This is a genomic window from Bifidobacterium sp. ESL0827 (genome assembly GCF_052606685.1).
In genome coordinates this window covers 1672474-1903159 of record NZ_CP199597.1, presented here as the reverse complement: position 1 = coordinate 1903159, position 230686 = coordinate 1672474, and the positions used below count along the sequence as shown (strand labels likewise).

General features: G+C 57.9%; 177 protein-coding genes, 4 tRNA genes, 1 other RNA gene and 5 pseudogenes (2 of these 187 running past the window's edge). 127 read left to right on the top strand and 60 right to left on the bottom strand.

What is annotated here, in order from left to right:
- From ACUIAI_RS07685 to ACUIAI_RS07675, 3 genes are all read left to right on the top strand, one after another.
- A protein-coding gene (locus ACUIAI_RS07685) for an iron-containing alcohol dehydrogenase (protein ID WP_445342055.1) crosses the window boundary here: on the top strand, positions 1 to 414 show its 3' end. 810 nt of this gene lie to the left of the window's left edge; the window shows 414 of its 1224 coding nt (coding positions 811-1224); the start codon falls outside the window, past its left edge; it ends in the stop codon at positions 412 to 414.
- Positions 415 to 502: 88 nt separating this feature from the next.
- Complete coding sequence (locus ACUIAI_RS07680; RefSeq protein ID WP_445342054.1) at positions 503 to 1426, top strand: nucleoside hydrolase; 924 nt, start codon at positions 503 to 505, stop codon at positions 1424 to 1426.
- Between the two features lie 37 nt (positions 1427 to 1463).
- Positions 1464 to 2912, top strand: a complete 1449-nt coding sequence (locus ACUIAI_RS07675) for an MFS transporter (protein ID WP_110413585.1) — start codon at positions 1464 to 1466, stop codon at positions 2910 to 2912.
- A 281-nt stretch (positions 2913 to 3193) separates the two neighbouring features.
- On the opposite strand, the gene ACUIAI_RS07670 is transcribed toward ACUIAI_RS07675, so the two are convergent.
- The 5 genes from ACUIAI_RS07670 to ACUIAI_RS07650 form a co-directional block, all read right to left on the bottom strand.
- Positions 3194 to 4030, bottom strand: a complete 837-nt coding sequence (locus ACUIAI_RS07670) for a carbohydrate ABC transporter permease (protein ID WP_110413584.1) — start codon at positions 4028 to 4030, stop codon at positions 3194 to 3196.
- Positions 4027 to 4881, bottom strand: coding sequence for a carbohydrate ABC transporter permease (locus ACUIAI_RS07665; protein WP_445342053.1), 855 nt, complete (start codon positions 4879 to 4881; stop codon positions 4027 to 4029). Before ACUIAI_RS07665 ends, ACUIAI_RS07670 begins: the two co-directional genes overlap by 4 nt.
- A gap of 135 nt (positions 4882 to 5016) precedes the next feature.
- Positions 5017 to 6336, bottom strand: coding sequence for an ABC transporter substrate-binding protein (locus ACUIAI_RS07660; RefSeq protein ID WP_445342052.1), 1320 nt, complete (start codon positions 6334 to 6336; stop codon positions 5017 to 5019).
- 114 nt (positions 6337 to 6450) lie between these two features.
- Positions 6451 to 7854, bottom strand: a complete 1404-nt coding sequence (locus tag ACUIAI_RS07655; RefSeq protein WP_445342051.1) for a GH32 C-terminal domain-containing protein — start codon at positions 7852 to 7854, stop codon at positions 6451 to 6453.
- A gap of 152 nt (positions 7855 to 8006) precedes the next feature.
- Entirely contained in the window at positions 8007 to 9050 is a 1044-nt protein-coding gene (locus ACUIAI_RS07650) for a LacI family DNA-binding transcriptional regulator (RefSeq protein WP_445342050.1), read from the bottom strand.
- Between the two features lie 1155 nt (positions 9051 to 10205).
- On the opposite strand from ACUIAI_RS07650, the gene ACUIAI_RS07645 reads away from it, so the two are divergent.
- A complete protein-coding gene (locus ACUIAI_RS07645; RefSeq protein WP_445342049.1) occupies positions 10206 to 11825 on the top strand; it encodes an anthranilate synthase component I family protein in 1620 nt (539 codons plus the stop codon).
- Entirely contained in the window at positions 11806 to 12381 is a 576-nt protein-coding gene (locus ACUIAI_RS07640; RefSeq protein ID WP_445342048.1) for an anthranilate synthase component II, read from the top strand. Before ACUIAI_RS07645 ends, ACUIAI_RS07640 begins: the two co-directional genes overlap by 20 nt.
- 255 nt (positions 12382 to 12636) lie before the next feature.
- Here the strand turns inward: ACUIAI_RS07640 and ACUIAI_RS07635 are convergent, their stop codons facing one another.
- From ACUIAI_RS07635 to ACUIAI_RS07615, 5 genes are all read right to left on the bottom strand, one after another.
- Positions 12637 to 13617: a siderophore-interacting protein gene (locus ACUIAI_RS07635; protein ID WP_445342047.1), complete on the bottom strand. Its 981-nt coding sequence runs from the start codon at positions 13615 to 13617 to the stop codon at positions 12637 to 12639.
- Between the two features lie 186 nt (positions 13618 to 13803).
- On the bottom strand, positions 13804 to 14667 hold the full coding sequence (locus ACUIAI_RS07630; protein ID WP_445342046.1) for an ABC transporter ATP-binding protein: 864 nt from the start codon (positions 14665 to 14667) through the stop codon (positions 13804 to 13806).
- A 5-nt stretch (positions 14668 to 14672) separates the two neighbouring features.
- Positions 14673 to 15689: a FecCD family ABC transporter permease gene (locus ACUIAI_RS07625; protein WP_445342045.1), complete on the bottom strand. Its 1017-nt coding sequence runs from the start codon at positions 15687 to 15689 to the stop codon at positions 14673 to 14675.
- A gap of 44 nt (positions 15690 to 15733) precedes the next feature.
- Complete coding sequence (locus ACUIAI_RS07620) at positions 15734 to 16783, bottom strand: FecCD family ABC transporter permease (RefSeq protein ID WP_445342044.1); 1050 nt, start codon at positions 16781 to 16783, stop codon at positions 15734 to 15736.
- A gap of 46 nt (positions 16784 to 16829) precedes the next feature.
- Positions 16830 to 17900 carry an iron-siderophore ABC transporter substrate-binding protein gene (locus tag ACUIAI_RS07615; RefSeq protein WP_445342043.1) on the bottom strand — a complete coding sequence of 357 codons (1071 nt, stop codon included), beginning with the start codon at positions 17898 to 17900 and terminating at the stop codon, positions 16830 to 16832.
- A gap of 410 nt (positions 17901 to 18310) precedes the next feature.
- Between ACUIAI_RS07615 and ACUIAI_RS07610 the strand changes: the two genes are divergently transcribed.
- The 5 genes from ACUIAI_RS07610 (at position 18311) to ACUIAI_RS07590 (ending at position 23064) form a co-directional block, all read left to right on the top strand.
- Positions 18311 to 19006, top strand: coding sequence for a lantibiotic protection ABC transporter ATP-binding protein (locus ACUIAI_RS07610; RefSeq protein ID WP_445342042.1), 696 nt, complete (start codon positions 18311 to 18313; stop codon positions 19004 to 19006).
- Positions 19003 to 19860: a hypothetical protein gene (locus tag ACUIAI_RS07605; protein WP_445342041.1), complete on the top strand. Its 858-nt coding sequence runs from the start codon at positions 19003 to 19005 to the stop codon at positions 19858 to 19860. Before ACUIAI_RS07610 ends, ACUIAI_RS07605 begins: the two co-directional genes overlap by 4 nt.
- 1 nt (position 19861) lies before the next feature.
- Complete coding sequence (locus tag ACUIAI_RS07600; protein ID WP_445342040.1) at positions 19862 to 20686, top strand: ABC transporter permease; 825 nt, start codon at positions 19862 to 19864, stop codon at positions 20684 to 20686.
- A gap of 150 nt (positions 20687 to 20836) precedes the next feature.
- Positions 20837 to 21568, top strand: a complete 732-nt coding sequence (locus tag ACUIAI_RS07595) for a response regulator transcription factor (protein WP_445342039.1) — start codon at positions 20837 to 20839, stop codon at positions 21566 to 21568.
- Positions 21556 to 23064 (top strand): sensor histidine kinase, encoded by a 1509-nt coding sequence (locus tag ACUIAI_RS07590; RefSeq protein WP_445342038.1) that lies wholly within the window; start codon positions 21556 to 21558, stop codon positions 23062 to 23064. Before ACUIAI_RS07595 ends, ACUIAI_RS07590 begins: the two co-directional genes overlap by 13 nt.
- A 1499-nt stretch (positions 23065 to 24563) precedes the next feature.
- Here the strand turns inward: ACUIAI_RS07590 and ACUIAI_RS07585 are convergent.
- The 6 genes from ACUIAI_RS07585 to ACUIAI_RS07560 form a co-directional block, all read right to left on the bottom strand.
- The gene (locus tag ACUIAI_RS07585) at positions 24564 to 26387 is read right to left on the bottom strand and encodes a prolyl oligopeptidase family serine peptidase (protein ID WP_082097816.1); all 1824 of its coding nucleotides are present in this window, start codon (positions 26385 to 26387) and stop codon (positions 24564 to 24566) included.
- Positions 26377 to 28206 (bottom strand): ABC transporter ATP-binding protein, encoded by a 1830-nt coding sequence (locus ACUIAI_RS07580; RefSeq protein WP_046323496.1) that lies wholly within the window; start codon positions 28204 to 28206, stop codon positions 26377 to 26379. The genes ACUIAI_RS07585 and ACUIAI_RS07580 overlap by 11 nt, the downstream gene beginning before the upstream one ends.
- 22 nt (positions 28207 to 28228) lie before the next feature.
- Entirely contained in the window at positions 28229 to 29485 is a 1257-nt protein-coding gene (locus ACUIAI_RS07575) for an FtsX-like permease family protein (RefSeq protein WP_445342037.1), read from the bottom strand.
- Between the two features lie 170 nt (positions 29486 to 29655).
- Positions 29656 to 30321 carry an ABC transporter ATP-binding protein gene (locus tag ACUIAI_RS07570; protein WP_231575806.1) on the bottom strand — a complete coding sequence of 222 codons (666 nt, stop codon included), beginning with the start codon at positions 30319 to 30321 and terminating at the stop codon, positions 29656 to 29658.
- A 329-nt stretch (positions 30322 to 30650) separates the two neighbouring features.
- Complete coding sequence (locus ACUIAI_RS07565) at positions 30651 to 32693, bottom strand: protein kinase domain-containing protein (RefSeq protein WP_445342036.1); 2043 nt, start codon at positions 32691 to 32693, stop codon at positions 30651 to 30653.
- 83 nt (positions 32694 to 32776) lie between these two features.
- The gene (locus tag ACUIAI_RS07560; RefSeq protein WP_445342035.1) at positions 32777 to 33352 is read right to left on the bottom strand and encodes a class III lanthionine synthetase LanKC N-terminal domain-containing protein; all 576 of its coding nucleotides are present in this window, start codon (positions 33350 to 33352) and stop codon (positions 32777 to 32779) included.
- Positions 33353 to 34207: 855 nt separating this feature from the next.
- Here ACUIAI_RS07560 and ACUIAI_RS07555 point away from each other — a divergent pair.
- A complete protein-coding gene (locus ACUIAI_RS07555; protein ID WP_445342847.1) occupies positions 34208 to 37255 on the top strand; it encodes a cation-translocating P-type ATPase in 3048 nt (1015 codons plus the stop codon).
- Between the two features lie 128 nt (positions 37256 to 37383).
- On the opposite strand, the gene ACUIAI_RS07550 is transcribed toward ACUIAI_RS07555, so the two are convergent.
- A complete protein-coding gene (locus ACUIAI_RS07550) occupies positions 37384 to 38748 on the bottom strand; it encodes a NosD domain-containing protein (protein ID WP_445342034.1) in 1365 nt (454 codons plus the stop codon).
- Positions 38749 to 39421: 673 nt separating this feature from the next.
- On the opposite strand from ACUIAI_RS07550, the gene ACUIAI_RS07545 reads away from it, so the two are divergent.
- From ACUIAI_RS07545 to ACUIAI_RS07520, 6 genes are all read left to right on the top strand, one after another.
- Positions 39422 to 40711 (top strand): ABC transporter substrate-binding protein, encoded by a 1290-nt coding sequence (locus ACUIAI_RS07545; RefSeq protein ID WP_110413561.1) that lies wholly within the window; start codon positions 39422 to 39424, stop codon positions 40709 to 40711.
- Positions 40712 to 40821: 110 nt separating this feature from the next.
- A complete protein-coding gene (locus ACUIAI_RS07540) occupies positions 40822 to 41877 on the top strand; it encodes a carbohydrate ABC transporter permease (RefSeq protein ID WP_445342033.1) in 1056 nt (351 codons plus the stop codon).
- Positions 41874 to 42731: a carbohydrate ABC transporter permease gene (locus ACUIAI_RS07535; protein WP_258334498.1), complete on the top strand. Its 858-nt coding sequence runs from the start codon at positions 41874 to 41876 to the stop codon at positions 42729 to 42731. Before ACUIAI_RS07540 ends, ACUIAI_RS07535 begins: the two co-directional genes overlap by 4 nt.
- Before the next feature lie 161 nt (positions 42732 to 42892).
- Entirely contained in the window at positions 42893 to 43927 is a 1035-nt protein-coding gene (locus ACUIAI_RS07530; protein ID WP_445342032.1) for a LacI family DNA-binding transcriptional regulator, read from the top strand.
- A 700-nt stretch (positions 43928 to 44627) separates the two neighbouring features.
- Positions 44628 to 44909 carry a type II toxin-antitoxin system RelB/DinJ family antitoxin gene (locus tag ACUIAI_RS07525; protein ID WP_181414986.1) on the top strand — a complete coding sequence of 94 codons (282 nt, stop codon included), beginning with the start codon at positions 44628 to 44630 and terminating at the stop codon, positions 44907 to 44909.
- Positions 44906 to 45211, top strand: coding sequence for a type II toxin-antitoxin system RelE/ParE family toxin (locus ACUIAI_RS07520; RefSeq protein WP_445342031.1), 306 nt, complete (start codon positions 44906 to 44908; stop codon positions 45209 to 45211). Before ACUIAI_RS07525 ends, ACUIAI_RS07520 begins: the two co-directional genes overlap by 4 nt.
- A 108-nt stretch (positions 45212 to 45319) precedes the next feature.
- On the opposite strand, the gene ACUIAI_RS07515 is transcribed toward ACUIAI_RS07520, so the two are convergent.
- A tRNA-Lys gene (locus ACUIAI_RS07515) sits at positions 45320 to 45392 on the bottom strand.
- A gap of 499 nt (positions 45393 to 45891) precedes the next feature.
- Here ACUIAI_RS07515 and ACUIAI_RS07510 point away from each other — a divergent pair.
- From ACUIAI_RS07510 to ACUIAI_RS07460, 11 genes are all read left to right on the top strand, one after another.
- Positions 45892 to 46629, top strand: coding sequence for an ABC transporter ATP-binding protein (locus ACUIAI_RS07510; RefSeq protein WP_045924968.1), 738 nt, complete (start codon positions 45892 to 45894; stop codon positions 46627 to 46629).
- On the top strand, positions 46629 to 48050 hold the full coding sequence (locus ACUIAI_RS07505) for an FtsX-like permease family protein (RefSeq protein WP_445342030.1): 1422 nt from the start codon (positions 46629 to 46631) through the stop codon (positions 48048 to 48050). Before ACUIAI_RS07510 ends, ACUIAI_RS07505 begins: the two co-directional genes overlap by 1 nt.
- Before the next feature lie 37 nt (positions 48051 to 48087).
- Entirely contained in the window at positions 48088 to 49353 is a 1266-nt protein-coding gene (locus ACUIAI_RS07500; protein ID WP_445342029.1) for a sensor histidine kinase, read from the top strand.
- On the top strand, positions 49346 to 50020 hold the full coding sequence (locus tag ACUIAI_RS07495) for a response regulator (protein WP_445342846.1): 675 nt from the start codon (positions 49346 to 49348) through the stop codon (positions 50018 to 50020). Before ACUIAI_RS07500 ends, ACUIAI_RS07495 begins: the two co-directional genes overlap by 8 nt.
- A 299-nt stretch (positions 50021 to 50319) precedes the next feature.
- Positions 50320 to 50883 (top strand): GNAT family N-acetyltransferase, encoded by a 564-nt coding sequence (locus ACUIAI_RS07490; RefSeq protein ID WP_015022577.1) that lies wholly within the window; start codon positions 50320 to 50322, stop codon positions 50881 to 50883.
- A 1061-nt stretch (positions 50884 to 51944) separates the two neighbouring features.
- Positions 51945 to 52853 (top strand): ABC transporter ATP-binding protein, encoded by a 909-nt coding sequence (locus ACUIAI_RS07485; RefSeq protein WP_198183184.1) that lies wholly within the window; start codon positions 51945 to 51947, stop codon positions 52851 to 52853.
- Entirely contained in the window at positions 52850 to 53581 is a 732-nt protein-coding gene (locus ACUIAI_RS07480) for an ABC transporter permease (RefSeq protein ID WP_445342028.1), read from the top strand. Before ACUIAI_RS07485 ends, ACUIAI_RS07480 begins: the two co-directional genes overlap by 4 nt.
- A 248-nt stretch (positions 53582 to 53829) precedes the next feature.
- Positions 53830 to 54393 carry a hypothetical protein gene (locus ACUIAI_RS07475; protein WP_445342027.1) on the top strand — a complete coding sequence of 188 codons (564 nt, stop codon included), beginning with the start codon at positions 53830 to 53832 and terminating at the stop codon, positions 54391 to 54393.
- Between the two features lie 49 nt (positions 54394 to 54442).
- The gene (gene ftsY / locus ACUIAI_RS07470; RefSeq protein WP_445342026.1) at positions 54443 to 55774 is read left to right on the top strand and encodes a signal recognition particle-docking protein FtsY; all 1332 of its coding nucleotides are present in this window, start codon (positions 54443 to 54445) and stop codon (positions 55772 to 55774) included.
- 190 nt (positions 55775 to 55964) lie between these two features.
- Positions 55965 to 57230 (top strand): ammonium transporter, encoded by a 1266-nt coding sequence (locus ACUIAI_RS07465; protein ID WP_445342025.1) that lies wholly within the window; start codon positions 55965 to 55967, stop codon positions 57228 to 57230.
- A gap of 17 nt (positions 57231 to 57247) precedes the next feature.
- The gene (locus ACUIAI_RS07460) at positions 57248 to 57586 is read left to right on the top strand and encodes a P-II family nitrogen regulator (RefSeq protein ID WP_445342024.1); all 339 of its coding nucleotides are present in this window, start codon (positions 57248 to 57250) and stop codon (positions 57584 to 57586) included.
- 117 nt (positions 57587 to 57703) lie between these two features.
- On the opposite strand, the gene ACUIAI_RS07455 is transcribed toward ACUIAI_RS07460, so the two are convergent.
- Positions 57704 to 59095 carry an MATE family efflux transporter gene (locus ACUIAI_RS07455; RefSeq protein ID WP_445342023.1) on the bottom strand — a complete coding sequence of 464 codons (1392 nt, stop codon included), beginning with the start codon at positions 59093 to 59095 and terminating at the stop codon, positions 57704 to 57706.
- A 416-nt stretch (positions 59096 to 59511) separates the two neighbouring features.
- Here ACUIAI_RS07455 and dnaB point away from each other — a divergent pair, with 416 nt between their 5' ends.
- Positions 59512 to 60852 carry a replicative DNA helicase gene (gene dnaB, locus ACUIAI_RS07450; RefSeq protein ID WP_445342845.1) on the top strand — a complete coding sequence of 447 codons (1341 nt, stop codon included), beginning with the start codon at positions 59512 to 59514 and terminating at the stop codon, positions 60850 to 60852.
- A gap of 25 nt (positions 60853 to 60877) precedes the next feature.
- Here the strand turns inward: dnaB and ACUIAI_RS07445 are convergent, their stop codons facing one another.
- Together ACUIAI_RS07445 and ACUIAI_RS07440 are read right to left on the bottom strand one after the other, a co-directional pair.
- On the bottom strand, positions 60878 to 62182 hold the full coding sequence (locus ACUIAI_RS07445) for an MFS transporter (protein ID WP_110413548.1): 1305 nt from the start codon (positions 62180 to 62182) through the stop codon (positions 60878 to 60880).
- A gap of 19 nt (positions 62183 to 62201) precedes the next feature.
- Positions 62202 to 63971, bottom strand: coding sequence for a glycoside hydrolase family 13 protein (locus ACUIAI_RS07440; protein WP_110413547.1), 1770 nt, complete (start codon positions 63969 to 63971; stop codon positions 62202 to 62204).
- A gap of 169 nt (positions 63972 to 64140) precedes the next feature.
- Here ACUIAI_RS07440 and ACUIAI_RS07435 point away from each other — a divergent pair.
- The 6 genes and pseudogenes from ACUIAI_RS07435 to ACUIAI_RS07410 all read left to right on the top strand — a co-directional run.
- Positions 64141 to 64299, top strand: a pseudogene (locus ACUIAI_RS07435) (LacI family DNA-binding transcriptional regulator); the annotation flags it as partial.
- A 36-nt stretch (positions 64300 to 64335) separates the two neighbouring features.
- Positions 64336 to 65208 carry a LacI family DNA-binding transcriptional regulator gene (locus ACUIAI_RS07430; protein ID WP_258334496.1) on the top strand — a complete coding sequence of 291 codons (873 nt, stop codon included), beginning with the start codon at positions 64336 to 64338 and terminating at the stop codon, positions 65206 to 65208.
- A gap of 311 nt (positions 65209 to 65519) precedes the next feature.
- The gene (locus ACUIAI_RS07425; RefSeq protein WP_445342022.1) at positions 65520 to 66866 is read left to right on the top strand and encodes a MurT ligase domain-containing protein; all 1347 of its coding nucleotides are present in this window, start codon (positions 65520 to 65522) and stop codon (positions 66864 to 66866) included.
- A 26-nt stretch (positions 66867 to 66892) separates the two neighbouring features.
- Positions 66893 to 67693, top strand: coding sequence for a type 1 glutamine amidotransferase (locus ACUIAI_RS07420; protein WP_445342021.1), 801 nt, complete (start codon positions 66893 to 66895; stop codon positions 67691 to 67693).
- Positions 67694 to 67910: 217 nt separating this feature from the next.
- A pseudogene (locus tag ACUIAI_RS07415) lies at positions 67911 to 68075 on the top strand (phasin family protein); the annotation flags it as partial.
- Between the two features lie 287 nt (positions 68076 to 68362).
- Positions 68363 to 70072, top strand: a complete 1710-nt coding sequence (locus ACUIAI_RS07410; RefSeq protein WP_445342844.1) for an ABC1 kinase family protein — start codon at positions 68363 to 68365, stop codon at positions 70070 to 70072.
- Positions 70073 to 70116: 44 nt separating this feature from the next.
- Here the strand turns inward: ACUIAI_RS07410 and ACUIAI_RS07405 are convergent, their stop codons facing one another.
- Positions 70117 to 70977: an aldo/keto reductase gene (locus ACUIAI_RS07405; protein ID WP_445342020.1), complete on the bottom strand. Its 861-nt coding sequence runs from the start codon at positions 70975 to 70977 to the stop codon at positions 70117 to 70119.
- A 179-nt stretch (positions 70978 to 71156) separates the two neighbouring features.
- Here ACUIAI_RS07405 and ACUIAI_RS07400 point away from each other — a divergent pair, with 179 nt between their 5' ends.
- The gene (locus ACUIAI_RS07400; protein WP_445342019.1) at positions 71157 to 72242 is read left to right on the top strand and encodes a glycerophosphodiester phosphodiesterase family protein; all 1086 of its coding nucleotides are present in this window, start codon (positions 71157 to 71159) and stop codon (positions 72240 to 72242) included.
- On the opposite strand, the gene ACUIAI_RS07395 is transcribed toward ACUIAI_RS07400, so the two are convergent.
- The 5 genes from ACUIAI_RS07395 to ACUIAI_RS07375 all read right to left on the bottom strand — a co-directional run bounded on the left by ACUIAI_RS07395 (position 72211) and on the right by ACUIAI_RS07375 (position 79713).
- On the bottom strand, positions 72211 to 74286 hold the full coding sequence (locus ACUIAI_RS07395) for an FtsX-like permease family protein (RefSeq protein WP_445342018.1): 2076 nt from the start codon (positions 74284 to 74286) through the stop codon (positions 72211 to 72213). The genes ACUIAI_RS07400 and ACUIAI_RS07395 overlap by 32 nt on opposite strands.
- Before the next feature lie 443 nt (positions 74287 to 74729).
- A complete protein-coding gene (gene upp / locus ACUIAI_RS07390) occupies positions 74730 to 75368 on the bottom strand; it encodes a uracil phosphoribosyltransferase (protein ID WP_015022561.1) in 639 nt (212 codons plus the stop codon).
- 248 nt (positions 75369 to 75616) lie between these two features.
- Positions 75617 to 76312: a thymidine phosphorylase gene (locus ACUIAI_RS07385; RefSeq protein ID WP_445342843.1), complete on the bottom strand. Its 696-nt coding sequence runs from the start codon at positions 76310 to 76312 to the stop codon at positions 75617 to 75619.
- A gap of 13 nt (positions 76313 to 76325) precedes the next feature.
- Positions 76326 to 77405: an NUDIX hydrolase gene (locus ACUIAI_RS07380; RefSeq protein ID WP_445342017.1), complete on the bottom strand. Its 1080-nt coding sequence runs from the start codon at positions 77403 to 77405 to the stop codon at positions 76326 to 76328.
- 61 nt (positions 77406 to 77466) lie between these two features.
- A complete protein-coding gene (locus ACUIAI_RS07375) occupies positions 77467 to 79713 on the bottom strand; it encodes an RNA degradosome polyphosphate kinase (protein WP_445342016.1) in 2247 nt (748 codons plus the stop codon).
- A 794-nt stretch (positions 79714 to 80507) separates the two neighbouring features.
- Between ACUIAI_RS07375 and ACUIAI_RS07370 the strand changes: the two genes are divergently transcribed.
- The 12 genes from ACUIAI_RS07370 to ACUIAI_RS07315 all read left to right on the top strand — a co-directional run bounded on the left by ACUIAI_RS07370 (position 80508) and on the right by ACUIAI_RS07315 (position 91136).
- Positions 80508 to 81266: a hypothetical protein gene (locus ACUIAI_RS07370; protein WP_445342015.1), complete on the top strand. Its 759-nt coding sequence runs from the start codon at positions 80508 to 80510 to the stop codon at positions 81264 to 81266.
- Positions 81263 to 82351, top strand: a complete 1089-nt coding sequence (locus ACUIAI_RS07365; protein ID WP_445342014.1) for a CpaF family protein — start codon at positions 81263 to 81265, stop codon at positions 82349 to 82351. Before ACUIAI_RS07370 ends, ACUIAI_RS07365 begins: the two co-directional genes overlap by 4 nt.
- Positions 82352 to 82363: 12 nt before the next feature.
- Complete coding sequence (locus ACUIAI_RS07360) at positions 82364 to 83026, top strand: Flp pilus assembly protein TadB (protein WP_445342013.1); 663 nt, start codon at positions 82364 to 82366, stop codon at positions 83024 to 83026.
- Positions 83017 to 83559 (top strand): type II secretion system F family protein, encoded by a 543-nt coding sequence (locus tag ACUIAI_RS07355; RefSeq protein ID WP_445342012.1) that lies wholly within the window; start codon positions 83017 to 83019, stop codon positions 83557 to 83559. The genes ACUIAI_RS07360 and ACUIAI_RS07355 overlap by 10 nt, the downstream gene beginning before the upstream one ends.
- A gap of 186 nt (positions 83560 to 83745) precedes the next feature.
- Positions 83746 to 84126, top strand: a complete 381-nt coding sequence (locus ACUIAI_RS07350) for a DUF4244 domain-containing protein (protein ID WP_445342011.1) — start codon at positions 83746 to 83748, stop codon at positions 84124 to 84126.
- Positions 84113 to 84490, top strand: a complete 378-nt coding sequence (locus ACUIAI_RS07345; RefSeq protein ID WP_445342010.1) for a TadE family type IV pilus minor pilin — start codon at positions 84113 to 84115, stop codon at positions 84488 to 84490. Before ACUIAI_RS07350 ends, ACUIAI_RS07345 begins: the two co-directional genes overlap by 14 nt.
- A gap of 3 nt (positions 84491 to 84493) precedes the next feature.
- Complete coding sequence (locus ACUIAI_RS07340) at positions 84494 to 84889, top strand: Rv3654c family TadE-like protein (protein WP_445342009.1); 396 nt, start codon at positions 84494 to 84496, stop codon at positions 84887 to 84889.
- 71 nt (positions 84890 to 84960) lie between these two features.
- Positions 84961 to 87909 (top strand): DNA polymerase III subunit gamma/tau, encoded by a 2949-nt coding sequence (dnaX, locus tag ACUIAI_RS07335; RefSeq protein WP_445342008.1) that lies wholly within the window; start codon positions 84961 to 84963, stop codon positions 87907 to 87909.
- On the top strand, positions 87909 to 88511 hold the full coding sequence (gene recR / locus ACUIAI_RS07330) for a recombination mediator RecR (protein WP_445342842.1): 603 nt from the start codon (positions 87909 to 87911) through the stop codon (positions 88509 to 88511). The genes dnaX and recR overlap by 1 nt, the downstream gene beginning before the upstream one ends.
- Positions 88512 to 88639: 128 nt before the next feature.
- Complete coding sequence (locus ACUIAI_RS07325; RefSeq protein ID WP_110413526.1) at positions 88640 to 89473, top strand: aspartate kinase; 834 nt, start codon at positions 88640 to 88642, stop codon at positions 89471 to 89473.
- Positions 89470 to 90033: an ACT domain-containing protein gene (locus ACUIAI_RS07320; RefSeq protein ID WP_015022547.1), complete on the top strand. Its 564-nt coding sequence runs from the start codon at positions 89470 to 89472 to the stop codon at positions 90031 to 90033. The genes ACUIAI_RS07325 and ACUIAI_RS07320 overlap by 4 nt, the downstream gene beginning before the upstream one ends.
- Positions 90034 to 90047: 14 nt before the next feature.
- Positions 90048 to 91136 carry an aspartate-semialdehyde dehydrogenase gene (locus ACUIAI_RS07315; protein ID WP_445342007.1) on the top strand — a complete coding sequence of 363 codons (1089 nt, stop codon included), beginning with the start codon at positions 90048 to 90050 and terminating at the stop codon, positions 91134 to 91136.
- Positions 91137 to 91237: 101 nt separating this feature from the next.
- Here the strand turns inward: ACUIAI_RS07315 and ACUIAI_RS07310 are convergent, their stop codons facing one another.
- Positions 91238 to 92287, bottom strand: coding sequence for a sugar-binding transcriptional regulator (locus ACUIAI_RS07310; RefSeq protein WP_445342006.1), 1050 nt, complete (start codon positions 92285 to 92287; stop codon positions 91238 to 91240).
- A gap of 247 nt (positions 92288 to 92534) precedes the next feature.
- Between ACUIAI_RS07310 and ACUIAI_RS07305 the strand changes: the two genes are divergently transcribed.
- The 8 genes from ACUIAI_RS07305 to leuA all read left to right on the top strand — a co-directional run bounded on the left by ACUIAI_RS07305 (position 92535) and on the right by leuA (position 101391).
- Complete coding sequence (locus ACUIAI_RS07305) at positions 92535 to 93524, top strand: phosphotriesterase family protein (RefSeq protein WP_045935859.1); 990 nt, start codon at positions 92535 to 92537, stop codon at positions 93522 to 93524.
- A 5-nt stretch (positions 93525 to 93529) separates the two neighbouring features.
- Positions 93530 to 94204: a 3-keto-L-gulonate-6-phosphate decarboxylase UlaD gene (locus tag ACUIAI_RS07300; protein WP_445342005.1), complete on the top strand. Its 675-nt coding sequence runs from the start codon at positions 93530 to 93532 to the stop codon at positions 94202 to 94204.
- Positions 94201 to 95070 carry an L-ribulose-5-phosphate 3-epimerase gene (locus ACUIAI_RS07295; RefSeq protein ID WP_445342004.1) on the top strand — a complete coding sequence of 290 codons (870 nt, stop codon included), beginning with the start codon at positions 94201 to 94203 and terminating at the stop codon, positions 95068 to 95070. Before ACUIAI_RS07300 ends, ACUIAI_RS07295 begins: the two co-directional genes overlap by 4 nt.
- Positions 95071 to 95282: 212 nt before the next feature.
- The gene (locus tag ACUIAI_RS07290) at positions 95283 to 96239 is read left to right on the top strand and encodes a sugar kinase (protein WP_445342003.1); all 957 of its coding nucleotides are present in this window, start codon (positions 95283 to 95285) and stop codon (positions 96237 to 96239) included.
- Between the two features lie 133 nt (positions 96240 to 96372).
- Positions 96373 to 97734, top strand: coding sequence for an MFS transporter (locus tag ACUIAI_RS07285; protein WP_445342002.1), 1362 nt, complete (start codon positions 96373 to 96375; stop codon positions 97732 to 97734).
- Between the two features lie 94 nt (positions 97735 to 97828).
- Positions 97829 to 98521 (top strand): L-ribulose-5-phosphate 4-epimerase, encoded by a 693-nt coding sequence (locus ACUIAI_RS07280; RefSeq protein ID WP_445342001.1) that lies wholly within the window; start codon positions 97829 to 97831, stop codon positions 98519 to 98521.
- A gap of 84 nt (positions 98522 to 98605) precedes the next feature.
- Complete coding sequence (locus tag ACUIAI_RS07275) at positions 98606 to 99226, top strand: DUF5701 family protein (protein WP_121912897.1); 621 nt, start codon at positions 98606 to 98608, stop codon at positions 99224 to 99226.
- A 254-nt stretch (positions 99227 to 99480) separates the two neighbouring features.
- Positions 99481 to 101391, top strand: a complete 1911-nt coding sequence (gene leuA / locus ACUIAI_RS07270) for a 2-isopropylmalate synthase (RefSeq protein WP_046323453.1) — start codon at positions 99481 to 99483, stop codon at positions 101389 to 101391.
- 71 nt (positions 101392 to 101462) lie between these two features.
- On the opposite strand, the gene ACUIAI_RS07265 is transcribed toward leuA, so the two are convergent.
- On the bottom strand, positions 101463 to 103724 hold the full coding sequence (locus ACUIAI_RS07265; protein ID WP_445342000.1) for a transglycosylase domain-containing protein: 2262 nt from the start codon (positions 103722 to 103724) through the stop codon (positions 101463 to 101465).
- 193 nt (positions 103725 to 103917) lie between these two features.
- Here ACUIAI_RS07265 and ACUIAI_RS07260 point away from each other — a divergent pair, with 193 nt between their 5' ends.
- Positions 103918 to 105060 (top strand): inositol-3-phosphate synthase, encoded by a 1143-nt coding sequence (locus ACUIAI_RS07260; protein WP_110413519.1) that lies wholly within the window; start codon positions 103918 to 103920, stop codon positions 105058 to 105060.
- A gap of 167 nt (positions 105061 to 105227) precedes the next feature.
- Here ACUIAI_RS07260 and ACUIAI_RS07255 read toward each other — a convergent pair whose 3' ends face one another.
- Both ACUIAI_RS07255 and ACUIAI_RS07250 read right to left on the bottom strand, forming a co-directional pair.
- Positions 105228 to 106751: an alpha-N-arabinofuranosidase gene (locus tag ACUIAI_RS07255; RefSeq protein ID WP_445341999.1), complete on the bottom strand. Its 1524-nt coding sequence runs from the start codon at positions 106749 to 106751 to the stop codon at positions 105228 to 105230.
- A 12-nt stretch (positions 106752 to 106763) separates the two neighbouring features.
- Positions 106764 to 108014 (bottom strand): MFS transporter, encoded by a 1251-nt coding sequence (locus ACUIAI_RS07250; protein ID WP_445341998.1) that lies wholly within the window; start codon positions 108012 to 108014, stop codon positions 106764 to 106766.
- 196 nt (positions 108015 to 108210) lie between these two features.
- On the opposite strand from ACUIAI_RS07250, the gene ACUIAI_RS07245 reads away from it, so the two are divergent.
- Positions 108211 to 108924, top strand: a complete 714-nt coding sequence (locus ACUIAI_RS07245; RefSeq protein ID WP_211121117.1) for a TetR/AcrR family transcriptional regulator — start codon at positions 108211 to 108213, stop codon at positions 108922 to 108924.
- Between the two features lie 27 nt (positions 108925 to 108951).
- Here the strand turns inward: ACUIAI_RS07245 and glf are convergent, their stop codons facing one another.
- Positions 108952 to 110130, bottom strand: coding sequence for a UDP-galactopyranose mutase (glf, locus tag ACUIAI_RS07240; protein ID WP_110413515.1), 1179 nt, complete (start codon positions 110128 to 110130; stop codon positions 108952 to 108954).
- A 223-nt stretch (positions 110131 to 110353) separates the two neighbouring features.
- Here glf and ffs point away from each other — a divergent pair.
- The 4 genes and pseudogenes from ffs (at position 110354) to ACUIAI_RS07220 (ending at position 113459) form a co-directional block, all read left to right on the top strand.
- Positions 110354 to 110444: signal recognition particle sRNA small type (gene ffs, locus ACUIAI_RS07235), an RNA gene on the top strand.
- A gap of 285 nt (positions 110445 to 110729) precedes the next feature.
- Positions 110730 to 111860, top strand: a complete 1131-nt coding sequence (locus ACUIAI_RS07230) for a DUF6574 domain-containing protein (RefSeq protein ID WP_445341997.1) — start codon at positions 110730 to 110732, stop codon at positions 111858 to 111860.
- Positions 111861 to 111908: 48 nt separating this feature from the next.
- Positions 111909 to 111971: pseudogene (locus ACUIAI_RS07225) on the top strand (zinc-ribbon domain-containing protein); the annotation flags it as partial.
- 30 nt (positions 111972 to 112001) lie between these two features.
- Positions 112002 to 113459, top strand: coding sequence for a hypothetical protein (locus tag ACUIAI_RS07220; RefSeq protein ID WP_445342859.1), 1458 nt, complete (start codon positions 112002 to 112004; stop codon positions 113457 to 113459).
- A 97-nt stretch (positions 113460 to 113556) separates the two neighbouring features.
- On the opposite strand, the gene ACUIAI_RS07215 is transcribed toward ACUIAI_RS07220, so the two are convergent.
- Positions 113557 to 115815, bottom strand: a complete 2259-nt coding sequence (locus ACUIAI_RS07215) for a zinc-ribbon domain-containing protein (RefSeq protein ID WP_445341996.1) — start codon at positions 115813 to 115815, stop codon at positions 113557 to 113559.
- A 405-nt stretch (positions 115816 to 116220) separates the two neighbouring features.
- Between ACUIAI_RS07215 and ACUIAI_RS07210 the strand changes: the two genes are divergently transcribed.
- The 8 genes and pseudogenes from ACUIAI_RS07210 (at position 116221) to ACUIAI_RS07175 (ending at position 126442) form a co-directional block, all read left to right on the top strand.
- Positions 116221 to 117240, top strand: coding sequence for a phosphatase PAP2 family protein (locus ACUIAI_RS07210; RefSeq protein ID WP_445341995.1), 1020 nt, complete (start codon positions 116221 to 116223; stop codon positions 117238 to 117240).
- A gap of 128 nt (positions 117241 to 117368) precedes the next feature.
- A complete protein-coding gene (gene topA, locus ACUIAI_RS07205) occupies positions 117369 to 120245 on the top strand; it encodes a type I DNA topoisomerase (protein WP_445341994.1) in 2877 nt (958 codons plus the stop codon).
- A pseudogene (gene tmk / locus ACUIAI_RS07200) lies at positions 120242 to 120895 on the top strand (dTMP kinase); the annotation flags it as partial. The gene topA and the pseudogene tmk, both read left to right, overlap by 4 nt.
- Before the next feature lie 323 nt (positions 120896 to 121218).
- Positions 121219 to 122379: a DNA polymerase III subunit delta' gene (locus tag ACUIAI_RS07195; RefSeq protein ID WP_445341993.1), complete on the top strand. Its 1161-nt coding sequence runs from the start codon at positions 121219 to 121221 to the stop codon at positions 122377 to 122379.
- 74 nt (positions 122380 to 122453) lie between these two features.
- Complete coding sequence (locus tag ACUIAI_RS07190) at positions 122454 to 123026, top strand: YbhB/YbcL family Raf kinase inhibitor-like protein (RefSeq protein WP_445341992.1); 573 nt, start codon at positions 122454 to 122456, stop codon at positions 123024 to 123026.
- Positions 123027 to 123186: 160 nt separating this feature from the next.
- A complete protein-coding gene (locus ACUIAI_RS07185) occupies positions 123187 to 124713 on the top strand; it encodes a C69 family dipeptidase (RefSeq protein ID WP_445341991.1) in 1527 nt (508 codons plus the stop codon).
- 39 nt (positions 124714 to 124752) lie between these two features.
- A complete protein-coding gene (locus tag ACUIAI_RS07180) occupies positions 124753 to 126273 on the top strand; it encodes a formate--tetrahydrofolate ligase (RefSeq protein ID WP_110413505.1) in 1521 nt (506 codons plus the stop codon).
- Positions 126274 to 126368: 95 nt separating this feature from the next.
- Positions 126369 to 126442: transfer RNA gene (locus ACUIAI_RS07175), tRNA-Lys, on the top strand.
- 150 nt (positions 126443 to 126592) lie between these two features.
- Here the strand turns inward: ACUIAI_RS07175 and ACUIAI_RS07170 are convergent.
- The 4 genes from ACUIAI_RS07170 to ACUIAI_RS07155 all read right to left on the bottom strand — a co-directional run bounded on the left by ACUIAI_RS07170 (position 126593) and on the right by ACUIAI_RS07155 (position 131793).
- On the bottom strand, positions 126593 to 127156 hold the full coding sequence (locus ACUIAI_RS07170) for an Ltp family lipoprotein (protein WP_445341990.1): 564 nt from the start codon (positions 127154 to 127156) through the stop codon (positions 126593 to 126595).
- 709 nt (positions 127157 to 127865) lie between these two features.
- Complete coding sequence (locus ACUIAI_RS07165; protein ID WP_445341989.1) at positions 127866 to 128939, bottom strand: LacI family DNA-binding transcriptional regulator; 1074 nt, start codon at positions 128937 to 128939, stop codon at positions 127866 to 127868.
- 214 nt (positions 128940 to 129153) lie between these two features.
- Positions 129154 to 130473 (bottom strand): MFS transporter, encoded by a 1320-nt coding sequence (locus tag ACUIAI_RS07160; protein ID WP_445341988.1) that lies wholly within the window; start codon positions 130471 to 130473, stop codon positions 129154 to 129156.
- Positions 130474 to 130521: 48 nt separating this feature from the next.
- On the bottom strand, positions 130522 to 131793 hold the full coding sequence (locus tag ACUIAI_RS07155; RefSeq protein ID WP_445341987.1) for an MFS transporter: 1272 nt from the start codon (positions 131791 to 131793) through the stop codon (positions 130522 to 130524).
- 322 nt (positions 131794 to 132115) lie between these two features.
- On the opposite strand from ACUIAI_RS07155, the gene ACUIAI_RS07150 reads away from it, so the two are divergent.
- On the top strand, positions 132116 to 134830 hold the full coding sequence (locus tag ACUIAI_RS07150; RefSeq protein WP_445341986.1) for a family 78 glycoside hydrolase catalytic domain: 2715 nt from the start codon (positions 132116 to 132118) through the stop codon (positions 134828 to 134830).
- A 637-nt stretch (positions 134831 to 135467) separates the two neighbouring features.
- Here the strand turns inward: ACUIAI_RS07150 and ACUIAI_RS07145 are convergent.
- Complete coding sequence (locus tag ACUIAI_RS07145) at positions 135468 to 135620, bottom strand: hypothetical protein (RefSeq protein ID WP_445341985.1); 153 nt, start codon at positions 135618 to 135620, stop codon at positions 135468 to 135470.
- Positions 135621 to 135713: 93 nt separating this feature from the next.
- Here ACUIAI_RS07145 and ACUIAI_RS07140 point away from each other — a divergent pair, with 93 nt between their 5' ends.
- The 5 genes from ACUIAI_RS07140 (at position 135714) to clpB (ending at position 143069) form a co-directional block, all read left to right on the top strand.
- Entirely contained in the window at positions 135714 to 137060 is a 1347-nt protein-coding gene (locus tag ACUIAI_RS07140) for an amidohydrolase family protein (RefSeq protein WP_445341984.1), read from the top strand.
- 89 nt (positions 137061 to 137149) lie between these two features.
- Positions 137150 to 138193 (top strand): tRNA glutamyl-Q(34) synthetase GluQRS, encoded by a 1044-nt coding sequence (gene gluQRS / locus ACUIAI_RS07135; protein ID WP_445341983.1) that lies wholly within the window; start codon positions 137150 to 137152, stop codon positions 138191 to 138193.
- A 242-nt stretch (positions 138194 to 138435) separates the two neighbouring features.
- Positions 138436 to 139254 carry a YggS family pyridoxal phosphate-dependent enzyme gene (locus tag ACUIAI_RS07130; RefSeq protein ID WP_445341982.1) on the top strand — a complete coding sequence of 273 codons (819 nt, stop codon included), beginning with the start codon at positions 138436 to 138438 and terminating at the stop codon, positions 139252 to 139254.
- Between the two features lie 67 nt (positions 139255 to 139321).
- A complete protein-coding gene (locus ACUIAI_RS07125) occupies positions 139322 to 140137 on the top strand; it encodes a fumarylacetoacetate hydrolase family protein (RefSeq protein WP_445341981.1) in 816 nt (271 codons plus the stop codon).
- 160 nt (positions 140138 to 140297) lie between these two features.
- Positions 140298 to 143069, top strand: a complete 2772-nt coding sequence (gene clpB / locus ACUIAI_RS07120) for an ATP-dependent chaperone ClpB (RefSeq protein WP_254477890.1) — start codon at positions 140298 to 140300, stop codon at positions 143067 to 143069.
- Between the two features lie 75 nt (positions 143070 to 143144).
- On the opposite strand, the gene ACUIAI_RS07115 is transcribed toward clpB, so the two are convergent.
- Positions 143145 to 145220: a P-type ATPase gene (locus ACUIAI_RS07115; RefSeq protein ID WP_445341980.1), complete on the bottom strand. Its 2076-nt coding sequence runs from the start codon at positions 145218 to 145220 to the stop codon at positions 143145 to 143147.
- 176 nt (positions 145221 to 145396) lie between these two features.
- On the opposite strand from ACUIAI_RS07115, the gene rmuC reads away from it, so the two are divergent.
- The 11 genes from rmuC (at position 145397) to ACUIAI_RS07060 (ending at position 156831) form a co-directional block, all read left to right on the top strand.
- The gene (gene rmuC / locus ACUIAI_RS07110; protein WP_445341979.1) at positions 145397 to 146749 is read left to right on the top strand and encodes a DNA recombination protein RmuC; all 1353 of its coding nucleotides are present in this window, start codon (positions 145397 to 145399) and stop codon (positions 146747 to 146749) included.
- Positions 146750 to 146867: 118 nt separating this feature from the next.
- Positions 146868 to 147464 (top strand): orotate phosphoribosyltransferase, encoded by a 597-nt coding sequence (locus ACUIAI_RS07105; protein ID WP_445342841.1) that lies wholly within the window; start codon positions 146868 to 146870, stop codon positions 147462 to 147464.
- Positions 147461 to 148165 carry a TrmH family RNA methyltransferase gene (locus tag ACUIAI_RS07100; RefSeq protein WP_445341978.1) on the top strand — a complete coding sequence of 235 codons (705 nt, stop codon included), beginning with the start codon at positions 147461 to 147463 and terminating at the stop codon, positions 148163 to 148165. The genes ACUIAI_RS07105 and ACUIAI_RS07100 overlap by 4 nt, the downstream gene beginning before the upstream one ends.
- On the top strand, positions 148162 to 149109 hold the full coding sequence (locus ACUIAI_RS07095) for an ATP-binding cassette domain-containing protein (protein WP_445341977.1): 948 nt from the start codon (positions 148162 to 148164) through the stop codon (positions 149107 to 149109). Before ACUIAI_RS07100 ends, ACUIAI_RS07095 begins: the two co-directional genes overlap by 4 nt.
- Positions 149106 to 150095, top strand: a complete 990-nt coding sequence (locus tag ACUIAI_RS07090; protein ID WP_445341976.1) for an ABC transporter permease subunit — start codon at positions 149106 to 149108, stop codon at positions 150093 to 150095. Before ACUIAI_RS07095 ends, ACUIAI_RS07090 begins: the two co-directional genes overlap by 4 nt.
- 43 nt (positions 150096 to 150138) lie before the next feature.
- Positions 150139 to 150435: an Asp-tRNA(Asn)/Glu-tRNA(Gln) amidotransferase subunit GatC gene (gene gatC, locus ACUIAI_RS07085; RefSeq protein ID WP_015022515.1), complete on the top strand. Its 297-nt coding sequence runs from the start codon at positions 150139 to 150141 to the stop codon at positions 150433 to 150435.
- Between the two features lie 4 nt (positions 150436 to 150439).
- Complete coding sequence (gatA, locus tag ACUIAI_RS07080) at positions 150440 to 151993, top strand: Asp-tRNA(Asn)/Glu-tRNA(Gln) amidotransferase subunit GatA (RefSeq protein ID WP_445341975.1); 1554 nt, start codon at positions 150440 to 150442, stop codon at positions 151991 to 151993.
- 25 nt (positions 151994 to 152018) lie between these two features.
- A complete protein-coding gene (gene gatB / locus ACUIAI_RS07075) occupies positions 152019 to 153521 on the top strand; it encodes an Asp-tRNA(Asn)/Glu-tRNA(Gln) amidotransferase subunit GatB (protein WP_445341974.1) in 1503 nt (500 codons plus the stop codon).
- A 191-nt stretch (positions 153522 to 153712) separates the two neighbouring features.
- The gene (locus tag ACUIAI_RS07070; RefSeq protein WP_445341973.1) at positions 153713 to 154792 is read left to right on the top strand and encodes a GNAT family N-acetyltransferase; all 1080 of its coding nucleotides are present in this window, start codon (positions 153713 to 153715) and stop codon (positions 154790 to 154792) included.
- On the top strand, positions 154789 to 155103 hold the full coding sequence (locus ACUIAI_RS07065; protein ID WP_029678206.1) for a DUF2469 domain-containing protein: 315 nt from the start codon (positions 154789 to 154791) through the stop codon (positions 155101 to 155103). Before ACUIAI_RS07070 ends, ACUIAI_RS07065 begins: the two co-directional genes overlap by 4 nt.
- A 138-nt stretch (positions 155104 to 155241) precedes the next feature.
- On the top strand, positions 155242 to 156831 hold the full coding sequence (locus ACUIAI_RS07060; protein WP_110425855.1) for an NAD(P)/FAD-dependent oxidoreductase: 1590 nt from the start codon (positions 155242 to 155244) through the stop codon (positions 156829 to 156831).
- A gap of 59 nt (positions 156832 to 156890) precedes the next feature.
- On the opposite strand, the gene ACUIAI_RS07055 is transcribed toward ACUIAI_RS07060, so the two are convergent.
- Positions 156891 to 157553, bottom strand: coding sequence for a TetR/AcrR family transcriptional regulator (locus ACUIAI_RS07055; RefSeq protein WP_445341972.1), 663 nt, complete (start codon positions 157551 to 157553; stop codon positions 156891 to 156893).
- Positions 157554 to 157775: 222 nt separating this feature from the next.
- On the opposite strand from ACUIAI_RS07055, the gene rho reads away from it, so the two are divergent.
- A complete protein-coding gene (rho, locus tag ACUIAI_RS07050) occupies positions 157776 to 159641 on the top strand; it encodes a transcription termination factor Rho (RefSeq protein WP_445341971.1) in 1866 nt (621 codons plus the stop codon).
- Between the two features lie 139 nt (positions 159642 to 159780).
- On the opposite strand, the gene ACUIAI_RS07045 is transcribed toward rho, so the two are convergent.
- The 5 genes from ACUIAI_RS07045 to ACUIAI_RS07025 all read right to left on the bottom strand — a co-directional run bounded on the left by ACUIAI_RS07045 (position 159781) and on the right by ACUIAI_RS07025 (position 165489).
- Positions 159781 to 160761 (bottom strand): transketolase family protein, encoded by a 981-nt coding sequence (locus tag ACUIAI_RS07045; RefSeq protein ID WP_445341970.1) that lies wholly within the window; start codon positions 160759 to 160761, stop codon positions 159781 to 159783.
- Between the two features lie 59 nt (positions 160762 to 160820).
- On the bottom strand, positions 160821 to 161684 hold the full coding sequence (locus ACUIAI_RS07040) for a transketolase (RefSeq protein WP_445341969.1): 864 nt from the start codon (positions 161682 to 161684) through the stop codon (positions 160821 to 160823).
- A gap of 70 nt (positions 161685 to 161754) precedes the next feature.
- Positions 161755 to 162642 (bottom strand): PEP-utilizing enzyme, encoded by an 888-nt coding sequence (locus tag ACUIAI_RS07035; RefSeq protein WP_445341968.1) that lies wholly within the window; start codon positions 162640 to 162642, stop codon positions 161755 to 161757.
- Positions 162643 to 162824: 182 nt separating this feature from the next.
- Complete coding sequence (locus tag ACUIAI_RS07030; protein ID WP_445341967.1) at positions 162825 to 164237, bottom strand: TSUP family transporter; 1413 nt, start codon at positions 164235 to 164237, stop codon at positions 162825 to 162827.
- 199 nt (positions 164238 to 164436) lie between these two features.
- Positions 164437 to 165489 carry a 3-isopropylmalate dehydrogenase gene (locus tag ACUIAI_RS07025; RefSeq protein ID WP_445341966.1) on the bottom strand — a complete coding sequence of 351 codons (1053 nt, stop codon included), beginning with the start codon at positions 165487 to 165489 and terminating at the stop codon, positions 164437 to 164439.
- A gap of 381 nt (positions 165490 to 165870) precedes the next feature.
- On the opposite strand from ACUIAI_RS07025, the gene ACUIAI_RS07020 reads away from it, so the two are divergent.
- The gene (locus ACUIAI_RS07020; RefSeq protein ID WP_445341965.1) at positions 165871 to 167238 is read left to right on the top strand and encodes a thiamine pyrophosphate-dependent enzyme; all 1368 of its coding nucleotides are present in this window, start codon (positions 165871 to 165873) and stop codon (positions 167236 to 167238) included.
- Between the two features lie 95 nt (positions 167239 to 167333).
- A complete protein-coding gene (locus ACUIAI_RS07015) occupies positions 167334 to 167690 on the top strand; it encodes a chorismate mutase (RefSeq protein WP_445341964.1) in 357 nt (118 codons plus the stop codon).
- Positions 167691 to 167778: 88 nt separating this feature from the next.
- Here ACUIAI_RS07015 and ACUIAI_RS07010 read toward each other — a convergent pair whose 3' ends face one another.
- The 5 genes from ACUIAI_RS07010 to ACUIAI_RS06990 form a co-directional block, all read right to left on the bottom strand.
- Positions 167779 to 173112 carry an RCC1 domain-containing protein gene (locus tag ACUIAI_RS07010; protein WP_445341963.1) on the bottom strand — a complete coding sequence of 1778 codons (5334 nt, stop codon included), beginning with the start codon at positions 173110 to 173112 and terminating at the stop codon, positions 167779 to 167781.
- A gap of 409 nt (positions 173113 to 173521) precedes the next feature.
- Complete coding sequence (gene valS / locus ACUIAI_RS07005) at positions 173522 to 176263, bottom strand: valine--tRNA ligase (protein ID WP_445341962.1); 2742 nt, start codon at positions 176261 to 176263, stop codon at positions 173522 to 173524.
- 44 nt (positions 176264 to 176307) lie between these two features.
- Positions 176308 to 177840 carry an ABC transporter substrate-binding protein gene (locus tag ACUIAI_RS07000; protein WP_445341961.1) on the bottom strand — a complete coding sequence of 511 codons (1533 nt, stop codon included), beginning with the start codon at positions 177838 to 177840 and terminating at the stop codon, positions 176308 to 176310.
- A 10-nt stretch (positions 177841 to 177850) separates the two neighbouring features.
- Entirely contained in the window at positions 177851 to 178498 is a 648-nt protein-coding gene (nth, locus tag ACUIAI_RS06995) for an endonuclease III (protein WP_445342840.1), read from the bottom strand.
- 61 nt (positions 178499 to 178559) lie between these two features.
- On the bottom strand, positions 178560 to 179390 hold the full coding sequence (locus ACUIAI_RS06990) for a winged helix-turn-helix transcriptional regulator (RefSeq protein WP_445341960.1): 831 nt from the start codon (positions 179388 to 179390) through the stop codon (positions 178560 to 178562).
- 163 nt (positions 179391 to 179553) lie between these two features.
- Here ACUIAI_RS06990 and ACUIAI_RS06985 point away from each other — a divergent pair, with 163 nt between their 5' ends.
- Positions 179554 to 180216, top strand: a complete 663-nt coding sequence (locus tag ACUIAI_RS06985; RefSeq protein ID WP_445341959.1) for a hypothetical protein — start codon at positions 179554 to 179556, stop codon at positions 180214 to 180216.
- A 1-nt stretch (position 180217) separates the two neighbouring features.
- Here the strand turns inward: ACUIAI_RS06985 and ACUIAI_RS06980 are convergent, their stop codons facing one another.
- From ACUIAI_RS06980 to ACUIAI_RS06965, 4 genes are all read right to left on the bottom strand, one after another.
- Positions 180218 to 180781, bottom strand: a complete 564-nt coding sequence (locus tag ACUIAI_RS06980) for a manganese efflux pump MntP (protein WP_110413478.1) — start codon at positions 180779 to 180781, stop codon at positions 180218 to 180220.
- A gap of 267 nt (positions 180782 to 181048) precedes the next feature.
- Positions 181049 to 181693 (bottom strand): DUF421 domain-containing protein, encoded by a 645-nt coding sequence (locus ACUIAI_RS06975; RefSeq protein WP_029678190.1) that lies wholly within the window; start codon positions 181691 to 181693, stop codon positions 181049 to 181051.
- Positions 181694 to 181696: 3 nt separating this feature from the next.
- Positions 181697 to 182143 (bottom strand): DUF3290 family protein, encoded by a 447-nt coding sequence (locus ACUIAI_RS06970; protein ID WP_045924896.1) that lies wholly within the window; start codon positions 182141 to 182143, stop codon positions 181697 to 181699.
- A 150-nt stretch (positions 182144 to 182293) separates the two neighbouring features.
- A complete protein-coding gene (locus ACUIAI_RS06965) occupies positions 182294 to 182785 on the bottom strand; it encodes an inorganic diphosphatase (RefSeq protein WP_046323398.1) in 492 nt (163 codons plus the stop codon).
- Positions 182786 to 182942: 157 nt separating this feature from the next.
- Between ACUIAI_RS06965 and ACUIAI_RS06960 the strand changes: the two genes are divergently transcribed.
- Together ACUIAI_RS06960 and ACUIAI_RS06955 are read left to right on the top strand one after the other, a co-directional pair.
- Positions 182943 to 186848, top strand: coding sequence for an LPXTG cell wall anchor domain-containing protein (locus ACUIAI_RS06960; RefSeq protein ID WP_445341958.1), 3906 nt, complete (start codon positions 182943 to 182945; stop codon positions 186846 to 186848).
- A gap of 441 nt (positions 186849 to 187289) precedes the next feature.
- A complete protein-coding gene (locus ACUIAI_RS06955; RefSeq protein ID WP_445341957.1) occupies positions 187290 to 188246 on the top strand; it encodes a hypothetical protein in 957 nt (318 codons plus the stop codon).
- 133 nt (positions 188247 to 188379) lie between these two features.
- Here the strand turns inward: ACUIAI_RS06955 and ACUIAI_RS06950 are convergent.
- Positions 188380 to 189280, bottom strand: a pseudogene (locus ACUIAI_RS06950) (aldo/keto reductase).
- A gap of 974 nt (positions 189281 to 190254) precedes the next feature.
- On the opposite strand from ACUIAI_RS06950, the gene ACUIAI_RS06945 reads away from it, so the two are divergent.
- Both ACUIAI_RS06945 and ACUIAI_RS06940 read left to right on the top strand, forming a co-directional pair.
- Entirely contained in the window at positions 190255 to 191514 is a 1260-nt protein-coding gene (locus ACUIAI_RS06945) for a type II toxin-antitoxin system RelB/DinJ family antitoxin (protein WP_445341956.1), read from the top strand.
- Complete coding sequence (locus ACUIAI_RS06940) at positions 191511 to 192347, top strand: hypothetical protein (RefSeq protein ID WP_445341955.1); 837 nt, start codon at positions 191511 to 191513, stop codon at positions 192345 to 192347. Before ACUIAI_RS06945 ends, ACUIAI_RS06940 begins: the two co-directional genes overlap by 4 nt.
- Here the strand turns inward: ACUIAI_RS06940 and ACUIAI_RS06935 are convergent.
- A complete protein-coding gene (locus ACUIAI_RS06935; RefSeq protein ID WP_445341954.1) occupies positions 192334 to 193593 on the bottom strand; it encodes a restriction endonuclease PLD domain-containing protein in 1260 nt (419 codons plus the stop codon). The two genes, ACUIAI_RS06940 and ACUIAI_RS06935, sit on opposite strands and share 14 nt — an antisense overlap.
- 193 nt (positions 193594 to 193786) lie before the next feature.
- Positions 193787 to 193863: transfer RNA gene (locus tag ACUIAI_RS06930), tRNA-Met, on the bottom strand.
- A gap of 95 nt (positions 193864 to 193958) precedes the next feature.
- On the opposite strand from ACUIAI_RS06930, the gene ACUIAI_RS06925 reads away from it, so the two are divergent.
- From ACUIAI_RS06925 to ACUIAI_RS06855, 15 genes are all read left to right on the top strand, one after another.
- Complete coding sequence (locus ACUIAI_RS06925) at positions 193959 to 195005, top strand: homoserine O-succinyltransferase (RefSeq protein ID WP_445341953.1); 1047 nt, start codon at positions 193959 to 193961, stop codon at positions 195003 to 195005.
- A 191-nt stretch (positions 195006 to 195196) separates the two neighbouring features.
- Positions 195197 to 196012 carry a F0F1 ATP synthase subunit A gene (atpB, locus tag ACUIAI_RS06920; RefSeq protein WP_015022487.1) on the top strand — a complete coding sequence of 272 codons (816 nt, stop codon included), beginning with the start codon at positions 195197 to 195199 and terminating at the stop codon, positions 196010 to 196012.
- A 131-nt stretch (positions 196013 to 196143) separates the two neighbouring features.
- On the top strand, positions 196144 to 196371 hold the full coding sequence (atpE, locus tag ACUIAI_RS06915) for an ATP synthase F0 subunit C (RefSeq protein WP_015022486.1): 228 nt from the start codon (positions 196144 to 196146) through the stop codon (positions 196369 to 196371).
- Between the two features lie 50 nt (positions 196372 to 196421).
- On the top strand, positions 196422 to 196964 hold the full coding sequence (locus ACUIAI_RS06910; RefSeq protein ID WP_445341952.1) for a F0F1 ATP synthase subunit B: 543 nt from the start codon (positions 196422 to 196424) through the stop codon (positions 196962 to 196964).
- A 51-nt stretch (positions 196965 to 197015) separates the two neighbouring features.
- Entirely contained in the window at positions 197016 to 197843 is an 828-nt protein-coding gene (locus ACUIAI_RS06905) for a F0F1 ATP synthase subunit delta (RefSeq protein WP_445341951.1), read from the top strand.
- A gap of 46 nt (positions 197844 to 197889) precedes the next feature.
- Entirely contained in the window at positions 197890 to 199548 is a 1659-nt protein-coding gene (gene atpA, locus ACUIAI_RS06900; protein ID WP_110413467.1) for a F0F1 ATP synthase subunit alpha, read from the top strand.
- Between the two features lie 3 nt (positions 199549 to 199551).
- Positions 199552 to 200505 carry a F0F1 ATP synthase subunit gamma gene (locus tag ACUIAI_RS06895; RefSeq protein ID WP_110413466.1) on the top strand — a complete coding sequence of 318 codons (954 nt, stop codon included), beginning with the start codon at positions 199552 to 199554 and terminating at the stop codon, positions 200503 to 200505.
- 8 nt (positions 200506 to 200513) lie between these two features.
- Positions 200514 to 201998: a F0F1 ATP synthase subunit beta gene (gene atpD / locus ACUIAI_RS06890; RefSeq protein WP_445341950.1), complete on the top strand. Its 1485-nt coding sequence runs from the start codon at positions 200514 to 200516 to the stop codon at positions 201996 to 201998.
- Positions 201999 to 202000: 2 nt separating this feature from the next.
- Positions 202001 to 202282 (top strand): F0F1 ATP synthase subunit epsilon, encoded by a 282-nt coding sequence (locus tag ACUIAI_RS06885; protein ID WP_445341949.1) that lies wholly within the window; start codon positions 202001 to 202003, stop codon positions 202280 to 202282.
- A 102-nt stretch (positions 202283 to 202384) separates the two neighbouring features.
- Positions 202385 to 203188, top strand: coding sequence for an endonuclease NucS (gene nucS, locus ACUIAI_RS06880; protein WP_445341948.1), 804 nt, complete (start codon positions 202385 to 202387; stop codon positions 203186 to 203188).
- 226 nt (positions 203189 to 203414) lie between these two features.
- A complete protein-coding gene (gene nrdH, locus ACUIAI_RS06875) occupies positions 203415 to 203657 on the top strand; it encodes a glutaredoxin-like protein NrdH (protein WP_110413462.1) in 243 nt (80 codons plus the stop codon).
- Between the two features lie 452 nt (positions 203658 to 204109).
- The gene (locus ACUIAI_RS06870; RefSeq protein ID WP_445341947.1) at positions 204110 to 204763 is read left to right on the top strand and encodes an amino acid ABC transporter permease; all 654 of its coding nucleotides are present in this window, start codon (positions 204110 to 204112) and stop codon (positions 204761 to 204763) included.
- Complete coding sequence (locus ACUIAI_RS06865) at positions 204750 to 205424, top strand: amino acid ABC transporter permease (RefSeq protein WP_110413460.1); 675 nt, start codon at positions 204750 to 204752, stop codon at positions 205422 to 205424. The genes ACUIAI_RS06870 and ACUIAI_RS06865 overlap by 14 nt, the downstream gene beginning before the upstream one ends.
- A complete protein-coding gene (locus ACUIAI_RS06860; RefSeq protein WP_445341946.1) occupies positions 205417 to 206292 on the top strand; it encodes an amino acid ABC transporter ATP-binding protein in 876 nt (291 codons plus the stop codon). Before ACUIAI_RS06865 ends, ACUIAI_RS06860 begins: the two co-directional genes overlap by 8 nt.
- 83 nt (positions 206293 to 206375) lie before the next feature.
- Positions 206376 to 207287 carry a cysteine ABC transporter substrate-binding protein gene (locus tag ACUIAI_RS06855; RefSeq protein ID WP_110413458.1) on the top strand — a complete coding sequence of 304 codons (912 nt, stop codon included), beginning with the start codon at positions 206376 to 206378 and terminating at the stop codon, positions 207285 to 207287.
- A gap of 91 nt (positions 207288 to 207378) precedes the next feature.
- Here the strand turns inward: ACUIAI_RS06855 and ACUIAI_RS06850 are convergent, their stop codons facing one another.
- Positions 207379 to 208314 carry an FKBP-type peptidyl-prolyl cis-trans isomerase gene (locus ACUIAI_RS06850; RefSeq protein ID WP_445341945.1) on the bottom strand — a complete coding sequence of 312 codons (936 nt, stop codon included), beginning with the start codon at positions 208312 to 208314 and terminating at the stop codon, positions 207379 to 207381.
- Between the two features lie 82 nt (positions 208315 to 208396).
- Between ACUIAI_RS06850 and ACUIAI_RS06845 the strand changes: the two genes are divergently transcribed.
- The 3 genes from ACUIAI_RS06845 to ACUIAI_RS06835 all read left to right on the top strand — a co-directional run bounded on the left by ACUIAI_RS06845 (position 208397) and on the right by ACUIAI_RS06835 (position 211587).
- Positions 208397 to 209476: a hypothetical protein gene (locus ACUIAI_RS06845; protein WP_445341944.1), complete on the top strand. Its 1080-nt coding sequence runs from the start codon at positions 208397 to 208399 to the stop codon at positions 209474 to 209476.
- Positions 209477 to 209478: 2 nt separating this feature from the next.
- Entirely contained in the window at positions 209479 to 210504 is a 1026-nt protein-coding gene (locus ACUIAI_RS06840; protein WP_445342839.1) for a hypothetical protein, read from the top strand.
- Between the two features lie 117 nt (positions 210505 to 210621).
- Positions 210622 to 211587, top strand: a complete 966-nt coding sequence (locus tag ACUIAI_RS06835; protein WP_445341943.1) for a co-chaperone YbbN — start codon at positions 210622 to 210624, stop codon at positions 211585 to 211587.
- A 12-nt stretch (positions 211588 to 211599) separates the two neighbouring features.
- On the opposite strand, the gene ACUIAI_RS06830 is transcribed toward ACUIAI_RS06835, so the two are convergent.
- Complete coding sequence (locus tag ACUIAI_RS06830) at positions 211600 to 212229, bottom strand: hypothetical protein (protein ID WP_445342838.1); 630 nt, start codon at positions 212227 to 212229, stop codon at positions 211600 to 211602.
- 364 nt (positions 212230 to 212593) lie between these two features.
- Here ACUIAI_RS06830 and ACUIAI_RS06825 point away from each other — a divergent pair.
- The 8 genes from ACUIAI_RS06825 to ACUIAI_RS06790 all read left to right on the top strand — a co-directional run bounded on the left by ACUIAI_RS06825 (position 212594) and on the right by ACUIAI_RS06790 (position 222443).
- Positions 212594 to 212669, top strand: a tRNA-Arg gene (locus ACUIAI_RS06825).
- A gap of 288 nt (positions 212670 to 212957) precedes the next feature.
- Complete coding sequence (gene spxB, locus ACUIAI_RS06820) at positions 212958 to 214712, top strand: pyruvate oxidase (RefSeq protein ID WP_445341942.1); 1755 nt, start codon at positions 212958 to 212960, stop codon at positions 214710 to 214712.
- A gap of 103 nt (positions 214713 to 214815) precedes the next feature.
- Positions 214816 to 215205 carry a Rid family detoxifying hydrolase gene (locus ACUIAI_RS06815; RefSeq protein ID WP_046323372.1) on the top strand — a complete coding sequence of 130 codons (390 nt, stop codon included), beginning with the start codon at positions 214816 to 214818 and terminating at the stop codon, positions 215203 to 215205.
- Between the two features lie 43 nt (positions 215206 to 215248).
- Positions 215249 to 217006, top strand: coding sequence for an arginine--tRNA ligase (gene argS, locus ACUIAI_RS06810; protein WP_445341941.1), 1758 nt, complete (start codon positions 215249 to 215251; stop codon positions 217004 to 217006).
- Between the two features lie 26 nt (positions 217007 to 217032).
- A complete protein-coding gene (locus ACUIAI_RS06805) occupies positions 217033 to 218604 on the top strand; it encodes a diaminopimelate decarboxylase family protein (protein WP_261253685.1) in 1572 nt (523 codons plus the stop codon).
- A 107-nt stretch (positions 218605 to 218711) separates the two neighbouring features.
- Positions 218712 to 220052 (top strand): homoserine dehydrogenase, encoded by a 1341-nt coding sequence (locus ACUIAI_RS06800; RefSeq protein ID WP_445341940.1) that lies wholly within the window; start codon positions 218712 to 218714, stop codon positions 220050 to 220052.
- Positions 220052 to 221104, top strand: a complete 1053-nt coding sequence (thrB, locus tag ACUIAI_RS06795) for a homoserine kinase (protein WP_445342837.1) — start codon at positions 220052 to 220054, stop codon at positions 221102 to 221104. The genes ACUIAI_RS06800 and thrB overlap by 1 nt, the downstream gene beginning before the upstream one ends.
- Complete coding sequence (locus tag ACUIAI_RS06790; RefSeq protein WP_445341939.1) at positions 221094 to 222443, top strand: Maf family nucleotide pyrophosphatase; 1350 nt, start codon at positions 221094 to 221096, stop codon at positions 222441 to 222443. Before thrB ends, ACUIAI_RS06790 begins: the two co-directional genes overlap by 11 nt.
- 22 nt (positions 222444 to 222465) lie before the next feature.
- Here ACUIAI_RS06790 and ACUIAI_RS06785 read toward each other — a convergent pair whose 3' ends face one another.
- Positions 222466 to 223410, bottom strand: a complete 945-nt coding sequence (locus tag ACUIAI_RS06785; RefSeq protein ID WP_445342836.1) for an AEC family transporter — start codon at positions 223408 to 223410, stop codon at positions 222466 to 222468.
- Between the two features lie 143 nt (positions 223411 to 223553).
- Between ACUIAI_RS06785 and dapE the strand changes: the two genes are divergently transcribed.
- From dapE to proB, 6 genes are all read left to right on the top strand, one after another.
- Positions 223554 to 224783: a succinyl-diaminopimelate desuccinylase gene (dapE, locus tag ACUIAI_RS06780; RefSeq protein WP_445341938.1), complete on the top strand. Its 1230-nt coding sequence runs from the start codon at positions 223554 to 223556 to the stop codon at positions 224781 to 224783.
- A gap of 236 nt (positions 224784 to 225019) precedes the next feature.
- Positions 225020 to 227692 carry an Rne/Rng family ribonuclease gene (locus tag ACUIAI_RS06775; RefSeq protein WP_445341937.1) on the top strand — a complete coding sequence of 891 codons (2673 nt, stop codon included), beginning with the start codon at positions 225020 to 225022 and terminating at the stop codon, positions 227690 to 227692.
- Positions 227693 to 227846: 154 nt separating this feature from the next.
- The gene (gene rplU / locus ACUIAI_RS06770; RefSeq protein ID WP_024626855.1) at positions 227847 to 228155 is read left to right on the top strand and encodes a 50S ribosomal protein L21; all 309 of its coding nucleotides are present in this window, start codon (positions 227847 to 227849) and stop codon (positions 228153 to 228155) included.
- Between the two features lie 32 nt (positions 228156 to 228187).
- Positions 228188 to 228439 carry a 50S ribosomal protein L27 gene (gene rpmA / locus ACUIAI_RS06765; protein ID WP_015022457.1) on the top strand — a complete coding sequence of 84 codons (252 nt, stop codon included), beginning with the start codon at positions 228188 to 228190 and terminating at the stop codon, positions 228437 to 228439.
- A gap of 130 nt (positions 228440 to 228569) precedes the next feature.
- Entirely contained in the window at positions 228570 to 230249 is a 1680-nt protein-coding gene (obgE, locus tag ACUIAI_RS06760; protein WP_254478261.1) for a GTPase ObgE, read from the top strand.
- Positions 230246 to 230686: the beginning of a glutamate 5-kinase gene (gene proB, locus ACUIAI_RS06755; RefSeq protein WP_445341936.1), read on the top strand. It continues 702 nt past the right edge of the window; the window shows 441 of its 1143 coding nt (coding positions 1-441); the start codon lies at positions 230246 to 230248; its stop codon lies beyond the right edge, outside the window. The genes obgE and proB overlap by 4 nt, the downstream gene beginning before the upstream one ends.

The following is a 230686-nucleotide window of genomic DNA, read 5'->3' as shown; positions in this document are numbered from 1 at the left end:
ACCATAGCCAACGAACTGAGTGCCCTTTATGACACCCCTCATGGTGCCACTCTCTCCATCATCATGGGGTCGTGGATGAGGTATTGCATCAAAAGGTCTCCTCGGCGCTTCGCCCGGTATGCCCAAGAAGTATTCGGCCTTCACGATGAAACCATGGATGTTACGGATCTGGCCTTGCGCGGCGTGACAGCAACCGAGAACTTCTTCACCTCGATGAACATGCCGATCTCCTTTGCTGATTACTCGATTCCTGAAGATGGCATCGAGCAGATGCTGGACAATATCGACTTCTATGGACCTGACCAGGCAATAGGTTCCGTAGTCAGGCTGAACCGCGACGACTGCAGGGCGATTTTCCAAATGGCTTTGGGCCATGGCGAAGCTGCCGACACTGTTGCTCCTCAGGCGCAATAAGAGCATGAGGGAACCGGCGTTCGAGCGGTACTGAGTCGATTCCCTATGACCAGCTTTCCATTAGACATCAAAGAAAAGGAGTGAACTGATGGCTAAACCTCTGATTATCGATACAGATCCTGGTATTGATGATGCTGCGGCAATTACCTTGCTGGTAGATGAGTCTGCTTTTGACATCAAGTTGATTGCCTCGGTATCCGGCAATGTGGGTATCGGACATACAACCAACAACGCTCTCAAACTGCTGACTTTCTTAGGCAGGAGGATCCCTGTTGCCCGTGGTGCGGCTGCTCCGCTTATGAGAGACAACCGTTTTGCTACGGAAGCGCACGGCAAATCGGGTATGGGGTCTTTTGAGTTTCCCGAGCCCGACGACAGTCTGCTGACCGAAGATAACGCAGTTTTGGAGGAACGTAAGGTGCTCATGGAGAGCACCGAACCCGTCACCATATTGACACTGGGACCCCTGACCAATATCGCCCTTCTTCTAGCGACTTTCCCTGAGGTCAAAAGCCATATCGAGCGCATCGTCTCGATGGGCGGATCAACAGAACGAGGGAATATCGGAGTCTATGGCGAGTTCAACATCTCCGTTGATCCAGAAGCAGCCAAGATGGTCTTTCGTAGCGGACTTCCTATCACTATGGTCGGTCTGGATATTGGCCGAAAGGCTCACCTGATTCCCAATGACCTCGATGATTTGGAAGCTGCAGGCGAAGTCGGCAAGATGGTCGGCTCCCTCTTCCGCTCTTACGATGGCGGCCACATCGAAGAGGGGATCAAGATGTATGACCCTTCGGCGGCTATGGTCCTGATCGAGCCGGAACTGTTTACGATGCGTTCAGCCTTCGTTGATGTTGAAATCTCCAGTCCAATAACTTTGGGCGCGACAGCCGTTGACTATGACGGTATCCTCAGCGAGGAAAAGAACTCAGATGTTTGTGTGGATGTCGATGTGGACGGTTTCCGCAAGAGCTTCGTGGACCGCATATCGCGTGTTCAGCGAAAATAAATCTTTCCAAAGAGAAATGAAAGGAAATTAAAAGATAATGAGTGAGTCAACTGTCTCCGAGGAGCAAAGGAACGGCATACCCGTTCCCGAGGAGGGGACACCGGAGTTCGCGAAAATGAACAAGATGGCCCGTGTGGCCATCCCGGTGGTCCTAATCATCTTCACCCTGGGTGTGCTCCAGCAGCAGGCCTTCGGCATGATCTACGTGAACATCGGCAAGCAGCTCAACCAGGCCAACCTGGCGCCGCTGATCACCTCTCTGCCAGGCATCATCCTGGGAATTGTCTGCGTCATCTACGGATCCCTGGGCGACTTCGTTTCCCTGAAGAAGATGATGATCCTGGGCACGATCGTCTTCGTGCTGGGGTCGATTCTGGGGTGCTTCGGCACCTTCAGCATCTGGATCGTCATTGCCGCCCGCGTGGTGCAGTCTGCCGGTTGGCAGGTTTCCGGATCTATCTTCCTGGTTCTGGTCTCCAAGTACGTGGAGAAAAAGAAGCGCGTGCTCTGGTACGGCGTCTTCGTTGCAGTCTTCCGCTTCGCCGCTGCCTTGGGAGTCTTCCTGGCTGGCTACATGACCCTGCTTGACTGGCGCTGGCTCTTCGGCGTGGGTATCGTGGCCGTCTTCTTCATTCCCGTTCTGGCCAAGAACCTGCCTGACCAGCATGCCGCTGGCGCCAAGATCGATGGAATCGGCTTCACGCTGATCGGACTGTTCGCCGCTTCGGTGACCATGTTCTTCACAGATATCAACTGGGGCTGGGGCATCGCCTGCATTGTGACCCTGGTGGCCTTCCTGGTCTATGTCAACAAGGCCAGCAACCCCTTCATCACTCCGAAGATGCTGACCAACCCGGCCTTCGCTATGACCATGACCGTCATTTTCGTCGGCTACTTCTTCAGCTACACCCTGAACGCAGGCGTCAACGCCATTGGTCTGAACGTCTACGGCATCGACTCCTCCAAGGTCTCAAACCTGTTGGTCTGGTCCATCATCCTGGCCGGCATCATGGGATTCGCAGCCGGGCCGATCATCCAGAAGATCGGGCGCAAGGCTTCGGTCATCTTGGCTCTGGCCTGCATGGGCGGCGGCCTGATCGCCATCGCCTTCCTGATCCCAGCCGGCAAGATCTGGGCCCTGGCTGTGGCGCCCTGCATCTACTACTTCGGCACCTCCTTCTTCTACCAGCCCATCGTTGACACGGCGACTCTGACCGTGGAGCCTGAGGAGTCCGGCCGTGCGCTTGGCTTCAACGACCTTCTCCAGGCCATAACCGGTTCCATTGGCGTGGCGCTCTTCGGTCAGCTCATGGCCAACGGTTCCATGGGTTCGGGTAGCCTGGCTGGCACCAAGCAGGGCCTGGCATCGACCTACGCCAACGTCTTCATGATCGGCGGCGTGATCATTCTGCTGGGCATGGTGCTCTTCATCTGCTCCATGAAGATGATCTACAGCCACTCCCGCGTGGCTGCGGACGAGGGCTGATCTGTTGAATTTCTGATCTATCCTTAACCGCACAAACAAGAACCGGGCATGGGACGAATTCCCCTACCCGGTTCTTGTCTATATAGATAAAGGACTCTAAGACCGATTCAGTTGCCAAGTGATGATTTAAGCTTGATCTTGAATTCTTCCGGTCTGCTGGACCTTGCGAACCAGCATTCGACGAATGCTGTATATCTGTTTAGGTGCTGATCGGTCAAGCACAGAACCCCCCCCCTCCATACGCGCAGCGCTATTGCACGGAAGAAAGGCGGGGGTTGGGATCAACCTTTTACGGCCCCTGCGAGGACACCCTTGATAATGTACTTCTGACAAATAAGGTAAAACACCACAATGGGAATGATAGCTAAAACCAGACAGGCCATCATCGCTCCCATATCCACTGATCCGAAACTTCCTTTCAGTTGCTGGATCGCCACGCTCAAGGTTCTGAACCTCCGTAGATCCAAAGTTAGGTAGGGGAGAAGGAAATCATTCCATATCCACATAGCCTCAAGGATGGCCACTGAGATGATTGAGGGCCTCATTATCGGTACCACGATGCCGAAGAAGATGCGTGGCACGCTGGCACCGTCTATCATTGCCGATTCCTCGAGCTCGACAGGGATTCCCTTTACCACACCCGTGAACATAAATACAGCCAAGCCTGCGCCAAATCCTAGATACACTATCCACAGTCCCCAAGGCGAATTCAACCCCAGGGTGTCTGAGATCTTGGACAAGGTGAACATGACCAATTGGAAGGGTACGGCCATATTCGAGAGAAACAGCAAATACAGTATCTTCGCAGCCCAGTTGTGTACGCGCACTATCCACCATGCACACATGGAGGTGCACAATAGAATCAGTAGCACCGATCCAACTGTGACAACGACCGTCCAGGTAAAACTCGACAGGAAATCAGTCTGTTCTATGCCTCGGCTGAAGTTGTCAAAACCGGCGAATAACTTGCCAGCTGGTAGGGCAAATGTGTCGTGTGTTATGTAAGAGCGTTGTTTGAAGGCATTCACCACAACCAGTGCTATCGGAAAGATCCACAATAAACTTACGAGGCTGAAGAACACTGTCCAGATTGCAGGATGTCTGACTTTTCCATTCATGCTGTAACCTCTTTACTCGTGGTGAGGCGATTCTGGATGATTGCGATGGCAGCCACGATGACAAAAAATATGACTGCCTTAGCTTGACCGACGCCCTCAAACCCAGGTCGCCCGTAGAATGTCCTATAAATATTGAGCGCCAGCATTTCGGACGAATTGGATGGGGCGCCATTGGTCAGAGCGAGGTTTTGATCAAACAGCTTGAATCCGTTGGTGACTGTGAGAAAGGTGCAGACGGTAATAGAAGGCATCATCAGGGGGATGGTGACGTGAAAGAGTGTTTGCCGCCCATTGGCACCATCGACCTGGGCTGCCTCAATAACATCACCAGGCAAACTCTGAAGACCTGAGATGTAGATGATCATCATATAGCCGATCTGTTGCCAGCAATATAGGATCACCAATCCCCAGAATCCGTAGACTCCGGAATAGGTGATGGATCTACCCCAATGTGCAAGAATGCCGTTCAACAGCAGCATCCAGATGTATCCCAAAATGATGCCACCAATCAGATTAGGCATAAAAAAGACCGAACGGAAGATGTTGGCACCACGAATATTGGTGGTCAGCAAATATGCCACGGCGAAGCCTAGGATATTGATGATCAAGGTCGTGACCACCGTAAAGGCTACAGTAAATGCCAGAGCATGCCAGAACTCTGGATCTCTGAGCGCAGCTGCATAATTATGAATTCCTATGAACTTCGCATCCGTCACGGTGGCAAAATGGCAGAAGCTCAGGATAATGCTCATGACGAATGGAACAAGGAATCCAATCACAAAGGCCGCAAAAGTTGGCAAAGCGAACAGGGCCCACCATTTGCGGACTGATTTTCCAGCCATAGAAAGCATATAAACTCCAATGTCGAAACAGTTTCAACGCAAATTGCCGCTTTGAGGAGCGGTAAGTAAGGCCTGATAATGTCCTTCGTCGGCTCCTGATAGCACTAGGGGAACCGACGAAGGAGATATCAGGGCCTGCTGAAATCAGTGCGTTATCTTGTATTCAGATGACCAGCCATCTACAAAAGCAGTCTTTACATTGCCCCAGTCTTTGGTTCCCTGAGCATATTCAAGCATGGCGTTTCCCAAGGTGCTGACCCACTGCTGAGACGGAAGAGGATAGATGACAACATCATAATTGCCGGCTTTTGCATAAGCATCGTTGGCGCGATGAATAGGGTTCGCTGTTTTAAACCCTGCCTTTGTATATGACTTGAACGGGGTTTCGAAGCCCATTTCCTCCGATGTATATTTACGTGCATCATTGTCGTTGAGGATGTAATCCATCCATTCCTTGGTGGCTTTCTTATCCTTGTCGGATGCGTTCTTATTCATAGCCCAATACTCAAAGCTGACGGTGAGGCCTTCTTTTTCCTCGCCCTTGGTGCCTATATAAATGGGGAGAACACCCATATCCTCGTCTGCGACACCCTGACCACGCAGCTGTTTATACGCCCAAGTCCCTGTTTGAATAAAAACCGCCTTCTTGAGATTGAAGTCAGAGTAAGCGTCCTCCATAGTGGCACCGGCCAATTGGGTGGGAGCTACGGTTGCATCCTTCAAATACAAGTCGAAAATGTTTTTGAAGTTAGGCATATACTTCCCGGAGATCTTGGCAGGAATGGTGTCGGTCTTCTGATCTTTGTATTCGTAATAGACGGGAATATGGGCCGTTTGATCGCTGAACCTATGCATGGAGCTGGGGTCGAAACCTGCGGAGGTAAAGGCTCCTGAGACGCCTAGGTCGTTCTTATGTTCCTGAATTTCGTCCGCGACGGTCTTTAGCGCTTCGAAGTTGTTGATCTTGTCCACCGACTTGATTGTTGACCAGCTTGAGTCAAAGTACTTTTTCAGCAGGGCTTTGTTGTAAATCAGCCCATACCGTTCCATGATGAAGGGGACAGCGCTGACCTTGCCCTCGCTCTTTAACGCAAATTCCTTCTTGGTAAGGTCCTTATACGGATTCGTGTCGGACATGTCATCGTAATAGCTAGTCCAATTCGGGAAGTTGTTGTTATCAACGTCGAATAATGTCGGTGCTTTCGACTTGGCAAGCTCTCCCTTGAGCGACTGTTCATACTGATCTGATGATGCGGAAGTGATATCGACTTTTATTCCCGTCTTCTTGGTGAAGCGCTTGGCCAGCTGCTTGTACTGGCCAACTTGTTCGACTTTCATGCTGTGGTAATAGACATGTCCTTTCCCCGAGGCATCAGCTTTGGATTCATTGCCACAAGCCGATAGCGTCCCGCCTGATAAAGCAAGCGCCATTACGAGAGCCAATATGGTTGTGCTCTTTTTCATAATTCCCTCCATGTTGGGCATAACTTCGTTGTTATAAAGTGGTCATCCTGAGATAGGATAAGCGCTTAAGCAAATAGTTGAATAATCTCATTGGATCTAAAATTACATGGTTTATTAATTATCGCGCTCCTTTTTAAGCCCTCTTGCTATTCGGGTGTTTGACAGCTTCAGCGCCCCGTCAGTCACAAACACCTCGAGTGAATCGCCAAAGTGGCGGTAGACGCGAGCGTTCAGCGCTACGCCATTGACGTAGATGGTCATTATGGTGTCGTCCACAATGATTTGAATATGATTGTGCTCATTTGGTTCCAGGCGCAAGGGCCTTTCCATGCCGATGTTCATGTAATTAAACCAGGGGTAATTCGGGTTGGCTTCGAATCGCAGGAAGTCCTGTCGTACATGGAAAGCAAATTGATAGCTTTGTCCGGTCTCCTCATCGGCATATAGCCTGAAGCCAAAGGTTCGGGTGCCATCAGAAAACTCTGCATCCGTTTCAAAAGAAAAGATATCGCCACAGGACGGACTGAGTGTCTTTGCAACTCGCTTCCCATCCCCTCGAAGGTATGTTTCATTGATATTCTGAGCCGGGTTGAAGGCATCGCGGATGCTATCCAGTGGTTTGGCGCCTAGGCTGCCATCAGAGCGTTGATAGAGTTCATGAGGGACAAAAGTTCCTCCCCACTCGTAGTTATGAGTATCGTCATCATCGGTTTTGGTCGGAACCCATCCAAAAAGCACTCTGTGACCGTTGAGAGCGAAAGTCCGGCCGGCATAATATGCGCTACCGTCGAATGCATCGTCGTAGGGTGTCAGCCATGGTCCATCAAGACTTCTGGACATTCGATAAATCATGCCGTGCTTGTTGCTGTATTCGGTTACGATGTGATACCACCAATCACCCATTTTGAACAGATCAGGCATTTCGTGCATTGTAAACAGATCTGGTGCCCAAAAATCACCTTCGAACTTCCAGTGTTCCAGATCGTCTGATGTGAATTTGACGGTCCGGCCTGTCTGTGCGGTTTTTGGACCTTTCTTTCGAGCTCCCAGAATTAACAGATAGCGCTTACGGTCTTCATCGCGAATAACCATAGGATCGCGCCACTCGTCTGCGTCGTACCCTTCCTGGGGGGATAGCTTGAGGCTCTCATGGCTTTTGCTCCAGTGGTACAAATCATCGCTCACGGCATGCATCAACACTTGGGAGGCTTTGCCTGCAGCTGGATAATCCTTGTTATAGCCCGTATAAAAGGCGTGGTACTGCCCCTCCCCATGGAACACGCTTCCGGCATAGATGAACTGATCCTGTTCGTCGTCAGAACCTCTGGGAATGGCAGTGCCGCAATCCTGATAGTGAACAAAGTCCTCAGTGGTGGCTAGTGACCAGCCAAAAGGTTGACCGAAAGGCTCGGGCTGTCTTGTGTCGCGCTGATGGAAAAGGAAGAATGTGTTTCCTTTTCCAAAGGGCATGCAGTCTCCGAACCAAGTACCGGGGAACTGGTAGTAGAGCTTGTTCATGAATTCCTTTCTAGCGTGGATATGAACGAGTACCTAAAATGTTCACTCCGCTGTGACTCTATATGTTTAAGCGCTTCAGCAATCCTATGTTAGAACCCGAGCGCTGTCAAATAGGGAATATCTGCGTTGTCTTTTTTCGAGAGCTATTTGCTCTAGTGATGAATTACCTGATTGTAGGGGAAGACTGAATCGCGCACAATGATTGGACAAGTGACGCGAATAATCTTGCGCTTGGTTTGGCTTGTTTCATCGGTTTGTGCCTTTTCCTGCTCGGTGCTCTCGAGCAGGGTCCTGATGCCTAGTACGCCTAGGTCATATTGAGGAAGTGCAACTGTCGTTAATGCAGGATGCAAATGCGCTGAAATAACCTCCTGATTGTCAAAACCAACGATAGATATGTCGTCCGGAACTTTGAGCCCCCTCTCATGTAAGGCGTCATAAAGACCCATTGCCATGCGATCATTGTGGCAGAAGACAGCGGTGGCCTTAGTGGCAAGCACTGCCTCTATGGAGCGGTATCCGCCCTCCTGATTGCTTGGAGCCCTTATTATTGTTGAGGGATCAAATTGCACTCCATAGGACGACAGAGCCTGCCGGTATCCTTCCAGCCTTCCAATGGCAGCAGGAGAAGAATCGATATCATTGACGAAGGCAATACGGCGATGCCCGGCTTTCAATAGGATTTCGGTTGCCGATCGACCTCCCTGGATCTCGTTAGGGACCACAGCGGGATATTGTCTGCGCCGGTCAAAACAATTCACCAGCACGGAATTGACCTGGCGAAGTTCTTTTGGCGGTTCAACGGCGTGATGCACCCATGTTGAATATACGATTCCTTCAACCTGTCTTTCCATCATGAAGGCAAAGGTCTCTTTTTCAATGCGTTTATCGCCATTAGTGTCTACAACCAGGAGAATTTTGCCATTTTGCCAGGCTTCATCTTGTGCGCCACGAATCACCTGACCGGCAAAGGGCGAGGTCGCTACTCCGTCACTGATGAAGCCAATTGAATCGGATTGCCCACGGGCCAACCCTCTTGCTAAGGCATTTTGCCTGTATCCAAGGCTCACTGCTACCTTTCGTACTCGTTGCCTCGTTTCTTGGGGGATTCTTGCGTCCTTGTTATCGTTGATAGCCCACGAAGCTGTAGCAATAGAAACGCCCGCTGCCTTTGCGACATCTTGAAGTGTAACCATGATTAGTAATCCTAACGCCGGTTGTTCTGATTGTTTTTAGCTCCTCAACTAAGCCATGCGATAAATTAATGGTTTCCATTCTCTGTCTATACCGCGAAGGAATGTTCGACCGAGGATGAGTGGCCTTAACTGATTCTGAATTTACCATTAGCAGCGTTTTATCATGCTGCCAGGTAGATGCCCATATGTTCCAGCTAAACGTCTGGAAAGAATCCCAAACCTGCCGGCTTCATATGACATTGCAAAAATAAAGATGTTGTTATTCAACCAGCGATATCGTGCATTTTTAAAAAATATTAAGTAATTACAACGCTGTACGATGACTGGACTACGAAAGAATCATGCGGGAGCTTCATTGATGGTGTATTGATGTTTGCTTTTACGCTCAGCACCTCACTGGATGCTGTGTCCACGTATAAGATCCAGAGTCTGATAATATGCAGAAATGGGTTTGCGCAGCGAACGTTTAATTTTTTAAACCAAGATCATCAACTTTTTGCATCTGTTCAGATGCCTGGTACGTATCTTCTTCTGGTTACGTGTTCGATCGAGGATGTCTGTCCGTCAGCTCTTGCCTAATGTCTGTGAAAGACCCCATTCCAGTATTGTCGTGCTTCTCAGTATTCTTATTCGGGGCCGCTCCGGCGTCTTGTTGGATCAATGGCGCTGATAGGAGCATAAGTCATGTTTCAGAATTTCAACAAAGCTGGGATTAGATAAGGTGAAGGTAGTCCTCGTCGGCTGGGATTTCAATCAGCAGCAACGGGTGTTCCTGACGCAAGACATGTTGTCGCTAAGCAAGCACGTTTCGGATTTGGTCCCGGCATCTATTTAGATGGACCGATTTTGTCCGAATGGTGGATGGCTATTGGTCGTATGCATCCGGGTGCTCTAGCATCGTGGCCATGGAGAAAACGACATCACTGCAGCCTTGGTTGCTCAAGGGTGTCTTCTTCTATGTCGATGCTCGATGGCGTTGATGTTTTAGCCGGTTCTTTTACTGATTCCTGTATTCACCTCGGTGTTTGAGGTTGCTCTTTTTTATTTGCGGACATAGGGCCAAGGGAAATTCATATCCATGACCTGCCGGATCGGCACCGAGTGAGGTTTCACCGCCCTTTCCAGACCGCAACGTTTGACCTAGGAAGTGTCCTTATGACCATCAACGCAACTTTGGAATCCCACAAATTCGTCAGCGACCTCGACGCCCTCTCCATATACAGGCGCTTGCGCACCAGGTATCGGGAGGACCAGCTCTTTCTCCTGGAGTCCCTGAGCGGTCCCGATCCGGACAGGAACCGTTCGGTGATCGGATTCGAGCCGATGTTGACCCTGAGCGTGACGGGCCACGTTATGACCATTGATCCGCTGGATAACGTACAGTTGGCAGGACTTTTGGAGGCCTTCGGCCGGATTGAGCAAGGGGTGGTTCGCCATCCGGTCCCCGACATCCAGGAGGTGTTCGCGGTACTGAGGGGGATTGAGTCTTCCTTCGCCATCAGTGGCGGCCATGAAGGCCCCTTCGGGATGGGGTGGTTCGGCTACTTCGGGTATGACACTATTTTCATGATTGAGGACCTGGAAGAGCGCATTCCTAGGGATGCGGCCCTGCCGGTCATCTCGCTGACCCTCTATCGGGGAATCATCACCCTGGACCTGAGGGCTGGCAGCCACTGTGCCACGCTGATCCATTTGAGCGGCGACTCTGGCGGGTATGGCATCCGGGGTGGTCTAGGAAGCGGGGAAGACGCGGCTGGCATCGAGGTCAGCAGGCCCGACGGGCAGCCGGAGGGGGAGAGCGCTGGGCATGAGTCCGCTCGGTTTGCGGACATACTGGGCCTACTGCAATCTGACGCCCTCCTTGCAGAAGACCTTGCCCGGACTGGTGCAGGGCCTAAGGATATCGGACCGGTCTTTCCTTACAGCGCCCATGACACGATTGACCGGGATCTCTTCTATCGGTGGTTTGCCAAGGGCAAGGAGCACATAGCCCAGGGAGATGTGTACCAGCTCCAGCTCGGGCATGAGATCCAGGCGGATTCCCGCATTCCGCCCTTCCAGGTCTACCAGCGGTTGCGTCTGCAGGATCCATCCCCCTATATGTATTACTTCGTGACCCCCCAAGGGGTGCATGTCATTGGAGCCAGCCCCGAGCTTTTCATTGGGCTGACCCCAGATGGTGACATAACCCTGCGGCCCATCGCCGGAACGGTCGGCAATCCCGGAGGTGAGGAGGCCCGCCAGGCGGCTATCAGGCAGCTGACCAGCGATCCCAAGGAGCGGGCCGAGCACCTGATGCTGGTGGATCTGGGTCGCAACGACGTAGCTAGGTGCTGTACTCCCGAATCCTTGGAGGTGGACCGGCTGATGACCACCGAGGTCTACTCCCACGTCATTCATATGGTTTCGGATGTGGTCGGCCGGATCCGGCCTGGTCTGGACAAGTATGACATCTTCTCGGCCGCCTTTCCCGCCGGCACCATGACAGGAACCCCCAAGGTACGTGCCGTGGAGATTATCGAGGAGACCGAGATCAGTTCACGCGGGGTATATGCCGGAGCTGTGGGCTTCCTTGGATTTGACGGTCAGGTCCTGACTGCGCTGTGCATACGGACAGCCTCCTACCATTCCGGCAGCTATCATCTGCGTGCCTCGGCCGGGATTGTCGAGGACTCCCAGCCGGAGAGCGAGTGGCAGGAGACCATGAAGAAGATGAGTTCGGCCTACCTGGCCATCACCGGAAAGGAGCTGGCCCATGAAGGTCTTGCTGGTTGATGCCTTCGACAGTTTCATCTATGTGGTCAAGAACTACGTGGACCTGCTGGGCGCCGATACGACCATTGTCCGGGTGAACCGCCTTGCGCAGGTGGATCCGCTCGCCTTTGATGCGGTCGTTCTGGGTCCTGGACCGGGGCGCCCGGAGGACTGCGGCTACCTGGAGCTCTTGGACCAAGTGGCAGGACGGAAGCCGGTCTTTGGCATCTGCCTGGGCATGCAGGCCATCGCGGTGCACGCCGGAGCTCGGGTGGTCAGGGCCTCCAGTCGTCAGCATGGCAAGGTGAGCGGGATAAGAAACGACGGGAAGGGCTGCTTCAAGGGTCTGCCCGATACCTTCGACGTGACCAGATACCATTCCCTGGTTGCCGACGAGGCCTCGGTCAGTCAGGTCGCCGATCTGGAGATCAGCGCGCGCTCGCTTATGGATGGCTATGTGATGGGTCTGAGGCGGGACCGGTCGCTCATGGAGGGCGTCCAGTTCCACCCCGAGAGCATCGGTAGCCAGTATGGTCACCAGGTAATCGCCAATTTCTTCCAGGAGTACTGCGGCTGATTCGACCAGGAATGACTCATTGGGGCCGAACAGGGTTTCTTTCCATGCAATCCGCGGTATAGCAAGCACGCCTGTAGTTTCTCCCTATCGGTTCTGCGGTCCTGCAAGATGCTGTGGCGAGGTTCGACTCGGCAACCCATGACCTGATACTCACATAGTCAAGGGTTCGTGTGATCACTCTCTGACTCGTAGGTCAAGAAAGACGGGGGTGGGTTGTCCGCACATGGCAGGTTGCCCACTCACTGGGTCGGGCGGTCAGGACATCTCGCTACGGCCCCGACGCCAATATCCCATGAAAGAGACACTGCGCCGGTCCATTCCCCGGTCTCTGACCAGCATGCGCCTCAGTTCGCGGACGGTGGCCGCCTCTCCGGCGATCCAGGCGTACAGGTCGTCGGCATGGATGTAGGCGTCCGCCTGGGTGGCATCGGCAGTCTCCCAGAGCAGCTCTTTGTCGATATCGATCTCTGTGAATCCCTTGGAAGATTTAGCGGCTGCGGCCGTAGTCGACATAGGCGAATGGATCGGCAGGTCCTCCAGGAGATTGCGCATGGCTTCGATAAGGGCATGTCCATGTCCGGATTCGTCGCAGGTCGTCCAAATTACGTGGATTCCTGCGTGCTCGGGCAGCGGAAGACGATCCTCTTCGGTCGGGACTTCGATCACTGCCACCCCGTCGCCCTGCCAGTAGTCTCGGATCAGGCTGTCCATTATGGCGGCGATGGCTGGCACCGCCGTCTCATCGCCCACTAGAAGGAGATGTCTGGACTGGCCTGGGTGAAAGTCCATCCCTGCGACTGGTCCTCCCGCCTGTGCGTTGGGACCGATGATGATGGCCTGGTCGCCAGGTCTGGCAGCCTCTGCGAAGGCTCCTGCCGGTCCGGCATGATCGTGGATGACGAAGTCCACATCTATTTGCTCGCTCTCGGGCCTGACCTTGCGAACCGTATAGGTGCGCAGAGGATTGCGGCTCTCTGCGGGCAGGGTCCTCCATTGTTGGTACCAGGCAAGCGGATCTTCAGGGGTCGCTTTGAAGAAGGAAGGGGGCGGCACGGATCCGTCGGGGAGGGGCAGGAGGATTTTGATTCGTTCATCGTAGCCCGCATCTGCAAAAATCTTCAGATCCGGTCCCTGGAAGACGATTCGCTTGAAGTGGGGCGAGAGCGTTTCCGCTCTGGCTACGGAGACACGGAAGGGGATCAAGGGTACAGGATGATTGGTGGCTTGTTGTTCCATGGCTGGCTCTCTTTCAGTTGAGGTTTATGGGTTGATCTGAACGCCAAGTTGCCTGAGGATGGGGCTCCGTTCCGGGTTGTCAAGGTTCGTGAATTGTTGGTTTTGGGGCTTTCTGGTTGGGACAGAGGGGTTTACTTCAAGAGTTTTACATCATTGGATTGTTCGGTGTCGTCCTGCCGATTCATCTCAGTGTACGTGTACATTACAAGCCCCGCCAGAGTGAGCTTTAAGACTATGGAAGAGCACTGGTGTCATCAGCGGGGTGCCAGTGGACTCATCGGTCACCACGGTGGATGCGATGTCGAATACCTCTCTGACCAGACTCTCGGTCATGACCTCATCGGGAGCACCCAAGGCGGCCATCCGGCCATCCTTGATGGCCAGGATCCAATCCGAGTATCTGGCGGCCATGTTCAGGTCGTGGAGAACCATGACCACCGTGACGCCCTCCTGTCTGTTCAGGGTGCTCAGCAGGTCAAGCACCTCAAGCTGGTAGGCGATGTCCAGGTAGGTGGTCGGCTCGTCAAGAAGGAGTATGTCGGTCTGCTGGGCGAGGGTCAAGGCAATCCAGGCGCGCTGGCGTTGGCCTCCGGACAGGCGGTCGATTGGGCACCCCGCCATATGGGTCAGTCCGGTCAGGGCAAGGGCCCGTTCTACCGCCTTTTCGTCCTTGGTCGTCCACCGCTCGATGAAGTGGTGGTGGGGGTATCGGCCGCGAGCGACCAGGTCGGCGATGGTGATGCCTGCGGGTGCTGACGGGTTCTGCGGCAGTAACCCCAGAATCGTTGCAACCTTGCGGGTGGGCATGCTGGTGATGGGATCTCCGTCCAGCATGACGGTCCCCGAGGCTGGTTTCAGTATCCTGGCCATAGCCTTGAGGAAGGTTGATTTTCCGCACCCGTTGGGTCCGATGACGGACCCCATCGTGTGTGGGGGTATATCCAGACTCAGGTCCTCGATGACCGTACGCCCGCCATAGGTGAGGCGAAGGTGCGAGGCGGTCAGCCTATGCGCGCTGCTCCAAGCGTCGTATGCCGGAGGTGATGTCATGATGGTCAGAGCTCCTGTCTGCGGGTCATGAGGACCATGATCAGGATGAGGACGGGGCCGCCCACAATGCTGGTGATGATGCCGACCGGCACCTGGGTCGTGGGCAGATGTTGGGCGACGATGTCCGACCCCAGAACCAGGCAACCTCCCACCAGGCCAGACTGGATAAGGGCCGATGCTCCCCGCCCAACCAGGACCGCGGCGATCGGGCCGGAGAGGAACGAAACGAAGGAGATGGGACCGGTGGTCGCCGTTGCGACAGCCAGGAGCAGCACACCCACGATAATCACCTCGAACTGGACACGGCTTACCCTGACTCCCAGTCCGGCGGCCATTCCCGGCCCCAACTGCAGTGTGCTGACATTCCTGTCGAGTGCCAGCAGGAGCATGGCGCCGACCAGGGTTGTTGTTGCCAGTATGGGTAGATCGGACCACAGGGCATCGGCCAGGCTGCCCGTCAGCCATCGGGTTGCTGCCTGGATGTCCCATTGGCTGCTGCGAACCATCAGCCAGGAACCCAGAGCATTGAACCCTGCGGCCACTCCGATTCCGATCAGTATCAGCCGGGTCTGGTCGAACGAACCGCGCCAGGCCAGAGCCATGACCAGCAGGGCTGTCAGGAGACCGCCCATGACCGCCAGGCAGGCCAAGGGCATGCCCGACAGGCCCAATACGACAATGCCGAAGATGGCGGCCGTGTTGGCTCCTGCCGTGATGCCGATGATATCCGGGCTGGCCATCATGTTGCGCAGGAGGTGTTGGAAACCAATTCCGGCCATGCCGAATGCGATGCCGGCGGCGCAGCCGATTAGTGCCCTGGGCATGCGGAGTTGGAGAATCACGAATCTGGTCCCTTCGTCTCCCTGCCCCAGAAGTGCTCCAATCAAGTCGCTCATGGAGTATGTGCGGTGTCCCAGAACCAAGTCGGACACCGCGAGAGCAACCAGGAGTATCACAAGCAGGATGGTGACTGCCAGTGAACGAACGGTATGGGTCCGTCGTATCCGTTGCAGGTCGGTCATCGCATCGGGTCTATGCGAATCATGAAGGAGGCAAGCATCCATGCCTATACCTCCGCGGTTCTTCTGCGCCCGGCCAGAATCACGAATACGGGAGCCCCAATCAGTGCCGTGACGATGCCGACCTCCACATCGGATGGACGGGTGATTATCCTGCCCACCACGTCGGCGCCAACCACCAGGAGGGGGCCGATGAGGATGCTCAGGGCCATGATTCGCCTGTAGTCGGGGCCTATGAGCAGTCGTGCCACATGGGGGACCACCAAGCCGACGAAGCTAATCGGACCCGCCAGTGCTGTGCAGGAGGCGCAGAGGAGTATCGCCGCAAGCCAGGCCAGGCTGCGGACACGTCCGACATGCATGCCCAGCCCCTCGGCCATCTGATCACCCAGGGTCAAGGCGTTGATTCCGGGTGTCAGGCAGAAGGCGAGTATCAGGCCAAGGGCGAGAAGAGGCAGGACCGGCATCATGAGGTCGAACCGGGCGCCCGAGATTCCACCCACCTGCCAGAAGCGATATGAGCTGATGACATTGACGCGCGGCAGGAGGATGGCGGAGGTAAGGGACCCCAGTACCGAGCTGATCACGACACCGGCCAGGGTCAGCCGTAGCGGAGATGGACCGGATGGCCCCAGGGAACCTATGGCCCAGACGATCAGTGCGGTCGTCGCGCTGCCCAGCAGTCCCACCCAGACATACTGGGCCGGAGTCGATAGGGAGAAGAAGGCTATGGAGCAGACAATTGCCAGGGCTGCCCCCGTGTTGAAACCCAGAATCGAAGGGTCCGCCAGTGGGTTGCGTGATATGCCCTGCATCAGGGTCCCAGCCACCCCGAGCCCGGCACCGACCATGAGGCCGAGGACGGTGCGGGGGATTCTCAGGCGGATGGCCGAGACCGCGATGTCATCCGAGGAGGCGGACAGGGCATGGAGGATGTCGGAAAGGCTGACGGAACGGGAGCCGAAAACCAGGGACAGGACGCAGACCATGACCAGGCAGGCCGTCAGGATCAGCTCGGACAAGACCATGGATCCGGTTCCCTTGCCATGCATGACGGCCTGTCGGTTATCAGGGCGCGGTGTCATTGCTGGTTGCATATCGGCACCCCTTATCCCTCTTTCATCCCCTCATCTGTGGCCTGAATCAGGCCTTGGCGGCAGCCTCGCCCAGAAGCCTGGCGTAAGTGTCGGTCGTCTTCTGGATGGACAGGGCCGAGGGGTCGAGGGCATTGGCCATCTCGCTGTCATTGTCGATGATCACGACGGACCCGCGCTCAACTGCGGGAATCTTGGAAAGAAGGGGGTCCTTGCGCATCGCTTCAAGCAGGTCGGGGGTGCCGTAGGTGACGATGATGTCGACGTCCTTGTATCTGTCGGCGTGCTCGGAGGAGATCTCTTTGTAGAAGTCCTTGGTGCTCCTGGAGTCCTCCTTGATGGATTCGGGAGTATCCAGGCCCAGGTCGTTCAGGAACTGGGGTCGGGCGTCGGAGGTGGTGTAGACGCTGAACTTAGAGAGCTTGGAGGCATCGAAGTACATGACCGCCCCGGTCTTCCCCTTGATGGCTGAATGGGCCTCGGCGGCCTTTGCGATGCGCTCCTCCAGGTCGGCTATCAGATTCTTGCCCTTTTCGGGTTCTCCGATGGCCTGGGCGGTGGCGGTGATGACCTTGCGCCAGGGGTCGCCCCAGGCAACCTTCTGGTATGCGATGGTGGGCGCGATCCTGCTCAAGGTGTCGTACTGCTTCTTGGTCATGCCGGAGAGCAGGCCGATGATCAGATCGGGTTTGGATGCGGCGATGGCCTCGACATCGATGCCGTCGGATTCGTCATGCAGCTTGGGCATATCCGCCTTGTCCACATGCATGGCATCCAAGGCATCCTTGGTCCAGGTCAGGTATCCTCCATCGACGGTCTTGCCGAAGGCATTCTTCTGGATGCTGACCGGCACGACTCCCAGGGCCAGGAGATTGTCGGGAGTGGCCCATCCGACGGTGGCGATGCGCTTGGGCTTGGAGGGTATGGAGGTGGTGCCGTAGACGTGATCGATCTTGACGGGGAAGGAGCCTTGCCCTTCCGAGGCCCTTGACTCGCTGGATTGACCTGCCTGTGAGCCCGATCCGCAGGCACCCAGGAAGAACAGGGCGCTTGCCAGCACCAGGATGACTGCGATAGTGCGCTTGAATCGAGTGAGGGAAGGGAATGGTCGAATGTACATGTGGTTCCTTTGATCGTGCTGTCGAATTGGCATGGTGCACCAGAGCCAGGTACCAGATGTAGCATCGGCCCGGCGGGAAGAAAAGAGTTGATTTCCTTGGTAGCGTGTGTTAATTAGCGCGCTGCGAAGTTGAGAAGTAGGCGAGGAAAAGGCGAGGGGCCAGGTCGGATCAGCCTCTTCATGGCCTTCGGCGTGGTCATCCAGCAAAGTCCTTGCTCTATCGGTCTTTTGCGCCGAGGGTCATGTCCGATATCAGGGTTCGGCAGACGCAAACTCTGACTGTCTCAGGTATCTCAAGCTTTCGCAGGGCCTTCCTGGGTTTGCAGAAGTGTCCAGCCCGCTCCTTTATCTTTCTTTATTTTCGGTCTTTAGTCTGGCTCCTGTCACACGGAAACGAATAGGAGCTGACCATGCGTTACATATTGCGGACCGAGGGTCTGACCAAGGTCTTCGGCCACGGACAACGGGCCGTCGACCAGGTGTCCCTGCATGTCCCCGAGGGCGGAGTCTACGGGCTCCTGGGTCCAAATGGGGCTGGCAAATCCACCACCCTGAAGATGATCACAGGCATGCTGCACCCCACCGGCGGATCCATGATTCTGGACGGGCACCCATGGTCACGCCGGGATCTCTACGACATCGGCGCCCTGATCGAGCAGCCGCCCATCTACCCAAACCTGACGGCCCGTCAGAACCTCAAGGTGCGTACAACCCTTTTCGGCCTGCCCGATGAACGGATCGACCAGGCGCTCTCCGTTACCGGACTCAGCGATACGGGCTCTAAGAAAGCTGGGCAGTTCTCCCTGGGTATGAAGCAGCGTCTGGGGATAGCCAACGCCATCCTGACCAAGCCTCGTCTGCTGATTCTGGACGAGCCCACCAACGGGCTGGATCCGTTGGGCATCGAGGAGCTGAGGGGGATGATACGCAGCTTCCCGCAGCAGGGGATGAGCGTGATCGTCTCCAGCCATATCCTCTCCGAGGTGTCGGTCCTGGCGGACCACATCGGCATCATCGCCGACGGTCGCCTGGCCTACGAGAATGAGCTGCACGCCGGGGAGGACCTGGAGGGGCTGTTCATGGACGTGCTTAGGAGGTCACGATGAACGAGAGGAATGCCAGCGAACTCATCCAGCAGAATACGACTACTTCAGACAACCGGGCCGAGGCAAGGATCGGGACTAGGGGCAACGGCATCCCCTTCGGCAGGATCCTGGCAGCGGAGATCATGAAGGGCCGGTCGGCAGCACCCAGACGGATGGCCCTGGCTTTCCCCCTGGTGCTCATTGTCATCGTGGCTTGCTTCGCATTCGGACTGCACGTCTGGTTGCCCTCCTGGGTCAACTACTGGTATGTCCTGCTCCTTCCGGCCATGACCGCCCTGATAAGCGTCGCCGTGGCCAACATCGACGGAAAGCAGCGGTGGAGAACGACCCTGTCCCTGCCTGCCGCGCCCGTTATGGTCTGGTGGGCCAAGATTGTCTACTGCCTGCTTCTGGTCGGCCTCGCCACCCTGCTGGCTCTGGGCCTTTCGGCACTCATAGTCGCCGTTTCCGGGGTTCAGGGCCCCTCCCTGGTCGATTTTGTAGTCAGCGCCCTGATGCTGGTCCTGGCCTGCTCCTGGATGATACCGGTGGGATTGGCGCTGACCGCCCGATTCGGCGTTCTGGTCGGATTCGGCCTGCCTTACATGGCGGACCTGCTGGCCTCGATCACCTTCTGGGGGAACCAACGGCTATGGCCCTTTCTGCCGCCCGCCGCCATGATCAACCTGCCGGTGCCCTTCATGAAGGTCATGCCCGATGGTGTGCCACTGGAGACCGAAGACAACAGCCCGATCAAGGCTGCACTGTCTGTCTTCGGCGGGCAGAGTCTGACGGCCTTGGTGGTCTGCCTGGTCTGGTTCCTGCTCCTGTCCGTCCTGACGGGAATCTGGTTCTCACGAAAGGAGACCAACTGACATGACTGGGATGACAGTTGGCCGTGTCGTAGCCTCGGAAATCGTGCGATTGCACGGATCTGTGCTTATCGCCATCCATGTCGTCTGCGGGCTGGCGGCAGGACTCGTCTGCGGTGCCTACTTCGCCGCAGCCCCCTATGATCCCGGGTTGGAGACCGATGCCTTCTTTCAGGTCCTGGGCGCCTTCATGCCCCTGATGGCCGCCATTGTCGTTGCCATAAACATCGAAACCGAGCGTGAGGCCGGCGACATGGCCAACCTTCTGGGGGTTCCCAGCCGCCGTCTGGGTCTGGCGGCCAAGGTCCTGGTGCTCTGGCTTCTGGGTCTGCTGGCACTGGCCCTGGCGGCTCTGGCCTTCTGCCTGCCCATGGTTCTGGCTGGCGGACTGGGCGCACCAATCTCGGCCGTCGCGCTCGCTACTTTGGGCATGGCCGGTGGTTCCCTCTGCCTCTACCTTTTCTCCATCGCCCTAGCCCTGAGCTTCGGCCGGAACGCGACCATCGCCATTGGTGTCCTCGGCACCGGAGTATCCATCAGTTCCCTTGGTGGCCTCTTCAACGGCCTGTACGGCCGTACCCTGTCCGGCGCCACCAGCACTCCTGGAATCAGCCGGTGGATACCCTTCACCTGGCCTAGCAGGTTCGGCTCCCTGGGGATCGAGCAGGCGCTGGCCTTGACCATGCCGGGAGGGGAGGGCCTGCGTGCCTCAATCGGCATGATGGCTGTGGATAATCTGGTTCCCTGTCTGGTCCTCACCCTGACCCTGGGTCTGGCCCTCCTGCTCTGGATCGGCAGGTTCGAGGATCGGCGAAAGGTCAGCGATTAGACTGGATTACAGGGCATCCGGTCCGTAAGGAATCTGTCCTGCAAGGAAATCGTCCTGCAAGAAATCAAGCTTGCAAGAATCCTGGACCGCAAGGTGTTTATTCTCAAACGCTGCTGGGCCGGGTCGCTAAGCGCAGAAAAGGAGCCAATCGTGTCTGACGTGCACGCCGGAGGTTCCCCCGGGGACGATCGGCATCGGGCCTCCATCCTGGTGGTGGATGACGATCCAAGGATCACCACCCTGCTGATGGCCGCCCTGTCCAAGGACGGCTATGCCGTGACCGTGGTCAACGAGTCGCGGAAGGTCGTAAGCATGGACCTGTCCTCGGTCGACCTGATTCTCTGCGATGTCATGATGCCTCACATGGACGGCTTTGCCCTTTTGGCTTCCATCAGGGAACGGGTGTCCTGCCCGATCATTTTCCTGACGGCCAAGACCGACGAGGACAGCGCGGTCCTGGCCTATGGCCTGGGTGCCGACGACTACATACGCAAGCCTTTCGGCATTGCCGAACTTCGAGCCAAGGTCAGGGCGCGGCTGTCTCAGGGCAGTCGTCGCGGGCGTCCCCTCTTGCATTTCGGCCCCTTGGACATGGACCTTCAGGCGCGGCAGATCAGAGTGGACGGGCGCAACGCCAATCTGACGGATGCAGAATACCGCATATGCGCCCTGCTGGCAGAGCATCCAGGGCGGGCCTACGCGCCCATGCAGATATGGGAGGCCTGCCTGGCTGCAGAGGATAATCCGGCCGCTGATTATACGGACAGCGATGCCACGGCTGCGGTCAGAGTGCATCTGAGTAATGCCCGGCGCAAGCTCAAAGCTCTGGGGGTGGACCCCATCAGGACCATCTGGTCAGTGGGGTACCAATGGGTGGCCTGACTGACAGCGTGCCCGAATCGCCGATGGAACAGAGCGTCAACGGCAAGGGCCGGCCAAGCCGCAAGGGAATGCCCATCGTTCTGCTGATCATCAGGTACTTTCTCTATGTGCTGCTGATTCTGGCTGTGCTCTTCGCCGGCATTTATATGGTCTGGATAAACCTGGGGGCCAGGGGTGACTTCTTCTGGGCCAACTATGGCGAGCAGCATCTGGAGAAGGTGGGGCAATCTATCAGCCGTTCGACTACTGCTGACGAATCCGTGATTCCCGCCGCTTATTGGTACCGGACTTATGACGATCAGGGGCATCCCACTGGGGGAGATATGAAGGGCGGCATGGCCAACGAGGCCGACCAGCTGGCGGCCGACCACTGGGAACACAGAGCATCTAAGCCATCGGAAGAGCAGACAAAGAAGACAGGAAGGCCCCTCGCCACTCGCACGAAGGCGGATGCGACCTACGTCGTCTATGCCACAGCCAATGGGCGGCCATGCGTCCTGGCCTATCGGATTCAGCCACAGTGGGCGTCAAGGCAGACCCGGGACCGCTATACCAATCCCCAGAATCTTCTGCTCGCGTCTTACGGGATGGCTTTGCTGCTCACCCTCTTGTCGGTCGGGTTGCGGGCGGCCCATGTCATATCGTCCAAGCTCAAGGTCTTCAACCAGGTGGCTGACGATATAGGGCGGCAGGACCTGGATGCCTCACTGCCCCGCAGCAACGTGCTGGAGATCAACCGGGTGCTGGGGTCCTTCGACAGGATGCGCGTCACGTTGAGGGAATCGCTGGAGAAGACCTGGGCGGCCCAGGAGTCCCAGCGCCGGCAGGTGGCGGCCCTGGCTCACGACTTGAAGACGCCGCTGACCATCATGCGAGGCAACGCGGACCTGCTGGGGGAGACTGGACTCAGCCAGGAGCAGCAGTCCTACCTGGACTCCATCGAGGATGCGATCCGGGAGATGGCTGACTATGCCCAGGCCATCAGTCAGGGTTCCGTGGGCACCGCTTCACAGCGATCCGGGGTCACGACAGTTGCCTTGAGAGATATGGTCGACAACCAGGCCCAGGGGTACCTCAATGCTCGGGGTCTGCGACTCGAGAGGGATGACCGCCTGGGTTCCGATGCCGGACGGGTTTCCGGTAATGATGCTGACCTTGCCAGGGCGATCATGAATATCGTCGCCAACGCGGCTGACTATTCTCCGGACCAAGGCCTGGTGGCGCTGACCTGGAGGCTGGAGGATGGTCAGGCGGGCGGGCGCGATTTGGTGGTGGCCGTGCGTGACCAGGGTCCAGGATTCAGCAGCCGGGCTCTAGCCCATGCCACGGAATGGCTCTATCAGGCCGATAGCAGTAGGCACGGCTCCGGCGGCCACCATGGCATCGGTCTGGCTGCAGCGCGCTCGACTGTAGAGAGTGCAGGAGGCCGTCTGACCCTGGCCAATGCAGCAAGTGGCCAGGGCGCAGCAGTCACTGTATCTTTGCCAGTGCAGTGAATTCAGCGGAGCTGATACCGGTCACAGCAAACTCGGTGTCCAGTTAAGAATTGCGCAGTGGTAAAGATTAGGAAATAGTGTTAGTCGTGGGCTATTAATTATAAAAACATCAATTATTTAGTAATTGATTACAGAGGTTTGCCATTCTTTAGTAGATCTGTATGTTACAGATAACAGGAATTATAAATTTGTAGGGACTGTAGGGACCTGCATGTAAAAATCAGATGACGCTGAACAGAGCGATCGGTCGCTGGAGGAGGTTGTGCGTTCGATTCAGCACAAGGGTTGTGAAAGCCAATCGATAGAAGCCAAAGCCGCCAGCCAAGGGCCTCCGACGGTGTATGACTGGTTGTCGTCGCTGTTCGGCCAGGATGAGGGCGGCATCGCTGTGTGTGGGCTTGACGAGAATCTTAGTCTAGGTTGTCGGTGTCCGTGACGTACAGGAGCTGGAGAAGGCAATAATGGTACAGGGGGAAGAGATGAGTCCCACAAGGTCAAGCCGATTATAGCGAAGGCCTGATTGACGGCAAAACGGTGATTTTGGTTTCTGTTAGCGGCAGATGCATGGATGAAAGACTAATCTACCACAAAACAACAAGCACCAGCACAGGCGGTCATGCCCGGATCCAGGATGCCGATGCCGCATGAAGCCTACACAGCTAAAAGAAACTGAGGTTTTCGGGACTTCCGATGCGATAATGTTTCGGTAGATCCTCAGACCGATGCCAATATGTTGAGCCCTGAAAGACGCCGTATTTTCATAAGCCGCGCTCAACGGAGTGCACCATCTAGTGCAGAGGCAATCATATCCAAAGAACACGCAATCAGATCAAATTCAATAGATGGACATAATGCATGATCAGGCGGCATAGTCAAGGGCAGGGCCTGCAAAAACAACGGGGATGTGATCGTGTTGCAGTCTGCGCGACCGTTAATAGTGTGAACTGCTGGTTTTGAAACTGCCATTGTTTATTGAGTCTACGTGACCGCCTACATCTACTTCCTTCCTCCTAGCACAATGCACTAATAAAGAAAAAGGGACAGAATTATGCGCAGATCAGGAACGAGAAGTGGGAAGAGGACGACCGGAGGAGCTCTAAGACCGTCGCCATGGCCCGAGATGCAAAAATGCCGAAAGGACACGACCGACATAATGCACTGGCTGTACCCTCTTTTTCCTCCTTCCAAGCGCTTTCGTATCATCCCATCATGGCTTAGGGAAGACCGGAGCGCACGGCATCTATTAACTTACGCATACCCGTTTAGATTATTATTGAGTGGCTGAAGTCAGGTTCAGTCTCTTAGGTCTATAGGAAATCATCATCATTGAGATCAGATAATCATAAAAAAGATAGCTGATTGGTTGTTCGGAACAGCATGGGTTATGTTTTGAGAATGAGCAATTCCGAGATTTGTTCCTGTACGACCTATGGAAATTCGCGTGCAACTTCTTCAGCTAAACCTTGCCGTTAGATACTCAACGATCAGTTCAGCAGTGACTACGTATCATGCTGAAAATTAAGCAACCAATTAATTTCATCAAAGATATCTTTAGAAGGCAAGACGAAAGTGTGAGTCGCCTGTTCTCTAGTTGAAATGAAAATCCTGCCGCCAGCGGCTCGTATTTTCCTCGCATATAGATATATATCCGAATTATTCACATTAGTATCAAGTTTATTAACAGCAATGCATATGGGAGGATAAGATTGGTGGGCAACATTTTCCAGAGGAGACCAAGATCTAAGATATTCAATTTCTCGAGGATATTGGGTTCTTCCAAATTCCTCTTGGTCTATAGCAAGCCTAGGGTTTCTGTCATTAAGAACTGCTTTTAGCGGCGAAATAAATGGTGCCACTAAGTATGCGGCATCATATAGATCAGGGCGTTGGTTTAATGCTGCAGCCGCTATCGCTCCTCCCGCACTTGCTCCCGCAGCAATGATGTGCACATCATCCCCAGCACATTCATGTTTTATGGATATAGACACCGATATATAATCATTTATGGCGTTTTGTTTGTTACCCCTCTGGCCGGCGTGATGCCATTCAGTCCCAAGCTCGCCTCCTCCCCTGACATGCGCATAGGCTATATGCATGCCTCTGCTCACCAGATATTGGATGGATGAATCGTATGTAGGATCAAGATTTTTCCCGTAAGCGCCATATACCAAAAGAACCACTACTGTGTTATTAAGCGGAGTTTCTCTCGTGTTTTTAGGACAAATCAATGTAACAGGGATTTTTGCGTTATCGTATGATAGGGGAGTAAGAAATCTAATATAATGATTTGGTTCAATCATTTGGTGATGACGGTCTAGCCCCTTGTGCCAATCAACAATGCCCTTTCCTATATAGGCATATGAAGAGACTTTGCAAGCCGGACAACAAACATCCACCATCATTTGGCAATGCTGAGGACTAAACGCCTGTACCAGAAAAAGCGAAGTATGATGCACGCTTGGTTCCGTTGCTACCATCTTCCATTTCACTTCGCCTGGTTCATTGATGACGCTCATCCAGGTTGTCCATATGATATTTTCATCACCGCCTGTGCGGATAACCAGAAGAATCTCGTCGTTGAAAATCGCATAGTCAGTGATGATGCCCTTGACGCTTACATGGACATATTTCCAAGCTTGTGGTCTCAATAAGCTCTTTTCTCCGTTAACAACGATGATGTATTGCTGGTCTTCTCCATCATTTCCGTACCCAATGAAGTACGTGTTCCCTTTAGCACTTACATCTTGAACTTTTCTCAGGCCATTGACGTTTCGCGAGCATAATTGAGGGGAATCAGCGAGATGACCATCAGTGTGTATAAGGAAGGTGCTGTCTCCCTCATGCAGAAAAAGAAATCTGCGCGAAGGTAACACATCTATCGTGGCCCATTTCCCTACTGACAAAGTCTTAAGGTTAACATCTAGAAATGGGAATGCTGTACGTCTCTTCCTGAGTTCTTTGGGACTTCCATCTCTATCGAGCGATAGATAGTACAACCACGAATCATCAGGCGATAAGCAGACATCACTACCTGCGGTATTGACAGTCGTCAGTAAAGTGGCTGTTTCTAGTGCTATTAGATTCAACTCGTACGACGAATCCAATTCAGAGTGGAGGATGGAGACGGCGATCTTCCCGTTGAAGCCGATTTGCAATCCATAAAATCGGTTAATGACGGAAGCGCTTAATTTGCAGGCGATTTTTGGGTGGCGTTCCTTTGACTTGTCCCCGCATGAAAGCCTTTCAAGAATGAAATCGTTATTGGAATTGCTTGTTTCTGAATACCACCAATCGCCAATGCGAAACGGCTTGCTATTGTCCATTGATGCATCTTTCCTGCATGTGACTTAAATCAATGTCATCCATCCCTGTATTCCTACACAATTGTTGGTACAAAGGATTGTTCATGCTCAGATCAGCATGTGTCCCAACTCCGTTGATGGTTCCACTGGCCAAAACTATGATTCTATCTGACGAAGCGATCGATTCTAATCTATGAGCTACCATAACAATTGTCTGCTCGGGAAAATTGGCATGAATAACTTGTGTGACCAACTCCTCGTTTTTAGCGTCTAAATTAGAGGTTGTTTCGTCAAGCAAGATAATTGGCCGCTTTATGAGCAACAACCTTGCCAGGGCCAAGCGTTGACGTTCACCACCACTCAGCAACACACCGCGTTCGCCTACCAAGGTATCCAATCCATCGGAGGTGCCTCTCACTTTTTGCGCGAGGTTCACCTTATTCAAGGCATCCCAGCAGTCTTCATCAGATACGTCGTTCTTGTTCATCGCCAAATTCGTTCTGAAAGAACCAGAATAGATAGGGGCATCTTGTTCAACATAGCCGATCAGAGAATGTACATAAGAGGAGCTAAGCGTTGAAATGTCAACACCATTAAAGAGAATGTGGCCATGATTCGGCTTATAGAATGCCTCTATGAGGGCCAGCATGGTTGATTTCCCTGCTCCGGATGGTCCGACTATCGCGTAGACGTCACCGCCTTTCATATGTACACTTACATCATTCAATTGGAGCTTGCCACGATTTTCTTGTGTGTCATCATAAGAAAAATCAACATGGTCAAAATCGATGTCAATCCGATCGGGGTTGGGGATCTTCCTTTGGAGCTTACAGGACACTGCTCCTGCTGACGTTGCATCTTCGGTCGACATTCCCATTATTGCTTGAATTCTGGAGTATGCGCCCAACGCTCTGAACAGGCTGCTAAATGCCGACGAAAGTGTCGCCATAGGTGTAAACATCATTTCTAAGTACATAGAGAAAGTTACCAGTTGCTGAACAGTCATCACCCCTTTGACCACTTGGAAAGCGCCGATCCCCAATACAATCATTAGGCACAACTGCATTAAGGCCATTCCTGATGGCTGTATTAGTGATTGCTTCTTGGAAATTAGACGACCAAATGTGTACGCTTGTTTGGCCTTTTCGCTGATTATGTCGGTCTCCTGCTCTGTAGCGTTGAAGGCCCTGATCGTTTTTAAACCCATCAAAGCATCAGTGGCTGCAGACGTCATATCTCCTATGGCCGTTTGAGCCCCTCTGGAGAAGTCTTGTAATTTTCCGGATAAGACTACCAGTAAACCGACGGTAACAAGACAGGTCGAAAGAGAGATAACGAACATGACGGGACTGATTATGACCATTCCCACACACGCGCCTATGAACACCAGTAAAGTGCCAAACACTTCTGGTAATCCATCGGTCAGCAAGCGCTTCAGCTCATTTGTATCAGATGAAATAATAGAAATTACGTTGCCTGTATGCGACTGGTCCAGATCTTTGAACGGCAAATGCAAAATATGCCTTACTAGAGACCGTCTCATATCGAACACGATCTTCTCCGATGTGTTCAACAGCAGGTAAGTGTCAAAAGAGGTGATGACTGCGCCGGACAGAAACACTCCTACCAACGCTATTAAGGGGGGCACTGCGGATCGCATGTTATGCTGCACGCGTCCAAGAATGACATTGACAAGCTGTGGCTGAGCCAGATTTAAGAGGGCGCTCACTATACTTAGCAGACTAACTGTGAATAAAACACCCTTATGGCTTTTCAAAAGGCGTAGCACGTCTATCAAAGATGCGGTTTTCTCATTACTATTCCGCTTGTGTGGCGACATTTTCGTCCTTTGTTGGGGGTGGTTACTCACCGACTGCACGTGATATGACCCTCACAGAATCCTCGGAACGCGCGCACAGCGCCTGCACGCCTGTGACGAGGGCGCCTACGACAATAGCGAGGAGTGCGATGACCGCCCAATATCCCCATTGAACGCTTATCTTTGCGCTTCCCAGATATCGTTGCAGCATGAAGGCGGTGCCGCAGGTGCTGAGCAGTGTGACGACGAAGGCGAGCAGCACCGAGGTGACCATCGAAATGAGACCATCGAGGGCTCCCAAAATGCGCAGCTGTCCGGTACTGGCACCGGATACGTATGTCAGCGCCAGATCCAGGCGTCGCCCTCGTGCGGTAATCATCAATCCGGAGATTGCGCCCACCAAAGCGATGATGAGCGCAGGGCCGAGCATGGCCATCAGGTTCGTCAGTATATGTGGGTTCACGTTCATGGAATGGCCGTTGCTGGCGAAATTCTTGAGGCTGTCGGTCAGCGTATGCAACACACCAGAGAAAGTCATGAGCAACGACAAGCCGGCCGTCATGGGAATGATGGTCGCGTTCTGTCGTTGGATCCTCCCGACGGCCTGCTGCCTGGCGAGTTTCCAGGTGCTGAACGGCAGGGGGAGAAGATGCGTCCATCCTTTGGTGAACCAGTGCATGACATAGGGAGCCAGAACAGCCAATGCGAAGATCAGGAGGAACATGCCTCCCATGGAGAACCCAATGAATCCTGTCACCCTGGACTCTATGGGATTCCTGCCGGAAATGTGCGTGGCGAGCTCGCCAGGGTCTATCTTGCGTGTAGCTGTCCCCGGGATGATGAGCACGCATATCGCTCCCACGAGCAACGATGTGCCCAGCAGAACACGGAACGCGTTCACTTGTCTCGGCGGGTTTTGTGACTGCCGAAGCGCCTCTATCGGCCTGATCTTGGATAGTGTGCGCACGGTCAGCACCGCGCCTGCAAGGACGGCGACTCCGGCAATGGCCAATCCAGTGCCGATGGATGCCAGCAGCTGGGTTGCTTGATACGTCAGTTTCAGCTCGAATGCTCTGGCCAGGAGGTCGAACAGATATGGTGCTGCCAGCGGCGTCAGGAGGGATGCCGCTACTGCTGCCACGATGAATAGGACGATGATGATAGCCAGATTCCCGAAGAGCAGCTGCCAAGGCGTGGCGCCTTGAAGGACCAGCAATGCTAGTTGGTGCCGACGCTGGTTCAGAGCGGCGGTCACGACCCACAGCATTACGAACACGGCTATGACCACGCTGAACAGCATTGCTGGGCCGGAAAGGTTGGCGCCTAGCCCGGCATCCGGTCCGTGGTAAGCGGCATCAATAGCCCTGCGCGCGGCGACAATAGTGCACACAGCGGTCTGGGAAACGATTAGTGACAGCCATACGCCTGCCCATACGGCCGGGGCTGCTTTCAGATCAGAGAGTGCGCCCCTCATATACCGGCCCCGCTCTCCGCATCGGCGTTCAGCACGTGGCCATCACGGACCTCAACGATCTGGTCGCACTGTCCGGCTACCTCTCCACTGTGGGTCACTATTACTACGGTCCTGCCCGCATCCATAGCCAGACTTTTGAACACCTGCATGACCTTGGCGCCAGATTCCTGATCCAAGGCTCCAGTCGGCTCGTCGGCGAAAATGATATCTGCATCGGAGAGTAGCACTCGTGCAAGCGCGACACGTTGCTGCTCTCCGCCTGAGAGCATCGTCACGCTCCTTTTTTTCTCGTTTGCCAATCCGAAGTACCGCAACATCTCATCCGCTTTTTGCTTGGGGAGTCGACGGCCGCGCAGGGTGAATGGCAGCGCGAGGTTCTCCTCCACCGTCATGCTCGTGATCAGGTTGTAGGACTGAAACACGAATCCCAGATGCCGACGCCGAAACCGAGTGAGCGCGGACGCTCGCATATGCGTGATGTCATGCCCTAGAAGGGAGATGCTTCCGGATGTCGCACGTTCCAATCCCGAAAGGCAGTACAGCAAGGTGGACTTTCCGCTGCCTGAGGGGCCGACAATCCCCGTGATTCTTCCGGGCTCAGCATGGAAGTCGACATGGTCGAGGATGGTGATCGAATCATCCTTCCTCGGAGTCACCGTCATCGTCAATCCATTTGAACTCACTGAAGCACCACTCATCACCGTTCTCCCATCATCGCCGTTCTCGCGACTTATAAATCTTCATCAGAATAATGCTATGGATGCCATACAAGGATGGCACCCATAGACTTACATGACTGTTGTCCTTGCCATCATCAAGGCAAAAATGACAGCCCATGCCATTTTGGTGAATACGTCATCGCAGTGGCATATTTTTGTGGATCAGTCAGTCGCATGACCACCAGCTCCAGCTGCTATCATGCCCACCGCCGTGGCATGCAAATAGGCTGGCGCCGCTATGGTGAGCGACTTCATCATTCATGGCGATATCGCTATTTTGCAGATCGATAATGTTGTGCATTTTGTCGCCTCCTTTCATATTTAGTGCTATTTTCGATGTTGTTTCCATTGAAAAGATCGTTAGGGCAGACGACTGGCAAGAAAGACCATGGCTTGCCTATAAGGCTGTTTACTGCTGAAATAACGCCAGCTGAGCCTGTCGAATAATCGCAAGAGAGCCTTAGATAGGATTCTCCGGGCAGATACAGGTTGTTATGCCAGATGAGTCCAAACTGATTAAAGCTTTTCCAATGAAGGTCTAGTATTCTTTTGGAATTCGGAATCCATGGCGCTGCCAAGTTTAGTGCAGCAATGATACCGGCTCTGCCATGATACAAACCTGAGAATGCGTACAATGTTGAAGAGCAGGCTTTTATCAACGAATCCCACTCATCGGCAAATAAAGAATCGTCGTGTGCTGCCCTGCGCAGAGCGCAAACAGCAATCAGAATACCCGCAGATCCTTTTTCTAGGTATGGCAATGATCGATTGTATTGGTCCAAGGTGCCTCGCACGCCGAAATCGTCAATAAAGTTGCCGCACAGATCGTTCTTTATACATGCGGTAGCCATGTCGAGATTTATTGAGCTTTTGTCGTTGCAGGTCTGAGATGCGGCTATATTAAGCAATGCAAGCCCGGACCAGCCCTTCAAAAGCCCTTGGTTGGAATCAAAGCTCTTTGTTGTGGCAGCGTCTTTGACGTCGAACAGGAGCGTATTCAGTCGATTGCAGATTTCCAGTCCCTGCTCTGTAAATGAATCGTTCTTTTTGGCATGGCCATATGCGAGCAATGCCAAAGACAAACCCGCAAGGCCAGATTCCAAGCTCAGATCAGAAGCAGACCTACCATACTGCAATGATCTTTCAAGAAGGAATTCCGCTTCTTTATCATGATCGGTTTCGGCATCCAACATGGCAACACCGGTAATGCCCGTGAACAATCCAAAATCTACGTCGGCGCGCTCACTGTCTCTATAGACGGCATCCGTCAGCCATGGGATATCTGTCTTCGGAATCTCTTTTTTCGCTCTGCATAGAGTCAGGAAAACACCCGCGGCCCCTGTCTTGATATTGGCATATGCGAGCCTGTTGCCTTGAGACACATCTGATGGGTAAAGGAAACCTGGTGTCGAATGCCTTGCTGCTTGTATGCCATCGATTAGCTTATCGCTGAACGATAGCAAGTCCATTTTTGTGACGGGTCTGTTTTCAGGGAAACAGACGATTGCCGCATGTGGGGGATCATGGGGAGTGAAAAACACGGGCGTAATTGAGTTTTGCGATGGATAACGATTGTCAACTGCCGTGACTAAATCTCTCGCTTCTATACCGTATTCCCTCTCAAGGCGATTCAGCATTTTCGGCCAGTAATCCGGACTCAGCATCGCTATTGCGCTTGTCGGATAGAACAAACTCGCCAACACTCGCGATACGCCAAACCAGTCTGCTTCCTCTGGAGTGAAGTGAGCGGGGGCCAAATAGCCCATGGCATTGCCAGTTGTGGATTCTTGAGAATTGAGTTGCCGTGCTGATTCAAAATCTATGAATTTTATATCACGACCATCATTTATGACGATGATGTTCGAGGGGTGTATGTCGCCATGTGCGTAGCCGAAGCTATGGATAGTCGTAACCCCATCTATGATTTTCTTACCGAGTTTGATTATCGATTCCTTGTATACGTCACGAGATGACGAGGATCTATCGGAGGTCGGGTAGTGCTCGGCCATCCAATTATTTATCGAGGTACCGTCCAGGTATTCCATTTCTATATAGCGATGTTCCCAGGCCTTAAATCGTCTAATAGGCGTAGGAGCAGTATTGCTCCCATGCAGCAGATTCAGCATGGTCCATTCGTTGTTTAGACGGATGGGAGCTGCTTCATGCCGTTGGTCCAACCCGGCATATGCTCTTGCCTCTTTGAGCAGAGACATATCACCATTGGTTTTCTTGGCGAAGTACACGCCTCCACCATTAGAAAAGTAAATAGGTTCAATTTTCTGATAATCATCAAGCGGAGACGCCAACGTCTCCATATAGGCTCGATATGCCTGGTCCACAGATTTCGGACGATGGATTCTGGAGGAGGGATTTATAAAAAAAGGAGCCCTGTGATCCTCTACCAAAAGCCATCGACATTAGGGATGCATTCGATATTCTTGCCTTCTGTATTCTGCTCGGCAATGGGAACAAACCCGCCGTATCGAAAATATATCGGGCTTCCACCATATCTGATGTCACTCAAAATGTAAGGGCCTTTTTCATCGCCAATAGTCTCCATAAGCGCGGCAACAATTTGATCCAGTTCATCATCCCCGGAAGGATATATCGTCACAAACTTCCCGCTACTGCTACGATTGGCATACTTCGAGTTTGCTTGGAAAAGCTGATTCGGAGAACGTAAAAATTTGAATACTGTTCCCCTCGGTACGCAACAACGAATTGCAGCGGAAAGAATCTTCTCCGCATTTTCAGGAGTGGCTGAGAGATGTATCTTCCAGCCGGCTACTCGTAATCTGCGCTCATTCGTGCCTGCGTACGTCCAAGGGACTGAATGAACGACTGACCAAGATGGCGGTATTTGGGACTCTGCGTGCCAGCCAGTCTGCTCCTCATCTTGCAGTTTTTGGTAGTTCTCAAAGAAGAAGGGGGAATCAGCGCTAATAGCTCCGTAATACTTTTCTTCACCGATCATGTACCCGGACTCCTCTTTGTAGCCGAAGCGTTACATGCACAATATCTTTAGTTCTTAAACTACATCAAATTATATCATGCTGATTCTCGGCGATTTGCGCATTGGAGACTAATACGATTGTTACAACTTCAGAATCAAACAAGTTTTCGATTGACGCCAAAGCCGGCATTCAGAAAACTGCTTGCAAACATTAAAAGATGTTGATGAAAAGGGTTCATTTCCTTTGGAGTCTTCGCGCTACGCCCGCGAAACGGCCTGACGTATGCAGTGCCAGAGTCACAGGAATTGCTGGACGGGCGACAAGGAACTGATGAAGCTGAGAAGGCGGCGCCGCATCACTACCTGCAGATTGTATGGGCTTTGCGAATGCCATGTCGGCAATGTCGCTCGTATGCTGCTTGTATGAGGGATACAAGGCAACCGGGCTTTTCGTTCCCAGACTGGTCCGCAACTAGGTGCTGAGCGGATCAAGTGGAAAACTGACTGGAGACCCCGATCCCAGGTGGGCTGATTCATAGTGTCCGCAGGCTGGCTATGTGGGGGTCGAACGATGACCGCTGCTGGGGCTGGCCAGGCTCAGAAAGTATGAAACGCCTGCTGCTTCGCCCTGGAGCAAAGGCCTTGACGACTTCAGCCGTGTTTATGTATATTATAAATTTAACTTGGCAAGCATCCACGCAACGTTTTGGTCTGGCCGCTTCTGATTTCTTCCAACGGGCCTCTGAAGCGTTGACTACTCCGTGGCATAAGCAGGAGAGTGGCATGACTGGGTTGACCAGCGATCCCAAGCATGAGCAATCGACAGATACCGGCGTGATCCCGACTGCAGGGCAGGGCCATGAGCAGAGGCGCAGAGTGAATGGCCCCGTCCTCAAGGACCCTTCTATAGTAGGTGTCGATCAGGTTGCCCTTGCCCTGAATGTGGACCCCGACCGGGGCCTGGATGAGGCCGAGGCGGCGCGTCGGCTGGACAGGTTCGGTCCTAATGAGCTGGCTGGAGCGCCTCCCGTTCCTGCATGGAGGAAATTCCTTCAACAGTTCAAGGACCCCTTGGTCTATCTGCTTCTGGCAGCCACGGCCATTTCGTTGGTGGCCTGGGTGGTGGAACGCTCACATCCGGCATCAGGAGGCGGGGAGCCCCTGCCCTTTGATGCCATCGTCATCATGATCATCCTCATCCTTAATGCCGCCCTGGGGTACGCTCAGGAGGCTAAGGCCGAGCGGGCTGTGGATGCTCTGGCGAGCATGACGGCCCCGCACGCCTCGGTGCTGCGAGGCGGCCGGGTGGTCAGCCTGGAGACCAGCAGGATCGTGCCTGGTGATGTAGTAGTCCTGGCTGAAGGCGATTCGGTCGGCGCCGACGGAAGACTGTTCCAGGCCGCGGGTCTGCGCGTGGCCGAGGCATCGCTGACCGGCGAGTCGCTGCCGGTGGGCAAGCGGCCCGGTCGGCTGGACCAGCCCAAGGCTCTGGGCGACAGAACCAACATGGTCTTCAACGGCACCGCAGTGACCCAGGGGAACGGGCGCATGATCGTCACCTCTACTGGTATGGACACCCAGGTCGGGAAGATCGCCGACATGCTGGCTGATACCCAGGAGGAACCCACGCCCCTACAGAAGGAGATGGCCCGCGTCTCCAAGCTCCTCGGACTGGCCGTCTGCTTGATTGCCGCCCTGGTTTTGGCTGCTTTGGCCCTGATGGAAGGCTTTCAGACAACCCAGGATCTGATTGATTCCCTGCTCATGGCCGTATCCCTGGCCGTAGCTGCTGTGCCGGAGGGGCTGACTGCCATCCTGACCGTGGTCCTTGCCCTGGGTGTGCAGCGCATGGCCAAGCATCATGCCATCGTCAAGAAGCTCAGCTCGGTTGAGACGCTGGGGTCGGCATCGGTTATCTGCTCCGACAAGACGGGGACGCTGACCCGTAATGAGATGACCGTTGAGCGGGTGGTTGTCCCCTCGGGGCAGGTTCGGCTCACTGGCACCGGGTATGCCCCTGAGGGAGCCATGCAGCCGGTCGAGGCTGGAGAGCCTAATGGCCAGCTGACGGACACCATCGATTCATCTCTAGCTGAGGCGGTTGAAGAGACCCTGATGGTCGGGACCATCGCCAACGACGGAGACCTTCACTGGCAGGCGGACGAGGCCGAACCTAATTCCCAGGCAGAGTCTGGATCCGGACAGGGTCACTGGCAGCTCGTCGGTGATCCCACGGAGGTCTCGCTGATTGTCGCCGCGCGCAAAGTCGGTTCCGATGCCAAGGCTGATGGTTACCGCCGTCTGGCCGAGATTCCCTTCACATCGGAGCGCAAGCTCATGTCGGTCCTGGCCGCCCCGAATGATGGGGGCGAAGGGCAATCACGCCTCTTCTGCAAGGGCGCTCCCGACGTGCTGCTTGGCCGATGTGACCGGATTCTCGATGGCGGCCAGGTCAGGCCTATGACCAGTGCCGATCGGGAGAGGATACTTGCCCAGGTCAGCAGTCTTTCGGCGGATGCCTATAGAACTCTGGGGCAGGCCTTCCGGCCTGTGTCCAACCAGGAGCTGTCATCCCTGACCGAAGTCGATGAGGGGGAGGAGCTGTCAAGGACGGTTGAGACAGATCAGAAGAAGGACCAGTTGTCTCAGTTGTCTCGGATGTCTCAGCATGCTCCAGCGGTCCGCCTATCTGCTGACAAGGTGATCCAGGAAAGCACCCGACTGGAGAACAATCTGATCTGGACGGGCATGGTCGGCATCATCGATCCGCCCCGCACCGAGGTTCGTCATGCGGTGGATCAGGCCCACAAGGCCGGCATCAGAACGATCATGATCACCGGCGACCATCCGCTCACTGCGGCCAGAATCGCAGGGGACCTGGGTATCATCAAGCCCGGCCAGCCCGCCTGCACTGGCGAGCAGCTGGATGCCATGGACTCGGATCAACTTCGGGAGACCACCTCCAAGGTCTCCGTCTACGCCCGCGTGGCTCCAGAGCACAAGTTGAAGATCGTCAAATCGCTTCAGGACCAGGGCAATGTTGTGGCAATGACCGGCGATGGCGTCAATGACGCCCCTGCTGTCAAGACTGCGGACATCGGCGTGGCCATGGGCATCACCGGGACCGAGGTCACCAAGGAATCAGCCAAGATGATTCTGGCGGACGACAATTTCGCCACCATCGTCCAGGCCGTGCGAGAGGGCCGGGGCATATTCGACAACATCCGCAAGTTCCTGCGTTACCTGCTCAGCTCCAACATGGGCGAGGTCTTCACGGTCTTTGGCGGTGTGGTCTTCGCTGGTCTTCTGGGCATATCGCAGCCCGGCATGGCGGGCGTCACCGTGCCGCTGCTGGCCACCCAGCTGCTCTGGATCAACCTCCTGACCGATGCGGCTCCCGCGCTGGCCATGGGTGTGGACCCGCAGACCGATGATCTGATGGATCGCCCGCCCCGATCCATCAACGACCGGGTGATCGACCGGGACATGTGGGTTGACATTATCTACATAGGACTGGTCATGGCTGCGGTCACCCTGATCGGCATGGACATACATCTGAGCGGCGGTCTCTTCACCGACAGGTCCGTCCAGGCGATCGGTCACGAGGCGCAGATCAGGGAGGCGCGGACCATGGGCTTCACCATCCTGGTCTTCGCCCAGCTCTTCAATGCGCTAGCATCTCGATCCTCTCGGAAGTCGGCCTTCCTGGGACTCTTCAGTAACCTCTGGCTCTGGGGTGCCATAGGGATCTCGATTCTGCTCCAGCTCCTGGTGATCTATGTGCCCTTCCTGGGTGAGGCTTTCGGCACCGTTCCCCTCCAGCCTCAGGCCTGGCTGGAGTGCATCGCTTTGGCCTCCCTGGTCCTGGTAGCTTCGGAGCTGCGCAAACTGTTCAACTGGACAGTCAGACAACTGCCGGTTTGACCTCTCCTCGCCCCTCCCCCTTCCCTTAGGAAGGCAGATAATACGTTGGTATATCAAAAAACCGGAAAGTTGGTTGATTACCGTAAGTCACTTATTTCGTCACTTTATGAGCATGAATGATTCCGCGATCAGACAGGCTGCTCCGGCAATGGCCTGCATGCATTGCTGGTTTTGTCCATCCTGATCTGGGAACTGGTTCCAGTATCGAGAATCATGTTATGAGAAGAAGGAGGATCAACCTGCACCGCGAGGAAATTGATCGATCTGGCAGCTTCTCCAGAAAGCATCGCTGTGACCTGCGTTGAGAAACAAGAATCACTGCTGTCTTTTTCTTCCTCTTCTAAGGAATCTTCTGTTTCTGTAGTCGCTACAATATGGTTACTGGCAATGTAATTGCCGGAACCATTGATGAGATGAATGATGACTGGCGTAGTGCCAATGGGATTAATGCTGGTGCTATCCAAAATATCTGAAAAATGATTGGCAATCAGTGAATTGTTATTGCCATCAATACGCACAATGCCGTACAAATCGTTCAGTCCGTTGTCGTGGTCCTGCATCGGAGGCCACGGTTCATGTGCTCGATAGATATGATTTGCGGCTACCAGATTGTCCGAGGAATCGTCTCGCAAATCTATCATTCCGGGGTAGAAGGAATGTAATCTATTGCTGGTGATAGTTGAGCGTACAACGTTTTTGAAGTAGATGCTGCTGGCACCTCGTGGGAATATATTATTGCTGGAAATTAGCAGTCCACCGAAGTGCTCAGCGAAGATCGAATACCCTTTATAGCCTGCGCCGATAAGGTTGTCGGTTATTTTCGACGCTTGTCCCCAATCTCTTAGTTCAATGCAGTTTCCACATTCAGCGATGAAATTATCATGGATGCTTAAGGCATCGGCTTGCTTGATGATTATGCCATGTTCTAGGTAAACCAGCCCCATGCCATTTACCCGGAAAGAATCTTGAGCACATGCTACATAAATACCGGTTTTCCCATTGATATAGGTATTTTCAGGATTCTTCTCACTCGACCCGTCGTCTACAAAATGCAGACCATCGATGCAGAAATGGGAAAATTCGACCGAGCTAATTCGCGGACTTCCATCCCTTTTGATGAGAAAGGCTGCGGATGAGGTTTCATCATCCTTCCTCGGTTTGAGGTTCACCAGTATTCGGCTTCCTCCGGGCCATAGCTCATGTAATGACTGCTCGTTTGCCTGTGAAAGATTGAAACGAATACTCGACGATGTGAAACCGTGACCGGAGCCAACGATAGAGAGATAACTAATGTCAATAAGTACTTGTGTTTCCAGATGGTAATCCCCCGGGGGAATGAATATGGTGGCCCCAGGTTTCCCTCCTTCATCCAAGTCGATTTGGCTCTGATTCCGTTTGATGTCTTTGATCATGCTGTTGATCACTAGGCCTATATCCTTGTAGGGATCTCCGACTGGCCATTGCGTCACATCATAATAGGTACGACTGGTCATCTATGTCCTCCTTGAACGGTTGTTGTCTTGTAGCTACTGTGCTGCTGAACATTGCTGGGTACTGGGTCTATTCGCGGTGCGCTCTGGGATTCCATGCATCTGTGAATAGATACAACAGGATAATCATAAATGAATAATTGTCATATTTCAACCGATAAATATAGTATTTCATGGTTAAAAATGGCTTATTTACAGTGATTGGCAGAATGCTTGCTATTTATATATTAATCGGTTGACATATACTCTAAAAAAACATATATTGTTCTTGTCGGTGATGGCGCAGTGGTATCGCAAAGATGTCAGAACCCTGCGCAAATTCCCGATGACAAACAAAGGAGGTTTGGTCTTAACGGTTTCATTAAGCATTGGATGTTTTACGAATATTTGTCTGTAATCGTTCATGTTGTCAGTTCCTGACACAATGCGCGTTTGCGAATTGCATAGGCGTGAGAGCAAAGTGATGTTGCCTTGTTTTCTCAGATTTTTCATACAGAACAATGCGAATAAACATGCGGTAATGCAGTGAAGTCAATATGCCGAGCATACGAAGCTTCAAGGGTAGCAATGCGTGGAGATGATGTTATCGGTGTATCTGAACCCTCATCGGCCATGGATCGCGATTGATTGCTTTCGCCTGTGTTTACAAGCGGTGAGGTGGAAGAAAGGTTAAACAATGAAAAAGGCTATAAAAGAGGTATTGGCGGCTGTAACTACAGGTGTCCTGCTTATATCGGTGACTGCTTGCGGGGGGTCTGGGGGGTCTACAGGTAGCCCTAATGACAAGACTTTGAATCTATTGGTTGAGGGCGGAGGCCCGGCGGAAAAGGTAGCTCGTAGCAGTGCGGCTGAATTTGCGAAACAGACGGGTTACAAACTTAAGATAGATACTTCGCCTTATTCGGGTCTATATGACAAATTGAAGGCTGAAACTGATTCTGGCAAGGCCACTCATGATTTAGCTGTCATTGATGTTCTATGGTTTTCCGCTTTATCCAAAGGGTTGTCCTCTCTTGATGGGGTGCTTTCTCCAGCTGAAAAGAACGATCTGATGCCTCAACTTGCGCAAGGCGGTACGTTAAACGGGAAACTGCTTGGTATTCCTACTTGGACCAACTCGAAGATTCTGTTATATAGAAAGGATCTGTTCGAGAATGAGAGCAACCGGCAAGCGTTCAAGGCTCAGTATGGGTATGAATTACAAGTTCCCACCTCTTGGAAAGAGTATCGGGATGCGGCGAAATTCTTTACTAAGGATGGAAACTACGGGACTGCTGTTGTGGGGCAGACTGGCGCTGATTCGGTAACTGGTTGGCTGGAATTCGCCACTCAGGCAGGTGCCAAAAATCTTGTGCTAGGCAAAAATAATAAGCCTGATCTACAAAGTAAACCTTACTCGGATGCCCTGCAATATATGCAGAATCTGGTAAAGGATGGCTCTGTTCCTTCCGATTATCTATCGCTGGGAACCAGCGAAATATCGAATATGTTCAATCAAGGCAAACTTGCGATGCAACTTACATGGGGTCATTTCTATCTAGCTTCGGCCAAGGAATTGGGTGACAAGGTCGGTGCTGCGCCAATGATAGGCGGTTCGGCAGGTATCGGAGCCATACCTGGACCTTGGTATGAAGTGTTATTAAAAAATTCTAAGAAACAGGATATAGCCAAGAAATATTTGAAGTTCATGTATGGGAAGAATGAGGGTTACATGAAGGAATTGGGCGTAGCTGCCCGTAGGAGTGTTTTCAAAAAGTACGAGAATAATCCTCAATATGCTCATATCAAGGCGTTGGAGGCTACTCTAGCGGCCAAGCAAACCCAGAATCGCCCTGCTACCAGACTTTGGGCACAAATAGAAAGCGAGACTTTATCGCCAATGGTTCAGAAAGTGTTTAAAGGCGCTAATGCCAAGGAGGAGCTAAAGGCGGCGCAGCAATCGATTGAAAGCCTATTGATGGAATAGGTCGGCAATAGTGCGGGTGGGAAATGCGGCAGCGTTCCAGGTTAGCAGCTGTAGTGAGGAAAATTGAGTCTGCATTCCCACCCTGTTCTCTCTGAAAGTAGGAGAAAAAGATGAATCGTAAAACGGAGAGGCATCGCGAAAGTTCGGGGAAAATCTGGCTAAATCAGAGATTACCAGGGCATGAGGGTGAGAAAGATACGGTATCTGTAGGGATAATGAAAAGAGAGAATGCAATGCTTCTCAAAGGGCGGCGCTTTAGATTCAGCTCTCATAGCACCAGGAAGATGATCAGTTCAACATTTGATAATCGAACCCTGTTCAAGTTCTTTTTGCCTGCTGGGATTTTTATGTCGGTGTTCCTTCTTTTCCCTCTGCTCAAGCTACTATATGACAGTTTTTTTGACGTTGGTGACAACTATGAGGGTAGGGCATTCGTCGGTCTGAAGAATTATGCTAAGGCCTTGGCTTCTCGGCAGTTTCAAGCAGATTCTTTGCACACAGCAGTCTATGTAGTCGTTGCCGTTTCCTTCGAGACAATACTTGGCTTACTTTTGGCTGTAGTTTTGACAAATAAGTATAGGGGATTTAAAGCTATTCGTACTTTTATTCTGTCCCCGCTGATGATTGCACCTTTGGTAGCAGGCCTGGTATGGAAATTCATGCTGAGTGGACAGTTCGGTATTGTCAATGTTCTGTTAGTTAAGGGAGGACTGTTGCATTCCACTGATGGCATACTCTGGCTCTCGGATTCACGGTTTGCTCTTATCTCTTGCATCATCGCAGATGTATGGCTCACGACCCCTTTCATGATGTTGATGTTTCTGGCCGGAATTCAATCAATACCGGATAGTCTTTATGAATCCGCCGAGGTCGAGGGCGCCAGTAAGTGGCAGATCATAACGAAAATCATCATTCCAAATATCCGAGGTGTGTTGTTCAGTGCCCTTGTGATTCGTGTGATTGATGCAGCGAGAACATTCGACATCATCTGGGCCATGACTCAGGGAGGCCCTCAGGGCTCATCCGAAGTTTTGAGCGTGCATATATATAAGATGCTTCAACGTTATGGGGATGTTGGGTATGCCAGTGCTATGGCGGTCATATTTATTCTCGTGCTGGTCGGTATTACCTTGGCCACGCAGTTCAAGCAGAAGAGGAGCTCATGATGTTCCATGAGAAATTCGGTCGCAATAAGGACGACAGCATCTGGATCATACTCATGTATGTCTTGGCGATTATATTTTTGCTGGCTTTTATATTTCCCTATCTCTATATGCTGTTCTCTTCTTTCAAGCCCTCCCATGATGTCATCTCTGTTAATCCGACCTTCCTCCCTAAGGCTTGGTCCTTGGAAAACTATCGTAAGGTATTCGAGACCTCCGATATGGGGCTATATTTCGGTAATAGCTTTATAGCGGCTGCAGTCAGCACGCTGATCTGCTTATTGTTGGGTTCTTTGGCATCCTATGCAATATCTCGAACAGCTATGTCGCGGTTTAGCGGGATTCTACTAATTGTGGTGCTTTGTCTCAAAATGATTCCCATGTCCAGCATCGTGGTTCCGATCTATAGTCTGGTTCAGCAATTTGGCATGTATGATTACCTGCCGGTTCTCTGCGTTGTCTACGCTGGGGTTAATATGCCGTTTGTTCTATGGATGATGATCAGTTTCTTCAAAGATGTGCCGGTGGATCTTGACGAGGCAGCAGCGGTGGATGGAGCAGGGCCTTTTACGGCTTTTGTTAAGGTAATCCTTCCTGTAGTGACGCCGAGCCTTATCTCTACTGGAATATTTACTTTCCTCTTGGCTTGGAATGATTTTCTGGTTGCGCTGCTGTTGACTAGCAGTCAGGCCAAGACTGTGCCGGTCGCCCTTTCAGAATTTTTGACTTCCTACAATCTGGACTTAGGGCCCATGACTGGCGCCGCTGTACTCTTTTCTCTGCCCGTTATTGTGATCTCGTTTTTCCTGCAACGGTACCTGGTTTCCGGCATGTTGGCGGGTTCTGTCAAAGGATGATGAGCAATATATTCCCGACTGGTGCCGCTTCTCGGCATCAGTCGGGGTCTCTATTTCAGAGATTTGATAGTTTGCACATACACTAAAAGGTGAGTGAGGGAGAGTAAGTCAACGAATGAGTATCTACTCCCTGAATATAGCAATTATGAAGGGGGATAGGTATGGTCACTATAACAGATGTTGCTCGGGTAGCGGGAGTTTCCAAGAATACGGTATCCCGGTATCTCAACAGCCGAGGCTATATATCTCAGGGAACTCGAAATAAGATTCAAGAAGCAATAGACATGCTTCATTACCAGCCGAACCAAATCGCACGTAGCCTGTACACGAACAGAACAAATATTGTTGGCTTGGTGATACCTGATGTAGTGCAGCCATTTTTCGCTACTATGACATCGAGGATTGAGGATGAGCTTAATCAGAGGGGCTACAAAATGATTCTGTGTAATACTATGCATTCTTCTGATAAAGAGAGAAAATATCTTGACATGCTCACGGCTAATAAGGTCGACGGCATTATCATTGGCAGTCATTCCATCGATATCAATTATGCCGATATCAAAGCTCCGATAGTGGCTTTGGACCGGTTTCTTGCTGATGCCATACCGGTGGTGAGCGCGGATCATGTTCAAGGCGGCATGTTGGCTGCTAAAGCTTTTATTGACCGTGGATGTAGAAATGTGGCTCAGTTCATTGGATCTTCTAAAGTCCGAACTCCCTCGATTGAGCGGCATAAGGTTTTCGCAGAGCGGATGCATGAGGAGGGCATTTCCTGCGCTACCTATGAACTAGATTTGAACCAATTTGAGTTCTCTACATATTTGACGACCGCAAACGATTTTCTGGTGGACAATCCTACTGTCGATGGAGTCTTCGCCTCTGATCTGGTGGCCCTTGCCGTTCAGCGCAAAGCCCTAGAATCAGGTCGGCGCATTCCCGAAGACCTATTTGTTTTCGGTTATGACGGTTCTTTCGTCTACCAGATTGCGTATCCAATACTTCCTACGGTCATTCAACCTTTTCGCCTGCTGGCTTCTACACTCGTAGATGTATTGCTCAAAGAAATCAACGGGGAAAAGTTAGACGAGCATCTTTATGTGCTTCCTGTGACGATCTCGGGGGCGAACGGAGAGGGTGCAGAGCCAAGCTCCGCTCACTCTTCCAAGGTGCGTCCTAGAATCTCCCTTCCTTTTTAGACCCAACGGCTTATCCTCTTTTCTCCTGGCGTGGTGAGTTCATGCGGGATTTGGAGTTGTTTGTATCCTCTCCTAACCTGTTTGTAGCTGTTCTCATATGACTTGAAATTTATGAAGTAAGTCCACTATGTCAGGAAGTGGCCGATATCTTCCCTATTCTAAATGTTAAATGTGACCCTGCGGCTTTCCAAACTGTGTAGCTCTTCTTCAGCGATGACTAGTTTGTTTTCTGACATAGGTACTCCTAATAAGGTAAAAGTGACTTTGCCTTATGACCTGGCTGCTTATTTCTTCTTGTTTGAAGGCATCCAGGAAAGGACCGGAATGGTGATAGGCCCAGAAGACCTCTGGCGCGGTGTATCCATGATCAATCAGCTGTGTGGGGGCCAAGGCTGTTATTGCTAAGGGGCGAGTGCAGCTGTGTTCGGCGTTATTCTCGTTCGGGCGACTTTGGTTGTAGCGGAAGACCTCTGGGTATCGCCTCCGTAGAGGTCCACTTCGTCGAAGATGGCTTGGAAGTATGAGTAATCGGAGTCGCCCAGCGCATCATGAAGCAATAGACATGTGTCATTGCTGTCAGCTATGCGCATTAATGCCTTACCATGCACTGCAATTTTGCATTAAAGTAAGATATCTGCTGTAATTTTGTACTTTTATGCAAAATTACAGACAACGAGGAAGGTGGGCTCCAATGGAGAAGATGTCTCAGGTTACGGTGCGTATATCCGATGCGGACAAGCAACAGGTGGATCATATCGTGAAGGAGCTTGGTCTGGATATGACTACGGTCACCAGAGCTTTTTACAAGCAGATCATTCGGGAGCAGCGGATCCCCTTGGACTTCAGCTTGGATCTACCTGCCGAAACCGAGGAGGCCTTGGAGGAATCGCGCCGTCTGGCCATGAGGGGGAAGACTAGGGGGTACGCCACAGGAAAGGACCTGGTGGATGGCGTGCTAGCAGCTGCTGGCGCGGATCGATGAGGCTTGCGCTGGTTCCCACTGGTGCTTTTACGAGAGACCTGAAGCGCATGGCTCGCAGGCACGTCCCGTTAGAGCCGGTCGAGGAGGTGCTAGATCTGATAGCGGAGAATTCTGAAGCGTCGCTCCAGGCATTGAAAGCGCATCATCGGATGTATATGCTGCAAGGTTATGCGGCTGTTTATGAGTGCCATGTGGGCAATGCTGGAGATCTGCTGCTGGTGTCGCATAGGGAGGGCGATGCTGCCTATATTTTACGACTAGGTTCCCACGATCAGGTGTTGGGTAGGCGCGGTAGATACTGAGATTCGGCAAATAGATCAAAGTTGTATCAGGAACCTGGCCCACTGTTGCGCAGGCAGATGATCTGTGCGGAGCATAGTGGCTGGTATTAAATAATCGGTAATCCAAAGTGCCCCCCGTGGGACTCGAACCCACAACCCACGACTTAAAAGGACGCTGCTCTAACCATTGAGCCAGAGGGGCAACATCTCAACACTACATGTTTGTGTTGGATTTTTCCAGTTCGCGGCAAGCCGGTTCTCGGGCGAAGCAAGACCGAGAACCCATGCAGATTAACGAAGAATATCAATTTGAAACGCTACCTTTCCGTCCACTTAACAAGGTTGTTGGGATCTGTAGGGGGGAGGGGTGGGGCAAACCCTGAACTTGCTGACGGGACCCATACCGGATAGTAAACGAACCTGTCTGCCAAAAGCTTCTGCCAAAGCGTAGAGCGGTTTCCTATCCGTTGCGCAGTGAATCGGGCACTGTTTTGTCGTCTGCAGATGGCGAAGTGGTGGCCGACGTTGATTCCCCGTACTCAGATTGAAAGAATCGTCCCTGCGAGGCGATCTCTTGCCCTCGCAAGTGTGCTAAGGGAGGGAGCTCCGATGAAACAACCGGTTCAATACGCATCGCCGCACGTACAGAGCATCACAGGCTCATACCGGCGTTCACCCGTTTGCGAGCACTGGATACTGCCATGAAGCGTATCGCCAATCCTTCCGACCTGAGCGAGCCCTTCGCTATCCATGCATCTGGCCTGTGCAAGCAGGTGTCGCCTAGGAAGGGGGAGGCCTTAACTCTCCTGGACAATGTAGAATTCACTGCATCTTGGAGAGCCATGACCGGGATTATAGGGCCATCGGGCAGCGGCAAATCAACCCTGCTCTACTGCCTGGCTGGTCTCGAACCCGTCAGCTCGGGCCAGGTGGAAGTCTTGGGCCGGCGCATCTCTGCCATGGGGCCTGCAGCGTCAGCGCGATTCCGCCGTGCGCACCTGGGTTTCGTTTTCCAGTCCTATAATCTGGTGCCTTCGATGAGCGTGGAGGATAACCTCAAACTGCCCTTCATTCTGCGCAAGACTCGCTGGCCGGAGGATCAGGCGTTCAAGCTGCTGGGCAGACTGGGCATCAGGGGGCTACTCAAGACCAATGTGACCCTCCTGTCAGGCGGCGAGCAGCAGCGGGTTGCCCTGGCCCGTGCGCTGATTTCGGATCCCGACATTATCTTCGCCGATGAGCCTACTGGCGCCCTTGACCAGGAGACCGGCAACGCGGTCGTCAATGAGCTCGCTGCCTTCGCCGGTCGACCGGGCCATGCAGTGATTATGGTCACCCATAGTCCGGAAGTCGCCTCCCGTTGCAACACTCTGGTGCATCTGTGCGACGGTCGCATAGTTACAGCCGACAAGGTTCCTGTGCCGAAAGCGGGCATCTGATGCGACTTCTTCTTCGAGATTTCAAGGATGCCCCCTTGGCCTGGTCTGGTGTCGCCCTCGTGCTGATCGCCTCGCAAACCATGGTCGGCCTGCTTGCCATGATGCTCTCTTCAGCCAAGGCCTTGGGCGACCTTCCCGGCATGGCCGAGCAAGGTCGCACCGCCTACCAAAACTTGATGATCCCCTTTGTCGCACTTCTCGTTGCCGCAGTATTGATCGTTCTGCAGGTCGTTTCGTCGGTGATCAACCAGCGGCGGCGCAACCTTGCCCTGTTAGCCTTGCAAGGCGCAACGCCCTGGCAACTGACCTCGCTGACCTGTATGCGCGTATTCATCTTGGCGCTCGCGGCCAGTGTGGTCTCGCTGGCGGCCTCTTTTCTGCTGGCCCGTCCCCTCTATGCATGGGAGACTTCCCAGTTCCTGATCGGCAGGCAGCCTTTCATCGCCAGTCACCAGCTGGCTTCCTGGGCGATAGGAATCTCGTGCGGGGTATTGGTGGCCTTGATCGGCACGCTGCTGACCATCGGGACCATCAGCAGGATCAGTCCCGTGGAATCTCTGCGTGCTGCAAACATTCCTCCAAAAACAACAGGTTTGGCTCGTCGTATTGCCGCTGCCTTGTGTTTGTTGGCAGCCTTGGCAATCATGCTGATGCCGATTATGCAAGCGCGGACCATCCCTGATGAGCAACTGGTCCGTTTGCACACCGCTGCACCAATCCTGCCTATCGCCATGGGCAGCACTTTCAGTTTCATATTCCTGCTGGCCGCAATCTGCTTGGCAGGTCCCTCCCTGCTGGGCACGGTCACCAGCGGCTGGACCAGGCTCGTCACTCTTCACAACCCTTCATGGTTGATTGCTTGCCGGCAAGCCAGTGCCCGCATGCGCAGCCTCAGCTCCACGGTCCTACCGCTGGTTGTGGGGGTTTCATTGCTGATGATGACCGATTCCTTCTACCAGACCAGCGCCGATTCCAGTCATCTGCTGCCTCCCAACCTGGATGTCAGCAGCTCTGATTTCTCCATGCTCATTACCCTTCTGGGCCCCGCACTGGTCGTCACGCTGGCTGGAGTATGCGCAGGATACCTGATCTCAGCCCATGGTCGAAGCCTGGATCTGTCCCTTATCTCGATCGCTGGCGCGGACCCGAACCAACTTGAAATCATGGCCGCTCTTGAAGGGTTCATCATGGCAACCACCGCCGTACTGATATCCTTCACCTCCAGCCTTCTGCCGGTCATGGCCTACGCTGTCGGATTCCGCAAGGTCTTCGGGGCTGCCAGCATCGGCATACCTTGGGTCCACTGGGCGCTGGTCTTCCTGCTTCTGACTTTGGCGGCATCACTGGCTTCGTGGATCACGGTGCGCAAATCAGCAGGTCGTTCCCCTGCCTGTGTGATAGCACAGTACACTGGCGAATGAACCTGGGCATCCTCGGCATACGGCGTGAGGGGGCGCGATGAAGGGCATAGCAACCAACCTATTCGAGCTGTTGAGCAATCAACGCTTGACCAGATTTGTCATGCCTGTGCTGAGCCTGGTTTATGCGCTTCTCTATGTCAGCGCCCCTACGTTTCCACCAGTCTGGGCCGAGAAGATTCCCTTGCCTGTTTGGAAGACGGTCATCGGCCTGATCGGACTCCTATGTTCCTGCCTGCTGTATTGGAGCAGGCAATTTCCCTTGCTCATCACGACCATGGAGACCCTGATATACATCGGTCTGTCATTTGCCACCTCGGACGATAGCTTTCTGATACCACTGGTAGGCGCCCTCTATTTCTGCGTCTATTTATCGCCAGTACCCAGGATTGCGGCAGGCGGGGGTGAGGTAGCCGCAGCCGTCAGTCTGGTCACCGTCAGCATGCATGCCGGGCACATGCTCTTTCTGGAATGGTCGGCCAGGATGGCTGTCATCATGGCTGTCGTAGCCGTTGCCATAGCTGTCAGGTCCTACCGGATTCGACGCGAGACGCAGCAGCGTGAGGAGCAGGAGCGCATCCGCTCTGAGATGCTTGCCAGACAAAGGGATCTGGCTATATCACGAGCCCAGGTGGCAGGTGAGTTGCACGATAGCGTGGGCCATGACCTCACCACAATCATTGCCCTGACCCAGGGATTCGCTGACTCGGTTGAGACCGAGGAGCTGCAAGAGGTGCTCAAAGACATCAATCAGGTGGCAAGGGATGGGTTGGCCGACACCCGACAAGCCGTCCGTACCCTTGTTCAAGAGCATGAGGCGCTACCTGAAGAGTCCGATGATGATGGGCACAGCTATGGTTCCAGGCTGCACACGCTCGACGAACTCGACACCGTAATCGCCCATGCCCGCGCAGCTGGTCTGGCTGTCGTGTCTACCGAAACAGGGCATCAGCAGCACGATCCCAGACAGGACAACCTCTGCTTCATAATCAGCAGGGAGGCCATCACTAACACGCTCCGGCACGCCTCAGACCCGAGCACCATCGTCATCTCCCGCGACTATGAGCAGGACGGCACCCTCCGCATCAGCATCCACGACGATGGGCATGGGGAGGAGCATGGGCGAACCTTAGGTGATCGGGAACCGGCTATTCATGATCATCAAGGAGTGGGTCTCAAACAGATTGGGGAGCAATGCCGACTGATGGGAGGGAGTCTGAGTTGCGGACCGGGCAAGAATGGAGGATGGACTGTAGAAGCCATCCTGCCTTGCGCCGGCGAGAAAGAGGGCAATGCCCATGATTGACCTGATGCTGGTCGATGACCTTGCACTCCTCCGCAAGGGGTTGGTACGCATGATCGAGTCCGACCACGGTTTACAGGTCGTCAGACAAGCCTCCAACGGTCAGGAGGCAGTGACCATACTTCGAGAGATGAAAGTAGCCGCACAGCCGCTTCCTCAGGTGATCCTGATGGACGTTCGCATGCCGGTGATGGACGGCATCAGCGCCACTGCGGTCATTGCCAAGGAGTTCCCCGAAATTCGTACGCTGATCCTGACCACCTATGACGAAGACGATTATGCCTTCACCGGTCTGCACGCAGGCGCCTACGGCTTTCTGCTCAAGGACGTATCCACGCGAGATCTGTACCGAGCCATTCACGCAGTGGCCGATGGGGACGCAGTGCTCACCCCCCGCATTACAGCAGAGCTCATCAACCGCGACAGAGCCTATGCCCGGCATAAGGTCAGTGATCCGCAGGCCAGGCAGCAGCTGGATAAGTTGACCCCTAGGGAGTACGAGATAGCCGGGCTCATCGCTCAAGGTCTCTCCAACCAGGAAATAGCCCAGCGCCTCACTCTTGAAACTACCTCCGTCAGACGCTACGTAAGTCGCATACTTGACAAGACCGGCCTGCGGGACCGCACGCAAATTGTCATTACATGGTTTCAGGCGGGAATGTCTGACTGACGATCCTTGACCGGTTGTTCCGGGCATCGTAAGGCGAAAAGCAGAAAGGACGATGAATTCCAGAGCGACGCTTTTGCTGATCTGATGAAGCTGAAGCTGGGGCTAGAGCTTCGAACGTAAGTTTGGGAGAACCTTTATTGAACATCGTGATTCTTGCTGTATTGAGTTCCGACTACTCACCCATGTGCGCGATGTTCCTGTGGCGCTTGTCTTCTTTGGAAACTCGAGTTCCGTTGAATGCTGCTCAGGTAAGCTGAAGCACAAAGTGGTGGCCAAGCACTCGACAGAGGAGGTGGACCATGAGAATCCATCTGGTGAGGTTGGACCGGCCGGGGGCGGTGGATGCCGAAATGATCTGGGAATATCTGCAGGCCTGCCGTTCTCAGCCTCAGGATGAAGCGGCTGGTCTCGGCCCCTTGGAGGGCTGCCACAGCCTGGATGAGGTTCGTCGGTTTGGTCTGCCGGAGGTGGCTCGTCAGGCGCGTGGTGATGATCTGCCGCCGGGGTTTGTGCCCGCCCTGCAGTTCGCCGCCATGGACCCCAGCGGCAAACTGGTGGGGATGATTCAGCTGAGGTTGCAGCTTACGCAGGCGCTTCTGCGAGTGGGCGGCAACATCGGCTATTCAGTTCGTCCGGATTGTCGCCGGCTGGGCTATGCCGGGCTGATGCTGGATGAATGTCTTCGACAAGCTGCCACTCTGGGCATGAGTAGGGTCCTGATTACTTGTTCCCCGTCGAATCTGGCCAGCCGCCGGACCATCCTTTCGCGTGGCGGGCAACTGGAGAATGTGCTCCCCAGCAGATCTGGTCAGCCCGTAGAACGGTATTGGATTGATTTGTCTACGAAACGAACAGATCGGTAAACGCAATCTTGGATGCAAAAGCAGCTTTCATGTAATTGCTTCCTGGCTGGGCTCTCTGCAATGATTTTCTCCGGCTATGACGTATATGCGCATCCAGAACGCGAACTTATTTTAAGCTTATTTTGAGCGAATGCCGGTTAGTGTATATTTTGTTTTTATGCACATTCCGTGCATTATGTACGACGGCAAAGGAACCGCCATGAGACAAACAGCTTCGACACAGAAACCATCCGATAAGCCGCAAGCCATTGCTGTCAGATTTTTTGCCCTGGCATTAATTCTCGCCCATGTTATATCGTTTGCCACCGGTTCACAGTTCTGGGGTTCATGCACATACCCAGCAGCTTGGCTAATGATGATTGTCTTCATGATGGTAAGAGACTGGCGGCGAAACGGTGAAGGCCAGCATCATTCGAGATAGCCAATACGCGAAAAGGGCGAAATAGTGGGTTCCGTCGATAACTTGCAGAGTTTCGCATCATCGCCGTCGCTGTTCGTTCGCGCGGTCTACTGTTGTCGGCGGTCAACCTCCCCACTGGTGAGCATGAGCCGGGGGAACAAGCATCGCACTTTTCTCAATATCCGCTTTTGCTGATACTGGTATGGCTTCTCTTACCAAAGTGCCGATTGGGAACAAAGTAGATGTACCCGTCCGCCCCTTGGCGGCCCGCTTGATAAATGGGAATATGCTGTTCCAGCTGCAGGTAAACCAGTAGTGGAATCAGTGTTTGCCAGTACGTGCTCTTGGATGCCATAATTTGTGGGACGGTGGCGGTTTTATGTCTGATCCAGCTTGTATTTTATTAGAAAATGCCTGAAATTCTGGGCTCATGGGTGAGGAAAGAATATGGATTAATAAGCTATCGTAGTTGAAGCAGATGGTCTCATGGAAAAGACCATCGGAGCCAAAATCGCCATACTATGCTGGGCCGGAATTTGGACTGATTCTTTCCTCCACCTGCGCAGACTCAGCAAATTGAAATAGTCATGAATAGACAAGCAGCAATAGACGACACAACCCGCGCTTTACCACATCAGTATTGACGCTGAAAGGCTCTGGAATGGGCAATATCGAAGTAAGCGTATCGAATCTTACTGTTCGAATAAAGAACAAAACGATTCTCTCTCATCTTTCATTGGAGGTTGAAGAAGGGGCCTTCCATGGGGTCATCGGGCCAAATGGCGCTGGAAAGACAACCTTGTTCACCGTCTTGGAAGGACTGCAAAAACCGGTTGAGGGAACGGTCTCTGTTCTGGGCAAGACGCCCTATCCACGCAACTTGGCCCTGCTCCGCCAAATAGGCATCCAGCCTCAAAAGTCGTCCTTCTTCCCTAAAACGACGCTCCTTGAGCACCTTACCGCAGTGGCCGATATCTACCAGGTGCCCCGGTCGCGTGTGGACGATCTTATTGATGCATTGAAACTGGATCATGTGGCATCCAACAAGGTTGAATCATTGTCCGGCGGCGAACAGCAGAGACTGGCTATCGCCACGGCTGTCGTCCACCATCCTCGGCTGCTCTTTCTAGATGAGCCCACTGCCGCCCTCGATCCGGAGTCACGCCATGATCTGGTGAGCTTGCTCAAATCGAATCAGCAATTGGCCGCCACGGTTCTTTATACGACGCACCATCTGGATGAGGCGGAGCGGTTGTGCAGCATGGTTTCGATCTTGGCGGATAAGCATATTCTCGTAACAGCCAGTCCCAGCAAGCTTATTGCGCAAGCAGAGATGGAATCGACCATTCTTCTTCCAAATGCCTTGGATCACGCTGATCAAGTAGCCCATCTCGTGGGGGACGACTATGTAAAGGTCACGCCCGATGGTCTAACAGTACGCACCCGGGATACCGGAGTTACTTTCGCAAAATTGGTTGATTCAGGGATCAATACAAGCCAGGCGCAAGTCAAGGATGGGCGTCTGGAGGATGTCTACCTTCGCCTTCTCGAAAAGGAGAACGTCAAATGAACAGCTTCAAAACTCTATTCAAGTTGATGTTCCACTACGATATTCGTGACTGGTCCACTTTGGTTTTCACCTTTCTCTTTCCTATAGCCTTGTTGCTGGTCCTGGTCCTGTCTTTTAAGAGCTACGTTCCTGGAGTTGATATTGCCAGTCAAATCAGCGCCAATGTCATTGCATTTGGCGCTGCCTATGTTGGTATTTTTGCGGGGGCTTCGCACCTTGCTCTCTGGCGTGAGAATGGTATGCTTCAGACGGTTCGCAATTTTCCTCTATCCTGGAATGTGATTATTCTCTCCCAAGCTGTTGTGGGTATCGTCGTTCTTCTGGCACAAGCTGTAGTGCTTGTCGTCTTGGGATTGATTATGGGAATGGTGCTGAAACCGACATTTTTGTCGGGATTGCTTCCCCTGGTCCTAGGCTACCTCTTGTTCTTTTTCCTGGGTGTCATCATCGCCATGATAATTTACTCGATTGCCGGGGTATCCATCCTTGCGAACATCATTATTCTGCCCCTGGGCTTCATCGGCGGAGCTATGATGCCGCTCAATATGCTGCCGTCCTGGGTGCAGACCATTGCCCCATATACGCCCTTATATCACATGAGGGAGGCCTTATCGATGATGCTGATCGGATCGGGCACCTGGCCTCATGCTTGGCTCGGGATCTTATACCTGACCGTGGGCTGCATTACCTTAGGACTTGTTTCCATATACGGTTTTCGCTGGAAATGATACTTCTGACGGCTATGCACCTTTTGCTGCCATTGCGAGGAATTTCTCGGTTTCCTGAATGGTAGTTGCGGGCTCGGCTGAGGTTAATTCGCGCGAAAGCCATTCTTCTTGCCTTTGGCCGCCTTGGGTATAACTTGGGTAGGTATAAGAAGGGTCCAGGGCATCCACTGATCTGCCAGTGTGAAAGAGACCAATAGATTCCTCGTGTCGTAGCGCGTCTGTGGGGTTCTTCTGAGAGAATGGCATGTATGGTCTGGCTGATTGTCCTGGTATGGGTGCTGGTGGTGGTGGCATTCGTTGTATTTGTCATGCGCTTGGCGCTTGGCGAGTCCCAGGACCGTGCCTTCTCCCAGTCTCTCGATGAGCGTGTGCGCCGGGCTGCACGCCGTCAGCAGGAACGAGAGAATAAGCTGCCGCGGATAGCAGGCGGGCATCTGTCGTTCTCCCCTGGCTCGGGCGAGGATACGCCAACCGCTGAAGACAGCGAACATCCCTATCCGGTCTATGTGAACTCTTCCTCCGTGATGGAGGTTCGAGGTCTGCTGGCCTCCGATTCCACGGACGAGTTAAATCTGTCCCCGCCACCGAGCAACGATTCCACATCGTCGGTCAGCCCGAGACAAAAGAAGAATGCCGTGCCGTCGGTCTCTGCGACCTCTGGGCCTCCAGCCCCCAGGAACTCCACCCTACGATCATCCAGCCCCGAGCCTTCGCGTCCACAGCGGAGGGAGCCTCAGACCACCACCTCCGACGTCATGCCTGCAGTCAAGAGCGGTTCGCAGACGGAAAAGAGCCACCCAGGCGGAAAGTGACCGCTGGTGATGACCGTCCGTGTCCCTTTTCGCCCTTAGGCTGGTATCTATGACAACACAGCAGCTCCTTATTCTTATCGCGGTGTTGATCGTCCTGGTGCTGGCGGTGGTCGGCATTCTGGTGGCGGTCCACAAACGCCGGTCCCAGCGGGATTCCGCACGCCCCGGCAGGGCGCAAGAGCCTGATAATGGCCACCCTTCTTTGTCCCCGAAATCGGCGACGGCTGCAGCAGAGGGTCAAGCTGAAGGCCAATCTGGTGCCTCCCCAGCAGCTTCATCAGGTGATCAAGCTGTCCAATCTGCCTCTCCCGTATCGAGCGTCTCCCATAATCCGGACGTTTCTACGGATTCAGCCGGCTCAGCCGGCTCAGTCGATTCAGAGGCATCCAGTCAGTCTTCCTCGGCCGACCAGGGAGCACCGTCAGCGCAGCAGGAGCTGGCTCACCCGGAGGCATCCGCATCTCGTATGACCAGGCTCAAGGCCAGGCTGGCCAAGAGCCCCAACCCCTTCGGCAAGGCCCTCTTTGCCATTCTGACCAAGGACCATCTGAGCGAGTCTGACTGGGAGGATGTGGAAGACACCCTGCTCATGGCGGACGTGGGCGCTGAGGCCAGCGAACAGCTGGTGAAGCAGCTGCGCGACGATGCCCGGATCACAGGGCAGAAGGACCCCGCAGCCGTGCGTCGTGGCCTTCGTCAGCGCCTGATCGATCTGGTCGACCCTGATATGGATCGAACTCTGGTGGCTGCCCGACCTCAGGCCAACAGGCCGTCGGTCATCCTCATGGTGGGCGTCAACGGCACGGGCAAGACCACCACGGCGGGCAAGCTGGCTAGACTCTTCGTGGCCGATGGCAAGTCGGTGGTCATGGGTGCCGCCGATACCTTCCGTGCCGCCGCCGCTGACCAGCTGGAGACCTGGGGCGGCAAGGTGGGTGTGCCCGTGGTCCGCAGCGACCGCGACGGCGCCGACCCGGCCTCCGTTGCCTTCGAAGCAGCAGAACGGGCCAAAAATGATCAGGCAGATGTCCTCATTGTGGACACAGCCGGACGTCTGCAGAACAAGGCCAACCTGATGGATCAGCTGGGCAAGATCCGGCGGGTGATCGAGAAGAACCTGCCTGTGGACGAGGTTCTGCTGGTTCTGGATGCCACTACCGGGCAGAACGGGATGATCCAGGCCAAGGTCTTCGCTCAGGCCATTGGGGTCACAGGCATTGTCCTGACTAAGCTGGACGGCTCGGCCAAGGGCGGCATTGTCATATCTGTCCAGCGGGAGCTGGGCGTGCCCGTCAAGCTGGTCGGGCTGGGCGAGGGGCCCGACGATCTGGCCGTTTTCGATCCCGAGTCCTTTGTCGACGGCATCCTGGGAGACGAGTAGTCCAGCCGGCCGGTTGGTCATACGGTGGTCATCCAATAGTCACCCGCAGGTAATGCGGCGGTGACCTGACCGTCATCCTCTTCCTGTTTGATGAATCGGGAAGTGGAAGAGAATCTGACGTAGGCTGTCCGGAGGAAAGTCCTCTTTATTGGGGACTGCCCGCCCGGATGGGGAAAAGAGAGGTGTAGGCATGGATTCTGGAAATGCTGCCTGGATGCTGGTAGCGGCATCCATGGTTTTCCTGATGACTCCGGCGGTGGCTTTCTTCTATGGGGGTATGGTCCGAGCCAAGGCCGTGCTCAACATGATGATGATGTCCACGCTGGCCATTGCCGTGACCGGGGTTATCTGGGCCTTCTGGGGATGGTCGATTTCCTTTGCCGGCAAGGACATCGGAGGCGTCTTCGGCGACCCCATCACCGGCTTCCTGCTCAAGGACACGGTCACGGCCAAGGACGGGGTCTTCACCTCGCTCGATTCCGCGAACGCCGCTTACCCGCATACGGTGGACATTGCCTTCCAGGCCGCCTTCGCCATGATCTGCGTGGCGCTGATCTCGGGAGCCCTGGCCGAGCGAGTCAGAATCAGCACCTGGATGATCTTCGTGGCCCTCTGGGTCACCTTGGATTATGCACCCATGGCCCACATGGTCTGGAATCACGGACTGCTGGCTGCCGATGGACCCATCTCCAACGCCATCGGGGCCCAGGCGCACGACTTTGCAGGCGGTACGGTTATCCACATCAACGCGGCAGTGGCAGCCCTGGTTATTGTGCTCATCATCGGCAGACGAATCGGCTTCCCCAAGGAGTCCATACGTCCCCACAATGTGCCCATGGTCATGCTGGGCGCCTTCCTGCTCTGGTTCGGCTGGTTCGGTTTCAATGCCGGTTCCGCCTTCGCCGCCAACGGCACGGCCGGATATGCCTGGGTTTCCACGACCATAGCTGCCAGCGGCGCCACCCTGGGCTGGCTCTTTACTGAGCGGGTCCGCACCGGGCATTACACCGCCATGGGTGCAGCATCCGGCATGGTCGCCGGCCTGGTGGCCATCACTCCAGCGGCTGACGTGGTTTCGCCGCTCTGGGCCATGGTCATCGGCCTCTTGGCTGGTTTCGTCTGCTGCCTGGCCTGCGGGCTCAAGTTCCGTTTCGCCTACGACGACTCCCTTGATGTGGTGGGCATCCACGGAGTGGGTGGTTTATTGGGCACACTGCTGATAGGCTTCTTCGGTACGGGCACGGGCTTCCTGGCCGGCGGCAATTTCCGGCAGCTGCTGGTTCAGTTCCTGGTGGCGCTGATTGCGATCATCTACGCAGCTGCAGTAACCGGTGTGATCGCCTTTGCGCTGGAGAAGACCATTGGTTGGCGAGTCAGCAGGGATCAGGAGGTCATCGGCGTCGATCAGAGCGATCAGGGTGAGAGCGCCTACGACTTCGGGTCCATTCTGAACTGATCAGAAAGGAAGGCAGCATGAAACTCATTACCGCCATCATTCAGCCCGGAAGGCTGGATCAGATTAAACAGGCCCTGAGCGAGGTCGGCGTGCACGGCATGACCGTCTCGACAGCCCAGGGCTATGGCCGGCAGGGCGGCCATAAGGAGGTCTACCGGGGCAGCACTGTCAAGGTGGATCTGGTTCCCAAGGTGCGCCTGGAGGTGCTGACCGAGGATCGCCGGGTCGACGAGCTGGTCAACGCCATCGTCCAAGCTGCCGCCACCAACACCGTGGGCGACGGCAAGGTCTGGGTGCAGACCCTGGACTCGGTGGTCAGGGTCCGTACCGGGGAGACCGGCGTCGACGCCATCTGAGGCAGCCGCCTGCTGCCGTCTGTATGGTCGTCTTCCTACTGACCAGTTTCGCAGGATCCCGCCGCTGTGGCCAATTTCGTGGTCTAGCGGTCGGGGTCCTGCTTTTTCTATGTCTCTTCAGGCTTCCTTGATCTGGCTTATCGTCCCCATCCAGACATCAGTGCGCGTTCTCAAGCCATTGCAGATGGCCCTGACGCCGATGAAGAGGACATTGAGAACGGCCCAGAGCATGGCTATCCGCCAGGTGGGTGTCCAGTTCATGGCCAGAGCCGTCATGCCCAGCAGTCCGATTACATAGATCACAGCTGTCAGGGAGCAGGTGGCTGCCAGGTAGCGATAATCCCCGGCTCCGATCAGAATTCCGTCCAAGGCCCACATCCATCCAGCGACGGGCATGAAGACCCCTTGGACGATCATGCCTACGGTGATCAGAGACCTGATGGCCGGCGTTGGGCTGAACAACGGAGCAGCGAAGAGGCCCAAAGCGATCATGACCAGCCCGACCAGCACTCCCATGGCCATGCCGGCCTTGGCTGACAGGTCGGTCATGACCCGCGCTCGCGCCCGCTGTCTGGCGCCCAGCTCGGTGGCCACCAGTGACTGACCGGCGATGCCCACGGCATCCAGCATGTTCAATCCGAAGTTCCAGGCCGAGTTGACCCCCTGGTAGGCAGCCAATACCTGCTCACCCAGGTGGGCTGCAGCCACCACGGTCATGAAGAGGCAGATCCGCAGGGCCAGGGTTCGCAGGAAGAGCGGGAAACCGTCGCCCATGCTGGCCGCCATGCCTGAGAGTCGGGGCCGCAGCTGGGCGCCTTCCTGACGGGCCCAGGCCAGGGCGGGGATGGTCAAAAAGAGCCCCATGGCCCACTCGGCAATCAGCGTGGCCAGGCCCGAGCCCAGAATGTCCATGTGCAGGCCGAAGACCAGCAGAATCTCAAGGGCGGTGTTGAGGATGGCGCCCGACACGGCGGCCACCAGGGTGATCTTTACCTTTTGAAGTCCGCGGAAGATGCCGTTGGCCGCGTAGACCAGGAGCATGGCCGGAAGGCCGAAGACCAGGGCATTCAGGTAGGTCTGCGCCGCCTGTAGGACCGGCCCACGGGCTCCCATCAGGCTGCAGATGGGTCGGCTTAAAGCCAGGAGAACGGCGCAGACGACCAGGCCGATGACGAATGCCAGCCACATGCCGTCCACGCCTGCCTGCATGCCCTCCCTGCGGCGGCCTGCGCCCATGAGCCGGGCCACCTGGGAGGTGGTCCCGTAGGCCAGGAAGATGCACAGACCCACAGTGGTCAGCACCACAGTGGATCCGATGGAGAGCCCGGCCAGGGCCGAGTCGCTGATGTGGCCCACGATGGCGGTGTCGATCATGACGAAGAGCGGTGATGCGATCAGCTGGCCGAAGGTGGGTATGGCCAGTCCGGCAATGGTCCGGTAGGTCGTCCGCCGCTCTTCCGGCGTGATTGATGTGGTCTTGGTTTCGGAGATGTTCCTGTGGCTGCGCATGGACGCCATGCTAATGCTCTGGACTGAAGACACAATCCAGGAAAGCCAGTCCGTGGACGCCCTGTCGTGGATGCCGTATCACCAAACAGCCTTGAGTGCAAGCCGGATTGATGATGTGGCAGGCTGTCCCCAAGTTTTGCACAGAGTTATACCCATGAGGTGGATAAGTTGCACACATGTCCTCTAGGACACGCCTTGAATGTGGATAACTTATTTTTCTGTACACATGCATGAGCAGCCTTGTACCCCGTCCAGTACGGTCGGCGCGTCCTAGTGAATGCCTTGGGTGAAATCTGTTTCTTAGGGCTTTCAAGGATGGTCCTCTTCGTAGAATCGTGGCTATGGCTTCCGACGACTATACCGACTACACCCATCCCGAACAGCGTCCCACCGATCATGCCCAGACCGGCCGCGACATGCTTTTCGACCGGGTGCCCCCGCATGACGACGATGCGGAGATGGCCGTGCTGGGCGGCATGCTCATGAGCAAGGATGCCATCGGCGAGGTCAGCCAGATGATCGAGATATCCGACTTCTACCAGCCCAAGCACCAGACCATCTACGAGGCCATCGTCACCCTCTTCTCGGCCTCCCAGCCGGTGGATGCGGTCCTGGTGGCCAACGAACTGCTCAAGTCCGGCGACCTGGAAAAAGTGGGGGGCACCGACTATCTGCACTCCCTGGTGGCCTCGGTCCCAACAGCCGCCAACGCCACCTACTATGCCCAAATCGTCCACCAGCGGGCCATCCTGCGCAATGTGATCGCGGCTGGCACCAAGATCGCCCAGCTGGGCTACTCGGCCGAGGGCTCCCAGGCCGAGGACATCGTCAATCTGGCCCAGGCCGAGGTCTACGAGATGAGCGTGGGCAGGGTCCGCCAGGATTACGAGGCCATCGGGCCGGTCGTCCACGACACCCTGGACCAGCTGGACAAGCTGCAGAACGGCGATATGGAGCGGGGTGTACCCACCGGCTTCAAGAGCATCGACGATGTGACCCAGGGCCTGCAGCCCGGGCAGATGATCGTGGTGGCCGGCCGCCCGGCCATGGGCAAGTCCACCCTGGGTATCGACTTCGCCCGCGCCGCAGCCCTCCATAACAATATGACCACGGTGGTTTTCTCCCTGGAGATGAGCAAGACCGAGCTGGCCCAGCGCATCATTTCGGCCGAGACCGATATCCCCTTGGTGGCCCTGCGCCGGGCGGACGACATTACCCCTGAGCGCTGGAACACCCTGAACACCTTCTGGAGCAGACTCCAGGACGCCCCGCTCTTCCTGGACGATTCGCCCAACATGAGCCTGATGGAGATCCGCGCCAAGTGCCGCCGGCTCAAGCAGACCAACGACCTGAAGCTGGTGGTCATCGACTACCTGCAGCTGATGACCTCGGGCAAGCGGGTCGAATCCCGCCAGCAGGAGGTCTCCGACTTCTCGCGCGCCCTGAAGCTGCTGGCCAAGGAGCTGGAGGTTCCGGTGGTGGCGTTGAGCCAGCTCAACCGCGGTCCCGAGATGCGCAACGACAAGAAACCCATGCTCTCCGACCTGCGCGAGTCGGGATCCATCGAGCAGGATGCCGACGTGGTCTTCCTGGTCCACCGGCCGGACTTCTACGACAAGGAGGACCGCCCGGGCGAGGCCGACATCATCCTGGCCAAGCACCGCAACGGCCCCACCGATACCTTCAAGCTGGCCTTCCTGGGCGAGAAGTCCAAGTTCAAGGACATGCCCCAGGACTACCAGCAGGGAGGGGTCTGATACCGGAATCCGACTGGAAGATTCTCTACCTCACTTTCTTGATCATGACGGCTGCGATGGCCGAAAAGATCGTCATGGTGATGGCAACCGGGAAGACCAAGTTGTAGCCTCCGCTGACGGTGACTATGGTCGACGTGAAGACCGAACCGATAGCTTGCCCTGCGCAAGTAGCTATGTTGATGAAGCCCAGGTCCTTGCCTGCGTTCTCCTTGTTGGGCAGGACGTCAACATTGAGTGCTTGATCTATAGCGGAATACATGCCGTACCCGAAGCCGGCTACGCCTGCGAAAAGCAGCATTCCAGTGGGAGTGGGGATGGCCCATGCCAGAGCGATGCCGATAGCATAGAGGGCGCAAGCGAATATGATGGGTGGTTTGCGCCGTTTGATCATATCGGATATGGGCCCTGACGAGAAGGTCGCTATCAGGGAAACCACCATGGTGATCATGGACATAGTGGCGATGACGGACCCTGCCTGTGCCTTGGTCTGGCCGATGCGATCCTCAAGGATATAAAGCTGGTAGGCTGTGATCATCTGGTAAGCGATCAGCAGGCCGGTACGGCATATGAAAGCCTTCCAAAAATCTGATGCTCCCTTAGTCGGTGGCGTGAAGGCGTGGACTAGAACTTTCCAGACGGGCTCGGCCGTCTTGGGGATATCCTTGTTGGAGGCCTCGCGTGGAATGACTGCCATGGGAATCCATCCGGCAAGAAGAAGAGCAATGCCTGCCACTAAGAATCCGACTTGGGTGTGATTGATGAAAGCCGAATCCATGAGGGTTCCTATGCCTTGGCCGATGACTGCGCCTCCGCCAAAGGCGGCTGCTGCTGTTCCGCGGTCTTTTTCAGGGACACGGTCCGAGAGGACGGCGGTGATTGGTGCGGTCATCATGTTCAGACCGATGAGTGAGATGCAATAGATGATTCCCACCATTGACCCGCTCTTTGGTAAGCCAACTGCATAGAAGCAGACGCCATCAACTACGGCGCCCGCAACGATCCACGGTGTTCGTCGCCCAAATCGTGAACGCGTCCTGTCGGACATACTTCCGATAAAGACGTTGATGAACATGGAGAGAACGGCTCCAACCCCGCTGATAGTGCCCAAGAGGGCAGAGGGGTTGGCTACCCCGATGTCTTTGAGACGTTGGGGAAGAAGGACCGCAACCGCTCCATTGAATCCTATGTAGACCAGAAGGTTGTAGATGAAGAGGCCTACCACATAGCGTAGCGATTCCGCCTTACCTTTCTTCGCGGGTTGATTCGATGCTGAACCAGACTCTGGAGTCGCTTTAGCTGTCGGATCTGTTGCTGGCTTGGATGTTGACATGATGCGTTGCCTTCTTTGCCTAGTCAAGCTTGATCCAAGCGGAGGCGTCTTGTGGAAGCCGACCGTCTGCTGTGAGTGGTTCAGAAGTCAGAAGAATCCTGCCGTGAGGCAGCGTTAGAGGCTCTTCACTGAAATTCGTGACGTTGGCCCACCCATTAGCGCGGCGGTAGGCGATTGAACCGCCAGGGTATCCGTTAGCGCCATCATGTCTATTAGAAGCCTTGTCGTAGTCTTCCAACCAGGTAATGCCGGTATCGTCTGTCTGGTTCTCGTGACGGAGCCTGATTACCTGCCGGTAGAAGGAAAGCATGGAGTCGGAGTTAGCCTCTTCCACATCAACTGCGTGTTGGGCGAACCAATCCGGCTGGGGCAGATGGGGCTTCTCAGAGGTCTGGCCGTCAGGCTTTCTCTCGGGTGAGAACCCGAAGGAATGCTTGTCCTTGCCGATCCAGGGCAGGGGGACGCGAGCTCCGTCCCTGCCTTTCCTGGCCATGGATTCCTTGGCACTGAAGGCCGAGGGGTCCTCGAGTTTGTCCCACGGGATATCAGCAACATCGAAGAGGCCTAGTTCTTCTCCCTGGTAGACGTAGGCCGAACCAGGTAGGGCCATTTCCATCATGATGGCCGCTCTGGCCCGCTTCAATCCCAGGTCTCGATCCTCGTGATATGTTGTTCCGTCACGCAGAAGCCAGTCCTTGGCAATGGTATGGTATTGGCCATTATCGGATTTGACCTGAGGGAGGGCGTAGCGCGTGGCGTTTCGGGGAATATCGTGATTGCTCATCACCCAGGTCGAGGTAGATCCTTCGGTCCGCGCAGCGGACGCTATTCCGTCCTCGATGGCTAAGTGCATTTCGTCACGGAGCCAGTTGCATTTGGCGAATTCGAAGTTGAAGACCTGACCGAGTTCGTCCTGGCGGGCGTAGAGATATTGACGGTTGGCTGGAACCCAAGCCTCGCCCACGGCAAAACGTGCCGGCGTGTACTTGTTGAAAACTTTGCTGCGCCACTCGCGATAGATCTCGTGGACCTCGTCACGGTCGTAAACGGGGTGGGTGCCATCATCTACTGTTACATTCATGGAGTCTAAGTCATAGTCATCTAGATCGTCTCGGTCGAGGTCCTTGGCCAAGCCGTTGGCTACGTCGATACGGAATCCATCGGTGCCGTGGTCACACCAGAAAGTCAGCGTCTTAATGAAGTCGTTGCGCACTTCCGGATTGTCCCAGTTGAAGTCAGGTTGTTGTTCTGTGAACAGATGCAGATACCACTGACCGTCTGGGACCCTGGTCCATGCGGGGTCCCCGAAGTTACCTACCCAATTGCTTGGAGGCAACTCGCCATGTTTTCCCTTGCCGTCGCGGAAGATGTATCGATCCCTTGCTGCTGACCCTGGGGCAGAGTGAAGAGCTTCCTGGAACCAAGGATGAAGATGGGAGGAGTGGTTGGGAACGATGTCGACCATCACCTTAATGCCTCTGCTATGTGCCGCTTGGGTCAGCATGTCAAAATCGTCCATGGTCCCCAGCCTTGGGTCAACGTTCCTGTAGTCTTCTACGTCATATCCGCCGTCTGCCAGTTCGGAGGGATAGAAGGGGGATAACCAGATGGCATCGACTCCCAGTTCCTTTAAGTAGTCCATCTTACTGGTGACCCCATTGATGTCACCCAGGCCTGAGCCTGTAGAGTCCTTAAAGCTGCGGGGGTAAATCTGGTAGATCACCGCTTGTTTCCACCAGAGGTCAGCTCTAGTAAAAGCGTTTTTATTATTAGTGTTATTTTCTTGCATAACTTCAGTATCCTCACTGATCAATTAGTTGCTGTATTACATCATTGTGCCTTATAATCCCGTGCATTCTTCGAAGGGGATTATTGCTTCCTAAGAATAATAGCGCTTGCATTAAAAAGTCAAATTATGAGTGTGCTTCTAGGATTTGCTCCGATATACTGTGAGAGGGATGTACTGTCCTTGCTGGAAAGGTTATGAAATGTCTAGGGTCACCTTGCACGATGTCGCTGTTGAGGCAGGTGTCTCAGATTCCACAGTTTCGCGTGCGCTTCGTGGTCTGGATAAGGTGGACGGTCGGACCCGTGCGAGGGTGCAGGATGCGGCTAGGCGTCTGCGGTTCTCCTTTGCCAGGAATGCTTCATCGTTGGCAAGCGGTAAAACCATGAGGGTTTCGATTGTTTTTGCAAATGCCCTCAATACATGGTTTGACTCATCTGTGCTCCAAGGAGCTTACGATGTCCTAGTCCGCAACAAGTACGATGTTGTTCCCAACACAGTGCGTACCCACGAACAGCTCAATACCTTTTTTGAGCGTCTTCCCGCAGATGGAAACGTGGACGCCATCATAGTTACTTCTATTAACCTAGGACAAGTGGAATCCGAAATCCTTGGTCAGTTGACCATACCCACGGTCGGGCTTGATTCGGGCAACCTGACGGGATTTGATGCCTCCGTTCTCTTGGATGACAAACGTGCTATGCGGGAGGCAGTCGGGCTCCTGAAGCAGCTTGGGCATCGACGCATCGCTTTTGTGGAGCAGCCGGCTCCGGGAGATTTTCATTTTACTTCTCAGTTACGGGCTGATGATTTCATGGAGGCTGCTCATCAGCAGGGTTTTGTTGGCGAAGATGCTCAGCGTTTCGATATGGGTAAATTCAGTGACTACTACACACAGGATGTGGCTGTTTCCTCTGCGGTGGCTCGTCTGTTGGCTGCAGAGGCTCGCCCGACAGCCATATGTGTGGAGTCAGATGACTTCGCCATCAGCCTAGTTGCCGAATTGCGGCACTTCGGGATACGCATTCCCGAGGAAATGTCGGTGATCGGCTTCGACGACACCAACGTGGCTTCTGCTGTGAACTTAACAACGATCCATCAGAATCCAATAGAGATGTCTAGAGACGCAGCTACTAAGGCCTTGATATTAATGCGTGGAGAGCATCTCCAGGAACCCCATTCATTAATGACTCCCGCCTTGGTCCTACGGGGGACCACGGCACGCGCACCACAGCAATAAGACCCGGATGTGGTGGGGATGGCCAGGAAGATGCAGAATGCTTGGTGGGGAAGTCGTTAGAGCCCGACTCAGAAGCGCGTATCGTCCGACAACCTGAATTAATATGACTCTCGCCGACCGAGGGCTCGTACTAGGACACGTGTCCTTTGTAGAATCAAGTCTATGGCCTCCGAAGATTGTGATCAGTGCGCTTCTCGTATGTCGCCCTGCGAAAGGTTATTCTATGAGTTTTGGTTGTGGAAACTTCGTATTCCTCACTCGTACTGACGCAAACATGGAGACTTGCAGCAATCAACGGGAGGAGGCCTAATATGAACTGGCAACGTTGGCGCTCCCTCCTGGCCCTTCTGGTCGGCAAGGCGGTGCGCCTCGTTTCGCGTCTGTCCCATCACGGCGGTTCGGCCCTGCCTGGCAAGGTGGTGGAGCGGATCGACCCGGGCTTTCTGGCCAGGACCCTGTCGGGGCTGCCCCGTGGTGTGGTCCTGGTCTCGGGGACCAACGGCAAGACCACCACCACCCGAATGGTCGCTTCCATGCTGGAATCCCTGGGCCTCAAGGTCTTCACCAATCCGACCGGGTCCAACTTCACCCGTGGCGTGGTCTCGGCCTTGGTTTCCACTCTGGGGCTCTCCGGCCGGCTGCATGCCGATATTGCCGTCCTGGAGTTGGACGAGGCCTATGCGGTCCACTTTGTGCGGCAGGTCAAGCCCCGCTATGCCCTCCTGCTCAATGTCATGCGTGACCAGCTGGACCGGTTTGGGGAAATCGATACTACTGCCCGGCTGCTGGGTCAGGTGGCCCAGGCCACCACGGGCACGGTGGTCCTCAACCGTGAGGATCCGCGCATCGCCAGGTTGGCCGCCCAGACGCCGGCCCGGACCGGCGTGGCCTACTTCGGTCTGTCAGACGATCTGCTGAGCTATTTCCCCACTGATGACGACATGCATGCCTCGGATCGGGGTGCCGATGGTGCCGGTGCGGCCAGCACCTCCCGCCCGATTCGCCCCGGTCACCGGCTGCCGGCCGAGGTGACCCTGGAACGGGTCATGGACCACCGGGCCGCCTTCCGCCTGGACGGGCGGCTTCTGGAGACCGACCTGCGTCTGGAGGGCGTCTACAACCTCTACAATGCGGCCGCCGCCTTGGCGTTGGTGAGGGTCGTTCTGGAGGACAGGGAGCCTGATGATGCAGCACTCATGGATGCCCTGTCCGAGGTCACGCCCGCCTTCGGCCGCGGGGAGGTCATCACCTACCAGGGCGCGCCGGTTGAGCTGGTCCTGGTCAAGAACCCCATGGGCTTCCGTCTGGCCCTGTCCTCCTTCGACCCTGCCGGGCAGGACACCATGATCGCCATCCGCGACGAGTATGCGGACGGGCGTGACATGAGCTGGCTCTGGGATGTGGACTTCACCTCGCTCAGGGATACCGGTGTGGCCATGGTCTCCGGCACCCGGGCCTACGACATGGCCCTGCGCCTGGCCTATGACCAGGTGCCCACGGATGCGATCGAGACCGACCTGGATCGGGCGCTGACAGCCTTTCTTGAGGTGCACCCAGGCCGACCCAAGCGAATCTACTGCACTTACACGTCGATGCTCCGGCTCCGGTCCGCCCTCGGCAGGGTCACAAGCGTGGACGATGCCGGGGTGGGCGCATGAGCGAGCGAACCAAAAGGAGCGCAGGAATGCCGCAGCCGCAGGATAAGACCAAGGCCGTGGGAGACCATCCGCCACTGCAGATCCTCTCCCTCTACCACCGTGACATGAACATCTATGGGGATTCGGGCAACATACTCAGCGTGACCCGCAGGGCCGAGCTGTACGGATTCCGTCCCACGGTCCGCTATTACGATCCCGGTGATGCCTGGCCGGAGCGGATCGACATGGTTCTGGGTGGCGGCGGCCAGGACCATGGCCAGGAACGGATCATCGACGACCTGCGGGAGCGGGGCGGGCTTCTACATGATCTGGCCGACCAGGATGTGCCCATGCTGATGATCTGCGGGCTCTATCAGCTCTTCGGCCATTATTTCGAGACCTCCGACCATGAGCGCCTGGAGGGGGTCGGCATCCTTGACGTGCATACCGTTGCCAAGCCCGAGCGGATGATAGGCAACCTGATGGAGCAGGCAGAGGACTTCGGCAGGGTGGTCGGCTACGAGAACCATTCGGGCCTGACCTACCTGGGGGAGGGGGCCCGTCCTCTGGGCATGGTGACCGAGGATGGCCGCGGCAACAATGGCAAGGACCACACCGAGGGGGCCCGATGGAAGAAGGTCATCGGCACCTACATGCACGGGTCGCTGCTGCCGAAGAATCCGGCCATCACGGACTTCCTTATCGAGGGTGCAGCCGAAAGGCGGTACGGCCAGGACACCTTTGCCCAGATGAAGGCTGCCATGGACCAGAAAAACCGGAGCGAACTGGAGCGTCTGGACTCCCTGGCGGATCAGGCCAGCCGCATCGCTGCCTCCAGGCCCAGATGAGGAGGGGCCTGCGGTTGCGTCTGCGGGTCCGGCACAGATTTTGATGAGTGGTCGGAGGGCAATAACAGGGGAAAGACGTTGCGGTCCCTCCTGCTATGGTGTCGAATAGGATCGGTCGGGGATATCCAGCTAGACTATAAAGAGAGACGGCCGCTCGTCTCTTGGCTGTCTAAAGAGCCCGGTACTTCAAGGGCGTATGAATGCTGGGAGGCATATCATGTCGGATTTGCATATCGGTGACGGATTGCACAAGGTGCTTCTGGCTGGCATCGGAGCCTTGGCCACAGGCGTGGAGAAGGGCCAGGAGGTCATTGACAACCTGGTCAAGAAGGGTGAGCTGACAGTAGAGCAGGGGAAGATTCTTAATACTGAGTTAAAGCGGAACAGGAAGAACCCTCCCGCTCCTGCATCGGCCCCGGCTGCATCGGCCCCGGCTGCTGGCGCGCCCAGGCCTGCGACTCATGTTGCTCCTGATCCCCGTCGTCCTGACCATGAGCCCCTGGCGCCAATGCCGAATCGTCGGTCCGGGTCCATCCCCATCACCTCCAATGATCCCATTGCGGGTCAGCAGGGCTGAAGGCGGTCAATTACTGTCAGCGTCGGTCGTCTGCGCCGGAATGCCTGCCGCTGGTCGGCCATGCGGATAAAGGACGCAGGTGAGTGGTGAGTATGGATGCCATGAACGGACATGATGCTCCAGTGCAGACCATTGGCCTCTTCGGGGTCGGCACCGGAGAGCGGCAGGGGGCAGCAGGAAGGATTCGTCATAGGCGTGGCAGGGCCCGTCGGCTGGCTGAGATGATCCGCATTGCCAACCAATTCGACATCATTCACGGTCTGACCCCGGTCACCATGCGCCGATTGTTCGAGGCGCTCGGGCCCACTTTCGTCAAGGTGGGACAGATTCTCTCCATGCGTTCGGAAATCCTGCCGGAGGCCTTCTGCCGTGAGCTCTCAAAGCTGCGTGCCGACGCGGATCCCATCCCGTATTCCGTGGTGACCAGCGCCCTGGCCGCCGAGTATGGCCGTCCGCTCGACCAGATCTTCTCGTCCATAGACCCTGTTCCCCTGGGTTCAGCCTCCCTGGCGCAGGTGCATCGGGCCCGCCTGGTCAGCGGTGAGGATGTGGCCGTCAAGGTTCAGCGTCCAGGGATTCAAGAGACCATGGCCCAGGACATTGACATTCTGCGCAGCATGGTCAAGTGGGCCTCCCGGTTCGTCCGCAGCACCCAGGTGATTGACATTCGCGGGGTGGTTGAGGAGCTCTGGGAGACCTTCCGGTCCGAGGTCGATTTCCAGCAGGAGGCCGCGAATCTGGCGGAGTTCAAAGATTTCTGCGACGCTTACGCCTACATCGACTGCCCGAAGCCCTATCCCGAACTGTGCACCAGGCATGTGGTGGTGATGGAGTACATCGACGGGATATCCCTCTCACGGCCCGCCCAGCTGGTGGCCCAGGGCTATGACCTGAAGGAGATCGGCACCAAGCTGGTCGACAACTATGCCACCCAGATCATGGACCGGGGCTTCTTCCACGCCGATCCGCACCCCGGCAACATCATCATCCGCGATGGCTGCATAGTGCTGATAGACCTTGGCATGGTCGGACGTCTGGATAAGGTGACCAAATCGGCTTTGAAGGACATGATTTTTGCGGTGGGCCGCGAGGATTCACCGGCCTTGGCCCAGGGGCTGCTCCGCTTCGCCGGTACGGGAGAGGCCAGGGCCGAGGACTACCCCTACCTTCTGGCCGATCTGGATGCGGTCGTCCAGCGGTTCGGCAAGCTGGATCTGGCTGATCTGGACATCGCCGAATATGTCAATGCCGTTATGAAGCTGGCCGCCCGGCATGGCATCAAGGTGCCGGGGTCGGTCACCATGGTGGCGCGGTGCCTGGTCACCCTTGAAGGACTCTTGGACGAGTTCCTGCCCGAGGCCAACATCGTGCAGATCATCACCGATCATGTCGCCTATAGCCAGGGCACGGGATCCATCCTCAAGGAGGAGACCCGGAAGCTGGGCGTCCAAGGCGACTTGGCCCTGCATGGGCTTTTGGGCGCCCTGGCTGAGTCCCGGACCGCAACCAAGATGCTGACCCGTGGCCAGCTGCGTGCCAATGTGCAGCTGGTTGGCTCCGAGGAACCCCTGCAGCAGCTGTCCGACATGGTCAACAGGCTGACCATGGCCCTGATTGTCGTTGGCCTCTATGTCGGCTCTTCAATCGTCTACTTCGCCCGCATCAAGCCGGTGGTCTTCGGTATCCCGGTGGTCAGCATGCTGGGATACGTGGTGGCCTTCATTCTTTCGGTCTGGATAGTCCTGGACATCCTGATCAAGCACCGGGCCCTCAAGCGCCGGCGACGCAACGGCGAAGCCTAGGCTGAGAGCCCGTCCATCCTGCACAGATACCGTCTGATGCCGAATCAGTTGGCGAAGTCCTCCACGGTTTCGGGATCCTCGTGGTTCATGAAGGCGGATTTGCCGGTGTCCATGGCCCGCAGCCGGTCCATCTCCTGGTCGCTGAGCTGGAAGTCCCAGATGTCGAGGTTCTCGCGCATGCGCTCGCGGTGGGTGGTCTTGGGGATGACGATGACCCCGTCCTGGACCAGGAAGCGCAGGGCCACCTGGGCTGCGGTCCGGCCGTGCGCCTGCCCGATCTCGGTCAGGGTCGGATTGGTGAACATCCCCTGGCGGCCCTCGGCGAAAGGTCCCCAGGATTCGATTCGGGTGCCGTACTTGTCCATGTAGGTGCGTTCCTGGGGGCGCTGGTGGAAGACGTGGGTCTCCAGCTGGTTGACGGCCGGGACGATTCTGTTGAACTTGACCAGGTCCACATAGCGGTCGGCATAGAAGTTCGAGACGCCGATGGCCCGCAGGACACCCTGGTCATAGAGGTCCTCGAGGGCATGCCAGGCTGCGTAGTAGTCGTTGAAGGGCTGGTGGAGGAGGACCAGGTCCAGGTGGTCCGTGCCCAGCTTTTTCATGGACTCCTCGACTGAGGCCTTGGTCTTGTCGTATCCGTAGTTGGTGATCCAGACCTTGGTGGTCAGGAAGACCTGGTCGCGGTCGAGGCCGCTCTGGGCCAGGGCATCTCCGACGGCCTGCTCGTTTCCATAGGCCTGGGCCGTGTCGATGGCCCGGTACCCGATCTCCAGGGCATCCAGAACAGAGCGGCGGCACTCGTCGAGGTCGGCGATCTGATAGACGCCGAAGCCCTCCATGGGCATGAGGACGCCGTTGTTGAGCTTGACGGACGGGACGGACGTGGATGAATCATTCTGCATGGTATCGTGCTTCTTTCTTGGCAGATTGCTTGACGGAGTTGGTTAAAGGCGGGGGCATGCCTTTCTGATCTGCTTGTTCAAGGATAGGGCCTTGAAGCAGCCTGAAGTCAAGCCGGCAAAGCGCGTCCAGCCCCCTGCGATGCTAGCGTGGGTAGTGGAATAGCTGATGGCTGGAGGCGATGATGGGGTCCAAAGTACGATTGGCCGGCAAGGTCGCACTGGGTCTGGGATTCGGTGTTTTGGGAGGCTGGTGCTGGGCCCTGGCCCCTGGCCTTTCAGTGGTTGCGGGCCGGAGAAAGCCCGTCGGTCTGTCCTTGCATCCCTACGCCCATAGGGGCCTGCACGACTCTGGCTCGGGGATGGAGACGACCAATCCCAACCCTGGACAGACCGCCTACCTGCATCGTATCCATGACTGCCTGAAGGTTGAATCCGATCGTCCCTCAGGCAGGCACGCCTCGGCCCAAGCCAAGTCCCCTCGGGTAGTGGCGCCTGAAAATTCTCTGGCTGCCTTCGAGGCGGCCTGCAGGGCCGGCTACGGGATTGAGCTGGATGTTCATCTCAGCCGGGACGGCCAGGTGGTGGTCATCCACGATGGAGACCTGCAGCGGATGGCTGGCGTCAACCGGGCAGTGGCGGACCTGACCTATGAGCAGCTGCAGAGGATTCCACTGTGCCCAAGCCCTGCCCAGGCTCTTGAGTCTGGGGAAGGAATTCCTGGCTCTGCCGACCACGATGGCGGTCCCGAAACGGAGGGCGGGGACGGGGGCCTCAACGATCCTGAGGCGCAGCATGTGCCTCTTCTGTCCGAGGTGCTTGCTCTGGTGGATGGCCGGGTGCCCTTGGTCGTCGAGATCAAGATGGACAGGGGCTTGGATCGGGAGCTCATGCGTCGGACCGATGCCCTCCTGTCCAGGTACCAGGGCCCCTATGTAATTGAGTCCTTCAACGTCCTGGCCCTTGCCTGGTATCGGGTTCACCACCAAGGCGTCACCAGGGGGCAACTGGTCGCCCCCTACCATGGCCGGGTGGGCACCTGCTCCTCGGCTCTGCGCTGGATGGCAGGATCCCTCCTCTTCAATTGGCTGGGGCGGCCGGACTTTGTGGCCTGCGAGTGGCACAGCGGGCATTCACTGCCCATGCGTCTTTACCGCTTCCTGGGTGGAAAGCCCATCGCCTGGACAGTTCGTTCCGAGCGCGCGCAAGAGGCTGCAAGCCCCGACTTCGACGGGATCATCTTCGAGTCGTATCTGCCCGAGAGCTGAACCAGCTATACAGGCCTGAGGCCGCAGCGGCCAGGCCTATCGCCCAGAGGGCCATGATTAGGAAGTAGCCGTAGGGGAGAGGTACGACGCTCATGTCTATCTGGTCGGACAACTGGTGGAAGATGACGGCAAGCACCCCCGCCATGGCCAAGGCTGAAAGAAGGATGGCCGAAAGGGCATCGATTACTGACTCTACAATCGAGGAGCAGACCAATGTTCCACGTGAAACACCGGCAGCCTGCATCCTTCGGTTCTCCTGGCGGCGCTCATTGACTGCGATGGCGCATGCCTGGATCAGGAAGATGGCCGTCAGGACGATGGCCCCGTTCGCTATCTGGGGCATGGCCCGCTGCACCTTCTGTGACCTTCGGATATTGGAACGAATGTACTCCTTCTTGGTGCAGGCCTTGATGCCCTTCCTGTTCCATGAAGCATTGAGTTGACTGATCAGATTGTCTGCCCGAACTCCTGGGGCGGTCCTGGCCAGGGTGGTCGATCCGCTGTTGTCGGGCGCCAGTTGCAACAGGTCGGCATCCGTCATCAGGTATTGGCCCATCTGCCCCGTCGGGGTCACATCGACTACGGCGGTGATGGTCAGCGTATGGCCTTTGTCATACCTGTCGATCAGGGTCAGCTTGCGGCCAATGGGGTTTTTCTCCTGAGCGTGGCCATTTGCTATGACGGCGATCTTGCCCGGCCCCAGGTCCGCAGCGGAGCCCTCGATGAAGATTGGGCTGATTGCTTTGGCGTCCTTGCCTGCCTTGTTGACGTGCATAGCCATGACGGAAGGCTCGTCATTGCCACCAATATCTCCCTTGTCTGCAGTCTTCCAGGATCCTTCGCTATAGGTGATTGCGGATTCGACGCCTGCAGTGGACCGAAGCTGGCGATCAAGGTCTCTTGGATCATTGGTCTGCGCATTGATCATGATTTCGGCAGCGACCGGCTTATACCGGCTTATGGCTTCTTGCGCCCAGCTGGACCGTCCCAGGGCTATCACTCCGGTCACGATGACCAGCATCAGTATGATCGGCACCGCGATGGCGGTGGAGCTCCGATTTTCCTTCCGCGCCCTTTGCCGCGCCAGGAGACCTGCACCTCGGAAAGCCAGTTGGAAGGGGATGCCGATCAGGTTGGCGCAGGCCGGAACCAGGACAGGAGCCAGGGCACCGATGATGACCAGCAGACAGCCGGTCGTGGCCAGGATCTGGATTTCAATGTCCATGCCATTGAAGCGGTGATAGACCATGGCCAGTCCTCCAGCCAGTCCAGCCAGGGCGATTATCAGGCGAAGAGGACCAATTGATTTGGTTCCCGACCGATTTTCTGAGTCCTGCAAAGCCTCGATGGGAGAGATGGCGGTAATCCTTCTGGCGGCGAACCAGGTTCCTAAGAGGCCTGCCAGGAGTATCCCAGCGGAGGCGAAGACGATTCCCATAGGGTGGGGATGTGCGGTCATTTCCAAGGCTTCAAGACCTGAGTTGATCAGAGACTTGGCGAATGCGGGCACCAGCAGGCATCCCGCCGAACTGCCTATGAGGGCGGCCAAACCTACCGGAATCATGAATTCCAACAGGGAGATGAGCCTCACCGTGCGGGGAGAGGCGCCCGAAAGCCGCATCATGGCGTATTCGCGACGACGGCGCTCGATCAGGAACCCCACAGAAGTGATGACGAGGAAGATGGAGACGAACCCGCATATGCAGGCGTACATTATGGATATTAGTGTAGTGCCGTCTTGTAAGGACAGGGTCATAGCGCGGTCGTAGGAATTCATTGCGCGCGTATCCGGCATCCCGTCGCCCTTCCGAGCGGCAATGGCTACCTGGGCCCAGGCGCTGGTAAGGACTGAAGCGGCCATGACAGCCAGGACCATGACCGTGTAGGAGGACCGATGCTCATGCAGAAAGGATCGCACCAGGGAGGCCAGGCCAGGAGTGTGTGCCTTGGGTCGAGCTGCGGTTTGCGAGCCGCCCCCGCCCATCGGTCCTGAGGCATCGGTTCCTGCCAGCGATCTACCTAGGGAAAGGGACTTGCCCTCCATGGTGTGCTCCTTTCTCGCCCTTGAATGTCTCTGTTCTTATTGCAACACCGGGCAAAGGCCCACTCAGGGTGTTTTCAGGGTCAGACCAGGGGAGAACCAGGGTGGCGATGAGCGATTAGGCGCTCTCGTGCGAGAGGTGGTCAAGAGGACAGAGGGCAAGAGGGTGGAAGTCGAGGGATAGACGGTTGGGAGAATAGAGGTCGGGAGGATTACAGACATGATGACTGGTTCGCTAAGCTCCATGGCATTGCAGAGCCGGCAGTTTCTATAGCGACGACTTCATAGCGAACCTATCCTCGCTGACGGGGTAGGGGAGGGAAGCCTAGTCCATTTTGCACAGCATCCGCCGGGACGGCCATCGAACACCGTTGAAAAAAGGACCCGAATCGTGCAGATTCGGGTCCTTGTCAGGTATGGGGTTCGTGCCCCGTCAGTTCGTTGGATCAGTCGATGACGCCGTAAAGGCGGTCGCCGGCATCGCCCAAACCAGGCACGATGTAGGCGTGCTCGTTCAGCTTCTGATCGACTGCGCAGACCACCACCTTGAGGTTGATGGAGGGGTCCATCTCCTCCTTGAGGCGGTTCAGGCCCTCGGGAGCGGCCAGAATGTTGATGGAGGTCACGTCCTTGGCGCCGCGCTCAGCAAGGTATTTGGTGGCGGCGATCAGGGTGCCGCCGGTGGCCAGCATGGGATCCAGCAGGAAGCATTGACGTCCGGAGAGGTCCTCCGGCAGGCGGTTGGCGTAGGTGATGATGTCCAGGGTGTTCTCATCGCGCTTGAGGCCAAGGAATCCGACCTCGGCGGTGGGCAGCAGACGGGTCATGCCGTCAAGCATGCCCAGTCCGGCGCGCAGAATGGGAACCACCATGGGGCGGGGGGAGCAGAGCTTCTTGCCCACCATGGGAGCGACAGGGGTCTCGATTGGGTGGTCTTCGATGTCCAGATTTCGGGTGGCCTCATAGGCCTCAAGCATGACCAGTTCGCTGATCAGCTCGCGGAAGGTGTTGGAAGGGGTGTTTTTGTCCCGCAGTACGGTCAGCTTGTGCTCGATCAGCGGGTGTTCCAGTACGTGAAGTTCCATACCTCTCAGCGTAGCTCAGCGGGTCGGCTTCTGGTAGCGACCGGCAAGCCATGCTGCCTTTGATTTGGGAATGGAAATGAAAACGCCGAACCATGCAAGCGCCTGTCGGCGCAAACGCCGCTCGCAGCGGCAACAAACGGAGCCCGGGGCTTAACCATGGTCCGACGCAGTCCCCATTGTAGGGCATGCCGGGGTCTGATCTGTGTTCACGGCGCGCTTACGCTTCCGGCTTGAAAGGGTGGCGGATCCTACTCCAGCCGTCCCCGCCGCCAGAGTGATGCGCCCCTCATGAAGTCACGTGCCGTCTGATTGAGGGAGTTGACGGTGCGCTGTGCCGCGTCGACCTCCTTGGCATCCTGACCGTCCAGCTGCCGGCTCTGGGCGTCCCGGATGGTGGTCTTGATTCCGCGGGCGATCACGTCGCAGAAGGCTCCGGCGCGTTCCAGGGCTATGGCGAAGTCGCCCGTGAAAGCTCCGGAGAGGATGGAGTCGGCGGTTCGGATGATGTCGTCGGCCTCCGGGGCTTGGTCCACGCCGGCGATTGCTGATGCAGCGGTGTCAGTGGGTTCACCCAGCCTCCACAGACGACTGATTCCATCAGCGTCCCGACGCATCCAGCTGCGAAGCATGTAAAGCCGCCAAAGGATGCCAGGCAGAGAATCGGGGTCGCTGTCGCTCCAGAGCTCGGCCACGACATCCACACCCTCGCGATCTACCAGGGTCAGAACCCGTTTTACGATGGCCGGGTCGGCGCTGTGGTGGACCCGGTCCAGCAGGGAGGCTGCTGATACATGGCTCATCTCGCTGATCTGCTGTGGATCCATGCCTCCGGAGAGCTGGTCGGCGATGGCTGGATCCAGCTGGCCAGGGCGTGAGGGCCGGGATGCTCCGGTGCCGGATGCCACGAATCCCGTGCGGGAGGAGCGGATTGAGGATGAGCCGATTCTGGAGTTGCTGTCAGTAGACAATGGGAGTCACCTTCTGTATGTCGATGATGGTCGGATGATTGGGGTCGCCGGTCAGACTGAGGACGACAGCGTTGCCGGTGGGCATGAAGGGGGAGTCGTCTGGCAGCCGTTTGGACAGCGATCCGCTGGAGCATAGCCCACGCAGCTTCTCGAAGACTCCTCCCAGGACAGGGCGATGCATGCAGATCATGATGGTTCTGTTACCTTTCAGCAGGTCGGCCATCTGCCCGTCCAGCCAGCTGTGGGCCTGGTCCGGGCGTCGGTGGTAGGAGGTCTCCGTCAGGCAGGCCACCATCTCCATGGGGAAGCCTACTTCGTCGGCGTAGGGTCGCAATGTCTGCACACAGCGGATCCAGGGGGAGGACAGGAGGCGGTCGGGCGCGAAGCAGGCCAGTTCCCGAGCCAGGGCGTAGGAGGTGCCAGCGCCCTTGGGGGTCAGAGGACGATTTGCATCCTTGCCTGTCCACTCCTTCCGGGCAACTGCCTTGCCGTGGCGGACAATGATCAGCTGACGAGCCCGGATGCCGCCCTGCTCCACCCGGTCCACGAAGGCGTCCAGTATGGTTCTGTCGCTGGGGTGGGTCAACAGTTTGCGGGCTTCGGAGGCTCCGACCCATCGTATCTGGTCGACTTCCCTGGAATCAGGCCGGTGGATGGGCCCCAGCAATGCGCTCTGACCGGCGGCATGTTCCGGGTCGGTGGGTGTGGCCATCCAGTAGCAGATATGTTTGAGTCTGCCGCCTTTGCCGCCCCTGCGCCGGCCCTCGTTGTTCAGCGGATATTCGGCATCCCCCAGGTAGGGCCCAAGCCGGACAAGACAGCCTGTTTCCTCACCGACCTCGCGCACGGCCGCCCGCATGTGGGTCTCACGATTTTCCAGTTTGCCCTTTGGCCAGCTCCAGTCGTCGTACTTGGGACGATGGACCAGGCAGAGCTCCAGCTCATCGAGGTCGGATCGGGGGCTGGCTCCAGGGGCTGCCCGGCCGTCGTCGCTGAATTTCATCCATCCCTGGAAGTTTGTGCGCCACCGGTAGAGGATGGCTCCGGCTGCCTCGACCGTCCTGCTCATGGCCGGGTGCCATTCCGATTGTCCGCCTTGGCGGCGGACCTGCCGGCCTGGAGGCGCATCATCATCGCCTGGTCCTGGGCGTTCGGGCGTGACGGTCGATCAGATACTCCTGCGAGTCGACCAGAGGCCGACCCTGATCATCCCGGCTGTGTCGTACGTAGGTGCCGTCAGGCTGCATGTGCCAGGAGCTGGTGCTGTCGGCCATCTGCAGATCCACGTAGTCGATCAGTCCCTGCACCTGCTCGGGCGCAGTGATGCGGACCAGCGCCTCTACACGGCGGTCCAGGTTACGGTGCATCAGGTCGGCAGAACCTATCCAGACCTCCGGCCCGGCCAGGGGGCCCTCGCCGATCTGGGGACCCTGGGAGTTGGCGAAGGCGAAGATACGGCTGTGCTCCAGGAACCGTCCCAGGATGGAGTGGACTCGGATATTCTCGCTCAGCCCGGGCACACCTGGCTTCAGGGCGCAGATGCCCCGCTCCACGATGTCGATGCGGACCCCCGCCTGGCTGGCCCGGTAAAGGGCGTCGATGATCTTTTCATCCACCAGGGAGTTGACCTTGATCCGTATCCACGCAGGCTTGCCGCTCAGAGCGGTCTCTTCCTCGCGGGCGATTCGCTGCAACAGCCCCGAGCGTACCGTGCGTGGAGCTACCAGCAGACGGTGGAAGGAGGACTTGGGCGCATAGCCTGACAGCTGGTTGAAAAGTCGGGTCAGGTCCTGCCCCACCACCGGGTCGCAGGTGAGCAGGCCCAGGTCGGTGTACTGGCGGGCGGTCTTTGGGTTGTAGTTGCCGGTGCCCACGTGGCAGTAACGACGCAGGCCGTCCTGCTCCTGACGGACCACCAGGGAGAGCTTGCAGTGGGTCTTGAGCCCCACGATTCCATAGACCACGTGGACGCCGGCCCGTTCCAGCTGACGGGCCCAGGCGATGTTGGCCTCCTCATCGAACCGGGCCTTGATCTCGACCAGGGCCAGGACCTGCTTGCCGGCGTGCGCGGCATCCACCAGGGCATTGATGATGGGCGAGTTGCCCGAGGTCCGGTAGAGGGTCTGCTTGATGGCCAGCACTCGCGGATCGGCCGCCGCCTGCTCCAGGAAGGCCTGGACCGAGGTGGAGAAGGAGTCATAGGGGTGGTGAAGGAGGATGTCATGCTCGCGGATGGCGGCGAAGATGTCCTGGGCCTGGCTGGATTCCACCTCGGCTATCTGTCGGTTGGTTGTGGGAATGAAGGGACGGAATTTGAGATCCGCCCGGTCGATGGACTGCAGCTCGAACAGGACCGTGCAGTCCAAGGGAGCGGGCAGCCGATAGACCTCCTCCTGGTTGACTCGCAGCTTGCTGGCCAGCAGCTGGGAGAGGAAGGGAGATGCGGAGTCGGAAATCTCCAGGCGGATGGGCGGTCCAAACCGCCGCTGCAGCAGCTCCTTCTCCATGGCGTTGAGCAGGTTTTCTGCGTCGTCCTCCTCCACGTCGATGTCTTCGTTGCGTGTGACGCGGAAGGATCGGGCCTCCTTGATGATCATGCCTGGGAAGAGGTATTCCAGGTGGGCGATGATCAGGTTCTCCATGGTGATGAATCCGTAGCGTTCTTCCCGGCCCTCTTCGTCGGTCAGGTCGTCCACTGGGACCAAACGGGAGAGGTTGTCGGGAATCTTGACGCGGGCGAAGTGGGTCTTGCCTGAGGTGGGGTTCTCCACCAGGACCGCCAGGTTCAGGGAGTTGCCTGAGATATAAGGGAAGGGGTGGGCCGGGTCGACCGCCAGTGGTGTCAGCACCGGGAAGACCTGGTTTCGGAAGAAGTTGGTGAGCCGTTCCTGCTCCTGGCTGCTCAGTTGTGTCCAACTCAGCAGGATGATGCTTTCGGCGGCCAGATCCGGCAGGATGTGGTCGATGACATAGTGGGCGTGCTCGTCCTGAAGCTTGTGTGCCTGCTCGGAGATGGCCCTCAGTTGTTGACGGGGGCTCATTCCGCTGGCGGCCGTCACAGCGATGCCGGTGTCCACGCGACGCTTCAGACCCGCCACGCGGACCATGAAGAACTCATCGAGGTTGCTGGCGAAGATGGCGGCGAAGTTGGCGCGCTCCAGCAGTGGCACGCTCTCGTCTTCGGCCAGTTCAAGCACGCGCTTGTTGAACTTGAGCCAGCTCAGCTCCCGGTCGAAATAGCGGTCCTCAGGCAAGGGCGAGACCGGGTGATCCGAGTGCCTGGATACATGCCGTGCCTGGCCGTCGGTCTCGGCAATATGCTCCGCGATCTGGCTGCGTAGCAAGGCCTTGGAGGGTGCGTCAAATTTCTGAACCATACCATAGCACTCTATTCGCAGGTGCCGTCCTCTGCAATCGTTGATAAAGCCTGTGGATAAATAGGAACGGCCCCCCGCAGGAGGCCGTTCCCACAAGGTCGGTCCAGATGGAATCTCTGCACAACATCATCGTTGCAACGGTCAAGTCTTATACACCCGTCCAACGTATCGGTCCTAGTGGCCATACACTTTGTGGGCTTCCGTGCTCTTGAACCGTCCTTGTATATGCCATTATGCCAGTTTTGAGGCCGATGGCAAGCATATTCATCTCGTTAGAGCGGAGAAGGCTACCGGCTTGGTCTTTTGTGCGATTGCGTGCATTGCGGCAGGTCGAATACGTCGGTTTTGTAGGAATCTGTCGCTTCCATGTGAGCATCTGTAGCCTTCCATGGATATGGTCTCAAAAATCCTGTAATTGTAGGCGTGTCGCGGTGTTGATGCATCTGTGCACAGAGAGGGCGAAACAATGTGGAAGCATAGGGTCGTTCGACCACATCAGCTACGGGGGCTGGTGCTGATGCCAGGGGGCGGTTGTACTGGTAGCCATGACTGGAACGAGCATAGACAGATCGCCGACGATGATAAAAGGCCGCATGAAAGGGCGGGAACCTGAATGGACTCCTTGCTCTTTTAATGCAGTCGGGTTGACTCCTGAACACCGACCAGAAAGGGTGGCGGGCGGAGATGCCGGCATTGGGCGGAATGACTCAGAAGCCGAATATGGGTCCGCTGTGACAGGGCTGGTCTTTCTCTCGGCCTCGGGAGGCGTTGGGCTGACGACCATGACGGCCTTAATGGCCAAACAGCTTCGGAACATGGCCCTGTCATGCGCTCTGGTGGATCTGGACCTGGATGGCGGAGGGATGGATGTCCTGGTCGGCATCGAGGGGGCGCCTGGCATGCGGCTGGGGCGGATTCGCGCTCCCCTGGGCCGGGTGGATCCTCAGGCCCTCCGTGAAGAGCTGCCAATCTGGGATGGCATCCCGCTGCTTAGCAACGATCCCTGGAGTGCTCCGCCACAGGACTGGTGGGATGTGGACGCAGCCGTCAGCGCGGTGGCTGGATTCGCCGATCTCCTGCTGATTGATGCCGGTCGGGGCCAGGGCCTGGGTAATCTGCGCTCGCTGAAGGGACTTCCTTCGCTGTTGATGGTGGACATGACCGTGCTGGGCCTTGCGCGGGCGAAGACGCTTCTCCATGCTCTGAACGGCCACAGAGGTGCTGATGATCGAGCCCAGGACAGTCCGTTGGTCTCCTGTAGACCTCCTATGGCTCTGATTGGGATGATGCCCACCCAGCACCGGGGCAGCCATGGCGTCGACCCTGAACAGGCGGAGGAGTTTCTGGGCCGATCGGTGGATGTGGTCCTCAAACCACAGCCGAAGCTGTCGGCATCCGTTCTGGATGGTCGTGGCCTGGAACGGGTCCCTCGTGCTTACGTCCGGGCCCTTCAACCCCTGGTGGAGCGGATCGCGGGGATGGTCGTCGTCGGCGAAAGAAAGGAAGAGCCGGTCTCCTCTGGCGGATTGACTCGGTCTGAGGCTGTCAAATGAGCAGGGGAGGTGGGGAAAGCTTTGAAGGTTCATTCCCCGATGACGATTCGGTTCAGCCGCCTACTTTCGGCTACTTGGATGGGCTGGTGAGCGATCCTGCGGTGACTGATATCGCGGTGACCGGGCAGGGCGATGTCTGGGTCGACCGGGGCTCGGGCATGGAGGAGGTTCTGCTTCGGCCTGGGTTTACTGGACCTCGAGCTGTAAGGGACTTTGCTGTGCAGTTATGTGCTCAGCTGGGGCGTCGCCTGGACGATGCTCGCCCCATGGCTGATGCTTCCAGCAGAGAGGGGATCAGAGTCCACGCCGTGCTGGCCCCGCTTGTCCCCGAGGGCGCCGCCATTTCCATCAGACTGCCCAACAGACACCCGCCCGGCCTGGAGGAGCTGGCTGCTGCCGGACTGTGTCCCGCCAGCTGGCTCTTCATCCTTCGGGCGCTGGTGGTCAATCGGGCCAGCATTCTGGTGACCGGTGGCACGGGTGCCGGCAAGACTACGCTCCTGCGGGCCTTGCTGGGCATGTGTCCACAGGAGCAGCGGCTGGTCGTTGTGGAGGAAGTCCGTGAGCTTGGTCGTATCGCCGGCCACAGGAATACGGTTTCCCTGGCTGTAAGAGAGCCCAACGTTGAAGGGGCAGGGGGCGTGGGGCTGGTCGACCTGGTCAAGGCCACACTGCGCATGCGGCCCGATCGGATAATCCTGGGTGAGTGCCGGGGTGAGGAGATAGCAGATTTGTTGCGGGCTTTCAATTCTGGTCATCGGGGTGGCATGGCGACTTTGCATGCAGACAGTGTGGAACGCGTTCCCGCGAGACTGGCAACCCTGGGGTTGCTGGCGGGGCTGCAGCCGAGGGCGCTGGCGGCCCTGGCGCAGGGAGCGTTTGACGCTGTTATCCATCTGGAGCGTTCCGGCGGCCATAGGCATATCGCTCAGATTGGCCGACTGACAACGGCCGCCGACGGTCGGCTTCTTGGGGAGGCTGTCTGTACCTGGACGGGCCGAGGGACCGCTACTTATGGAACGGCTTGGTCGAAGTTTGCCAGGCGGTGGGGCATTGTGACCAGCGCCTCGGCGAGCGATCCCTAGTTGAGGTGGATTATGAATGACGAGATTGCAGCCTGGCTGGCTGCGATGATGACGACTATTGCCTGTCTGGCCCTGCTTGCGCATAGCGGCGATGCAGCTACAAGACTGAAGGCCATGTCTGTCAGGCCCTCCGCACAGTCGGACCGGCCCGGTATGGCGGTGCTGATCACTTCCCTGCTTGCCTATGTCGACAATGGAGGAGGTCTGGTAGAGGCTTTCGAGGAGGCATCCGGGCGACGTTTCGCCACCCGGGAGGTCACGCCGGAACGTGTCATGGCCATGTTGAAGAACCGATGCCTGCCCCAGGAACGGGGGCCGACTCTGACGATTATGGCCCAGGCTCTGATGGCCTGCTATGGGCTCAGCGCCATCCTGGGTTGCCGGGCTTCGGATGGGCTGCGGACCGTGGCAGCCATGCAGAGGCGGCGGGCGGCACTGGATGAGGCCCGGGAAAAAGCCTTTGCTGTGCCCAAGGCCACGATTCGTCTCCTGCTGACTCTGCCAGCGTTGACAATCATCATGGGAGAGTTCATGGGTGCGCGACCACTGGCCTTCCTATGCCGCCCAGGTCCGGGAACTCTCTGCTTGATCCTTGGAGCGGCCTTCTATGTTCTTGGTCTGGTTTGGATGAATCTGCTGATGAACGAGCTGGGCAGGGAGGATTTATGGATCTGAAACCGCTGATTGCTGCTCTGTCGACCATAATGGCCCTTCTGCTTATGGAGTTCGACGGCTCGAGTGAGCGATTAGTCGATGAGCAGGTCTCCCCGCCGCCCTTGAGCCTGGTGCTGGCCTTGCTGGGAGTCGCTGTTCGTCAGGGGGCCTCCCTGCCCAGGGCCCTGGGTGTGGTTGGCGGGCTGCTGCCAGGCCCTTATGGGCCTCGGATGGTTCGCGTGGCTCACCTGCTCGGGTATGGCAACGGATGGGATCTGTCCTGGTCGGGAGCCATCGGTGATCCTTATTGCGGGCAGTCCATGCAGGTCCTGGCTGACTGTCTGGAACCGTCCTGGCGTTTGGGATCATCGCCCCTGGCACGTATCGAGACGACCATGCGCCAGCTGGATCACCATGCCCGCAGCGTGCTGGCCCGGGCTACGGCGACGATCACCGTCAGGCTGCTGGTGCCGACAGGGCTGTGCATTCTGCCCGCCTTCGTGCTGATCGGAGTCATCCCCTGCATTGCGGCTTTTGCGGGTGGGATGTCCTGAGGGTATGGAGTTTTTACGGGCACGGTTGTCCACAGGTCGACGATTCAGCTCCGCTCGTCCACATGTATCTGACAAGTCGACCGAGGCGGGCTGGAACGGGCACAGTGAAAGGTACCGGATGCCGATTCCCCGAGGAACCGTCATTCGCCGGGGCGGGGAAGACAAGGAAAGGCAAAGGTGAGAACGATGACATATTCACAGGAGGTTGCGACGGTCTTCCATCTGCAGAACAGGCAGGCGGGAGGTCAATTGGTGCCGGCTGCTACATGGCCTGCTGCAGGTGCCGGATCAAGGTGGTTGCAAAGAGTAAGGCAGCGTTCCAACCGGGTCATGACGGCTTTGTATGTTCGCATCAGCCAGGCTGTGGATTCTGGAGTGCGCGCACTGCATGGCCGGCTGAGCGTGGTGCTGGCCAGGCCTGAATCGGGTGCCATCACTGCCGAATACGCCGTGATCATGGTGGTGGCAGCCACGCTGGCCGGTGTACTGCTGGCCATTGTCAAATCCTCTTCCACACGCACTTTGCTGTTGGGGCTGGTGAAGAAGGCGCTCAGTGCCGTCGGCTGAGGGACGGTCCGAGCGGAGACGACGGTGGCGATCCGATAACGGTACGATAACGGCCGAGTTCGCCATCGTTCTTCCCGCTGTCATGGTTCTGGCTCTCATACTGCTGACGTTGACCCAGACGATCAGGATCGGCATGGTTTGTCAGGATGCGGCCAACGCGGCTGCCAGAGAGCTGATTGTCACCCAGGGCAAGGGTGATTCCCAAGAGGTGGTGCACCGGATGGCCGGCCCGCATGCCCAGGTGAGGTTGAGTCCATCGGCCGGGCAGACGGCAGTCAGGGTGTCATGCCCAGTGGTTGCCGGCCCAATGGGCGTGCTGCCCGCACAGGTCCATGGCGATGCCGTGGCCATATTGGAGGAATGAGTCATGCCCGGACATGCCAGAAAGACGCACCTAGAGCGTACCGGTTCATGGATAAGGGGTTCGGATCCGGGCTCCGGCACGGTTCTGGGCATCATGCTGATGGCTCTGGTTGGTCTGGGTCTGGTTCTGGCAGCGCTGCTGGGCGATCTCATGATCTGCCGGACACGTGCACGCACCGGCGCCGATGTCTCGGCTCTTGCCGCAGCTTCTGCCTTGGACGAAGGACAGGCGCAGCCCTGTACTCTGGCCTCCCGGATTGCCCGCCTCAACCGTGGTGTCCTGACAGACTGTCAGGTGGACGGAGGTGATGTGAGGGTCTCGGTGGGTGTAGATACCGGTGTTCCGATGATGCCCCGCCTGGTCCAGTCTTCCCGGGCAGGCCCCGAGCCCTGTGGATGAGAGGAGGAAGCGGGTTCGGGAGCCTTAGGAAGGAAAGCGAACGTGTCTAAAGAAATGGATAGCCTTGAACCATGGCACTAGCACTCTATCGGCGGTATCGGCCTGACACTTTTGACGGCATCATCGGTCAGAAGCAGGTCACGGTCCCCCTCACCCGAGCTCTGGATGAGAACCGGCTGACCCACGCCTACCTCTTCTCAGGTCCCAGGGGATGCGGAAAGACCAGCAGTGCCAGGATTTTCGCCCGCTGTGTCAACTGCGCCAAGGGGCCGACCAGCCATCCCTGCGGCGAATGCGACAGCTGCAGGGATCTGGCCACGGGAGGCCCTGGTTCCATCGATGTGGTGGAGATTGACGCCGCCAGCCACAATGGAGTTGACGATGCTAGGGAACTCAGGGAGCGAGCAGGCTTCGCCCCCGTGCGTGACCGCTACAAGATCTTCATTCTGGACGAGGCTCATATGGTCACCCAGCAAGGATTCAACGCCCTGCTGAAGATCGTCGAGGAGCCGCCGGAACATGTCATGTTCATCTTCGCCACCACAGAGCCGGAAAAGGTGATCGGCACCATCCGCTCCCGCACCCACCATTACCCCTTCCGTCTGGTGCCCCAGGAAGTCATGGGGCCCTACCTGGAGGGGATTTGCGACAAGGAAGGCATTAAGGCCGAGCCTGGTGTGCTCAAGCTGGCCATGCGGGCCGGAGGCGGATCGGTGCGTGACACCCTTTCCGTGCTGGACCAGCTCATGGTAGGCGCTGACGAGCACACCATCACCTATGATGCGGCCGTAGCTCTGCTGGGGTTCACTCCTGCCGAGCTGATCGGCGAAGCTGTGGACGCGCTGATCGCCCACGATGGGGCTGGCCTCTACGGGGTCATTCAAAAGGTGGTCGTCGGCGGGTTCGAGCCCCAGCGCTTCGTTGAGGATCTGCTGGCCCATGTCCGCGACCTGCTGGTTCTCAAACTGGCTGGAGAACGGGCTGAAAGCGTGCTTAGCGAGGATGCTGACGACGACCAGGTGGCCGATCTACATCGTCAGGCGAATGCTTTGGATCTGCAGGTCCTGACCAGAATGGCCGACATCATCAATGATGCGCTGGCGGGAATGAACGGGGCCACCTCGCCCAGGATGCGCTTGGAGTTGCTGGCCGCCAGGCTGCTGGCAATTGGCTGCGAACCTATGGAGCAGGCACCGGCCGAAGCGGCAGCTTCCAGCGCTGGTGCAGCCCCGTCGCCCGCCCGCGGCGGGTTCATTGGCGCCAGCAGGTCTCAGCAGAATGGTCGGCCGTCCAGAGCATCCCAATCTGGTCGTACTGACGGGGCTGAACGCCCCGAACAGCCTGACAGGGCAGGCTCGGTGTCTGCTGCAGCGCCCACGACCCTTGCCGGGCCGCAGAACATGGCCGGTTCCCATTCCAATTCCTCCGCTCAAGGGCAGCAAGAGGGCGAAGGACGTCCCACCCATTCCGGTTCAGGCTCTGCCCAACCCGAGCACAAGGAAGTCCCCTCCTCGGTGACTCGACAGCCGGCGGGGCAGACCGGATCACCCAATCCTGTCCGGCCCGACCGGTCTGTCGAACAGCCTCGGTCAGCTCAACGGGAGGCTACGCAAGGGCAGAAAAACGAGGTGCCGACCGGTACGGAACTGGATAAGCGTTGGGATGCCCTGGTGGCTGCCCTGCCGGATGAGGTACGCCAATATGTGGTGCGGGACCGGGTGCCTACCGTAGCCATGCAAGCAGACCCCTCCGGTCGCAAGCGACTGTCTATGACCTTCGACCGTCCACTCAGCCAGCATGCCTTCGCCATGGCCGTGGCTGCGCAGTCGGTTGACGGGGAGACCAAGGTGCCGCGTATCGTCATGGTCCGCGCTCGCCAGGAGTTTGGACAGAACACCATGATCGCCCCATCGGGGACGGCTGCCAATGGCGAGACGGTAGAATCCGTCAACAGGATGTCTCCGCAGCGTCGGGCAGAGGTCAAGAAGGAGGTGGCTCTGGCGCGGGCCGGCTTGGCCACCATGAACCTTGGAGCGGCGGTCATGCCTCATGCAGCCACGGAGCAGGGGCATGCCCCTAGGGAGATGACGGCCTCGGCTGGTCATCAGGGTGAGACTGGAACATCGGCATCAGCGCCGGAGGGAAGATCCACCCCTGGAGAAGCTGCGGGCGACGGGAACTCCGACGACGCCCACCATCCGGTCGGTGGTCCGGTCCAATTGTCTCCGGAACCGCTGCCGGCGGTGGGCTTTGGTTCAACAGCCTCAACGGTATTGCCGGACGATGATCCCTGGGCTCACCCCATGCCAGCGACTCATGCGCCGCAAAAGGTCCGGCAGCCCGGCGAGGGCAGCAACGGATCCGATGGCCAGAAAGACCATGAGCCCAAAAAGGTAGCTCTGCCGGACATGAGCGATGACACAGATCCTTGGGCTGTGCCTGATTCCGGGACCGGTGCCGCAGCCTCTGCAGAGTCCTCCAACAGTCAGGGCCATGAAGCTTCGGATCAGGGGCTTGAAGTTTCGAAGTCGGTTGATTCGTCCGGTCAGGGAAGCGCCTCGGGTGTAGCCTCGGCTCCGGTATTGGGGACCGAATCGGTTTCCGATGAAGGGGCCATGGCGACTGGCGTATCAATTTCGCCGGACCTGCAGAGCGACGAACACAGTTCCGATGCTGTCGGTGGCCCGGATGGTCCTCAGGCAATGGCAGATGCATCCGGATCTGATGACAGGAAGATGCCAGCAGGCTTCGCTAGTTCAGCCTCTGGCGGTTCTGGCCAGGATGGAGCGTCGTCTGCCTCAATCTCCTCCCAGGTCTCGAGGCCTTCCGTGGATCCCGAGGACGATGTCTATTCCATGGACGATGCCAGGCTCGGGGCGGACAATGCCATGAACCAGGATGAACTGACCAAATTGTTTGATGTGACCAAGGTGGAGGATTTTGCCGCTGACGACCCACAGAATCCGATCAATGTCCAAAAGCGCCGGCAGGAACAGGCGCAGCGACAGGGAGGTGAATGATGGCTGCTACATATGATGGAGCCATTCAAGAGCTGATCGATGCCTTTGCCCAACTGCCGGGCATTGGTCCCAAGGGGGCACAGCGCATCGCCTTCTACATTCTGGGAGCCGATCGGCGCAGCGCTCAGGATCTGGCCGATGCCATCGTCGCGGCCAAGGAGAAGGTTCGGTTTTGCGAGATTTGTGGCAATGTTTGCGAGACCAGCCCATGCCCCATCTGTCAGGATCCGCGACGTGACCGTAGCATTATTTGCGTAGTCGAGGAGCCCAAGGACGTCATGAGCATTGAACGTACCGGAGAATACCGGGGCCTATATCATGTGCTGGGCGGGGCCATCGACCCTATGTCCAACGTCGGGCCGGGCGATCTGCGCATTCCCGAGCTCTTGAAGCGGTTGAGCACCGATCAGGTCAAGGAAGTCATGCTGGCCCTGGATCCCAACATCGAAGGTGAGGCCACCACCACCTACCTGGGACGGCTGCTGGGTCCGCTGGATCTGCGGGTCACCAGGCTGGCCAGCGGTCTGCCTGTCGGCAGTGATCTGGAATACGCTGACGAGATCACCCTTGGCCGGGCAATATCCGGCCGTCGCGATCTGTAAGGCCTGCAGTTATTGTTTCGCATGTTGGTGGAGAGGGTCTGATAGAACGGTGTCGTTCGTATAATCCATGTAATCAACATGTTGAAGATGATGGTCTAGTGGCTTAACCGTCGCGGGATGGAACAGCAGTGGCACTTATCGTTCAGAAATATGGCGGGTCCTCAGTGGCGGACTCGGACTCCATCAAGCGTGTGGCCAAGCGCATCATTGATACCAAGCGCGCTGGCAATGACATCGCAGTGGTGGTTTCCGCCATGGGGGACACCACTGACGATCTGATCGATCAGGCCATGGATGTGGATTCCAATCCTCCGGCTCGCGAGATGGACATGCTCATGACGGCGGGGGAGCGCATCTCCATGAGCCTGCTGGCCATGAGTATCCATGCGCAAGGCGAGCATGCCCATTCCTTCACCGGTTCGCAGGCGGGATTCATGACTGATGCGCGCTACGGCGCAGCCCACATCCGCCATGTCCGACCCCAGCGAGTCATGAAGGCCCTGGACCGGGGCGAAGTGGGAATTGTGGCAGGCTTCCAGGGGGTCAACTCCGACGGCGATGCTACCACCTTGGGCCGTGGCGGCTCGGACACCTCGGCTGTGGCCCTGGCTGTGGCGCTCAATGCGGATGTCTGCGAGATCTATACTGATGTGGATGGCGTCTTTACTGCCGATCCGCGCATTGTGCCCACCGCCCGAAGAATTGCCCGCATCTCATATGAGGAGATGCTTGAGATGGCGGCCGGCGGATCCAAGGTGCTGGCCCTGCGCTGCGTGGAGTATGCCCAGCGCTTCCGCATGCCCATCCATGTGCGCAGCTCCTTTTCCCATCGTCCGGGCACGCTGATCATGCCAGACGATGTCGATGTCGACAAGATTCCCAATCTGGAGACCGGCCAGCTGCCGGATCGCCCCGCTGCACACACCGACAGGCAACGGGATATGACGGAAGGAAGGTCATGACCAACGGCGAATCCATGGGCGACTTGTTCCCGGACTTGAACGGCCCAGAGTCACCCATCATCTCAGGGGTTGCCCACGACCGCAGCGAGACCCAGGTCAGCCTGCGGGCCGTGCCAGATCGACCCGGCGTAGCCGCACAGCTCTTCACTATCCTTGCCGAGGGCGGCATCAACATAGATATGATCGTCCAGGCTGGGGCGGCCACCGGAACCGTGGACATCTCTTTCACGTTGCCGTCTGCTCAGGCAGATCAGGTGGTTCCCATGCTGGATGACTCCCGTGAGCAACTGGGGTTCCGCTCGGTCGACATCAATCCCGAGGTGGGCAAGGTGACCCTGGTAGGGGTGGGCATGAAGACCCACTCAGGCATCACCGCCACCTTCTTCCGGGCCTTGAGCGACCGGCATATCAACGTGCTCATGATCTCGACCTCCGAGATCCGCATCTCCGCCCTGGTGCCCATCCAGGACTTGGACGAGGCGGTACGGGCCATCCATACGGCCTTCCACTTGGATGCCGATCAGGTCGAGGCGGTCGTTTATGGCGGCACTGGTCGCTGAGAGGAGAGAGAGCAATGACGGATAAGGCTGATTTGGCGAACAACGGTCGCCGTGGCATCAATGTTGCCGTTCTGGGCGCCACCGGCCAGGTAGGCATGGTTATGCGCCGCATGCTGGACGAGCGGGACTTCCCCGTGGCCGATCTGCGATTCATGGCCTCCTCCCGGTCTGCCGGCGAACAGTTGCGCTGGCGTGACAGGAGCATCACGGTCGAGGACGTGGAGCAGGCCGACCTGAGCGGTATCGATCTGGCAATCTTCTCCGCCGGCGGTTCGACCTCGGGAACCTGGGCTCCTCGCTTCGCCGAGGCCGGAGCCTACGTGGTCGACAACTCCTCCCATTGGCGGATGGATCCCGAGGTCCCCCTGGTGGTGTCTGAGGTCAACCCCGAGGATCTGGACCTTATCCCCAGGCGGATCGTGGCCAATCCCAACTGCACCACAATGGCCTGCATGCCGGTGCTGAGCCCCCTGGCCAAGGCATACGGTCTGCGCCGCCTGATCGTCTCCTCCTACCAGGCTGTGTCGGGGGCTGGTCGTGCCGGCGTCCTCCAGCTGCGCGACGAAGCCAAAACGGCCGTGGAGCAAGGTGCTGACCGGCTGGTCTTTGACGGATCGGCCATCGAGTTTCCCCCGCCCACCAAGGTGGTGCGCACCATCGCCTTCAACGCTGTTCCTTTTATAGGCGACTTGGTCGATGACGGCAGCGGGGAGACCGACGAGGAGCAGAAGCTGCGCAATGAGAGCCGCAAGATCCTGCACCTGCCCGATCTGGCCGCCTCCTGCACCTGTGTGCGGGTAGGGGTCTTCACAGCCCACGGCATGAGCATCAATGCCGAGTTCGAGCGCGATGTCACCCCTGACCAGGCCCGCGACCTGCTGTCCAAAGCCCCCGGAGTGAATCTGGCGGAAATACCCACTCCTCTGGACGCAGCCGGCAAGGACCCCAGCTTCGTGGGCCGCCTCCGCCAGGACCAGGCCGTGGAAGGCAAGAGGGGATTGTCCATGTTCGTGGCCAACGACAACCTGCGCAAGGGGGCGGCCCTCAACGCAGTGCAGATCGCCGAGCTGATCGTCCGCAAGCACTTTGCCGACAGGATCTGATTTTGCATCTGGGCTGATTGTGTGGCATGACCCAAACATCCTGTGTTGCCCCTGGAGCATGCACCGATCGCCTCTGTCCGGCTCCGTCTGCCCGATGGCTTTCATGTAGGGTCAGCCCTGCTTGGCTTCTGCTTGGCTCGAGGCTTGTGCAGCTTTTTACCTGCGTTTCTCTGCCGTTGATCCAGCTCAAGTATCCCTTCGGCCGTGTCGCGGTCGGTGGCCAGTGCAGAGATAAGCCCGGCCCGTAAACAGGCAAGGATGCTGGCAACTTTTTGCGGCCCCCAGGCCACGCCTATGACCAGGGGGATCCGCTTCAGGCGTTCGAACTCAATCGATATAGTGCGTTCGCACAGGCTGGTTTGGATGTGGCGACCCTGGGCATCAATGTGGTGCCCGCAAATGTGCCCCACGGCTTTGAGCTTGGTCACCTCTTTAATGAAAGCGGCATTCTCGTAGTCTTTGAAAATGTGTCCGGATCTTCCCTCCTGGACAGACCCGACTCCTACCACCGCAACGTCGGCATGTCCGCCCAGGGTCAGGGTGTCTGCGATCTGGCGTTCTTTGCGCATGGCTTCAGCCACGGGGGTTGAAGACAGGATCATGGGCACTGGCAGCGTCGAATAGCTGCCGCCCAGTCGTTGGGCCAGCATGCGGCATATCTCTGGTGAATCCGTCATGGGATTGGTTGGTGACAGGGAGCCAATCATCTGTACGACCTTGGACTTTCCCCAGTTTTGCATGGGCACTTCGCGAACCGTGTAGGCGACCGCGTTGCCATTGGAGACGGTTATCAAAGAGTCGGGCCTGGTCTGTTCCACCAGAAGAGATGCTGCGCTTCGGGGTACGGTGTCATACCCGGTGCATCCCTGTGGCGGCTCTGAGACCCGAGCGCAACGGAGGTTGAATTGTCGGATCAGCCTGGACTCCAGTTCTTCCAGCCGCTCTAAGGGATTCTCTATGGAGATCTTCACCAGTCCTCGCTCCTGGGCCTCTTTGAGCATCCGGGAGACAGAGGGGCGGGAATAGCCTGTCGCTGTGGCGATCTGGGACTGCAGCATGTGATCCTGGTAGTACATGCGGGCTATGCGAAGAAGCAGCTGAACCCGCTTGCGAGCATCCGAAGTAGTCATCATCTGTAGATCGCTGAACATATGTACATATTATCAGGCTCAGTGAAAAATCGTTTATCTACTCTGTTCGGTCTGAAAATGCACGTTTTCAAAGGCAAAAAATGAAATTGGCATAGATCTATAACCATAGTTAGAGTACATATGTTCATCAAAGTCCTTGTTGATCTGTAGTTGCTCACATAATCTGTCTCCTGTCAAAGGCACTGGCAGGAAGAGCCTGAAGACCGGTGCCGCGAAGTCGCAGAGCACAAACAACAAAGGAGTTCATATGGCATTCGCACGAACCATTCTGGGTGATGTTGATCCGAGCACGCTTGGTGTAGTCAACAGCCACGACCATCTGATCCGGGTTGGAGCCGGTGAGGTCTACCTGGACAAGGACCATCAACTGGATTCAGTCGAGAAGGCGGAGACCGAGGCCGGCTATTTCGCCAAGGCCTCGCTGAACTGGAGCAAGCAGGGCGGCACCGTGGTGGATATGTGCCCCATCAACTGTGGTCGTGACATCGAGAAGCTGGCCGAGGTGGCCCGCTCGGTGGAGAACCTGCAGATCATCGGAGCCACCGGCTTCCACCGTGAGCATGTCTACTTGGAGACCCAGTCCCACTGGATCAACCGCTACAGCGTGGATCAAATCGCCGACCTGGTCATCGCCGATATCCGCGAGGGCATTGACCGCAACGATTACACCGGCCCTCTGGTAGATCGCAGCCCTTATAAGGCAGGCGTCATCAAGATCGGCACTGCTTACGGAGAGATCACACCCTTCGAACACAAGTGCATGGAGGCTGCTGCCAAGGCGGCCATCGAAACCGGCGCTCCCATCAACACGCACACCACTTATGGAACCTGTGGTCTGGAACAAGCCCAGACCCTGATCGGACTGGGGGTCCCGGCCGACCAGATCGCCATCGGCCACATCCAGCGCAACGCTGATGTCTACTACCTGGAGGAGATCCTGGACCTGGGCGTCTATCTGGAGATCGACGGCACGAACAGGATCAAGTATCAGCCCGATTCCAACAGGATGATGGAGCTCAAGGCTTTCAAGAAAGACGGCTATGAAGACCGTATCCTCCTGGGTACGGACTCCGGCAAGCGCTCCTACCAGAAGGTCTACGGCTCTGTGAGCGGCGTGGATTACAACCCGGCAGTGGACGGCCCCCGCATGATTGCTGAAGGCTTTGACCCTGACTACGTGGACAAGCTGCTCATCCGCAATGCCCACAATTTCTTCTCCTTCCGTAAGGAGGCCTGAGCGCAATGGCAGCAGACAAAACCCTGGAACGTCCTCAGCTCCAGATCGCTCTGGACACCTTTGATATGCCATCGGCCCTGAGACCTCTGAACGCGGCCATCAGCCAGGTCGATGTCATCGAGTGCGGAACCGTCCTGATTATCGCCGAAGGGCTGAGAGCCGTGCGCGAGATTCGTGCCCTCTATCCCAATAAGACAATCCTGGCGGATGTCAGGATTGCTGAAGCTGGAGCGGTCATCTCCCGCGCCTGCTTCGAGGCGGGTGCAAGCTGGGTCTCGGTGGTTGCCGGGGCCAGCATGACCACGGTCGAGCAGGTGGTGAAGGTGGCCCAGGAGTTTGGCGGCGAGGTCCAGATTGAGCTTGGAGAGACCTACGATCCCGAACAGGCGCGCGAGTGGCGGCGGCTTGGAGCCACCCAGGTCATCGTCCACCGTTCTCGCGACGCTGAAGCGGCCGGCAAACTGACTTGGGGAGAAAACGACAAGGACCGTATCCGCCAGCTGCATCAGATGGGCTTCAAGGTCACCGTGACCGGTGGGGTCACGGCTAAGGACCTGCCCTTCTTCCAAGGAGTTCCCGTCGGAGTGGTGATCTCGGGCCGCGGCATCGTCAAGGCTGATGACCCCCTGGCCGCCGCCACTGAACTGCGGGAGACTATTGGCAGGGTGTGGCCGCAATGAGCGGCAGCGTCACCCTGGGCATCTATGAGAAGGCCCTGAAGTCCCCCGCTGAGCCGGATGACTGGGACGCATTCATGTCCCATGTCGCCGCCGATGGGTTCACCTTCATGGATCTGTCCATTGACGAAAGCGACAAGCGGATGGCCCGCCTGGACTGGACGGCTGCCCAGGCTTCCGCATTCCGCCAGGCTGCTGACCGCCAGGGCGTCCAGGTCGGAGGAATCTGCCTGAGCTGCCACCGCAAGGTCGGCCCCGGTTCGGCCGATCCTGCTATCCGCCGTCGGGCCTACGAGATCTTCCTCAAGGCGATCGATCTTGCACACGAGACAGGCATTCCCCTGATCCAGGTAGCCGGTTACTACGCCTACTACGAGGACCCTGATCCTGGCCAGCGCGCCAGGTATGCGGAGGTTCTGGCCAGGGCGGCTGAGTACGCGGCCCAGGCCGGTGTCATGCTGGGCATAGAGAATGTGGACGGCAATGACATCACCTCCATCACCAAGGGTTTGTCCATCTGCGATCAGATCGGGTCCTCCTGGCTGAGCATGTACCCGGATATCGGCAACCTGTACGAGCAGGAGCTGGATGCCGCGGCTGAGCTGAGGTCTGGAGTCGGCAGAATGCTGGCCATCCACGTCAAGGATGTGCTCCCGGGACAGCCGCGTCGCATCACCATGGGCGAGGGCTGTGCCGACTTTCCCACGGCTTTCGCCGAGCTGGCCCGGCAGTCCTGGTCGGGGCGAATCATGCTGGAGATGTGGAACGATGATTCAGACCAGGCCGATCAGATCGTCATGAATGCAAGGGGAAAAGTGGAAACCTGGTTGCGCGGGGCTGGCATGGAAGTGCTCGACCCCAGAGGCTGAGGTAAAGGTCGCAGCCATCACGGTTGCGACCCGGGGGTGGTTGTGCCGGTCCTCCACCCCCTTGGCATCGGCAGGGAGGCTATGATGCCAGCGGTCGTCCTTGGAGGGTCGACCCGACCGGTGCGAGTTTGAATGTGACAGGTCGTAATACGGACTGAAGCGGACGTCGTGGTCCATGCTGGGAAAGCGACCGTGTAGACAAGGAGCAAGTGATGGCAGAACATACATATGACCTTTCGACCATAGGAGAGGGGCAGATCAGGCTCACGGTCAGGAGGGGGGAGCGGCTGATGAACGCCCGGTCGGTCCTGATGAATCCCGCCTGTTCCGAGGCCAACGTAGCCGGAGTTCTGGCTCAGCTTCAGCGCAGGACCTTGTGGACCTCTTCGCTGCCGGAGGGGGACTTGGGTGAATACGTCCTGAGCGAGTACAGGTCCGTGGGCGTTGATCTGAGCACCATGGTCCGCAAGCCGGCCAGCCGAATCGCTCTCTATTTTATGGAGCCAGGCGAGCCCCCCATGCCGGCCAACGTCATCTACGACCGCGAGTACACCCCCTTCAGGTCGACGGGGATCGAGGATTACGACTGGGACCGGATGCTGGACACCCGCCTGCTCTTCCTGACCGGCATCACTGCGGCCCTGACCGATACCACAGCCCAGGTGGTGACCTATGCGGCCGAGCAAGCGGAGAAGCGCGGCATCGACATCGCCCTTGACGTGAACTTCCGCAGCAAGCTCTGGACTGGTGACCAGGCCAGAAAGGTACTAGAGCCCATTGCTCATAAGGCCCGCATCCTCTTCTGCTCCATCAAGGACGCTAAAAGCGTCTTCGGAATCGAGGGGACTGGCGAGGAGGTCTGCGAACAGCTCTACCAGCGCTTCGGCAATGAGTACATCGTTTCCACCAATCATTTGGATGGTCCTTACCTGAGAACCTCCAAAGGAATCAAGAAGTACGTCACCACCACGGTTCCGGTGGTGGACCGTCCCGGCGCCGGGGATTCCTTCGTGGCTGCCACCCTCCACGGCTTCCTCTCCGATGATGTGGAGTGCGGTGTCAGATGGGGGCAGCGGGCCGCCGAGTACGCTCTGACGCATATGGGCGATCTGACCCGTATCCGCGCCCAGGAACTGGATATTCCGCTGGGTGGGGATATCAATCGTTGACATCTCTTTCATGATCCAGGCCCGCCGCAGCATTCTCCAAGGATGGAGAAAGCGGCCTGGATCCTCAGGTCAGACCCGTACCAGGGTCGGGCCGCCATCATTATGATCATCCGAGAAAGAAAAGCAACCCATTATGAGTGATACACATGTCACACAGGCCGGGGAGGCACTGACTGCTTACGAGCAGATAGACTCTCGTCCCCTGACCGGACATCAGAAAAGCATCATCGGCCTGGCCATAGCCGGCAATATATCCGAATTCTTCGATATGTTCCTGATTGGTTTCGTGGTCTCCCTTCTGACTTCGGCCTGGCACCTGACCGGGGTTTCCGCTGGAATCATCCTGGCCTGCTCCGGGCTGGGCACAGTCATCGGTTCCATCCTCTGGGGGCGTTTGGCTGATCGCTTCGGCCGCAAGCATGCCTTCCAGTGGTGTGTGCTCTGCTTCGTGGTCTTCACGGCCTTGTCGGTCTTCCTGCCTGACGGTGCCTGGATCCTGCTGGCCATCCTGCGCATCGGTGTGGGCATCGGCGTAGGCGGCCTCAACATCATCTCCATCCCCTACGTCCAGGAGTTCGTCCCGGCCAGGCAGCGCGGCATGCTCTCCGGCCTGGCCTCGGTCTTCATCCCCATGGGTCTGCTCCTGGGGTCCGTCTCGCAGAGCCTGATTGGCGACAATTGGCGCGTGCTGGTGGCACTGGGCGTTATCCCCGTCCTCCTTCTCTTCTGGCTGGCGACCGTGCCTGAGTCCCCCCGTTTTTACCAGAGCGTGGGACGTGACGATGATGCCCGCAAGGCCTTGGCATGGGCCCTGGAGCTTCCTGCGGACCAGGTCGGTGCCCTGCCCAAGGTCGAACAGGAGCAGAAGGCCAGCTATCACCTGCTCTTGTCCAAGCATCTGAAGCCGCTGGTCATCATTTCGGTCGGTTCCTTCTGCTTCATTCTGGGTTCCTTCGCCATCCAATCTTGGGGTCAGACGCTGATGAAGGATGCCTTTGGCTTTTCAACGCAGATGGTGGCCTACCTGTTCATGGGCGTCTCCGTGGCCGACTGCATAGGCAGATTCGGCTCTGCCTGGCTGGCTGACATCATCGGCAGGCGTTGGACCATGTTCTCCTTCGGCATCATCGGGGCCTTGGGATGCTTTTATGCGGCCTTCTTCCACAATTCCGGCTGGCAGTTCTACATCGCCGTCCTGGTCATCATGACCTTCGCTGACGGTGTCTTCGGCATTCTCAATGCCTTCGGCGGCGAGCAGTTCCCCAACGATGTTCGCTCTACCGGACTGGGGCTGGGATACGGCATCGGCGCCACGGCCAAAATCGTAGGCCCTATATTTATGGGGCTGCTGGTGGGCGGCGACTATGTCTCCCAGCACATCAACATCGGCGTTGTCACCACGGCATTCACTTTCTTCGGTGTCTGCCTGGTCATCGGTGCTGTCATATACCTCTTTGCCCAGGAGACCAAGGGCAAGGATCTGGAAAGCCTGTGAGGACGCGCAGCATGGTCTGCACGCGCAGGTAAGCAAACCGGGCCGGCTTTTCGCAGGAAGGGTCGGCCCCATATTGGAAATGGTGGTGGTTCTTATGACGTCCTTGGCTGATTTCCCTGACGAGGTACGTGTCGAAGCAGGTCTGGTCCGCGAGCATGTTGCTGCCCTGCATGAGCAGCTGATCAAGTGGGGGCTGGTGGTGTGGACGGCGGGGAATGTCTCACAGCGTCTGCATTCGGCCGACTTGCTGGTGATCAAACCATCCGGGGTGCGCTATGAACAATTGACGCCGGAATCAATGGTGGTTACGGATCTTGAGGGGCATGTGGTGGACGGATCTGCCGCACCCTCCTCGGATGTGTTTTCGCATGCCTACATCTACCGGCATATGCCTGGAGTGTTTGGCGTGGTGCATACGCATTCCACTTATGCGACGGCCTTTGCCGCAGTGGGCCGGCCAATCCCATGCGTATTGACGATGATGGGTGACGAGTTCGGCGGTCCAGTGCCGGTGGGTCCCTTCGCCTTGATCGGTTCGGATCAGATAGGTCGTGGGGTGGTCGAGACCCTGGCGGAGCATCCGGGCTGCCCCGCGGTGCTCATGCGCAATCATGGCCCCTTCACTGTCGGTGCGGATGCCGAAGCTGCGGTGAAGGCGGCGGCGATGACGGAGGAAGTGGCGCGTACGGTATGGGCCGCTGAGCAGATCGGTACGCCTGTGCCCCTGTCCGACGAGGATGTGGCCAGTCTGAACGACCGATACCAGCACGTGTACGGCCAGCACTGAATCTGAGTACAGTGCCTCGCCTCGGCATGCGGGTGTAGACAGTGCGGGTGCTTGTCGTAGCAGATTCGAATTAGACTGGAGGCCATGACCAGATCTTCCCAAGAAGTGAAGCGGCAACTGGATCGGATCGTGGCTTTGGGCTATCCGGATGTGGCGGACATCAGCGCCGCCGCCTTCAGAGCCTTGGCTCAGCCCCTGATCTCCGCGCTGGAGTCCACTGAGCTGGGTGAGCAGATCCTGCTCATCCCTACCAGGGAGCTGGTCTCGCCTGAGTCGCTGATTGCCCGGACCAGCATCAATCGCATGGCTGGCTTTACCACTATGCCTCCGCGCGACATTGCCAGCTTCCTGCCGCAGAACGGGTTCGAGCCGCCCGAGGGACCCTTTTACATCGTCCTGGACCCACATACGGGCACCTGCTACACCAACCGCGAGCCGGACGTGGCCCGCAAGCTGATCGACTCCGATGACCGTCTCCCTCTGACCTTGGAGGAGGGTCTGGCCATCGCCACCCAGCATCCCGACTGGCTGGCGGTCAAGAACGGTTTCAACCTGCTGGGTTCCCACAGCGCCGATGGGCGCGTGCCCAGCATCTGGATGAGCCAGAACGCCCCCCGTCTGGGTTCCGTCTGGCCTAACTCGCGCCACACCTGGCTGGGCAACGCCTACTGCGAGGGCCGTCGTGGTGTCTCACTCTTCCAGTGAGGCTCTTCAACTGAATCTTATGCAGCGAGCACTCTGTAAGTGCTTGCCTAGTCTGGAGTTTGCAGCTTGGATAACCTTGCGAATTACGCAAGACTTTGTGCTCTCGCCTTCCTCTGCGTCGTAATGCGGACCCGGACCGCATGTCCTAGCTCTCCTCCGGTAAAATAATGGCACCCCCGGTACGGTTTCGGCCTGTCCGAGCACCCATGGCCGGGTGATATTGCGGTTTCCGACGAACGAAAGAAGGAGGAGAGATGGATCAGGATCGTGCATCCGTGTTTGATCTTGCGGCCCAGGCCGCTGCGTCCAATGGAGGGAACAACGACCTGCTGCTGCCTCCCCCCAGGTTTGTGGGTTCGCCGCAGAAGCCCAGTGCCATGCCCTACAACAAGTATGTGGCCTATAACAAGCAGGTTCCCTTCGACTATCCGCAGCGCACCTGGCCGGGCAAGACCCTGAAGCGGGCGCCCCGCTGGTGTTCGGTGGATCTTCGCGACGGCAACCAGGCCCTGGTCGACCCCATGGATTCCGAGCGCAAGCTGAGATTCTGGAATCTGCTGATCTCCATGGGCTTCAAGGAGATCGAGGTGGGCTTCCCCTCGGCCTCCGAGACCGATTACGACTTCATCCGCCTTCTGATAGAGCGTGAGCTGATTCCCGACGATGTGACTATCGTGGTCCTGACCCAGGCTCGCGAACATCTGATCCGTCGCACCTACGAGGCCCTGCGAGGAGCCAAGAGGGCCGTGGTCCACTTCTATAATTCGGTCTCGGTTCTGCAGCGGGAGGTCGTCTTCCATAAGGACAAGGCCGGGATCAAGAAGCTGGCCACCGACGCGGCCGAACTCTGCCGCTCTCTGGAGGCCGATGCCGGGGGCACTGATCTTTCCTATGAGTACTCGCCCGAGTCCTTCTCCGGTGCCGAGCCAGAGTATTCCCTGGAGGTCTGCAATGCGGTCATCGATGTGATCCGGCCTACGCCTGAGCATCCCATGATCATCAACCTGCCTAACACCGTGGAGATGACCACCCCCAACGTATTCGCCGACGAAGTGGAGTACATATCCACCAACCTCAAGGACCGGGATGCGGTGGTGCTCTCCCTGCACCCCCACAACGACGAGGGTATGGCCGTGGCTGCCACCGAGCTCAGTCTGCTGGCCGGGGCTGACCGGGTGGAGGGCTGCCTGCTGGGCAATGGTGAGCGCACCGGCAACGTCGACATTTGCACGGTGGGGCTGAACCTCCTGGTCCAGGGTATCGATCCCCAGCTGGACTTCTCCGACATGCCCGGCATCCGTCGGACGGTGGAGTACTGCAACCAGATCGCCGTCTCCGAGCGGCACCCCTACGTCGGCAACTTCGTCTTTACGGCCTTCTCCGGCTCCCATCAGGATGCCATCAAGAAGGGTCTGGACGCCCGGCAGCAGGCGGCCCTGCGCGCCAACGCCAACCCTGACGACTTCCTTTGGCTGGTGCCCTATCTGCCCATCGATCCCAAGGATGTGGGTGGCAACTACGAGGCCATCATCCGGGTCAACTCCCAGTCGGGCAAAGGCGGCATGGCTTACCTGCTCAAGGCCAACCATCATCTGGACCTGCCCAAGCGTCTCCAGGTGGAGTTCGAACGGCTTGTCCAGAGCTATGCCGACAGGACCAAGCGCGAGGTCAAAGATGCCGACATCTGGCGGCTCTTCAAGGACGAGTACCTGCCCGTGGAGGCTGGCGGGAGCGTGGTCGGCGGCGAGTCCATGGCGGATCAGCGCGACGAGACCCTGCGCCAGTGGGGACGCTTCAAGCTGCTGAATGTTGCAGTCACCTCCGGCGAGGACGGATCCGACACCGTTCTTGATGCCACCCTGCTGGATCGGGGGCTTGCCCCGGGCGACCCAGAGGTGAGGCGGCGTGTTCAAGGACATGGGAATGGTCCAATCGCGGCCTTCTTGGATGCGCTCAAGTCCCTGGATCAGACCGTCTCGGTCCTGGACTACGCCGAGCATGCCATGACCGCCGGCACCGATGCATTGGCGGCTTCCTATGTGGAATGCCAGGTGGGCGAACCAGCCAGGTCCCGGGTGATCTGGGGCGTGGGCATCGATTCGTCCATCTCTACCAGCTCCCTCAAGGCCATCATCTCGGCACTCAACCGCTTCCAGCGCGGCTGAAGGCTCCAGTCCTCCAGGTCCGATCCGGACGCACAGCTATGCCCGGATCGGACCTAATTGTCTGGATTGGTTTATTGCTGGGATGGTTCACCCTCGGAATTGCCCTGGGTACTGCCTTTGTCGCCGCCCTCCACGGTGCCGCTGTTGCTGTCGTTCTCTGTCCCGCCTCCGGTACCAGCCCCCGAGCCGCTGCCGGATCCGGACTGCCCCTGTTCGGAGTTCTGGCGCTGGTAGCGCTGCTGGGGTGCATATGAGTATCCATATGAGTATCCGCGGTTGGGCCTGTACGAATTGCTGCTCTTCCAGGATCCGCTGCCCCAGTTGCCTTCTGGGCCACCGACCTTGCCATGGTCCTCAGCGTCTGGGAAACGCTCTATTGGACTGTTGCCCAGGGCCGACTTCATGTACTGGGTGAAGAGCTGGACCGTATAGAAGTCGTTTTGATAGCGGTCCGGAACCTTCAGGGCGCTGCCGTCCTGCCCCTGGTTCCAGATGGCGAAGGTGGTCAGAAGCGAGGGGGTGAATCCGATGAAGGAGATGGCCGTCTGGTCATTGGCCGTGCCGGTCTTGCCGGCGATGGGCCGCCCTAGGGAACGTGCGTAGGATGCAGTGCCACGCTGGACCGTGGTGGTCATGGCCTTCTGCAGCAGAGCCACCTGTTCGGCGTTGAAGACCTGATCCGACTGGATTGCAGCCGTATAGAGCTCCTGATCCTTGGCATCCTTGACCTGAGCCACCAGGTGCAGCTTGGGTCGTTGTCCCCCGTTGGCCAGGGTGGCATAGCCCTGGGTCACGTCATAGACCGTGAGGGCGTCTACTCCCAGGGTGTCAAAAGTGGTCGTATCGTCGATCTTCCCGGTGATGCCGGCCGTGTGGGCCACTTGGGCAACCTTGCGTGAGGTCACGTGTTCGCCAAGGTCCATGAAGACCGTGTTTACCGAGTTGGCGAATGCGGAGTAGAGGTTGATGTACCCGTAGCTGACATTCCCGGCGTTAGCGACGGACTTGCCTACGCTGGAGAAGGTACGAGGTGAATTGCCGTTGAAGACCGTGTTCAGGCTGACCCCGTCCTGGATGGCGCCCAAGAGCGTGTAGGCCTTCATGGTCGAACCGACCTGGAAGGTTGCTTGATCCACGTTGTTGAGCTGGTGGGTCAGGTAGTCGTCACCGGCGTACAGGGAGATGATGGCCCCGGTTTTAGGGTCGACCGAGAGCCCCCCGATCTGCAGGGTGGGCGGCAGATGCTTGTTGCCTGTGGACGGACTGGCCACTTGGAACATCAGATCCTGCTTGTCCTTTTGGATGGTGGTGATAATCCGGTAGCCGCCCGTATCTAGGTCGTCCGCGGTGAAGGGTGCCTTTTTGCCGGAGGACAGCTCGTTGCGGACCATGCGCAGCAGGTAGCCGTTGGGTCCCTGGTAGACGTTCTGCGGCATGTATTTGATGGTCTGCGGCATTTGAGCGCCGGCTCGGTCCTGATGGCTGATGTAGTGGTCCTCCTCCATGATGGCCAGCACGCGGTGGAAGCGCGACTCGGCCTGCTTGGGGTTGACCGCCGGATCCCAGGAGGTAGGGGCCGGGATGATGCCAGCCAGCATGGCCGACTCAGGCATGGTCAGATCCTTGGCGTCCTTGCCGAAGTAGTTTTGGGCGGCGGCCTGGATCCCGTAAGCGCCACGGCCGAAGTAGATGGTGTTGAGATAGTTGCACAGAACCGTGTCTTTATCCTCTGTCCTGGAAATCTTCAAGGAAAGGATGGCCTCGCGCAGCTTGCCCTTGTAGGAGGTGGTCTCGCCCAGATAGTAGCGCTCGGCATACTGCTGGGTGATGGTGGATCCGCCCTGACGGGTGCCCTTGGTCACGTTGTTCAAGAGCGCTCGGCTGATGCCTTTGAGATCGATGCCGTTGTCCTTGTAGAAGGTGCGGTTCTCCGAGGCGACGACCGCATTGCCTACATACTTGGGCAGGACCGCGCAGTCGATGATCTCACGGTTTTGATTGGCATAGGTTCCGATGGGGGTGGTGCCGTCCGCATAGTAGACCGTTGTCTTTTGCGCCAGAGCTTGCTTCTCCGGTGGGATGATTTCAGTGGTCAGATATAGGTATGCGAAGGCTGCCGCCCCGGCGACCAGCACCAGTCCCAACAGGGCCAGGGTCCACTTAAGCACACGATGTGACTTGTGGGGCCGCCCGCGACGGGGTCCGCCGCCCCGGTGATTCCGGTCGGCATGCCGCGAGGTGAGCCTGTCGGCGCGATTCCTGCCGCCGCGCGCTCCGGGCTGGGTCCTGCGTGCGGGCGAGGTCGAACTGACTGAACGAGTCTGATTGGCCATGCCAACCACGCTATCCGGCAGGGCTGAAAACTGTTCGACCTAGGGCTGAACGTTCATCATTTTCGTACGTTTGCACTCTTTTCGAAGCGAGTTCTGTTACTGAGTGCGAAGGTACGGTTCAATTCCATTCATGCTTTCCATCGGAAGAAGGTATGCTTAGGTTGGAATAACTCAGTAAATCAGAGGAGTTTGTATGAGCATCCGTGTAGCTATAGCGGGCGTGGGCAACTGCGCTTCCTCGCTGGTACAGGGAGTCGAGTATTACAAGGACGCCAAGGATGATGATAAGATCCCCGGCATCATGCACGCCAACTTCGGTGGCTACCGCATTCGTGACGTGGAGTTCGTGACCGCCTTCGATGTGGATTCTCTCAAGGTCGGCAAGGACCTGAGCGAGGCTATCTTCGCCTCGCAAAACAACACCTACAAGTTCTGCGACGTTCCCAACAAGGGCGTGGAAGTCCTGCGCGGGCCGACCGGCGATGGGCTGGGCGAGTACTACAAGAAGATGATCACCGAGTCGGATGCCGAACCCGTGGATGTGGCCCAGGTCCTGCGCGACAAGAAGGTCGACGTGCTGGTCTCCTACCTGCCCGTTGGCTCTGAGCAGGCCGACAAGGCCTACGCCACCGCAGCTATCGAGGCCGGGTGCGCCTTCGTCAACTGCCTGCCTGTCTTCATCGCCTCCGACCCTGAGTGGGCCCAGAAGTTCCGCGATGCCGGCCTACCCATTGTGGGTGACGACATCAAGAGCCAGGTGGGCGCCACCATTACCCACAGGGTCATGGCTCGCCTCTTCGAGGATCGCGGTGTGCGCCTAGACCGCACCTACCAGCTGAACGTGGGCGGCAACATGGACTTTATGAACATGCTGCAGCGTACTCGTCTGGAGTCCAAGAAGGTTTCCAAGACCCGTGCAGTCACCTCCATCGTTCCTCACGACATGGATCCCCACAACGTCCACATCGGTCCTTCCGACTATGTGGCCTGGCTGGATGACCGCAAGTTCGCCTTCGTGCGTCTGGAAGGCACCACCTTCGGTGATGTCCCGCTGAACCTGGAGTACAAGCTGGAGGTCTGGGATTCGCCCAACTCGGCCGGTATCGTCATCGACGCCCTGCGTGCTGCCAAGATTGCCTTGGACCGTCATCTGGCCGGCCCAGTGCTGGCACCCAGCTCCTACTTCATGAAGTCCCCTGCCGTCCAGCATGAGGACAACGAGGCCCATCAGCTGGTTGAGGATTATATCGCTGGCAAGGTGGAGGGCGACGAGAGCGCCTTGGATGCCGATGTCAAAGCCGCCAAGGAAAACGGCAAGGACGTCTGGCACGCCTGAGTAGACTCAGTCGAGCGCTGTCAAGCGCCGGATATAAGCATGTGGCCGACCTCTTTCGGGGGGTCGGCCACATGCGGTTTATATGTTTGTTTATGTGGTTGGATCGTAGATTTGAATCGGTGGACTGCAGGCGTGGTGTCCAATCCGCCGATTGCTGCTGTTGCCTCTCAGACCATGGCCAGATCGAGCACGTTCACTGAGGCCGGATCCAGGCGGACCGTAATTTCACGTCCTTCAGGGATATCCGAGACATCGACCTGGCGAGCCCTGACCTGGTCCGGGTCGGATCGGGTGTTGCAGGCATGCGGATCCTGTGCTGAAAGGCTCTGCATGCCCGCAGGACGCACAGGCTCGGGCAGGGTCAGTGCCGCTTCGACGGCAGAGGTCATGTCGGCGTTGACCAGGTCCACCATGATGTGCCCGTCCTTGACTGAGGCAAAGACGTGCAGGGCTGGGTTGTCGGCCTCTGGCAGGATTTGGATCGCCCGGGCCCCTTGGTGGCGCCGGTACATCATGAAGACGTCGTAGTTGGGGGTCAGTATGGTGGCGTCGTCCTCGGTCAGGATCAGCGAGTTGAGGACGTTCAGGGTCTGGGCATTGCAGGCCATGGACACCTTGTCGCACCTGGACTGAAGGATATCCAGCGTCAGGGCCGAGGTGACCGCGTCGCGCATGGTCACCTGCTGTCGGAGCGCCGGACGAGCCGTGAAGGCATCGCCATGCCAGTTGCCCCATTCGCCCATGACCAGATCGACCTTTGTCAGTCTGGAATCCATGCTGCTCTCAGGGTAAGGCATGGTGGCCAGGCAGGCCTGCATCAGGTTCCACTGCTGGTCGATAACTTCACCGAGCTCGAGGGCGCCTCGAATCACTCGATCCCAGCCATCTTGATCAAACTGAGTGGAAGTGTCGTCGGGGTGGTCGATGTTCCAGTTGTAGAAGTGCAGGTCGTAGGCGGCGATGGGCGGCTGGCGGTACTGGGCCAAAGCCTGGAAGAAGTCCCTGGTCCAGCGCACTCGTTCCATAGGCTTGTTTCCGTCTGGGCCGCAGGCTATGGGTTGGATCATTGGGGGCTGGTCCCCGTTTTCGGCAAAGGTAGGCATTGCTGAGGCGAACATCCGATAGCGGTCCGCGTACATGGACGGGGTCATCGTCCCCCCGCCGGCCCAGGGCTCGTTCCCCAGACCCCAGAATTTCACGCCATAGGGGGAGGGGTGACCGTTGGCGGCCCGCATGGCTGACATGGCCGTGCCTGATGGCCTGTTGCAGTACTCCATCCAGTCGCGCATTTCAGCCACGGATCCACTCAGCATGTTCACGTTGATCCAGGGTTCGGCCCCAATGGCCTGGCACAGACGGAGGAATTCGTCGGTGCCAAAGCCGTGTCCGTCAGGCTGGTAGGTGCCGAAGTTCTCGTTGTATCCTACCGGACGTTGATTGCGCGGTCCGACCCCCTGACGCCAGTGGTAGGTGTCGGCATAGCAACCGCCGGGCCAGCGTAGCAGGGGAGGCTTCAGCGCTTTCAGGGCTTTGAGGGCGTCCGTGCGGATGCCGTTGGTGTTGGGGATGGATGAATCCGTGCCCACCCATAGTCCCTGATCGATGCACTCGCCGAGGAATTCGATGAACTGGCCGTGCAGGTAGGGGCTGATGGTGCCGATAGTCAGGCGCGGGTCGATGTGGATGCTCACTGTTTGGTCTCCTTACTTGATGGTGCGGATGCGGCTGATGAAGATGCAGGCCAGCAACACCAGAACGATGGCGGTGGGGAAGACCAGCTGGTAGGACTTGGTTACCGAGACGATCAGCGAGGTCACCATGGGACCCACCATCTGGCCCAGGGTGGTGGCGATGTTGAGGATGCCCAGGTCCTTGCCGGCCTCCTCGGCATTGGGCAGAACGTCAACGTTGAGCGCCTGGTCAACTGATCCGTACATGCCGTAGCCGAAGCCGCCGATGGCGGTGAACAGAATCATGCCCAGGGGGCTTTGGATGATCCATGGCATGGCGTAGCCCAGGGCTAGGAGCAGGCTGGCAATGACCACGGGCATCTTCCTACGGCCGATCTTGTCGGAGATCGGGCCAGCACCCAGGGCCGCGACCATGGAGACCACGATCAGCACCAAGGACATGGTCGACATGGTGGCCGCCGAGTCCTTGACGGACTGGCCCATGTAGTCCTGAAGGATGAAGAGCTGGTAGTTGAGGATCATGTAGTAGCTGAACAGGAGCAGGGAACGTCCTACGAAGGCCATCCAGAAGTCGGGCGCGTGACGAGGCGGGCGGAAGGATTCAAGGATGGAGCGCAGGCTGCTGCTCAAAGCGGGCATGTCCTTTGAAGAGGGCTCCTTGGGCCAGATGACCACTGTGACCAGTCCGGCCACGCCCATGACTATGCCGGACATGATCCAACCCGGGATCTGCATGGTGATGAAGCGGGCACCGACCAGCGTGCCCAAAGAGTTGCCCACGAGATTGCCTGCCGAAATGAATGCCGACATGGTAGCCCGCTGTGATTCGGGAACGCGGTCGGACAGGGATGCGACCACTGGCGAGATCATCATGTTCAGGCCGACCATGGCCAGGCAGTAGAAGATGCCGATGACCCAGACGTTGGCAATGACGCCCATGAGGAAGAGCGAGATGCCGGCCAGAACGCCGCCGGAAACGACCCAGGGCGTTCTGCGGCCGAAGATGGATCGGGTCCTGTCGGACAGGTTGCCCACGATCAGGTTGGACACCAGTGAGGTCAGGGCCGTGGTGGCGTTGAAGACCCCGGATATGGCCACCTTGGACCCCGGAGCGATGTCGGTCAGGCGTTGGGGCAACAGGACCGAGGCGACGATGGATAGAGCCATCATCCAGAACAGATTGAAAACGAAGAAGGCTATGCAGTATCGGCTTTTAGCTGCGGTGCCGAGCTCCTGCCCGCCTGCTGAATCGGCTTGTGTCATTGTCCGACTCCCTCTCTTTCGGTGCGTCTGTGCACAGTGGGGAAGCGCCATGCTTCCCGTATTGTTTTATATCTTAAAAATATAAAATAAGCAAGCAGGCAAGTCCTTTCTGGCGGTTCCAATCTTGGTAACGGGCTGTAGAGAGGGGCAATATAGAGCCGTTGGCGGTCTGACGGCCAACGGTATGATGATCCTGATGAGCGATGCGAACAGGAAAACCAGGAACAAGGCTGGCAGAGAGCAGATTATTGGACGCTTTTCACGGCGGCCAATCGGTGCACGTCGGCGGATGACCCCCGACGAGCGTCGCAAGCAGATAGCCCAGGTCGCCGCCCAGATGATCGCCTATTACGGTACCTACGGCGTCTCCATGCAGGCCATCGCAGATGCCGTTGGCTTGACCCTGCCGGGGTTACGTCATTATGCCCGCACGCGCGAGGAGCTCCTCTCCTTGGTCATCCAGGTCTACTACGACCAGGGTTCCTTTACTTTTGGGTCCAAGCCCGGCGAGCGTGATGAGCTGGCCATAGGTCGAGACGAGGAGGGGCATTCCCTCTATTCGCTGCCGGGTTATCTGCGTCGTCTGGTCGAGGAGAATGCCGAGCGCATGGTCCTGGTCATGCTCTTTATGCATTTGGCTGTGGAGGCTCACGATCCGTCCCATCCAGCGCACGAATACTACTGCGATCGCCATGCTCGGATGATTGACTTCATGGACGGGATCCGTTGGAAGCTGCCTGAGCCCTATCGGGATCGGTCGTCCTTCCATCGGCTGATCAGAACCGTCTATTGCACCATGGACGGTGTGCAGATTCAGGCGCTGACCAATCCTGACGACGACATGATCGCCCTGTGGGCAAAGGCTGACCCCATCCTCTTCCCGTCACCCCAGTGGGATGATTACCGCTAGAAGGTCGGCAGGAGTTCAACCCAGGGTTCAGTCCTGGTTGTGGCCTACTAGGGGGGCGATCCGCTTGTCCCAGGCATCCAAGGCTGAATTGATTACCTGGTGCATGTCGTAGTAGGCATAGGTGCCCAGGCGACCGCCGAAGACGACCTTCGGCTGTTGGGCTGCCAGTTGCTTGTACTGGGTATAGAGGGCCCGGTCGTCGCTTGTGTTGATAGGGTAGTAGGGTTCGTCGCCCTTGCCGGCGAAGCGGCTATATTCCTCCCAGACCACGGTGCGCTCATGGTTCTGCCGATCGTAGCGTTCAGGGTTGAAGTTCTTGAACTCGATGGCGCGGGTGTAGGGCACGTCAGGATCGGAGAAGTTCATGACCGGGCAGCCGAAGTGGTCGTCTTCGTCGTAGCGGCGCTCCTTGAAGTCCACGGTTCGCCACTTGAGCTCGCCCAGACGGTAGTCGAAGTAGCGGTCAACCGGGCCGGTGTAGACCACGGGGACCTGCCCCACCAGAGCATCCCGGTTCCAGGGCTGGGAGTTGTCGAAGAAGTCAGTTTTCAGGCTCACCTGGATGCGTGGGTCATCGATCATCCTTTCGAACCAGGCCGTGTAGCCGTCCTTGGGCAGGCCCTCCCAGGTGTCCTTGAAGTAGTGGTTGTCGTAATTGAATCGCACCGGGAGCCGTTTGATGATCGAAGCCGGCAGCTGGGAGGGATCGGTTTGCCACTGCTTGGCCGTGTAGTTCTTGATGAAGGCCTCGTACAGGGGCCGGCCAATCAGGGAGATGCCTTGGTCATTCAGGTTGCCTGGGTCGGTCCCGGCCAGCTCGCCGGCCTGTTCCCGGATCAGTTCACGGGCCTGCTGGGGGGTGTAGTGGGCGTGGAAGAACTGGTTGATGGTGCCCAGGTTGATGGGCAGGGGGTAGACCTCGCCCTTGTGGGTGGTATAAACCCGGTGGGTGTAGTCGGTGAATTCGGTGAAGCGATTGACGTACTCCCAGACCTTGCGGTTGGAGGTGTGGAAGAGGTGGGCCCCATACTTGTGGATTTCGGCCCCGGTCTCCTCGTCCATGTAGGAGTATGCATTGCCGCCGATGTGGTCGCGTACGTCGATGATCTGCACCCGGGCCCCGCTGTGCTCGACCGCCTGCTGAGCCACGGTCAGACCGAACAGGCCAGCGCCCACAATCACCAAATCAGCATCCATGTCAGCCATTCGTCTTCAGCCATCCATCCCTTGTCGCTGTGATGCCGGGCTGTCCAGGGTCCGACATGATCCGTGATCAGCCGCTCGGAGTACGGCGATCCTGTTGTTTACATGCTAGCGGACGGGTCTACTCAGGGAAGCGACTGGTGGCGATATCGACTGAATGCACACCTGGCTGGATGAGTCGGCGCCTGCCAGTGGACAAGTGGAGCCTGTCTGCTATCATAGTGACTTGCTCTCACGTGGCGTTATGTCACCCAATCCCCCCAGGGCAGGAATGCAGCAAGGGTAAGTGGCCTCTGGCGGGTGCGTGGGAGTTTTTCATAGATGTTTGCCAGATCAAGAGGTGGACTGCCTCGTTGGATTGATGACTGAATTGTGTTCTGACAGCAGGTATTTGGGTCTAATCTCTACAGACATAGGTAATTATTCAAGTATAGCTCTATTGATTCATGCATGTGTGTGCACGGACGCCGCTGCTATTTTAGTGTCAATTGGCAGTTGATCTTCTGTTGTTTGATGTTTACGTCTTGTGATTGAATTATGAAGAGTTTGCTCTAGGCTGATTAGCGGCCTGGGGAGGGGAAATCAGAGGAGAGTGACAAATCATGAAGAAATGTACTTCATGTCAGGCCGAAAATCCGGATAGTGCAAAATTCTGCAGAAAGTGCGGTATGCCCTTTGCAAAGCAGGAGCAGGATGCATCTGCTCCGGGCTTTACTCCTGATTCAAATGAGCAGTCCGAGACTCAGCCAGAGGCTGGACTGACTGCTAATGCTGGCGTTCCAAATAATCCTTCTCCTAGTCTTCCTCAGCCGGTATCCAATCCGGTTGAGCAGTCGGGCCAGCCTGACTTCATTTCTGGTGCCTATCCGATGCCAGTCCCGGGCGCCCAGCTGCCACAAAATATCGATTCGCAATCGCAATCGCAATCGCCACTAGGACAACCTTCTCCAGATACCCGCAATTCTACTGGGCAGCCGACCCAGTCATTCCCGCAGGCTCAGCCAACCCAGCCTAACCAGCCGCCTTTCCAGCAGCCTATGTCCGGTGCAGGACCTGGCATGGTGCCAATTCAGCAGTCTGTACCTACTCAGTCCAGACTTTTCTTCAACTGGATGCTTGCTGCCTTGAAGAAGCCCAGCCTACGTATGATCAAGCCAGCCTGGTATGCATGCGTGCCCATATTTGTGGAAGCTATGATCATTTCTTTGTTGGTCACGATTTGGGAATCGCGGACTGTCTCCGCTGTATCGAACGCACTTAGCCCTGTAACATCGATGCTAGGCTATTCGTCCTCGTCGGCTTCAACCGGCTCTTCGGGTAATTTTGGGTTCTTCTTCCGAGGCTTCATCGCTGTGGCTTTTGTGCTCTACGTCATGACCTTGTCTATATTCATAGGCAAGAAAATTTATGGTGACCCCGACGGTTTTCGGCAGGTACATGACGCATTCGCACAGATTATTCTTCCTTTCGCGATCCTCCACCTGGTCTTGGTTCTGCTTTCTCTGATTGGTGGCTCGGTTATGGCAGCTGTCATTTTCCTAATAAGTGTCAGCATCATGTCAGCGGTTCCCTCCTATTTGATTGCTACATCCAGGAACACTCGCAAATTGGATTCCTTCTGGCTTTGGCTTATTTTCTTGGTTGCGGCCTTCCTCATTTTCTTGCTGGTGATGATCATCTTCATTAGCATTGCCGGCGCCGCGTTCATAAGTGCCATCTTCTCCTTGGTCTGACAGTGGTCGTGACAGGCAGAAGAAAAACGCAGAAAGGTGAGGACGATTATGTTTTGCACAAATTGCGGGGCTAAGAATGAGCCTGACGCCCAGTTCTGTGCGTCGTGCGGACACCTGATGACGTCGGCAGACGATCAAAGCATGACTCTGGGGTTCGATGGTGAAAAAGGGGAGGACGAGGTCAAGGAAAGCATCCCAACGCCTACTACTCCCGTGCTCGCTAGTGAAGAGGCTCCTGAGGCAGATGTTGGCACTAATGCAGACGATTCCTTCATGGAGGCGGATCCTGCTTCCGAGGGTTCAAATTCTTCCGATGAAAATGGTACTCAGTCTCGGCCCGTCTCCTCAAGCGAGGAAGATACTGATGATATGGCGGACGCGGAGCAGCCTACTGCGACCTTGTCGCAGAACGAGCAGTATATGGGCGTCGAGTCGGAGCCCTCGACTGCGGCTGATTCTCAGTTTCAAACGCAGGCCCTACCAAATGTTACGGCATCAGTAGAGCAACCTGTCGCTGTCCCGGTCACGCGTAAAGTGCAGCGAAAGACTGTAATTATCTGGGGGGTTCTCATCGGTGTGGCGGTCATACTGATCGGCGCATATTTCATACTCAAGAATATGGTCTTCACGCCTTCAGAGCAGATCAAAACGTACGTTTCCGCCGTGTCAAGCGGCAATTACAAGCGTGCCAATCAATTGGTCGATCCTGGCGTGGCCAACGACTCGCGCATCCTGCTGACAAACGACTACGCTAAGAATGCGGATTCGCGCATCAAGAACGTCGAGATTGGCCCTCTGGTCCGAAACCCACGAGGCTCAGGCTACCAGGTGCGAATTTCCTATACGGTCAACGGTGTCAAGCAGTCCAAGCCGCTGGATATACAAGCCGCTGGCAAGCAATTTTTGATCTTCGACTCCTGGAGGATTGCCACACCCCTGACTACCACCATCAAAGTAGCTGCCCCAAAGACTGTGGACAGCCTCGTGGTTAACGGCATCAATGTCAAGCTGGCAGAAGCTGGCATGAACAAAGAGGTTGTTACTCCTCCCTCTGACTCGTCCTCATCCGACAGCGGCGACGAGATGCATTACAGTTCGATGGATCAATACACCTTGCCGGTCTATCCAGGTGTGGCCAAGGTGGAGTTGCCTAATTCCAAGTACATCCAAGCCCAGCAGGTCAAGCTCGATGGTTCCAGTAAGGTTGCTTACATTGCCCCCCAAGCCACTGACGCATTGGAAAAAGGAATCCTGGACCAGGTCCAGCAGCGCATCAATGACTGCACGGCCTCCACCGAGACGAATAAGACTGGTTGTTCCTTCTCCAACGGCACTTTCGAGGATTATGGCGGTCCAAACTATACTAATATCAAACGGACTGTCAGTAGCCAACCTTCATTGAGTGAGTTGGATTTGAGTAACGGCGAGTTCAAAACCAGCCTGATTCAGACCAATATCACTTACCAATATCGTTTTGATTCAGACTCCGACTGGGAAGATGGCAGATCTTCAGCATCTGACTACCTGGCCGGCACGTTCGTGATCAAAGATGGTGAACTGGCCGTCAAGATTGACGATTCTGGCAAGAACTATTACTGATTAGCCGATAAATTGCGAGGAGTTCCCGTAATCGCTGCTTTGGCGAAGACGGGAACCCCTTGCTTTTGCTATTTTCCATGGCCAGTTAGACAAGGGCTCATTTTTTATCTTTCAGGAAGATAATGCCCTCTGCTGTGATTGCGTCATTGTCCAAGGTTGAAGTGGTTTGGCTCCCGCCGTAATTATCTACAGCGCCCCGCATTTTTTCATCCATGTTCTGTATGGCCTGGCCAGCAGGCACGAAAGTGTAGGTCGTCTTCGTTAAACCCGACCATTCGCGCAAGGAATCCGAAACACCCTTGATCGACTTGGGGTCCAGAGTCAAAGTCTTGGTGCCATCCGGATTTTCGGTAATTTTGGAAAAATGACCGCTGTAGTTATCGGTGTTGCCGTCCATGAATTTGGGCCGGTCGGTACGCTCAAAAGTAGAGCCAGTGAAGCTGCCATCTGACTGAATGGTCATATCGCTGATCAGAGAACCATCGCCGGATTCGGCCCAAGTCCACTTGCCTGTCAAAGCATTAAAGTCTTGATTTGCGGTGTTGCCACCTATGGCTTCCCAATCAATCGGATTCTCCACTAGGTAGTAGACATTCTTCTTGTTTGGTGCTTCCTGGAATGGTTCGGCTTTGCCGTACTGAGTGGGCGCATAGGGGTTTTTGCCCCTATTGTCATCGGCTGAGCGGTCTGGATACTTGCTGTTGTCGCGCTTGATCAGGTAGGGGCGGTCGGCATCCGGCTTGAAGTCGGGCCTGCCTGCGAAGTATTCGTCCGATTCCAGTTGATCCAGCTTGGCGCCTACCGGCATGTATACGAAGAAGTCCTTGGCCTTCCACTCCAAACCGGAGTTTTGGAAGCCGGGGTCTTCGCCCAAGGGCACAAATCTGGGCGTGCCGTTATCGCAGAAGGCAGCGTCAACAGGCACGGTCCCGCAGTTGGGCAGGCCTATACCTGCGTAGAGTTCGAAGGCTCCGCTGGGGCCGGAGATCAGGTGGTTCTTCATGTACCCAGCTCCTTCGTCCAGTCCCGTATTGGAGGGGATGCAGCCGGATAGGTCTTGGGAGAAGGTGCACAGGCTCAAGTAATCTCGTGGATCTCCGCCTGGGGTTGTTTCGCCGCGTACTTTCAAATACTGCGATGAAGTGCCGAGTTGGCTACCGGCCTCATCCTTACTGATTGTGTCCAAGTTCAGACAGTCGCCGTCTTCGGTGCAGTATTGTCCGGCCAAGTTTGCCTCTTTGTTAAGAATATAGACGGATTGCGGGAAACTGTCATCTTTGGTGGCGAGCACATCGAGTTTTTTGCTGGCATCTACGCCGTAGTAGAGCGTGGCGGTTTTGGCGTTGGCGGGTTGGCCGATGGATGGGTTGGCGCCGACGATCTTGCCCAGGTTCTTCCGGCTGGAGAAGCGGGGCTGCATGGTGATGCTGTAGCCTTTGGCCTCCAGCTGGCTTTGAGCCTGGTCCTTGTCCATGCCGGCCACCTCGATGGGAATGCCTGCCTTGTCAGTGGCAATGCCCACATGGATGCCGTCTTTGGTGTCGAGTACGGGCTGTCCGTCGGACGGGGAGGAGGCTGCGACCTGGCCGACGCCAGTCTTGGATGAGACGACGTCAGCCACTGTGAGAGGCACTTCCATGGCTTTGAGCGTTTGTACAGCCTTGGCTTTACTTTGACCGATGGTGCCTTTGGGAACGCCAGGACCAGCCGACTCGGTGACGGTGACGTGAGCGTTTTTGGGCAGGTGGCCGGACTTATCAGCTCCGGACAGGCGGATGAAGGAGCCCTTGCGTTTGGGACTGAACTGGAGTTGGGTCTTGGCGGGAATGCCAGCCTTCTTGAGCTGTTCGACGGCTTCCGCAGCTGTCTTGGCTTGCACATGAGGCATGGCTTTGGGCGACAGTTGCCGGTAAGCGACAAAACCGCACGTAATTACTAAGACCAGCGCCACAAAGGCTGCTATCAGGATGTAAAGCCGCTTACGGGAGGCAACCACGCTGGCAGGGGCTGAGCTCGATGTTGGGCCCTGTCCAGGGAGCACGGACAGAGGGGCGGCTTCCGTATGGCCCGTTTTTGCGCTGGTTTTATCGACATCAATTGCATCGGTCACATGGTTTGAGTCTCTAGACTCGGTATTAACGGCAGAGGTTTCGGCTGTGTCGGAGGCACCAGTGACGCTCGCCGAATGATCTGATTCATCTTGGCTGGGTTGGCGTCTATCGTTCTGTTCAGCGTCCTTGATCGGGTCGGGGGATTGATTATCTGTTTTTATAACCGCGTCAAGCGGTTGTCCGCATTGGCTACAGAACTGATCGTCGTCCTCGTTGACCGCCCCGCATTGGGTACAGTATTTCATTCTCTTATTCCCTTCTCTCCGCTTCCGCAGCGACTTAGCTATTCATCTCCTTCAAAGATGATGCTGAAACCGTTTACGCCTCGCCTCCGACCTCGTTAGTGACTAGCCGTAAACTCGCGGTAACCCTTCTGCTTTTATGCTAGCGGATGGTTCGGGTCGAAGGTGTTGCAGGTGCCTATATTGATAATTATTGAGGGTTCTGCGTGCCAAACGGCAGATGGAATTGGCCTGTGTATCACGGTGGCTTGCTCTCATGTGGCATATTGCGGCAAGGGCAAGTGGCCTCTGGGTTGCGTGGGAGTTTTCCATAATTGCACTGCCTGAACTGGCTGAAGTCGTGAAGGGAGCGTATTCGCCGGACGAGGTGTCGGCTGTCGACCCAGGGGTTGGATAGAGTCTAGAGGTATGACCAACAAGCGCAAGCAGGGCGAAGCACAGCAGACCTGGTACCGGGACCCGAATGAGCAAACCGTAGCGGACGACAGTCATGTTGATCAGGATCCCTTGACGTCTCGTCCCCGCATTTCAGCCCTGGTTCTGTGCCTGGTCACCGGCCTGGCCTGCCTGTGTCTGGCGGCTTTGGTCTGGTGGGCGGCTGTCTGGACTGTACCAGGGCAGACCTATGACGACATGGCCCTGGCGAACTTCCGAGGTTTTCTTGATCAAGCGCCCCTAATCAAGGCTTATCTGGGACTGTTCACCATTCCTTATGCGACTGTGGTGATCTGTGTAGTGCTGGGTCTTGTCGCCCTGGTGGTTGTTCTAGTGCGACGCCGGTGGTGGCTGCTTGGCCAGGTCGCTGTTTATGCTCTGGTGGTCTACGGGGCGGCGCGCATCCTCAAACGCTTCCTGCCTCGCCCTGTGCTGATCCATGTTCAGGCTTCCGCTGCCAATTCTGCCCCTTCGGGACACACCATCCTCGCTCTGGCGGTGGTCCTGTCCCTGCTCTGTGTGGTGCCCCGGGTTTGGAGGGCCTTTGTTGCCTTGGTAGGGTTCGCCTTTGACCTGTCCGTGGGCTGCTCGCTGGTGCAGGGCGGCTGGCACCGCCCCTCAGACGTGGTCATGGGCATTCTCATTCCGACTGGTCTCTGTCTTATTGCTCTGGCCGCCACTCGGGGGACCGGCATGGATGCTCCAGGGACCAGGATGTCTTCGGCCTCGATCCAGATTGTCTCCACCTTGATGTCGGTAGCTGGGTTCCTAGGGATTCTTTACGCCTGCTATGTCATCTGGCAGGTCAGCCCTGGTCTGGAGATCGGCGCTCGGTGGACGGCCTACGGGGTTCACTGCTCGGCTGTCATAATGATGGCCTCGGCTCTGTCGCTGACGTTGGGACTGGTTCTGACGATGAGGCAGATCACAGCCTCACCTCTGACCAGGATGGGCCTTGTCGGTCGTCCACCGGCTCCGCCCCAAAATAACTGAGGCCGATCTCTGATTCATCCACCATCAGAGTTAGTGTTCCACACCCGTGCACATGACCCCTGATTTGCATGGTTACGGAACCTCGTGAGTAAGATGGCGTGCGAAAGACCACAATATAAGGAGAGGCCATGGCATCCGGCAATAAGCTCGTCATTGTTGAGTCGCCAACCAAAGCAAAGAAGATCGGCGGGTACCTGGGCAAGGGCTACACGGTCATGGCCTCGGTGGGCCATATCCGCGACCTGGCCCAGCCATCGCAGATCCCGGCCTCCCAGAAGAAGGCTTACGGCAAGTTTGGCGTAGACGTGAACGATGGCTTCAAGCCTTACTACATTGTGGATGACAAGAAGAAGCACACAGTGTCCGAGCTCAAGAAGGCGCTGAAGAACGCCGACGAGCTCTATCTGGCCACTGATGAGGATCGGGAAGGGGAGGCCATCGCCTGGCATCTGGTCCAGACCCTCAAACCCAAAGTGCCGGTAAAGCGCATGGTCTTTCATGAGATCACCCCAGAGGCCATCAAGAATTCGCTCAAACACACCAGGGACGTCGATGCCCACATGGTTGATGCCCAGGAGACCCGCAGAGTCTTGGATCGGCTCTATGGCTACGAGCTTTCACCGGTGCTCTGGCGCAAGGTGGGTCCGGGGCTGAGCGCAGGGCGTGTCCAGTCTGTGGCGACTCGGCTGATTGTGGAGCGCGAGCGTGAGCGCATGGCTTTCGTCAAGGCCTCCTACTGGGATCTGCTGGCGCGTCTGGTGCAGGAGGATGCCGGGGAATCGGCGTCGTCGAGTGGTTTTCAGGCGCGGATGATTGGCCTGGGGGAGCAGCGGCTGGCGGTCTCTAAGGACTTCACCTCAAAGGGTCGGCTGACGGAAGCGGCTGCCAAGGAGCAGGTCTTGCAGCTGGATGAGCAGCATGCCCGAAGCCTGGCTGAGACGCTGAAGGATCAGGACTTCACGGTGACGGGTATGGACACCAAGCCCTATCGGCGGCGTCCCCAGCCCCCCTTTACCACGTCTACCCTGCAGCAGACGGCTGGCAACCGGCTGGGCATGAGTTCCCGGGCCACCATGCGCGCTGCCCAGGGGCTCTATGAGAACGGGTTTATCACCTACATGCGTACCGATTCGGTCACTCTCTCCCAGGAGGCCATTGCCGCTGCTCGCAAGGGAGTCGAGCGTGAGTACGGTGCCGAATATCTTTCGGCTGAGTCCAAGCAGTATGTGACCAAGACTGCCGGTGCCCAGGAGGCTCACGAGTGCATCCGGCCCGCCGGTTCCACCTTCCACAGGCCTCAGGACCTGGCCGACCGTCTCGCCCCTGACCAGCTTAAGCTCTACACCCTGATTTGGCGGCGCACCCTGGCTTCGCAGATGGCCGACGCCACCGGGTCTACAGCCACTATCCGCCTGTCGGCGCAGGCGGGCAAGGAGGGTACGGCCCTCTTCCAGGCTTCAGGCACCGTCATCAAGTTCCCCGGGTTCCTCAAGGCCATGGGTGCAGGCTCTGAGCAGACCGATGAGGATTCTTCTCTGCCTCCGGTCCAGCAGGGTGACGTGCTTCGTGCTGCCTCTGTCGATCCTGAGGGCCATGAGACCCAGCCACCTGCACGTTATACTGAGGCCTCTCTGGTCAAGACCTTGGAGGCCAAGGAGATTGGCAGGCCTTCCACCTATGCCAGCATCATTTCGACCATCATTGACCGCGGATACGTCTACGAGCGCGGCCGTGCACTGATTCCCTCCTGGTTGGCCTTTTCGGTAGTCAGATTGTTGGAGACCAATTTCCCCAAGTACGTGGATTACCAGTTCACGGCGCAGATGGAGAACGGCCTGGATATGATCGCCCATGGCAAGGAGCGAGGCAAGGACTGGCTGACACGGTTCTATTTTGGTTCGGGCCCAGGTGCCGCCCAGAACGCTGATCAGGCCCATCAGGGTCTGCAGGAGCAGGTGGCTCAGTTGGGGGACATCGATGCCCGCAAGATCAACACTATCGAGATAGGCGATGGCCTGCAGGTGAGGGTCGGCCGCTACGGGCCCTATCTTGAGGATACGGCTGACCTGGATGCCGACGGCAATCCGAAGCGTGCTTCGTTGCCGCCCACCATGGCTCCGGACGAGCTGACAGTGGCGGCGGGCCATGAACTGATCGCTACTAATGCCGGCGGTCCCCGTCAGCTGGGCAAGGATCCGCAGACCGGCGGTCGCGTCGAGGTGCGCAAGGGCCGATTTGGGCCCTATGTGGCCCTGATCAGCCCCGAGGAGGAAGCGGCCGAGCAGAAAAAGCCGACTGGCAAGACAGCACGGACAACCAAGCAGGCTGGCCCTAAGCCCAAGATGGCATCGCTCTTCAAGACCATGGATCCAGACACAGTCACCCTGGAAGATGCTCTGAAGCTGCTTAGTCTGCCTAGGACGGTGGGCAGCATTGAACTGACCGATGCCAAGACGGGAGAAACTAACCAGGCCACCGTTACAGCCAGCAACGGCCGCTATGGCCCCTATCTGACGGCCACCAAGGCCGACGGCGGCACCGAGACGCGTTCGCTGACCGACGAGGGGCAGATTTTCACTATCGACCTGGCCGGAGCCAAGGCCCTCTTTGACCAGCCTAAGTACGGGCGGCGTTCCCGGAGCGCGGCCAAGCCTCCTCTTCGTGAGCTGGGCACGGACCCCGACAGCGGCAAACCCGTCACCATCAAGGACGGGTTCTATGGTGTCTACATCACCGACGGGCAGACCAACAGGACCCTGCCCAAGCAATACACGGCCCAGTCCATCGAGCCGGAGGTGGCCTTCCGTTTGCTGGCAGAGAAGCGCGCTGCCGGGCCCGCCAAGCGGCGCGGCCGGACCGCCCGCAAGTCGACTGCACGAAAGTCGACAACGCGGAAGTCGACGTCCAGCAAATCTGCAGCAGCCAAGTCGGCCACTCGCGCCCGCAAAACCACAAAGAAGACTAAAACTACCAAGACTTCCAAGACTACGGAGCATCAGGCATGAACGATGGTTTGTTCATTTCCTTCGAGGGCGTGGATGGTGCTGGCAAAACCACCCAGGTCCAACAAGCACACAACTATCTGCAGGAGCGCGGTCTCCGATCCCTGGTCACCCGCGAGCCAGGCGGAACCCCTGTCGGATTGACCATCCGAGAACTCGTCCTTCATGGCTTGGCCGCCTTTCCCTCGGTCGCCGTGACCGGCGGTACCGACGTGGTTGATGCCTCCGACGATCTGGCCCCCAGGACCGAGGCCCTGCTCTATGCGGCGGATCGGGCTGAGCATGTGGCCCAGGTAGTTCGTCCGGCTCTGGATCGCGGAGATATTGTGCTCTGCGACCGTTACCTGGATTCCTCAGTGGCCTATCAGGCCGGAGGCCGTGATCTGTCAGTGGATGTGATTCGTCGGCTGAGCCTGTGGGCCAGTCAGGGCCTTCTGCCCAGACGCACCTATCTGCTGGACGCGGATCCGTCTCAGTCCAAGTTGCGCCTGGATCATGAGCCCGATCGGCTGGAGTCGGCTGGCGATGACTTTCAGCAGCATGTGCGTCAGGCATTCCTGCAGCTGGCTCAGAGGGAGCCCGACCGGTTCCTGGTTATCGACGCCACCCAATCCATCGACCGGGTCTGGCAGATCATCCAGGACGATTTGGACAAGTTGGTCGAAGGGCGCGAGCCGGATCTGCCTCAAGTTGACGATGAACTCCCAGATGTCGATGATGACACTGACGACACTGACGCCCAGGATGATGTCGACGAAGATGAATCGACGGCAGGATATGAGGACGATGAGCAAGGTGCCAGGTCGGACTGGACGGAGGCTGCAGATAAGTCCGATCAGGCACTGGATGCTGATGCTGACCAGGACGACCAGTCCATGGAGGCAGGGACAGTCGGCGGTGATGCAGATGATGATTCGGTTCCTGTAGGTTCCCGCGCTCGCTGGCTGCTCCGGCCCCGGCTCCTACGGAAGAGCCGATGAGCGTCTGGGACGCCATTGTGGGCCAGCAGCCCACGGTCGAGCTACTCAAGCGGACAGTGGCCGCTCAGGCGCAGGGTCATGACGAGGTAGCGCAGTCCTGGCTGATCTGCGGACCTCCAGGATCAGGGCGATCCAATCTGGCCCGAGCTTTCGCGGCGGCCTTGATCAGCTCTGACCAGGGATTGAGTGACCAGCCTACCCGCGTCACTCAGCAGGTCCTGGCCGGTACCCATCCGGATGTGACCATACTGTCAACCAACAACGTCACCATCGGTATCAACGAGGTCAGGGAGCTGATCATGGCCTCGGAGCAGATGCCTTCAACCTCGCGTTGGCGGGTCATCATCATCGAAGACGTGGATCGGATGCTGGAGCGAACCACCAATGTGCTGCTCAAGGAGATCGAGGAGCCGGCCGAACATACCATCTGGCTTCTGTGCGCACCCAGCGCCCAGGATGTGCTGCCCACCATCCGTTCACGGACCAGGGTCCTCAACCTGGCGGTGCCATCCAACACTGCAGTGGCCGATTTCCTGACTGATCAGGTGGGGGTGGACCGGCCCCTGGCCGCCAAGGCAGCTCGTCTGGCCCAGGGGCACATCGGCATCGCCCGCCTCTACGCTACTAGGGATCAGGTCCTGGCCGACCGTGATGAGCTTGTGGTAGGTCTGTTGGGCCTGCGGCGTGCTTCGGATGCTGTGATCCTGGCTGGCCGGGTGGTTGATGCGGCCCGGGATCAGGCCACCGCCACCGTGGACGATGAGGTGGCCAGGGACGAGCGGGAGTTTCGGCAGATCAACGGTCTCAGGGACAAGGAACGCATTCCCCGGCAGTTGCGTGGAGCCTACCATGCATTGGGGGGCAAGGATCAGGTCCGCCGGCGGGTTACCAGACTGACACGGGATGTGCTGGACCGCAACCTGAGCACCCTGGCCAGCGTCTACCGGGATGTGGGCGTCCTGCAGAACGGTGCCGAAGAGAAGGCTGGCTTGGTCAATTTGGAGAATCGGGCGGCTATTGCTGATCTGTCCGTCAGGCTCTCCAGACAGGGGGCCATCGATCGCATTCAGCTGATCGCCCGGGCTCGCAGGAGGCTGGCTGCCAATGGTTCGCCGCTCCTGGTCTTCGAGGCCCTCTTCTGCACCCTGCTGGTCTGAGTACGAACCAATTGCCGTAACTGTTGGTCAAGAATGAACTTGACCTCGTCGGCTGGGCGGGCGAGAATCGAATCATGAGGATTATCACTGATTTCGGCACTATTCCCGATCGGTACGCCAAGCGCGCCCCTCAGTCCCTTACTCGAAAGGGACGTCCCGTAGTTTCCTTCCCATTCCGGCTTGAGGATGTGCCCCAGGAGGCCCGCTACCTGCACTGGATGCTGGTGGATCCTGACTCCGTGCCCGTGTGCGGCTTTCCCTGGATCCACTGGTCCCTGGCCAACCTGCCCATCGAGGCTTTGCTCGCCTTGCAGCCTGAGGGGGCCGGAAGCTCCGCGCCGGCGATTCCTGAAGACTTCTCCAGAAATCTGTCTAATCTGATTCCCGGTGTGCCCCAAGGGCGCACCTCGGCAGCCTCGCCCCTGGTCATGGAAGAGGAGATCGCTGACGACCCTGCCGTGCTTATGCGTTACAACGGCCCCACGCCTCCGGATCGGGTTCATGACTATGTGCTGTCGGTCTGGGCCACACAAGAGTCTCTGCCCGGCCTGGAGGAGGGATTCTGGCTCAATGCCCTGGCACATGCCATCCATTCCGCCCAGCCGGTGGCCGCAGCAGCCCGGGCCTGGCTGCCAGCTGATGCCTGATCTGGTTGGGGCGGTCTAGCACTAGAGTGAGGCCATGCCCCAAGTGCGCAGACAGCCGTCATCCCTGCCTGCCCACGCAGTCGGGTGTAAAGGCATCCCCCGACTTCCGGACTGGTGATGACAGTTATTAGACCGCGATCAGACAAAGGAAGACGCTTATATGCCCTGCACCACGCTTCTGATAGGCAAGAATGCCAGTTACGACGGATCCACCATCATCGCACGGGATGAGGATTCGTCCAACGGAGAGTTTCGTCCCAAGCGCTTCGTATTAGTCGCTCCTGACCAGCAGCCGCGGCACTACCACAGTGTGATCAGCCACCTGGAGATAGATCTGCCCGACGATCCCATGCGCTATACCTCGGTGCCCGATGCTTTGCACAATCAGGGGCTCTGGGCTGCTGCAGGCGTCAACAGCGCCAATGTGGCCATGTCAGCCACCGAAACCATTACCACCAACGAGCGTGTGCTGGGTGCAGATCCGCTGGTTGAGCCCACCCCTGCCCAGGGCCGTCCCGGTGATAAGGGCTATCTGGCCGCGGTGCCTGGAGGCATCGGCGAGGAGGACTTAGTCACCATCGTCCTGCCCTATATCCACTCGGCTCGGGAGGGCGTCCGGCGGCTAGGCTCCCTGCTGGAGCGCTACGGCACCTATGAGATGAATGGCATTGCTTTCAGCGACGTGGACGAGATCTGGTGGATGGAGACTGTGGGTGGCCATCACTGGATCGCCAAGCGCGTGCCTGATGATTCCTATGTGACCATGCCGAACCAGCTGGGCATCGACGAGTTCGATTTGGACGATGCCTTTGGAGACCAGACCGATCACCTTTGCTCGGCTGACCTGCGGGAGTTCATCTCCGACAACTACTTGGACCTGTCCGTGGAGTCAGCTTCGCCCTTCAACCCGCGTGACGCTTTTGGATCCCACAGCGACTCGGATCATGTGTACAACACGCCTCGGGCCTGGTACATGCAGCGCTTCCTCAACCCCTATGACGAGATCTGGGACGGGCCAGATGCCGATCACACTCCCACCAGTGACAACATCCCCTGGTGCCGTCAGCCTGAGCGGCTGATTACCGTGGAGGATGTCAAGTACTTGCTCAGCTCCCACTACCAGGGCACACCCTACGATCCCTATGGGCGGACCGGCGACGAGCACACCAAGGGGCTTTACCGCCCCATCGGCATCAATCGCAATGACCAGCTGTCCCTGATCCAGCTGCGCCCCTACCAGCCTGAATCCTGCCGGGCTATCCAGTGGATTTCATACGGGTCCAACGCCTTCAATGCCCTGGTTCCCTTCTATACCAATGTGGATCGTACGCCCGACTATCTGGCCAACACCACGGGCCAGGTCTCCACCGACAGCCTCTACTGGTCCGACCGTGTAATCGCAGCCTTGTGTGACTCGGCTTTTGCCGGCACTTTGGCGGCCGTCGAACGCTACCAGCAGAGCGTTGGCGCTGAGGGTCATCGCATGATCGCCTCCGCAGATGAGCAGGTGGCCCGTTTGGAAGGCGCCGATAAGGGCACCGACAACCCCGAGGTTCGCCAGGTGCTGGAGGCTGCCAACAAGGACATGGCCGACCGTCTGCGCAAGGAGACCGACGACCTGCTGAGCCAGGCGCTCTACACGGCCAGCATGGGCATGCGCAACGGCTACCATCTGTCCGACAACTGAGCCATCCGATTGACAAGGATCATAAAGGAGGAGAGCCTCATGACGGGCTTTGACGATTACGTCAGGCCATACGGTCTGTTTGACAAGATCGATGCCTTCGGCTACCTGAAGGATCTGCAGGATCATCCGGATATGCCGCGCAAGCATGGCCGGGTGCTGCTTGTTACCGCAGACACCCCGCTGAAGGCATCGCGTGGCGAGGGCAAGACCACCACCACCATCGCCCTGATTGACGCTCTGCGTGCCAGGGGAGTGGATGCTGCTGCCGTCCTGCGTCAGCCCAGCATGGGCATTACCGCTGCCGGGTCCAAGGGTGGCGCCTCCGGCGGCGGCAAGTCCTCCCTGACTCATCCTGAGCTGGTGGATTGGGGCCTGTGCGGGGAGATGGCGGCCATCGAATCCGCCCAGAACCTGCTGGTCTCCTTTGCGGAGAAGGCTGTGGACGAGGGTCGGTTGGACACCGTCCTGGTGCCCCGAGTCAGCGAGGTGCCCTCACGGTCCCTGCGGCAGATCACCGTGGACCGAGGCAAGGGCGATCTGCCTGAGCGGACCGTTCTGACGCCAACCTGCGAACTCATGCAGATAGTGGTCCTCTCCCGGAGCATGGAAGAGATCGAACAGCGTGTGGCTGCCATGGTCGCGGGGACCCTGGATGGCCGTCCGGTCACCTTCGGAGAGTTTGTAGACCTGTGGCGGATCACCGGCATCCTGACCGATGCAGTCAAGCCTGCTTTTACTCAGACCCTGGAGGGTTCTCCGGTCTATGTACATGGCGGGCCATTCGCCAACGTTTCCATCGGCATTCCCAGCCTGGTGTCCGTGGAGATGGCCTGCGCCCGGCACGACGTGGTCGTCGTCGAGGCGGGCTACGGAGCGGATGCCGGTGCCCAGAAGTGGCTGGACATCGCCGCCCGTGAGTATGGTGCCCAGTGGCCGGCCGCCGCCGTGGTCGTCACCCGTGCCACCACCTGGCGGGACGATCCCAAGCTGAGCTGGCGCTATCCTTTCCACGTGCACCGTCTGGAGGGACTTGGCATCCCCACCTTCCCGCTGATCAACCTCTGGGAGGGCGAGGACGACCAGGTGGATTCCTTGCGGGAGACCGCCAACGGCTTGGGCTTCCGCAAACCCATCGCAGGCAACCTCTTCCGTGACGGGGGAAAGGCCCTCGAGCCTCAGCTAGAAGATCTGATTAAGGCCCTGCGGGAGCCCGCGAAGACCCAGGCGGATACGGCCAGCCTGCATGATATGTCTGTACCGGATCGGATTCGCTGGATCGCCCAGAGTGCCTACGGAGTGCCTGCTGATCGGGTTGTTGAGCGTGAGGGCTTCCAGGACAGTCTCCAGGCGGCCTCCGATCTGTGCGGCAAGGCAGGCATCTCCATCGAGGATCTGGTGGTGGTGGCGGTCAAATCACCAGCCACCATGACTGACGATGACCGGGCAGATCAGGACAAGCGCACAGTCACCCTGAAGAAGGTCGAGGCCCATACGGGTGCTGGCCTCCTGCAGGTGAACCTGACCACCTCTTTGACCACGCCCATGCCCAAGATCGTCTGAGTGGGCCATACATGGATTCGGCAGACCTGTGACGCGCCGTGTTGCGGGTCTGCCGAAACCGTGTATAGTATCTACTTGGCTCTTGAAAGTGCCCTGCCCCTATAGCTCAGTTGGCTAGAGCAGCTGACTCTTAATCAGCGTGTCCGGGGTTCGAGCCCCCGTGGGGGCACAGAGTCAAAGCCCTACAGCCGTAATGGCTGCGGGGCTTTTCCTTTGTCTACCGCCAGCTCCACGATTTCGGTTTTGTTGGATATTCGTTGGATAAAAGTACCCGCAAAAGAAAAGCCCCGCCGAAGCGGGGCCAATCAGTAACAGGTAGTTACTGATTCAGATGCTGAACTGCGTACGCTGCTTCGTCTTGGGTGAACTGGTCCGCCTCGCTTGTCAGCTGCTGTTGGATAGCGGCAGGACTCATGTTCATTGTCTGCTGATACGTCTTCGCCTTGGCAAGTGCATTAGCGTTGTAGTCTGCCTGTAGGTTGTCCACGGCGTACTGTGCGGCCTCTGGCTTGAACTGGTCTGCCTCGCTGGTCAGCTGCGCATAGATGCCCTGTTTGCTCATGTGCATCATTCCCGAGTAGGTTTTCGCCTTGGCCAGCGCCGACTTATACTCCTGTGGCACGTCAGGCGTAGCGGGAGCCTGCGAGGCCTTTGCAGTGTCCTCGGTCTTGTTCTGCTGCTGCGAGGTAGTGGCAGCACTTGATTTAGGGGTGCTGCTTGCCGTGCTGCCGCCAGAGGTTGATGATACGGCACTGACGATTATGACGGCAAGTACGACCACTATCCAAAACCAGGCCCTCTTATAGATCGGCTTTTTCTTTTTGGCTGGCTCCGGAGCTGGCATTGGCGCTGGCGGCTGTGGTATCTGTTCGGCATGAGACATGGTTTCCCCTTCTTTTTGTCTTCAGCGACTATCAGCAGACTACCAGCAAGCCATGAGCTGCATAGTTTCCTGGACGTTATCTGAATTTCAGATGTAACGAACGTTTAAAGTAAGCGATGTGAAGGCAGACGCATTTTGTCTAACTCAGCAATCGTTTGACGCTAGGCAACAGAAGGCTTCTCAAAGATTGTTTGAGAGGTCGAGATCACAACAGTACCAGCTGATGTATCGTTTGTCACCTCATGTGCGTTCGGTACAGTGGTCCAAGTTACAGGGCAGAGCCGCCTCGCACACGGCATGACCTAGGAGCCAGATCTCGGTGTGCTACCGCAGACTTACCAAATGCGTGTCAGCTGTTGGGAAGTTAGTGTTTGTTCCCCGTGTATGATCATTTGTTAACGGCGTGGATTTCAAACAGTTGATGTTGCTTTCAGAGTTTTCAGTGCCTTTCGTCGATCCGCGTTCCAGTCTTGGATGCTGGCGCTTGCACAAATGAAACTGGTGACGTCCATTCATGCTTTCATGCAGCTTTTCATACTTGAAATATGGAAAGTTATTGATCAGGTACTGAAAGATCTGTCTGGATAAGTTGGGTAGTAGATTTATGCCTCATTCATTTCAATCTTTAAAGCACGGATTTTTATTTCTATTGTGCTTTGTGATTGTTAGCGCCATAAAGGCCAGTTGGTTTGTGGCGACTGTGGCGGCATTACCGATGAAGAGGCTGATGTATAGATGAGTTGATCAATGCCAAGTTCTTCGCCGCGTCGTTGTGGGCTTGGCGGCCGATCGTACTTTCGCGGATGAGAAGGTGTACGGGGTTGACGATAGTGGAATGTTGGTGGTGCTCTGAGTTGATCTCGTCCAAAAGCAGATGAACGGCTTGTACTCCAATATCAAAACCGGTCGGAACAATGCTGGTCAGCGGCATGGATCCGCACCAAGCCATGGGATTGCCGTCACATCCCATGACCGCAATGTCTTCGGGTACAGAGCACCCAGTAGAGAGAATTCCTTCAATGACACCTGCAGCGAGTACATCAGTCATCCCGATGATGAAATCCGGTCGGTCCTGCTGCTGGCGTGAAGCCAGCTGTTTGCCGATTTCGTATCCTGCTTTAGGATCGCGCCAATCGTAAGCATCTATACTTTCCAGAATCATCTCCGGATAGTTCCGGATTTCCTCTCTCATGCCCTGCATTCTTAAATACAGAGTCTGAATATCATCGCTTGATGTAACAACCGCCAGATGATGACGATGGAGGTTAGCTGCATGCTTGATGGACAAGACCCCAACTCGTATGTTGTCGGCTCCGACGAAGCACCCGTCGTTAGGACTGCCCAAGTAATCGGTTATGACAGACGGCACAGATAATTTGTAGCCAGGTTTCCAATGATTCTTGGGCCGTGGGGTCAGGATCAGCCCGCTCATTTGAATGCCTTGGAAGAAATCTATGTAATGGTCGTTGATGACATAATCGTTGTCGGCACTGGCTATAAGTAAATCGAATCCCACTTTTTTGGCAGCTTCATATGCGCCATTTGCTATACCTAAAGGAAGTCCATGATCCAGCCCAGTAACCAATAAGCCGAATACTGGTTCTTTCTGTCCTGCCAAAGCAGAAGCATAACGATTGCGAACATATCCTAAGTCACTGATAGCCTCTGAAACAGCTTCTCGAGTGTCTGGAGACAGTTTTTCCGGATGGTTGAACATATTCGATACCGTGCTGATTGACACACCTGCACGACGCGCGACATCGGCGATAGTAGCTTGCTTCATACGTATTTATTCACGCATCCTTTGTAGGATAATATCCAGTGCCAACTCTGATTTTTATAGCATAAAAATGAGCAATAAAAGCGATGCAATACCGTGATATGCCTTAACAGGCCTAGGACCAAGATACATAAATGGTCCTAGGCCCGCTTTTGTTGTCACAAAGTTAACTATAGTTCTCCGTGAGAATGGGTTATGGACATCAAAAAGGAATCTCTTATCCTTCTAAGGCCTCCTTGTCTTGCTTAAGACTTTCGGAGTCAATACGCGCTGCATCTGTTCCATACTTGGCTTGGAAGTGAATCATTAAGATCCCGGCCACCATGCTGATTGCGATGATCCCAACGAACATCCACATAGTTCCCTTGATTCGTTCAGGCATGACCAGCATCGGGGTGATCATAGCGAATAGCGCACAAAGGAAACGGGATAATCCATTGATGATGCCCTGGATACTGGCACGCACTGAAACGGGGAAAGATTCCTGAGTCCATACCTTGTACATGGCCTCTCCTGCTATGCCGCCTCCGATGGCATTCAAGGTGACACCAAGAAGGATGAACCAGACAGTGCTGCCGAAAGCGGCGATGATGCTGATGGCAAGCATGTTCAGAATGGACCCGGTAATGAACCAGATCTTCCTGTGAGGGCCGCTAACCCATTGTGTGGCAAAGAGGGACATGATTACACCAACTATGTTGGTGAAGATGCCCAAACCAGTTGCCAGAGTTTGACTTGCCTTAGCTTGTACGAACATAAAAGTCTGGAACTGGCCGAAAGTGTTGGCTAGGAGATTCCAAGCCAAGTAAAAGACCAAGATCGACAGGAAGAAGTACAGGTATTGGCGCTTACGACCAAAGAGGAATTTAGCTACTGATACCTTGGTGGTTTTAGATCCCTCTTCGCCTAGAGTTTGCAGGCGCTCGTCGGCTTCCTTATGAAAGAGACGAAATGTTCGAGATGTGGTGCGCCAAACCCAAGCGATGATGGCCAAGGTCGCAAGGATAAGGAAGACGATGCGGGCGCCGTTCACTGCCATAGCTGATACGATAAAAGCGCAAACGTAGGAGATGAAAATACCTATTTGCCAGAAAATTTGCGTGGAAGAGACCAGCTTTGCCTGGGCTTCGCTGTTAGGCGCGTCATGGGAGATGACTGCCAGAGAGACTGGCAGATCTGTTCCTGAAGCAACTCCAGTGATGACTACGCCTATTAGAAGCATCCAGTAGTTGGCTGAGAAAGCGCAGATCAAAGCGCCGATGGCGTAGATGGCATTGATCCAGTTAAAGATTAGTACTCGTCCTACGGAGTCAGCTATACGACCACCAAAGATGGAGCCAAAGGCTATAGCGAAAGTTAGGGCCCCAGAAATGATGCCTACTTGGCCTACGTCGAGTTTCAGGCCTTGTTGCCAGACCGTGATTGTAGCGCTCAAACCTACAATGATGCCTGAACCTAACAGGGAACCTATGCCGCCTGCATAAGCAAGTGGGGCGTATCTGCGGAATTTTTCTTTGTTTACTTCTGTGCTGTTCATTGATGCATACCTTTCTTCTTTATGCATTGAGTTCTTTATTCAGGTGATCTATTGGGCAGAAGGAGAATCTAAACCGTGGGACCTTATGAAGTGGAGAAGAGCGATCGCTGTAATATATGCCAAGCACATACAAACGACCAGCGTCCAAAGCAGAGCCGACTTGGATGCCTCCATGATGGCCGGGGTCGCCAAAGCAAAGATGGCTGTGATAGTGCGAACTACAGCATACGAAAATCCAGTGGCCGTAGCTCTGGCATTGACCGGGAAGAGTTCTTGGCTCCAAATCTTGTAGAGAGGTTCGCCATGCAGGACGTTACCGCAGGCATATACGAAATAACAAATGGTGAAGATCAGCCAGGAAGAGCTGCCGAGGGCGGAGATGGCCAGGGCAGCTATAGTTAGTATCATTCCTATGTGCATCATGGTGTACCGTCGTGGGCCATCGGCGAATTTCATATAGATGAAATAGAGCACCAAGGCGCTAACGATGTTGGCTGTGAATGCGATGACTGTCGAGAAGGCTTGACTGCGGCCTCCGGCTTTAACTAGGTAGTAGTTTAGGAAAGAGCCGTATGTGTTGGCGGGCAAATTCCAGAATAAATAGAATAATGTAAGGCTGATTAATGGAAGCAGGTACTTGGTCTTGGTTAGGAGCTGGCTCAGGGGATATGCATGAGAAGTTGCATTCCTCTGAACATCATTCTTCGTTTTCGCTTCCTTGGCGAGATCGATCTCCATGGTCTTGAAAGATCGGCTGAATACCCGCACCAGCCAAGTAAGAAGGGCAATGACAGTCACCACAAGGAATAGGATGGTGATGCCCAGCTCACCTATGCCTGAGACCAAGAAGCCGATCCCTTGGGAGATGATAATGCCGGCAGTCCAGAAGATCTGCGTAGAGGAAATGACCCTGCCTTGGTGATCAGGCGGTATTCTTTCAGATATAACTGCGAGTGAAGTTGGTAAGTCTGCTCCTGAAGCCAAGCCAGCGATGACTAGACCAAGTATCAGAGTTTTCGTGTTCGGAGCTAGAGCGATGAGTATGGAACCTATGGCTACGAACAGGATATCCAGGTTGAAAACTCGTATCCTTCCAAAGATGTCAGAGAGTCTACCTCCAAAAAAAGAGCCAATGCCGATGGAGATTGTGAGGAAAGTGCTCAGAGCCCCAGTCCACCAGGCATCCAGGTCGAAGTGCGTCTGCCATGACGACAAGGAAATGCCTACGGATACGATCAGGGCTGCATCCATGTAGGAGGCAATGGCTGCATTAAAGGTTAACCGCCAGTAGCGGGCATCCAGTTTGCTGTGCTCAATCACCGTTGAACCATCTCTTTCCGTTTGGCTACTGGGAACGACAGCTGTTCTCTTTGAACCTGTTATCCCCTCTTTGGGATCCGTTATTAGAACGCTTTAATAATGTATGGTAATTATGAGTTTGTCAAATCTATATTTGGGTGTTTGATCCATGCTGCAGTCATCTACATAGCCGAGATGAACGTTAGATAAGTGAAAATAGCACTCATATTCACGTATTTCTGGTGGAAGTTCGCAAAAGCTGCTTGCAAAAATAGGCAATAAGTACTATATGTTGTTCGTATTGAAGCGCTTTAATAATTCACTCTTCTAAAACAAGATTTGGTTGACCTCCCAAGGATGGGAAATCGACCGGCAAGGAAAGGGATTGACGAAAATGCCAGTTGAGTCGAAAAAACGAATCACTGAGAGCAAACCGATTGAAACTGTCATGTTTGAGCATATGCACGGTAACGTTCTTGGATCGGGACAACGAGAACCTAGGATTTCTTGGGTGTATCGGCATGAGCTGTATGAAGACAAAGTCGCTGGTGCACAAATTCGGATCCGTAGAGCTAAGCCCGGCGAAGAAACCAGGGAGGAAATAATCGGGGTGGATTACCGGGGCAATCATCTGCACGCTTGGCCTGTAGAGCCCCTTGAATCACGTGAGCGAACTTCAGTTGCGGTCCGCTTGGTGGATAATAAGGGCCAAGCATCAGCATGGAGCGACGAGGTAAGCCTGGAAACGGGCATTCTCGAGGCTGGGGATCGTCTCGGTGCCATGGTGGGGCCTGGCTGGTATGAGAGCACTACAGACTGGCGACATGCGCCCTTGATGAGGAAGGAGTTTGAACTTAAGGCTAAGCCGGCATCGGCCCGTCTTTACTTGACGGCTTATGGCTTGGTCGAGGCTGAGATCAACGGCAGAAAGGTCGGAAGCGATATCCTTACCCCGGGATGGACATCCTACGATGACCGTCTTTTGTATTGGACTTACGATGTTACCGATTATCTTCAGAATAAAGGCAACGCTTTGGGCCTGTGGTTGGGTGATGGATGGTATCGTGGCAGGCTGGGCTTCCGCGGAGGTAAAGTCAATATCTATGGCGATAGACTAGGCGCTTATGCTCAACTGAACGTAACTTATGCCGATGGTAGCGAAGATGTGATAGTCACTAATGCCTATGACAAGACATGGAAGGCGCACAAAGGACCGATTGTCAGCAGTGGTCTGTGTGAAGGCGAAGAGTATGATGCGCGTCTAGAGGAACAGGGTTGGTCTGAACCGGGATTTGACGATGCGAACTGGGAGCCGGTGGCTGAACTTCCACTCGATGTGGATAAGCTGACTGAGCCCATCGCTCCGGCTGTCAGAGAGATTGATCGGCACCGGCCAGTCAGTATCCAGCAGCATGGCGCGCATGCCTACCTGATAGACATGGGTGTCAACTGTACTCAGCGTCTGCGTTTCAAGATCCATGGGTTCAATGTTGGACAGTCGTTTACTGTTCAGCATGCCGAGGTATTGGAGGATGGCGAGCTGGCTACTGCTCCATTGCGGCGCGGTCACCAGATAGATAGGTATACCTCGAATGGGGAGGATACGTTCTGGGAGCCCAGGTTCACCATTCATGGGTTCAGGTATGCCCTCGTCGAGGGATGGCCAAGCGATCTGGAGCCAGATGATGTGGTTGCGATTGCCTACGGATCTGATCTTGAACGTACCGGATGGCTCGAGACCTCGGACGAACGGGTCAATCAGCTGCACGACAACATCGTGAGGTCCATGAATTCCAACTTCGTCAGCATCCCAACAGATTGTCCGCAGCGCGATGAGCGTTTGGGTTGGACAGGAGACATTGCGCTCTTTGCTCCAACCGCTGCAATGCTCTTTGACGTGGAAGGTTTCCTGTCAAGCTGGTTGCATGATCTTAATGTGGAAACCGATAAGTTCGGGAGCGTCCCCTACTATGTGCCGTACTTCCCCTTAGGCGAGTGGCAGACCCCCAAGGTTCAGGCTTTGGCGATTTGGGGAGACTCTGCTGTACTGGTGCCTTGGGCCATCTACATGGATAGTGGTGACAAGGTGATGCTGGGCAAACAGTACAATCTCGTAGTTAAGTGGATCGAAGAGGTCTCCGGGTATCTGTCTCCGGATGGGGTATGGGACAGAAGGCCGGGCATTGTTTATGGTCAGCTTGGTGACTGGCTTGATCCAACAGCTCCGCCTGACGACATGGCTAAGGCACTCACCGCCAAGGAATTGGTGGCAACGGCTTACTTTGCACGGAGCGCTCGTTTGGCTTCGAAGATGGCTTCTGATCTTGGCCTGGTGCAGTATCAAGACAAATATGCGGAGTTGGCGGATCATGTTAAGGACGGCTTCATTTCGCGATTCGTCGGTGAAGACGGCCTCATGACTTCTGATACTCAGTGCGCCTATGCCTTGGCTATACATTTCGGGCTTTTAGACGATCATTCGGATCTTAAGAAGTTCGCGGGTCGGCGTCTGGCTCAGTTGGTGCGGGATAGAGACTATACCGTGGGTACTGGATTTGCTGGAACGCCTTACATCCTCCCTGCTCTGACAGAAACTGGACACCTCGAGGAGGCATATCGTCTCTTTCTATCGGACAAGTGCCCTTCTTGGCTATACCAAGTTTCTATGGGAGCCACCACCACCTGGGAGCGTTGGGATTCCATGCTGCCCAACGGAAAGGTGAATTCAGGAGTGGGAATGACCTCCTTCAACCATTACGCTCTCGGATCTGTTGCCGAATGGATGTACTCTACTCTTGGCGGTTTGGTGATGTCCAGCCCAGGTTGGCATAGGTTTAAGATCGCCCCCAAGCCTTGGGGCCCTATCAAGGATGCGCATGTGGTCCATAAGACAGCTTTGGGTACTATCGACTTGACGTGGAAGTATAAGGCCGATGAGGGCAAGCTGTTCATTGATGCCGCTATTCCTGAAGGCAGTTCCGCTTTAGTCGAAGTGGGTGAGTATTCCAATTGCATACATGCAGGAATGCACCATCTGGTATATGAATATAAGAGTTAAAAAGTTGGCTTTTTGCTAACCACCGCCTCGGATGTCGTTTTATCGGTCTGGGGTGGTGGTCTTTTGTTGCGTTTTGAATTAGCCGCTAGTAGGTAACTAGCGTGAAAAAATCTGCATGGATCAATGTGCCGATGACAACTGTTAGCAGCCCAGCAGGCTTAATGGCTCAATAATAAAAGCATATTGATGTGGAGAATTTTATTAGCAAATAATTATATATGTTTATTATATTATTTGTAGATGTAAGTTTGATGAGGCCCAGAAATGTTCGTCTTTCTGAGCATCACCTGATAAACCAATATCCAATATGATGCTTATTTCATGCAAAATAAGGAGTAATCTGCGGAACAAGTGATTCCCCTGGAAACAATGCCGCACCAGAACGTCGAAACTCAACTGACCAAAAGCTGCAGGGATACATTTGCACATCGCTGGTCATTTGATAGGAGTTGATCCCGTCTACGGGACTCTATACAGATGAGATATTAGTTATTGTTAAATACTGGCTTGGTTGAAGTTAGGTCGTCGTCTATTGCAAGGCTATTTTTTCATAGATTCAACTTATCTCGATGTCTTCAAGTCGCGGGCGGAATTCGGCATAACTAGTCACACTCTTTTAAACTCTTAAGTCGGGTTGTCACCGACAGCGTGCCTGAGTCGAGATGATGCCTTCCTGTTCAGGCAGATGGGGGCGGTCTCTGGCGAAGTTCTCGAATCCTCGCTGCTTGTTGGACGCCCCTCGGTGCCAATGTTCGGGGATGTTGACTTTGGGTCCTTGCTTGTATGTCAAGCTTGAATGGTTCGTCCTGGAGTGGATACTATTAAACATATATGTCCGGTTCCTCGTAATGAGTGCATCGGAAATGGGAAGGCAGGTACGACCATGGGGCGTCTTCAAGGCAGGAAAGAGCGCGAGCCATTTGTGCTCGAGCATGCCAGTATCGCGACCGGCGATGAAAAAGGCACAGTCCAGAAGGATATGTCTGTTCTGGTGTCCGCGGATGGCCGGATCGAGCAGGTCTGCCCGACCCCTCTGGCCTACGTGCCTTCCGGATATCACCGGATCAACGCTACGGGCAAGTTTGTGGCGCCTGGACTCATCAATGCCCATACCCATCTCTTTGCTGACGGCAAGCCTCTGTCCGGCGGTACGGACCTGTCGCCGCGTGTGGTCGATGCCGGTTTGAAGGTAGTGCACAGTCCTGCCGGCAAAGTCCTTATGGATGCCAAGATCAAGGGCAACGTTTCCACGCTGTTGAACTCGGGAGTAACAACCATTCGTACCCTGGGTGATGTGGGCTATGAGGCGGTTCGCCTGCGCGACAAGATTGATGCCGACGAGCTGACCGGCCCGCGTATGCTGGCTGCCGGCCCCCTCCTGGCGATTCCCGGAGGACATGGCGATCCCTTCATCGCTCTGTCCTGCTCCTCTCCAGAAGAGGCCAGGCGTCGGACCAGGGAGAACCTGGATCATGGGGTCAATGCCATCAAGGTGGCCGCGACCGGCGGTGTCACCGATGCCACTAAGCTTGGCGAGGCCGGCAGCCCGCAGATGACCGAGGAGGAGATGGCCGCCGTCTGCGATGAGGCCCATGAGTTTGGTGTGCTGGTCGCAGCGCATGCTCAGAGCCCCGAGGGTGTCAAGGCCGCTCTCAAGGCAGGCGTTGATACTATCGAGCACGGCAGTGCTCTCGACGACGAGATGATTGGGCTCTTCCTTGACAATCCGCGCTCGCTTCGTGGTTTCTCTGCTCTGGACCCCACCCTGTCCGCTGGGTTGCCGCTGGTCAAGATCAGCCAGCAGGAGCTGGGAATCAATGACATAGTTCGCGGCAACTCCGAGCTGGTAGTCGACGGTATGGTCAAGAGCGCCAAGCAGGCTCATGAGAATGGTATTGCCGTCGGCGTCGGCACAGACACCGGCATGACCTTTGTGCCCCAGTACGGCACTTGGCGAGAGCTCGACTATCTGGTGCGGTACGCTGACTTCACCCCGGCTCAGGCCTTCCACGCTGCCACTCAAGTCAATGCCCGAAACCTGGGCTTTGATAATGTCACTGGTTCGGTCGACACGGGCAAGGATGCGGATCTGATTATCCTTGACGAGGACCCTGCCAAGAATGTGCGGACTCTGGCTGATCCCAAGCTGGTCATCGTTCGTGGCAAGCCAGTCTGGCGGCCTGAGGTGAAGCACTTCGAGGAGATCGATCGCCTGCTCGACAGCTTCTGATCATTTGCTTTGCGCGATCATTCAGGGGCGTGTAGTTTTTGGCTGCCTGATGGTTTCCCGATGACCGGATGGTATGCAAGCATGTCGGTATGCACAAGGGAGAACCGAGAATGGACCAGGCCGGTCAGGCCAAGGTCGTAGGAAGGTTGGCGCCTTCGCCGACTGGGCGAATGCACCTTGGCAATGTCTATGCATGTCTGGCGGCCTGGCTGGGTGTCAGGTCGCAAGGGTCCGGCGGGGTTCTGCGGCTTCGCATCGAAGACATAGATACGCCGCGGGTGGTCAAGGACGCTGATCGTTGGATCATGGATGACCTGGCCTGGCTGGGATTGGATTGGGATGGCGAGGTGGTCTACCAGTCCCAGCGCGCCGATGTCTACAGTCAGGTATTGAAGTTGCTGGAATCACAGCAATTGATCGGCGGGCAGCCCTTGATTTATCCCTGCTTCTGCTCCCGTGCCGACATCCGTGCTGCATCGGCGCCGAATGAAGGCGACGGGTTCATCGTCTACCCGGGCACCTGTCGAGGACTTTCCCGTCAGTTAGTCAGTGAAAGGCTGACCCGGGGGCAGAGGCACAGCCTTCGGATTGCAGTTCCTGATCAGCCCGACGAATCGGATGCCATCTGTCGCTTCGACGATTTGATCTTTGGCCCGCAGTCTTTCAATTTGCCTAGGCAGGTCGGTGATGTGGTTGTTCAACGCTCGGACGGCTTGGTTTCCTACCAGCTGGCGGTGACGGTGGACGACCTGGCCATGGGTGTCAATCAGATTGTGCGAGGAAGGGACCTGCTAAGGTCCACGGCCATTCAGATGTGGATCCGGAATCATCTTCAGCCGCAGGCTCCTCGTGTTCAGTATGCGCATCTGCCTCTGATCGATGGCGTGGACGGCAGAAGAATGTCCAAGCGTTTCGGATCGCCGGACTTGGGATCGCTCAGAGGAGACGGCTGGACGGCCAAGCAGGTGCTTGGGGTCTGTGGATGGCTCCTGGGACTCTTGGATCGGCCCAGACCCGTGAGTGTGCAGGAGTTGCTGGATGGTTTCACGTGGAACATGTTGGCTGCTGAGCACAAGGACAGAAAGCTGGATCTGAGCAAGCTGAACGTTTCCGGCGCAAAGCCGAATCTTTGAGTTCTCCGGTCCTGAGCCGCGCCGATCATTTGCGGCATATGTTTACCTGCCGACTTTCAGACTTGAGGGAATTACTGTTTAGCGACTGCTGAATAGCAATATTCGTGACCGCGCAGCGTGACTCATTGATCCTGGTTCGTCAGTATTGTCATCTGGGCCCGGGATCGGAGCGAATTCCGGTATGAGCCACTGGCTACCATGGCCTCAGTCAAGGCTTCCGGATTTTAAGGAGGTAGCGGGTCATGGTCGTCTATATGGACCACAAGGATCTGGGCAAACGGCAGATCAGCAGGGAACGAGCTGGGCAGATCGCAGATGGGGTCAAGCGTGTGGCTGAAAGGATCGCCAAAGCGGAGGACTCCGCCGGTCGAAAAGAGGGCTCGGTAACTCTGCTGGCGGCCACCAAGACCCGCGATGTGGGTGAGATCATGGCAGCCATCGATGCCGGGGTGCGTCGGATCGGCGAGAATCGTCCTCAGGAAGTTACTGCTAAGGCCCAGGGATTGCTGGAGCTCTGTCGGGACGGGGGATTGTCCCTCGGTACCGACACTGCAAACAGTGATTCATCAAGCGCCAGGGTGGGCTTCCACCTTATTGGGCAGCTCCAATCCAACAAGATCAATAAGATCCTGCCATATGTCGACACGGTCGAGTCGGTCGACGGGCCCTCTCTGGCTCGAAAGCTGGCCACGCGGGCACTGGCTGCGGGCAGAACTGTGGGCATACTCCTGGAGGTCAACGAGTCTGGCGAGCAGGCCAAGTCGGGATGTGCCCCCGATCAAGCCCTGGATTTGGCCTATGAGCTGGCTGGTATGGAGGGTATAAGGCTTAAGGGTCTGATGACTGTTGGTGCACATGTGGACGACGAGGCGGTCATCAGAGGTGGATTCGCCCACCTGCGTGGTCTGCGCGACCGCATCAGGGATTCGGGGGAGCCGGGCACTGACACCTGCACCATGCTGTCCATGGGAATGACCGGAGACATGGAGTATGCCGTGGCTGAGGGGTCGACCGAGGTCCGTGTAGGCACAGCCATCTTCGGGCCGCGGGCTTTTATCTAATCAGCCACTGTCTGTTTTTGGAACCCGATTCTGTTAAGAGGATCGGGCTGGGGCTAGACTGTGCCCTATGAGAATCGCGCGTTTTTCCTACAAGGACACCCCACGATACGCCTTCGTCCAAACTGACAAGCAGGACGGCAAGGACTACCTGGTCGAGCTGAGCGGCTACCCACTGACCGGCCAGCAGGTCGAACCCACCGGTCAGCGTTACCCATTGGACGACGAGGATGTGCGGCTGCTGGCCCCGGTCATCCCCTCCAAGATCTACGGAGCAGCCAAGAACTACCGCGCCCATTCCGCCTACATGGCCGAGCATGGCCAGTCCTCGGATCCGGAGCCTCCAGAGAATCTCATGCTCTTCATGAAGCCCTCCACCTCGGTCATCGGCCCTGACGATCCCATCGTCAAGCCCTCTTACAGCAAGGACATGAACTACGAGCCGGAGGTTGCCGTCGTCATAGGCAGGATGGCTCGGAAGGTGAGCGTCAACGAGGCCATGGACTATGTGCTGGGCTACACCTGTGTCAATGACGTAACCCTGCGTGACCTGCAGAAGAACGATCCTATGTGGACCCGTTGCAAGGGCTTTGACACCGCGTGCCCCCTCGGGCCCTGGATCGAGACCGACCTGGACTATCGGGATGCGAAGATTTCCTTCAAGCTCAACGGGGAAGAGGTGCCTGAGGCCAGTGGCACCACCGCTAACCTGATCCACTCCATTCCTGAGCAGATCGCCTTCATCTCCAGTTTCGCCACCCTGCTGCCCGGCGATGTCATCATGACCGGCACACCGCACGCCACAGGTTCCTTGAAAAACCGAGACGAGGCCACGGTTCATGTTGAGGGGATCGGCTACCTGCGCAATGTAGTCATCGACGAGTAGCGAATAGCGGGAAAACAAGCGATATAAAAACTTGAGTCGTTTAGGCTCAAGTTTGGGAATAGGTGTCCTCCTTTCGCTGTTGTAGAAGACAGATGAACCCGTGACGGGGTCGGTCCGAGTGATTCGGCTGGCTCTGTCGAAGAATGTTGGAGGATGCTCTATGAACGAAAACTTCACCACCATGGCTCAGCAGGCCATCGGCGATGCTATTCAGTCGGCCTCGGCGGCCGGCAACCCCCAGGTGGATGTGCTCCATCTGTTGGATTCACTGCTGCGTCAGCAGTCCGGCGTGGTGCCTGGACTGATTCAAGCCGCTGGTGGCGACAGTCAACGAGTCGGCGCCGAGGTCCGTCAGGCCTTGGTGGCTCTTCCTTCAGCCAGCGGATCCACGGCATCGCAGCCCGATGCCAGCCGTCAGCTCAGCATGGCTCTGGCCCAGGCCGAGAAGGAGATGCAGGCCATGGGGGACGAATACGTCTCTACCGAGCATCTGCTTATCGCCATCGCCCAAGGTCCTTCTCAGGCCGCCGATATTCTGAACCGGAACGGTCTGCAGGCCGATACCCTGCGCAAGGCGGTGCCCCAGGTGCGCGGTGGAGCCAAGGTAACCAGCCCGGATGCTGAGGGCACCTACAAGGCGCTGGAAAAGTACTCCACCGATCTGACCGCCCAGGCCAAGGAGGGCAAACTGGATCCAGTCATCGGCAGGGATCAGGAGATTCGTCGTGTCATGCAGATCCTGTCCCGGCGGACCAAGAACAACCCCGTCCTTATCGGCGAGCCTGGCGTGGGTAAGACAGCCGTGGTCGAAGGCCTGGCCGAACGCATCGTAGCCGGCGACGTGCCTACCACCCTGCAGGGCAAGAGGCTGATCTCCCTGGATCTGAGCTCCATGGTGGCTGGCAGCAAGTACCGTGGCGAATTCGAGGAACGACTCAAGGCTGTTCTCAACGAGATCAAGAGCGCCAACGGTCAGGTCATCACCTTCATTGATGAGATCCATACCATTGTCGGTGCTGGTGCCGCAGAGGGATCCATGGATGCAGGCAACATGCTCAAGCCCATGCTGGCCAGGGGAGAACTGCGCCTGATCGGCGCCACCACCCTGGACGAGTACCGTGAGAACATCGAGAAGGACCCGGCTCTGGAGCGCCGCTTCCAGCAGGTCTTCGTGGGCGAGCCCTCCGTGGAGGATACCGTGGCCATCCTGCGTGGTCTCAAGCAGCGTTACGAGGCTCACCACAAGGTGACCATCGGGGATGATGCCCTGGTGGCGGCAGCTACGTTGTCCAACCGGTATATCTCGGGTCGTCAGCTGCCAGACAAGGCCATCGACCTGGTTGACGAGGCCGCTGCCCACCTGAGGATGGAGCTGGATTCCCAGCCTGAGGAAATCGACGAGCTTCAACGTCGCGTCACCCGTCTGGAGATGGAGGAGATGCAGCTGAAGAAGGCCGATGACCCAGCCTCCAAGGACCGTCTGAGCAAGCTGCAGGCCGAGCTGGCGGACTCTCGTGAGAAGCTGGGCGGCCTCAAGGCTCGTTGGGAGAACGAGAAGGCCGGCCACAACAAGGTCGGTGATCTGCGTGCCCAGCTGGATGCCAAGCGGGTCGAGGCTGACAAGGCCACCCGCGAAGGCGACCTGGAGAAGGCTTCCCGCATCCTCTACGGGGAGATCCCCGGCATTCGTAAGCAGCTGGCCCAGGCGGAGAACGCGGCCGAGCAGGCCAAGAACGCCGCCAATGACGCGGGTCCCGATGGAGCTGACATCGCCGGGGGACCGGCCCAGGAGCCCATGGTTCCTGACCATGTTGATGCGGATTCGGTAGCGGAGATCGTTTCGGACTGGACCGGCATCCCTGTGGGACGGCTCATGGAGGGCGAGAACGAGAAGCTCCTGCATATGGAGGACTACCTGGGCAAGCGGGTGGTCGGCCAGCAGGAGGCCATCCATGCGGTATCCGACGCGGTCCGGCGCTCGCGTGCCGGCATCGCCGATCCCGATCGGCCTACAGGATCCTTCATGTTCCTGGGCCCCACCGGCGTGGGCAAAACGGAGCTGGCCAAGGCTTTGGCTGACTTCCTCTTCGACGACGAGAAGGCCATGGTCCGCATCGACATGTCAGAGTACATGGAGAAGGCCTCGGTCTCCCGGCTGATCGGCGCTGCTCCCGGCTACGTGGGCTATGAGGAGGGTGGCCAGCTGACCGAAGCCGTCCGTAGGCGGCCCTACTCGGTGGTCCTCTTCGACGAAGTGGAGAAGGCCAACCCTGAGGTCTTCGACCTGCTGCTGCAGGTTCTGGATGACGGTCGGCTGACCGATGGCCAGGGCAGGACGGTGGACTTCAAGAACACCATTCTGATTATGACCTCCAACCTGGGCTCGCAGTTCCTGGTCCGGGACGACCTGGACGAGGAGGGCAAGCGCAAGGCCGTCATGGACGCGGTGCATGCCAACTTCAAGCCCGAGTTCATCAACCGGCTGGACGATCTGGTTATCTTCCATCCGCTGACCCGCGACGAGCTGGGTTCCATTGTGGACATCCAGGTCAAGCAGGTGGCCCAGCGGCTGACCGACCGGCGCATCACCCTTGATGTCACCGACTCCGCTAGGGAATGGCTGGCCAACATGGGATATGACCCGGCCTTCGGCGCTCGGCCCTTGCGTCGGCTGGTCCAGACCGAGGTGGGCGATCAGCTGGCCAGGATGCTGCTGGCTGGCAAGGTTCACGACGGCGACACGGTCCTGGTGGACCAGACCGGCGGCGACCACCTGGAGCTGACCGCTTGGCCCACTGAGAATCTGGTCGATGATTCAGTCACGGTCAATGATGTGACGGCTGATGGCGATGCCGATGCTGATGCCGGCGATGGCGGTCGTGGCCGTCATGCCGCTCGTGGCGACGATCAGGGTCAGGCCCAGTCTCGCTGAGATCAATTAAGGTCGGTACCCGGGATAATCCCCGAGTGCCGACCCTTTTTGTACCACGTACTGTGCTCTGTAGATTCAGTCCATAGCGGCCGCCGGATCCTTGCCCTCTTGCATGGACTCCCACTGGCTGTCGACGATGACTTGGGGGCGCCGTGCCGCTACAGTAGGAAGCTGGTCTGTGTCGATCAGGGCGAGGTGCAGCCAGCGACGGCGCAGGTGCCGCAGCCGGTGCAGACGACGGACGTTGAGCATGGCCAGGATGGTGGATAAGGCCCCTGTTACTGCTGCAATCATGGGGTTGAGCATCCAGCCCAAGAAGGGTTGGCAGATTCCGGTGGCAATGACCAGAGCGATGACGTTGTAGACAGTGGACCAGGTCAGGTTCTGCCTGATGACCCGGGTGGTGGCCCGGCTCAGTTCGATGGCCCTGCCTGTTCCGTCCAGGTCGCCTTGGTGCAGGATCAGATCCGGATGTGGCAGGTCGATGTCGTCCGCGGCATCGTCTGTGTCAGCCTGAAGTTTTGGACCCAAAGTGATGCTCACCTGAGCCCTGGCTGCCAGCTTGGGATCCGCCGTGGTCCCAGCTGCCAGAGCCACCAGGCTGGTTCGACCCTGCTTCTCGGCGGAAGCGGTGTCTTGACCAGTCCGATCCGCTGAAACGCCTCTGCTGCTCCGGGTCAGGTCGTGATTGAGCCGATCCATGCACTCGCGCTTGCGCTCGGGGGTCAGCCGGGTGATCAGCATATCCACGCCCGCCTGACGGGCTGCCCGCTCGATCCTGTCGTCCGGCTGGCGGCTTCCATCCAGGATCAGGCTGCTCACTCGCAAGGCGCGTAGATGGGTGGCAGTGCGAGTCAGGGATTCCGCGTGGACACCCTGGCTCTCCGAGTCGTCGGGACCCAGCAGAGAGGAGTCGTCCAGAATCAGCGTGCGCACCCGGCCCAGGTGGTTCATGGCTCGTGGCGAAGTGAAAAGCAGACCGTGGGCCAGGCCCGTCTCCAAGCTGGTTCGGAAGGCCATGGGGATGGTCATGGCTGCGACGGCGGGACAGGTAATGGTCAGCACACAGACGGCATTGCCTACAGCATGGGCCAGGTGGGGTTGCGGTCCCAGCATGAGCCAGAGCATGAAGGTCCAGACAGCCAGGATCATGATCAGGGCGATGGCTATGTTGACGATGCGATCCATCCTACGCATGTCGGGGGAGCGTTCGACCAGGGCCTGGGGGATGATCTTCACCAGCCTGGCTGCATAGGTGTTGTCGCCGGCGGCATCCACGCGGATGGACAGTCGACCCTCCAGAATCTTGCTGGAGGCCAGGATCCGGTCGCCGGGCCCGCAAGGCCGAGGTCGGTCGCCGCCGGTCAGCTCGCTGTCGTCCACCAGAGCCGATCCTGACTCCACAATCCCGTCGGCGGCTGGGCGCTCTCCTGTGCGTACCAGGAGTAAATCTCCTGAGCGGATCCGGTCACGTGCAAGGATCCGGGCGGGAACTGTCTGCGGATGTTCTGGATCGGCCACCAGGCCTGAGGCTGGTCGGATTTCTGTTAGATGGTTCAAAGAGGCCACCAGGGAGGCTTCCATTCTGGTGCCTATGACCCGGGCCAGCAACAGGAGGGTGATGACTACGCCGATCAGGTCGAAGTATGGGGATCGGGAGCCCTCCGGTAGCAGGGACCCGGCCAGGCAGGTAGCCAGGCTGTACAGGTAGGCCAGACTTGTGGCCAGCATGGCCAAAAGATCGGGGCTGCAACGGTGCTCGGTCATGGACTTCCACCCGTCCATGAGTATTCCACGACCGCAATAGAAGATGACTGGGGTTATCAGAATAGCCTGGACCCAAGGGCTGGTCAGCCAGGAGGGAATCAGATCGGGGCCGAAACGATCGAATAGATCAAGAGCCAGGACGGGTGCAGTCAGCAGGGCGCTAATGATGGTAGGCCTGAGCAGACGGTGGCTGCGGGAGTCCAGATCGGCCCCCCATTTGCCCCAATCCTCGGGATCGCGCCAGGGGTGGTTGGCCGGGGAGTCTGCGCCTGCATCTTGGTCGCTGACATGAGCCGACGGCATAAGGAAGTACCAAATGATCAGCCAGGTGACCGCGCAGGCCACGACCAGATCGGCTATCGCCAGGAAGATATCGATACCCACGGATCTCCTTCGGTCTTGCTCCAACCCCTCAATATTTCCTATTCTGCCCGTCGTTGCGGCCCGGCACCGGTCTTAAGGCCGATTCCTTGCGGAAAAAACGAATTCTCGAATTATCGCCGACCACCTGCCTTGCCAATCTGGCTTGCGCGTCCAGTCTTGGAGGTTTACTAGAACATATGTTCGATTCTACGTCATCGGTGGTCATGGTTGTGCTTCTCCTGCTGATCGGTATGGTCCTGGGAGGATTGGCCGGGTATGCACTGGGTCGTGCCCACGGTCGAAGGTCCGTCGGCACGGGGTCTGACGGCCAGGTGGATGAGCTGCGTTCGCAGCTGGACCAGGCTCAGGACAGGCTTCACGGATCCGAGGCGGCTCTGGTGGAGGCGCGGACCAAGGTGGACGGTCTGAACCGCGAGCTCTCCTTTGTCAAGTCCCAGCTGGCCCAGGCCCAGCAGGCCGAGCAAATCAGAATCGAGCAGGAGCGCCGCCGTACACAGGCTCAGGAGGAGGAGAAGCGGCGCAGGCAGGCTCAGAGCATGGAGGAGGAGAGCAAAGTGCTCTCGGCCCTGGCTCCCGTGCAGAAAAATCTGGATGCCCTCCAGCACAAGGTGGCCCAGATCGAGGAGGGTCGCAAGCAGGAGATGGGGTCCCTGGGGCAGCAGCTGAAGAGTCTGGGTGAGCAGCAGGGGCGGCTGGACAAGGAGACCAGTTCCTTGGCTTCGGCACTGCGCAACAACAAGGTGCGCGGCGCTTGGGGAGAGGCTCAGCTAAGGAATATCGTCGAGTCCGCTGGGCTCTTGGAGCATGTGGACTTCGACACTCAGATTGTGGTCACTGCCTCGGATGGCCGCGTTCTGCGTCCAGACATGGTGGTCCATCTGCCCGGCGGCAAGACCATTCCCATTGACGCCAAGGCACCCTATTCCGACTACCAGCGGGCCTGCGAGATCCCCGACACAGCTTCGGATGACGAGCTGCGCCGCCGGGACGAGCTGCTCAAGGCGCATGCCCGTGCCCTGCGCGAGCACGTCAAGGCCCTGGCCGACAAGGAGTACTGGAACGCCTTTGAAACGGCCCCGGACTTCGTGGTAGCCTTCATCCCCAACGACTCCCTTCTGCAGGCTGCTCTGGAGGTGGACCCCACCCTGATGGATGATGCCTTTGCCCAAAAGGTGGCTCTGACCTCGCCGGTGACCCTCTGGGCTGTGCTCAAGTCGGTGGCCTATGCCTGGCAGCAGCAGAACCTGTCCGAGGACGCTCGCACCCTATTTACGTTGACACACGAGCTCTATGACCGCTTTGTGGTCCTGGGCGACCGGGCCAACAAACTGGGCCGTTCCATCACTGCCACAGTGACCGCTTACAACAAGTTCGCATCCTCTTTGGAATCGCGGGTTCTGGTTACCGCCCGCAAATTGCAGCAGATGGACCCTTCCAAGGTCATCGATTCGGTCGACATGATCGATTCAGACAAGGGCAATATCAGGGAGCTGACCGCGCCGGAAGTTTTGCCCGACCAAGGGCAGTGAGTGCCGCTTAGGGGCCTCCGGCGCTAGTCTGATAAGCATGAACGAGGCATCGAAGAGACAAGAGGGTTCATCCTTCAGGCCTACTGGGTCGCCTGATCTGGTCGGGCGCAAATCCGACATGGACCTGCCTGAGCCGGTCGATCAGCTGCGCGAACTCCTGGCCCAGGAGATCGGCGGGCGTCCCTTCACCGAGCTGAGCGGGGTCACCTTCCACCACCGCGGGGCCGAACTTGCCGGGCACGTTCTTCTGGACACCTTGGAAGATGCAGGCTATTCAGTCGACGACTTCGATGCGGTCGGGGCCCTGACCGCCGCTGCTGTGCCACTGGCTGATGCCATGCTTCATGCCGCAGCCTCGCGCGGGCAGGATCTGGACGCCTTCGTCATGGACTTCGTATACCCCTCCATCAAGGGCCCATCCATCGAAGGCAGGCGGGTCATCCTGCTGGATGCCTGGCTAGGCCGGAAATCCTATGTGCAGACTTCATCCCTGGTTACCTTAGGCAAGGATAACGAGCTCAATCTTGACTGTGGGATCATCCAGCGCCAGGGCGCGAAGACGTTGGCTATCGCTTCGCTAGTGGGTGGCCGGACAGACGGCAGCATTCAGGTGGTCGATCCGGTGGACGGGTCGCGGCAGCAGCTGCCCTTCATCTGCGTCTACCAGGAGGATCAGTTCGCCGACACTGCCGACAGTTCGCCGGAGCGATCATGAGGGAGCCTGATCCAGTGACCCGAGCGGCCATGGCCTCAGATGAGCCGGTCTTCCGGCAAGTGGGGGTTGGTCCCTGGCAGGAAGAGTATCCTGAGCAGCCCCTTCCGATAGACCCGCGCTATGACCGTGAACTGCTGGATCAGGGGGACCGCCGCAACGTCCTGGACCAGTACCGCTACTGGAAGGTCGAGGCTATTCGGGACGACTTGGATCGCCGGGGCCGTCATGATTTTGAGGTGGCTGCGGAGAACTGGACCCACGACTTCAATATCGGCTCCATGGTCAGAACCGCCAACGCCTTTGCCGCCCGCCGCGTCCATATAGTCGGTCCTCACAAATGGAACCGCAAGGGCTCCCTGATGACCGAGCTCTACCAGCACGTGGTCCACGACCCCGACATAGCAACCATGGCGACCACCCTGCAAGAAGAGGCAGCCGGGCAGGGGGAGTCTATGCCCCGCATGATCGCCATCGACAACGTCCCTGGGGCCGTTCCCATGGAGACCTATAGCTTCCCTCGTCACTGCCTGCTCATGTTCGGCGCCGAGGGGTCGGGGCTCTCCGAGAAGGCCTTGGAGTTGGCCGACGATGTGGTCTACATCTCCCAGTTTGGATCGGTGCGCTCCATTAACGCGGGGGCTGCAGCTGCCGTGGCCATGCACTCCTGGATCTGCCAGCATGCGGAGGTGGCGGGTCCATGATTGTCATTGACTCACTGACCAAGCGCTTCGGCTCCCGCAAAGCACTGGACCGTGTTTCCTTTACGGCCAGAGACGGTCGGGTGACCGGGTTTGTGGGGCCTAAAGGCGCTGGCAAGTCGACCACACTGCGCATCGCTCTAGGACTGGTTCGTCCTGATGCAGGCAAAGCCCTGTTCGACGGCCAGCCTTTCGTCCGGCTCTCATCGCCCATGCGGACAGCGGGAGCAGTACTGAATCCACGCAATGCCCATCCTGCATGCAAGGCCAAGGACCACCTGCTGGCCCTGGCCGCAGTCAATGGCATCGATCAGCGTCGGGTGAACCAGGTACTGGAGATGGTCGGCCTGCAGTCGGTCGCCAATAGGTCGACGGGTTCTTTTTCTTTAGGGATGAGTCGGCGGCTGTCCCTGGCCGCAGCCCTTCTGGGCGACCCACACAACATGGTTCTGGACGATCCCCTTGAAGGACTAGATCCGGAGGAAGTCGAGCGAGTGAGGGACATCTGGCGCAGCCTTGCCTCACAGGGAAAGGCAGTCCTCCTAAGCTTCCGCAAGATAAACGAATTGGCTGAAATCGCTGATGATCTGGTTATCATCGCCAAGGGACGGATACTGGAGAGAACGACCGTGGCCCGGTTCATTGGCGAGCACTCCCGTGACTCCATCTATGCGGTGACGCCGCAGCCCAGCCAATTAAAGGCCGCCTTGGGCACGGCTGCCGGAATCAGCATCACTCGTCTGCCGCCAGACGAGAATTGTCCGCCAGATGCCGCCCGCTTCCGCATTCAGGGTGCGCCCTTGGCTTCCACAGCCTCGATTCTGGCCCAGGAGGGTGTGGTTCTCTACGACTTCCAGCAGGAGGAGGTTTCCCTGGAACAGGCCTACAAGGACATCATCCACGGAAGAGGGGATGCACGGAAAAGTGATTCAGAGGCACGACCATGAGTGCCGACAACGGTAGTCGGGCCCGTCGGAGTCGGGGAGAGGTACCCACAGGACCTAATTACGGAACTCCACGGCATGGCTCTGCCTTTACCCGGCTGCGTCGGACCTCGGGGTTGTCCTTCCTGGGTTTGCGTCGTCCATCAGGTCAGTTGACCCTTTCCGGAGCGGTCCGAGGGGAGCTGCGCAAGATGTTCTCCCTGCGATCGACCTGGGTCCTGCTGCTGAGCGTCATGCTCTTGCAGCCTTTGAGCACTGGCCTGATAGCTTGTGCACTCCGGGTTTTGGTTGGCCATGGGCAACAGACCAATCACTTCTTGACCAACCTCCTGCCTGCCTCTAGTGACGTTTTCTGGTCGGCCGTCGCAGCTGGCCTGTTTCCGGCCATGATCGTGGCGGGCATTCTTGGGGTTCTGGTCCTTACGCGTGAGTTTTCCGGCGCCACCATTGAGAGCACACTGACTGCCAATCCTCGTCGGGGCATGGTCCTTATGGCCAAGGGCTTTGTTCTGGCCTTGCTGACTTGGTTGGCGGCACAGGTGGGCTTGCTGCTCAGCTGGATACTGGCGACCCCGCTTCTATCAGTCAGATCCGGCATCTTGCCCGCCTCCAAGTCCGGGCTGGCCCTGATTGATCTGCTGGGTGGCCCGCTCATGCTGGTCCTTTTCGCTTTGATGGGCCTGGGGCTGGGAGCCTTGAGCCGATCCAAGGCAGGCGGGATTGGCCTGTTTCTTGGACTGACCTTGATCCTGCCATTGATTCTGGGCTTCCTGCGGAGTTTGATCCCTCATGCTGGATGGCTGCAGATTCCCTTCAGGCTGACTCCAACCAGTCTGCTAGGTACCTTCCTCTCGAACTTGGGCCGGGCACCAGAGGCAGGTCGCGGATGGTGGCCCACCTGGTGGCAGGCCGGCCTGATCATGATGGTATGGACAGCCCTATGCTGTGCTTTGGGAACCCTGGTCTTTCGGCGCGCAGACATCGGTTGACCCTGTCTTCTGCGTGTCATAGAGCACCCATATGATAAGTGGTATGCCAACTTTTACACGTGAAGAGATCAAGCACTTGGGCGATCTGGCCCGTATTGCTTTGACCGATCAGGAGGCTGACCGCCTCAAGGGCGAACTCAACGTGATCGCCGATTCCATCACCAAGGTTCAGGAGGTGGCTGGCGATGATGTGCCCCCCACTGCCAATCCCATTCCCCTGGAGGCCTACCTGCGTCCCGATGAGGCTGAAGAGCCGCTGACCCAGGAGGCTGCCCTTTCAGGTGCGCCGGTCACTGAGTCTGGTATGTTCGTGGCCCCGCGCATTCTGGGTGAGGAGTGAGACGATGAGCGCACAGGAAGAATTGGTCAAGCAATCCGCTTCCGACATGGCCGCACAGCTGCGGTCGGGGCAGGTCTCCAGCCGCGAGCTGGTTCAGGCTCATCTGGATGTGATCGAAGCTGCCGAGCCCAGCATTGATGCATTTCTGCAGGTTAGCGCCGATCAGGCCCTGGAGCAGGCTGACGCTTTCGATAAGCGCCTGGCCCATGAAGGCGCCGAAGGGCTGCCGGAACTTGCCGGCGTTCCCATTGCCATCAAGGACATGATCGTCACCAAGGGCATTCCCACCACGGCTGCCTCCAAGATCCTCGAGGGCTGGGTGCCGCCTTACGATGCCACCGTCATCAAGAAGCTCAAAGCCGCAGGCATGCCCATTCTGGGCAAGACCAACCTGGATGAGTTCGCTCAGGGGTCTTCCACTGAGCACTCGGCCTTCAAACCCACACACAACCCCTGGGATACCGAGCGGGTCCCGGGCGGTTCAGGCGGCGGTTCGGCCTCGGCTGTCGGCGCCTTTGAGGCTCCGCTGGCCCTGGGCACTGACACTGGTGGGTCCATTCGGCAACCCGGATCCTTGACCGGCACCGTGGGCGTCAAACCAACCTATGGCGGTGTTTCCAGGTTCGGGGCCATAGCCATGGCCTCCTCCCTGGATCAGATTGGTCCGGTCTCCAGGTCAGTGCTGGACGCGGCCCTGCTGCAGGAGGTCATTGGCGGCTATGACCGCCGAGACTCCACATCCATTCCCAAGCCGGTTCCCCCTCTGGCACAGGCCGCCCGTCAGGGCCAGAAGCGCGATCTGAAGGGACTCAAGGTGGGTCTGGTCAAGGAGTTGGGCGGCGAGGGCTACCAGCCCGGCGTCGAAGCACGTTTCAACGAGGCTGTCTCGCTGCTGGAATCCATGGGTGCCGAGGTTGTTCAGGTCTCCTGCCCGCACTTCCCCTACGCGCTGGCTGCTTACTACATCATCATGCCCTCTGAGGTCTCCTCCAACCTGGCCCGTTACGACGGCATGCGCTACGGCCTGCGGGTCATGCCTCCCAATGGCGTCCCCCAGACGGCAGCCAACATGATGGCCGCCACACGCGAGGCCGGATTCGGCGACGAGGTCAAGCGCAGGATCATCCTGGGTATTTACGCCCTGTCCGCCGGCTACTACGATGCCTGGTACGGCTCCGCTCAGAAGGTCCGCACCCTGGTCATCCGCGACTTTGAGAAGGCCTTCGAGCAGGCCGATGTCCTGGTATCGCCCACTTCGCCGACCACGGCCTTCCGTTTCGGGGAGAAGATGGACGATCCGCTGGCCATGTACCTGAACGACGTGGCTACCATTCCAGCCAACCTGGCTGGTACCCCAGCCATGTCGATTCCCGCCGGGCTTAGCGACGACGGGTTGCCTGTCGGTTTCCAGTTCTTCGCCCCTCAGATGCGCGACGAGGTCATGTACCGGCCTGCCGCCGCTCTTGAGGCCGCCCTGGAGGAGCAGTGGGGCGGGCCCATCTCCCGGAAGTTGTCCACCCCCTGGCTGGATGGCCTGGCCCAGGGATCGAACAAGTAGGCATCGGAAGGAAAACGGAATCACAATGGCTGAAAAACTGATGAAGTACGCCGATGCCGTGGCCAAGTACGACCCGGTGTTCGGCCTGGAGGTCCATGTCGAGCTCTGCACCAACACCAAGCTCTTCTGCCCGGCCCATATCGAGTTCGGCGGCGAGCCCAACACCCAGCTGACCCCGGTCTCCCTGGGCCTGCCCGGCAGCCTGCCTGTGGTCAACAAGACCGCCATCGACTATGCGGTCAAGCTGGGCCTGGCCCTGCACTGCAAGGTCAGCGAGTGGAGCCAGTTCGCCAGGAAGAACTACTTCTATCCGGACATGCCCCGCGACTATCAGATCTCCCAGTATGACAAACCCTTGAACGGTGAGGGCTACCTGGACGTTGAGCTGGACGACGGCAGCATCTTCCGCGTGCCCATCGAGCGTGCCCATGTGGAGGACGATGCTGGCAAGAATACCCACGTAGGCGGGGCCGACGGCCGCATTGAGGGCGCCGATCACTCACTGGTGGACTACAACCGTGCGGGTGTCCCCCTGGTCGAGATCGTGACTAAGCCTATCGAGGGCGCCGGGGCGCGTACCCCCGAGGTGGCCGGGGCCTACGTCCGGGCCATCCGAGACATCGTCCGGGCCCTGGGCATCTCCCACGCCCGGATGGAGCAGGGCAACATGCGCGCCGACGTCAACGTCTCCCTGCACGCCGGGCCGGATGCCCCTTTGGGAACCCGGTCGGAGACTAAGAATGTCAACACCTTCAAGGGCATCGAGAAGACGCTGACCTACGAGATCCGCCGTCAGGCAGCCCTGCTGGAGTCCGGCGGCGAGGTGCTGCAGGAGACCCGACACTGGGATGAGTCCACACAGACCACGGCGGGCGGCCGTGTCAAGACTGATGCCAACGATTACCGGTACTTCCCCGATCCCGACCTGGTCATGGTCCATGTGACCGAGGATCATATCGAGGAGCTCAAGGCTCAGATGCCAGAGATGCCGCGCGAACGCCGCGCTCGTCTCAAGAAGGAGTGGGATTTCACCGATAGGCAAATGCAGGATGCGGTCAACGCCGATGCTGTGGACCTGATCGAGGATACGGTCAAGGCCGGCGCTACGGCTGCCGGAGCCCGTAAGTGGTGGCTGGGCGAGATCTCCCGCGAAGCCAACGCCCGTGGGGTCAGCCTGCAGGAGCTGCCCATTTCGGCCCAGGATGTCGCCGATGTGGAACAGTTGATCGCTGACGGCAAACTCAATGACAAGCTGGCCAAGCAGACCGTCTCTGGCGTGTTGGCAGGCGAGGGCAAGCCCAGCGAGGTTGTTAAGAAGCACGGCTATCAGGTGGTTTCGGACGACGGAGCCTTGGATGCAGCCGTCGATCAGGCCCTCAAGGATAACCCGGACATCGTGGCCAAGCTGAAAGGCGGCAATATGAAGCCCATGGGCGCTATTATCGGAGCGGTCATGAGGGCCACCAAGGGTCAGGCCGATGCCAAGGCAGTCAGCAAGATCGTCATGGAGCGCATCGCTAAGTCTTGACCACGCCCGGTCCGCCGACCTGGTTCCATCGGATTCGGACCGGCGGACCTGCCCAGCCTCTCATGGTTTTCCCAGGGGCGAGGGATTACAATTGATTGCCATCGCAGGGTGGCGATCATGGAGGTGACGTGATGTCTATGAGCGGCAGGGGCAAAGACCGACCGCAAACGCAAACTGAAGGATCTGACGACATGGCGAGCAGACAGCTGCCCGACCGGATCGAAATCCCCTACATCCGGGGCGAGATGTTGCACCTGCGTCCGGCGGTCATCGCCGATCTGACAGCAATGGACCAGCTGGAGGCCTTTTACAATTCCACCGGCATCACCGGTAAGGGGCCTAGTGCCGAACGAGCCGTGGTCAATGCCTGGGTGCGTCGGTCGGTGGCTTGGTCCAAGGGTCTGGCTGCCCGTGATTCGGGTGTGGGTGATCCCGAGTCCCGCCGCACCCTGGCTTGGGCCATGGTAACTGATGCGGATACCGACCAGGATGGTTCGCCCGATGCCGATGCCACCAAGGGGGTCATCGGCATGATCTTTCTAATCGACGTGGACGGCTGGTCTCGCTCAGCCAGGATTCAGGTGGTCTTGGGTAGGCACTTCCGCGGGCGCGGCTACTCCCGGGATGCCATGCCCAGAATCATGACCTACGGGTACGCGGCTGCTCCTACGGGTCTGGGCCTGCACCGGATCTGGGTGGCTGTGCCAGAGAAAAACACTCGCTCGATCTCTGTCTACCAGTCCCTGGGATTCATGATCTCGGGCACCTCCCGAGATGCGCTCTGGGATGCCGAGAACGGCAAGTATCAGGATCAGATCGTCATGGACGCACTTGTCGACGAATATGATCCCATTCGTTCTTTGAATGCTTTCGGCATGCATGTCATCCGCGAAAACCCCGGTGTGGCTGAAGCCCTTGTTGTACACGGATACGCCGCGGATGAGAATGGCGGCATAAGCGGGTCCGAGCCTGAGGAATCCACCTCGGCATCTCAGGATTCGTCTGCATCAGGTGGTCCGCATTCGGACAAACCTGCTGAAGACCATGCAGGATCTGACAGCAGGAATGATGAGAAGGCAGACTCTGGTCAGACGGACGCAGCGGCTGCGGGGGAGAAGCCTGATTCCGAAGAATCTGTTGCCGAGCAGTCTGGCGAGGAGCATACGGCATCTGATTGGGCCTATGGGTCGACTGAGGCCAAGCGTTCCAAGCGTGCCTGGTGGCGTACGCTTGGCCATGGCCGTGATCGCGCGAATGGAGGTAGTCGATGAGTGCTGAGGATCTCGACAACTACGAGACCAACGCTGAACTGGCCCTGTATCGCGAGTACCGGGACGTGATCAAGCTGTTCACCTATGTGGTCGAGACCGAGCGGCGATTTTACCTGGCCAACAAGGTGGATTTCAACGTTCGGTCCGCTGGGCAAGATGTCTACTTCGACGTCCGGCTGACCGATGCCTGGGTCTGGGATGTCTACCGGTCCAGCCGGTTCGTCAAGAACGTCCGCATCGTCACCTTTAAAGATGTCAATGTGGAGGAAGTGCAGAAGACGGATATCGACATACCCGATGCGTTGGGCTAAACATCGTTCAGGGGCGAGCATCATCACGTTTGTTCCACGCAATGGCGGGAATTCGTGTGGGAAGTCCCTCGGCAGCCTCTGGCCTGGGACGAGCCAGGTACAGTAGTGATGATTTCATACGGTTTTCAGGAGGTTGGCATGGAGCGCAAGCAGTCCGTGATCGTCATCGGCGGAGGGCCCGCCGGCTTGACAGCGGCATGGGAACTGGTCAAGGACGGCGGCGACGAGCGCTATGACGTTACTGTTCTTGAGGCCACTGATGCCTTTGGCGGCATCTCCCGCACGGTCCGGCATAACGGCAATCGCATGGACATTGGCGGCCATCGGTTCTTCTCCAAGGATGACCGGATCATGGACTGGTGGAAGGAGGTCCTGCCTCTGCAGGGCGCGCCCTCCTATGACGATAAAAAACTTGGCCGCCACCACGACCTGGAACCCGGCGGCCCTGATCCGGAGAAGACCGACCGGGTCATGCTCAAGCGTCACCGCGTCTCCAGGATTTACTGGAATCACCACTTCTTCGACTATCCCATCTCCTTGACGCTCAACACCCTCAGGGCCATGGGCTTCAAGCTGACCATGCAGGCCGGGTTCAGCTACCTGAAGTCCGTCGTCCACAAGCTGCCTGAGGACAACCTGGAGAACTTCTATATCAACCGCTTTGGCCGCAAGCTCTACTCCATGTTCTTCGAGGGCTACACCGAAAAGCTCTGGGGCCGTCACCCGCGCGAGATCAGCGCCGACTGGGGCGCCCAGCGAGTCAAGGGGCTCAGCATCATGGGCGTGCTCAAGAACGCCTTCCAGAAGCTGCTGCCCAAGAAGCGCGATGCTCATCAGGTCGAAACCAGCCTGATCGAGGAGTTCTGGTACCCCAAGCTGGGTCCGGGCCAGCTCTGGGAGACCGTGGAGCGTCGCAATGTGGAGCACGGGGTCCACGTGATCACCGATGCCCGCGTAATCGGACTGACTCAGCATGACGGCCACATGACCGGTGTCATCTATCGCAACGCTGATGGCAAAGAAGTGACTCTGCAAGCCGACCAGATCATCTCCTCCATGCCCATCAAGGACCTGGTGGAGGCCATCGCCCACGAGGAGCCGTCCACCGATAAGGAAATGGTCAGGGTGGCTCAGGGGCTGCCCTATCGCGATTTCGTGACCGTTGGCCTGCTGGTCCGCCACCTGCGCATCCGCAACACCACCTCTATCAAGACCTTGGGTGATCCGCCCATTGTTCCCGACTGCTGGATTTATGTGCAGGATCCCGGATACAAGATGGGCCGCATCCAGATTTTCAACAACTGGAGCCCCTACATGGTCAAGAACGTGGACGGAACTGTTTGGATCGGCCTGGAGTACTTCTGCAAGGAGGGTGATGACTTCTGGAGCATGAGCGATCAGCAGACCACTGACTTCGCCATCAAGGAGCTGACCCGGATGGGCATCATCAACGGACCTGCCGACGTGCTGGACTCGCACCGGGAGCGGGTGGTCAAGGCCTACCCGGCCTACTTCGACACCTATGCCCAAATGCCCGAGCTGGTCAAATGGCTGGACTCCTTCGGCAACCTCTACTGCGTGGGCCGCAACGGGCAGCATCACTACAACAACCAGGATCACTCCATGGCCACATCCATGGAAGCCGTGGCCAACATCAAATCGGGGCGTGCCGACAAGACCAACGTCTGGAACGTCAATACCGAGAAGTCTTATCACGAGGAGAAGTAGACAAACCTCGGCTTTCGTTTCGTTTTAAGCCTCCGATCGTAAGTTCGGGGGCTTTGCCATCACGACAGGGCGATGGCCGGCGCCTTCAGGGGCAGGCCCAGCAGCTGTGAGAAGAAGGCCACACTTTCGCGTACCCGTTGGCGGACCACCTCTCTGATCTGCGGGTGGCCGGCGGCTTCTCTGCCGTTGCTGACGATGGACGAGAGCCCGTCAGCCATCAGCCAGGCCACAGTACGGGTGCCGGCCGTTTGGATCAGCGGAGTCTGCGGCAGGTCGCCCCGATCCAGCCAGCGGTCTAGCGCCTTGGTCAGAGGGTCGATAATCTGTCTGACGAAGCCCTCCATCACATTGCTGTTGGTGCTCAGGTAGCTGTACCAGTTGGCCTTGTCCGCGAAGATGACGTCCATCTTCCAGATGGCCCTTATCAGATGCGGGCAGATGTCGTCCAGCGCCTCTTGAACGTTCAGGTCAGAATCCTGCAGAATGTCGACCACATGATCCACGTAGGAGGCCAGATAAGTGCGCACGCAGGCATCTATCAGATCGTCCTTGGATTTGAAGTAGTAATAGAAAACGCTCATGCCCACGCCCTTGCCGTGGTTCATGGCGTGGATTACGTCGCGCAGGGAGGTGTTTGCAGCACCTTTCCGGTCGAAGACCCGCATGGCGGTGGTTACGAATTCGCTCCGCCGTTGCTCACGCAGAGATGATCGATCATTCATATGCCCAGTCTAGAGGTTTACCCATGAATATTTGGACACGCAGGCTGTTCCTTGCACCGGTCGGGCAGTCGTTGTAGGCTTATGGAAGTTCGATAAGCCGAGTCGTCATCGAATTTTCATGAGCGGTACCCCCGCACTATTCTCAAGCTATTTGCCTAGCCTAATTAGGCATAGCGAAGGAAAGGCATTACAACAGTGGCAACAAGCCAAGATATTCATTCCATGAAGCTGCCCGAACTCAAGGAATTGGCCAGGCAGCTGGGGTTGCGCGGTATTTCCGGCATGCGCAAGCCTGTCCTGATCGAGACGATCGAGGCGGCACGCTCGGGCGGCAAGGCCCCTGAGGGAGTAACCGTTGGCAAGCCCAAGGCTGCGGCCGCCGTGGCCAAGGGGGGCCAGGCCCCCGAACAGCAGCAGCCGACAAAGCAGGAGGCGAAGTCCTCCGCGGAAGGCGGACCGGAGACCACGGATACCAAGGAATCCAAGGACGATCGTCCTGTCGGAGACCTCTTCGATGTTTTGGGCATTGACGATCATAAGAGCGGCCATAGCGAGCGCCGGAGCCGCTTCCCCCATACCGTGGCCGACGAGGAGAACGTGGTCATATCCCGTCGCCGTCACCGCAGCACGGATTCATCCCGAGGCTCCCACACCAACCGCGGCCGGAGCGAGCGTGAGCATGGTGAGGAGCGCGAAGGTTCCGGCTCAGGTTCAGTGCGGAATTTGGACGACATTCTGGCAGCACTGCCTTCGCGGAATGACCGACCTCGTCGGCGCAGCTATGAGGATCGCGGCGAGGAGGGGCGCGACTACCGTCACAACGGCTATGATCGCCGAAACCGAAGCGACCGCAATGACCGCAACGATCGCAACGACCGACGCAACCGCAACAACCATCGCAGCAGCGGCCGGGATCGTGACTATGAGCCCAGGGAGAACTTCAAGCCCGAGGATCTGGTCCCCGTGGCAGGCATTGTGGATGTGCTGGACTCCTATGCTTTCGTGCGCACCTCCGGCTACCTGCCCGGCCCTAACGATGTCTACATCTCCATGGGCCAGGTCAAGAAGTATGGCCTGCGCAAGGGCGATGCCGTGCATGGCTCCATCCGTCCCCCCCGCGAGGGCGAGCATCGCAATCAGCGGCAGAAATTCGTTCCTCTTCAGGCCATTGACACCATCAACGGCATGAGCGTGGAGGACGCTGCAGGGCGCCCTCACTTCAACAAGCTGACCCCCCTCTACCCGCAGGAGCGCATGCGGATGGAGACCCAGCCCAAGAACATCACCGGTCGTCTGATCGACATCGTCGCTCCCATCGGCAAGGGTCAGCGCGGTTTGATCGTTTCGCCGCCCAAGGCCGGCAAGACCCTGACCCTGCAGTCCATCGCCAACTCCATCACCGCCAACAACCCCGAGGTGCACCTGATGGTGGTCCTGGTGGACGAGCGGCCCGAGGAGGTCACTGACATGGAGCGCACGGTTCAGGGTGAGGTCATCTCCTCCACCTTCGACCGCCCTGCCAGCGATCACACCACTGTGGCTGAGCTGGCCATCGAACGGGCCAAGCGTCTGGTGGAGCTGGGGCAGGATGTGGTGGTCCTTCTGGATTCCATGACCCGTCTGGCTCGCGCCTACAATATCTCGGCTCCCGCATCCGGACGCATCCTCTCCGGCGGCGTGGACGCGCAGGCCCTTTATCCGCCTAAGCGCTTCTTTGGCGCCGCCCGCAACATTGAGAATGGTGGTTCTCTTACCATCATCTCATCGGCCTTGGTGGAGACCGGGTCCAAGATGGATGAGGTCATTTTCGAGGAGTTCAAGGGCACTGGCAACATGGAGCTGAGATTGACCAGGGACCTGGCCGACAAGCGTATGTTCCCCGCCATCGACATCAACGCCTCCGGCACCCGGCGCGAGGAGCTGATCACCGCGCCTGAGGAGCTGGCTGTGGTCTATCGTCTTCGTCGCCTCCTGGGCGGCATGGAGACCGAGCAGGCTTATCAGACACTGGTGCCCAGGCTGAAGAAGACCGCCACCAACCGGGACTTCCTGGCGGCCATCAACCAGTCCATGCTGGCTCAGAAGTAGAACCGAGCAGGTGAACATGCGCGCACCTCGGTTCAGATTTGCACGCAACGGTTCACGCTAAGTCACAGGCCAACAGGGGGCAGCGTGTCGGATTGCCGACACGCTGCCCCCTGTTCTGTGGTCTGGCGACGTATCAATGTCAGCGTTGAAGATATTGGTGTTTTCTGTCGACGACTTTCCTTACGGCTCGGACTATATCCTTTGCCGTCAATCCATATTCCTGAGCCAGATAGTTCTGGTCGCCGACCTGGCCGAATCGGTCGTGAACTCCGATGAATTCGATAGGAACTGGGCAGCTGCCTGCCGCTGCTTCGCTGACGGCAGCACCTAGGCCTGTATTGACATTATGGTTCTCAGCGGTCACGATGGCTCCGGTTTGTCGGGCTGCATCGGCTACAGCCTGATTGTCCAGCGGCTTCCATGTGAACATGTCAAGGACGCGGACCGGTATGCCTTCATCGTCAAGAGTGCGCGCAGCCTTAATAGATTCAGCCACACAGATGCCGCTGGCGATGATAGTCGCCTCTGCACCGGACTGATTTATGACCTGTACGGCTTTTCCTATTTGGAAATGAGTTCCTTCCTGATAGACCTTGACGCACGGCTTGCGCACCAGCCGCATATATTGCATGCCGTAGTTTTGGGCCAGCCAACTCATCATCCATTTAAGCATGGTGATATCGGTGGCTTCCAGAACGGTCATTGAAGGGACGTTCCTCATGATCCCCATATCCTCGAAGGACATGTGGGTGCCCCCGTTGGTCATGGCCGTGATTCCCGGGTCGGAGCCAACGAGCTTGACATTGGCCTTGCTGTAGCCGCCGGAAATGAAGATCTGGTCCATCGCTCTTCGGCTCATGAACGGAGCGAAGGTATGCGCGAAGGGTATTTTGCCGGTCATGGAGAGCCCTACCGCAGTGCCGATCATATTGGCTTCCTGAATGCCGCAGTCCACCGTCCGTTCTGGGTGGGCTTCCTGAAAAGGCTTGGTGCCTATGGCGCTCATCAAATCAGCATCCAGAAGGATCAGGCGTTCGTCGTCGGCCGCCAGGTCAAGGAGGCATTGGCAGAAGGCCTGCCGCATTTCCTGTCTCTCGTTTTCCAAAGTACGCTCTATCATTCCTGTTTCCTCTTTACCTATCCTTGTGCAATTGGGTTTGTGTGCGTGGATCTCATGCCTTAGGCCGCATCAATCATTGTTTGGACTTCAGCCAAGGCCTGGTCGCGCTCCTGCTCGTTGATTGATATTGAATGGCTCTTCGGTTTTCCAGCGATTTCCGACCATCCCAGACCCTTGACGGTGTGAAGCACGATCATAGAAGGCTGGCCGTCGGCCTTTCCGGACTTGCTGCCGACTGTTTCCAAGGCTTGAAGGATGGATGGGACGTCATTGCCATCAGAGACGTCAACAACCTGCCATCCAAAAGCCTTGAACTTGGCTGCAGCATCTCCCAGGGAGCAGATGTCCTGGCAGTATCCGTCCAGTTGCAGACCGTTATAGTCCATGAAGGCAATCAGATTGCCCAAGCGATGCTGGGCGGCAAAGAGGGCCATCTCCCATATCTGACCCTCTTGACTCTCGCCGTCTCCTATGACTAGATAAACCTTGTTGTTTCGGCCATCCATCTTCAGTCCCAAAGCAACACCCGCGGCTACTGAGGATCCTTGACCCAGGGATCCGGCGGTTACGTCCACTCCGGGAACCTTGAGTCTGTCGGCATGGCTAGGAAGGTTGGTCCCGTTGCGGTTGAGGGTATTCAGCCAATCCATGGGAAAGTATCCGCGCAGAGCGAGTGTGGCGTACAAGGCTGGTGCGGAGTGGCCCTTGGAAAGGACAAACCAGTCCCGGTCGGCCCACTGCGGATCCTCGGGTTTGATGTTCATCTCGTGTCCGTACAGGACAGCAAGAAGGTCGGCTATAGACAGGGATCCACCCACGTGGCCGGTTCCAAAGGCCGAGATTTCCTTGATTGTCTCCTGTCTGATTCGACCAGCGAGCCGTTTGAGTTCTCTGATTTTGTCCATATTGATGTTTTCATTCATAATGATTTCCTCACTGTTCTTGTAGATGGATCGTTCTTGCAGTCATGCTTGGCTCTTCATGATTGCTCCTTTACTTGCCTCGAGCGCATGCCCGCCGACTGGCCTGGGCCGCACCCAGTCTTGTTGCCTGCGACTGGTAGGTTGAGCAGGGTACATAATCGAGGCCAATTGCCGCAGAATTCGATGGACGAGGGATCTCCGCCGCGTTCTCCTTGGGAGAATATGTGCCCGGTGCGGCACAGTCCGACTCTCTCATCGCCCGGCTCCTGTGAGCGTCGGAAGTCTTCCGGCGGATCCGCGTTGGCCTTGGCCTCCATGTGACGAAACGGTTGGCCCATGACATCACGCGTGCGAAGGGTCCGATCTCGTAAGAGGGGCGTGTGGGCAATTTTCCTGCATAGACCTTCCCGGTTTCCCCATCCAGAAAGATCCAATTGCCCTCCCTTATGTTCTGGTTCGACAGGCGGCAGCCGTCTTCATCCATCAATCCCAAATCGGACAGACCCGACACGCAGCAGCGCCTAATCCCCTTTGCCACTGCTGCGGCGGTATAACTAACCATGCCTCCGAGGGAGGTCAGAACCCTTTCCGCATGGTGCATGCCTTCGATATCCTTAGGCGCTGTGCTTCTTCTGACATGCTGCTCGGCTTTGCGCTCGGAGATTTTTCCAGGCACACCCATCACTGCGCTACCGTACAGCGGTATGAACCGAAGGTAGGAGTCCCAGTCCCGGTGGAGGTTGCCGGTCTTACTGATAGGAGCCCGCACCGTCTCTTCGTTGAGTCCCAAATTGAGAGTGGTGTTCATCATATCGGGCGTGGAGATCTGGGCTCCCGATCTGACTAATACTGGCAGGTGATTGTTGCCATCCTCGAATCGCTTGCTTACTAACAGGTCGCGCATGGAGGCATCGCCTTCGGACAGCTTGTGTACGAATCGTTCTGTTGTGTTGTGCATAGCGTTTTCCCTCATTGGATTGATGACAATTGGATAGACGACACGCGCCGTGTTCGTTCACGGCATCGGCAAAAACAGTCGATCTTCGGCCTGATTAAAATTTATCGTAGTGCTTAGTCTAGAACGGGAAGTTCTGCCGATTATTGTGCGGGACTCGGTATTGTTCCCGTAATGGAGCTTTTTCATATCAGAAGGCTGATGACGGCGATGACTGCGAAGAAATATATTGCCGCAGAAAAGGCTTTCTGGTTGACATGACCGGCGATCAGCCTGCCGCAGATGACAGCGAGCAGAGTGAGCGGGAGAACGCATAGGAAGGCAAGCACAACTTCCCTGTTTATCGTATTCAGTCCGACTGCAAAAGGCAGCTTCACCAGGTTCACCACCAGATAGAAGGCTGCCGTGGTGCCAAGGAATTGCTTGACAGGCAGCTGCTCGCTGCTGAAATACACGGTTGTGACCGGACCCCCTGCATTGGCTACCATGGTGGTAAAACCCGCCAGAACGCCGCAGAGCATGTGGAAGGCCACGCTTATTCCTTGCTTCTGTTTGTTCTTGCCTCTGGTTCCGTCTTGGGAGGCTTCACTCTTGCCGCCGTATCGCGTTTTCAGCGCGGTCCTTATGCGAGAAAGAAAGTAGAGTGAAACAAAGCAGGCAAGTATGAGCCCTATGGTCTTTTTGGTTGCATTGTTGTCAGCGTGATACAAGAACCAGACGCCGGCTAGGATGCCTATGGTCACAGTCGGCAACAGTCTAAACAGGGAGGCCAGCACAATGTCATGCCGGTAGGCCCAGATAGCGGTCCAGTCAGCGACGATGGCCATGATCAGCGTCAGCTCGGTGGCTTCTTTGGCGGGCATCAGCGATGCCAGAGTGGCCACTGCCAGGATGGCCGAGCCTGGTATCAACGACTTGTCCAGGCCTATCAGCACAGCAGCTACCGCCAAACCGATGATCAGCCAGAAGCTCATGCTATGCTCCTTCCTTGCCGGCCGACATGGCAATTCCTGAAGAAACAGGCAGTTGCGTCCGGGTTCCGCCACCAGGCGTTCTATGGTTTCATGCTGGTAGGCGGGCGTTTCGTGGGCGGTCGTGTCCTCAGCGAATACGTCGGAGACGATGATGGACTCTTCGCGATCCAGGAACCCATTCTTCTTCAGGGCGGCGAACAGGGCCTTGAAGTTCACATCGCCGTCACTCACCTTCGGATGCTGATGAACACGGGCGTTTGTTCCTTGGGGGTTGGCTATGTAGCGTAGATCATGCGAACGATGATGGGCATAACTGTCTGAGACATAAACCGACCTGAGTCGTTTGCCGGCCAAGGCGGTGATCCCATCCATATTATTGCTGTAATGGAAGGTGTGAGGAGCCGCGTAGACGGCGCAGACCGGCGGACTGTTGATGCCGTGCACATCCTGCAGAGCTGCAATTTCGATGGCCCGCTTCCAATAACGCACGGCTGTCTGTCGCTCTCGTTCGTCGGGCCAGGAAGTCCTGTAGACCGGTAGCAGCGAGCACAACTCAACACGTGCCTTCTTCAAGGCGGCCGCGAAGTCCTTGACTAATTCGTCGTCCGCCTTAGAGGTGCACATAAAACGGCAGGAAGGGCAGGTCGGGATGGAACGGTGTGGGATCCAATGCGATTTTCATATTGTCTAACCTCGTTGTCGGAACTTTTGGATGCCCTTGATTCGTCCTGTTCGTTGGCATCCTCGCTGCGGACAGGGTCGGCAAGCGATCTTGGAGACCAGGGTGTCAGGCCTCCATAATCGCTTAACGGTATGTAGTTGTTTACAGTCTTGCGATAATGTCCTGGCCAATTTGGTCAGTGCTCCGTTTGCGGGAGGAATTCTCCTCGGCATCCGCTTCCACGGCTCGTTCGATTCGGGCAGCCGCTTCGTCATACCCGAAGTGCTGCAGGAGCAGGGCTGTGGACAGAATCGTGGCCGAAGGGTTGGCTATGCCCTTGCCTGCAATGTCGGGGGCAGAACCGTGGATGGGCTCGAACATGGAGGGATGCTCGTCGGTCACATTGATGTTGGCTGATGCCGAATAGCCGATTCCGCCCACAACTGCGCCGGCCTCGTCGGTGATGATGTCGCCGAAGAGGTTGTCGGTCACAATCACGTCGAACCGGGAGGGATCGGTGACCAGGAATATGGTGCAGGCATCGGCATGCAGGTAGTCATAGGTCACGTCAGGGTACTCCTTGCCGACCTTGTCCATGACCCACAGCCAGAGTTGACCGGCATAGTAGAGCACGTTGGTCTTGTTGACCATGGTTACGTGCTTCTTGCCCCCGCGCTTGCGAGCCAGTTCGAAGGCAAACCTCACCGCCCTCTCGATGCTGAATTCGGTGTTCATCGAGGTCTCGGTTGCTATGGCGTGTTCAGTGCCCATGCGCAACAGACCGCCCATGCCGGAATACAGGCCTTCCGTGCCTTCTCTGATGACGACAAAGTCGATGTCGCCAGGGTCGGCCAATGGGGATTTGACACCGGGGTAGAGTTTGGACGGCCGCATGTTGATGGCCTGGTCAAATGCGAAACGGAGCTTGAGCAGCAGGCCGCGCTCCAGGATTCCTGACTTGACTCGTGGATCGCCGACAGCCCCCAATAGGATGGCATCCTTTTGGTCCATATCCTTGAGTTGATCATCTGTGATGAGGGTACCATCACGCAGGTAGCGATCTGCGCCCAGATCATAGTCGGTGTAGTTAAAGGAGACGCTGTCGCCGACGGCTTCCTTGAGTACGGCTTGGGCGACCGGCACGATTTCACGGCCGATTCCGTCACCAGGAATGACTGCAACGTCCAATATCCTCGTTGATGTTTGAGTATTCATGCCCTTCATGTTAGTGACTGCCTAGCGATATAGCAATAAAAAAAATCCTCAAAAATACCGATATGCGGGATTTTTGTATCAATATTTGCTTATTTATATTGAATGTTCACAATTTATTCGATTTTCTTATCAAAATTTGTAGAGAACTGTCCAATAGCTCTATACCATGATAATATGTCGGATCGCTCAACTGACGGTAGGCTGATAGGTTGATTATCCGTACCTTCTGCTGTCCCATGTATATCAGTCTTTGGGTGTCGTTCGGGGAAGGGGAAACTGAGCAGACAACATTTCAACGATGCAATTGAATGGAATAAAGCAACAAAAGCACAATTCATGGACCTGAACTGGCAAGGATGCGAGTAAAGGAGATCGTGGGATATGATCACTGCGGCCGTTAATCGTCTGCGGTCCCCTTGCTCCTCAGTGAGTATTTTTCGACGTACAGGCTTGGTTTCGCAGCAGGTCGAGAAGGAACAGTTCAACGATATTTCCGCCAGTCGGTACTGGGACCGAATCGTCCGGCCCGAGCAGCTGCCTGCCTCCCTGATGAAGAGCATTCAGATCCTGACCGACCCGACCACCGCTGGCGGAGGCGTCGTGTATTCGTCGGCCAGCGGGGTCCTGGCGGAATTCGCAGAGAAGACCGGGATTCCGGTCGGGAGCGCCCAGGCAGGCAAGGGCGCCCTGCCCTATGACCATCCGATGAACTCGGGCCCCATGGGTGCTCTGGGACTGCGCTTTGCCAATCGCCTGGCCCACACTGCAGACCTGATCATCGGTGTCGGCACACGCTATACGGATTTCACCTCGGCTTCCAACACGATGTTCCAGAATCCCCAGGTGCACTTCGTCAATATCAACGTCCTGTCATTCGATGCGCACAAGGAGGCAGCCATTCCGGTCATTGGCGATGCCCGTGAGACGCTGAGCGAGCTGCAGGAGGTTTTGGGCGATTGGCAGGTGGACGAGGATTATCACAGTGAGGCCGTGGCCAAGGCTGATGAGCAACGGCAGGCTGTAGACCGCATGGTCCAGCATATCCCGGGCACTGAGGGGCTGGGGCAGAAGGAGGTCATCGGCATCGTCAACGAATTCGCCCGTCCCCAGGATGTGGTCGTGAACGCCGCCGGGTCCATGCCCAGCGATCTTCAGAAGCTCTGGAAGGCGGGTAGTCCGCTGGGCTACTCGGTTGAATACGGCTATTCCTGCATGGGTTATGAGATTCCTGCAGCCCTGGGTATGCGAATGGCTGATCCGAGCAGGGAGATCTTCTCCTTCATCGGCGATGCCTCCTTCATCATGTACCACCAGGATGTACTGACGGCGATTCAGGAGCGGGAGAAAATCATATTGCTGCTCTTGGATAACGGCGGTTATGGATCGATTCATTCACTGTCCATGCAGGTCGGCTCTCAAGGATTTGAGACCAAGTATTACTACCGGGGAGATAACGGCCGGCAGAATCTTAAGGAACCGCTGCAGGTCGATTTTCCCAAGATTCTTGAAGGGTACGGGGTCAAAACCTATACCGTCGAGGATGCGGACCAACTGCGTCAGGCTTTGCGAAAGGCGCTCGCCAGTGATCAAATCACCGCCATCTATGCAAAGGTGGCACCGGTGGAACGTGACGATGCAGCCGACGCATACTGGGAGGTGGCCACTCCTGAGGTGGCGCATATCGAATCCTCGATAAAGGCCCATCAGGAATACGAGAGGATCCGCGATTTGCAGCGGAACTATCTATGACCTGCGGGTTTCCGGAATGACCAAAAACTGGATTAGCAGCGCTCTGTCCTTAGACCAGGCCGTCGGAACTTTGGTGGCAGGATTACACTGTTGCCATGAGCTCTGAGAAGATGGAAACAGTGATCGATGACCAGGCGCAGAGCGGGGGACCCCAGGCCGAGGCCGCCCGCCAGGTGGAGGAACTGCGTGACGATGTGGACACCATCGATGCCGCCATTGTCGCCATGCTGGCCGAACGGTTCAGGGTGACCCACCGCATCGGTCTGCTCAAGGCCCAGGCGGGATTCGCCTCAGCTGACCTACGTCGGGAGGCTTCACAGATAGCGGCCTTGCGAGACAGGGCTGAAAATTATGGCCTCGATCCGAATCTGGCTGAGGCTTATCTGCATCTGGTGGCTGACGCTGCTAAACAGGGCCACGAACAGTTGGCCAGCCAGCTGGGTTCACGCTGAGGGAATCCATAGCACGCTAGTGGCCGATGGCGTAGATGAACTACTATGCCACCGACCACTAGATATCAGCGATGACGGGATCGCCTGGTCAGCGAGTGCTGGCTTTGGTCTGATGAGTCGTTTCCTGGTAGTGCTGCCTTGATGCCAGGACCGTCACCGTAACAAACAGCCCGACAAGCAGTATGGCGAGCAGGCCCTGGCTGCCGGTCAGGGGCAGAACATCCCTGTAGGAAAAGTCCAGGTTCTCGGTCTGAGAGCTGCCTTGGCCAATGTTCCAGGTAATGTTGACCGTAGTCGAACCTGCCTTGAACGCTGGGGTATAGAAAGTCCAGGTATTCCAGGATCCCCAAGTCTCTGCCGTGCCGTTCCGCGTCAGTTGGAGAACTGCAACGGTATCCGGGTCCGTGCCGACCGTGACCGAGCTGATGGTCAATTGCGGCGGGCAGACCAAGGTGGCCGCCTTGACGGAACTGTTGTCGGAATTGGTGCCTAGCTGCCTGCCGCTGTTGTCGCCCCAGGCGTAGGCCTTGCCGTCGGAGTCGATGACCAGGACTTGGCGCTCGCCTGCAGTGATCTGTATGGTGCTGCCGTCTTTGCTCACCAGAACGGGGGATACGCTGATTGATCCGGTGATGGAGACATTGCCCAGGGCGTTTTGACCATTGCTTCCCCAGGTGTATACCTTCCCTTTATCGTCGATTCCCGTGCATAGGTATCCTCCAGCGCTGACCTCGGTGGGTTTGAATCCATCGCTGCCTCCGTCAGGATCGGCCACCAGGGTAGGTATTGCGGCATCGTTGGTGTCTCCGGTGCCCAGGCGTCCGTCGGTGTTCGTACCCCAGGCGTAGGCCTTGCCGTCTCTGCTGATGGCCAGGGAGTGTGAGCCTCCCGCACTGACCTGAGTGGCGAAGAATCCTGTTGATCCGTCTTCGTATTTCTTGGGTGACGACACCGATACGGGGCTGGCTTGTGAGACTGTGGAATTGTTGCCCAGTCTGCCGTTGTAGCCAAATCCCCAGGCGTAGGTTTGCCCGCTTATACCGATGATCAGAGAGTGCTGATATCCTGCACTGACCTGTCTGGCTTGGAATCCAGGGCTAGTGGCGCTTGCGTTGACAGCTACTGGAGTAGGGACGTTCCCAGTCGTACTACCGTCGCCCACCTGTCCGCCTCTGCTCCTGTCTCCCCAGGCGTAGACCTGATGATCCGTGCCGATGGCCAGGGAATGATAGCCTCCTGCGCTTACCTGGATGTAGGAGAAGTTATCCTTGTCGGCAACACTGTCGGGCTTCTTCACTCGGATGGGTGTCTTGCTGCTATCGTTGCTGCCGTTGCCGAGCTGCCCACTGCCGTTGCCTCCCCAGGCGTAGGCGTTGCCGTCACTGCCGAGGGCCAGCGAGAATCCATAACCAGCGCTTACCTGGATGTAGGAGAAGTTGTCCTTGTCGGCAACACTGTCGGGCTTCTTCACTCGGATGGGTGTCTTGCTGCTATCGTTGCTGCCGTTGCCGAGCTGTCCACTGCCGTTGTTTCCCCAGGCGTAGGCGTTGCCGTCACTGCCGACGGCCAGAGAATGGTTTTTGCCTGTGCTGACCTGGGCGAAACGGATGCCGCGCTGCGAGGGCGGAGTGATGGTGACCTGGTATCCGCCGGTGGATGGACTGATGGTTGGGTTGACAGTCATTGGAGACGAACGCGTCCAGTGTGCGACCAGGGTCAGCGGGCCAGTGACCGGTTTGCCGAAGTCATAGGCCACATCGGAGCTGCCGTCGGATGCTTTGATAAACCAGCCGTCGAATAGGAAGCCTGCTTTGGTCACAGTCTGTCGGGGCACCAATTCGCCTTCCTTGATGTCCTTGCTTGTCCATGCAGCCCCGATGCCTCCAACGGGGTCAAGATCTATGCGCTTGTTGGTCGGATCGAAGGTGTAGTCGAACTGTTGTGTTTGCGTTGAGTCCCCGGCATCGCCGGCAATGTTCCATGTGATGGTGAAGCTGGAGGGGCCGTACGGGTACGCGGGCGTGACGAAGGTCCAATCCCGGTTTTCATCCCAGGTGTCTTTGCTTGTCTGGGTCAGGTTCGTGGCTGGCTTGGTGCTGCTGGCCATGGTGCCGAAGGTCACCTTGGTCAGGGTGATCTGTGGTGGCTGTGTGGTGCCGGGCGATGAGGACGCCCCGTTTCGTCCGAGCTGGCTGAAGACGCCGTATCCCCAGGTGTAGAGCAATCCGTCAGACCCGATGGCCGTCTGGTGGTGGCTGGAGGTGGCTACCGCGCAGGCCTTCACCGATTGGGCCAGGGTGATGGCTGTGGGGCTTGTCTGCCATGCATCACTATTGCCGTTGCCCAGCTGGCCGTAGCCCTGATTGCCCCAGGTGTAGAGCTTTCCGTTGTCGTCTATGGCTTCGGAGCCATCATCGCCCGCGCTGATGGCGGTGATGTTGACACCGTCGGTTCCGAAGCTGGTCTTAGTGGATCCTTTCGTGCTGGCATTGGTATCAGTCGAGGAGCCGATGGCGGCGCTGGAACCCCATCCGTAGACGTCATGATCCGTATCCAGCGCCAGCACGTGCTGGTAGCCTGCGCTGATGGCTATATAGAACCGCGTATCAGGCTGTCCGGTGTTCAGGTCCTGGACACGTGTCGGCGTCGGATTGCCATCGAGGGTGCCGTTGCCGAGCTGCCCCTTGCTGTTTTCGCCCCAGGCCCAGGCGTGGCCTTGACTGTCCAGGGCTGTGCCTGTGGTGAACCCTGCGCCGATGGCGGTGATGCCGGACAGCGTCGGGACCTTGGCGGGGGAGGAATGGGGGTTCTTGTCTGAGCTGCCGATGCCGAGCTGGCCTTGCTCGTTGTTGCCCCAGGTGTAGACCGTGCCGTCAGAGGCCAGGGCCATGGCGTATGACCGTCCTGCGCTGATGGCGGTGATGGTGGCATTGAGATTCGCCTTTACAGGCACGGCAGAATCTGTTGTGGTGCCGTTGCCGAGCTGTCCCTTGCCGTTGCTGCCCCAGGTGTAGACCGTGCCGTCCGATGCCAGGGCCATGGAATAGGCGTCGCCGGCGCTGACGGCTATGAAGATCTTTCCTTTTATGGCATCATTTTCGGTGATCCGTACCGGCGTTGCCACCTGGCCTGAGTCTTTGCTGTTCCCCAGTCCGCCGCTGGCCTGGTTTCCCCAGGCGTAGACGTGCCCGTCCGAACCCACAGCCAGGGTGTGGTAGCGTCCTGTGCTGGCCTGGGTGAACCTTACGGATCTCGGCTTGGGGGGAGTCAGAGTGATTGCGGAGCCCCCGGTGTCGTCGCCATGGAGGGGATCCGTAGTTTTCCATTTGGTGTCTGGCGATGACCAATGGGCTTTCAGATTCAGCGGTCCGGTGACCGGCTTGCTAAAGTCATAGGCCACATTGGAGCTGCCGTCGGCTGCTTTGACGAACCAGCCGTCGAAAAGGAAACCTGCCTTGGTGACGGTGGGAGGCGAAGCCAGCTTGCCTGAGGTGACGGACTGGTCCGAGACCGATGAGCCCCCGTCCGAATCAAAGGTGACCTTCTGAGCAGTGGGTGTGAATGTATAGTCGGCGATGTCCTGCCCCTGTTGTGCTACGCCGCCAATGGCCCATTCACTGATCTTGATCTTGGTGGTTCCGTAAGTGTGATACGGGGTAGTGACCGTCCATGGGGTATTCGCACTCCAGGTGTCGTCACCTGCTGAAGTTCGGCTGATCGGGCTATTGCTGTCGGTCTTGACAACATCAGTCTTGCCGAAGGTCACCTTGGTCAGGGTGATCTGTGGTGGCTGTGTGGTGCCGGGCACTGAGGCTTTCCCGTTTCGTCCGATCTGGTTGTAGTAGTTGTATCCCCAGGTGTAGAGCAATCCGTCAGACCCGATGGCCGTCTGGTGGTGGCCGGAGGTGGCTACCGCGCAGGCCTTGACTGATTGGGCCAGGGTGATGGCTGCGGGGCTGGTCTGCCATGGTGCATTTGCTGTAGTACCGCCGTAATTGCCGTTGCCCAGCTGGCCGTAGCCCTCATTGCCCCAGGTGTAGATACTTCCGCTGTCGTCTATGGCTTCGGATCCGTCGTCGCCCGCGCTGATGGCGGTGATGTTGACACCGTCGGTTCCGAAGCTGATCTTCGTGGACCCTTTCGTGCCGGAACCCCATCCGTAGACGTCATGATCCGTATCCAGCGCCAGCACGTGCTGGTAGCCTGCGCTGATGGCGATATAGGACCGGGTATCAGGCTGTCCGGTGTTCAGGTCCTGGACACGTGTCGGCGTCGGATTGTTATCGAGGGTGCCGTTGCCGAGCTGGCCGACATCGTTCTTGCCCCAGGCCCAGGCGTGGCCTTGACTGTCCAGGGCTGTGCCTGTGGTGAACCCTGCGCCGATGGCGGTGATGCCGGACAGCGTCGGGACCTTGGCGGGGGAGGAATGGGGGTTCTTGTCTGAGCTGCCGATGCCGAGCTGGCCTTGCTCGTTGTTGCCCCAGGTGTAGACCGTGCCGTCAGAGGCCAGGGCCATGGCGTATGACCGTCCTGCGCTGATGGCGGTGATGGTGGCATTGAGATTCGCCTTTACAGGCACGGCAGAATCTGTTGTGGTGCCGTTGCCGAGCTGTCCCTTGCCGTTGCTGCCCCAGGTGTAGACCGTGCCGTCCGATGCCAGGGCCATGGAATAGGCGTCGCCGGCGCTGACGGCTATGAAGATCTTTCCTTTTATGGCATCATTTTCGGTGATCCGTACCGGCGTTGCCACCTGGCCTGAGTCTTTGCTGTTCCCCAGTCCGCCGCTGGCCTGGTTTCCCCAGGCGTAGACGTGCCCGTCCGAACCCACAGCCAGGGTGTGGTAGCGTCCTGTGCTGGCCTGGGTGAACCTTACGGATCTCGGCTTGGGGGGAGTCAGAGTGATTGCGGAGCCCCCGGTGTCGTCGCCGCTGACGTTAGTCGTCGTCCACTGGGCGTCGTTGACCGATGACCAATGGGCTTTCAGATTCAGCGGTCCGGTGACCGGCTTGCTAAAGTCATAGGCCACATTGGAGCTGCCGTCGGCTGCTTTGACGAACCAGCCGTCGAAAAGGAAACCTGCCTTGGTGACGGTGGGAGGCGAAGCCAGCTTGCCTGAGGTGACGGACTGGTCCGAGACCTTTGAACCCCCGTCCGAATCAAAAGTGAGGGTATATGAGGATGAATCCCTGGTCTGGGGCGACTTGTCGGTCTTTTGCTTATTGAATGGTTGGATGGACTTGAACGGCGAGGGATTATTGTTGGCCAGCGGCGATGGTGATGCGGTCGGCATCATAGCCCCTACCTGCTCACCTGTTTTGAGCAATGAGTTCGCGCTGCTGCTTCCTGCTGTAGGTGTAGGCGCCATGTCGTCGGTGTTTGCGTATGCTCCGGTTGAAGCTACGACCAGCGCCAGTCCAATCATAGCCGTTAAGGTCAACAGTCTACGGGTGCTATGAGCATTCCCCATTTAATCTTCCTCCCCAAGCGTGCTGACTTCCCAGGTCATAGTCCCCATAACTGCGTCGACGCACACCATGTAAAATCCCGCTACTAACTCTACTTTAGCATTACAATCTTCGCGAGCCGCAGAGTGTTGTGATCAGGCGTTCCACAGGCAAATTCGGTCTGAGCAGCTCGTAACAGGCATGCTTTCGATTGCAAAACTGCGTGAATGCTGATTGGTACTGCTGTTGCATGGGTGACGATTGTTCGTCCGGCCTTGCAGGCTGTAACGCTAGTTGCACTGTAACGGCCTTGTTACGAGTGCAAACCGATGGCAACCGGGGCGGTGCCTATGGCCGAACCACCCCGGTTGCCATCGGGAATGAAACCTACTTACGAGGCTTCTTGGCCGGGGGCTCGCCCAGCTGGCTGGCGGTCACCCGGATGCCGGTTTCATCCTCGCCGGCACTCTTGGCATCGGGCTGATTGGTCTCCTCGACCAGATTCAGATCTCCGGTGACCCTACCCGCTTCGGCTATGTCGTCCAAGGCGGCCTTCACGGCTTCCAGGCCCTCCGGCGCCACACTTAAGCAGGCGGAGAGAATGGGGGTCTTCATGGAGACCTTGGCCTCGGACTTGATCCGCCGAAGTGAGGCCAAAGCCGTGCCTGCCCAGGTCAAAAGAGCCGGATCCTGGCCCTGTGCAGCTGCACGGTAGGATTCTGAACGTGGCCAGGAGGCCCGGTGAACCGATCCGTCCCCCTGATGCATCCACTGCCAAGCCTCCTCGGTGGCGAAGGGCAGGAAGGGGGCCAGGAGACGATCCAGGGCATCCAGGACCAGCCCCAGGGTTGTCCGGGCACTCAGTACCTGGGCCTCGTCAGGGGTCCTGCCGGTGGCATCCGCGGTTCCGTAGGCCCGGTTCTTGGCCAGCTCGATGTAGTTGTCGCAGAAGTCCCAGAAGAAGGATTCGGTCACTTCCAGGGCCTTGGAGTGCTCGTAGGATTCCAAGGCCTTGGTGGCCTGGTCGATCACCTGGGCAAGGCCGGCCAGGACCGCGCGATCCAGCGGGACCGTCACATCAGCCGGGTCCCAGGTGGCCTCCGCTGCCTGAGTGACCTTATGGTTTTCATCCTCACGTCCGATGGCCAGCGCGAACTTGACGGCGTTGAGGAGTTTGACGGCCAGGCGGCGGCCGATCTTCATCTGTCCTTCATCGTAGGTAGCATCCAGGCCCAGCCGGGCGCAGGATGCCCAGTAGCGCACAGCGTCAGCGCCATACTTCTTGATGGGTTCGTCGGGCACAACCACATTGCCCTTGGACTTGCTCATCTTCTTGTGGTCCGGGTCCAGGATCCATCCCGACAGGGTGGTGTCGCTCCAGGGCAGGCAGCCGTTCTCCAGATGGGCGCGGTCCATGGAGCTGAAGAGCCAGGTGCGGATGATGTCCTGGCCCTGGGGGCGCAGGTCCATGGGGAAGGTGGCTTTGAAGAGGGCCTGGTCCTGTTCGCCCGGCTCGGCCCAGTGGGTCACGATCTGAGGCGTCAGGGAGCTGGTGGCCCAGGTGTCCATGATGTCTTTCTCGGCCGTGAAGCCGCCAGGCTGGTCGCGCTGGGACTCCTCGAAGCCCTCAGGCACATCGCTGCTGGGGTCGATGGGGAGCCTGTCCTCGGCCGGGGTGATGGGATGGGCGTAGTCGGTCTCGCCGCTTTCCTTGACCGGGTACCAAAGAGGGAAGGGGACTCCGAAGAAGCGCTGGCGGGAGATCAGCCAGTCGCCGTTAAGTCCCTCGACCCAGTTGTTGTAGCGCACCCTCATGAAGTCCGGGTGGAAGTTGAGCTCTTTGCCACGCTCCAGCAGCTCCTTGTTGAGTTTTTGGTCGGTGCCGCCATTGCGCAGGTACCACTGACGGGAGGTGACGATCTCCAGGGGTTTGTCGCCCTTCTCGTAGAAGTTGGTCATGCGCTTGGTGGGCTTGGGTTCGCCGTCCAGGTCGCCGGACTCACGCAGGGCATCCACGATGATCTTGCGGGCTGAGAAGGTGGTCTTGCCCTCGGTCTGCTCGAAGATTCGACGTCCGCCTTCATCGGTGATCCAGTCCGGCACGTCCATGACGATTCGTCCATTGCGCTGGATGATGGACCTGGTGGGCAGGTTCAGATCCCGCCACCACTGCACGTCGGTCACGTCGCCGAAGGTGCAACACATGGCGATGCCGGCGCCCTTGTCCATCTCTGCGGCGGGGTGGGCCAGGATGGGCACCTCCACCTTGAACAGGGGAGAGTAGACCTTCTGCCCGAAGTATTTCTGGTAGCGCTTGTCGTCCGGGTGGGCGATCAGAGCGCCGCAGGCCGCCAGCAGCTCAGGCCTGGTGGTCTCGATGTAAATTGGCGTGCCGTCCGCAAACCGGAAGGCCACACGGTGATAGAAGCCGTCATATTCGCGCGACTCCAGCTCGGCCTGTGCCACAGCGGTCTGGAAGGTCACGTCCCAGAGCCCCGGGGCCTCCTTCTGGTAAGCCTCGCCCCGGGCCAAGTTCCGCAGGAAAGCCTTCTGCGCCACCCGGCGGGGATGCTCGCCGATGGTGTGGTAGGTCTGCGACCAGTCCACCGACAAGCCCAGCGACCGCCAGAGCTGCTCGAAGAGCTTCTCGTCCTCGGCGGTCAGTTCCTCGCATAGTTCGATGAAGTTCTGCCGGGAGACGGGCACCTGGTCCTTGGCGCTGATCTTCTTGCCCTTGGTCCCGTGGAAGGGGGGCTTGAAGTCCGGATCGTACTTGAGCGAGGTGTCCACGCGGACCCCGTAATAGTTCTGGACCCGCCGCTCGGTGGGCAGGCCGTTGTCGTCCCAGCCCATTGGGTAGAAGACGTCGTAGCCCTGCATCCGCTTGAACCGGGCGATCACATCGGTATGGGTGTATGAGAAGACGTGCCCCACATGCAAATGCCCCGAAACCGTGGGCGGCGGGGTGTCGATGGAGTAGACGCCGGAGCGCTCGCGGGTGTTGCGGAAGCGGTAGACGCCGGACTCATCCCAGTCGCGGCACCACTTTTCCTCCAGACCATCCACGCCCACCCTGTCGGGCAGGGGGGTCAGATGGGCATTGACGATTCCTTGGTTTTCAGCAGACATACCAGCATTTTATGGACGAACGGTGACAAGGGGCACCGGCCTTTTCACCCCTGGATGCGCAGGTTCCACAGGGGCAGGTAGCGGTCCACCAGAGAGCTAGGCATGCCCTGCAGGCGGGGGGCGGTGAGGACCAGGGGCGTACGCTGATACAGCCAGTCGCTGGGGGAGAGGTCGCTGACCTGTCGGGCAAAGGCCTTCAGTCGCTCGGCATAGGTGTTCTGGTCGGTGCAGTCCGTCACCTGCTTCCAGGAATTCTGAATATCGATGTTGTCGAAGTGCATGGTGGATTCGGGGTCAGCGAAGCGGTCGATTTCATCATTGTCCATGACCAGCAGGGTCATGTCATAGTCGTGGCGGTTGAGTACCTGGTCGCGGAATGCAGCCTGGTCCACCATGGAGACCTGGCTGGGGATGCCTACCGCCTTCAGCTGCGTGCTGATTAGATCGCCCACCTGGTTGCCGAATTCCTGGGGGTAGACCAGGCGCAGACCGCCGTGATAGTAGGACGGGGCGTAGTAGGAGTTTCGACGGGCCGCCTGGATGCGGTCGAAGGGGAAAGCCTGCAGACCGGGATCATAGCCGGGGCTCAACGGGTTGAGCGGCCCGCCCAGCGCTTTGGCTCCGCCGCCTTCCAGATCGGCCAGCGCCTGGCGGTCCACGGCATAGCGGACGGCCTCGCGCACATGCTGGTCGGATAGCAGGCTGGATGCCTCGTTGTTGAAGACCAGGACCACATTGTTTGTGCTGGGCGTGGCGGTCGGCGTCTTGCCGGCCTGTTTGGCAGTGGCGGGATCCATGTCCACTACAGCGTCCAGGCGTCCCTGGTCCAGATTCTTGATGGTCTCTTGCGGGCTGCCGGTGTAGCTGATGATCACCTTGTGGATGGCGGCCTTGTCCGGGCCTTGGTAGGACTTGCTGGCGGTCAGGGTCAGGCTGGTGCCCGGCTGCCAGTCATCCACCTGGTAGGGGCCTGAACCAGCGGATCGAGTGGAATAGTTGACACGGGCCCGGCGGTCGTAGACTATGCCCGCACGACCGCTCAGGGCGGTCAGCAGCCTGGCGTTCGGGCTCTTCAGGCCGATTACCAGTGTGGCATCATCGGGGTTGGTGACCCTGGCCAGTCCATCCAGGTCCCGATGACCCTGGTACTGGTGGTCGATGATCTGGTGCAGGGACCAGAGGGCATCCTCCGAGGTCAGGCGGCGTCCGTCGGCGAAGCGGGCATCATTGCGCAGATGAAAGGTGTAGAGCAGCCCGTTTGCGGAGATCTCCCAGTTCTGGGCCAGGCCGGGCGTCGGCCGGCCTTTGGCGTCGGGCCTGGTCAGAGTCTGGTAGACGTTGCCCATCAGGGCCTGGTCTGTGGCGAATCCGGGTTCGGTGCGGATGTCAAGGGAGACGGGGGCCTGGCGGGCTCGAATGCGCACGATCTGTCCCGAACTCCCCTGGGCCCAGGGGAGCTGCCAGCTTCCCTGACCTGTCACCAGCGGCCAGGCTATATAGGTGCCCGCGGTCAGGACCATCAATACCAGGAGAAAGATGATACCGGATCTGATTTGTGTGTGTCTGCCGCGTGCCATGGTTTTGATTCTATCGAGAGGCCGGTCCGGCCAGGAGTTCGGCACTGGGGCATGTTTCGGCCAGGGGGCAGTGGAGGCAGTCGGGCTTGCGGGCGTGGCAGGTGGCTCGGCCGTGGAGGATCAACCTGTGAGACAGATTGGTCCAGTCCTCGGGCGGGAAACAGTCGCAGATCTCATGCTCGATCTTCACTGGATCGGGGTGGGTGCTGCGCCAGTCGGTCCGCCAGCGCAGGCGGCCGGTGACCCTGGTGACGTGGGTGTCCACCGGGAATCCGGGGATGTTGAAGGCGTTGCCAAGGACTACATTGGCGGTCTTGCGCCCCACGCCGGGCAGACTGGTCAGTTCCTCCATGGTCTGGGGAACCTTGCCGCCGTAGTCTTCGGTCAGCATCAGGGAGAGCCCCAGCAGGTGGCGGGCCTTGGCGTGGTAGAAGCCCACCGGGTGGATGATGGCCTCGAGGTCAACCGGCTGGGCCTGGGCCATGGCTGCGGGATCGGGGTAGCGATCGAAGAGTTCCGGGGTCACCGAGTTGACCCGCTTGTCTGTGGTCTGGGCACTCAGGACAGTCGCCACCAGCAGTTCGAAGGGGTTGCGAAAGTGCAGGGCGCAGACCGCCTCGGGAAAGACCTGGCAGAGGATGCGGTACTCCTCGTGCATGCGGGCCAGGCGGTGGGCCTTGCTTTCCCTGCCTTGGGGACGCTTTCGATTTGATGATGCATCAGTCACTATGATCGGTTTTCTTCTTCTTGGAGTCCTGGGATTGTTCTGACTGGTTGTCCTCTTGTTCGGCTGGATCTGGGTTGGTCCCGACATCCGGCTCGGGCTTGGGGGCTGAGGTCGTCCGTGCTGACGAGGGCGGGTCGAACCGGTAGCCCACATTGCGGACCGTGCCGATCAGGTGCTCGTACTCGCTGCCCAGCTTGGCCCTGAGCCGCCGCACATGCACATCAACCGTCCTGGTGCCGCCGTAGTAGTCATAGCCCCAGACCTCCTGGAGGAGCTGTGCCCTGGTGAAGACCCTGCCGGGATGCTGAACCAGGTATTTGAGCAGCTCGAACTCCTTGTAAGCCAGGTTGATGGGACGACCGTGGATTCGGGCCGTGTAGCTTTCGGTGTCCACGACCAGATCGCCCGAGCGGACTTGACCGGTGGGCACTTCGTCCTCAGCCTCTTCTGGCTGAGCAACCGGCTTGTGTGTCGTGGTCACGCGCTGGCAGACCAGACGCAGCCGGGCCTCGACCTCGGCGGGGGATGCGGACTGAATGATTACGTCGGCCACGCCCCAGCTGGCATTGACCACGGTGAAGCCGCCCTCGCTCAGAATCAGAATGATGGGCGTGGACAGACCCGAGGCTCGGGTCAGGTTGCAAAGGGTCTTGGCCTCGGCCAGGTCGTCGCTGGCATCGATCAGCAGCACTGTGTCCTCGGGCATTCTTACCAGGGATGCGGCGTCCAGGGGCAGGACGCGCACTCGATGGGAGAGCAGGGCCAAGGCTGGCAGAACCGATGCCGGGTCCTCGGCGCAGGTCATCAGGGTCAGATCCGTCACGGGAGTACCTTCTTCCCTGTCCGTTCGTCCATAGCGGGAGTGGATTCGTTGAACAGCCGTCATCATTGTACAATCGGCCCGTCACAGGGGTTCCGAGTTCACAGGATGGCCTTGCCCTAGGATGTGACGTATGGCTCCCCGACGGGGACAGGCAGGAGGATCCATGGCGCAGACCGTACAAGAAACCCGGGATGGGCGCGCGCCCGCCCTGACGCAGCTGCTGGCCCTGGCGGCGCTGATCCTGCCGGGCGTGGCGGCGGGTTTGCTGGCAGAGCCTCGGGTCGCCCGATGGGTGCAGGCCGTCCTGGTTCTGGTGCTGGCATTGGCCCTGTTGGCCTCCTGGCCTTTGGTCGGCCGGGGCATTCGACCCGGCCCCGACCGAGCCATGTTCGCTCTGCTGACTTTGGCCTGTCTGGTTCCGGCCTTGGTCGTGCAGGGGTCTGACGCCTTCAGGGTCTGGCTGTCGACTGCGGCATTCCTGCTTGCCCTCCTGGCCGTGTTCATGTTCGTTCGGCAGATGCTGCGTCGGGACCGGCAGATGGTCATCCGAGGCATTTCTGCAACAGCTATGGGCGGGGTCACTGCTGTCGCCGCCTCGGGATGGGTCTTCCTGCCAGAGCTGATCAGAGGTCTGCGACCTGACCTGATGCCGATCCTGACGGTGCTTGTGGCCTTGCTGCTGCTGGTCGGGCTTGTGGCCTCGGGCCATCGCTGGGCCCAGGAGGCGGCTGATCGGCGTGGGGCCGTTGGTCTGGCACTGATGTCGGTGCTTCTGTCCGGAGCCATCGTGGTACTGACGGCACTCGTCCTCCAGACGACGATCTGAGCTAGGCGTTCATCAGGTGATCCAGAAGGATCTGGATGCCCATGACTATCAAAATGATGCCGCCGGCGATTCTGGCCGGCTTGCGCCAGCGGGAACCGACGACATATCCAATGCGCAATCCCGCTATGGAGACCGTAGCCGTCACCAGTCCGATGACCAATGCGGACAGCCAGATGTTGATGCCCAGCAGGGCCAGACCCGCGCCCACGCCGAATGAGTCGATGCTGGTGGCTATGGCCGCAGGAAGCATTTGCCGCCAGGAGAAGCTCTCTTCTCCGTTAGCTCCTTCTTCCTTGCCGTAGACGCCCTCGCGGATCATGTTGACCCCGATGGCCGACAGAATGCCGAAGATAATCCAGTGATCCACAGCGGCCAGGGAGTCCTGCAGCATGGAGGCTGCGAAGTAGCCAAGCAGAGGCAGCAGAGTCTGGAATCCGCCGAACCAAAGTCCGACCAGCCAATGATGGCGGGCCCGCAGTCTGTCCACGGACAGTCCCTTGCTGATGGAGACGGCAAAAGCGTCAGAAGATACACCTAAAGCGATAAACAACAGTCTTAAGAACACGGCATTCCTTGAAAGGGTTCATCCCCGGTGGGATGGGCCTCGACCAGGTCTCCTCAAACCCGCCTACGCCTCGGGAGCGTCGAGCGCGGAACTGCCGACTGGAGTCGGCTTTGAATTCGTTGAATGCCGTTCACATGCTACGCCATAACAATATGGACATAGATTTTACCTGTCAGCGCTGGAACAATCAAGCATAAGATGAGGCCGGGCGGCCCTGCCCAATGGGCCATGGTCGCCGTCAGGCTGTCTCCCGATGCGTGGATGGCGCTATTGGTCCTGGTAGGTGACGGCGTAGAACTCGCCGTTCTGGTATCGGGCCATGTACACATCGCTGACCTTGTGTATGCCCTGCTTGGCCAGCTGCTCGTCGAGCCAGTCCTCGTCCCGTCCCATGGTATCCAGCACGTCCGGATTGACCCGTCCGTCCATGACCACCGGATAGCGCACGTCCTTGTCGCCCTCGGAAATGATGGTCAGGCCGCCGTTCTGCTCGACGATGCCCCGCTTGACGTCGCGTATGTCGTTGATGCCCTTGGTGCGTAGCTTGAAGTCCACCTCCTTGGCCGTCAGGTTGACCTTGAGGCAGTTCTGGACCAGCAGTTTGCCGTTCTTGATGATGGTGACCGGTTCGCCGTCAATGTACTTGCCCACCGCGTGGATGTGGGTCTTGGCATACCTAGTGATGAGGATCAGTGCCGCCCATATCAGCAGGATGACAATGTACTGGGCCATGGAGATGCTGTCGCTGTAGATGACCCCGCCGATGATGCCGCCCAGGACGTAGTTCTGCAATTGGTCCATGGGCGAGGTGGGCGCCAGGTTCCCCTTGCCGGTCACGTTGATGAGCAGGGTGATGAAGAGCAGCCCGACGATCAGCTTCAGGGCCACGTTGACGTAGAAATTGATATCCATGGGTCACTCTCCGATCACGGTGATGTCTGGGTGGTACAGGTCGGCGCGCTGCAACAGGAATTCGGAGCCTGAACTGTTGAATACCAGGGTGTAGTAGCCCTTGGGGGTCTTGATGATCATGTCGTTGTTGCGCGAGGTGTCGTTGATGCTGATCTGCTCAGGATCGACCTTGAGCTTGGCGGCAGATTTGTCGATGACCGTGGTCAGCTGTCCGCTCTGCAGGCTGGCTGTGCGCAGATTGGTGTAGTCGCTGTACTGGATGGCCGCCGCCAGCAGTAGCAGGGTGGCCAGGATTATGGACAGATCCTTGTACTTGTGGTTCCAGCGGTGGCGTGAGTACATAAACAGGAAGAAGAGGAAGGCCAGGGCCAGCACGACGACCACGATGATCCTGATCATGGTCCAGTTGGTCTGACCGCCCTTGAGGTATTGGTACGTATAGAAAGTCATAGCCGCTCCTGCCCTTGCGCGCGCACCCGCAATTGGCAATCGTAGACGGCCAGACGCGTTTTGGGAGGATTTGGGCATGCAAAACCCCGGTTCGGGCGCTCGATTGGGCCCTTGCCGGGGTGATTGTGCCGACCGGTCGACCTTGAGGGGTCAGTGCTGGGCGGCCAGGCGCTCGCGCGCAGCCTTGATCTGGGTCTCGGCAGCCTCGGCGTTGGTCCAGTAGTCGCCGGGCATGACCTCCTTGCCTGGTTCTAGAGCCTTGTACTGCTCGAAGAAGTGTTTGATCTCCTGCTTGTGGAAGTCGGAGACGTCGTCGATGTCCTTGATGGCATCGTAGCGGACATCAGCAGGCACGCAGAGGACCTTGTCATCCCCGCCGGCCTCGTCGACCATGTGGTAGAGACCCACGGCGCGGCATTCGACGATGCAGCCCGGGAAGACCGAGTCGGGAATCATGACCAGAGCATCCAAGGGATCACCGTCCTCGCCCAGGGTGCCGTCGATGTAACCGTAGTCGTCAGGGTAGCCCATAGAGGTGAAGAGGGTGCGGTCCAGCCTGATATGGCCGCTATCGTGGTCCATCTCATACTTGTTGCGGGAGCCCCGGGGGATCTCGACCAACACATCGAATGTCTCTGCCATTGTCCTGTCTCCTTCTCGGTCTGGACAGCATAGGTATGTCTCATACACAGCATAACCGTCCCGCGGCACATTCGACCACAGTCTCACTCTTACGCACGTATATGCTCAGCAGCCGTTCATACTCAAGGAATGGAGCGGGCGAAGAGTGAGGACGAGTATGTACAAGCATAGGTGGACCGGCATGTTGGCGGTTCTGCTCGCCTTGGCGACCCTTGCCGGCCCGGCGGCTCCTGCTATGGCTGGCGGAGGATCAGGTCATGCTGGCGGCAGACCAGTACCTCCCGGTGGCCAAAAGCTCCGGCTCTGGCAGGGTTGGGCCTACAAGGATGACGACCAGGGAGCTTTTGGCGGTTATGAGATAGGCAGCATCGATAGGGCCTTCTCCAAGATGGGGGTCGTGGATGGTGGTAATGCCACTACGGCCCGGGTCAAGCGGCAGGCTCTTGATGAGGCCAATGGCAACTGTCAGGCGCGCTTTAACGAGGCGCATGCCGACCAGTCCGGACAGGCCCAATGTCGGGTAACCGGCGTGGGAGTGGTTGCCGGCTATCGTGGATCCCAACGCATCTTTGACGGGATTTCTGTGGCTATTCACAAGCTTTGGATGGATAGCTGGCGCAGCCAGGTGGCCAACAGCACCTTTAGCAATCGTGGGGTGACCTATCGGACCAGCGATTCCTTTTGGGATCAGCCCAACGACAATCTTGACAAGTTCGCTGACGAGTATGCAGGCGACGAGAAGGGCATCTCCCTGGTGGTGATCATGCTCAACGACTACGAGCCCAAGCCGGCCGATCTGCCTCCGGATGCTCCCGATAAGCAAGTAGATCATGGCACTAGCGCGGATGGGATGACCAATCGCACCCATATCGTCACTGGAACCGGCCGGGGCGGGCGTGAACTAACTTTTAGTGATGTCTTCAATCCTCAAGGTAAGCAGTACCGTATCAGTGGTCAGCATGTCAGGGACCAGACCAGCGGCGAAGATCTGAGTGACAAATTCATTTTCAACACTGCCGAAGGAGCTAGGCCGCCTGGTGACCGGGCCACAGCCACCTGGAAGGGCGGTGCTCTGCCGGAGGAACACCGCTGGGCATGGCAGCTGGATGTGACTGTCGAACGGCCAGAGACCGGGGTAATTCTGGATCAGGGAGGAGTCAGTTGGAAGGGCGCCGCCCGGCAGATTGACCAGTCGACCCCGGAGCGTCGTACACCCACCTGGAAGCCCAGGCCCGACAAATCCTGGATCCTGCGAGATACAGCTACAGGGGTGTGGAAGAGCGTCATAGACCCCCAATGGAGTAACGGAACTGGTGCCGACGGGCATGCGTTTCTGGACGGAGACCGGGTGGGGTCGGTGGTCAACGCCGCTGTCGAAGCCCATCTGATTGAGGCACCCAAGGTTTTCGCCCTGACTGACGACTGGAGTGGTGCTGACTATCTGGTTGATCAGGATGGGGCTAGGGCCATCCGCGTCTTCGTGGCCAAAGCCAAGGCTGATGCAGACGAGCACTACCGCCGCAGCAGCATCGAGGACATTGTGGCTAAGGGAAGGGATGTGACAGACCGTTTCGAGATCAGTGTGACCGGCACCCGGGCACAGGCCCAAGCCAAAAGCGGATGGTTGAACGGTCTTAAGGGGATGGAGGGCCCCATGCAGGTCACCATGCTGGTTCCCTTTACGGTTAGCTTTGCCAACGGCGGCGGCGCAGCCAAGGTCCGCAAGGATATGGGTGGAGCACCTGACCAGGAGCTGACCTTTTGCCGGGCTCCTAATGGCCATGGTAGCCAAGGCGAGCCTCTAACCAACTCGGGCTCCCAGACAGTCAACACGCAGAGTGTGGAGACTAATAAGCCAGGCATTTGCGGATATCTGCCTCCGGTACGCAAGGATGTAATCTCTGAGGCTGGTCAAGGCGGGGAGCAGGCCAGCGTTGACGGCAAAATAGTCTTCCCTGGTCAGCGACTGGAGTATCAGTTGGATACCCAGCCCAGCCTGCCCGACAATCTGGCATATCCTGTCAAGTCAATCACCCTGACGGATGTGTATGACCGCTGGTTTTTGCCCGACAAGCAGACCCTTGAGGTGACTGACCTGCAGAGCGGCGATATCATCGCCAAGACCGGATACGCCACAAAGTGGAAGGACAAGGATCACAGTTTGCGGGTGACCATTACCGATTCCGGTATGATCAGCAAGTGGCGTGCCGGGAGCAATCCCAGAATGCGCCTGCGCTTTGAGGGCAGGGTTGATTCCAAGGCCCCAAGGGATCATCGGGTGGGCAATCAGTGGTTGCTGACACTGAACAATTCACTGACCCCCTCCAACCAAGTGAGCAATCCGCCAGCTGACTTCCATCCCTCAAAGAGCGATGTCAGCGCGCATGATCCAGGCATCAGCATCGACGGTAAGGTGCTCTTCATGGGCGACCATGGAGTCTATCGGATCAGTCTGGACGCCCGCCGCAAAGATACCGCCTATCCGGTCTGGCGGCTGGGCATGACGGATGCCTACGATGCTCGTCACCTGGATATCGATTCCAAGAGCATCGAGGTTCTTGGCTCCGACGGTCGTGATCACACCAAGGCTTTCAATATTCAGGTAAAAAACGGTATGGTTCTGGTCTTCGCCAAAACTGTGGACACCTATGTTCCGGCCACAGGTGCGACCCTCAAAGGAGATCCTCAACCTGCGGATTTGGCTGCCTATGCCGCTGCCCGAGGCCATAGTCCCCTCAGGGAGCCGGCCATTAACCAAGGATTGTTGGGGCGCACCTACGACCTGGTCCTGCCTTACACGGTCATCCGTGCAGAGCCTGGTCACGTGGTGCGCAACCAGGCGACTCAGATCGTCAACGACATGCGTAAAGCGACCAATGCGGTCGCTAATCCGGTCAAGCCGCTCAATCCTGCCAAGGATGTGGTAGTGGCCGTAGGCGGGGACAGCGCCCACGGCGGCAGTATCTACCGTGGCCGGATCTTCCTCTACCGGCTGGATTCCAGTCTGCTGCCGGCCGGACGGGCCTATCCGCAGGTGGGGACTTGGCGGATTGAGGATCGGTTGGACCCCTCGGTGGATCGGTTCACCGGCCATTGGGCCGTCTACGCTAACCAGGATCTCTACGAGAATGGACGCATCCTGATTCATCATGGACAGATCATGGCTGGTTCGAACATGTCAGCCGATATCCCTGGCGGTCCCTTGTTCACGATGGCCGCAGACCCTGCAGGTCTGGTCAAAGTGGAGGCTACACCGCGATATTTGGCATTGGTCAGTGCTTCAGGCGACCGCCCAGTCGGTTGGAGGGCTTACCTGCAATGCAGAAGGCTGAAGAAGGTGGAACGTCATGAGAACCGATTTACTGAGTTCTATCAGGACAAGACTCTGGTCTCCAACACGGTCTGGACCAGAACGCCCGATATGACCCCGGCACTGCATATCGAGAAGTTTGATCAGGCCGGCGGTATGTCTAAGGGTGATCGGGATCAGCCGGAACAGGCCCTTCGAACTCATGATGATGTCCCTATTGTCTTCCGGATCACCAACGATTCTCCTCGCGATCCCAGCGATGGGACCGGAGCAATTTTCCTCGCCCGGCAACTACATTTGGAAGATCAGACAGTCGTCGGTCAGGGGCGTGTGACTCGGATTCGCTATCCTGACAACTGGTCGACCCTAATGCTACGGCCTGGCCAGTCTGTGGACGTGCATGCCACAGTGACAGGCATATCAGGTCGGCACACCGACAGGGCCCGAGTAGTTGGCAGCCCGCTGGTGCCCTGTCCGGTGGAGGATCAGGCTTCCTTGCCGCAATTGGAGAACGCCCAAAAAGCCACTGGACGAGCGGACTCTCGCGGAGTGGTAGTCGATGGTCGCCTGCTCTGCGCTGATCAAGCTGTTGAATCCAACAGTGATGACTGGAATGCTCTGGAAGCAGCACTGCCTAAGACCGGATCTTCGGTGGTGCTTCCCTTGGCCGTCGCCGCCGCAGCGGTCATGACCGGGCTTATCATCTTCCGCTTAGTCAGACAGATGTCCGCCAGGAATTATAGGAGACACTGACCCTGGAACAAGTACAGAGACCCGTATGTGCATCTTGGTCTGCCGATTGGCTTAATGAGGCTGGTCGGCAGACCAGGGTCGGTCTCGACCTGTCGCAGGGCAGATAGATCTGGGGGAGCGATACCGGCCTGCTCCGGATCCAAGGCAGGGTGTGTCGGCTATTCGTCAGGCGAACGTCAGTTATTTTGGCCATTCCCAGATATCTTCAGAGTCTTATGTCATTTCCGCCTCGAGAAATCAGTAATAGGCAAAATGAAAGTTTGGCTGAACAAATGATTGTGCTGTCCGTATTAAAACATTCAACGGCTGAGGCGGACGGCTGCTTGGTAAAGTGTCAGCCTCACGCTTGAGTGCAGCGGTTATGGATGTGATCGTCTGGTTTCTTGGATACTATTGACCCCGTAAAATATCGGCCAAGGATGGCGGTGGAGAAGGTTAGCGATGGCGAAGGAAAACACCGAAAGCTCTAAAGATGGCGGGAAACCCTTGATGGTGGTGCTGAATCAGGCTATGCGAATTCCGGGGATGAAAGTAGATCGTGAGCGGTTTCTACGTGAGCAGTTCGCTAGCGCTCCACGGCAGGTCATTGAAGACATAGTGAAGAGGGGCCCCGTGGCCGCGGGTTGTGATCGGAAGATTCTTTATAAGATGGCACGGCAAATCGTCCTGAAAAGAACAGGGCAATCCACTAGTGCATCTTTCTTGGCTGGAGTGCCGGGAGGGATTACCATGGCTGTCACAATTCCAGGAGATGCGGCCCAGTTCTACGGTTTTGCTTTTATAACAGCCCAAGAGATCGCCTATCTGTATGGAGAGGAGGATTTCTGGGAAGGTGCCCTGCCAGATGATGAGGTGATCGGGAATCAATTGCTTTTATACCTCGGTGTCATGCTTGGCGCCGCTGGTGCCAGTTCGGCGGTGCGTTTGATCTCCACGCAACTGGGGAAATCAGCCTTGAAGCATCTGCCACAGAAGGCCTTGACAAAAGGAGTGATCTATCCGATCGTCAAATCGGTAGCCAAGACCATGTCCGTAAAAATGACTAAAAGCGTCTTTGCCAAAGGGGTTTCCAAGGCTGTGCCGATAATTGGTGGAGTGGTGTCGGGAGGGATTACCTGGACAACTATGCGCCCTATGGGTATGCACCTGATTTCCGTTATGGATGAGGCTCACTTTGGCTATTCACAGTCTGATGCGGATCGCGACTATAAAAAGGTACTGGATTTAGACATGGTCAATTCGCAGACATCCGGGAATCCACAGGCATCGGAAACGTTGAATACGCCAGCAGATTCTGAAGATACTGAGACCTCTGATGCCCTGACTGTTCTAGAAATTAGCGAGGATTCGGATGATTCAGCGGATCTGGAGGATGCGGACGGTTGCGACGAACTATAGACCGCCCCGAGTCTATCAGGACTTTTCCTTAAGCTGTTCCCCGGGTCTGGCACAGCAATAAATGTATGATTTGGCAATGAATCACAAGTCATTAGATTCAACATGCCTATGCTCCAGGCCAGGGGGGATTGCGTTAATTCTCCTCCGCGTCCAGCAGCACCACGCCTTCAGGAGGATTGCTGTCGATGGCTCCCACTGTCTCATGCGGCAGGTAGGGCTCCTCCATGGAGACGATCTCCTCAGGCGTGAGTTCCAAATCCAGCGCAGCCACAACATCGTCAAGATGATGGGCTTTGGTGGCGCCGATGATCGGTGAGGCGACGCCTTTAGCCCACTGCCAGGCGATGGCTACCCGGGCCATAGGAACGTTGTGCCGCTCTGCCGCCTTTTGCACACGGTCAATGATGGCAAGGTCGTTGTCTTCGGCCCGGTCGTATTTGCCGCGCGAGACCTTATCAGTGGCGCTGCGCAGTGTGTCGGCGGTCCAGGTGGGCCGTGTCAGATGGCCGGCGGCCAGAGGGCTGTAGGGCATGAGTGAGACGCCCGTCTTTCTCGTCCTCCCGGTAAAGCAGGTTGTAATGGTTCTCCATGGCGCTGAAAGGGGTCCAGCCGTTGTCTCGAGCGACTTTCTGCATATCCTGAAATTGGCTGGCGTACATGGCCGAGGCGCCCAGCGCTCGCACCTTGCCGGCTTGGACCAGATCGTTGAGCGCTTCCACGGTCTCCTCGATTGGCGTTTCATAGTCGAACCTGTGGATGATATAGAGGTCCAGGTAGTCGGTGCCCAGTCGCCTGAGCGTTCCATCGATCTCGCGATGGATGGCCTTGGACGAAAGCCGTCCCTCATTGAAGTAAACCTTGGAGGCGATGACCACCCGGTCGCGGCTTGTATGCTTTCTAAGTGCCTTTCACAGATATTCCTCACTGGTCCCAGCCGAGTAGCCGTTGGCTGTATCAAAGAAGGTGATGCCCAGGTCCAGTGCGTGCGCAACGACCGCGTCGGTCCCTTCCTCATCCAGTGTCCAGTCGTGCATGGTGCCTGGTTTGCCGAAGCTCATGCACCCCACGCAGATCTTCGATATGTTGATGTCTGTTTCGCCCAGTTGTGTGTATTGCATTAGAGCCCCCTTGGCCTTCCTTGGTGCAGATGCAATCATGCTAACAAGTTCGAGTCGCTGGAAGTTTGATTCACGGATTGTGGGAAATTGAAGATTTCAAATATGCGTGTAATTCGGATGTGCTGACCTTTAACAGGTTTAATCAGATAAAATTTGAGAAAATTCTTGATGTGCAAGGTGTAGTGCCTGAATGGTATCAACATCCGGACAACAGTCAGAGTTTTGATTATGTATGCAGGTCTTTACAAAGCGGCTCAGTATAAAATGGCGTGAAGGCAGAAGATTTCGAATTTATGTAACTAGAGCAACTGTTTCGAGTGCCGAAAATGTTATTACTTCGAGTTTCGATTGTATAGACAGTAGTAAAGATCATTGATCAATAATGAGACGATTAGCTGTTTAAATTGTTAATGGTCCCGGAGGTAAGCCCTTCATAAGGAATTGGGGTTGATGAAACAAGTTGAATAGATAGTTTGCATTAATAACCTATATGGACTTCTTTGTTTTAAGAACGTACCTTACGCGCAAGTTTGCTAGACGGACCTACTCATAAGAATGACTAATTCTGCTGATCCTAAAATTTCAGATTAAAAAATGGCAATGAAGTGAGCTATGTGATTCGTAAGGATTGTCCCAGCGTCTGAGAGTCTTGTGTTCACTTTAGGATTTTCTTTCAAATAGAATCGAATACTTATCAGTAGACTCTAGCATTGTCGTAATTCTAATAATGAGGCGCAATAGCCGTTATATTCAGAGAAATGGTAAGAAATGTAGCTACACAGTAGAATGTATAAACTTCTAATTTTATCAAAATTGAGGAAAATGGAAAATAATATTTACTGTGCTACAATGTAGCACACTGTAACTTAATTAGCTATGGAGAAGTGCAGATGGGAACTGGGCCTACAACAACGATCAGGATTGATCCGAGCGTAAAAAAAGCAGCCAGTGATATTTTTGACCAAATTGGAATCAGCATGTCTGCGGCTGTTAACGCTTTCCTCAAGGCGGTAATTCGGGAAAACGGGATACCTTTTAAAATGAAAGCTGAACCTATTAAGGCAAACGAGAAAGCAAAAGTAATTGCTAAAAATGTGACGTTAAATCATGCATATGCTGCGAAAAGGGACGAGTTTTATACAGAATATACAGATGTAGCTAAAGAAATGGACTGCTACAGAGATATTTTCCAGGGAAAACACGTACTGTGCAATTGTGATGATCCTTTTGAATCGGCCTTTTTTCGATATTTCGTCAAGCATTTTAACGACCTAGGGCTAGAGAAGTTATCATCCACATGCTATTCAAATTCCTCTTTGGCGGGTAGTGAATACCCTCTTGAAGACGGCGCAGGCGCATACGAGGCAGAAGTAACTGAAGTTCCGGAGGTCTTTCTAGAACGTCCGGATGGTTCCTTGGATCTGGAATCATTGCTTGCTGTTCAAGGTAATAAGCTGCAGCGTCTAGATGGTGATGGGGATTTTCGTTCCTCGGAGTGTGTTTCATTGTTGAAAAAGGCAGATGTAGTGGTCACCAATCCCCCCTTTAGCCTATTCCGTGAATTTATAAAATTGTTACAAAAATACCATAAAAAGTATATAATTTTAGGTAACATTAACGCATCAACCTATAAAGAAGTATTTCCACTATTTCGAGACGATAAAGTTTGGTATGGCGATACTATTCACTCAGGTGATCGCAAATTCCATGTTCCTGATGATTACCCGCTTAAAGCAGCTAACTGTGGTGTTGAGTTAAATGGGAGAAAGTTCATTCGTGTAAAAGGCGTGAGGTGGTTTACCAATATTGACAACGGCCGTCGTCATAAAGCCCTATGCCTTACTCGCAATTATGATCCGTCACTTTACCCGCAATATGCGAACTATAACGCAATCGAAGTAAATAAAACTACGAATATACCAGCTGACTACTTTGGGTATATGGGGGTGCCGATTACATTTCTAGATAAGTATTGCCCTGAACAGTTCGAGATTGTCATGTTAGCGAATGGAAATGCACGTACAAGCGTTGATGACGCCACGCTGGCACGGGTAGGGTATACTCGCCATCCAAATGATCGTGGTGGAGTTGGTATTATTAATAATAAACGTGTATACGCTCGTGTGATCATTCGCAGGAGGGATTCTTGACCGCTGGTTTGCGCGTCCCATGCGCCTATCAGGGGGGGAAACAAAGAGTTGCTAAGCAGATTGTAGATAGGTTATTGCTGACGCCTGATGATAAAGATGTTACCTTTTATGATCTATGCTGTGGCTCTGGCGCTATTTCTATAGAACTTATTAACCGTGGAGTACCGCCCAGTCATATTGTGATGCTTGATTGCAGTTCTTGGGGCCGGTTTTGGAATGCAATAGGCGCGGGTCATTTTGATATAGATTATTTTGATTCGTTGCTAGCATCTTTGCCTAAGGACAAACGACTGGTTAAAGACCATATGAAGCAATTAAGTAGTGCGCCAGTGAATGAGCATGAGGCTGAAATATATCCTATTTTGCAAGCGAGCTCTTTCGGGGGTAAACAAATATGGAGAAATGCAGGAAAATGGGAAAATGCATTTTTCCGTGACTATTGGGAACCAACCGCGACGAGTGTTCGACGCAGTCCAGCAAATCCCATGCAGCCATCTCCTGTGGAACTTCGGAGGAGAATTTGTAACTTAATGCAGAATATGTATGGAGTTCGTTGTATGGCGACCGATATATGGCAGCTACTTGATCATGAAATTTCATCTAGCGCAGTTATATATATCGATCCCCCTTACTCTGGCGCTACAGGATACGCTTTCGGATTTGATGTTCGCCAATTCGTGGACTGCTTACGTTTGAAAACAAAGGCACCTATTTTTGTGTCGGAAAAGGTTCCTTTGAGCGATAATGCGATACAACTCCATTTTGGAGGTCCTAAAGGCGGTATAAGTGGTTCCAGAGTTGGCAAACATCAGGAATGGATCAGTCGTTTTTGATAATCCCTAACCGTCTGGCCTTATTAGTTGAACCATTAAAAGCTAGAAGCCAAGAAACTTTTTCGAAACGACTAAGTTTGGAATCTGGGAAGATCGACATTGAATAGCAATCATCTCTAACTCTTGTGAAGGTAATTATTTTATGTGGCAGGGACGGGTTCCCATTGAGTTTTAATTGTCCGGTGATTTTGTTTCCTGAGGCATCCCTTCCTTTAAGCTGTAAACGCCAAGTACCATTTGCTTTTTTGCCTTTTGGAAATAAAATAGTGTTTCCATAATAGTCGATTCCATGGTAATTAATAATTATGTCTTTGCTAATTTTCGTATTGATCGGATCAATTCCGAAAAATCGCACTGCCCCACTAATATAGTTTTCTGTTCCAATGTCGTAAACGGTACCTTCCGGATTGCCGGAGTAAAGTAAAGATTTTGCTGACAAATCAAGAATGTTTCTTGATCCGCCTGTCATCTTACGCGTTTCAAGCCAAATTGTCTCATCTGTCTCATCGTCTGCTCCAGTAGAGGTGAACGCGTCAGTTTTGCTGTCGAGCCGAGAGTCAGGGAATGGTGAGATTGAGGAATTGGAATCTGGACCTTTTACCAAGCTCGGAAGCTTTGCACGGACGCCATTGCCGAATAATGGATGGACGCTTCTTGGGCCCCCATATTTCTTGCTTTTGTTCTTAATTAAAGTCTCGATTTCTGTTTTTATATAGCCGTTTCTAAGTAGTAGGTCGATATCATTTTGACTATTAATTTGCATGCAAGATTTAGATTTGCTTAATGATCTGAGGCTTTGAATGTAGGAGATAAACTCGTCTTGTACCGTCGTATCATCTTTCTTATCGGACGAAACGATTAGGGAGCTTTCCATATTCGTCCACAGGCCTCCACGGGTAAGGTTGTTGGAGCCAACTATCAAAAGGTTTTTATCCTCGCCGGTGAAATTATATATTTTACTGTGGAATGTTTGTTCAGTTTCTGCGTGAATAATATAAAGTGAAGTTGTTCGCGGCAGTAATGCTGATAATGCTTCGTAAGTTGTACCATCGAAATCAACCCCTACATATGCATTGATCTCTCCACCGCTCTTGATGAAATCGTCAAAGTCATCGATCAGCCTCTGTACGCCGCTGTTTTTTGCGAAAGCTACGACAATATTTAATTTACTAAATTCTCCAGATCGAAGCAATAATTTTAATTTATCTCCTAGTGCCCCGTCACGAGGCTGGTTCAGCAATTTCATAGTGTCTCCTATGACTTTTTCAACTTGTCAATCGAACGGCATGGGAAGCTGTTCTGAAATGACCTCAATTGCATAAATAAGTATAAGTATTGAAAACGAGGTTTTATATTATTGATAACAGATTCTTACGAAGAAAGCTTCATCGAAGTATAAGACAATAAAGGCTCCGAATCCTAACGATTCCTAGCCTTACTGGTAGCGGGGTCAGGATTTGAACCTGAGACCTCTGGGTTATGAGCCCAGCGAGCTACCGAACTGCTCCACCCCGCGTCGGCTGTGCAACACAGCAGTTATCTATGTTACGGATTCCAGCACACTTGTCAAGTCCGTGTGTGGGCAGGCCTTACTTGGGAGATAATGGAGCCATGCCTATCACCATCCCCACCGGATTGCCGGCCAGATCCATCCTGGATTCGGAACGCATCTTCGCCCTGGAAAGCCACGAGGCGGAGCGGCAGGAGATGCGTCCGCTCAGGCTGGTCATCCTCAATCTGATGCCTACCAAGGTGGAGACAGAGACCCAGCTGCTGCGGCTGATCTCCAAGTCGCCGCTTCAGGTGGAGGTCGACTTCATGAAGACATCCACCCATCAGGCCGCGCACACCAGCATGGACCACTTGGTCAAGTTCTACGAGAATCTGGATTCCTTCAAGGACAACTGTTATGACGGTCTTGTCGTGACGGGCGCCCCGGTGGAGCAGATGGACTTCGAGCAGGTCGACTACTGGGAGGAGCTGACTCACATTCTGGACTGGGCTTCTACCCACGTTTTCTCCACCATGTACTTGTGCTGGGGGGCCATGGCCGGGCTCTACTACCGCCACGGCATCGCCAAGCGCGACCTGGACTGCAAGGTCTTCGGGGTCTTTCCTCAGTATCTGCAGGACGAGTACTGCTTCATCACCAATGGCTTCGATGAGATCGCCCTGCAGCCCCACTCCCGCTGGGCCGGGGTGGACGAGGACCAGGTGCGGGCCTGTCCGGATCTACAGGTGCTGACCTGGGGTCCCCAGTCGGGTTCAGGGCTTATCTGCACCCAGGATTTCTCAGAGATCTTCGTGCTGGGCCACTGGGAATATGATCGCGACACTCTCGCTCACGAGTACCGGCGCGACATGGCCAAGGGCCTGGACCAGGTTCCTTTCCCGGTCAACTACTACCCCCATGACGATCCCAGATTGGAGCCGGTCTTCTCCTGGCGGGCCCATGCTAACCTGCTCTGGCGCAACTGGCTGAATTGGGTTTACGAGACCACCCCTTACGACTTGGACCAGGTGCCGACTCTGCGGGCAGCGGGCCAACTAGGCACCGACCGATCCATCAGACACGCTCCTGGATGCCCACGCGCTGACGGGTATCGTCCTTTGGCTGGTGACGGGTACGGGCTTATTCCTGGCGTTGTTAATAGTTAATGACGTTTGGATTAAATTCGTTATCAAACTGTCCACACCGCGGGGCGGATTCGACCTGCGGCCACTATCTGTGACACACTGGATGAATCCATAGTTACCGTGGCTCTTGGCGTGGGCTACACTACCGATACGGTGCAGCCATGGGTCGCATACGCGCTATAGTGTTCACTGTGTCGTTCAGGAGGCGATAGATGCTAGAGGCAATGGGAAGTGAAGCTTTCAGTCTGGCCATGGCCAAGCCGAGCGAGCTACCCACCATCGAAGATTTCCTGCCTCCTGAGATTCTCTTCCAGGGAACGCCCTTCGCCATGAACAGAATCATCCTGATCAGGTTCGTGGCCATGGTCATTATCCTTCTGGTGCTGGGAATCACTGCGGCCAGGGCTAAGCTGATCCCCTCCCGCTGGCAGGGGGCTATTGAATGGGTCATTGAGTTCATCCGCGACTCAGTCGTCTACGACACCCTGGGCGAGATTCGGGGCAAGCGTTACGTGCCCATGATTACGACCATCTTCCTGACTATCCTGGTCTTCAACCTCTGCGGCATCGTGCCGGGCATGAACATCGCGGCAACAGCGACCATCACCATGCCTTTGGTATTCGCCATCTGGACTTTCTGCCAGTACATGGTGACGGGATTCCGGGAGCAGGGCGTCTGGGGCTATTTCAAATCGGAGCTCTTTCCGGCTGGAGTGCCCTGGCCTCTCTATATCATTCTGACACCCATCCAGCTGCTGGAGATGGTCATTGTCAAGCCGGCCTCCCTGACCATTCGACTCTTTGCCAACATGATCGCCGGCCATCTGCTGGTGGCTGTCAGCCTGGCTTTCACCCAGTTCTACATCATCGAGGCCAGCAACAAGCTCCTGGCCCTGGCTGGCGTGGGCTGGTTTGTTCTGGGCTTCGCCCTGACGGCCTTCGAAATTTTTGTGGCGGCCCTTCAGGCCTATATCTTCGCCATCCTGACCACGGTCTACATCTCCATGAGTTACCCTGAGGAAGGTTGAGCGAAAGAGAAAAGCCGCGGTCGGCGCTTAAGGCGGTCGCAGCCCACATATTCGTCGGTTCCGACCAGTAGACGGGGGTCGGGGCTGAACCACAATCCAAGAACCGGCAACGGTGGAGGAAAGGAAAATAAATGGACATCATCACACTTGCTGAGGTCTCCGGCAATCTGAGCATCCTGGGATACGGCATCGCAGCTCTCGGCCCCGCATTGGGTCTGGGTATCGCTGTCGGCAAGACCGTCGAGAGCATGGCTCGCCAGCCTGAGATCAGCGGGCAGCTGCGCACCACCATGTTCATTGGCTTGGCTCTGATCGAGGTGCTGGCCCTGCTGGGCTTCGTGGCGCTCTTCATCGCCTGAGCCGTGCGATTCTTGCATGATCCGGCTTCGATAAGGGAAAGGAGGAGCCAATGTACGCTCTAGCGGCAGGCAAGGGGATTCAGCTATTCATCCCCCAGGTTTATGACATTGTGTGGTCGCTGGTCATCCTGGTCATCCTGGCCGTCTTCTTCTACAAGTTCTTCATGCCCAAGTTCCAGGCCATCTTAGATGAGCGCTCGTCCAAGATTGAGGGCAACATCCAGAAGGCCGCCAAGGCTCGTGAAGAGGCGGATCAGGCCCGCAAGCAGTATCAGGATCAGCTGAGCAAGGCTCGTGTGGAAGCTTCCCAGATTCGGGATGATGCCCGCGCTGAAGCCTCCAGGATCGTGGCTGATGCCAGGACCCGGGCAGAGACTGAGGCCAACCAGATCACCGAGAACGCCCAGAGATCCCTCAAGTCCCAGCAGCAGCAGGCTCTGGTCTCGCTTAAGGGCGAGGTGGGCACGCTGGCTACGGCTCTTGCAGGCAAAATCCTGGGCTCGCAGCTTCAGGATGATGCCGTGCAGTCCTCCATGATCGACTCGATCATCGCGGGCCAGGGCGGACAATCCTCGGACAAGCGGCAGGCATGATGACTGATTGGCGGACCACGGGTACGTTGATTCTGCGAAAGGGGAGGTGACATGCGAGGAGAGACTTCACTGAGCTCCGACAAGGAGACCAGGGCCAAGTATGCCCCTTTGCTCAAGAGCAAGGGGAAGGATGCCCTCCGCGTAGCCATGGAGCTCTATACTTTCGTGACCCTGCTCGATGCCAATAGGCCCCTGGAGCGTGCGCTGACCGACCCCTCCCGTCCAGCTGAGGACAAGTGGCAGGTGATCGACACCATCCTGGCTGATAAGGCTGATCCGCTGACCGTGGATATCCTCCATGATCTGACTGATCATCAGTGGAGCCGTGTGGTGCACATCGCCAACGCGGCCGAGGACATGTCGGTGGATGCCACCACCTATTACACCGATGCTCTGGGCATCACCAACCAGGTGGCCGGTGAACTGGCTGAGATTCATTCAGCCCTGCTAGGCATGCCGCTGGTGCTTTTCCGGCTCTCTGACGAGTACAGCGATTCCAAGGCGCGAGCCGACCTGCTCAGGGCGCTCCTGGATGGGCAGCATATGCATCCGGTCACCAAGCAGATGGCACTGAACTCCACCATCGATCTGCGCGGGCGGCGCTTCCCTGACACCATCGTTTGGTTGGTGGACCGCTTCTCCGAGCACATGGACCAGATCATGGTCACCGTTACTACGGCGGTCTCCATGAAGGACGAACAGGTCACCCGCCTACAGGAGGTCTACGGGCGCAAGCTGGGTAAGCCGGTCCACATCAACTCGGTGGTTGACCCTTCGGTCATAGGTGGCATGAAGGTCCAGTATGGCTCGGTCTCCACCGATGGCACGGTGGCTACCCAGCTGAAGCACCTGAAGCGGCGAATGGCCGTAGCAGGATGAGCAGGGGACCAACAGACTTGAACAAGAACAGAAATAAGGAGTGATCATGGCAGAAATGACCATTGATCCCGCCGTGGTGCGCAAGGCGCTCGACCAGTTTGTCGAGTCCTACAAGCCGACGGATACCCCCACCCAGGAGGTGGGCTATGTCCGGACGGCTGGTGACGGCATTGCGCATGTGGAGGGACTGCCTGGTTGCATGGCCAACGAGCTGCTGACCTTCGAGGACGGCACGTTGGGTCTGGCCTTCAACCTGGACGCCCGAGAGATCGGCGTGGTCATCCTGGGCGACTTCGCAGGTGTCGAAGAAGGCCAGGAAGTCCACAGGACCGGCGAAGTGCTTTCAGTGCCCGTCGGAGACGGCTATCTGGGGCGTACGGTCAACCCCTTGGGTGAGCCCATTGACGGCCTAGGCGAAATCAAAAGTGAGGGCCGCAGAATTCTGGAGGCTCAGGCCCCCGACGTCATGCACCGGCATCCCGTTGACGAGCCCTTGGCCACCGGCATCAAGGCCATCGACGCCATGACACCTATCGGGCGCGGTCAGCGTCAGTTGATCATCGGCGACCGGCAGACCGGCAAGACGGCCATCGCCATCGACACCATTATCAACCAGAAGCGCAACTGGGAGTCCGGAGACCCCAAGAAGCAGGTGCGGTGCATTTATGTGGCTATTGGCCAGAAGGGCACCACTATTGCCTCGGTCCGTTCCTCCCTGGAAGAGGCCGGCGCCATGGAGTACACCACCATCGTGGCCTCCCCGGCTTCCGATTCTGCAGGTTTCAAGTACATAGCCCCCTACACCGGTTCGGCCATCGGCCAGCATTGGATGTACGGCGGCAAGCACGTCCTGATCGTCTTCGACGACCTGAGCAAGCAGGCCGAGGCTTATCGGTCCATCTCCCTGCTTCTGCGTCGTCCGCCGGGGCGCGAGGCTTACCCTGGCGACGTCTTCTACCTGCATTCGCGTCTGCTGGAGCGCTGCGCGAAGCTCTCCGATGACCTGGGCGGCGGATCCATGACCGGTCTGCCGATCATCGAGACCAAGGCCAACGACGTCTCGGCCTACATTCCGACCAACGTGATCTCCATCACCGACGGCCAGATCTTCCTGCAGTCCGATCTGTTCAATGCCAACCAGCGTCCCGCTGTGGACGTGGGCATCTCCGTCTCCCGCGTGGGCGGCGCTGCACAGACCAAGGCTCTGAAGAAGGTCTCCTCGACTCTGAAGATTTCTCTGGCCCAGTACCGCTCCCTTCAGTCCTTCGCCATGTTCGCCTCCGATCTGGATGCGGCCTCCAAGGCCCAGTTGACCCGTGGCGCCAGACTGACTGAGCTGCTCAAGCAGCCTCAGTTCACGCCCTACTCCATGGAAAAGCAGGTCGTTTCCGTCTGGGTCGGCACCCATGGCAAGCTGGATAATCTGGACCTGGAGGACGTCCTGCCCTTCGAGTCCGGGCTCCTGGACTACTTGGACCACAACACTGACATCCTCAAAACCATCCGCGACACGGAGGACTTCACTGACGATACAGAAAAGGCTCTTGACAAGGCCGTGGACGAGTTCGCCAAGACCTTCGTGACCCACAAGGGTCAGACCCTGGACGGCCACAAAGCCGATCAGGATCAGGAGCAACCGGTGGACGTCCAGCAGGAGAAGCTGGTGGCTGACGGCAAGAGCGGCAGCAAGGCTGGGAAGCGGTAGACCATGGCCTCACAACTCGCATTCAAGTCAAGGATCGCCTCCACTTCGGCATTGGAGAAGATCTTCAATGCCCAGGAGATGATAGCCTCCTCGCATATTGCCAAGGCCAGGACCGTGGCCATGGAAGCGAAGCCTTACTCCGATGCGATCTTTGATGCAGTCCAGGCCCTGGTGGCCCACACGGACGACATCCGCCACCCCATTGTCAGGAAGGACGAGAAGAACCCACGTGTGGCTGTGCTGGCGTTGACGGCCGACCGTGGCATGGCCGGGGCCTATACCTCCTCGGTCATCCGTGAGACGGAGTCTCTACTGGCTCGCCTGGATCAGCAGAGCCGACAGCCTCAGCTCTTCGTCTACGGTCGTCGCGGTGTCTCTTACTACCGCTACCGCAACCGCAGCATCGTCAAGACCTGGGAGGGCAACAGCGATCGGCCCGGTGTGGATGTGGCCAGGGAGATCTCCCAGGCACTGCTGGAAACCTACATGACTCCAGCGGCCAAGGGGGGCGTCTCCGAGCTCTACATCGTCTTCACTGAATTCATCAATATGGTGGTGCAAAAGGTTCGGGTGCTGCGCATGCTGCCTCTTGAGCTGATCAGGCCTGACCAGGAGCAGCCTGAGGAGGCCATCGATGCCCCTGTGCCGGACGACGAGCATGGACATCAGGGCGACGACCGCTATGCGGCCCTCTACGACTTTGAGCCCAGCCCCCAGGAGGTGCTGGATGCCGTTCTGCCCAAGTACATTCAGTCGCGCATCCATGAATGCCTGCTCACTTCGGCTGCATCGGAGACCGCCAGCAGGCAGAACGCCATGCACACCGCCACTGATAACGCCAAGGGGCTGATCGACGACCTGACCCGCAAGCTGAATGCTACCCGTCAGGCGGCTATCACGCAGGAACTTACCGAGATCGTCGGCAGCGCCGATGCGCTCAACAAAGAGGAAGAGTAGGAACGCCAATGGTTGCACAGCAAGAACAGCCGACCACAGCGAGCCGCAAGCCGGATTCGGCCTCCATGGGGCGCGTCACCCGAGTCCAGGGTTCGGTCATCGATGTGGAGTTCCCGGCAGGCCATCTGCCGGACATCTACAATGCCCTGACCGTGGACCTGAGCAAGTCCTCGAACACCGAGGGCGAGTCGCTGACCACCATCATGCTGGAGGTGGAGCAGCACTTGGGCGATTCCACGGTCCGTACCGTGGCTCTGAAGCCCACCGACGGTCTGGTTCGCGGTGCCACTGTCACCGATACGGGTGGGCCCATCATGGTGCCCGTGGGTGACGTGACCAAGGGGCACGTCTTCGACGTGGCCGGCAATATCCTCAACAAGAAGGAGGGTGAGCAGATCAAGGTCACCGAGCGGTGGCCAATCCATCGCAACCCGCCTGCCTTCGATCAGCTGGAGTCCAAGACCCAGATGTTCGAAACCGGCATCAAGGTCATCGACTTGCTGACCCCCTACGTGGAGGGTGGCAAGATCGGCTTGTTCGGTGGCGCAGGCGTGGGCAAGACCGTGCTCATCCAGGAGATGATCCAGCGCGTGGCGCAGAACCACGGCGGTGTCTCCGTCTTCGCGGGCGTGGGCGAGCGCACCCGTGAGGGCAACGATCTGATCGGTGAGATGGACGAAGCCGGCGTGCTGGAGAAGACCGCACTGGTCTTTGGCCAGATGGACGAGCCTCCGGGGACCCGTCTGCGTGTCCCTCTGACCGCCCTGACCATGTCGGAGTACTTCCGCGACGTGGAGAACCAGGATGTGTTGCTCTTCATCGACAATATCTTCCGGTTCACCCAGGCCGGCTCCGAGGTCTCCACCCTGCTGGGCCGCATGCCCTCGGCCGTGGGCTACCAGCCCAATCTGGCCGACGAGATGGGCGCCCTGCAGGAGAGGATCACCTCCACCAGGGGCCACTCCATCACCTCCCTGCAGGCCATCTACGTGCCGGCCGATGATTACACCGACCCTGCTCCTGCGACCACCTTCGCCCACCTGGATGCAACCACCGAGCTCAGCCGTGACATCGCCTCCCAGGGCATCTACCCGGCTGTGGACCCGCTGGCTTCCACCTCCAGGATTTTGGACCCGCGCTACGTTGGACAGGCCCACTACGACTGCGCCAACCGGGTCAAGGCCATCTTGCAGAGAAATAAGGAGCTCCAGGACATCATCGCTCTGATCGGCATCGATGAGCTGGGCGAGGAAGACAAGACCACCGTTAATCGCGCCCGCAAGATCGAGCAGTTCCTGGGCCAGAACTTCTACGTGGCCGAAAAGTTCACCGGCCGCAAGGGTTCCTACGTGCCTGCGGACGAGACCATTGAGGCCTTCACTCGGATCTGTGACGGCGCCTACGACGACGTGCCCGAGCAGGCATTCTCCGGCATCGGCGGCATCGACGACCTTGAACACAAGTGGCACGATATGCAGAAGGAATACCGGTAGTCATGGCAGACACGGGCAAGGCCTCCATGCAGGTCAACATCGTCTCGGCAGACAGGCCCATCTGGTCGGGCCAGGCACGGTCGGTCACCGTGCCTGGCACCCAAGGGTCCATGGGCATCATGCCCGACCACGAGCCGGTGCTGGCCCTGCTGCAGGAGGGCAATATCCGGGTTCAGGCCACCGATGGCGGACGTCAGTCCTTCCATGTGGACAGCGGATTCGCCTCCTTCGACAGCAACAAGCTGACTGTGGCCGTGGACCACTACCTGGAGGACGCTGATTAGGGCCAAAAGTCCTGACTTCCTTTCTCTCCCGCCTGGCCGGCGCACTTGCATCGGCCGGGCTTTTCTTTTCCGCCCGGAGCAGCGACTGATATATTGGCACCTGTGCGAATCATTGTTGCCGATTGCTCAGCCGAATACTCCGGGCGTCTCAATGCCAGCCTGCCGCCGGCCAGACGCGTCCTGCTGATCAAGGCCGACATGAGCTGCCTGATCTTTTCGGAACTTGGCTCATACAAGCCACTGAACTGGATGTGCGCCCCCTGTACCATCAGGGAGATCGAGCCCGAGGATGCAAACCAGGACGGCGCGGGCGTCAAGGCTGATTCCGTGGCTGGAACCGAGCCGGATGAGGTAGCTGAAGCCGCCGCGCCCGATGCGCTGATTGCCCAGGAGCAGGATCAGGACCAGTCTCGGCCTGTATGTAAGGTTCTGCGCGTTTCGGCCGTCAAATCCAGCGATGTGCTCACCATCAGGCTCTACCAGGTCTATGCCGACGACAGCTACGACCTCGGGGTGGATCCGGGATTGGTCAAGGACGGCGTGGAAGCGCATCTGCAGCGTTATCTGGCCGAACAGATCGACCGAATCGGTCCGGGAGCCACTCTGGTGCGCCGGGAGTATCCCACGCCCATCGGCCCGGTGGACATCATGGCCGTCGATGGCCAGGGGCGGCATGTGGCCATCGAGATCAAGCGGCATGGCGGCATCGACGGGGTAGAACAGCTGACCCGCTACTGCCGCCTGCTCAATCGCGACCCTCTGCTGGCCCCTGTCCGCGGGATCTTCGCGGCCCAGACCATCACCCCACAAGCCAGAGTTCTTGCTGAGGACAGGGGATTCGAGTGCCTGATCCTGGACTACGAGGCCATGAAAGGCGCCGATAGCGACGAACTGACCCTCTTCTAAGGCAGTTTTCGGTCTTAAATGACATGTGTGTAAGATAGCTCACATATATTCTGTCTTAGATCCACAAGACTTGAAAGGCTACTAGATATTGGGGTTGATGGCCTGACACGCCACTACAGGTGGTATTGTGCTCGCGCCAAGGAGTGTGTAGAGTTCAATCATCAGGTTCCAAGTAGAGGGCTATAGAGCTTGGAACATCACGGCTACATGTAAGGGAGAGGCGATCATGTCCATCACGGTCTACACCAAGGCGCACTGTCCCCAGTGTGATGCCACCAAGCGTCAGCTGACCAAGCAGGGGCTGGAGTTCGAGCAGGTGGATTTGACCGAGGATCAGACCTTGATCGACCAGTTCATCGCCCAGGGATTCAAGCAGACCCCCATTGTAGTCACTGACCAGGAGACGTGGAGCGGGTATCGCCCCGATCTGATCAGGAAGGTAGCACAGAGCACCAAGGTCTTTGCCTGATCAAAGCACTCGGAGCCCGGTTCACGAATATGTGGACCGGGCTTTTTTCATAGCTTGGTGAGTAGCAGGGTTGATGAAAAACACAGTGTGCGCCTACTTGGTTAGTAGATGCTTGGTAGGCAGGTAATTGACTGATTATTGTTCTGCAATTGCTCAATGGGTCGGCCACGTTTGATTCGGCACTACTTGGTTGATAGGTATTGCAATGACGGAGAGATCATCTGTGGTTTGTGCAGTGTACCTCCCAGTTGCAGGATAATTGCGAATCGTCGTCCAGGTTCCTGTGAGAGCTGATGATAACGCGGTATCCGGTATTCGTATATCGAAAAGCAGAGGAAAGCGGTTCACGCTCTCTAGGATTGTGCACTATATGCCGTAGGTGGCGTGAAGCGGGCGAAAAGCAGTGAAGAGGAGAAGATGAACAGGACTCAAGCAACTAGGGGGGTGAGGGCATGAATTGGACTTTCATGGCGCAGAATCTACACTTCTTCGTCAATGCAGCCTATGTAACGGTCTTTATCTCCTTCTTTGGCGTGGTGTTTTCCATGCTGATCGGGCTGGTCTGCGCCGGGCTGGAGGTCTTCAGGATTCCTCTGCTTTCGCAGGTGGCCAGGATATACATCGAGCTGTCAAGAAACACACCGCTCCTGGTTCAGCTCTATTTTCTCTATTTCGGATTGCCCAAGCTTGGGGTCAACTGGAGCGCCCAGACCTGCGCCATCGTCGGGTTGGCCTTCTTGGGCGGTTCCTACATGGCCGAAGCCATGCGTGGCGGACTGGAGGCGGTGCCTCGGGTGCAGACCGAGTCAGCCCGCGTCCTGGGATTCACGCCTGGCCAGACCCTGACCAGGATTGTGCTGCCCCAGGCCCTGAGCAGCGCCATACCGGGTGTGGTGGCCAACATCATCTTCCTGATTAAGGAGTCATCTGTGGTCTCGGCCATCGCTCTGGCCGACGTCATGTATGTCACCAAGGATCTGATGGGAACGTCCTATGACACCTACGAGTCGCTGACTCTGCTCATCGTCACCTATCTGGTCATCTTGCTGCCCATCTCGGTCATCGGAACCGTTCTTGAGCGGAGGTTCGACTATGCACGGCGTTGAGGTGCTCTTCCTGCCAGGGGTCATGCCCAGGCTCTTCCAGGGGCTCTGGGTGACTGTCTGGATAGCCGGCGTCTCGGTCCTGCTCTCTCTGCCCTTGGGGTTGGTGGTCGGATGGCTGATGACCCTGCGCAACCCCCTGATTCGCTTCCTGATGAGGATCTACCTGGACTTCATCCGCATCATGCCACAGCTGGCCCTGCTCTTCATCGCCTTCTATGGGCTGTCCAGGGCATGGAACCTGAATCTGGATGCCACGGGCGCCTGCCTGCTGGTCTTTGTGCTTTGGGGCGGGGCCGAGCTGGGCGACCTGGTCCGCGGCGCTTTGGAGTCCATACCTCGCACCCAGGTAGAGTCGGCCTATGTCCTGGGACTGGGGTCCTGGCAGACCTTCTCCAGAATCATACTTCCACAGGCCCTGCGCCGACTGCTGCCTGCCAGCGTCAACCTGGCTACCAGGATCGTCAAGACCACCTCCTTGGCCGCCCTGCTGGGCGTCATCGAGGTCATCAAGGTCGGTCAGCAGATCATCGACGCCAACCGTTTCGCCTATCCTCAGGCGACTCTGTGGATCTACGGGGTGATCTTTTTTATGTATTTCTTCATCTGCTGGCCCCTGTCCCTGGTGGCCCGGCATCTGGAAAAGAGGTGGGCTCATGACTGAGGGGCAAACGACGGCGAACCAGCCACAGGATGATCAGGAGGAACGGGCGGTGCTGACCGTCGAGCATCTGGTCAAGCAGTATCCACAGGCTCAGAGCCCTGTGCTCAATGACATCTCCTTCCAGGTGCCCAAGGGCAAGGTCTTTGTGGTCCTGGGCCCCTCGGGCTCTGGCAAGTCTACCCTGTTGAGGACCATAGCCGGACTGGAGCCCATACAGGGCGGCCGCATCCTTCTGGATGGTCAAGTGGTGGAGACCGGGCATCCCCTGGGCAAGCACAGCGGAGGTCCTGGCGGCCTTATGTCGGGCAACCGCAGCTCCGACCTACGCACCAGGATCGGCATGGTCTTCCAGAGCTACGACCTCTTCCCCAACAGGACTGTGCTGGATAACGTGACCTTGGCACCCGTCCTGGTTCAGAAGCGCAAGCGGGACCAGGCACGTCAGGAGGCTCTGGAGCTGCTGGACCGGGTAGGTCTGGCCGACCGCCGGGATGCCTGGCCCAGCCAGCTCTCGGGCGGCCAGCGGCAAAGGGTGGCCATCTGCCGGGCGCTCATTCTCCATCCCGAAATCATGCTCTTCGACGAGGTGACAGCGGCTCTGGACCCTGAAATGGTCCGCGAGGTCCTTCAGGTCATTCTGGAGCTGGCCGACCAAGGACTGACCATGATGATCGTCACCCACGAGATGGCCTTCGCCAGGGGCATCGCCGACCACATTGTCCTTTTGGATGGAGGCTCACTGGTTGAGCAGTCCGACGATCCGGAAGCCTTCTTCACTCACCCGGCAACCGACCGGGCGCAACGCTTCCTGTCCACCTTCACCTATGAGCGCAGGCGGGACCAGGACCAGGATCAGGAGTCCCGATGAGGACTTCGCATATTCGTCCGGCGGTATTCGCCGGAACCGCCTCCAGGGGCGGTCATAGGAAAGATAAGAGGAAAAGAGGGATCATGACCGCAAGGGTAGTGAACCGATTAATACGGGCGACGCTGGCCACGGGGGCGACGATCGCGATGATGGCTTCCATGGCGGCCTGCGGCCCTTCGGCGGCCACCCCCAGTGACGCTGGAAGCGGCTCGGCAAGCAGCTCCGGCTCTTCGGCGGCATCCGGGTCTGCACGCACCCCGGAGCAGATCACCAAGTCCGGAAAGCTCAAGGTGGCGGTCTTCACCGACAAGGCCCCCTTCGGCTACGTGGACAAGGACGGCAAGAACCAGGGCTACGATGTGGTCTTGGCCGAGCGCCTGGCCAAGGATCTGGGCGTCAAGCCCGAATACACCTCAGTGGACCCGGCCGCCCGTGTGGATGTGCTGTCCAGCAACAAGGTGGACGTGGTCCTCGCCAACTTCACCGTCACCGATGATCGCGCTCGCAAGGTGGACTTCGCCAAGCCTTATATGAAGGTCTTCCTGGGCGTGGTCTCCCCGGATTCGGCGCCGATCAAAGATGTCAAGGAGTTGAACGGCAAGACTCTGATCATCGCCAAGGGGACCACGGCTGAGCCCTACTTCGAGCAGCACTACCCGGAAGTTAAGCTGCAGAAGTACGACCAGTACGCCGATGCCTACAACGCCCTGCTGGACCACCGTGGCGATGCCATGAGCACGGACAACACCGAGGTGCTGGCCTGGGCCAAGGCCAACAAGGGCTTCTCGGTGGGTATCACCAAGCTTGGGGATGAGGCTGTCATCGCCCCGGCTGTGCGGAAGGGAAACAAGCCTTTGCTGGACTACATCAACAAAGAGCTTGTCAAGCTTGGCCAGGAGCGGTTCTTCCATGAGGACTATCGCAAGACCCTGGAGCCGGTCTACGGCAGCGCAGCCAACCCCGACGAGATTGTGGTCGAGGGCGGCAAGGACTGACCTGGCCGTCTGGCTTATGGCAGGGCCCGCACCCATCCGAATGCGACTGGATGGGTGCGGGCCCTGCTGTCTGAGTTGGTATATTGCTGAATTAGTAGGCTGCCAGGATGTCGACCACGAAGATCAGGGTCGAATTAGCCGGGATGCTCTGCTGTTTCTGGCTACCATAGCCCAGCTCGGGCGGAATGACCAGAAGAACCTGAGAGCCTACCGTCTGTCCAGCCAGACCCTGTTGCCAGCCTTTGACCACCTGGTCCAGGCTGAAGTCGCTGGCCTGTCCCCGGTCCCAGGAGGAGTCGAACTGCTTGCCGTCGGAGGCCAGCCAACCGGTGTAGTTAGCGCTGACGCTCTGATGTTGACCGACCTTGGCCCCCTTGCCCTTGATCAGGGGCTGGACGACCAATCCTCCCTTTGGTTTGTATCCGTTGAGATCTAGGGAGGGCTTGCCCTTGTCGTCCAGACTGATCTTGGGCAGGTCGCTGGGCAGGTCGGTCACCTTCTGACCCTGGGCGCGGGTCAGGTTCTTGGAGCGGGAGACGAAGGTCAAAGCCATGATATAGGAGTCAGTTGCCTGGCCGCTGCCTGAGCTTGACTCATCGATGCCTACGGCCACGGTGGAGTTGACCTTGAGGCCCTTGAAGGTGTCATAGTATGCCGGGATGGATTTCTTGCTGATGACGATGGAGCACTCCGGACTGCTCTTGTCCCAGGTGGAATTGAGCACCTTGCCGGTCTTGGCATCCAGGGCCAGGCTCCTTGTGCATACACGATCCCCGTCGCGGATGACCTCGCCGTTGCCCTCCTGGATGACCTGATGGGTCTGGTTCTCGACCTTGAAGGGGGTCTTGAAGCTGATGTCGGGCTTGCTGCCAAGTTTGCCGCTGGCTGATACGCCCTGCATGGTGTCGCCTGAGTGTCCGCCCCCGTCAGATTTCCCACTGCAGGCTGACAGTCCAAGACATAGAGCCAAAGCGGTCATGGCGCCCAGCAGACGCTTGCTGCCTGATTTTCTTGCGATGATGGTCATAAAAAACCAGTTTAGGGCTTATGGGTGATTTCCCGGTGGCGGAAACCATCTCATAGGGTGCCGACGGTAGAATGTCGATAATATGGAGCAAGTACCCGAAGAAAAAGACGAGATGACACGGCCTGACAAGCCCTCGCGTCACAGCATGATCATGCGCGGCATCGTCACCCCTATCTTCGGACTGCTGGCTGTAACGGCCATTGTGCTGGGTATTCTCAACGCCACGGTCTGGAAGCCCTCGGCTCATGTGGATGCGCATGCGCGCACGAAGGCAGCCTATGTGGTGACCGATCCAGGCGTGCTTCCCCTGGTGGACAGCAAAGTGACCATGCGAGTGGATGCGGCGCCGACTGGAACGTCCGGGTCCGCAGCGTCCAAGTCACAGAAGCCTACCGTCTGTATGGCCCTGACTACGGCCAAGGATGCCGCTGGCTGGACGGCTGGACATGATGTGGCCCGTGTGCGCGGCCTGGATGATTGGCAGACCCTGTCCGTCAGTAGGGACACCAGTCCCGGCAAGGCTGTCAAAAGCGAACAAGGCGTGGCCTTTCAGGATTCGGACATGTGGAAACAGGTCACCTGCTCCGACAACGACGTGTCCATGTCCCTGAAGACCGACGATCCGCAGGCAGTTCTGCTGGTGACGGTTCCCCAGGGTTCCCGTTCCCTTGGACTGGAAATGCTCTGGCAGCGGGACAAGCTGCCCAACTTCGCCATGCCCTTCTACTTTGCCGGCGGGCTTCTGGCCCTGCTGGCCGTTCTTTCGGCAACAGTCTTTGCCATGGATCCGGTCAAGCGCCGCAAGCAGACCGAACCTGAACAAGAGGCTGAAGAGACTCCCGAGGTCAGTGTGGTCCAGGCCCTGGGCAGCGCTATTCTGCCTGGTCTCGGGAATCGGCACAGCTCGGCTTCAGGCCGACGCCTGCGTCACGCTCGTGGACAGGCGCGGCAGGGGGATCCAGGACCCCCGCCCAGGCCGCCCGTGGTGATTGATCCGCACAATCGGAACCTGGTCGCTGACCAACAGGAGGATGGCGACAGCCGTACCGTCAGCGGCGATCGGGGAGCCGATGATATGTCGTCTACCAGGGTCATCAGCAGCCAGGAGATGGCCTCCTACCTGGCCAGGCTTGCCCACGAGGGGGAGGAGGAGCGCCAATGAGTATGAACAAACCGATGAACAGGGTAGGGGTTGCAGCGGCGCTGGCCTTGTCCCTGGCCCTCTTGCCAGGTCTGTCTGCTTGTGAGGGGCAGGTTCCCCAGGCCAGCCGGACCGAGCCTCAGAGCACTGCAACCACTGTTCCCGCGCCCAACCTGACCCCGGCCCAGGAGGCCCGTATTCGCAAGAGCATCGGGGCTGTTCTGGACCAGGCCAACGAGGCCAAGGACCCGGCCAGGCTGGACCAGCGAGTCAGCGGTCCCCAGCTGGAGATTCGCACCAGCGAGCTGACCATAGCCAAGGCCACAGGGCAGCTGGATCCAAAGACGACCATCCCTACCACCATTGCCCAGACGGTCATTCCCGGCGATCCGGGTTGGCCGCGCTCAGTATTCTCGATTACCACCACCACGCAGGATCAGCAGTCCAAGCGCCTCTTGGTTCTGGACCAGGAGTCCGCCCATGAGAACTATAAGCTCTGGGGTGTGGCACGGCTCTTCCAAGGAGCCCAGCTGCCCAAGTTTCCGGTAGCCACCATCGGTGCCAGGATGGGGCAGGGCGACGATCAGGGTCTCAAGGCTACGCCGGTGGAGGCGGTGCGCCGCTATGCCGACCTCCTGCAGAACCCCCAGGGCAGCAAGTATGCCAAGGAGTTCGCCCAGGATGACTTCCGCAACTCCCTGGGGACGCTGACTCAGGTGGTCCAGCAGGGGATTGAAGCTAACAAGGGTAGCCAGTCGCAGACTTTCACCCCGGCACAGGGGCAGCTGCGGGTCATGCACTCTTCCGATGGGGGCGACCTGGTCGTGGCCCGGATTGATTCGGTCTGGACCAGGCAGGCGGGTGAGGGCCGCGAGTCCTCGCCCGCCTCGGATGCCGAGAAGGCCCTCTTTGGACAGGGCAAGCCCACCAGTACTATGAAGGTCACCTATGTCAACGTGATCGCCCTCTACGTGCCCTCGGCGGACTCGCACGAGCCCATCAGGGCCGTGGGCGCCGAGCGTGAACCCATCAAGGTGGAAGCGGTCTGAACGGCGGGATTGCGCTAGGTGAAAGCCCGGACTTTAGACTAGATTGGCTTCCAGGAGTTTGCATTCGAGGGCGGACCGAAGCTGCAGTCGGCGGCCGCCAGGTTAAGGAGGACTGACATGGCGAACAAAAACGGGCAGGGGCAGCCGGGCGTCTCGCTGGCAGGAGCAGTCGACCTGGGCGCGCTCAAGCACCAGGTTGATGCCGAGCCAGGCCAGCAGGGAGGGGCGCCCGCTGCCGGCGGCTACGTTATCGATACAACCGAGGCCAGTTTCCAGGCCATGGTTCAGACCTCTGCCACCTTCCCCATTCTGATTCTGCTCTGGGTACCCACCGATGACCGCCTCTTCCCCCTGGCCACACGCCTGGCCCAGGCCGTCAACGCCCTGGAGGGGCGCATTCAGCTCTCCCGTATCGACATCGCGACCAATCCGCAGATCGCCCAGACCTTCCAGGTGCAGGATGCCCCGGCCCTCTTTGCCCTGCTGGCCGGCAGACCCATGCCCATCCTGCAAGGACTGCCCACCGATGAGGAGATGAACCAGATCACCGATCAGCTCATCCCACAGGTGGTCCAGATGGCGCAGAAGACCGGTATCACTGGCAGCGCCCCCTACCAGGAGACCAACGACCAGGGGCAGGACGAGCAGGTTGGACAAGCAGCGGCTGATGCCATCCCTCCTGCCCATCGGGAGGCCCACCGACTGGCCCAAGAGGGCGACTATGCAGCTGCAGCCGAGGCTTACGACAAGCTGGTTCAGGCCGACTCGACCGACGACCTGGCCAAGCGTGAACAGGCCAAGTGCCTGCTTATGGCCCGGTCGGCCCAGGCCGATGTCCGTAAGGTCCGTCAGGCGGCTGCAGATGCCCCTGACGACCTGCAGGCCCAGTTGGATGTGGCCGATGTGGACATGATCGGCGGCCAGATCCAGGATGCCTTTGATCGCCTGCTGGACTTTCTGGCCGGGCACCGAGATCAGACCGATCCCATCCGTCGCCGTCTGCTGGAGTACTTCGTTATTCCTGAACCGACCGATCCTCGGCTGGCCAAGGCCCGTCGCCGTTTGTCCACACTGATGTACTGAACAGGTCCTGGGTCAGGGCTCGCGGTTCCCGTCGAAGTTGGTCAGGAAGCGCGGTCCGCTGGCCTTCAACTCCCGGTCGAAGTCAGTCGCCCAGTTGCCATAGGGGTGGTCAGCCAGCCCGTCATTGGAGAACCGCGGATCGTCGGTGATCTCCGTGGCGCAGAAGTCGGGAATGGTCAGGTCGGTCACCGGGCCGGTCCGCTCCACCTCGGCCACCACCAGGGGAGCGTTGCCGTCTCCGAAGACATCCAGGTTCCACCAGTCCTCGTCCAGCCAGACCCCATACCGGTTCTTGACGATGGGAATGCCGCCGCGCAGGATCAGTTCCAGGGCGATTCCCGGATCGATGGCCCTTTCGGCCTCGTAGCGGGTGCCGCCGACGGAGGGCCCCTTGGCTGTCATTGAGGCAGCGTCGAAGTGGTCGCCTTCCTCAAGCAGAGTGTGGAGGGCATCGGTCCGGGCCGTCATGGGTACCACTGGATCCACCTGGCCCTGCAGACGCACACGAAGGGCAAAGTTATCCTCATGCACGTAGTAGCTCTGCACGATCAGGGTCGGTCGGCTCTCCCTGAGCAGCTCCCGAGGAAGGTTCCGGCAGAAGAATCTGCGTTCGAACTCGAAATCGTCCTCGTCCTCATCCATGGCCATGCTTCCCATGGTACGGTAGGCCGGTTGCGGCCACCATTTGCTGTCCACAGCCCGTTTCATGGTTCAGGTATGTGAAGGCCGCTTGTGATGGCCGGGTGAAGGAACTACAGTGGAGATTATCCCGAGAGAAGATCATCCGGGAATGTTGGCGGCTTCGCGCCACCGCATGAGGATGCAATGGCGCAACCGGGGCGGTGGCACGAGGCCTTGCCATCACGATACCTATGAAACGCCCGGAATCTTGCGGCAACACGCCGAGAGCGTCTGGAGCCGGACCGACACGTCAGGACGCGCATGGGTGCGAAAATGCGCAAAGTGTCCTAGTATGGTCTCTGTTGTCCACTGGAAGGTGACTGTCGGGTTCGTAGCTCAGCGGATAGAGCGTCTGTCTCCGGAACAGAAGGTCGAGGGTTCGAATCCCTTCGAGCCCACCAAGATGAAATCCCTGCGGCAAGGAAGAGCGCGGGGGGTTTCTTTATACGATTCCCGTCTGTCATCGTGCACAGGATCATGATTATGGCACTCGCTGGATGAAACAAGCGCACGCTATGCGTCACGATATGTGTGGTGAATCACTAAGCTTTTGAGGAACATGGCCCTTGGCCCGCTCGTGTCTTCCTTCTCAGGTGCCATAGTGAAAGTGTAAGACCGAACGTCGGGGAGGACTGACGTTTCCGCGTTGTGGCGGAGCATCCTTTCCCCGGTGAAGCAAAGGAGTTCACATGGCCAATCGAATCAATGCAGGGGATGCTGTCCTTCACGTCCTGGAGCAGTGGGGGGTGCCGCGCATCTATGGCCTGCCCGGCGGTTCCTTCGACTCTATGATGAACGCCATCCACAACGAGCGTGAGCGCATCGACTTCATCCAGGTCCGTCATGAGGAGGCCGGAGCCCTGGCTGCCGCCGGCGAGGCCAAACTGACTGGCCGGATTGGTGTCTGCTTCGGTTCGTCCGGTCCCGGTGCGGTCCACCTGCTCAACGGCCTCTATGATGCTCGTGAGGACGGCGTGCCGGTGCTGGCCCTGGTGGGCGAGGTGCCCCAGGCCTTTATGAACATGGACTTCTTCCAGGCCATGGACGAGGTGCCTATCTTTACCGATGTGGCCGTATTCGCCCGGGCCGCCACCAACGCTCAGGGGTTGCCGGCCCTGGTGGATGAGGCCATCCGCCGCGCCTATGCCAGCCACGGGGTCTCCGTGGTCATCATTCCCAAGGATCTGGCTTGGGCCGAGATTGACGACCGCCCGGTGGCATCTGCGCCTAATTTCCGCAAGCCGGAGCCGCTGAAGCCCGCGGCCGACCAGGTCAGCAAGGCAGTTGAGATCATTCAGTCCGCCAAGGCGCCGCTGCTCTACTTCGGCCAAGGCGCTGCCGGGGCCCGCGATGAACTGGTCGCCATGTCCGAGCGTTTCAAGATGCCCATGGTTTCCACATTCCCGGCCAAGGGGATCGTAGAGGACACCTATCCTGCCTACCTGCAGTCGGCCGGCCGTGTGGCCACCAAGACCGCCACGGAGGCCATCTACACTTCGGATCTGACGGTCTGGGTGGGTTCGGACAACCCCTTCGGGTCCATGTTCGTCACTCCCAACACCAAGGTCATCCAGATCGACCTGAACCCGGTCAAGCTGGGCAAGCGCTTCCAGGCCAACGTGGTCCTGGCCATCCAGGCCGATGCCCGCGAGGCCCTCAAGGCGATAACCGCCGCCGGCCAGGACCAGGAGGAGTCCGTCTTCTACAGGGCCTGCCTGCGCAGCAAAGAGAACTGGGACCAGTGGCTGGCCTCCTTTAACGAAGACACCCGCACGCCCCTGAGGCCCGAGCCCGTCTACCACATCATCGATCAGCAGCTTGAGGACAATGACATTGTCATCCCCGACGTGGGTAATGTGGACATCGACTTCCTGCGTCTGCTGCACCTGAAGCCCACCAACCGCTGGACTGTCTCCGGCAAGCACGCCACCATGGGCTATGCCGTGCCGGCCGCCTTGGCTGCCAAGCTGGAGCATCCGGAATCGACCGTCTACTCCCTGAGCGGCGACGGCGGATTCGCCATGCTCGGCGAGGAGGTGCTGGCCCAGCTCAAGTACCATGCCCCGGTCATCAACGTGATCTTCTCCAACCAATCCTTGGGCTACATCGAGGCTGAGCAGCGCGATGACAGCCATCAGCCTCTGAGCGGGGTGGACCTGCCCGACACCGACTGGGCCAAGGTCGGCGAGGGCATGGGTGCCCTGGGCTTCACTGTGCGCACGGTGGCCGATGCGCGCCACGCCTTCTCCGAGGCTCGCAAGGCTGACAGGTCTTCGGTCATCGACATCAAGCTGACAGGAGCCAGCCCTCTGGACACCCGCTATATGCGGTTCCCGGAGACCTGCTCGGATCCGGACCAGGTCGAGAAATTCGTCAAGACCTACGAGGCCGGCGACCTGCGCTCCCTGGCCTACTGGATGGGTCAGGAGGCTCGCAAGGGCTGAGACTGATGGCGCTTCTGCCGGGTGGGCACTCCTATAGTGGACGGTGTCCGCCCGGGGCTTCGGCCCGACATGGGTGCGGCGGACCTGAAGAAAGGACGGACTCATGGAAGATGGACCGGAAGAGATCGGCACGCCATATGCGCCTCAGGCTTTGGGGGCTTACAGTCAGGCTGTGAAGGCCGGGGGCTTTGTCTTTGTCTCCGGACAGCTGGGCATCGACCCGGACACCGGCGAGCTGGTGGAGGGCACTGCGGCTGACCAGGCTACCCAGGCTCTGAAGAACGTCAAGAACATCTTGGATGCAGCCGGCACCGGCATGGAAAAGGTGGTTAAGGCCACCATCCTTATGCGGCGTGTGGAGGATTTCACCGAGGTGGATCAGGCCTACTCCCAGGTTTTCATCGGCTCGGTGCGGCCGGCCCGCGTGGCATTCGGTGGCGCGGACATCCCCAAGGGGGCCCTGGTCGAGATCGAGGTCGTGGCCCTGGCCTGAGACAGGTCGGTTGCTGGTCCCCGCCGTCGCTAGACTTGAGGGCATGAGTCCTGAAGCACTTGCCCGTATCATCTCTTCGACCGCCGTCCAGATGGCCCAATCGGGCCAGCTGGGAAACCTGGAGCCCGACATGGTTCCGGATGCCGACCATCTGGCGGTTATGCGCCCCAAGGACCGCTCCCACGGGGATTGGTCCACCAACATCGCCATGCAGCTGTCCAAGAAGGCCGGCATGAGGCCTGCCGAATTGGGGCAGGCCCTGGCTGAGGCTCTGCGAGAGGCCGATGGGATCGCCCAGGTGGATGTGGCCGGGCCCGGCTTCATCAACATAACCTTGGATTCGGCCTCGGCGGCTGCTGTGGTTGATGCGGTCCTGGATGCGGGATCCGCCTTCGGAAGCAACGATCACCTGAGCGGACGCACGCTCAATTTGGAATTCGTCTCGGCAAACCCTACGGGCCCCATCCATATCGGCGGCACACGCTGGGCGGCTGTGGGCGACTCCATGGCACGCGTCCTGGAGGCCAACGGTGCCAAGGTGGTCAGGGAGTACTACTTCAATGATCACGGCACGCAGATCGACCGCTTCTCCCGCTCGCTGGTGGCGGCGGCCCATGGCGAGCCCGTGCCTGCTGACGGCTACAAGGGTTCGTATATTGACGAGATTGCCTCGCGGGTAGTCAAGGAAGCCGCCGACCAGGGGCAGGACATCCTGGCTATGCCCAGGGTGCAGGACGAGGACGGCGCCGAAGGTGACAGCCCCCAGCGCGAGGCCTTCCGCACCCGGGCCGTGCCCATGATGTTCGCCGAGATTCAGCAGTCCATGCGTGACTTCCGGGTCAACTTCGATGTCTGGTTCCATGAGAACAGCCTGTATGAGTCCGGCCAGGTGGACCGGGCCATTGATGAGCTGCGGGCCAAGGGCGATATTTTCGAGAAGGACGGGGCTACCTGGTTCCGCTCCACCACCTATGGTGACGACAAGGACCGGGTGATCATCAAGTCCGACGGCCACGCAGCCTATGTGGCGGCCGACATCGCCTACTACCTGAACAAGCGACGCAGGCCCAAGGATCCCTGCGACGAGGCCATCTACATGCTGGGTGCCGACCATCACGGCTACATCGGCCGGATGATGGCTATCTGCGCAGCCTTCGGGGACACCCCAGGCGTGAACATGCAGATCCTGATCGGCCAGATGGTCAACGTCATCAAGGACGGTCAGGCCGTGCGCATGAGCAAGCGGGCAGGCAACGTGGTCACCATTGACGATCTGGTGGATGCCGTGGGTGTGGATGCCGCCCGGTACTCCCTGGCCCGCACTGACTACAACCAGAGCGTGGACATAGATCTGGACCTGCTGGCTTCGCACACCAACGACAACCCCGTCTACTATGTGCAGTACGCGCACGCCCGCTCCAGGAATGTGGATCGGAACGCAGCCCAGGCGGGCATCGACCGGTCCGGAGCCGACCTGTCCCTGTTGGACACCGCTGCCGACAACGATGTTCTGGGCGTCCTGGCCCTCTATCCCAATGTGGTTCAGACTGCAGGCGACCAGAAGGCTCCCCATCGGGTGGCCCACTACTTGGAGCAGCTGGCTGGGGTCTATCACCGCTGGTACAACCTGGAGCGCGTGGTGCCCATGGAACCCACCGGCCGTAAGGATCTGGACCAGGACGAGGACAGGAATCCACAGCCAGCCCGTGCGTCGGCACGTCTACGGCTCAATGACGCTGTGCAGCAGGTCATCGCCAATGGTCTGGATCTGCTGGGTGTCCAGGCCCCTGACCGTATGTAAGCCTGAAGGTTACCGGGAGGTCGTTAATGGAGACAGGGATGTGCGGGTTGGGGTCCGATGGGTTCTGGCCCGAGGCTCTGCAGCAGGACCATGAGGGCATGCTGAGCATGCACGGGTGCTCTATGGAAGATCTGGCCAAGCGTTACGGCACCCCCATGTATCTGATGGACACCGCGATGATGGCGGAACGGGCCTCGGCCTTCCGCCAGGCGGCTCTGCGAGACCTGGGCGGTGCGACCACCAGGGTCAGTTACGCGGGCAAGGCCTTCCTTAGCAAGGAGACCGTGCGGATCATGCTGCGCCAGGGGTTGGATATTGATACCTGCTCCCTGGGCGAGATGCTGATCGCTCAGGCTGCCGGTGCCCCTGGCCGCCGTCTGGTCCTGCACGGCAACAACAAGTCCGACCAGGAGATCGACCTGGCTGTGAGGGAGGGCTATAGGGCCATCGTTATCGATGCGCCCGACGAGCCTGCCCGAATCGCCGCTGCTGCAAGGGCACAGGGCCGTCGCGCCAAGGTCATGCTCCGGGTGACCGTGGGGGTGCACGCCGGCGGTCACGAGTACATTTCCACCGCACACGAGGATCAGAAGTTTGGCATCCCCCTGCTGCCCCAGGGCACCGACGTGAGTCTGCTGGACCTGGGCGCTGAGCCTGGGTCCTCAGGGCAGGCTGGGGCAGCGACTCCGGCGGCCACGAAGAATGACAGCTCTTCGGCTCCTGGTGATTCTGTGGTCTCCCCGTCGTCTTCGGCACTGTATTCGGTTGCCAACGAGCCTGCTGAACCTGCCGATCCTGCCCGGATCAAAGCCATGTCCGCTCTGGCCGACGGACCGGCTATCGCCCTGCTCAAGGAGATTCGTTCCCACGAGCGGGAACTGGAGTTGGTGGGCATCCATACCCATATCGGCTCTCAGATCCATGACTCTTCGGCCTTCATCGAGGCCGCCCGGCGCATGATGCTGCTGCGGCATACCTTCTGGGCCACCGACGGATACCTGATGCCTGAGGTTGATCTGGGGGGCGGCTTCTCCGTGCCCTACACTCCAGATGAGGATCGGATGGACCTGGACGAGACCTTGACCAGCCTGGGGGCTGACATGGCCGCCATCAACCGCCGCTTGGGCATGCCCATGCCGGTCATCGCCTTCGAGCCCGGCCGCTGGATCGTGGCCCCATGCGGCATGAGCCTGTACCGGGTGGGCACCGTCAAGCCCGTTCCCCTGTCTGACGGAAGTGTGCGCACCTACGTTTCGGTTGACGGCGGCATGAGTGACAACATTCGTCCGGCTCTGTATGGGGCCGAGTACACTGCCGTCCTTGCCAACCGACATGGCAGCGTGGACCGGATTCAGGCCCGTGTGGTGGGCAAGCACTGTGAATCTGGGGATATCCTGGTGCAGGATGTGCCTCTGCCTGCGGACATTCGCCGGGGTGATTTGCTTTTGGTACCGGTGACCGGCGCCTACGGACGGACCATGGCCAGCAACTACAACCAGGCTCTGATCCCTCCCGTGGTGGGCCTGGACCAGTCTGGTGCCCAGCTGATGCTACGGCGGCAGACCATGGATGATCTGCTGGCCTTGGACCAGGGATGAGCCTCGCCCTCGGATGGAACCAGCCGCTGGGGTAGGGGTGTCGGATTGGCTTTCTAAGATGGAGCGACACCCGGAGACAGGCCCCGTTGGGGCGGATGGAGGACCATATGCCTGAACGCATGCAGCAGCAGGAGGCCGTCAGGCCCATCCGCGTAGCACTTCTGGGGGCTGGGACCGTGGGCTCCCAGACTGCCCGCCTCCTGGTGGAGCAGAGCCAGGATCTGGCCAGTCGAGTGGGCCGTCCCCTGCAGCTGGTAGGTATCGCCGTCCTCCATCCTGACAAGGTCAAGGCTGATTGGATTGATCCGTCCCTGCTGACCACAGACTCAGCCGACTTAGTCACTAAGGCGGACATCGTCATCGAACTGATCGGCGGGATCGAGCCGGCTCGTACCCTGCTGCTCAAGGCCATCGAGTCCGGCGCCAGCGTGGTCACCGCCAACAAGGCCCTGCTGGCCCAGCACGGCCCTGAGCTCTACCGGGCCGCCGAAGAACGGGGCGTCGACATCTACTTCGAAGCGGCTGTGGGCGGAGCCATCCCCATTGTGCGGCCCCTGCGCGAATCTCTGGTGGGCGACGGAATCACCAGCTTGGTGGGCATCGTCAACGGGACCACCAATTACATTCTCGATGAGATGACCACCAAGGGTCTTCAATTCGACCAGGCCCTGCGCGATGCCCAGGCCAAGGGTTTCGCTGAGGCGGACCCCACTGCCGATGTAGACGGGCTGGATGCGGCCGCCAAGGCCGCCATCATGGCTACGCTGGCCTTCCACACCGATGTGCGCCTGGATGATGTCCCCGTGGAGGGCATCCGCGCCATCACCGCCGACGATATCGCGGCCGCACAGACCGAGCACCGGGTCATCAAGCTTCTGGCTGTGGCTGAACGCAGGGAGCAGGGCATCTCCGCCCGGGTCTACCCGGCGTTGATCCCCGACAGCCACCCTCTGGCCTCGGTCCATGGCAGCTTCAACGCGGTCTTCGTCACCGCCAAGGCCGCCGACGATCTCATGTTCTACGGTAGGGGTGCCGGCGGAGCGCCCACGGCATCAGCAGTTGTGGGGGATGTCGTCACTGAGGCACGCCACATCGTCCAGCATGGCATGGGTCCGGGGATCCCCATGTACGCCAACATCCCCATGGCTCCGCTTGATTCATCCCGGGCCGCCTTTGCTGTCCGTTTTCTGATCCACGACAAGCCTGGCGTGCTGGCAGCCATCGCCCAGGTCTTTTCCGAGGCGGGCATTTCCATCAACGGAGTCAACCAGGACATCAAGCCTACCCTGCATGACCCAGGCTACAGCGGCGAAATTCAGCAGCTGCGCGTGGTCACCCATCTGTGCGACGAGGTGACCCTGCGGCGGGTGGTCGAGCGGATCTCCACCTTCGACTCGGTCACCGGGCAGGCCTCCATCCTGCGCGTATTCGATCGGCAGGCCCAATGATGACCGTTGCCACAGAGGGCCCATCTACTGTCCGGGTGCGTGTGCCAGCCACCAGCGCCAACCTGGGTTCGGGTTTCGATGCAGTCGGTCTGGCGCTGAACTACCATGACGAGATCGTCTTCACCCGTTCCGTTGACCCGGGTGACACCACCGCCTATGTCGTCATCAAAGGCGAGGGAGAGCGGACCCTGCCCCGAGACGAGACCCACCTGGTTGTTTCCGCATTCCGGCGGGCCTGCCAGGTCTTTGGACTGCCACGGTTCGGCTTCATCATGAGAGCCGTCAATCGTATCCCCCAGGCCAGGGGGTTGGGATCCAGCGCTGAGGCCATCGTGGCCGGGATTGCGGCTGCTGCTGCCTTCGCCCACGCCGGTCCCTTGCGCCGTGATGCCGTATTTGCACTGGCTGCCCAGATCGAGGGGCATCCCGACAACGTGGCGCCTGCCGTTTACGGGGGACTGACCGTCTCCTATGATTTGGCCACTGGCGAGGGGGTGGGTTCCCTGCCCATAGCCGGGGGCGCGCCCTTGGAAGGCGGCTACCACACCCTGCGCTACAAGGTGGACCCGGCCATCAAGGCCACGGTTTTCATTCCCGGCGCCCATCTGTCCACACAGAAGGCCCGACAGGCCCTGCCCAACAGGGTGCCTTATGCGGATGCTGTCCACAACCTTTCTCGGGCGGCCCTGATTCCCGGCGCTCTGAACCCAGGGTCACTAGATGACCTGGGGGCCGAGAAGATCGGGCAGGCTGCCGAAGCTAACTCCTTGCTCTTTGTAGCTACCCAGGATCGACTCCATCAGCCATACCGGGCCGGGCTCATGCCGTCCTCCACCAAGCTCCTGCAGCTCCTTCGTCGTCAGGGCTATGCGGCGGCCGTCTCTGGGGCTGGACCATGCATTATCGTCCTGCACTACGGGGATGCCGAAAATCAGCTGCGGACCCTTGCCAGGGACTATCTGGATTCCGGTCGCTGGCGGATCCTGTCCTTGGACGTGGACTGCCAGGGGGTCCAGGTGGAACGGGACCAGGAAGGCAATCGTGAACACTGAAGACAGGCATATCCCGCTGATCCTGGCATCATCCTCTCCATCCAGGCGGCGGCTTCTGGTCCAGGCCGGCATTGACCCCATCATTCGACCCTCAAAGGTCGATGAGCCGGCTGTGTTGGCGGAACGGGCCCGTAAACTGGGTTGTCGCCTGGATGACCTGGATGTGCGCGAACGGGTCAGCGTCTTGGCTGAGGCCAAGGCTTCGGCTGTCCAAGCGACCTTGGATGCCGTCAAGGATGCCGAAAGACGTTCCCGGGGCGATCTGGTCACGTTCAGGCCTCTGAGCCAGGGTGATTCAGGTGCATCCTCCCGGGATCCCATGAGCCAGGTCATTGGGGCCTGGGGCGGGATGATCGACGCCGGGCGCGGGCCCCTCCTGTTGGGGTGTGACTCGCTGTTCAGCATGGACGGGGCCGTTATGGGCAAGCCTCACGAGCCGGAGCGTGCTCTGGAACGGCTGATGGCCATGCGGGGCCGAACGGGCACCCTGGTCACCGGCCACTGTCTGATCGATCTGGCCACCGGACGACGGGCCCGATCGGTCAGCAGCGCTCAAGTGACCTTCGGAGACTATGACCGGGCTTCCATGCAGGCCTATGTAGCCACAGGCGAACCCCTGGAGGTGGCTGGATCCTTCACCTTGGAGGGATTGGGCAGCGTCTTCATCCAGGGCATCGAGGGCGATCCCAGTGGAGTGATGGGATTGAGTATGCCCACCCTGCGCGCCCTGGCCCAGGAGTTGGGCATTTCCTGGCCTGACCTGTGGGCCGAACGAGTCATGCCCAAGCGGCAGCAGACCGCCAGATCGACGCGTGGCCCTGAGGGACTGGTCGCTCCCGTGGAGAACGTCCATCAGCCTGGCGACGGGTGGGTGGATTGCGCCTGCGGCAAGCGGCACTGGGGGCTCAACGGGGCTGCCGGCGTTTTGTTGGCCCGGCGTGATGCCCGCACAGGCGCGCCGGTCAGTGTGCTTCTGCAGCATCGGGCCCGCTGGAGCGCTGAGGGCGGCACCTGGGGTGTGCCGGGCGGCGCCATCTCCGACGGGGAAAATCCCTTGGAGGGCGGCCTGCGCGAGAGCTATGAGGAGGCCAACATCCGTCCGGAGGACATTCAGGTGGTGGGTTCCTACTTGGAGGACCACGGTCCCTGGGGTTACACGACCATACTGGCCTTTGAGCGTCCCGGCCACCAGGTCGATCCCCGCATGAATGACGATGAGAGCATTGCCTTGGAATGGGTGGACCTGGACAAGGTCGCGGACCTGCCCCTTCTGAAGGCCTTCGGACAGGACTGGCCGCACTTCAAACAACGCTTGGAGGTTCTGGCAGCCGAAGGCTGAGTAGGCAGCCTGCCTGGGCGCATCAGCTCAGGAGCAGAGCAACCAGAGCGATGATCACGGGCGAGGTGATCGTGCTCAACAGGATGCCGTCCCTGGCGAAGGTGGTTCCCACCTCGTACCGGGCGGCGTAGTTGTAGACGTTCTGGCCGGTGGGCAGGGCCGCCAGAACCACGCACCCGTACAGCTCAGCCCCGCTGAAGCCCATCATGAACCGGGCCAGTAGGTAGGCGATTATGGGCATGATCAGATTCTTCAGGATCACCGCGCACAGGGTGGCACGACGGTCAGTGCCCCGGCCCATGGGTCGCGAACCCCGCAGGGACATGCCGAAGGCCATGAGGATCATGGGAACGGCCGACTGCCCAATCATGTCGATGGGCTTGTAGACGAAGTCAGGGATGACGAAATGGCCGGCCTGGGCGCTGATGGCCGATATCACTATGCCGCTTATGGAGCCGATGAGGATCGGCTGCTTCAGAGGCTGTTTGAGGATGGTCTTGACCGAAAGCTTGCCAGAGGTGGTCGCGTCCAGAACGGTCAGCCCGATTGGGGTGAAGAGGGCCTGTTGCATGACCAGGATAGGGGCCACCAGTGTGGGATTGCCCAGAATATAAGTTGCTACAGGCAACCCGATGTTATTGGAGTTCAAATACAGGGAGTCGAGAGCGCCGATGGTGGCTTCGGCGGCCGACAGGTGGAAGCTGGTCGCATTCAGGGCCACGAAAAGCAGACCCACGGCCGCGGCCGACAGGAAGGCCACGATGATGCTGGGGTGGAAGATGACTGACAGCTTCTGCTTGGAGAGGATGGCGAACATCAGGCAGGGTGTTGACACAAAGAACGAGTACTTGTTCAGTACCAGCTGGGCTGTGGGACCGCCTACATGGAAGCGGGCGGCCACATAGCCTACGGCGATGACCACGCCGATGATGAAGAACCCCTCCATGGCGCTGAGCAGTCCAGGCACTCCGGCATCCTCCTCGTCTCGCATGGTGGACGGCGGCCTCCCAGGCGGAGTACCACCGCTTCCGTCGCCCCCATTGTGCCACCAGGACCTCATGCTTGCGGCTGCAGGTCCATCTGCGATTCCCGGCCCGCTAGCATGGCACTATGGCCAAGAACACACAGACGGATATTGATCTTCTCTCCGGCACCCGGGGGGTTGAACCTGCCCAGGCCTTGGCAAGGATACTGGAGTCCATGACCGCCCTGCCTTCGGTCAGCGGCCAGGAGGGCGCCCTGGCTGATGCCGTCCAGAGGGCCCTGTCCTCACGAGCCGACCTCTTGGTCCAACGGTTGGGAGATACGGTCGTGGCCTCCACCCAGCTGGGCCGTCCCCACCGCATCGTCCTTGCCGGTCATCTGGACACCGTGCCCGTGGATGGGAACCTCCCCCCGCGCTGGCTGGAGCCCGGCGACCCGGACATCCGCGTCGACCTGGCCGCCGCCCACCCTGGATCCTGGGTGCTGTATGGCAGGGGCTCCGCCGACATGAAGGCCTCGGATGCTGTCTTTCTTCACCTGGCGCTCACCCTGCAGGAGCCGGTCTATGACCTGACCTTCGTCTTCTACGACCATGAGGAGGTCCAGGCCGACCTGAACGGGCTGGGCCGGGTGGTGGCCGCCCACCCCGACTGGGTGCAAGGTGATTTCGCCATCATCGGCGAGCCAACCGACTGCACCATCGAGGCCGGCTGCAATGGAACCATGCGCTTCGATCTGATCACCCACGGCACGGCGGCCCACTCCGCCCGGGCCTGGATGGGTAGCAACGCCATCCACGCGGCCGCGCCCATTCTGGATCGGCTGGAGCAGTACCGTCCGGCCACGGTGCGGGTTGACGGCCTGGACTATCGGGAGGGGCTCAACGCCACCATGATCGAGGGCGGCCTGGGCACCAACGTCATTCCCGACCGCTGCCGGGTGCATGTCAACTACCGGTTCGCCCCCGACAAGAGTCTGGCCCAGGCCAAGGAGTTGATGATGGGCCAAGGGACAGGCGCTGAGCTGGGCAATGGCGAGCATATGGCCCGCGGCGGGGTCTTCCAGGGGTTCTCAGTGCGCATGTGTGACGAATCGCCAGCTGCCCGTCCGGGTCTGGGTTCGCCCTGGGCGCGTTCACTGGCGGACCTGGTTGTCCAGACCACGGGCCAGCAGCCTCGCGCCAAGCTGGGGTGGACCGATGTGGCGCGGTTTTCAGCCCTTGGCCTACCAGCCGTCAATCTGGGCGCGGGGGACCCCCTGCTGGCCCATAAGGCCGATGAACAGGTGCCCCTGGATGACCTGGTCCGGCTGGAAGCAATACTGGTCGAGTGGCTCAATGGACCTGATGGCCGCTGAACTGTGACATACTAGATGACGGTGGTTCTGCCTGACCACTTGCAGCGTAGGCGTTGATCCCCCCGGACGGAGACCCAGTGATCCGTGCGGGCGTCGGTGTCCGCCTGCGTCAGGAAGACTTTTTGCCAAGGCGTTTCGATCGGGCGTACGCAGGTGCGCGGTTGCAGTGAGAGTGCAGCGTGAGGACGGATCGGGACCGTGAGAGCGGCACGAGGCGGCGTGCCGCAAGGAGCATTGTGCCCGAAAATACGAATGAGGATACCAAAGATAATCGGTCCGCCATCAGTGATGGGCAGGGGCGGCAGGTTGAAGAGACTGCAAGTTCCGGCACTCGTCGCCGCTCTGGACGGCGTGTGGTCAGGGTGGCCGGGGCGGCCGGTGCCGACGTGCCTGTGAAGGTCGAGGCCGAGAAGCGCAAGACCTCCCGCAAGGCCAAGGAGGAGGACAACGAGTCCAAGCCCTCCGCCACCCGTCGCCGTCGCACTCGCAAGTCCAAGGAGAATCAGGCTGCCGATCAGAGCGCGCAGGACCACTCCAGGCAAGATGCCCAGGAGGAAGGGAGCGAGTCCACGCCAAGCAAGGCGACGACTCGTCGTCGCAGCCGTACTACTGCCCGCCAACGCACCGAGGAGCATGCCCAGGAGAGCGAACCTGATCAAGACCGTCAGGAACGTGCACTTGAGGCTGTGGAGGCTCTGACCTCGGGGCTCAGCCAGAGGACAGGCCGGAAGGCTGAGGAGCAGGATGAGCGTCCGCGTGCCGCCCGCACCGCCCGTCCCCGTCCTATGACGTCGTTGCTCTTCCAAGAGCCCGTTATACCCGTCTCCAGGCCTGAGCAGAATGAGCGCGACGAACGGGATGAGGAGGACGAGGATGCCGAACAGTCATCCAAGCCCTCCCGCCGAAGCAAATCCAGGAGCGCATCGGAGGGCGGTTCACGCCGTTCCCGCAGACTCAATGCCGAGGAGCGCAGGGCCGCCGACGAGGTGGAGCGCATCGAGGAGGATCTGGATCACGAGGGCATAACCTTCGTGGTTGACGAGGACCAGGAACAGGACGAGGACCAGGATGAGTCCGGCACTCGCACTCGTCGCCGCCGCCGTGCCAAGAGCGATGATGAGGGCTCTGACAAGTCCGTTTCCACTCGTCGCCGCCGCGGGCACGAGCAGGAGAAGGACAAGGATGACGAGGACGAGGCCCCGCTGACTCGTCGCCGTCGCCGTCGCAGAGGCTCCAAGTCCGCTGAGGGCGAGTCAGAGGAGCCCAATACCCGCCGTTCGCGCAAACAGCAATATATTGACGAGATCACCGACGTGGAGGGCTCCACCCGCTTGGAGGCCAAAAAGCAGCGTCGGCGGGACAACCGCCGCGAGCGCTCTCGTCAGTCCCAGCTGGTCGAGCAGGACTTCCTGGCCCGCCGCGAAAACGTCAACCGTCTGATGGTGGTGCGCGAAAAGGAGCACCACACCCAGATCTCGGTCATCGAGGACGATATCCTGGTCGAGCACTACGTCTCCGACATCCAGGAGGTCTCCACTGTAGGCAACATCTACCTGGGCCGGGTTCAGAACGTCCTGCCCAGCATGGAGGCCGCCTTCGTGGACATCGGCCAGGCCCGCAACGGCGTGCTATACGCCGGCGAGGTCAACTGGGATTCCACCCGTCTGGAGGGCCAGCCCCGCCGGATCGAGCTGGCCTTCAAATCCGGCGACCCTGTGCTGGTCCAGGTCACCAAGGACCCCATCGGCCACAAGGGTGCACGGTTGACCTCGCAGGTCACGCTGGCCGGCCGCTTCCTGGTCCTGGTGCCCTCGGGCGGCATGACCGGCGTCAGCCGCAAGCTGCCCGACCGCGAGCGTTCCCGTCTCAAGAGCATCGTCTCCAAGGTGGCCCCCAAGGACATGGGCGTCATCATTCGCACCGCGGCAGAGGGGGCCAGCGAGGAGGCCCTGACCAAGGACCTGGAGAACCTGCAGCGTCAGTGGGGCAAGATCGAGGACAAGCGCAAGGAGTTCCTGCACGGCAAGCGTCCCAAGCTTCTGCAGGGCGAGCCGGACGTGGCTATCCGTGTGGTTCGAGACATCTTCAACGACGACTTCGCCAAGCTGGTGGTCCAGGGCGAGGGGGTCTACCAGAGGGTCCGCAACTACCTGGAGACCATGGCCCCCGACCTGGAGGAGAAACTTGAGCACTGGGACCCGGCCGAGCACCAGGGCAAGGATGTTTTCGATCGCTGGAGCATCGACAGCCAACTGCGCAAGGGCATGGAGCGCCAGGTCTACCTGCCCTCCGGCGGCTCCCTGGTCATCGACCGCACCGAGGCTATGACCACCATCGACGTGAACACGGGCCGCTTCATCGGCAAGGGCAAGTCCCTGGAGGAGACGGTGACCCGTTGCAACCTGGAGGCTTCCGAGGAGATCGCCCGCCAGCTGCGCCTGCGTGACATCGGCGGCATGATCATGATCGACTACGTGGATATGGTCATGCCGGCCAATCGCGACCTGGTTCTGCGCCGCTTGGTCGAGTGCCTGGCCCGGGACCGCACCAAGCATCAGGTGGCCGAGGTCACCTCCCTGGGTCTGGTGCAGATGACCCGCAAACGGGTTGGCCAGGGTCTGGTCGAGGCCTTCTCCGAGGAGTGTCCCACCTGCCATGGCCGGGGCTTCATCCTTCACGACAAGCCGACCATCTCCGCCTCCTATGCCGATCCATACGCGGTCAAGGGCGGCGACCCCTTCGTCAAGACCAACAAGCATGGGCATGGCTCCTCTTCCAAGGAGACCTTGTCCACAGGCTCGACTCCTGCAGTCAAGGCCAAGCTGGCCAGGATCGCTGCGGCGGCCCAGGCGGCGTCGGACGAGGATGATGTCCAGGCTGAGACGGCGGATGTCGCCAAGGAGTCATAAACTGAATTCGTTTTGTCGGCGGAGCAGGCACATTTGACGACGCGGTGTGTTTGCTTCTATACTGGTTAGCTGGTGTCTGGACGGGTCCGTCAATCGCATGGCGAGACCCGGATGCCGGGCGCATACAGCTTTGGACAACAGGCAAGGTAGGGCTATGTACGCGATTGTGAAGGCCGGAGGCCATCAGGAGAAGGTCGAGGTCGGTGACCAGATCACGGTCAACCGTCTGGCTGCCAGGAAGGGCGAGTCGGTCGAGTTTCCGGTCGCGCTGGTCGTCGATGGATCCAAGGTGACCATGGCAGCCAAGGATCTGGCCAAGATCTCCGTCAAGGGCGAGGTCGTGGACGACGAGGCCAAGGGCCCCAAGATCAACATCCAGAAGTTCAAGAACAAGACCGGCGTGGCGCGCCGCAAGGGCCACCGCCAGAAGCAGACCGTGGTCAAGATCACGGCCATCGCCTGAGGGCCTAGGTCGAGGTAGGAAAGGAACCAGACATGGCACATAAGAAGGGTGCGTCCAGCTCACGCAACGGGCGCGATTCGAATGCACAGTACCTGGGCGTCAAGAAGTTCGGCGGCGAGGCCGTAGTGGCCGGCAACATCATCGTTCGCCAGCGTGGCACCAAGTTCCATCCTGGCCAGAACGTCGGCCTGGGCAAGGACCACACCCTCTTCGCCCTGACGGACGGAACGGTTCGGTTCGCCAACCGGCGTGACCGTAAGGTCGTTGACGTGCTTACCGCCTGATTGCCCCTTATCGGCATGGGCCAAAGGCCATCCCTGTCATAGGGGTGGCCTTTTTGCATATGTATGAAGATGCAGAGCATTCAGCTCTCAGGGGCGGCATGTCAGGCCGGATTGAGTACCATGGGCCCCTATGAGCGCATTTGTGGATCAGGTCACCGTCCATGTCAAGGGTGGCGACGGCGGCAATGGAGCGTCCTCCATCCGCCGCGAGAAGTACAAGCCCCTGGCCGGGCCTGATGGAGGCGACGGCGGCCAGGGCGGCTCGGTCATTCTTCAGGCCGATGCCAACGCCACCAGCCTGCTGGACTACCGCTTCCTGCCGCACCGCCAGGCCGAATCAGGCACCATGGGTCTGGGCGGCGACAAGGACGGCAGCCGTGGCCAGGATCTGATTCTGCCGGTGCCGGTGGGCACCGTGGTCTTCACCGCCAAAGGAGGCCAAGGCGAGCGCAAGCAGCCTGGTGAGCGACTGGCCGACCTGGCCCACGTGGGAGACCGGTTCGTTGCAGCCCAAGGCGGCGTGGGCGGTCTGGGCAACCGCTCCCTGGCCACCAAGGCCAGGCGGGCTCCTGGCTTCGCGTTGCTAGGGGATCCCGGGCAGGAGCGCGACCTGGTGCTGGAGCTCAAATCCATCGCCGACGTGGCCCTGGTGGGTTTCCCTAGCGCGGGCAAATCCAGTCTGGTGGCGGCCATGAGCGCGGCCCGGCCCAAGATCGCCGACTATCCATTCACTACCCTGGTGCCCAACCTGGGCGTGGTCCAGGCAGGGGAAAGCCGCTTTACTATGGCCGATGTGCCAGGGCTGATTCCAGGAGCCTCCCAAGGCAAGGGTCTTGGGCTGGAGTTTCTGCGGCACATCGAGCGTACCGAGATTATCGCCCACGTCATCGATTGTGCCACCTTGGAGCCTGATCGGGACCCCATGAGCGACTACCGGGCCCTGGAGGAGGAGCTCTCCCACTATGCCGACCGCCTGGAGCTTCCGCTGGGAGTCATCCCCATGGCCGAGCGGCCCAGGGTGATCATCCTCAACAAGGCTGACCTGCCGGAGGCCCGCGAACTGGCCGAATTTGTTAGGCCTGACTTCGAGGCTTTGGGTCTCAAGGTCTTTGTGGTTTCCACAGCCTCGCATCAGGGGCTTAAGGAATTGGGCTACTACTTGGCCGGTCTGGTGCACCGCCTGCGCGGGCAGCTGCGTCAGCAGGAAGAGGCCAGGCAGGAGGAACGCGTGGTCATCCGCCCCCTGGAGCGGCGGCGCAGGAACGGCGACCAGTCCGGGGACTTCACCCTTGAGCGGCATCAGACCAGGTCCGGACAGACCTGGTTCAGGGTCTGCGGAGCCAAGCCCGAGCGCTGGGTTCGCCAGACCAACTTCGACAACGAGGAGGCCGTGGGCTATCTGGCTGACTGCCTGGCCCGGATGGGCGTAGAAGATGCCCTGCGCAAAGCCGGAGCCAGACCTGGGGACGAGGTCCGCATCGGTCCTGGCGACGATGCAGTGGCCTTCGACTGGGATCCGAGTGTGGCGGCCGGCGCCGAAATGCTGGATGGCACCCCTCAGGTGGCTCGGGGTCGTGACCTGCGCCTGGAGGAGAGCCAGGGGCTCAACCGTCGCCGCACTAACAGCGAACGCCGCCGCCAGTATCATCAGATGATGGATGCCCGGCAGGCGGTGCGACAGGTCATGGAGCAGGAGCGGCGGCAGGGACACTGGGCAGACCCCTCCGTGGACGACGATCCCCACGACAGGCGGGGCCTGCTGGGGCACGGGGATACGGACACCGCCAGTTCGGAGGAGGCTGGACAATGACCGAACGGGAAGGATCTGATGAGGCTGAGATCCGCTCCAGGGTGGCTCAGGCCCGTACCATGGTGGTCAAGGTAGGATCCAGCTCCCTGACCGATCCCCATGGGCACTTGGACCTTGGCCGTCTGCGTTCGCTGGTGGGCGCCCTGGCCTCGGCTGCCGTGAATGGCGCTCGCCTGGTCCTCGTCACCTCCGGGGCCATCGCAGCTGGTTTTGGCACCCTGGGATTCAACGAACGCCCCGGTGACGTGGCCACCCAGCAAGCTACGGCCTCAGTGGGCCAGGGTCTGCTCATGGCACAGTACGAGACCGCCTTCGCCCGTTATGGCCTACGGGTTGGCCAGATCCTGATCACCGCTCGTGACACCACCCATGCTGTCCAGTACCGCAACGCCCGGCGCACCCTCTGCCGTCTGTTGGATCTGGGGGTCATCCCCATC

Excerpts from the sequence above, each read along its gene's own strand:
- ACUIAI_RS07680 (WP_445342054.1), top strand. The coding sequence starts at position 503 with ATGGCTAAACCTCTGATTATCGATACAGATCCTGGTATTGATGATGCT.
- ACUIAI_RS07675 (WP_110413585.1), top strand. The coding sequence starts at position 1,464 with ATGAGTGAGTCAACTGTCTCCGAGGAGCAAAGGAACGGCATACCCGTT.
- ACUIAI_RS07670 (WP_110413584.1), bottom strand. The coding sequence starts at position 4,030 with ATGAATGGAAAAGTCAGACATCCTGCAATCTGGACAGTGTTCTTCAGC.
- ACUIAI_RS07665 (WP_445342053.1), bottom strand. The coding sequence starts at position 4,881 with ATGCTTTCTATGGCTGGAAAATCAGTCCGCAAATGGTGGGCCCTGTTC.
- ACUIAI_RS07660 (WP_445342052.1), bottom strand. The coding sequence starts at position 6,336 with ATGAAAAAGAGCACAACCATATTGGCTCTCGTAATGGCGCTTGCTTTA.
- ACUIAI_RS07655 (WP_445342051.1), bottom strand. The coding sequence starts at position 7,854 with ATGAACAAGCTCTACTACCAGTTCCCCGGTACTTGGTTCGGAGACTGC.
- ACUIAI_RS07650 (WP_445342050.1), bottom strand. The coding sequence starts at position 9,050 with ATGGTTACACTTCAAGATGTCGCAAAGGCAGCGGGCGTTTCTATTGCT.
- ACUIAI_RS07645 (WP_445342049.1), top strand. The coding sequence starts at position 10,206 with ATGACCATCAACGCAACTTTGGAATCCCACAAATTCGTCAGCGACCTC.
- ACUIAI_RS07640 (WP_445342048.1), top strand. The coding sequence starts at position 11,806 with ATGAAGGTCTTGCTGGTTGATGCCTTCGACAGTTTCATCTATGTGGTC.
- ACUIAI_RS07635 (WP_445342047.1), bottom strand. The coding sequence starts at position 13,617 with ATGGAACAACAAGCCACCAATCATCCTGTACCCTTGATCCCCTTCCGT.
- ACUIAI_RS07630 (WP_445342046.1), bottom strand. The coding sequence starts at position 14,667 with ATGACATCACCTCCGGCATACGACGCTTGGAGCAGCGCGCATAGGCTG.
- ACUIAI_RS07625 (WP_445342045.1), bottom strand. The coding sequence starts at position 15,689 with ATGACCGACCTGCAACGGATACGACGGACCCATACCGTTCGTTCACTG.
- ACUIAI_RS07620 (WP_445342044.1), bottom strand. The coding sequence starts at position 16,783 with ATGCAACCAGCAATGACACCGCGCCCTGATAACCGACAGGCCGTCATG.
- ACUIAI_RS07615 (WP_445342043.1), bottom strand. The coding sequence starts at position 17,900 with ATGTACATTCGACCATTCCCTTCCCTCACTCGATTCAAGCGCACTATC.
- ACUIAI_RS07610 (WP_445342042.1), top strand. The coding sequence starts at position 18,311 with ATGCGTTACATATTGCGGACCGAGGGTCTGACCAAGGTCTTCGGCCAC.
- ACUIAI_RS07605 (WP_445342041.1), top strand. The coding sequence starts at position 19,003 with ATGAACGAGAGGAATGCCAGCGAACTCATCCAGCAGAATACGACTACT.
- ACUIAI_RS07600 (WP_445342040.1), top strand. The coding sequence starts at position 19,862 with ATGACTGGGATGACAGTTGGCCGTGTCGTAGCCTCGGAAATCGTGCGA.
- ACUIAI_RS07590 (WP_445342038.1), top strand. The coding sequence starts at position 21,556 with ATGGGTGGCCTGACTGACAGCGTGCCCGAATCGCCGATGGAACAGAGC.
- ACUIAI_RS07585 (WP_082097816.1), bottom strand. The coding sequence starts at position 26,387 with ATGGACAATAGCAAGCCGTTTCGCATTGGCGATTGGTGGTATTCAGAA.
- ACUIAI_RS07580 (WP_046323496.1), bottom strand. The coding sequence starts at position 28,206 with ATGTCGCCACACAAGCGGAATAGTAATGAGAAAACCGCATCTTTGATA.
- ACUIAI_RS07575 (WP_445342037.1), bottom strand. The coding sequence starts at position 29,485 with ATGCTGTTCAGCGTGGTCATAGCCGTGTTCGTAATGCTGTGGGTCGTG.
- ACUIAI_RS07570 (WP_231575806.1), bottom strand. The coding sequence starts at position 30,321 with ATGACGGTGACTCCGAGGAAGGATGATTCGATCACCATCCTCGACCAT.
- ACUIAI_RS07565 (WP_445342036.1), bottom strand. The coding sequence starts at position 32,693 with ATGGAGACGTTGGCGTCTCCGCTTGATGATTATCAGAAAATTGAACCT.
- ACUIAI_RS07560 (WP_445342035.1), bottom strand. The coding sequence starts at position 33,352 with ATGATCGGTGAAGAAAAGTATTACGGAGCTATTAGCGCTGATTCCCCC.
- ACUIAI_RS07550 (WP_445342034.1), bottom strand. The coding sequence starts at position 38,748 with ATGACCAGTCGTACCTATTATGATGTGACGCAATGGCCAGTCGGAGAT.
- ACUIAI_RS07545 (WP_110413561.1), top strand. The coding sequence starts at position 39,422 with ATGAAAAAGGCTATAAAAGAGGTATTGGCGGCTGTAACTACAGGTGTC.
- ACUIAI_RS07540 (WP_445342033.1), top strand. The coding sequence starts at position 40,822 with ATGAATCGTAAAACGGAGAGGCATCGCGAAAGTTCGGGGAAAATCTGG.
- ACUIAI_RS07535 (WP_258334498.1), top strand. The coding sequence starts at position 41,874 with ATGATGTTCCATGAGAAATTCGGTCGCAATAAGGACGACAGCATCTGG.
- ACUIAI_RS07530 (WP_445342032.1), top strand. The coding sequence starts at position 42,893 with ATGGTCACTATAACAGATGTTGCTCGGGTAGCGGGAGTTTCCAAGAAT.
- ACUIAI_RS07525 (WP_181414986.1), top strand. The coding sequence starts at position 44,628 with ATGTCTCAGGTTACGGTGCGTATATCCGATGCGGACAAGCAACAGGTG.
- ACUIAI_RS07520 (WP_445342031.1), top strand. The coding sequence starts at position 44,906 with ATGAGGCTTGCGCTGGTTCCCACTGGTGCTTTTACGAGAGACCTGAAG.
- ACUIAI_RS07510 (WP_045924968.1), top strand. The coding sequence starts at position 45,892 with ATGAAGCGTATCGCCAATCCTTCCGACCTGAGCGAGCCCTTCGCTATC.
- ACUIAI_RS07505 (WP_445342030.1), top strand. The coding sequence starts at position 46,629 with ATGCGACTTCTTCTTCGAGATTTCAAGGATGCCCCCTTGGCCTGGTCT.
- ACUIAI_RS07500 (WP_445342029.1), top strand. The coding sequence starts at position 48,088 with ATGAAGGGCATAGCAACCAACCTATTCGAGCTGTTGAGCAATCAACGC.
- ACUIAI_RS07495 (WP_445342846.1), top strand. The coding sequence starts at position 49,346 with ATGATTGACCTGATGCTGGTCGATGACCTTGCACTCCTCCGCAAGGGG.
- ACUIAI_RS07490 (WP_015022577.1), top strand. The coding sequence starts at position 50,320 with ATGAGAATCCATCTGGTGAGGTTGGACCGGCCGGGGGCGGTGGATGCC.
- ACUIAI_RS07485 (WP_198183184.1), top strand. The coding sequence starts at position 51,945 with ATGGGCAATATCGAAGTAAGCGTATCGAATCTTACTGTTCGAATAAAG.
- ACUIAI_RS07480 (WP_445342028.1), top strand. The coding sequence starts at position 52,850 with ATGAACAGCTTCAAAACTCTATTCAAGTTGATGTTCCACTACGATATT.
- ACUIAI_RS07475 (WP_445342027.1), top strand. The coding sequence starts at position 53,830 with ATGGTCTGGCTGATTGTCCTGGTATGGGTGCTGGTGGTGGTGGCATTC.
- ftsY (WP_445342026.1), top strand. The coding sequence starts at position 54,443 with ATGACAACACAGCAGCTCCTTATTCTTATCGCGGTGTTGATCGTCCTG.
- ACUIAI_RS07465 (WP_445342025.1), top strand. The coding sequence starts at position 55,965 with ATGGATTCTGGAAATGCTGCCTGGATGCTGGTAGCGGCATCCATGGTT.
- ACUIAI_RS07460 (WP_445342024.1), top strand. The coding sequence starts at position 57,248 with ATGAAACTCATTACCGCCATCATTCAGCCCGGAAGGCTGGATCAGATT.
- ACUIAI_RS07455 (WP_445342023.1), bottom strand. The coding sequence starts at position 59,095 with ATGCGCAGCCACAGGAACATCTCCGAAACCAAGACCACATCAATCACG.
- dnaB (WP_445342845.1), top strand. The coding sequence starts at position 59,512 with ATGCTTTTCGACCGGGTGCCCCCGCATGACGACGATGCGGAGATGGCC.
- ACUIAI_RS07445 (WP_110413548.1), bottom strand. The coding sequence starts at position 62,182 with ATGTCAACATCCAAGCCAGCAACAGATCCGACAGCTAAAGCGACTCCA.
- ACUIAI_RS07440 (WP_110413547.1), bottom strand. The coding sequence starts at position 63,971 with ATGCAAGAAAATAACACTAATAATAAAAACGCTTTTACTAGAGCTGAC.
- ACUIAI_RS07425 (WP_445342022.1), top strand. The coding sequence starts at position 65,520 with ATGAACTGGCAACGTTGGCGCTCCCTCCTGGCCCTTCTGGTCGGCAAG.
- ACUIAI_RS07420 (WP_445342021.1), top strand. The coding sequence starts at position 66,893 with ATGCCGCAGCCGCAGGATAAGACCAAGGCCGTGGGAGACCATCCGCCA.
- ACUIAI_RS07410 (WP_445342844.1), top strand. The coding sequence starts at position 68,363 with ATGGATGCCATGAACGGACATGATGCTCCAGTGCAGACCATTGGCCTC.
- ACUIAI_RS07405 (WP_445342020.1), bottom strand. The coding sequence starts at position 70,977 with ATGCAGAATGATTCATCCACGTCCGTCCCGTCCGTCAAGCTCAACAAC.
- ACUIAI_RS07400 (WP_445342019.1), top strand. The coding sequence starts at position 71,157 with ATGATGGGGTCCAAAGTACGATTGGCCGGCAAGGTCGCACTGGGTCTG.
- ACUIAI_RS07395 (WP_445342018.1), bottom strand. The coding sequence starts at position 74,286 with ATGGAGGGCAAGTCCCTTTCCCTAGGTAGATCGCTGGCAGGAACCGAT.
- upp (WP_015022561.1), bottom strand. The coding sequence starts at position 75,368 with ATGGAACTTCACGTACTGGAACACCCGCTGATCGAGCACAAGCTGACC.
- ACUIAI_RS07380 (WP_445342017.1), bottom strand. The coding sequence starts at position 77,405 with ATGAGCAGGACGGTCGAGGCAGCCGGAGCCATCCTCTACCGGTGGCGC.
- ACUIAI_RS07375 (WP_445342016.1), bottom strand. The coding sequence starts at position 79,713 with ATGGTTCAGAAATTTGACGCACCCTCCAAGGCCTTGCTACGCAGCCAG.
- ACUIAI_RS07370 (WP_445342015.1), top strand. The coding sequence starts at position 80,508 with ATGGCCAAACAGCTTCGGAACATGGCCCTGTCATGCGCTCTGGTGGAT.
- ACUIAI_RS07365 (WP_445342014.1), top strand. The coding sequence starts at position 81,263 with ATGAGCAGGGGAGGTGGGGAAAGCTTTGAAGGTTCATTCCCCGATGAC.
- ACUIAI_RS07360 (WP_445342013.1), top strand. The coding sequence starts at position 82,364 with ATGAATGACGAGATTGCAGCCTGGCTGGCTGCGATGATGACGACTATT.
- ACUIAI_RS07355 (WP_445342012.1), top strand. The coding sequence starts at position 83,017 with ATGGATCTGAAACCGCTGATTGCTGCTCTGTCGACCATAATGGCCCTT.
- ACUIAI_RS07350 (WP_445342011.1), top strand. The coding sequence starts at position 83,746 with ATGACATATTCACAGGAGGTTGCGACGGTCTTCCATCTGCAGAACAGG.
- ACUIAI_RS07340 (WP_445342009.1), top strand. The coding sequence starts at position 84,494 with ATGCCCGGACATGCCAGAAAGACGCACCTAGAGCGTACCGGTTCATGG.
- dnaX (WP_445342008.1), top strand. The coding sequence starts at position 84,961 with ATGGCACTAGCACTCTATCGGCGGTATCGGCCTGACACTTTTGACGGC.
- recR (WP_445342842.1), top strand. The coding sequence starts at position 87,909 with ATGGCTGCTACATATGATGGAGCCATTCAAGAGCTGATCGATGCCTTT.
- ACUIAI_RS07320 (WP_015022547.1), top strand. The coding sequence starts at position 89,470 with ATGACCAACGGCGAATCCATGGGCGACTTGTTCCCGGACTTGAACGGC.
- ACUIAI_RS07315 (WP_445342007.1), top strand. The coding sequence starts at position 90,048 with ATGACGGATAAGGCTGATTTGGCGAACAACGGTCGCCGTGGCATCAAT.
- ACUIAI_RS07310 (WP_445342006.1), bottom strand. The coding sequence starts at position 92,287 with ATGTTCAGCGATCTACAGATGATGACTACTTCGGATGCTCGCAAGCGG.
- ACUIAI_RS07305 (WP_045935859.1), top strand. The coding sequence starts at position 92,535 with ATGGCATTCGCACGAACCATTCTGGGTGATGTTGATCCGAGCACGCTT.
- ACUIAI_RS07300 (WP_445342005.1), top strand. The coding sequence starts at position 93,530 with ATGGCAGCAGACAAAACCCTGGAACGTCCTCAGCTCCAGATCGCTCTG.
- ACUIAI_RS07295 (WP_445342004.1), top strand. The coding sequence starts at position 94,201 with ATGAGCGGCAGCGTCACCCTGGGCATCTATGAGAAGGCCCTGAAGTCC.
- ACUIAI_RS07290 (WP_445342003.1), top strand. The coding sequence starts at position 95,283 with ATGGCAGAACATACATATGACCTTTCGACCATAGGAGAGGGGCAGATC.
- ACUIAI_RS07285 (WP_445342002.1), top strand. The coding sequence starts at position 96,373 with ATGAGTGATACACATGTCACACAGGCCGGGGAGGCACTGACTGCTTAC.
- ACUIAI_RS07280 (WP_445342001.1), top strand. The coding sequence starts at position 97,829 with ATGACGTCCTTGGCTGATTTCCCTGACGAGGTACGTGTCGAAGCAGGT.
- ACUIAI_RS07275 (WP_121912897.1), top strand. The coding sequence starts at position 98,606 with ATGACCAGATCTTCCCAAGAAGTGAAGCGGCAACTGGATCGGATCGTG.
- leuA (WP_046323453.1), top strand. The coding sequence starts at position 99,481 with ATGGATCAGGATCGTGCATCCGTGTTTGATCTTGCGGCCCAGGCCGCT.
- ACUIAI_RS07265 (WP_445342000.1), bottom strand. The coding sequence starts at position 103,724 with ATGGCCAATCAGACTCGTTCAGTCAGTTCGACCTCGCCCGCACGCAGG.
- ACUIAI_RS07260 (WP_110413519.1), top strand. The coding sequence starts at position 103,918 with ATGAGCATCCGTGTAGCTATAGCGGGCGTGGGCAACTGCGCTTCCTCG.
- ACUIAI_RS07250 (WP_445341998.1), bottom strand. The coding sequence starts at position 108,014 with ATGACACAAGCCGATTCAGCAGGCGGGCAGGAGCTCGGCACCGCAGCT.
- ACUIAI_RS07245 (WP_211121117.1), top strand. The coding sequence starts at position 108,211 with ATGAGCGATGCGAACAGGAAAACCAGGAACAAGGCTGGCAGAGAGCAG.
- glf (WP_110413515.1), bottom strand. The coding sequence starts at position 110,130 with ATGGCTGACATGGATGCTGATTTGGTGATTGTGGGCGCTGGCCTGTTC.
- ACUIAI_RS07230 (WP_445341997.1), top strand. The coding sequence starts at position 110,730 with ATGAAGAAATGTACTTCATGTCAGGCCGAAAATCCGGATAGTGCAAAA.
- ACUIAI_RS07220 (WP_445342859.1), top strand. The coding sequence starts at position 112,002 with ATGACTCTGGGGTTCGATGGTGAAAAAGGGGAGGACGAGGTCAAGGAA.
- ACUIAI_RS07215 (WP_445341996.1), bottom strand. The coding sequence starts at position 115,815 with ATGAAATACTGTACCCAATGCGGGGCGGTCAACGAGGACGACGATCAG.
- ACUIAI_RS07210 (WP_445341995.1), top strand. The coding sequence starts at position 116,221 with ATGACCAACAAGCGCAAGCAGGGCGAAGCACAGCAGACCTGGTACCGG.
- topA (WP_445341994.1), top strand. The coding sequence starts at position 117,369 with ATGGCATCCGGCAATAAGCTCGTCATTGTTGAGTCGCCAACCAAAGCA.
- ACUIAI_RS07195 (WP_445341993.1), top strand. The coding sequence starts at position 121,219 with ATGAGCGTCTGGGACGCCATTGTGGGCCAGCAGCCCACGGTCGAGCTA.
- ACUIAI_RS07190 (WP_445341992.1), top strand. The coding sequence starts at position 122,454 with ATGAGGATTATCACTGATTTCGGCACTATTCCCGATCGGTACGCCAAG.
- ACUIAI_RS07185 (WP_445341991.1), top strand. The coding sequence starts at position 123,187 with ATGCCCTGCACCACGCTTCTGATAGGCAAGAATGCCAGTTACGACGGA.
- ACUIAI_RS07180 (WP_110413505.1), top strand. The coding sequence starts at position 124,753 with ATGACGGGCTTTGACGATTACGTCAGGCCATACGGTCTGTTTGACAAG.
- ACUIAI_RS07170 (WP_445341990.1), bottom strand. The coding sequence starts at position 127,156 with ATGTCTCATGCCGAACAGATACCACAGCCGCCAGCGCCAATGCCAGCT.
- ACUIAI_RS07165 (WP_445341989.1), bottom strand. The coding sequence starts at position 128,939 with ATGAAGCAAGCTACTATCGCCGATGTCGCGCGTCGTGCAGGTGTGTCA.
- ACUIAI_RS07160 (WP_445341988.1), bottom strand. The coding sequence starts at position 130,473 with ATGAACAGCACAGAAGTAAACAAAGAAAAATTCCGCAGATACGCCCCA.
- ACUIAI_RS07140 (WP_445341984.1), top strand. The coding sequence starts at position 135,714 with ATGGGGCGTCTTCAAGGCAGGAAAGAGCGCGAGCCATTTGTGCTCGAG.
- gluQRS (WP_445341983.1), top strand. The coding sequence starts at position 137,150 with ATGCACAAGGGAGAACCGAGAATGGACCAGGCCGGTCAGGCCAAGGTC.
- ACUIAI_RS07130 (WP_445341982.1), top strand. The coding sequence starts at position 138,436 with ATGGTCGTCTATATGGACCACAAGGATCTGGGCAAACGGCAGATCAGC.
- ACUIAI_RS07125 (WP_445341981.1), top strand. The coding sequence starts at position 139,322 with ATGAGAATCGCGCGTTTTTCCTACAAGGACACCCCACGATACGCCTTC.
- clpB (WP_254477890.1), top strand. The coding sequence starts at position 140,298 with ATGAACGAAAACTTCACCACCATGGCTCAGCAGGCCATCGGCGATGCT.
- rmuC (WP_445341979.1), top strand. The coding sequence starts at position 145,397 with ATGTTCGATTCTACGTCATCGGTGGTCATGGTTGTGCTTCTCCTGCTG.
- ACUIAI_RS07105 (WP_445342841.1), top strand. The coding sequence starts at position 146,868 with ATGGACCTGCCTGAGCCGGTCGATCAGCTGCGCGAACTCCTGGCCCAG.
- ACUIAI_RS07100 (WP_445341978.1), top strand. The coding sequence starts at position 147,461 with ATGAGGGAGCCTGATCCAGTGACCCGAGCGGCCATGGCCTCAGATGAG.
- ACUIAI_RS07095 (WP_445341977.1), top strand. The coding sequence starts at position 148,162 with ATGATTGTCATTGACTCACTGACCAAGCGCTTCGGCTCCCGCAAAGCA.
- ACUIAI_RS07090 (WP_445341976.1), top strand. The coding sequence starts at position 149,106 with ATGAGTGCCGACAACGGTAGTCGGGCCCGTCGGAGTCGGGGAGAGGTA.
- gatC (WP_015022515.1), top strand. The coding sequence starts at position 150,139 with ATGCCAACTTTTACACGTGAAGAGATCAAGCACTTGGGCGATCTGGCC.
- gatA (WP_445341975.1), top strand. The coding sequence starts at position 150,440 with ATGAGCGCACAGGAAGAATTGGTCAAGCAATCCGCTTCCGACATGGCC.
- gatB (WP_445341974.1), top strand. The coding sequence starts at position 152,019 with ATGGCTGAAAAACTGATGAAGTACGCCGATGCCGTGGCCAAGTACGAC.
- ACUIAI_RS07070 (WP_445341973.1), top strand. The coding sequence starts at position 153,713 with ATGGCGAGCAGACAGCTGCCCGACCGGATCGAAATCCCCTACATCCGG.
- ACUIAI_RS07065 (WP_029678206.1), top strand. The coding sequence starts at position 154,789 with ATGAGTGCTGAGGATCTCGACAACTACGAGACCAACGCTGAACTGGCC.
- ACUIAI_RS07060 (WP_110425855.1), top strand. The coding sequence starts at position 155,242 with ATGGAGCGCAAGCAGTCCGTGATCGTCATCGGCGGAGGGCCCGCCGGC.
- ACUIAI_RS07055 (WP_445341972.1), bottom strand. The coding sequence starts at position 157,553 with ATGAATGATCGATCATCTCTGCGTGAGCAACGGCGGAGCGAATTCGTA.
- rho (WP_445341971.1), top strand. The coding sequence starts at position 157,776 with ATGAAGCTGCCCGAACTCAAGGAATTGGCCAGGCAGCTGGGGTTGCGC.
- ACUIAI_RS07045 (WP_445341970.1), bottom strand. The coding sequence starts at position 160,761 with ATGATAGAGCGTACTTTGGAAAACGAGAGACAGGAAATGCGGCAGGCC.
- ACUIAI_RS07040 (WP_445341969.1), bottom strand. The coding sequence starts at position 161,684 with ATGAATGAAAACATCAATATGGACAAAATCAGAGAACTCAAACGGCTC.
- ACUIAI_RS07035 (WP_445341968.1), bottom strand. The coding sequence starts at position 162,642 with ATGCACAACACAACAGAACGATTCGTACACAAGCTGTCCGAAGGCGAT.
- ACUIAI_RS07030 (WP_445341967.1), bottom strand. The coding sequence starts at position 164,237 with ATGTGCACCTCTAAGGCGGACGACGAATTAGTCAAGGACTTCGCGGCC.
- ACUIAI_RS07025 (WP_445341966.1), bottom strand. The coding sequence starts at position 165,489 with ATGAATACTCAAACATCAACGAGGATATTGGACGTTGCAGTCATTCCT.
- ACUIAI_RS07020 (WP_445341965.1), top strand. The coding sequence starts at position 165,871 with ATGATCACTGCGGCCGTTAATCGTCTGCGGTCCCCTTGCTCCTCAGTG.
- ACUIAI_RS07015 (WP_445341964.1), top strand. The coding sequence starts at position 167,334 with ATGAGCTCTGAGAAGATGGAAACAGTGATCGATGACCAGGCGCAGAGC.
- ACUIAI_RS07010 (WP_445341963.1), bottom strand. The coding sequence starts at position 173,112 with ATGATTGGACTGGCGCTGGTCGTAGCTTCAACCGGAGCATACGCAAAC.
- valS (WP_445341962.1), bottom strand. The coding sequence starts at position 176,263 with ATGTCTGCTGAAAACCAAGGAATCGTCAATGCCCATCTGACCCCCCTG.
- ACUIAI_RS07000 (WP_445341961.1), bottom strand. The coding sequence starts at position 177,840 with ATGGCACGCGGCAGACACACACAAATCAGATCCGGTATCATCTTTCTC.
- nth (WP_445342840.1), bottom strand. The coding sequence starts at position 178,498 with ATGCACGAGGAGTACCGCATCCTCTGCCAGGTCTTTCCCGAGGCGGTC.
- ACUIAI_RS06985 (WP_445341959.1), top strand. The coding sequence starts at position 179,554 with ATGGCGCAGACCGTACAAGAAACCCGGGATGGGCGCGCGCCCGCCCTG.
- ACUIAI_RS06975 (WP_029678190.1), bottom strand. The coding sequence starts at position 181,693 with ATGGATATCAATTTCTACGTCAACGTGGCCCTGAAGCTGATCGTCGGG.
- ACUIAI_RS06970 (WP_045924896.1), bottom strand. The coding sequence starts at position 182,143 with ATGACTTTCTATACGTACCAATACCTCAAGGGCGGTCAGACCAACTGG.
- ACUIAI_RS06965 (WP_046323398.1), bottom strand. The coding sequence starts at position 182,785 with ATGGCAGAGACATTCGATGTGTTGGTCGAGATCCCCCGGGGCTCCCGC.
- ACUIAI_RS06960 (WP_445341958.1), top strand. The coding sequence starts at position 182,943 with ATGTACAAGCATAGGTGGACCGGCATGTTGGCGGTTCTGCTCGCCTTG.
- ACUIAI_RS06955 (WP_445341957.1), top strand. The coding sequence starts at position 187,290 with ATGGCGAAGGAAAACACCGAAAGCTCTAAAGATGGCGGGAAACCCTTG.
- ACUIAI_RS06945 (WP_445341956.1), top strand. The coding sequence starts at position 190,255 with ATGGGAACTGGGCCTACAACAACGATCAGGATTGATCCGAGCGTAAAA.
- ACUIAI_RS06935 (WP_445341954.1), bottom strand. The coding sequence starts at position 193,593 with ATGAAATTGCTGAACCAGCCTCGTGACGGGGCACTAGGAGATAAATTA.
- ACUIAI_RS06925 (WP_445341953.1), top strand. The coding sequence starts at position 193,959 with ATGCCTATCACCATCCCCACCGGATTGCCGGCCAGATCCATCCTGGAT.
- atpB (WP_015022487.1), top strand. The coding sequence starts at position 195,197 with ATGCTAGAGGCAATGGGAAGTGAAGCTTTCAGTCTGGCCATGGCCAAG.
- atpE (WP_015022486.1), top strand. The coding sequence starts at position 196,144 with ATGGACATCATCACACTTGCTGAGGTCTCCGGCAATCTGAGCATCCTG.
- ACUIAI_RS06910 (WP_445341952.1), top strand. The coding sequence starts at position 196,422 with ATGTACGCTCTAGCGGCAGGCAAGGGGATTCAGCTATTCATCCCCCAG.
- ACUIAI_RS06905 (WP_445341951.1), top strand. The coding sequence starts at position 197,016 with ATGCGAGGAGAGACTTCACTGAGCTCCGACAAGGAGACCAGGGCCAAG.
- atpA (WP_110413467.1), top strand. The coding sequence starts at position 197,890 with ATGGCAGAAATGACCATTGATCCCGCCGTGGTGCGCAAGGCGCTCGAC.
- ACUIAI_RS06895 (WP_110413466.1), top strand. The coding sequence starts at position 199,552 with ATGGCCTCACAACTCGCATTCAAGTCAAGGATCGCCTCCACTTCGGCA.
- atpD (WP_445341950.1), top strand. The coding sequence starts at position 200,514 with ATGGTTGCACAGCAAGAACAGCCGACCACAGCGAGCCGCAAGCCGGAT.
- ACUIAI_RS06885 (WP_445341949.1), top strand. The coding sequence starts at position 202,001 with ATGGCAGACACGGGCAAGGCCTCCATGCAGGTCAACATCGTCTCGGCA.
- nrdH (WP_110413462.1), top strand. The coding sequence starts at position 203,415 with ATGTCCATCACGGTCTACACCAAGGCGCACTGTCCCCAGTGTGATGCC.
- ACUIAI_RS06870 (WP_445341947.1), top strand. The coding sequence starts at position 204,110 with ATGAATTGGACTTTCATGGCGCAGAATCTACACTTCTTCGTCAATGCA.
- ACUIAI_RS06865 (WP_110413460.1), top strand. The coding sequence starts at position 204,750 with ATGCACGGCGTTGAGGTGCTCTTCCTGCCAGGGGTCATGCCCAGGCTC.
- ACUIAI_RS06860 (WP_445341946.1), top strand. The coding sequence starts at position 205,417 with ATGACTGAGGGGCAAACGACGGCGAACCAGCCACAGGATGATCAGGAG.
- ACUIAI_RS06855 (WP_110413458.1), top strand. The coding sequence starts at position 206,376 with ATGACCGCAAGGGTAGTGAACCGATTAATACGGGCGACGCTGGCCACG.
- ACUIAI_RS06850 (WP_445341945.1), bottom strand. The coding sequence starts at position 208,314 with ATGACCATCATCGCAAGAAAATCAGGCAGCAAGCGTCTGCTGGGCGCC.
- ACUIAI_RS06845 (WP_445341944.1), top strand. The coding sequence starts at position 208,397 with ATGGAGCAAGTACCCGAAGAAAAAGACGAGATGACACGGCCTGACAAG.
- ACUIAI_RS06840 (WP_445342839.1), top strand. The coding sequence starts at position 209,479 with ATGAACAAACCGATGAACAGGGTAGGGGTTGCAGCGGCGCTGGCCTTG.
- ACUIAI_RS06835 (WP_445341943.1), top strand. The coding sequence starts at position 210,622 with ATGGCGAACAAAAACGGGCAGGGGCAGCCGGGCGTCTCGCTGGCAGGA.
- ACUIAI_RS06830 (WP_445342838.1), bottom strand. The coding sequence starts at position 212,229 with ATGGATGAGGACGAGGACGATTTCGAGTTCGAACGCAGATTCTTCTGC.
- spxB (WP_445341942.1), top strand. The coding sequence starts at position 212,958 with ATGGCCAATCGAATCAATGCAGGGGATGCTGTCCTTCACGTCCTGGAG.
- ACUIAI_RS06815 (WP_046323372.1), top strand. The coding sequence starts at position 214,816 with ATGGAAGATGGACCGGAAGAGATCGGCACGCCATATGCGCCTCAGGCT.
- argS (WP_445341941.1), top strand. The coding sequence starts at position 215,249 with ATGAGTCCTGAAGCACTTGCCCGTATCATCTCTTCGACCGCCGTCCAG.
- ACUIAI_RS06805 (WP_261253685.1), top strand. The coding sequence starts at position 217,033 with ATGGAGACAGGGATGTGCGGGTTGGGGTCCGATGGGTTCTGGCCCGAG.
- ACUIAI_RS06800 (WP_445341940.1), top strand. The coding sequence starts at position 218,712 with ATGCCTGAACGCATGCAGCAGCAGGAGGCCGTCAGGCCCATCCGCGTA.
- thrB (WP_445342837.1), top strand. The coding sequence starts at position 220,052 with ATGACCGTTGCCACAGAGGGCCCATCTACTGTCCGGGTGCGTGTGCCA.
- dapE (WP_445341938.1), top strand. The coding sequence starts at position 223,554 with ATGGCCAAGAACACACAGACGGATATTGATCTTCTCTCCGGCACCCGG.
- rplU (WP_024626855.1), top strand. The coding sequence starts at position 227,847 with ATGTACGCGATTGTGAAGGCCGGAGGCCATCAGGAGAAGGTCGAGGTC.
- rpmA (WP_015022457.1), top strand. The coding sequence starts at position 228,188 with ATGGCACATAAGAAGGGTGCGTCCAGCTCACGCAACGGGCGCGATTCG.
- obgE (WP_254478261.1), top strand. The coding sequence starts at position 228,570 with ATGAGCGCATTTGTGGATCAGGTCACCGTCCATGTCAAGGGTGGCGAC.